Source organism: Streptomyces sp. NPDC050085, from assembly GCF_044460595.1.
Lineage (GTDB): Bacteria > Actinomycetota > Actinomycetes > Streptomycetales > Streptomycetaceae > Streptomyces.
In genome coordinates this window covers 134,173-356,332 of sequence record NZ_JBITJZ010000005.1, presented here as the reverse complement: position 1 = coordinate 356,332, position 222,160 = coordinate 134,173, and the positions used below count along the sequence as shown (strand labels likewise).

205 protein-coding genes, 1 other RNA gene, 6 pseudogenes and 1 riboswitch (2 of these 213 running past the window's edge) are annotated in these 222,160 nt (G+C 71.6%); of the genes and pseudogenes, 120 read left to right on the top strand and 92 right to left on the bottom strand.

Annotated features, from left to right (window positions below; translation table 11 throughout):
- The 3 genes from ACIBUY_RS21310 to ACIBUY_RS21300 all read left to right on the top strand — a co-directional run.
- Positions 1 to 429, top strand: partial view of a GNAT family N-acetyltransferase gene (locus ACIBUY_RS21310; RefSeq protein ID WP_365561884.1) — the 3' portion only. Its footprint begins 60 nt before the window's first position; the window shows 429 of its 489 coding nt (coding positions 61–489); its start codon lies beyond the left edge, outside the window; the stop codon is at positions 427 to 429.
- Positions 430 to 515: 86 nt separating this feature from the next.
- Entirely contained in the window at positions 516 to 1,655 is a 1,140-nt protein-coding gene (locus ACIBUY_RS21305; RefSeq protein ID WP_365561881.1) for a PP2C family protein-serine/threonine phosphatase, read from the top strand.
- An 18-nt stretch (positions 1,656 to 1,673) separates the two neighbouring features.
- Positions 1,674 to 2,984 (top strand): hypothetical protein, encoded by a 1,311-nt coding sequence (locus ACIBUY_RS21300; protein ID WP_365561879.1) that lies wholly within the window; start codon positions 1,674 to 1,676, stop codon positions 2,982 to 2,984.
- A gap of 51 nt (positions 2,985 to 3,035) precedes the next feature.
- On the opposite strand, the gene ACIBUY_RS21295 is transcribed toward ACIBUY_RS21300, so the two are convergent.
- Positions 3,036 to 3,947: a peptidoglycan recognition protein gene (locus ACIBUY_RS21295; protein ID WP_399153338.1), complete on the bottom strand. Its 912-nt coding sequence runs from the start codon at positions 3,945 to 3,947 to the stop codon at positions 3,036 to 3,038.
- On the opposite strand from ACIBUY_RS21295, the gene ACIBUY_RS21290 reads away from it, so the two are divergent.
- Positions 3,934 to 5,136: a MarP family serine protease gene (locus ACIBUY_RS21290; RefSeq protein WP_399153337.1), complete on the top strand. Its 1,203-nt coding sequence runs from the start codon at positions 3,934 to 3,936 to the stop codon at positions 5,134 to 5,136. The two genes, ACIBUY_RS21295 and ACIBUY_RS21290, sit on opposite strands and share 14 nt — an antisense overlap.
- Before the next feature lie 259 nt (positions 5,137 to 5,395).
- Here ACIBUY_RS21290 and ACIBUY_RS21285 read toward each other — a convergent pair whose 3' ends face one another.
- The gene (locus tag ACIBUY_RS21285) at positions 5,396 to 6,181 is read right to left on the bottom strand and encodes an SDR family NAD(P)-dependent oxidoreductase (protein WP_399153336.1); all 786 of its coding nucleotides are present in this window, start codon (positions 6,179 to 6,181) and stop codon (positions 5,396 to 5,398) included.
- Positions 6,182 to 6,321: 140 nt separating this feature from the next.
- Between ACIBUY_RS21285 and ACIBUY_RS21280 the strand changes: the two genes are divergently transcribed.
- The 3 genes from ACIBUY_RS21280 to ACIBUY_RS21270 all read left to right on the top strand — a co-directional run bounded on the left by ACIBUY_RS21280 (position 6,322) and on the right by ACIBUY_RS21270 (position 10,947).
- Positions 6,322 to 6,954 carry a TetR family transcriptional regulator gene (locus tag ACIBUY_RS21280; protein WP_399153335.1) on the top strand — a complete coding sequence of 211 codons (633 nt, stop codon included), beginning with the start codon at positions 6,322 to 6,324 and terminating at the stop codon, positions 6,952 to 6,954.
- 207 nt (positions 6,955 to 7,161) lie between these two features.
- Entirely contained in the window at positions 7,162 to 8,526 is a 1,365-nt protein-coding gene (locus ACIBUY_RS21275) for an FAD-dependent oxidoreductase (RefSeq protein WP_399153334.1), read from the top strand.
- Positions 8,527 to 8,727: 201 nt separating this feature from the next.
- Positions 8,728 to 10,947: a family 20 glycosylhydrolase gene (locus ACIBUY_RS21270; protein WP_365561869.1), complete on the top strand. Its 2,220-nt coding sequence runs from the start codon at positions 8,728 to 8,730 to the stop codon at positions 10,945 to 10,947.
- A 56-nt stretch (positions 10,948 to 11,003) separates the two neighbouring features.
- Here ACIBUY_RS21270 and ACIBUY_RS21265 read toward each other — a convergent pair whose 3' ends face one another.
- Positions 11,004 to 12,440 carry a regulator gene (locus ACIBUY_RS21265; protein WP_365561867.1) on the bottom strand — a complete coding sequence of 479 codons (1,437 nt, stop codon included), beginning with the start codon at positions 12,438 to 12,440 and terminating at the stop codon, positions 11,004 to 11,006.
- Between the two features lie 222 nt (positions 12,441 to 12,662).
- Here ACIBUY_RS21265 and ACIBUY_RS21260 point away from each other — a divergent pair, with 222 nt between their 5' ends.
- The 5 genes from ACIBUY_RS21260 to ACIBUY_RS21240 all read left to right on the top strand — a co-directional run bounded on the left by ACIBUY_RS21260 (position 12,663) and on the right by ACIBUY_RS21240 (position 16,249).
- Positions 12,663 to 13,004, top strand: a complete 342-nt coding sequence (locus ACIBUY_RS21260) for a 5-carboxymethyl-2-hydroxymuconate delta isomerase (RefSeq protein ID WP_365561864.1) — start codon at positions 12,663 to 12,665, stop codon at positions 13,002 to 13,004.
- A 74-nt stretch (positions 13,005 to 13,078) separates the two neighbouring features.
- On the top strand, positions 13,079 to 13,891 hold the full coding sequence (gene lipB / locus ACIBUY_RS21255; RefSeq protein WP_399153333.1) for a lipoyl(octanoyl) transferase LipB: 813 nt from the start codon (positions 13,079 to 13,081) through the stop codon (positions 13,889 to 13,891).
- Between the two features lie 146 nt (positions 13,892 to 14,037).
- Positions 14,038 to 15,003: a lipoyl synthase gene (gene lipA, locus ACIBUY_RS21250; RefSeq protein ID WP_365561861.1), complete on the top strand. Its 966-nt coding sequence runs from the start codon at positions 14,038 to 14,040 to the stop codon at positions 15,001 to 15,003.
- Between the two features lie 303 nt (positions 15,004 to 15,306).
- Positions 15,307 to 15,504, top strand: coding sequence for a hypothetical protein (locus ACIBUY_RS21245; RefSeq protein ID WP_365561858.1), 198 nt, complete (start codon positions 15,307 to 15,309; stop codon positions 15,502 to 15,504).
- A gap of 43 nt (positions 15,505 to 15,547) precedes the next feature.
- Positions 15,548 to 16,249, top strand: coding sequence for a DUF4191 domain-containing protein (locus tag ACIBUY_RS21240; protein ID WP_365561857.1), 702 nt, complete (start codon positions 15,548 to 15,550; stop codon positions 16,247 to 16,249).
- Positions 16,250 to 16,335: 86 nt separating this feature from the next.
- Here the strand turns inward: ACIBUY_RS21240 and ACIBUY_RS21235 are convergent, their stop codons facing one another.
- Positions 16,336 to 16,803: an RDD family protein gene (locus ACIBUY_RS21235; RefSeq protein ID WP_365561855.1), complete on the bottom strand. Its 468-nt coding sequence runs from the start codon at positions 16,801 to 16,803 to the stop codon at positions 16,336 to 16,338.
- A 210-nt stretch (positions 16,804 to 17,013) separates the two neighbouring features.
- Between ACIBUY_RS21235 and glnA the strand changes: the two genes are divergently transcribed.
- Both glnA and ACIBUY_RS21225 read left to right on the top strand, forming a co-directional pair.
- On the top strand, positions 17,014 to 18,423 hold the full coding sequence (gene glnA / locus ACIBUY_RS21230) for a type I glutamate--ammonia ligase (protein ID WP_365561852.1): 1,410 nt from the start codon (positions 17,014 to 17,016) through the stop codon (positions 18,421 to 18,423).
- Between the two features lie 426 nt (positions 18,424 to 18,849).
- Positions 18,850 to 19,221 carry a CPCC family cysteine-rich protein gene (locus ACIBUY_RS21225; protein WP_399153332.1) on the top strand — a complete coding sequence of 124 codons (372 nt, stop codon included), beginning with the start codon at positions 18,850 to 18,852 and terminating at the stop codon, positions 19,219 to 19,221.
- A gap of 198 nt (positions 19,222 to 19,419) precedes the next feature.
- Here the strand turns inward: ACIBUY_RS21225 and ACIBUY_RS21220 are convergent, their stop codons facing one another.
- The 4 genes from ACIBUY_RS21220 to ACIBUY_RS21205 form a co-directional block, all read right to left on the bottom strand.
- The gene (locus ACIBUY_RS21220) at positions 19,420 to 20,319 is read right to left on the bottom strand and encodes an NAD(P)-binding domain-containing protein (protein ID WP_399153331.1); all 900 of its coding nucleotides are present in this window, start codon (positions 20,317 to 20,319) and stop codon (positions 19,420 to 19,422) included.
- Between the two features lie 85 nt (positions 20,320 to 20,404).
- Positions 20,405 to 20,764, bottom strand: coding sequence for a DoxX family protein (locus tag ACIBUY_RS21215; RefSeq protein WP_365561846.1), 360 nt, complete (start codon positions 20,762 to 20,764; stop codon positions 20,405 to 20,407).
- Positions 20,765 to 20,787: 23 nt separating this feature from the next.
- On the bottom strand, positions 20,788 to 21,930 hold the full coding sequence (locus tag ACIBUY_RS21210) for an erythromycin esterase family protein (protein WP_399153330.1): 1,143 nt from the start codon (positions 21,928 to 21,930) through the stop codon (positions 20,788 to 20,790).
- Entirely contained in the window at positions 21,927 to 22,517 is a 591-nt protein-coding gene (locus tag ACIBUY_RS21205) for an NADPH-dependent FMN reductase (protein WP_399153329.1), read from the bottom strand. Before ACIBUY_RS21205 ends, ACIBUY_RS21210 begins: the two co-directional genes overlap by 4 nt.
- Positions 22,518 to 22,739: 222 nt before the next feature.
- On the opposite strand from ACIBUY_RS21205, the gene ACIBUY_RS21200 reads away from it, so the two are divergent.
- From ACIBUY_RS21200 to ACIBUY_RS21190, 3 genes are all read left to right on the top strand, one after another.
- Positions 22,740 to 23,582 (top strand): helix-turn-helix transcriptional regulator, encoded by an 843-nt coding sequence (locus tag ACIBUY_RS21200; protein ID WP_365561839.1) that lies wholly within the window; start codon positions 22,740 to 22,742, stop codon positions 23,580 to 23,582.
- A gap of 264 nt (positions 23,583 to 23,846) precedes the next feature.
- Positions 23,847 to 24,782, top strand: coding sequence for an FG-GAP repeat domain-containing protein (locus tag ACIBUY_RS21195; protein ID WP_399153328.1), 936 nt, complete (start codon positions 23,847 to 23,849; stop codon positions 24,780 to 24,782).
- Positions 24,783 to 24,918: 136 nt separating this feature from the next.
- Positions 24,919 to 25,455, top strand: a complete 537-nt coding sequence (locus tag ACIBUY_RS21190) for a DUF1269 domain-containing protein (RefSeq protein ID WP_365561834.1) — start codon at positions 24,919 to 24,921, stop codon at positions 25,453 to 25,455.
- An 80-nt stretch (positions 25,456 to 25,535) separates the two neighbouring features.
- Here the strand turns inward: ACIBUY_RS21190 and ACIBUY_RS21185 are convergent, their stop codons facing one another.
- From ACIBUY_RS21185 to ACIBUY_RS21160, 6 genes are all read right to left on the bottom strand, one after another.
- Positions 25,536 to 26,267, bottom strand: a complete 732-nt coding sequence (locus ACIBUY_RS21185) for an ANTAR domain-containing protein (protein WP_365561833.1) — start codon at positions 26,265 to 26,267, stop codon at positions 25,536 to 25,538.
- Between the two features lie 12 nt (positions 26,268 to 26,279).
- Positions 26,280 to 27,128 (bottom strand): GAF and ANTAR domain-containing protein, encoded by an 849-nt coding sequence (locus ACIBUY_RS21180; protein ID WP_365561831.1) that lies wholly within the window; start codon positions 27,126 to 27,128, stop codon positions 26,280 to 26,282.
- Positions 27,129 to 27,152: 24 nt separating this feature from the next.
- Positions 27,153 to 29,018, bottom strand: coding sequence for a CheR family methyltransferase (locus ACIBUY_RS21175; protein ID WP_365561828.1), 1,866 nt, complete (start codon positions 29,016 to 29,018; stop codon positions 27,153 to 27,155).
- 10 nt (positions 29,019 to 29,028) lie between these two features.
- The gene (locus ACIBUY_RS21170) at positions 29,029 to 29,610 is read right to left on the bottom strand and encodes a chemotaxis protein CheB (protein ID WP_399153492.1); all 582 of its coding nucleotides are present in this window, start codon (positions 29,608 to 29,610) and stop codon (positions 29,029 to 29,031) included.
- 121 nt (positions 29,611 to 29,731) lie between these two features.
- A complete protein-coding gene (locus ACIBUY_RS21165) occupies positions 29,732 to 31,078 on the bottom strand; it encodes a DUF2252 domain-containing protein (protein WP_399153327.1) in 1,347 nt (448 codons plus the stop codon).
- A gap of 17 nt (positions 31,079 to 31,095) precedes the next feature.
- Positions 31,096 to 31,548 carry a hypothetical protein gene (locus tag ACIBUY_RS21160; protein ID WP_399153326.1) on the bottom strand — a complete coding sequence of 151 codons (453 nt, stop codon included), beginning with the start codon at positions 31,546 to 31,548 and terminating at the stop codon, positions 31,096 to 31,098.
- Between the two features lie 113 nt (positions 31,549 to 31,661).
- Here ACIBUY_RS21160 and ACIBUY_RS21155 point away from each other — a divergent pair, with 113 nt between their 5' ends.
- Positions 31,662 to 32,846 carry a winged helix DNA-binding domain-containing protein gene (locus ACIBUY_RS21155; protein WP_399153325.1) on the top strand — a complete coding sequence of 395 codons (1,185 nt, stop codon included), beginning with the start codon at positions 31,662 to 31,664 and terminating at the stop codon, positions 32,844 to 32,846.
- Between the two features lie 79 nt (positions 32,847 to 32,925).
- Here the strand turns inward: ACIBUY_RS21155 and ACIBUY_RS21150 are convergent, their stop codons facing one another.
- Complete coding sequence (locus tag ACIBUY_RS21150) at positions 32,926 to 33,204, bottom strand: hypothetical protein (RefSeq protein WP_399153324.1); 279 nt, start codon at positions 33,202 to 33,204, stop codon at positions 32,926 to 32,928.
- Positions 33,205 to 33,330: 126 nt separating this feature from the next.
- Between ACIBUY_RS21150 and ACIBUY_RS21145 the strand changes: the two genes are divergently transcribed.
- From ACIBUY_RS21145 to ACIBUY_RS21120, 6 genes are all read left to right on the top strand, one after another.
- Positions 33,331 to 33,693 (top strand): arsenate reductase family protein, encoded by a 363-nt coding sequence (locus tag ACIBUY_RS21145; RefSeq protein WP_365561819.1) that lies wholly within the window; start codon positions 33,331 to 33,333, stop codon positions 33,691 to 33,693.
- 88 nt (positions 33,694 to 33,781) lie between these two features.
- The gene (gene glnII, locus ACIBUY_RS21140) at positions 33,782 to 34,813 is read left to right on the top strand and encodes a glutamine synthetase (RefSeq protein ID WP_365561816.1); all 1,032 of its coding nucleotides are present in this window, start codon (positions 33,782 to 33,784) and stop codon (positions 34,811 to 34,813) included.
- A gap of 307 nt (positions 34,814 to 35,120) precedes the next feature.
- Positions 35,121 to 35,672 carry a winged helix-turn-helix domain-containing protein gene (locus ACIBUY_RS21135; RefSeq protein ID WP_365561814.1) on the top strand — a complete coding sequence of 184 codons (552 nt, stop codon included), beginning with the start codon at positions 35,121 to 35,123 and terminating at the stop codon, positions 35,670 to 35,672.
- Positions 35,673 to 35,817: 145 nt separating this feature from the next.
- Entirely contained in the window at positions 35,818 to 37,083 is a 1,266-nt protein-coding gene (locus tag ACIBUY_RS21130; protein WP_399153323.1) for a sensor histidine kinase, read from the top strand.
- Positions 37,068 to 37,718, top strand: coding sequence for a response regulator transcription factor (locus tag ACIBUY_RS21125; RefSeq protein WP_365561808.1), 651 nt, complete (start codon positions 37,068 to 37,070; stop codon positions 37,716 to 37,718). Before ACIBUY_RS21130 ends, ACIBUY_RS21125 begins: the two co-directional genes overlap by 16 nt.
- A gap of 53 nt (positions 37,719 to 37,771) precedes the next feature.
- Positions 37,772 to 39,256 carry a DUF1996 domain-containing protein gene (locus tag ACIBUY_RS21120; protein WP_399153322.1) on the top strand — a complete coding sequence of 495 codons (1,485 nt, stop codon included), beginning with the start codon at positions 37,772 to 37,774 and terminating at the stop codon, positions 39,254 to 39,256.
- Between the two features lie 28 nt (positions 39,257 to 39,284).
- On the opposite strand, the gene ACIBUY_RS21115 is transcribed toward ACIBUY_RS21120, so the two are convergent.
- Positions 39,285 to 39,755: a hypothetical protein gene (locus ACIBUY_RS21115; RefSeq protein ID WP_399153321.1), complete on the bottom strand. Its 471-nt coding sequence runs from the start codon at positions 39,753 to 39,755 to the stop codon at positions 39,285 to 39,287.
- A gap of 295 nt (positions 39,756 to 40,050) precedes the next feature.
- On the opposite strand from ACIBUY_RS21115, the gene ACIBUY_RS21110 reads away from it, so the two are divergent.
- The 5 genes from ACIBUY_RS21110 (at position 40,051) to ACIBUY_RS21090 (ending at position 45,710) form a co-directional block, all read left to right on the top strand.
- Entirely contained in the window at positions 40,051 to 40,860 is an 810-nt protein-coding gene (locus ACIBUY_RS21110) for a tyrosine-protein phosphatase (RefSeq protein WP_399153320.1), read from the top strand.
- 83 nt (positions 40,861 to 40,943) lie between these two features.
- A complete protein-coding gene (locus tag ACIBUY_RS21105; protein WP_365561797.1) occupies positions 40,944 to 42,860 on the top strand; it encodes a hypothetical protein in 1,917 nt (638 codons plus the stop codon).
- Positions 42,861 to 42,966: 106 nt separating this feature from the next.
- Positions 42,967 to 43,863, top strand: coding sequence for a metal-dependent hydrolase (locus ACIBUY_RS21100; RefSeq protein ID WP_365561794.1), 897 nt, complete (start codon positions 42,967 to 42,969; stop codon positions 43,861 to 43,863).
- Positions 43,860 to 44,957, top strand: a complete 1,098-nt coding sequence (locus tag ACIBUY_RS21095) for a PDR/VanB family oxidoreductase (RefSeq protein WP_399153319.1) — start codon at positions 43,860 to 43,862, stop codon at positions 44,955 to 44,957. The genes ACIBUY_RS21100 and ACIBUY_RS21095 overlap by 4 nt, the downstream gene beginning before the upstream one ends.
- 36 nt (positions 44,958 to 44,993) lie before the next feature.
- Positions 44,994 to 45,710, top strand: coding sequence for a TetR/AcrR family transcriptional regulator (locus ACIBUY_RS21090; protein WP_365561789.1), 717 nt, complete (start codon positions 44,994 to 44,996; stop codon positions 45,708 to 45,710).
- Here the strand turns inward: ACIBUY_RS21090 and ACIBUY_RS21085 are convergent.
- Positions 45,707 to 46,069, bottom strand: a complete 363-nt coding sequence (locus ACIBUY_RS21085) for a 5-carboxymethyl-2-hydroxymuconate Delta-isomerase (protein WP_365561787.1) — start codon at positions 46,067 to 46,069, stop codon at positions 45,707 to 45,709. The genes ACIBUY_RS21090 and ACIBUY_RS21085 overlap by 4 nt on opposite strands.
- Positions 46,070 to 46,126: 57 nt before the next feature.
- On the opposite strand from ACIBUY_RS21085, the gene ACIBUY_RS21080 reads away from it, so the two are divergent.
- A complete protein-coding gene (locus ACIBUY_RS21080; RefSeq protein ID WP_365561784.1) occupies positions 46,127 to 46,642 on the top strand; it encodes a GNAT family N-acetyltransferase in 516 nt (171 codons plus the stop codon).
- On the opposite strand, the gene ACIBUY_RS21075 is transcribed toward ACIBUY_RS21080, so the two are convergent.
- On the bottom strand, positions 46,614 to 48,194 hold the full coding sequence (locus ACIBUY_RS21075) for a SpoIIE family protein phosphatase (RefSeq protein WP_399153318.1): 1,581 nt from the start codon (positions 48,192 to 48,194) through the stop codon (positions 46,614 to 46,616). The two genes, ACIBUY_RS21080 and ACIBUY_RS21075, sit on opposite strands and share 29 nt — an antisense overlap.
- Positions 48,195 to 48,516: 322 nt before the next feature.
- Here ACIBUY_RS21075 and ACIBUY_RS21070 point away from each other — a divergent pair, with 322 nt between their 5' ends.
- Positions 48,517 to 49,551 carry a LacI family DNA-binding transcriptional regulator gene (locus ACIBUY_RS21070; protein ID WP_365561779.1) on the top strand — a complete coding sequence of 345 codons (1,035 nt, stop codon included), beginning with the start codon at positions 48,517 to 48,519 and terminating at the stop codon, positions 49,549 to 49,551.
- Positions 49,552 to 49,625: 74 nt separating this feature from the next.
- Positions 49,626 to 50,501 (top strand): phosphatase PAP2 family protein, encoded by an 876-nt coding sequence (locus ACIBUY_RS21065; protein ID WP_365561776.1) that lies wholly within the window; start codon positions 49,626 to 49,628, stop codon positions 50,499 to 50,501.
- Here ACIBUY_RS21065 and ACIBUY_RS21060 read toward each other — a convergent pair.
- Complete coding sequence (locus tag ACIBUY_RS21060; RefSeq protein ID WP_399153491.1) at positions 50,489 to 53,482, bottom strand: bifunctional [glutamine synthetase] adenylyltransferase/[glutamine synthetase]-adenylyl-L-tyrosine phosphorylase; 2,994 nt, start codon at positions 53,480 to 53,482, stop codon at positions 50,489 to 50,491. The two genes, ACIBUY_RS21065 and ACIBUY_RS21060, sit on opposite strands and share 13 nt — an antisense overlap.
- A gap of 132 nt (positions 53,483 to 53,614) precedes the next feature.
- Between ACIBUY_RS21060 and ACIBUY_RS21055 the strand changes: the two genes are divergently transcribed.
- The 5 genes from ACIBUY_RS21055 to ACIBUY_RS21035 all read left to right on the top strand — a co-directional run bounded on the left by ACIBUY_RS21055 (position 53,615) and on the right by ACIBUY_RS21035 (position 57,849).
- Positions 53,615 to 54,046 (top strand): VOC family protein, encoded by a 432-nt coding sequence (locus ACIBUY_RS21055; protein WP_365561773.1) that lies wholly within the window; start codon positions 53,615 to 53,617, stop codon positions 54,044 to 54,046.
- A 179-nt stretch (positions 54,047 to 54,225) separates the two neighbouring features.
- Complete coding sequence (locus ACIBUY_RS21050) at positions 54,226 to 55,119, top strand: alkaline phosphatase family protein (RefSeq protein WP_365561770.1); 894 nt, start codon at positions 54,226 to 54,228, stop codon at positions 55,117 to 55,119.
- Position 55,120: 1 nt separating this feature from the next.
- Positions 55,121 to 56,398 carry an MFS transporter gene (locus ACIBUY_RS21045; protein WP_399153317.1) on the top strand — a complete coding sequence of 426 codons (1,278 nt, stop codon included), beginning with the start codon at positions 55,121 to 55,123 and terminating at the stop codon, positions 56,396 to 56,398.
- Positions 56,395 to 57,420: a TolB family protein gene (locus ACIBUY_RS21040; RefSeq protein WP_399153316.1), complete on the top strand. Its 1,026-nt coding sequence runs from the start codon at positions 56,395 to 56,397 to the stop codon at positions 57,418 to 57,420. The genes ACIBUY_RS21045 and ACIBUY_RS21040 overlap by 4 nt, the downstream gene beginning before the upstream one ends.
- A 3-nt stretch (positions 57,421 to 57,423) precedes the next feature.
- A complete protein-coding gene (locus tag ACIBUY_RS21035) occupies positions 57,424 to 57,849 on the top strand; it encodes a VOC family protein (protein WP_365561762.1) in 426 nt (141 codons plus the stop codon).
- On the opposite strand, the gene ACIBUY_RS21030 is transcribed toward ACIBUY_RS21035, so the two are convergent.
- Complete coding sequence (locus ACIBUY_RS21030; RefSeq protein ID WP_365561759.1) at positions 57,846 to 59,207, bottom strand: glutamine synthetase family protein; 1,362 nt, start codon at positions 59,205 to 59,207, stop codon at positions 57,846 to 57,848. The two genes, ACIBUY_RS21035 and ACIBUY_RS21030, sit on opposite strands and share 4 nt — an antisense overlap.
- 261 nt (positions 59,208 to 59,468) lie before the next feature.
- On the opposite strand from ACIBUY_RS21030, the gene ACIBUY_RS21025 reads away from it, so the two are divergent.
- The 3 genes from ACIBUY_RS21025 to ACIBUY_RS21015 all read left to right on the top strand — a co-directional run bounded on the left by ACIBUY_RS21025 (position 59,469) and on the right by ACIBUY_RS21015 (position 62,891).
- A complete protein-coding gene (locus ACIBUY_RS21025) occupies positions 59,469 to 60,140 on the top strand; it encodes a DUF3105 domain-containing protein (protein ID WP_399153315.1) in 672 nt (223 codons plus the stop codon).
- Positions 60,137 to 60,763, top strand: a complete 627-nt coding sequence (locus ACIBUY_RS21020) for a DUF305 domain-containing protein (RefSeq protein ID WP_365561754.1) — start codon at positions 60,137 to 60,139, stop codon at positions 60,761 to 60,763. Before ACIBUY_RS21025 ends, ACIBUY_RS21020 begins: the two co-directional genes overlap by 4 nt.
- Positions 60,764 to 60,947: 184 nt before the next feature.
- Positions 60,948 to 62,891, top strand: coding sequence for a protease pro-enzyme activation domain-containing protein (locus ACIBUY_RS21015; protein WP_399153314.1), 1,944 nt, complete (start codon positions 60,948 to 60,950; stop codon positions 62,889 to 62,891).
- A gap of 84 nt (positions 62,892 to 62,975) precedes the next feature.
- Here ACIBUY_RS21015 and ACIBUY_RS21010 read toward each other — a convergent pair whose 3' ends face one another.
- Positions 62,976 to 64,940 carry a right-handed parallel beta-helix repeat-containing protein gene (locus ACIBUY_RS21010; protein WP_399153313.1) on the bottom strand — a complete coding sequence of 655 codons (1,965 nt, stop codon included), beginning with the start codon at positions 64,938 to 64,940 and terminating at the stop codon, positions 62,976 to 62,978.
- Between the two features lie 161 nt (positions 64,941 to 65,101).
- Positions 65,102 to 66,073, bottom strand: a complete 972-nt coding sequence (locus ACIBUY_RS21005; RefSeq protein WP_399153490.1) for a hydroxyacid dehydrogenase — start codon at positions 66,071 to 66,073, stop codon at positions 65,102 to 65,104.
- Positions 66,074 to 66,406: 333 nt separating this feature from the next.
- Between ACIBUY_RS21005 and ACIBUY_RS21000 the strand changes: the two genes are divergently transcribed.
- The 4 genes from ACIBUY_RS21000 (at position 66,407) to ACIBUY_RS20985 (ending at position 71,030) form a co-directional block, all read left to right on the top strand.
- The gene (locus ACIBUY_RS21000) at positions 66,407 to 67,261 is read left to right on the top strand and encodes an ABC transporter permease subunit (RefSeq protein ID WP_365561746.1); all 855 of its coding nucleotides are present in this window, start codon (positions 66,407 to 66,409) and stop codon (positions 67,259 to 67,261) included.
- The gene (locus ACIBUY_RS20995) at positions 67,258 to 68,148 is read left to right on the top strand and encodes a carbohydrate ABC transporter permease (RefSeq protein ID WP_365561743.1); all 891 of its coding nucleotides are present in this window, start codon (positions 67,258 to 67,260) and stop codon (positions 68,146 to 68,148) included. The genes ACIBUY_RS21000 and ACIBUY_RS20995 overlap by 4 nt, the downstream gene beginning before the upstream one ends.
- A 76-nt stretch (positions 68,149 to 68,224) precedes the next feature.
- Positions 68,225 to 69,877 carry a sugar ABC transporter substrate-binding protein gene (locus ACIBUY_RS20990; RefSeq protein WP_365561740.1) on the top strand — a complete coding sequence of 551 codons (1,653 nt, stop codon included), beginning with the start codon at positions 68,225 to 68,227 and terminating at the stop codon, positions 69,875 to 69,877.
- A 64-nt stretch (positions 69,878 to 69,941) separates the two neighbouring features.
- Complete coding sequence (locus ACIBUY_RS20985; protein WP_365561737.1) at positions 69,942 to 71,030, top strand: LacI family DNA-binding transcriptional regulator; 1,089 nt, start codon at positions 69,942 to 69,944, stop codon at positions 71,028 to 71,030.
- Here ACIBUY_RS20985 and ACIBUY_RS20980 read toward each other — a convergent pair.
- Entirely contained in the window at positions 70,987 to 72,426 is a 1,440-nt protein-coding gene (locus ACIBUY_RS20980) for an APC family permease (protein ID WP_399153312.1), read from the bottom strand. The genes ACIBUY_RS20985 and ACIBUY_RS20980 overlap by 44 nt on opposite strands.
- Positions 72,427 to 72,496: 70 nt before the next feature.
- On the opposite strand from ACIBUY_RS20980, the gene ACIBUY_RS20975 reads away from it, so the two are divergent.
- The 3 genes from ACIBUY_RS20975 to ACIBUY_RS20965 all read left to right on the top strand — a co-directional run bounded on the left by ACIBUY_RS20975 (position 72,497) and on the right by ACIBUY_RS20965 (position 75,864).
- Positions 72,497 to 73,033: a hypothetical protein gene (locus ACIBUY_RS20975; protein WP_399153311.1), complete on the top strand. Its 537-nt coding sequence runs from the start codon at positions 72,497 to 72,499 to the stop codon at positions 73,031 to 73,033.
- Positions 73,034 to 73,169: 136 nt separating this feature from the next.
- A complete protein-coding gene (locus ACIBUY_RS20970; RefSeq protein WP_399153310.1) occupies positions 73,170 to 74,822 on the top strand; it encodes a multicopper oxidase family protein in 1,653 nt (550 codons plus the stop codon).
- Positions 74,823 to 75,060: 238 nt separating this feature from the next.
- A complete protein-coding gene (locus ACIBUY_RS20965) occupies positions 75,061 to 75,864 on the top strand; it encodes a hypothetical protein (protein ID WP_399153309.1) in 804 nt (267 codons plus the stop codon).
- A 63-nt stretch (positions 75,865 to 75,927) separates the two neighbouring features.
- Here ACIBUY_RS20965 and ACIBUY_RS20960 read toward each other — a convergent pair whose 3' ends face one another.
- The 4 genes from ACIBUY_RS20960 to ACIBUY_RS20945 all read right to left on the bottom strand — a co-directional run bounded on the left by ACIBUY_RS20960 (position 75,928) and on the right by ACIBUY_RS20945 (position 80,962).
- On the bottom strand, positions 75,928 to 77,160 hold the full coding sequence (locus tag ACIBUY_RS20960; RefSeq protein WP_399153308.1) for an MFS transporter: 1,233 nt from the start codon (positions 77,158 to 77,160) through the stop codon (positions 75,928 to 75,930).
- A 146-nt stretch (positions 77,161 to 77,306) separates the two neighbouring features.
- Complete coding sequence (locus tag ACIBUY_RS20955) at positions 77,307 to 78,320, bottom strand: endonuclease/exonuclease/phosphatase family protein (protein WP_365561720.1); 1,014 nt, start codon at positions 78,318 to 78,320, stop codon at positions 77,307 to 77,309.
- Between the two features lie 232 nt (positions 78,321 to 78,552).
- Positions 78,553 to 79,146, bottom strand: coding sequence for a TetR/AcrR family transcriptional regulator (locus ACIBUY_RS20950; protein ID WP_365562020.1), 594 nt, complete (start codon positions 79,144 to 79,146; stop codon positions 78,553 to 78,555).
- A gap of 220 nt (positions 79,147 to 79,366) precedes the next feature.
- Positions 79,367 to 80,962: an MFS transporter gene (locus ACIBUY_RS20945; protein ID WP_365561718.1), complete on the bottom strand. Its 1,596-nt coding sequence runs from the start codon at positions 80,960 to 80,962 to the stop codon at positions 79,367 to 79,369.
- Between the two features lie 245 nt (positions 80,963 to 81,207).
- Here ACIBUY_RS20945 and panB point away from each other — a divergent pair, with 245 nt between their 5' ends.
- From panB to ACIBUY_RS20930, 3 genes are all read left to right on the top strand, one after another.
- Positions 81,208 to 82,086, top strand: coding sequence for a 3-methyl-2-oxobutanoate hydroxymethyltransferase (panB, locus tag ACIBUY_RS20940; RefSeq protein WP_365561715.1), 879 nt, complete (start codon positions 81,208 to 81,210; stop codon positions 82,084 to 82,086).
- Positions 82,087 to 82,305: 219 nt separating this feature from the next.
- The gene (locus ACIBUY_RS20935; protein ID WP_365561712.1) at positions 82,306 to 83,337 is read left to right on the top strand and encodes an ATP-binding cassette domain-containing protein; all 1,032 of its coding nucleotides are present in this window, start codon (positions 82,306 to 82,308) and stop codon (positions 83,335 to 83,337) included.
- Positions 83,334 to 84,170: an ABC transporter permease gene (locus ACIBUY_RS20930; protein WP_365561710.1), complete on the top strand. Its 837-nt coding sequence runs from the start codon at positions 83,334 to 83,336 to the stop codon at positions 84,168 to 84,170. The genes ACIBUY_RS20935 and ACIBUY_RS20930 overlap by 4 nt, the downstream gene beginning before the upstream one ends.
- Positions 84,171 to 84,209: 39 nt before the next feature.
- Here ACIBUY_RS20930 and ACIBUY_RS20925 read toward each other — a convergent pair whose 3' ends face one another.
- Positions 84,210 to 87,515 carry a BTAD domain-containing putative transcriptional regulator gene (locus ACIBUY_RS20925; protein WP_399153307.1) on the bottom strand — a complete coding sequence of 1,102 codons (3,306 nt, stop codon included), beginning with the start codon at positions 87,513 to 87,515 and terminating at the stop codon, positions 84,210 to 84,212.
- A 133-nt stretch (positions 87,516 to 87,648) separates the two neighbouring features.
- Here ACIBUY_RS20925 and ACIBUY_RS20920 point away from each other — a divergent pair, with 133 nt between their 5' ends.
- Positions 87,649 to 88,452: a site-2 protease family protein gene (locus tag ACIBUY_RS20920; protein WP_365561704.1), complete on the top strand. Its 804-nt coding sequence runs from the start codon at positions 87,649 to 87,651 to the stop codon at positions 88,450 to 88,452.
- Between the two features lie 92 nt (positions 88,453 to 88,544).
- Positions 88,545 to 89,297, top strand: a complete 753-nt coding sequence (locus tag ACIBUY_RS20915; RefSeq protein ID WP_399153306.1) for a hypothetical protein — start codon at positions 88,545 to 88,547, stop codon at positions 89,295 to 89,297.
- 3 nt (positions 89,298 to 89,300) lie between these two features.
- Here ACIBUY_RS20915 and ACIBUY_RS20910 read toward each other — a convergent pair whose 3' ends face one another.
- From ACIBUY_RS20910 to ACIBUY_RS20900, 3 genes and pseudogenes are all read right to left on the bottom strand, one after another.
- Positions 89,301 to 89,492 carry a hypothetical protein gene (locus ACIBUY_RS20910; RefSeq protein WP_365561701.1) on the bottom strand — a complete coding sequence of 64 codons (192 nt, stop codon included), beginning with the start codon at positions 89,490 to 89,492 and terminating at the stop codon, positions 89,301 to 89,303.
- 105 nt (positions 89,493 to 89,597) lie between these two features.
- Entirely contained in the window at positions 89,598 to 90,326 is a 729-nt protein-coding gene (gene npdG / locus ACIBUY_RS20905; protein ID WP_365561698.1) for an NADPH-dependent F420 reductase, read from the bottom strand.
- Positions 90,313 to 90,768 (bottom strand): annotated as a pseudogene (locus tag ACIBUY_RS20900) (exo-alpha-sialidase); the annotation flags it as partial. The pseudogene ACIBUY_RS20900 and the gene npdG, both read right to left, overlap by 14 nt.
- Positions 90,769 to 91,225: 457 nt before the next feature.
- Here ACIBUY_RS20900 and ACIBUY_RS20895 point away from each other — a divergent pair.
- Genes ACIBUY_RS20895 through ACIBUY_RS20880 form a run of 4 tightly spaced genes read left to right on the top strand, consistent with a single transcriptional unit; the run spans position 91,226 to position 96,846 of the window.
- Complete coding sequence (locus ACIBUY_RS20895) at positions 91,226 to 93,742, top strand: tetratricopeptide repeat protein (protein WP_399153305.1); 2,517 nt, start codon at positions 91,226 to 91,228, stop codon at positions 93,740 to 93,742.
- 9 nt (positions 93,743 to 93,751) lie between these two features.
- On the top strand, positions 93,752 to 95,158 hold the full coding sequence (locus ACIBUY_RS20890) for a hypothetical protein (RefSeq protein WP_365561691.1): 1,407 nt from the start codon (positions 93,752 to 93,754) through the stop codon (positions 95,156 to 95,158).
- Entirely contained in the window at positions 95,155 to 96,213 is a 1,059-nt protein-coding gene (locus ACIBUY_RS20885; RefSeq protein ID WP_399153304.1) for a hypothetical protein, read from the top strand. Before ACIBUY_RS20890 ends, ACIBUY_RS20885 begins: the two co-directional genes overlap by 4 nt.
- A 15-nt stretch (positions 96,214 to 96,228) precedes the next feature.
- Positions 96,229 to 96,846 carry a hypothetical protein gene (locus ACIBUY_RS20880; protein WP_365561687.1) on the top strand — a complete coding sequence of 206 codons (618 nt, stop codon included), beginning with the start codon at positions 96,229 to 96,231 and terminating at the stop codon, positions 96,844 to 96,846.
- Between the two features lie 48 nt (positions 96,847 to 96,894).
- Here the strand turns inward: ACIBUY_RS20880 and ACIBUY_RS20875 are convergent, their stop codons facing one another.
- Complete coding sequence (locus tag ACIBUY_RS20875) at positions 96,895 to 97,137, bottom strand: hypothetical protein (RefSeq protein WP_365561684.1); 243 nt, start codon at positions 97,135 to 97,137, stop codon at positions 96,895 to 96,897.
- A 67-nt stretch (positions 97,138 to 97,204) separates the two neighbouring features.
- On the opposite strand from ACIBUY_RS20875, the gene map reads away from it, so the two are divergent.
- The gene (gene map / locus ACIBUY_RS20870; protein ID WP_365561682.1) at positions 97,205 to 98,074 is read left to right on the top strand and encodes a type I methionyl aminopeptidase; all 870 of its coding nucleotides are present in this window, start codon (positions 97,205 to 97,207) and stop codon (positions 98,072 to 98,074) included.
- 159 nt (positions 98,075 to 98,233) lie between these two features.
- Positions 98,234 to 98,884, top strand: a complete 651-nt coding sequence (locus tag ACIBUY_RS20865) for a biliverdin-producing heme oxygenase (RefSeq protein WP_365561679.1) — start codon at positions 98,234 to 98,236, stop codon at positions 98,882 to 98,884.
- Between the two features lie 13 nt (positions 98,885 to 98,897).
- Here ACIBUY_RS20865 and ACIBUY_RS20860 read toward each other — a convergent pair whose 3' ends face one another.
- Positions 98,898 to 99,578: a PhzF family phenazine biosynthesis protein gene (locus tag ACIBUY_RS20860; RefSeq protein ID WP_399153303.1), complete on the bottom strand. Its 681-nt coding sequence runs from the start codon at positions 99,576 to 99,578 to the stop codon at positions 98,898 to 98,900.
- A 201-nt stretch (positions 99,579 to 99,779) separates the two neighbouring features.
- On the opposite strand from ACIBUY_RS20860, the gene efeO reads away from it, so the two are divergent.
- From efeO to ACIBUY_RS20840, 4 genes are read left to right on the top strand one after another with little or no spacing between them, the layout of a single operon-like run.
- Positions 99,780 to 100,922 (top strand): iron uptake system protein EfeO, encoded by a 1,143-nt coding sequence (gene efeO, locus ACIBUY_RS20855; protein ID WP_365561674.1) that lies wholly within the window; start codon positions 99,780 to 99,782, stop codon positions 100,920 to 100,922.
- A 28-nt stretch (positions 100,923 to 100,950) separates the two neighbouring features.
- Positions 100,951 to 102,240 carry an iron uptake transporter deferrochelatase/peroxidase subunit gene (efeB, locus tag ACIBUY_RS20850; RefSeq protein WP_365561671.1) on the top strand — a complete coding sequence of 430 codons (1,290 nt, stop codon included), beginning with the start codon at positions 100,951 to 100,953 and terminating at the stop codon, positions 102,238 to 102,240.
- Between the two features lie 3 nt (positions 102,241 to 102,243).
- Positions 102,244 to 103,095 carry an iron uptake transporter permease EfeU gene (efeU, locus tag ACIBUY_RS20845; protein WP_365561669.1) on the top strand — a complete coding sequence of 284 codons (852 nt, stop codon included), beginning with the start codon at positions 102,244 to 102,246 and terminating at the stop codon, positions 103,093 to 103,095.
- 57 nt (positions 103,096 to 103,152) lie between these two features.
- On the top strand, positions 103,153 to 104,136 hold the full coding sequence (locus ACIBUY_RS20840; RefSeq protein ID WP_399153302.1) for a hypothetical protein: 984 nt from the start codon (positions 103,153 to 103,155) through the stop codon (positions 104,134 to 104,136).
- Positions 104,137 to 104,190: 54 nt separating this feature from the next.
- Here the strand turns inward: ACIBUY_RS20840 and ACIBUY_RS20835 are convergent, their stop codons facing one another.
- The gene (locus ACIBUY_RS20835; RefSeq protein WP_399153301.1) at positions 104,191 to 104,925 is read right to left on the bottom strand and encodes a bifunctional DNA primase/polymerase; all 735 of its coding nucleotides are present in this window, start codon (positions 104,923 to 104,925) and stop codon (positions 104,191 to 104,193) included.
- Between the two features lie 150 nt (positions 104,926 to 105,075).
- Between ACIBUY_RS20835 and ACIBUY_RS20830 the strand changes: the two genes are divergently transcribed.
- Positions 105,076 to 105,918, top strand: coding sequence for a glycerophosphodiester phosphodiesterase (locus ACIBUY_RS20830; protein WP_399153300.1), 843 nt, complete (start codon positions 105,076 to 105,078; stop codon positions 105,916 to 105,918).
- Here the strand turns inward: ACIBUY_RS20830 and ACIBUY_RS20825 are convergent.
- On the bottom strand, positions 105,897 to 106,538 hold the full coding sequence (locus tag ACIBUY_RS20825) for a TetR/AcrR family transcriptional regulator (protein ID WP_365561658.1): 642 nt from the start codon (positions 106,536 to 106,538) through the stop codon (positions 105,897 to 105,899). The genes ACIBUY_RS20830 and ACIBUY_RS20825 overlap by 22 nt on opposite strands.
- Before the next feature lie 155 nt (positions 106,539 to 106,693).
- On the opposite strand from ACIBUY_RS20825, the gene ACIBUY_RS20820 reads away from it, so the two are divergent.
- On the top strand, positions 106,694 to 106,876 hold the full coding sequence (locus ACIBUY_RS20820) for a DUF6243 family protein (RefSeq protein WP_399153299.1): 183 nt from the start codon (positions 106,694 to 106,696) through the stop codon (positions 106,874 to 106,876).
- 61 nt (positions 106,877 to 106,937) lie between these two features.
- On the top strand, positions 106,938 to 107,828 hold the full coding sequence (gene ddaH, locus ACIBUY_RS20815) for a dimethylargininase (protein WP_365561653.1): 891 nt from the start codon (positions 106,938 to 106,940) through the stop codon (positions 107,826 to 107,828).
- A 69-nt stretch (positions 107,829 to 107,897) separates the two neighbouring features.
- Here ddaH and ACIBUY_RS20810 read toward each other — a convergent pair whose 3' ends face one another.
- Genes ACIBUY_RS20810 through ACIBUY_RS20800 form a run of 3 tightly spaced genes read right to left on the bottom strand, consistent with a single transcriptional unit; the run spans position 107,898 to position 111,390 of the window.
- Positions 107,898 to 108,887, bottom strand: coding sequence for a small ribosomal subunit Rsm22 family protein (locus ACIBUY_RS20810; RefSeq protein ID WP_399153298.1), 990 nt, complete (start codon positions 108,885 to 108,887; stop codon positions 107,898 to 107,900).
- Positions 108,888 to 108,910: 23 nt separating this feature from the next.
- Positions 108,911 to 110,110: a serine hydrolase domain-containing protein gene (locus ACIBUY_RS20805; protein ID WP_399153297.1), complete on the bottom strand. Its 1,200-nt coding sequence runs from the start codon at positions 110,108 to 110,110 to the stop codon at positions 108,911 to 108,913.
- The gene (locus ACIBUY_RS20800; protein WP_399153296.1) at positions 110,056 to 111,390 is read right to left on the bottom strand and encodes a multidrug effflux MFS transporter; all 1,335 of its coding nucleotides are present in this window, start codon (positions 111,388 to 111,390) and stop codon (positions 110,056 to 110,058) included. Before ACIBUY_RS20800 ends, ACIBUY_RS20805 begins: the two co-directional genes overlap by 55 nt.
- Before the next feature lie 103 nt (positions 111,391 to 111,493).
- On the opposite strand from ACIBUY_RS20800, the gene ACIBUY_RS20795 reads away from it, so the two are divergent.
- Complete coding sequence (locus ACIBUY_RS20795) at positions 111,494 to 112,492, top strand: Gfo/Idh/MocA family oxidoreductase (protein ID WP_365561643.1); 999 nt, start codon at positions 111,494 to 111,496, stop codon at positions 112,490 to 112,492.
- Between the two features lie 191 nt (positions 112,493 to 112,683).
- On the opposite strand, the gene ACIBUY_RS20790 is transcribed toward ACIBUY_RS20795, so the two are convergent.
- Entirely contained in the window at positions 112,684 to 114,330 is a 1,647-nt protein-coding gene (locus ACIBUY_RS20790; protein WP_399153295.1) for an alkaline phosphatase D family protein, read from the bottom strand.
- 143 nt (positions 114,331 to 114,473) lie between these two features.
- On the opposite strand from ACIBUY_RS20790, the gene ACIBUY_RS20785 reads away from it, so the two are divergent.
- Together ACIBUY_RS20785 and ACIBUY_RS20780 are read left to right on the top strand one after the other, a co-directional pair.
- Positions 114,474 to 115,253, top strand: coding sequence for an SDR family oxidoreductase (locus tag ACIBUY_RS20785; RefSeq protein WP_365561638.1), 780 nt, complete (start codon positions 114,474 to 114,476; stop codon positions 115,251 to 115,253).
- A 175-nt stretch (positions 115,254 to 115,428) separates the two neighbouring features.
- Complete coding sequence (locus tag ACIBUY_RS20780; protein ID WP_399153294.1) at positions 115,429 to 116,286, top strand: PhzF family phenazine biosynthesis protein; 858 nt, start codon at positions 115,429 to 115,431, stop codon at positions 116,284 to 116,286.
- Positions 116,287 to 116,301: 15 nt separating this feature from the next.
- Here ACIBUY_RS20780 and ACIBUY_RS20775 read toward each other — a convergent pair whose 3' ends face one another.
- Together ACIBUY_RS20775 and ACIBUY_RS20770 are read right to left on the bottom strand one after the other, a co-directional pair.
- Complete coding sequence (locus ACIBUY_RS20775; RefSeq protein WP_399153293.1) at positions 116,302 to 117,498, bottom strand: cytochrome P450; 1,197 nt, start codon at positions 117,496 to 117,498, stop codon at positions 116,302 to 116,304.
- A gap of 117 nt (positions 117,499 to 117,615) precedes the next feature.
- On the bottom strand, positions 117,616 to 117,939 hold the full coding sequence (locus ACIBUY_RS20770; protein ID WP_365561629.1) for a nuclear transport factor 2 family protein: 324 nt from the start codon (positions 117,937 to 117,939) through the stop codon (positions 117,616 to 117,618).
- A gap of 107 nt (positions 117,940 to 118,046) precedes the next feature.
- Between ACIBUY_RS20770 and ACIBUY_RS20765 the strand changes: the two genes are divergently transcribed.
- From ACIBUY_RS20765 to ACIBUY_RS20735, 7 genes and pseudogenes are all read left to right on the top strand, one after another.
- On the top strand, positions 118,047 to 118,610 hold the full coding sequence (locus ACIBUY_RS20765; RefSeq protein WP_365561627.1) for a DoxX family membrane protein: 564 nt from the start codon (positions 118,047 to 118,049) through the stop codon (positions 118,608 to 118,610).
- Between the two features lie 46 nt (positions 118,611 to 118,656).
- On the top strand, positions 118,657 to 119,010 hold the full coding sequence (locus ACIBUY_RS20760; protein WP_399153292.1) for a MazG-like family protein: 354 nt from the start codon (positions 118,657 to 118,659) through the stop codon (positions 119,008 to 119,010).
- Positions 119,011 to 119,020: 10 nt separating this feature from the next.
- Positions 119,021 to 119,524 (top strand): annotated as a pseudogene (locus ACIBUY_RS20755) (AAA family ATPase); the annotation flags it as partial.
- Positions 119,522 to 120,103 carry an MOSC domain-containing protein gene (locus tag ACIBUY_RS20750; RefSeq protein ID WP_399153489.1) on the top strand — a complete coding sequence of 194 codons (582 nt, stop codon included), beginning with the start codon at positions 119,522 to 119,524 and terminating at the stop codon, positions 120,101 to 120,103. The pseudogene ACIBUY_RS20755 and the gene ACIBUY_RS20750, both read left to right, overlap by 3 nt.
- Positions 120,103 to 120,705 carry a GrpB family protein gene (locus ACIBUY_RS20745; protein ID WP_399153291.1) on the top strand — a complete coding sequence of 201 codons (603 nt, stop codon included), beginning with the start codon at positions 120,103 to 120,105 and terminating at the stop codon, positions 120,703 to 120,705. The genes ACIBUY_RS20750 and ACIBUY_RS20745 overlap by 1 nt, the downstream gene beginning before the upstream one ends.
- Positions 120,706 to 120,761: 56 nt before the next feature.
- Positions 120,762 to 121,646, top strand: coding sequence for a glycosyltransferase (locus ACIBUY_RS20740; RefSeq protein ID WP_365562015.1), 885 nt, complete (start codon positions 120,762 to 120,764; stop codon positions 121,644 to 121,646).
- A 404-nt stretch (positions 121,647 to 122,050) separates the two neighbouring features.
- The gene (locus ACIBUY_RS20735) at positions 122,051 to 122,911 is read left to right on the top strand and encodes an iron chelate uptake ABC transporter family permease subunit (RefSeq protein WP_399153488.1); all 861 of its coding nucleotides are present in this window, start codon (positions 122,051 to 122,053) and stop codon (positions 122,909 to 122,911) included.
- A 133-nt stretch (positions 122,912 to 123,044) separates the two neighbouring features.
- On the opposite strand, the pseudogene ACIBUY_RS20730 reads toward ACIBUY_RS20735, so the two are convergent.
- Positions 123,045 to 124,058: pseudogene (locus ACIBUY_RS20730) on the bottom strand (MFS transporter); the annotation flags it as partial.
- A gap of 226 nt (positions 124,059 to 124,284) precedes the next feature.
- On the opposite strand from ACIBUY_RS20730, the gene ACIBUY_RS20725 reads away from it, so the two are divergent.
- Positions 124,285 to 124,620 carry a hypothetical protein gene (locus tag ACIBUY_RS20725; protein WP_365561616.1) on the top strand — a complete coding sequence of 112 codons (336 nt, stop codon included), beginning with the start codon at positions 124,285 to 124,287 and terminating at the stop codon, positions 124,618 to 124,620.
- A 50-nt stretch (positions 124,621 to 124,670) separates the two neighbouring features.
- The gene (locus ACIBUY_RS20720; RefSeq protein ID WP_399153290.1) at positions 124,671 to 125,126 is read left to right on the top strand and encodes a group III truncated hemoglobin; all 456 of its coding nucleotides are present in this window, start codon (positions 124,671 to 124,673) and stop codon (positions 125,124 to 125,126) included.
- A gap of 30 nt (positions 125,127 to 125,156) precedes the next feature.
- Here ACIBUY_RS20720 and rnpB read toward each other — a convergent pair.
- The 4 genes from rnpB to ACIBUY_RS20700 all read right to left on the bottom strand — a co-directional run bounded on the left by rnpB (position 125,157) and on the right by ACIBUY_RS20700 (position 127,265).
- Positions 125,157 to 125,556: RNase P RNA component class A (gene rnpB, locus ACIBUY_RS20715), an RNA gene on the bottom strand.
- 31 nt (positions 125,557 to 125,587) lie between these two features.
- The gene (locus ACIBUY_RS20710; protein WP_365562013.1) at positions 125,588 to 126,157 is read right to left on the bottom strand and encodes a Uma2 family endonuclease; all 570 of its coding nucleotides are present in this window, start codon (positions 126,155 to 126,157) and stop codon (positions 125,588 to 125,590) included.
- 156 nt (positions 126,158 to 126,313) lie between these two features.
- Entirely contained in the window at positions 126,314 to 126,853 is a 540-nt protein-coding gene (locus tag ACIBUY_RS20705) for a TetR/AcrR family transcriptional regulator (RefSeq protein ID WP_365561610.1), read from the bottom strand.
- The gene (locus ACIBUY_RS20700) at positions 126,846 to 127,265 is read right to left on the bottom strand and encodes a DUF4260 family protein (protein ID WP_365561606.1); all 420 of its coding nucleotides are present in this window, start codon (positions 127,263 to 127,265) and stop codon (positions 126,846 to 126,848) included. The genes ACIBUY_RS20705 and ACIBUY_RS20700 overlap by 8 nt, the downstream gene beginning before the upstream one ends.
- Before the next feature lie 156 nt (positions 127,266 to 127,421).
- Between ACIBUY_RS20700 and ACIBUY_RS20695 the strand changes: the two genes are divergently transcribed.
- Together ACIBUY_RS20695 and ACIBUY_RS20690 are read left to right on the top strand one after the other, a co-directional pair.
- Positions 127,422 to 128,183: a MerR family transcriptional regulator gene (locus ACIBUY_RS20695; protein ID WP_399153289.1), complete on the top strand. Its 762-nt coding sequence runs from the start codon at positions 127,422 to 127,424 to the stop codon at positions 128,181 to 128,183.
- Positions 128,184 to 128,239: 56 nt separating this feature from the next.
- Entirely contained in the window at positions 128,240 to 128,800 is a 561-nt protein-coding gene (locus ACIBUY_RS20690; RefSeq protein ID WP_365562011.1) for a hypothetical protein, read from the top strand.
- Here ACIBUY_RS20690 and ACIBUY_RS20685 read toward each other — a convergent pair.
- Positions 128,751 to 130,196 carry an RNB domain-containing ribonuclease gene (locus tag ACIBUY_RS20685; RefSeq protein WP_399153288.1) on the bottom strand — a complete coding sequence of 482 codons (1,446 nt, stop codon included), beginning with the start codon at positions 130,194 to 130,196 and terminating at the stop codon, positions 128,751 to 128,753. The genes ACIBUY_RS20690 and ACIBUY_RS20685 overlap by 50 nt on opposite strands.
- A 118-nt stretch (positions 130,197 to 130,314) precedes the next feature.
- Here ACIBUY_RS20685 and yaaA point away from each other — a divergent pair, with 118 nt between their 5' ends.
- Both yaaA and eda read left to right on the top strand, forming a co-directional pair.
- Complete coding sequence (yaaA, locus tag ACIBUY_RS20680; RefSeq protein ID WP_365561598.1) at positions 130,315 to 131,097, top strand: peroxide stress protein YaaA; 783 nt, start codon at positions 130,315 to 130,317, stop codon at positions 131,095 to 131,097.
- A 74-nt stretch (positions 131,098 to 131,171) separates the two neighbouring features.
- Positions 131,172 to 131,798: a bifunctional 4-hydroxy-2-oxoglutarate aldolase/2-dehydro-3-deoxy-phosphogluconate aldolase gene (gene eda, locus ACIBUY_RS20675; RefSeq protein WP_365561595.1), complete on the top strand. Its 627-nt coding sequence runs from the start codon at positions 131,172 to 131,174 to the stop codon at positions 131,796 to 131,798.
- A gap of 33 nt (positions 131,799 to 131,831) precedes the next feature.
- Here eda and ACIBUY_RS20670 read toward each other — a convergent pair.
- From ACIBUY_RS20670 to ACIBUY_RS20660, 3 genes and pseudogenes are all read right to left on the bottom strand, one after another.
- Positions 131,832 to 132,473 (bottom strand): annotated as a pseudogene (locus ACIBUY_RS20670) (histidine phosphatase family protein); the annotation flags it as partial.
- A gap of 5 nt (positions 132,474 to 132,478) precedes the next feature.
- Complete coding sequence (locus ACIBUY_RS20665; protein WP_365562009.1) at positions 132,479 to 133,222, bottom strand: C4-type zinc ribbon domain-containing protein; 744 nt, start codon at positions 133,220 to 133,222, stop codon at positions 132,479 to 132,481.
- Positions 133,219 to 134,088 carry a Nif3-like dinuclear metal center hexameric protein gene (locus ACIBUY_RS20660; protein WP_365561592.1) on the bottom strand — a complete coding sequence of 290 codons (870 nt, stop codon included), beginning with the start codon at positions 134,086 to 134,088 and terminating at the stop codon, positions 133,219 to 133,221. The genes ACIBUY_RS20665 and ACIBUY_RS20660 overlap by 4 nt, the downstream gene beginning before the upstream one ends.
- Between ACIBUY_RS20660 and ACIBUY_RS20655 the strand changes: the two are divergent.
- Positions 134,066 to 134,731: pseudogene (locus ACIBUY_RS20655) on the top strand (serine/threonine-protein kinase); the annotation flags it as partial. The gene ACIBUY_RS20660 and the pseudogene ACIBUY_RS20655 overlap by 23 nt on opposite strands.
- Before the next feature lie 79 nt (positions 134,732 to 134,810).
- Positions 134,811 to 136,481, top strand: coding sequence for a hypothetical protein (locus ACIBUY_RS20650; protein ID WP_399153287.1), 1,671 nt, complete (start codon positions 134,811 to 134,813; stop codon positions 136,479 to 136,481).
- A gap of 38 nt (positions 136,482 to 136,519) precedes the next feature.
- On the opposite strand, the gene ACIBUY_RS20645 is transcribed toward ACIBUY_RS20650, so the two are convergent.
- Complete coding sequence (locus ACIBUY_RS20645) at positions 136,520 to 137,587, bottom strand: ABC transporter substrate-binding protein (RefSeq protein ID WP_399153487.1); 1,068 nt, start codon at positions 137,585 to 137,587, stop codon at positions 136,520 to 136,522.
- A gap of 280 nt (positions 137,588 to 137,867) precedes the next feature.
- On the opposite strand from ACIBUY_RS20645, the gene ACIBUY_RS20640 reads away from it, so the two are divergent.
- Positions 137,868 to 139,004, top strand: coding sequence for a hypothetical protein (locus tag ACIBUY_RS20640; protein ID WP_399153286.1), 1,137 nt, complete (start codon positions 137,868 to 137,870; stop codon positions 139,002 to 139,004).
- 35 nt (positions 139,005 to 139,039) lie between these two features.
- Complete coding sequence (locus ACIBUY_RS20635) at positions 139,040 to 139,207, top strand: hypothetical protein (RefSeq protein WP_365561585.1); 168 nt, start codon at positions 139,040 to 139,042, stop codon at positions 139,205 to 139,207.
- Between the two features lie 91 nt (positions 139,208 to 139,298).
- Here the strand turns inward: ACIBUY_RS20635 and ACIBUY_RS20630 are convergent, their stop codons facing one another.
- The 3 genes from ACIBUY_RS20630 to ACIBUY_RS20620 are packed head-to-tail and all read right to left on the bottom strand — an operon-like array spanning position 139,299 to position 142,287.
- Positions 139,299 to 140,246: a 3-oxoacyl-ACP reductase gene (locus ACIBUY_RS20630; RefSeq protein ID WP_399153285.1), complete on the bottom strand. Its 948-nt coding sequence runs from the start codon at positions 140,244 to 140,246 to the stop codon at positions 139,299 to 139,301.
- 40 nt (positions 140,247 to 140,286) lie between these two features.
- A complete protein-coding gene (locus tag ACIBUY_RS20625) occupies positions 140,287 to 141,363 on the bottom strand; it encodes a Zn-dependent alcohol dehydrogenase (RefSeq protein ID WP_365561580.1) in 1,077 nt (358 codons plus the stop codon).
- A 30-nt stretch (positions 141,364 to 141,393) separates the two neighbouring features.
- A complete protein-coding gene (locus ACIBUY_RS20620) occupies positions 141,394 to 142,287 on the bottom strand; it encodes a MaoC/PaaZ C-terminal domain-containing protein (RefSeq protein ID WP_399153284.1) in 894 nt (297 codons plus the stop codon).
- Between the two features lie 288 nt (positions 142,288 to 142,575).
- On the opposite strand from ACIBUY_RS20620, the gene ACIBUY_RS20615 reads away from it, so the two are divergent.
- The 4 genes from ACIBUY_RS20615 to ACIBUY_RS20600 are packed head-to-tail and all read left to right on the top strand — an operon-like array spanning position 142,576 to position 146,138.
- Positions 142,576 to 143,484: an ATP-binding cassette domain-containing protein gene (locus ACIBUY_RS20615; protein ID WP_399153283.1), complete on the top strand. Its 909-nt coding sequence runs from the start codon at positions 142,576 to 142,578 to the stop codon at positions 143,482 to 143,484.
- Positions 143,484 to 144,200: an ABC transporter permease gene (locus ACIBUY_RS20610; RefSeq protein ID WP_399153282.1), complete on the top strand. Its 717-nt coding sequence runs from the start codon at positions 143,484 to 143,486 to the stop codon at positions 144,198 to 144,200. Before ACIBUY_RS20615 ends, ACIBUY_RS20610 begins: the two co-directional genes overlap by 1 nt.
- Before the next feature lie 20 nt (positions 144,201 to 144,220).
- The gene (locus ACIBUY_RS20605; protein ID WP_399153281.1) at positions 144,221 to 145,486 is read left to right on the top strand and encodes a sensor histidine kinase; all 1,266 of its coding nucleotides are present in this window, start codon (positions 144,221 to 144,223) and stop codon (positions 145,484 to 145,486) included.
- A 19-nt stretch (positions 145,487 to 145,505) separates the two neighbouring features.
- Positions 145,506 to 146,138 carry a response regulator transcription factor gene (locus ACIBUY_RS20600; RefSeq protein ID WP_365562004.1) on the top strand — a complete coding sequence of 211 codons (633 nt, stop codon included), beginning with the start codon at positions 145,506 to 145,508 and terminating at the stop codon, positions 146,136 to 146,138.
- A 127-nt stretch (positions 146,139 to 146,265) separates the two neighbouring features.
- Here the strand turns inward: ACIBUY_RS20600 and ACIBUY_RS20595 are convergent, their stop codons facing one another.
- Entirely contained in the window at positions 146,266 to 147,732 is a 1,467-nt protein-coding gene (locus tag ACIBUY_RS20595; RefSeq protein WP_399153280.1) for an MFS transporter, read from the bottom strand.
- Positions 147,733 to 147,927: 195 nt separating this feature from the next.
- Between ACIBUY_RS20595 and ACIBUY_RS20590 the strand changes: the two genes are divergently transcribed.
- Positions 147,928 to 148,554 (top strand): GNAT family N-acetyltransferase, encoded by a 627-nt coding sequence (locus ACIBUY_RS20590; RefSeq protein WP_399153279.1) that lies wholly within the window; start codon positions 147,928 to 147,930, stop codon positions 148,552 to 148,554.
- 39 nt (positions 148,555 to 148,593) lie between these two features.
- On the opposite strand, the gene ACIBUY_RS20585 is transcribed toward ACIBUY_RS20590, so the two are convergent.
- The 4 genes from ACIBUY_RS20585 to ACIBUY_RS20570 form a co-directional block, all read right to left on the bottom strand.
- Positions 148,594 to 149,787 carry a lipid-transfer protein gene (locus ACIBUY_RS20585; RefSeq protein ID WP_399153278.1) on the bottom strand — a complete coding sequence of 398 codons (1,194 nt, stop codon included), beginning with the start codon at positions 149,785 to 149,787 and terminating at the stop codon, positions 148,594 to 148,596.
- A 72-nt stretch (positions 149,788 to 149,859) separates the two neighbouring features.
- On the bottom strand, positions 149,860 to 151,041 hold the full coding sequence (locus ACIBUY_RS20580; protein ID WP_365561561.1) for an acyl-CoA dehydrogenase family protein: 1,182 nt from the start codon (positions 151,039 to 151,041) through the stop codon (positions 149,860 to 149,862).
- A 5-nt stretch (positions 151,042 to 151,046) separates the two neighbouring features.
- Positions 151,047 to 152,216: a CaiB/BaiF CoA transferase family protein gene (locus ACIBUY_RS20575; RefSeq protein ID WP_399153277.1), complete on the bottom strand. Its 1,170-nt coding sequence runs from the start codon at positions 152,214 to 152,216 to the stop codon at positions 151,047 to 151,049.
- A gap of 115 nt (positions 152,217 to 152,331) precedes the next feature.
- Positions 152,332 to 153,243, bottom strand: a complete 912-nt coding sequence (locus tag ACIBUY_RS20570) for a LysR substrate-binding domain-containing protein (protein WP_399153276.1) — start codon at positions 153,241 to 153,243, stop codon at positions 152,332 to 152,334.
- An 87-nt stretch (positions 153,244 to 153,330) separates the two neighbouring features.
- Between ACIBUY_RS20570 and ACIBUY_RS20565 the strand changes: the two genes are divergently transcribed.
- On the top strand, positions 153,331 to 153,765 hold the full coding sequence (locus ACIBUY_RS20565) for a hypothetical protein (RefSeq protein WP_399153275.1): 435 nt from the start codon (positions 153,331 to 153,333) through the stop codon (positions 153,763 to 153,765).
- Here the strand turns inward: ACIBUY_RS20565 and ACIBUY_RS20560 are convergent.
- Positions 153,762 to 155,936 (bottom strand): acyl-CoA dehydrogenase, encoded by a 2,175-nt coding sequence (locus ACIBUY_RS20560; RefSeq protein WP_399153274.1) that lies wholly within the window; start codon positions 155,934 to 155,936, stop codon positions 153,762 to 153,764. The genes ACIBUY_RS20565 and ACIBUY_RS20560 overlap by 4 nt on opposite strands.
- A 277-nt stretch (positions 155,937 to 156,213) precedes the next feature.
- Between ACIBUY_RS20560 and ACIBUY_RS20555 the strand changes: the two genes are divergently transcribed.
- The 5 genes from ACIBUY_RS20555 to ACIBUY_RS20535 all read left to right on the top strand — a co-directional run bounded on the left by ACIBUY_RS20555 (position 156,214) and on the right by ACIBUY_RS20535 (position 161,980).
- Complete coding sequence (locus ACIBUY_RS20555; protein WP_365561548.1) at positions 156,214 to 157,956, top strand: MFS transporter; 1,743 nt, start codon at positions 156,214 to 156,216, stop codon at positions 157,954 to 157,956.
- A gap of 161 nt (positions 157,957 to 158,117) precedes the next feature.
- Positions 158,118 to 158,786: a class I SAM-dependent methyltransferase gene (locus ACIBUY_RS20550; protein ID WP_365561546.1), complete on the top strand. Its 669-nt coding sequence runs from the start codon at positions 158,118 to 158,120 to the stop codon at positions 158,784 to 158,786.
- Positions 158,787 to 158,808: 22 nt separating this feature from the next.
- On the top strand, positions 158,809 to 159,846 hold the full coding sequence (locus ACIBUY_RS20545; protein WP_399153273.1) for an N-acetylmuramoyl-L-alanine amidase: 1,038 nt from the start codon (positions 158,809 to 158,811) through the stop codon (positions 159,844 to 159,846).
- A gap of 127 nt (positions 159,847 to 159,973) precedes the next feature.
- Positions 159,974 to 160,855 carry a hypothetical protein gene (locus tag ACIBUY_RS20540; protein ID WP_399153272.1) on the top strand — a complete coding sequence of 294 codons (882 nt, stop codon included), beginning with the start codon at positions 159,974 to 159,976 and terminating at the stop codon, positions 160,853 to 160,855.
- Positions 160,856 to 160,969: 114 nt separating this feature from the next.
- Entirely contained in the window at positions 160,970 to 161,980 is a 1,011-nt protein-coding gene (locus ACIBUY_RS20535) for an LLM class F420-dependent oxidoreductase (protein WP_399153271.1), read from the top strand.
- Between the two features lie 20 nt (positions 161,981 to 162,000).
- Here the strand turns inward: ACIBUY_RS20535 and ACIBUY_RS20530 are convergent, their stop codons facing one another.
- Positions 162,001 to 162,546: a hypothetical protein gene (locus ACIBUY_RS20530; protein ID WP_365561999.1), complete on the bottom strand. Its 546-nt coding sequence runs from the start codon at positions 162,544 to 162,546 to the stop codon at positions 162,001 to 162,003.
- A gap of 140 nt (positions 162,547 to 162,686) precedes the next feature.
- Here ACIBUY_RS20530 and ACIBUY_RS20525 point away from each other — a divergent pair, with 140 nt between their 5' ends.
- Positions 162,687 to 162,983, top strand: coding sequence for a hypothetical protein (locus ACIBUY_RS20525; RefSeq protein ID WP_365561537.1), 297 nt, complete (start codon positions 162,687 to 162,689; stop codon positions 162,981 to 162,983).
- A 190-nt stretch (positions 162,984 to 163,173) separates the two neighbouring features.
- On the opposite strand, the gene ACIBUY_RS20520 is transcribed toward ACIBUY_RS20525, so the two are convergent.
- Genes ACIBUY_RS20520 through ACIBUY_RS20510 form a run of 3 tightly spaced genes read right to left on the bottom strand, consistent with a single transcriptional unit; the run spans position 163,174 to position 166,369 of the window.
- On the bottom strand, positions 163,174 to 164,247 hold the full coding sequence (locus tag ACIBUY_RS20520) for a prenyltransferase (protein WP_365561534.1): 1,074 nt from the start codon (positions 164,245 to 164,247) through the stop codon (positions 163,174 to 163,176).
- Positions 164,244 to 164,993, bottom strand: a complete 750-nt coding sequence (locus tag ACIBUY_RS20515; RefSeq protein ID WP_365561531.1) for a class I SAM-dependent methyltransferase — start codon at positions 164,991 to 164,993, stop codon at positions 164,244 to 164,246. Before ACIBUY_RS20515 ends, ACIBUY_RS20520 begins: the two co-directional genes overlap by 4 nt.
- Entirely contained in the window at positions 164,987 to 166,369 is a 1,383-nt protein-coding gene (locus tag ACIBUY_RS20510; RefSeq protein ID WP_365561528.1) for a glycosyltransferase family 4 protein, read from the bottom strand. Before ACIBUY_RS20510 ends, ACIBUY_RS20515 begins: the two co-directional genes overlap by 7 nt.
- Before the next feature lie 172 nt (positions 166,370 to 166,541).
- On the opposite strand from ACIBUY_RS20510, the gene ACIBUY_RS20505 reads away from it, so the two are divergent.
- Positions 166,542 to 167,186, top strand: a complete 645-nt coding sequence (locus tag ACIBUY_RS20505; RefSeq protein ID WP_365561525.1) for a TetR family transcriptional regulator — start codon at positions 166,542 to 166,544, stop codon at positions 167,184 to 167,186.
- 146 nt (positions 167,187 to 167,332) lie between these two features.
- Positions 167,333 to 167,854: pseudogene (locus ACIBUY_RS20500) on the top strand (LuxR C-terminal-related transcriptional regulator); the annotation flags it as partial.
- Here the strand turns inward: ACIBUY_RS20500 and ACIBUY_RS20495 are convergent.
- From ACIBUY_RS20495 to ACIBUY_RS20470, 6 genes are all read right to left on the bottom strand, one after another.
- Positions 167,777 to 169,744, bottom strand: coding sequence for an ATP-binding cassette domain-containing protein (locus ACIBUY_RS20495; protein ID WP_399153270.1), 1,968 nt, complete (start codon positions 169,742 to 169,744; stop codon positions 167,777 to 167,779). The pseudogene ACIBUY_RS20500 and the gene ACIBUY_RS20495 overlap by 78 nt on opposite strands.
- Positions 169,741 to 171,534, bottom strand: a complete 1,794-nt coding sequence (locus ACIBUY_RS20490; RefSeq protein ID WP_399153269.1) for an ABC transporter ATP-binding protein — start codon at positions 171,532 to 171,534, stop codon at positions 169,741 to 169,743. The genes ACIBUY_RS20495 and ACIBUY_RS20490 overlap by 4 nt, the downstream gene beginning before the upstream one ends.
- A complete protein-coding gene (locus ACIBUY_RS20485; RefSeq protein ID WP_365561520.1) occupies positions 171,531 to 171,662 on the bottom strand; it encodes a SapB/AmfS family lanthipeptide in 132 nt (43 codons plus the stop codon). The genes ACIBUY_RS20490 and ACIBUY_RS20485 overlap by 4 nt, the downstream gene beginning before the upstream one ends.
- Before the next feature lie 137 nt (positions 171,663 to 171,799).
- Positions 171,800 to 174,406: a class III lanthionine synthetase LanKC gene (gene lanKC / locus ACIBUY_RS20480; RefSeq protein WP_399153268.1), complete on the bottom strand. Its 2,607-nt coding sequence runs from the start codon at positions 174,404 to 174,406 to the stop codon at positions 171,800 to 171,802.
- 295 nt (positions 174,407 to 174,701) lie between these two features.
- The gene (locus tag ACIBUY_RS20475) at positions 174,702 to 174,935 is read right to left on the bottom strand and encodes a ferredoxin (protein ID WP_365561515.1); all 234 of its coding nucleotides are present in this window, start codon (positions 174,933 to 174,935) and stop codon (positions 174,702 to 174,704) included.
- Between the two features lie 2 nt (positions 174,936 to 174,937).
- Entirely contained in the window at positions 174,938 to 176,395 is a 1,458-nt protein-coding gene (locus ACIBUY_RS20470; RefSeq protein ID WP_365561512.1) for an aldehyde dehydrogenase, read from the bottom strand.
- Positions 176,396 to 176,569: 174 nt separating this feature from the next.
- Between ACIBUY_RS20470 and ACIBUY_RS20465 the strand changes: the two genes are divergently transcribed.
- Positions 176,570 to 177,634 carry an MBL fold metallo-hydrolase gene (locus ACIBUY_RS20465; protein WP_399153267.1) on the top strand — a complete coding sequence of 355 codons (1,065 nt, stop codon included), beginning with the start codon at positions 176,570 to 176,572 and terminating at the stop codon, positions 177,632 to 177,634.
- Between the two features lie 12 nt (positions 177,635 to 177,646).
- Here the strand turns inward: ACIBUY_RS20465 and ACIBUY_RS20460 are convergent, their stop codons facing one another.
- Entirely contained in the window at positions 177,647 to 178,432 is a 786-nt protein-coding gene (locus ACIBUY_RS20460; protein ID WP_399153486.1) for a polysaccharide deacetylase family protein, read from the bottom strand.
- Positions 178,433 to 178,601: 169 nt separating this feature from the next.
- On the opposite strand from ACIBUY_RS20460, the gene ACIBUY_RS20455 reads away from it, so the two are divergent.
- The 8 genes from ACIBUY_RS20455 (at position 178,602) to ACIBUY_RS20420 (ending at position 186,408) form a co-directional block, all read left to right on the top strand.
- Complete coding sequence (locus ACIBUY_RS20455) at positions 178,602 to 178,859, top strand: hypothetical protein (protein ID WP_365561505.1); 258 nt, start codon at positions 178,602 to 178,604, stop codon at positions 178,857 to 178,859.
- A 13-nt stretch (positions 178,860 to 178,872) separates the two neighbouring features.
- Positions 178,873 to 180,039: an SPFH domain-containing protein gene (locus tag ACIBUY_RS20450; protein ID WP_365561502.1), complete on the top strand. Its 1,167-nt coding sequence runs from the start codon at positions 178,873 to 178,875 to the stop codon at positions 180,037 to 180,039.
- Between the two features lie 49 nt (positions 180,040 to 180,088).
- Positions 180,089 to 180,257, top strand: a riboswitch (cobalamin riboswitch).
- Positions 180,258 to 180,298: 41 nt separating this feature from the next.
- Positions 180,299 to 181,528 carry a prenyltransferase/squalene oxidase repeat-containing protein gene (locus ACIBUY_RS20445; RefSeq protein WP_399153266.1) on the top strand — a complete coding sequence of 410 codons (1,230 nt, stop codon included), beginning with the start codon at positions 180,299 to 180,301 and terminating at the stop codon, positions 181,526 to 181,528.
- Positions 181,525 to 182,190, top strand: coding sequence for an SCO2322 family protein (locus tag ACIBUY_RS20440; protein ID WP_399153265.1), 666 nt, complete (start codon positions 181,525 to 181,527; stop codon positions 182,188 to 182,190). The genes ACIBUY_RS20445 and ACIBUY_RS20440 overlap by 4 nt, the downstream gene beginning before the upstream one ends.
- Positions 182,191 to 182,192: 2 nt before the next feature.
- On the top strand, positions 182,193 to 183,317 hold the full coding sequence (locus tag ACIBUY_RS20435; RefSeq protein WP_365561494.1) for an energy-coupling factor transporter transmembrane component T: 1,125 nt from the start codon (positions 182,193 to 182,195) through the stop codon (positions 183,315 to 183,317).
- Positions 183,314 to 184,921, top strand: a complete 1,608-nt coding sequence (locus ACIBUY_RS20430) for an ABC transporter ATP-binding protein (protein WP_399153264.1) — start codon at positions 183,314 to 183,316, stop codon at positions 184,919 to 184,921. Before ACIBUY_RS20435 ends, ACIBUY_RS20430 begins: the two co-directional genes overlap by 4 nt.
- A complete protein-coding gene (locus tag ACIBUY_RS20425) occupies positions 184,918 to 185,721 on the top strand; it encodes an ECF transporter S component (RefSeq protein ID WP_365561489.1) in 804 nt (267 codons plus the stop codon). Before ACIBUY_RS20430 ends, ACIBUY_RS20425 begins: the two co-directional genes overlap by 4 nt.
- 282 nt (positions 185,722 to 186,003) lie before the next feature.
- Positions 186,004 to 186,408, top strand: coding sequence for a transglycosylase SLT domain-containing protein (locus ACIBUY_RS20420; RefSeq protein ID WP_365561486.1), 405 nt, complete (start codon positions 186,004 to 186,006; stop codon positions 186,406 to 186,408).
- 91 nt (positions 186,409 to 186,499) lie between these two features.
- Here ACIBUY_RS20420 and ACIBUY_RS20415 read toward each other — a convergent pair whose 3' ends face one another.
- Both ACIBUY_RS20415 and ACIBUY_RS20410 read right to left on the bottom strand, forming a co-directional pair.
- Entirely contained in the window at positions 186,500 to 187,762 is a 1,263-nt protein-coding gene (locus tag ACIBUY_RS20415; protein WP_399153263.1) for an alpha/beta hydrolase, read from the bottom strand.
- A 94-nt stretch (positions 187,763 to 187,856) separates the two neighbouring features.
- Positions 187,857 to 189,026, bottom strand: coding sequence for a steroid 3-ketoacyl-CoA thiolase (locus ACIBUY_RS20410; RefSeq protein ID WP_399153262.1), 1,170 nt, complete (start codon positions 189,024 to 189,026; stop codon positions 187,857 to 187,859).
- A 293-nt stretch (positions 189,027 to 189,319) separates the two neighbouring features.
- Between ACIBUY_RS20410 and ACIBUY_RS20405 the strand changes: the two genes are divergently transcribed.
- Entirely contained in the window at positions 189,320 to 190,570 is a 1,251-nt protein-coding gene (locus tag ACIBUY_RS20405) for a cytochrome P450 (protein ID WP_365561479.1), read from the top strand.
- 159 nt (positions 190,571 to 190,729) lie between these two features.
- A complete protein-coding gene (locus tag ACIBUY_RS20400) occupies positions 190,730 to 192,355 on the top strand; it encodes a hypothetical protein (RefSeq protein ID WP_399153261.1) in 1,626 nt (541 codons plus the stop codon).
- Here the strand turns inward: ACIBUY_RS20400 and ACIBUY_RS20395 are convergent.
- From ACIBUY_RS20395 to ACIBUY_RS20325, 15 genes are all read right to left on the bottom strand, one after another.
- On the bottom strand, positions 192,329 to 193,549 hold the full coding sequence (locus ACIBUY_RS20395; RefSeq protein WP_399153260.1) for a lytic murein transglycosylase: 1,221 nt from the start codon (positions 193,547 to 193,549) through the stop codon (positions 192,329 to 192,331). The genes ACIBUY_RS20400 and ACIBUY_RS20395 overlap by 27 nt on opposite strands.
- A 9-nt stretch (positions 193,550 to 193,558) precedes the next feature.
- A complete protein-coding gene (locus ACIBUY_RS20390) occupies positions 193,559 to 194,257 on the bottom strand; it encodes a hypothetical protein (RefSeq protein WP_399153259.1) in 699 nt (232 codons plus the stop codon).
- A gap of 28 nt (positions 194,258 to 194,285) precedes the next feature.
- The gene (locus tag ACIBUY_RS20385; protein ID WP_365561469.1) at positions 194,286 to 194,813 is read right to left on the bottom strand and encodes a nuclear transport factor 2 family protein; all 528 of its coding nucleotides are present in this window, start codon (positions 194,811 to 194,813) and stop codon (positions 194,286 to 194,288) included.
- Positions 194,814 to 194,866: 53 nt separating this feature from the next.
- Positions 194,867 to 195,730 carry a hypothetical protein gene (locus tag ACIBUY_RS20380; RefSeq protein ID WP_399153258.1) on the bottom strand — a complete coding sequence of 288 codons (864 nt, stop codon included), beginning with the start codon at positions 195,728 to 195,730 and terminating at the stop codon, positions 194,867 to 194,869.
- 35 nt (positions 195,731 to 195,765) lie between these two features.
- Positions 195,766 to 196,266 (bottom strand): hypothetical protein, encoded by a 501-nt coding sequence (locus ACIBUY_RS20375; RefSeq protein ID WP_365561464.1) that lies wholly within the window; start codon positions 196,264 to 196,266, stop codon positions 195,766 to 195,768.
- Between the two features lie 11 nt (positions 196,267 to 196,277).
- Positions 196,278 to 197,504 carry an MCE family protein gene (locus ACIBUY_RS20370; RefSeq protein ID WP_399153257.1) on the bottom strand — a complete coding sequence of 409 codons (1,227 nt, stop codon included), beginning with the start codon at positions 197,502 to 197,504 and terminating at the stop codon, positions 196,278 to 196,280.
- Positions 197,501 to 198,604 (bottom strand): MCE family protein, encoded by a 1,104-nt coding sequence (locus ACIBUY_RS20365; RefSeq protein WP_399153485.1) that lies wholly within the window; start codon positions 198,602 to 198,604, stop codon positions 197,501 to 197,503. Before ACIBUY_RS20365 ends, ACIBUY_RS20370 begins: the two co-directional genes overlap by 4 nt.
- A 50-nt stretch (positions 198,605 to 198,654) precedes the next feature.
- Positions 198,655 to 199,656, bottom strand: coding sequence for an MCE family protein (locus tag ACIBUY_RS20360; RefSeq protein WP_365561460.1), 1,002 nt, complete (start codon positions 199,654 to 199,656; stop codon positions 198,655 to 198,657).
- Entirely contained in the window at positions 199,656 to 200,702 is a 1,047-nt protein-coding gene (locus tag ACIBUY_RS20355; protein WP_365561457.1) for an MCE family protein, read from the bottom strand. Before ACIBUY_RS20355 ends, ACIBUY_RS20360 begins: the two co-directional genes overlap by 1 nt.
- An 8-nt stretch (positions 200,703 to 200,710) precedes the next feature.
- Entirely contained in the window at positions 200,711 to 201,772 is a 1,062-nt protein-coding gene (locus tag ACIBUY_RS20350) for an MCE family protein (protein WP_399153256.1), read from the bottom strand.
- Complete coding sequence (locus tag ACIBUY_RS20345; RefSeq protein ID WP_365561452.1) at positions 201,769 to 203,016, bottom strand: MCE family protein; 1,248 nt, start codon at positions 203,014 to 203,016, stop codon at positions 201,769 to 201,771. Before ACIBUY_RS20345 ends, ACIBUY_RS20350 begins: the two co-directional genes overlap by 4 nt.
- A gap of 3 nt (positions 203,017 to 203,019) precedes the next feature.
- Positions 203,020 to 203,826, bottom strand: coding sequence for an ABC transporter permease (locus ACIBUY_RS20340; protein WP_365561449.1), 807 nt, complete (start codon positions 203,824 to 203,826; stop codon positions 203,020 to 203,022).
- 7 nt (positions 203,827 to 203,833) lie between these two features.
- On the bottom strand, positions 203,834 to 204,541 hold the full coding sequence (locus ACIBUY_RS20335; protein ID WP_399153484.1) for an MlaE family ABC transporter permease: 708 nt from the start codon (positions 204,539 to 204,541) through the stop codon (positions 203,834 to 203,836).
- Positions 204,542 to 204,675: 134 nt separating this feature from the next.
- Positions 204,676 to 205,677 carry an ABC transporter ATP-binding protein gene (locus ACIBUY_RS20330; protein WP_399153255.1) on the bottom strand — a complete coding sequence of 334 codons (1,002 nt, stop codon included), beginning with the start codon at positions 205,675 to 205,677 and terminating at the stop codon, positions 204,676 to 204,678.
- 504 nt (positions 205,678 to 206,181) lie between these two features.
- Entirely contained in the window at positions 206,182 to 207,111 is a 930-nt protein-coding gene (locus tag ACIBUY_RS20325; RefSeq protein ID WP_399153254.1) for a hypothetical protein, read from the bottom strand.
- A gap of 466 nt (positions 207,112 to 207,577) precedes the next feature.
- Between ACIBUY_RS20325 and ACIBUY_RS20320 the strand changes: the two genes are divergently transcribed.
- From ACIBUY_RS20320 to ACIBUY_RS20310, 3 genes are all read left to right on the top strand, one after another.
- Positions 207,578 to 208,180, top strand: a complete 603-nt coding sequence (locus tag ACIBUY_RS20320; RefSeq protein WP_365561442.1) for a hypothetical protein — start codon at positions 207,578 to 207,580, stop codon at positions 208,178 to 208,180.
- 153 nt (positions 208,181 to 208,333) lie between these two features.
- Entirely contained in the window at positions 208,334 to 209,887 is a 1,554-nt protein-coding gene (locus tag ACIBUY_RS20315; RefSeq protein ID WP_399153253.1) for a DUF6801 domain-containing protein, read from the top strand.
- 183 nt (positions 209,888 to 210,070) lie between these two features.
- Positions 210,071 to 211,315: a helix-turn-helix domain-containing protein gene (locus ACIBUY_RS20310; RefSeq protein ID WP_365561437.1), complete on the top strand. Its 1,245-nt coding sequence runs from the start codon at positions 210,071 to 210,073 to the stop codon at positions 211,313 to 211,315.
- A gap of 182 nt (positions 211,316 to 211,497) precedes the next feature.
- On the opposite strand, the gene ACIBUY_RS20305 is transcribed toward ACIBUY_RS20310, so the two are convergent.
- Entirely contained in the window at positions 211,498 to 213,510 is a 2,013-nt protein-coding gene (locus tag ACIBUY_RS20305; protein ID WP_399153483.1) for a bifunctional glycosyltransferase 87/phosphatase PAP2 family protein, read from the bottom strand.
- A gap of 404 nt (positions 213,511 to 213,914) precedes the next feature.
- On the opposite strand from ACIBUY_RS20305, the gene ACIBUY_RS20300 reads away from it, so the two are divergent.
- Complete coding sequence (locus ACIBUY_RS20300) at positions 213,915 to 215,309, top strand: MFS transporter (RefSeq protein ID WP_399153252.1); 1,395 nt, start codon at positions 213,915 to 213,917, stop codon at positions 215,307 to 215,309.
- 15 nt (positions 215,310 to 215,324) lie between these two features.
- Here ACIBUY_RS20300 and ACIBUY_RS20295 read toward each other — a convergent pair whose 3' ends face one another.
- The gene (locus ACIBUY_RS20295) at positions 215,325 to 215,846 is read right to left on the bottom strand and encodes a DinB family protein (protein ID WP_365561983.1); all 522 of its coding nucleotides are present in this window, start codon (positions 215,844 to 215,846) and stop codon (positions 215,325 to 215,327) included.
- A 211-nt stretch (positions 215,847 to 216,057) separates the two neighbouring features.
- Between ACIBUY_RS20295 and ACIBUY_RS20290 the strand changes: the two genes are divergently transcribed.
- Complete coding sequence (locus ACIBUY_RS20290) at positions 216,058 to 217,218, top strand: DUF2330 domain-containing protein (protein ID WP_399153251.1); 1,161 nt, start codon at positions 216,058 to 216,060, stop codon at positions 217,216 to 217,218.
- Positions 217,219 to 217,222: 4 nt separating this feature from the next.
- Here ACIBUY_RS20290 and ACIBUY_RS20285 read toward each other — a convergent pair whose 3' ends face one another.
- Positions 217,223 to 217,636, bottom strand: coding sequence for a hypothetical protein (locus tag ACIBUY_RS20285; RefSeq protein WP_365561432.1), 414 nt, complete (start codon positions 217,634 to 217,636; stop codon positions 217,223 to 217,225).
- Positions 217,637 to 217,724: 88 nt separating this feature from the next.
- Here ACIBUY_RS20285 and ACIBUY_RS20280 point away from each other — a divergent pair, with 88 nt between their 5' ends.
- The 4 genes from ACIBUY_RS20280 (at position 217,725) to ACIBUY_RS20265 (ending at position 221,104) form a co-directional block, all read left to right on the top strand.
- A complete protein-coding gene (locus tag ACIBUY_RS20280; RefSeq protein WP_365561429.1) occupies positions 217,725 to 218,147 on the top strand; it encodes a DUF1992 domain-containing protein in 423 nt (140 codons plus the stop codon).
- 320 nt (positions 218,148 to 218,467) lie between these two features.
- Positions 218,468 to 219,883 (top strand): AMP-binding protein, encoded by a 1,416-nt coding sequence (locus tag ACIBUY_RS20275; protein WP_365561426.1) that lies wholly within the window; start codon positions 218,468 to 218,470, stop codon positions 219,881 to 219,883.
- The gene (locus ACIBUY_RS20270; protein WP_365561424.1) at positions 219,880 to 220,782 is read left to right on the top strand and encodes a hypothetical protein; all 903 of its coding nucleotides are present in this window, start codon (positions 219,880 to 219,882) and stop codon (positions 220,780 to 220,782) included. The genes ACIBUY_RS20275 and ACIBUY_RS20270 overlap by 4 nt, the downstream gene beginning before the upstream one ends.
- Positions 220,783 to 220,786: 4 nt before the next feature.
- Positions 220,787 to 221,104, top strand: a complete 318-nt coding sequence (locus tag ACIBUY_RS20265) for an antibiotic biosynthesis monooxygenase (protein WP_365561423.1) — start codon at positions 220,787 to 220,789, stop codon at positions 221,102 to 221,104.
- A gap of 28 nt (positions 221,105 to 221,132) precedes the next feature.
- On the opposite strand, the gene ACIBUY_RS20260 is transcribed toward ACIBUY_RS20265, so the two are convergent.
- Entirely contained in the window at positions 221,133 to 221,795 is a 663-nt protein-coding gene (locus tag ACIBUY_RS20260; RefSeq protein ID WP_399153250.1) for a histidine phosphatase family protein, read from the bottom strand.
- A 108-nt stretch (positions 221,796 to 221,903) separates the two neighbouring features.
- Between ACIBUY_RS20260 and ACIBUY_RS20255 the strand changes: the two genes are divergently transcribed.
- Positions 221,904 to 222,160: the 5' portion of a glyoxalase gene (locus ACIBUY_RS20255; protein ID WP_365561420.1), read on the top strand. 376 nt of this gene lie beyond the right edge of the window; 257 of the gene's 633 nt are visible here — the first part of the coding sequence; its start codon is at positions 221,904 to 221,906; its stop codon lies beyond the right edge, outside the window.

Here is a 222,160-nt window from a genome sequence, read left to right as displayed (position 1 = left end):
CGCCTCGACCGGGACACCTGGTCGCACCTGCACGCGGTGAAGCCGCTGGAGGAGGACGCGCCGTTCTTCACCGAGCGGTTCGGCCCGCGCGACCATCTGGTCGCCGAGGTCGACGGCCGCGTCGTGGGGTTCGTGCGGCTCGGCCGCCCCACCCCGCTGCCGTCGAACGCGCACGTGCGGCAGATCCAGGGCCTCGCCGTCGCCGACGCGGCGCGCGGCCGTGGCGTCGGCCGGATCCTGGTGCGGGCCGCCGTCGAGGAGGCACGGCGCCAGGGTGCGCGGCGGATCGCACTGCGGGTGCTCGGGCACAACGCTCCGGCCCGCAGGCTGTACGAGGCCGAGGGCTTCGTCGTCGAGGGCGTGCTGCCCGGGGAGTTCCTGCTCGACGGGGAGTACGTGGACGACGTCTTCATGGGGCAGCCGCTGTAGGGCCATGGCCTGCGGGAGTGCGGCGGGTCGCGAGTCGTAGCAGGGTGAATGGGTGCGGACGACCGTCCCGAAGGGAGCATCCCGGCATGACCTGGCCCGTGGCGCGCCGTCGTGACGGGGCGGAGCGTGCCTGGCTGCGCGGGGCGCCGCCGCCGCGCTGGGTGCGCTGGCTGCCGGTCGCGCTGCTCGTCGGCCTGATCGTGCTGCAGGCCGTCACGGACGAGGACCTGGACCTCGGATTTCTGCTCGGCGCGATTCCGCCGCTGGCCGCCCTGTCGTACGGGCCCGCGGCGACGGCGCTGATGGGCGGCGTCATCGTCCTCCTCCTCGCGGTGCCGTCGACGGGCTTCGGGCGCCCGGGCGACGGTGACGTACTGACCGTCGCGTTCGTGTCGGTCCTGAGCGTGCTGATCGCGTGGGTGCGCAGCCGGCGCGACGAGCAGCTGGTCACGGTGCGTACGGTCGCGGAGGCCGCCCAGTTCGCGGTGCTGCCGCCGCTGCCGGAACGGGTGGGGGCGGTGCGCTGTGCGGGCCTGTACCGGGCGGCGCAGCGCGAGGCGCTCGTCGGCGGCGACTTCTTCGACGTACGGCGCGGGCCGCACGGGGTGCGGGCGGTCGTCGGCGACGTACAGGGGCACGGTCTGTCGGCGGTGGGGACGGTGGCGGGGCTGCTCGGCGCGTTCCGGGAGGCGGTGCTCGACCAGCCGGATCTGGAGGGGGTCGCGGCGCGGCTCGACCGGCGGCTCGTGGTGGACGCGGCGCAGGACGAGCACGCGGAGCTGTTCGCGACGGCGGTGCTCCTTGAATTCCCCGACGACTCCCCCGTCGTACGGGTCGTCAGCTGCGGGCATCCGCATCCGCTGCTGCTGCGCGACGGCACGGTGCGCGAGCTGGAGGTGCCGTCCGGGGCGCCGCTGGGCCTCGGCATCGCGGGGCTCGCGCCGCCCGAGCGGCTGACGGTCGCCCTGCGCGGCGGGGACCGGCTGCTCGCGCTGACGGACGGGGTGACGGAGGCGCGGGACGCGACGGGCACGTTCTATCCGCTGGTGGAGCGGCTGCCGGGCTACGACTGCGCGGATCCGGCGGCGCTGACGGACGCGGTGTGGCGGGACGTGGTGCGGTTCGCGGGGACGGTGCAGGACGATCTGACGCTGCTGCTGTTCGCCCCGGATGCCCCGAAAGCTCCGGGGATGCCGGGGGTGCCGGATGTGCTTGACGGGCCGTGAAGTGTGAACGTAGAGCCCATGAAACACCTGGGACTCCCGCGCCACGTGCTGCTGCCGCTCACGCTGTGCTCACTGGCGGTGCTGTCCGGCTGCTCCGACGACGAGTCCACGGCCACGCCGCCGGTGGCCTCCCCCGCGGCGACGGCGAGCGGTGCGCGCTGCGTGACGGATCCGCCCGCGCCCGACGTGCCCGCGGACTCGGTGCCGGACGTGAAGGGCGCGTACACGGTGGACGGCAAGGACGTGGCAGCGCCGTTCAGGACGCCGTACGAGGCGACCGCGGGCGATGAGTCGGCGGTGCTTGTGACCGGGGGCGGGAAGCTGACGACGCGGGACTCGAGCGTCACCAAGAAGGGTGACACCTCGTCCCTCGACGCGTCCGCCGGGCAGGGTCTCAACGCGGCACTGCTGGCCCGCGAGGGCGGTCAACTGGCGTTGTCCGGTGGCTGGTTCAGCACGGAGGGCAAGGGCGCCAGTGCCGTGTCCGCGGCGGGCGAGGGGGCGCGGGCCGACCTCAGCGCGAGCGGCATCAGCGCCAAGGGCACCTCCGCGCACGGCGTGATGGCGTCCTACGGGGCCGAACTCGCCCTGGCGTACGTGGAGATCGACACGGCCGGCGCCCAGGCCGCGCCGGTCGCGACCGGCCCCGGCGGCGGCCGGGTCACGGTGCACGGCGGCACGATGACGTCGGCGGGCTGCGGCTCCCCCGGGGTACAGACCACCGGGGACGTCTCGGTGACGGGGACGCTGTTCGACCTCGCGAACTCGGAGGCGTTCACCGTGGAGCCCGGCGGCTCCCTGTCCCTGAAGGACGTCCGGGCGTCGGCCGCCGCGGGCGGCGTCGTGCTGCGGGGCGACGGAGCTGCCTCGTTCGCGATGTCGGGCGGCTCGGTCCAGGCGGCGGAGGGCGATCTCTTCTCGGTCCAACAGGCCACGGCCGACGTGAAGTTGACGGGCGGCGCGGAGCTGACGACGAAGGGCGGGGTGCTGCTGCGGGTCCGTGACGAGGGGGCGGCGACGTTCTCCGCGGACGACGAGAAGCTGAAGGGCGACGTGCTCGTCCCCGACGGGTCCGCGGTGCTCGACCTGAGCGGTTCGACGACGCTGGACGGCACGGTGACGGGGGCGTCGATGAAGCTCGGTGCCGGTACGAAGTGGTCGGTGGCCGGGGACTCGACGCTGCGGGGCCTGGAGCTCGGCCCGGGGGTCGACGTCGCCGACGCGATCGACGGGAACGGGCACAAGGTCACGTACGACGAGGAGTCCAGCCCCGGTCTGGGCGGGAAGACGTACCGGCTGAGCGGCGGCGGCACGCTGAAACCGGCGTGAGCCTTCGCTCTTGACCCTTGGATTCAGGTACGTCCTTGGAGACGGGTGGATTCAGGTACGTCCTTGGAGACGGGCCGCGCGGTCGCGGATCGCGGGCAGCTCGGCCATCAGGGCCAGGCCCGGGCAGAAGGTCTCGTAGCCGTCGCGGTGCCCGGAGACCGCGCGGAAGGCGGCCGTGCTGCCCGCCTCGAAGCGGCTGTGGCTGTTGCTGGACACCAGCTGCACCACCGCGCGCGGGTCGACTCCGGTGAGCCCCAGCTTCCAGGCGGCCACGGCGGCGATCGCGTCGGTCATCGCGCGCGGCACCGGCGTGCCCTGCGTGTAGGTGCCGATCGCGGCGATCCCGGCGGTGTTCTGGTTGAACCCCTGGGTGTGGGCGCCGACGACGGGCCGCTCGACGCCGCCCGCCCGGCCCTCGTAGACGGTGCCGCAGCGGTCGACGAGGAAGTTGTAGCCGATGTCGTCCCACTCCCGGCCGCCGGCCTGGCCCGCGTACAGGGTGCGGATGATGCGCGGCACGTCGGCGCAGTCGTACCCGTTCGGTGAATCGGTGTGGTGGACGAAGACCGCGTCGACGCGGTCGGCGTAGCGGATCGGGTCGCGGTGGTAGGTGTCCGTGTCCGCCAGCCACTCGGTGCGCGGCACGATGCGCGGTGCGCTCGCGGTGTGCGCTCCGGCGGCCGCGCGGCGCACCGGGACGGCAGCGGCGGGCATCACGCCGGCGGCCCGCGGCGAGTCGGCCGGTGCGGGCCGGTCGATCGCGACGGCGCACAGCACGAGCAGCCCGAGGGCCAGGGCCCCGGGCAGACAGCACAGCGCCGCTTTGGCGGCACGTCCGACGCGTTCGACACGCACGCCTCCCACTCTCCGCCCGCCCCGCGCTGTGCGGTCGGCCACTTTGGGCCGGATGGCGGAACCACCTGGGGCTTCGCGAGCGTTTGTTCCCGATATGGACCTGCACATACACATCGTCGACGTCCTGCTCGTCGTGCTGGCCCTCGCCTACGCCGTGTCCGGCTACCGGCGCGGCCTGCTGACGGGCTGCGTCTCGCTGGCCGGGTTCGTCGGCGGCGCCGTCATCGGCGTATGGCTGCTGCCGTTCGTCATGAAGGGCTTCACGCCCGGCACGTCGTCGGCCACGGTCGTCGCCGTGCTCACGGTGCTGCTGCCCGCGGTCGCCGGGCACACCCTGGCCGGGCGGCTCGCGGCGCGGGTGCGCGGTGGCATGGACCGGGCGCCGGGGCCGCTGCAGGTGGCGGACGGGGTCGGCGGGGCCGCGGCGGGCGCGGTCGCGGTCCTGGTCGTCGGATGGGTCGCGGGCAGTGTCCTCGCGGCGTCGTCCTCGGCGGGCCTGAACCAGGCGATCCGCGAGTCGACGGTCCTCGGCGCGGTGCAGGACAGGATGCCGTCGTCGACACCGGCCTGGTTCTCGCGGGCCACCGGCGCGCTCACCTCGGCGGGCTTCCCGCAGGTCTTCGACCCGTTCGCGAACGAGCCGTCGGCCGAGGTCGCCAAGCCGTCCGGGGACAACGTGACGGCGGCGGCGGCGCGGGCCGCCGCGAGCAGCACCGTGAAGGTGGAGGGCGCCTCGGGCACCCAGGGCCGCGAGGGCAGCGGCTTCGTGTACGCGCGCCGGCACGTGATGACGAACGCGCACGTGGTGGCCGGCATCGACGACCCGACGGTCCGGGTCGGCGGCATCGGCCGGGCGTACGCGGCGAAGGTGGTCCTGTTCGACCCGGACAAGGACGTGGCGGTGCTGTACGTGCCCGGGCTCGATGCGCCTTCCCTGAAGCTGGACGACGGCGCGTCCCGCGGCGACGCGGCGGTCGTCGCGGGCTACCCCGAGAACGGCGGCCTCGACCTCCAGGCGGCCACCGTCGCCGACACGATCAGGGCCGGCGGGCAGAACATCTACGGCTCCGGGAACGTGACGCGCGAGATCTACTCGATCCGGTCGACCGTGCTGCCCGGGAACTCGGGGGGTCCGCTGCTCACCACCTCCGGTGAGGTGTACGGGGTGGTGTTCGCGCGGTCGACGACGGATTCGGGGACGGGGTATGTGCTGACCGTGGACGAGGTGTCGGGCGACGCGGAGAGGGCGGCGTCGGCGACCTCGGCGGTGGATACGGGGGCGCTGGTTTCGTCTTAGTGCCGCCTGATCGCCGTGGGGCGGATGGTCCGTCGGCGACTGCTGCGCCGTCGTGGCTGGTCGCGCAGTTCCCCGCGCCCCTGGAGATGCGCACGTCGTGCGCGATCTCCATCAGGAAGGCAGCGGCAAGCCGCATGCCTCCCAGGGGAAGCGCGGCGGAGCCGTCGCTTCAGGGGTGCGGGGAACTGCGCGAGAAGCCCCACCGGCCCGCACCCGCCCGCGACGGAGTCACCCCGCAGATGAGAAGGCGCACCCCGGCTCAGTAATGCGTCCCGCCGTCGATGCGCACCTCCGTGCCCGTGATGAACTTGCCGTCCTCGGACGCGAGCATCGCCACGACGCCGGCCACGGCCTCGGGGCCCGCGAAGCCCTCGCCCAGGGCCGGGGTCAGCTTCGTGAACAGGGACCAGTCCGTGCCGTCCGGCAGCCCGGGGCCCTGGCTCTGCTTGCTCGCGCCGGAGCCGTCCGTCATGCCGGAGGAGATCGAGCCGGGCTGCACGGCGGTGAACCGGATGCCCTGCTTGCCGTACTCGGCAGCCAGCGCGTGCGTCATCGACTGGATGCCGCCCTTGCTCGCCGCGTACGCCGCCATGTAGGGGTGGGCGAACATCGCGGACGTGGAGCTGAAGTTGACGACGGCGGGCGCGTCGCCGTCGAGCAGCGCCGGGATCGACTCGCGGATCATCAGGAACGTGCCGGTCAGGTTGACCGCGATGACCTGGGTGAAGTCGGACAGGGCGGTCTCGTGGGTGTGCGAGGAGCGCAGGATGCCGGCCGCGTTGACCAGCACGTCGAGGCCGCCGAGCGTCCGCACCGCGGCGGCGACCCCTTCGCGTACGGACGTCTCGTCGGCGATGTTCACGACGACGGTGGTCAGTCGGTCCGCGGCGGCGCCCGCCTTGGCGACGGTGTCCTCGAGACCCGCCTCGCTGACGTCGGCGGCGACGACCGTGCCGCCCTCCGCCAGCATGCGCAGCACCGTGGCCTGGCCGATGCCGGAGCCGCCGCCGGTGATCAGTGCGCGGCGTCCTTCGTAGCGGTTCATGTCGTGTCTCCCTGAGGTGATACCGGGGCGGCGTTGCCCGTGCTCCTCACGTTACGCCCAGGTGGCACGTTTTGCCACTACGGCCATTCGTGCCATTCCGTTCCCGCCCGGGCCCCGCGTGCCGGGCTACGCTTCGTGCCGTGAACCGACCTCTTTCCCTGACCGAGCGCCGCAAGGCCGCGACGCAGCTCGACATCGCGCGGGCCGCGGTCGAGCTGTTCACCGAGAAGGGGCCCGACGCCACGACGGCCGAGGAGATCGCGGCCCGGGCCGGCGTCGCCCTGCGCACCTTCTACCGGTACTTCCGGAACAAGCAGGACGCGGTGGGCCCCCTGCTCGCCTCCGGCGGCGACCGCTGGCGCGAGCTGCTCGCCGAGGCCGGCCCTGGCACGGACCTCCCCGCGGCCCTCGAGGCGGCGGCGGTGACGACGCTGACCCCGGCGGACGACGCGGCGGAGGAGGGGCTTCGCCAGACGCGGCAGTTGTTGCGGGCGGCGCAGGACGACGCGGCGCTGCGGGCGGTCTGGTACCGGGTGAACCAGGAGTCCGAGGAGAAACTGGCCCCACTGGTGGCCCAGTTGGCGGGACCGGACGCCGATCCCCTGGAGAGCCGGTTGCTGGCCGCGGCGGCGACCGACGCGATCCGCATCGCGCTGGAGGTGTGGGCGACGACGGACGCGCCGACCTCAGGGCCGGGTTCACCGGTCGAGCTGGCCCTCCGGTGCCTCAGGTCGTTCCGATCGAGCCCCTCCGGGGGCGCCTCCCGGCGTTAGCCGGGGGAGATCGAGGAGCGGGGTCCGGGGCAGAGCGCCGTGCCCCGAGGGCGCACCCCGCAGGGAGAACGTGCTCCCGTGCCGCCCCGCCGCGCGGGCCCCACCCGGCGGAACCCCACCTACCCTCGACCCGAAATCAGGTATTCCGAGGGGGAGTTGGGGGCAGAAGGCCTCCAGCCGTCAGCCGCCCAACCGCCGGAGGCACACGTGTTTGAGGCCGGACACGCAGAATCAGGCGCCGTCGTCATCGTGGGGGCAGGGGTCGCGGGGCTCGCTGCCGCGCAGCACCTGACCAGGGCGGGCGTACCGGCCCTGGTCCTGGAGGCCGCCACGGTTGTCGGGGGCCGGATGTCCACCGAGAAGGTCGACGGATTCCGGCTCGACCGGATCGGGCAGCTGCTGTCCACGTCGTACCCCGAGCTACGGCGGACACCCGGCCTGGACGGCCTCACCCTGCGTCCGTTCTCGCCCGGCGTGCTGGTGCACAGCGAGGGCCGCCGCCTCAGGACCGGGGAACCGGCCCGTCCCCGGCGCGCAAGGGGCGCACTCAGCGCGGCACGCGCCCTCGCAAGCGCCCCCCGCCCGCCGCGCGGCGTCCGGCCCCCGCTCGGCGGCCCGCTGGACCACGCGCGCCTCGGCGCCGCCCTCGCCCGGCTCGCCGCCACCGAGCCCGCCAAGCTGCTCGCACGGCCCGAACTGCCCATCGGGCGCGCCCTGTTGGCCCGCGGCATGCCCTCCAGGATGCTCCACGGCTTCGTACGTCCTCTGCTGTCGGCCCTGTTGTGCGACCCGGGCCTGACGACGTCCAGCCGGTGCGCGGACCTCGCCCTGCACGCGTACGCGGCGGGCCGCCTCGCCGTGCCGGAGGGCGGTGCCGACGCCCTGCCCGAGCTGCTCGCGGCCTCCCTGCCGCCCGGCACCGTGCACACCGGCGTCCGGGTCACCGCGGTCTCGGCGAACTCGGTGACCACCGCCGAGCACGGTGAACTGCCGTGCCGCGCCGTACTGTTGGCGACCGGCGCGCGGGCCGCCGCCGCACTCCTTCCGGGCCTGCGCGTGCCCGCGTTCCACCCGGTGACCGTCGTCCACCACGCCGTGCCCGAGGCGCCGCTCGCCGAGGCCGCGCTGCTGCTCGACGCCGACCGGCTCGGGCCCGTCGCGCACACCGCCGTCATCAGCCGGGTCGATCCGACCCGGGCCCCCGCGGGCCGCGCGCTCGTCTCCTCGACGGTGCTCGGCGCACCGCCCTCCGACCACGAGCTGCGGACCCAACTCGCCGCCCTGTACGGCACGTCGACGAGCGGCTGGGAGACCCTCGCCGTCCATCACGACCCGTGCGCCGTGCCCGCGATGCCCGCACCGCACGACCCGCGCCGCCCGGTGCGGCTCCTGCACGGCCTGTACGTGTGCGGGGACCACCGGGACACGAGCACGGTGCAGGGCGCCCTCCACTCGGGCCGCCGCGCGGCGTACGCGGCACTGGCGGACCTGGGCGTGCCCCGGGCCGCGGCACCCCAGCCGCAACCGGCTTCGGCCGCACCCTCGGAAGAGCCCATCGGCGAGGCCGCCTGAAACCGCCGGATCACCCCACACCCTCGTACGAGAACCAGCCAGGACCTCGGAGCTGTCGCCCCTATAAGCCCCTTCCGGCACCCCGCACAACCCTTGTTCGCGCCCGTCTCCGTGGCACGCTCCGGAGGCGGGCGCCCCTCTTGTCACGACCTCAACTCCCCTCTACGGTCGGCCCAACCAGCCTTCCAGGAGGTCATCGCCGTGCGCAGACATGTCCCGGGACCGCTGCTCATCGCCCTGTCCCTCGTCGCCGGATTCATCGGATCTGCCGTGGTCGCGGAACCGGTGGCCGCCGCGGCCGCCGAGGCCACCGCCCCGGTGTCCGTGATCCCCCGCCCCACCGACTGGACGTCCCTCGACGGCACCGTCACGTTCACCCCGCGCAGCCGGATCCTCGTCGACCCGCGCAGCCTCGGAAGGCAGTCGCTGCCCGCGGGCCGCGCCGAGTTCCCGGGCCCGACGCACCAGTCGACCGGCGGGCTCGCCCTCCAGTTGCAGGGCGAGATCAAGGCCGTCACCGGGGTGAGCCCGCAGATCGCCGGCGACGTCGGGCACGCGCGCACCGGCGACGTCGTCCTCACCCTGCGCGACAGGCCCCAACTGGGCGCGGAGGGCTACGCGTTCGACTCCGCGGCCGGTCCTGTCCGGATCGACGCCGCCTCCACCCACGGCCTGTTCTACGGCACCCGCACCCTGCTCCAACTGCTGCGCTCCACGGACCCGGGGGCACACCGCACCCTCCCCCGCGCCCGGGCCACCGACGTACCTGCCCAGTCGGTGCGCATGGTGCACCTCGACGCGGGCCGCAAGTACTGGTCGATCCCCTACCTCAAGAACCTGATCCGCAGAATGGGCGACCAGAAGCTGAACACCCTGCTGCTGCACCTCTCGGAGTCGGAGGGCTTCCGCCTGAACAGCCCGAAGTTCCCGGGCCTGGCCGACCCGGAGCACAGCTACAGCCGCGCCGACATCGAGGAGTTGAAGGCCTTCGCGGCGCGCCGGCACGTGCAGCTGATGCCGGGCCTGGAGATCCCCGGACACGCGACGGCCCTCAGCCAGAGGTACGGGATCGGCTTCGGCTCGGGCCCGAACCCGTGCACGCAGGCGCACACCCACTCCCATCTCACGCCCGACTGGATCATCGACATGACCAGCGACAAGGCGGTCGAGAAGACGAAGGAGATCGTCGCCGAGTTCACGACCTGGTTCGACGCGCCGCTGTTCTCGATCGGCGCCGAGGAGGTCCCGGCGCAGCTGGCCGACTGCCCGCGCGTCCAGGACTACCTGGCGAGGTCCCCGGACGTCACGACGCTCGGCGACCTCCTCAACCGGTACATCAACACCCTTGACGACGTGGTGACTTCACACGGCAGCCGGACCGCGCTCTACAACGGCTCGGAACACATGGCCGCACCCCAGCAGACGGTCCACGGCCCGGTCGTCTTCCTCACCTGGGACCACGCCAGCGCCGAGCCCGCGATCCCCGGCCACGACGAGATCGCCCTCGGCCCGTTCTACGTCACCCCGAACAACTACCACCACTGGTACCCCGACAAGGCCTGGATGTACGACACTTGGGCGCCCAGCACGGCCCCCGACATGCTCGGCTCCGGCCTGCCGAACTGGGCCGACTACAACTTCTGGGCCGACGACCACTACTTCGAGCAGCAGATGGCGGGCGCCCGCGCGATCCTCGCCGACCGCGCCTGGAACGGCACGCAGACCCCGGACATCGTCGCCGACTTCCAGGCCCGCGCCGCCCTGGTCGGCGACCCGCCCGACGTCACCCCGCCCCCGTCGCACCCACGCGTGAACGACGGCCGCCCGAGCCACAAGTGGACCTTCGACTCGGCTTCGTACCCGAAGGGTTGGACGTACGCGGGCTCCCCCGGCAACACGCTCTACGCCGAGGACGTGGCGGGCAACCTGCCCGGCACCTCGTACATCATCAACAACCCGACGCCGGTCCCGGACGGCGTGCACGGCGAGGCCTGGCGCTTCGACGCGAACCGCGACGGCGTCGGCTTCGGCGGCCTCGACGTCGCCGAGCCGTGGACGGTCTCGGTCTGGGTCCGCGCGACGGCCCGCACGGGCGACCAGATCCTGCTCAGCTCCTCGGCGGTCGCGCTCAAGCTCCAGCAGTACCGCACCGGCAAGGTCGGCTTCACCCGCTTCGGCGCGGCCGACCTGAGCTTCGACTACACGCTGCCGCTGGACGAGTGGACGCACCTGACGTGGGTGGCCACGAAGGACCGCACGACGCTGTACGTGAACGGTTCGGACGCCGGCTCGATCGCCGCGTCCGTCCCGCTCCCCCTGCGGTCCATCGGTACCGAAAAGGCGTCCCTGCGGGGCGACTTGGACGACCTGACGACCTGGGACGAGGCGCTGAGCGCGTCGGCCGTGGCCGAGCTGGACTGACCACCTGGACTGACCACCCGGAGGGGGCCCGGCACCACCGGCGCCGGGCCCCGCACTCACCCCAGCGCGGCGACCTTCTCCCGGTACCCGCGCACGGGCCCGGCGTCGCGGTACGGCTCCAACCGCCGCTCGAACTCCCGCACATACTCGTGCGCCCGCACCGACCGCATGTCCGCCGCGGCGGCAGCGGCCTCCGCGCCCAGGGCGCAGGCCGCGTCCAGCTCGCCGAGCCCGAGCCGCGCGGAGGCGAGCACCACCCGGCAGAACAGCCGGCTGCGCGCATAGCCCGGCGCCCTCAACTGCAGGGAACGTTCCGCGTGTTGGGCCGCGGCCCGGTACTGCTGCAGGTCCCGGTGGCAGTGCCCGAACTCGTCGGCCAGCTGCGCCTCGTCGAAGAACCGCGCCCAGTGCGGCACGTCTTCCCCGGTACGCGCCGCCTCGAGGGCCCGCTCGGCCCGCACCAGGGACGCCGTACAGGCCCTGATCTCGCCGAGCACCCCGTGCCCGCGCGCCTCCACGGCGTGCAGCAGCGCCTGCACCACGGCCGGCGCGGACGCGCCCACGCCCTGCTGCGCGACCCGCGCCAGCTGCACCGCCTCCCGGCCGTGCCCGAGGTAGACGGCCTGCCGGCTCATGGTGACCAGCACGTACGACCCGTACATCCGGTCACCGGCGGCCTGCGAGAGCCGCAGCGCCTGCACGAAGTACCGCTGGGCGAGCCCGTGGGCGGCGATGTCGTACGAGGTCCAGCCCGCGAGCCGGGTCAGATCGGCGACGGCACCGAAGAGCCTGCGCCCGGTCTGCTCGCCGTACGCGCCCCGCAGCATGGGCTCCGCCTCGTGCTCCAGGTAGCGCACGAGGGCCTGGCGCGCGTGCCCTCCGCCGTAGGCGTGGTCGAGCGCCCGGAACAGCTCGCTCACCGACCGCAGCGCCGCGATGTCGCCGCCCGTCACCTTCTGCCCCGGCCCGCGCTCGGTCTGGGTGCGCTGCCGGGGCACGGCCGGACGGCCCTGGACCGGGACCCGGGGCGGCATCTCGCCGCGCGCGACCCGGTCGTCGGCGCGGCCGATCAGCCAGTCGCGGCTGGGCACGACGAGCCCGGCCGGGGTGAACGCGATCTTGCGCAGCTCGGCATGGCTGCCGGAGTCCTTGCGCCACAGGCCGCTGACGATGTCGACGGCCTCCTCGGGCGAGCCCGCGAACTCCAGCCCCGCGTACACGGGCGCGCAGGCGTCGAGGCCGAGGTCCTGCGCGGACAGGCGGCGCCCGAGGCGGCGCGTGAACACCTCGGCGATCAGCGCGGGTGTCGTCCCTCTCGGCTGCTGCCCGCGCAGCCATCTGGTCACCGATGTCTTGTCGTAGCGCAGGTCGAGACCGTGTTCCAGGCCTAGCTGGTCCACGCGGCGCGCGAGCCCCGCATTGGAGAAACCCGCCTCCGCGATGAGCGCGGAGAGCTGGCGGTTCGGTGTGCGCTGCGGAGGTCGTTCCGTCATCAGCTGTGCGGTCTCCTGCCTTCCGGGCCGGGGTGCAGCCCTCATGGAACGGCGCGAATGTAGCGGCGATATCCGCCCCTGACCGGACCTTCGCAAAGCCTTCATCCGATCGTGTGACGAACCGTTGGCGGGGTGGACGGACGCGGCGGTCCGGAGGCCCCCTCCGGGTGACTCCCGCGTGGCTCTACGATGCTTGTGCGCTACACCCGGAAGGTTCCTCACGTGCCGCACATCGTCATCGACCACACCGACACCCTCGCCGGCACCGTCGACATCCCCGCCCTGGTGGCGGAGCTCCATCCGCTCGTCGTCGACCGGGTCCGCTCGGTGGGCGTCGGCAAGACCTTCGTCCGCCCTTCGACGACGTACGTGGACGGGTCCTTCGCCCCCTTCCTGCACGTCGAGGTGGGGCTGCTGCCGGGCCGCCCGCAGTCCCTGAAGACGGCGCTCTCCGAGGACGTACTGGCCCTCCTCGACAAGCACACGTCCGCGGCGCCCGGCGTCACGTGCTCGGTCGAGGTGCGGGATCTGGACGCGTCCTACCGCCTCTTCCCCACGCACTGAGCCCGATCGGGGCGCCGTACAGTGGTTCGGGGCGCGACAGATGCACGGTGAAGTTTTGTGAGGGAGGCGCTGCCGTGAGTGAGTTCCGGTTCGTCCGCATGGGATTCGGTGCGGACATGGTCGAGTACCAGGAGGCCTGGGACGAGCAGCGCCGCGTGCACGCAGCGCGCTTCGCCGACGAGATCCCGGACACCTGTCTCCTCCTCGAGCACCCGCCGGTCTACACCGCGGGCCGCCGCACCGCCCCGGAGGAGCGCCCGCTGGACGGCACCCCCGTCATCGACGTGGACCGCGGCGGCAAGATCACCTGGCACGGCCCGGGCCAGCTCGTCGGCTACCCGATCCAGAAGCTGCCCCGCCCGGTGGACGTGGTCGCGCACCTGCGCCGCCTGGAGGACGCGATGATCGCGGTCTGCGCCGAGTTCGGCATCGAGGCCGCGCGCGTCGAGGGCCGGGCGGGCGTGTGGGTCCTCGGCGACCCGGTCGAGCAGCGCACGGCCCGCAGAGAACACAGTGGGCTCTCGCTCGACTTCGACCCGCGGCTCAGCAGCGAGGACGAGGAGTTCGACCACCGCCTGGTCGGCCCCGAGTACGCGCCGTCGAACGCGGGGCAGCGCCACGAGGACCGCAAGATCTGCGCCATGGGCATCCGCGTCGCCAAGGGCGTCACGATGCACGGCTTCGCGCTGAACGTGAATCCGGACACCTCGAACTTCGACAAGATCATCCCCTGCGGCATCCGCGACGCGGGCGTCACCTCCCTCTCGTACGAGCTCGGTCGCGAGGTCACGATGGACGAGGTGCTGCCGGTGGCCGAGAAGCACCTCCAGGCTGTGCTCGGCGGGGCGGACCTCAAGCCGCGGGTCGTCGAAAAGGCCTCGGCCTGATCCCCGTACGGGAAGCACGCTGATCCCCGTACGGGAAGCGCGGGGAATGCACCCTCATGGCCAGAGGTTGGCCATCCGTGAGGGCCATGAACATCACGGGCGTACCCTGATGTACGCCGAGGAATCGAAGCTTTAGGGAGCCGGTCGTGTCCGCAGTCGCACCCGACGGACGCAAGATGCTGCGCCTGGAGGTCCGCAACAGCCAGACCCCCATCGAGCGCAAGCCCGAGTGGATCAAGACCCGGGCGAAAATGGGCCCCGAGTACACGAAGATGCAGAACCTCGTGAAGTCCGAGGGCCTGCACACGGTCTGCCAGGAGGCGGGCTGTCCCAACATCTACGAGTGCTGGGAGGACCGCGAGGCCACGTTCCTCATCGGCGGTGACCAGTGCACGCGGCGTTGTGACTTCTGCCAGATCGACACCGGCAAGCCCGAGGCCCTCGACCGCGACGAGCCGCGCCGCGTCGGCGAGTCCGTCGTCACGATGGACCTGAACTACGCCACGATCACCGGCGTCGCCCGCGACGACCTGGAGGACGGCGGCGCCTGGCTGTACGCGGAGACGGTCCGCCAGATCCACGCGCAGACCGCCGAGCGTGCCGAGGGCCGCACGAAGGTCGAGCTCCTGGCCCCCGACTTCAACGCGGAGCCGGAGCAGCTGGCCGAGGTCTTCTCGTCCCGCCCCGAGGTCTTCGCGCACAACGTGGAGACGGTGCCGCGCATCTTCAAGCGCATCCGCCCCGGCTTCCGCTACGAGCGTTCGCTGAAGGTCATCACGGAGGCCCGCGAGTACGGCCTGGTGACGAAGTCGAACCTGATCCTCGGCATGGGCGAGACCCGCGAAGAGGTCTCCGAGGCGCTGCGCCAACTGCACGACGCCGGCTGCGAGTTGATCACCATCACGCAGTACCTGCGGCCCTCCGTGCGGCACCACCCCGTGGAGCGCTGGGTGAAGCCGGCCGAGTTCGTGGAGCTGAAGGACGAGGCCGAGCAGATCGGCTTCTCCGGTGTGATGTCGGGCCCGCTGGTCCGCTCCTCGTACCGGGCCGGACGGCTGTACCAGATGGCCATCGAGAAGCGGGGCGCGTACGTCGCGTCGCAGGCGGTCTGAAGCGGCCTGAACCCAGACCGTGTGAATTCACGCACAAGTGGCTACTGATCGGTAGTGGCTGGTAAGACGCGGTCCTGACCGTCCTCGCAGCTGAGGACGACCGTCAGGGCCGCGTCAGCGTTTGGGGCCCGAGCGTCAAGGCTTCATTGGTGTTTGACCGTCCGGTCACGCCCTGGTAACACCAATCAGTGACCCTGAAATCACCGCACGTACATCCCTAGCCAAAGCCGTGATCCGCTCAGCGATCCACTCAGCGATCCACTCCGTGATCCGCTTCGTCCGCTTCCGAGGGGGGACCTCCAGATGCAGGCCGCGCCCGTACGCGCCACCGCGATCCCGACGTTCACCGACGCCCTGCGCGTCGTCGAGTCGCTGCTGATGAGCAGTGGCCAGCGCACCGCCCGCCGCAATGCCTGGACCTCCGTCCTGGAGGACCGCCGCCGTGCCAAGGACAGGGTCGAGGCCCAGCGCGTCCTGGAGTCCGTCGCTTCCCGGGGCTGATGCTGCTGTTCATGTGGCGTCCCCGGCCACGTAGACTTCAAGCATGGCGAGGAAGGAAACCGCAGCGGACGCTGCGAACCCCGGGCGACTCAAGCAGATCGCCCTGACTTTCAAGATGACCCGCAAGGCCGATCCCAAGATCGGTCTTGTACTCGCGGCTGTGGGAATCGTCACCTTCGGTGTCTTCCTCGCGATCGGCTTCCTGATCGGTCACCCCATCTATCTCGGAATTCTCGGCTTCCTGCTCGCCTTCCTCGCGATGGCGATCGTCTTCGGACGCCGTGCCGAGCGAGCCGCCTTCGGGCAGATGGAGGGCCAGCCGGGTGCGGCGGCCGCGGTGCTCGACAACGTCGGGCGCGGCTGGACGACGACCCCCGCGGTCGCGATGAACCGCAGCCAGGACGTCGTGCACCGTGCGGTCGGCAAGGCCGGCATCGTGCTCGTCGCCGAGGGCAACCCGAACCGGGTGAAGTCGCTGCTCGCGGCCGAGAAGAAGAAGATGGCCCGCATCGTCGCGGACGTCCCGGTCCACGACCTGCTCGTGGGCAACGGCGAGGACCAGGTGCCGCTGAAGAAGCTCCGCACCACCATGCTGAAGCTGCCCCGGGTCCTCACGGGCCCGCAGGTGACCGCGACCAACGACCGGCTGCGGGCCATGGGTGACCTGATGTCGAACATGCCGCTGCCGAAGGGGCCGATGCCGAAGGGCATGCGGATGCCCAAGGGCGGGGGCCGGATGCGGTGACGTCCCGTCGCCGCTGGACTCAAAAGGCGCCCGGAGCTTGTGCTCCGGGCGCCTTTTCATCTGCCACCATCTGCCACCGCTCTCCGTCAGCCACGGACCTCCACGGACTTCGCCACCCGGTCGTGCAGACCGCGGCCGTCCCGGTCCCAGATCAGCGCGGGCACGGCCACGCACAGCAGCAGCGTGCGGACGAGGACCCTGCCGAGGCCGAGGCGGCCGCCGGACTCCGAGACGACCCGCAGGCCGAACAGCCGCTTGCCGGGCGTGCAGCCGACGGTGCCGACCGTGAGGACGCCGAGGGCGAAGAAGATGAGCAGCGCCCAGTTGCCCGTCGCCTGGCTGTAGCCGTGCGTGACCAGGCCGTATGCGATCAACATGCACAGCGCCCAGTCGACGATCAGGGCTCCGAAGCGACGGCCGGGGCGGGCGATGGAGCCGGGGCCCTGCTCGGGCAGGCCGAGCTGCTCACCGCGGTATCCGAACTCCGCGCCCGAACGTTCCAGTGCCTCACGGGGCCCGGACAGCCACGAACCCATTGCTTCCCTGTTATCCACGCATCCACGGTACTGCGCCGCCCCGCGGGCCCTGCCTTGACCCCGTGCTCACACCTGGTCCGGTTAACTTCGGCGAAACAAATGGGTCATGCTTGAGAAATCACGCCTGCCTATGGTCGGGTCCCAGCGTGTGCCGCCGCACTGGCCGCGCGATCGAGCTGTACCGAGCTGCAACCCCGCCCCTCCCCGGGTGGGAGTAGGAGGAGTTGGATGTTCCAGAACGCCGATGACGCCAAGAAGTTCATCGCGGACGAGGACGTCAAGTTCGTCGACGTCCGGTTCTGCGACCTGCCGGGTGTGATGCAGCACTTCACGGTGCCGGCTGCGGCGTTCGACCCGGCCGAGGAGCTCGCCTTCGACGGTTCCTCGATCCGCGGCTTCCAGGCCATCCACGAGTCCGACATGGCGCTCCGTGCCGACCTGACCACCGCGCGCGTGGACCCCTTCCGCCGCGACAAGACGGTCAACATCAACTTCTTCATCCACGACCCGATCACGGGCGAGCAGTACTCCCGTGACCCGCGCAACGTGGCGAAGAAGGCCGAGGCGTACCTGGCCTCCACCGGCATCGCCGACACCGCGTACTTCGGCCCCGAGGCCGAGTTCTACGTCTTCGACTCGGTCCGCTTCGAGACCTCCGCCAACCGCTCGATCTACGAGATCGACTCCGAGGCGGGCGCCTGGAACACGGGCGCGGTCGAGAACAACCGCGGCTACAAGGTCCGTTACAAGGGCGGTTACTTCCCGGCCCCGCCGGTCGACCACTTCGCCGACCTGCGCGCCGAGATCTCCCTGGAGCTGGACAAGAACGGCCTGCAGGTCGAGCGCCAGCACCACGAGGTCGGCACCGCCGGCCAGGCCGAGATCAACTACAAGTTCAACACGCTGCTCGCCGCGGCCGACGACCTGATGCTCTTCAAGTACATCGTGAAGAACGTCGCCTGGCGCAACGGCAAGACCGCGACCTTCATGCCGAAGCCGATCTTCGGTGACAACGGCTCGGGCATGCACGTCCACCAGTCGCTGTGGCAGGGCGGCTCCCCGCTCTTCTACGACGAGCAGGGCTACGCGGGCCTCTCGGACATGGCGCGCTACTACATCGGCGGCATCCTCAAGCACGCCCCGTCGCTCCTCGCCTTCACGAACCCGACGGTGAACTCGTACCACCGCCTGGTCCCCGGCTTCGAGGCCCCGGTCAACATGGTCTACTCGCAGCGCAACCGCTCCGCGGCCATGCGCATCCCGATCACGGGCTCGAACCCGAAGGCCAAGCGCGTCGAGTTCCGCGCGCCGGACCCGTCCTCGAACCCGTACCTCGCCTTCTCGGCCCTCCTGATGGCCGGCCTCGACGGCGTCAAGAACAAGATCGAGCCGGCCGAGCCGATCGACAAGGACCTCTACGAGCTGGCTCCCGAGGAGCACGCGAACGTCCAGCAGGTCCCGACCTCGCTCCCCGCGGTCCTCGACGCCCTCGAGGCGGACAACGAGTACCTGCAGGCCGGCGGCGTCTTCACGTCCGACCTGATCGAGACGTGGATCGACTACAAGCGCACGAACGAAATCGCCCCGATCCAGCTGCGGCCGCACCCCCACGAGTTCGAGCTGTACTTCGACATCTAAAAATCGGGTCTGGGTGACCTGGGCGGGCACCTTGAACGCATGCGCTGACCTGCGAAAATGCTGCTCAGCAGTGCTCGCTGTTACTGCTTGCTTTCCGCCCTCTTGTGCACCGCGTGTGCACCGCTCGACCGGTTCTCTGACGTAGCGTCAGCAACAGTGAGGCCGCCACTCCCCGTCGGGGTGGCGGCCTCACTCGTTCATGGCACGGCCGCACCCGAGACCTACGCATTACGAGAATCTGCAAGATCGTGCCAGGTGGTGTGGTTCCACACTGAACCCTGCCGTGCCTGGTCAGGAGCACAGCACTGCTGCCGCTCATGACGCTTGATCCAACGTGTACGTCCCCATCCGCTCACGGATCGCGTGGGCCGGGCGAGCCCGGAACCCCAGTAGTGAGGCGGGCGAACCATCGTCCACACTGCGCGGATGAGCAGCCCCTGCCCCTGCGCGTGCTGCGGGCATCTCGTCCTTGACGACATGCCCGGCTCCTACGAGATCTGCCCCGTCTGCTTCTGGGAAGTCGACGGCGTTCAGTTCCGCTGGCCGACGATGGCCGGTGGAGCCAACAAGACCTCGCTCGTCGACGCCCAGCGCAACCATCAGGACTTCGGTGCCTGCGATCAGCAGGGCTTGGCCCATGTTCGCCCGCCGGCCGCGGACGAACCGCTCGATCCAACCTGGCGCCCCATTGATCAGTCCCGCGATTCCTTCGAGGACTGGGAGGCAGCGGAGCGGGCCCTATGGCCCGAAGGCGCCGAGACATCTCGCCTGGCACAGACTGAGCCAACGCCCGCCTGAGAGGAACCCCCACCGTCGGGCGCGCCCCTCCGGGCGGGGTGGTGTCAACAGGAGACGCGCAGGGCGCGGTGACGGTGCAGGCGGCCGTCGCGCTGTCGACGGGGCGGGGCCGGGGTGGGCGAGGGCGCTACCGGCCTCCAGCGGACGTGACCGGTCGGCCGGGCGGACAGCGGTACGGCCAGCGGCTTGCCGAGGGTTTCAGGATCCGTGCACCAGTGCGGCAGCCAGGGCGACTTCCGTGCCCGCCAGACCGACGGAGCAGAAGACCGTGATCTGATCGGGAGCAGTGCGGGCAGCCGCCGCCCCCGCCAGGACGGCACCGAGATCGACCATCCGGCCGGTGTCGAAGACGTGTGGTTCTGGGTAACGGGCCGCCTGGGAGGGGGAGTCCGTGAGGATCGTCGAGGCGCGATCGGCCAGAGCTGCGGGTACCTCGTGTCGTGAGACGGTCTTGGGGCCGAGGGTGGTCACATGGGTTCCCGGGGAGATCCAGTCGGCGTCCAGGACCGGCACCGTGCTGTTCGTGGCCACGATCACCACGTCCCGACCACGCACGGCGCTCTCCGCCCTTCCTGTCGCGCTCGCCCTGACACCCAGCTCATGGGTGGCCCTGCGGGCGAAGGCTTCGGCGCGTTCGAGACGGCGAGCCGCGACCACGACCTCCTCGACCTCTCGCACGGCGCGCAGGGCCCACAGCTGCGTCCAGGCTTGTGTGCCTGCACCCACGATGCCCACACGGACGGGGCCGGGACCGGCCGCCACGTCCACGGCGACGGCGCCGATGGCTCCGGTCCGTCGAGCACCGAGTTCCGCACCGTGCACCACGGTCAGGAGTTCACCACCCCGGGCACTCCAGACAGCCACCAGTTGCTCCGCACCGACGAGCGTGTCGTAAGCCCGGAAGCCGAACAGTTCTTGCGCGCGCAGGTGCCCGGCGGTGAAGACCAGATGCCCCCCGCCGAGATCGGCACGCGCACGCGGTGGCGCCTGCGCGGTGCCTTCGTGCCGGGCCAGGATCGCCGTCCGTACGGCCTGGACAGCTGTCCGGGCATCGAGCCGGGCACGGACGTCGTCGTCGTCGAACAGTCGAGGGGGCATGGCTGCGTTCCTTGTCACCTGAGACGGAAAGAGAGAGTTCTGTCGGCGCGGCCACGTTCGGACCGTCCGTCCGCGGCCGAAGGCCCTACACGACGTACGAGACGATCAGGACGGTGATCGCGAGAGCGAGCATGCCCAGGCAGTTCAGCCAGAACTCGTGACGGAGGAACCGGGCCCGGACGTGTGCGTGGACGGCGCACAGGAAGTAGACGACGACCCCGGTGCTCGCCGCGACACCGATCCCGTCGTACGCCAGTCCGGCCACAAGGCCCGCCACGGCGAGCAGCTTGACCACGATCAGTGTCCACCACCAGTCGCGCGGCAGGCCCACTCCTTCGAGGCAGGTCCGGATGAAGGCGGGCGGCCGGATCGACATCAGGGCGTCGCCCAGCAGGACGAGGGCGAGGAGTGCGGTGGGCCACCACAGGCCCGGAACATGGAACATGACTTCTCCGGTCGACCGCGCGGTCACGTCGGGTTGTGCAGCGGGGAGACCCGGCCGATGTGGACGAGGACGTCGAACGCGTCGGGCAGCGAAGCGACGGTCAGGTGCTCTGCGGCGTCCCGCGCGGCGGTGTAGACGCCGCTGATCACCCGTGCCGTGGCAGGGCCCCGCCAGCGCCGACGCTGCACGTCGTCGCGCAGGTCCACCCAGGTCGCAGGGCTGTCCGGGACGGCGAGCCGCGCATCGATCCAATCGGGCTCGGGTGGCGGGACGACGACGCCGCCCAGGTCACCGTGGTGGAAGCCGATCGCGACCGACACGTAGGCCCCGCCGTGTCGGTGACGCAGCACGCTGCCCACCGTGGGCCGAGCACCGCGCTCGGCGGCCAGCCCCAGGGTGACCGGCGTCGCCGCGGTGTGCGCGATGCCGTCCCAGTAGGCCACCCGGCGCCCCGTGCTGACGTGGTGCCCGGTGATGGCCTCCCCCCAGGTCCGGGCGTCTCCCGCGTAGTCGTCACGTCCGGCGACGCTGCGTTCGTGGAAGCGCACGATGCGGCGCATGGGTGCGAGGAGGGAGGTGTCGGGCAAGCGCTCGACGACCGCCAGCGCGTCGCGGGCGTGGTCGGCGAAGGGGCGACCGGGATGCAGCCCGCGGGCCTGCTGGACGTGTTCGTCGGTCTCGTGCGCGGTGCGGATCGGCTCCAGGTGCCGTGCCAGTTCCGCCAACCGGTGCGGAGCGGCGGCGCGTACACCCGCGAGGACCGCGTCGTAGTCGGCCGGTCCGGCCTGGGCGAGTTTGACGCCGAAGACACGGACCGGGTCGTCGCGGTGATCCCGGTTGAAGGCACGGATCCACCGGAGGGCCTCGGCTGTCTCGGCAGTCCGCCAGGGCCGCCAGGCACCGTGCAGGGCGGAAACCGCCGTACCCTCCCCACCGTTGACGTACGCGTCGAGCCGCTCGCCCGCGACCGCGTCGTCCTGTAGGGCGAGTGCGCGGAAACCGTGTCGGCGGACGAGCCGGCGGAAGAGCTGGTCGCGTACGACGAACGTCTCGTGGGCCGCACGGGTGGACTCGCCAAGTCCGGCGACGGCCGCGTCGGCGGCGATCGCGTCCGCGAGTGCGTCGAGCCGGGCTTCGGTGAGGGGCCCGGACACCGAGGTCGTCATGCTCGTACTCCATCGCGCAGCGGCTGGAGCACACGACTCCACTCGACGGTCTCGGCGAGGACCGTGGCGAGCGCCCGCGTCTGATGAGCGCCGGGGGTGAACCGGCCGGCCAGGACGGGGTCGTCGATGGTGAAGTCGCCGAGGAGCGACAGGGCGACCTGGGAACGCACGGTGGCGACCTTCAGTTCGGCCAGGACGAGGCGCAGGTGCTCGACGGCGCGGGTCCCGCCGTGCAGTCCGTAACCGACGAATCCGGCGGCCTTGTTGTTCCACTCGCCGTAGACGAAGTCCAGGGCGTTCTTCAGCACGCCGGGGATCGAGCGGTTGTACTCGGGGGTGACGAAGACGAAGCCGTCGAAGGAGCGGACGGTCTCGCTCCAGGCCACGGTGTGGTCCTTGCTGTACCGGCCGGAGGCCGGGGGCTGCGGCTCGTCGAGGTTCGGCAGGTCGAAGTCGGCCAGGTCGACGACGGCGAAGTCCACCTCAGGGAGGTGCCCGGCGCCGGTCTCGGCGACCCAGTCGGCCACCATGCGGCCCCTGCGGCCCGGACGGGTGCTGCCCAGAATGATGCCGATCCTCGTGGTCATCGTTGTCGTTCCTCGTCTCTGATCGTCCGGCGGTGCTCCGGGACGAGCGTGCGACGGCACCGGGCGCGCAGCCAGCCTCCGGTCCTGACTACCCAGACCTTGATCATCCAGGTGCGACCGTCATGCGCGGGGACGGGCGAACGGGGTTCTTCGCGGGACGAGAGGCCGACCACCTGCAGGTTTCCGTTGACCCGGAGGCGTGCCGGGCCGTAGTTTTCCCCGGTGGACCGGCGCACCGAGCTCAGCAGCTTCCTCAAGTCCCGAAGGGCCCGGCTACGGCCCGACGAGGTCGGCCTGCCCGTCTACGGAGGCGAGCGCCGGGTGCCGGGGTTGCGTCGCGAGGAACTCGCCCAGCTGGCCGGTGTCAGCACCACGCACTACACGCGCCTGGAGCAGGGGCAGACGGCCAACGTCTCCACCGGCGTCCTGGATGCCGTGTCCACCGCCCTGCGGCTTTCCGTCGACGAACGCGAGTACCTGCACCGCCTCGTTCACCCGCCCCGCACGCCACCGCTCACCGGCCTCGACCAGATGCCCGAACTGCGCTACATGGTCGACGCGGTCACCGGAGCCCCCGCCTACGTCACCGGGCGCTACGGCAACCTCCTGGCCTGGAACCGGATGACCGCCGTGACGCTGTTCGACTTCCACAGCGTGGCACCCGCGCACCGCACTTGGACGCACGCGGTCTTCCTCGAGACAGAGCTGCGGACCAGGTTCAGCGAAGCCGGGGAGTGGGAGCGCACCGCGCGCCACCAGATCGCCTACCTGCGGCTGTGCTGGAGCCGGTTCCAGAACGACCCCGAGATCACTGCCGCCGTCGAGGACCTGACGTACCGGAGCGAGGATTTCCGGCGTCTGTGGGCCGAGCAACTCGTGACCGGCTGGACCGGTGAACGAGTGCGTCTCCACCATCCGCTGGTCGGCCCGTTGGACATCACGCAGGCGCTCATGCACCCGCATGACGACCTCAGCCTCACGTTCGTCATCGGCGGCGCGGCACCCGGATCACCGACGGGAACCGCCCTGCGGAAGCTTGCCGCCGCGCCCGCGGACGCTCGCTGAAGTCTCGGCCGGCTCGCCGTGCAACCAGGGCGCGGTCTTCTCGGCCGGCTAGGCGGCGCCCCCGGCCCAAGGGGTGCCAGGCGTACCGATTCGGCGGCCGCGGCTCGGACAGACGACAGCTGCGACCATGCTTGGAGGCTTCTTCGCCGCCATGGTCGGCCCCCAGAGCAGCCGAGTGGTAACGACGTCACATCGCCACGATCGGCATCCCTGCACCGCGCCGCACGGCGAGGAACCGGCTCGACGTCGCGGGGGGATGTCTTCATGACTCTCGTCGTACGCAATCGCACCCTCAAGGCACTGTTCACCACCGCCGCCGCCACGGTCGCCCTGGCGGCCACGGCCGGTTCGTCCCTCGCCGCCGGGGACCCCTCCGGCGCCACCGAGGCGCACGACCGGGCCGGACACCGCGCGCAGGCACCGCTCGCCGCGCCGCGGGCCGCCGCCGTCGCGAAGGCAGCGCCCAAGTTCTCCATGACGGCCGTGCACAAGACGACCGGCGAGCTGTACCTGTACTGGCCCGACGGCAAGGGCGGCTTCGAACCGCGGGAAGACGTGGGCGTCACCTACGACTTCCAGGCCGCCGACATCCCCGTCGACAACGACGACGACGTCTACAGCGACGGCACCTACCACCTCAGGAAGAACGGGGTGATCACCTACGCGTACATCGACGACGGCTCCGTCTACCACAGCACGCAGGTCGGCTACGGCTGGAACATCTACTCCACCGTGCTCTCCGTCGGCACGATCGCCGGCGCCAAGGAGGCCGATCTGCTCGCCGTCGACAAGAGCGGCGTGCTGTGGGAGTACCTCGCGTATCCGGACGGCACCCTCACCAAGCGTTCGCGCATCGGCGGCGGTTGGGGCCAGTACACCCAGCTCGCCGGGCAGGGCGACCTGACGGGCGACGGCAGGGCCGACCTCGTCGCACGCGACAAGTCCGGCGTCCTGTGGCTCTACCGGGGAACCGGCGACTTCAAGGCGCCCTTCGCCGCCCGTACGCAGATCGGTGCGGGCTGGAACACGTACGACCGGCTGCTGTCCGTCGGCGACCTCGACTCCGACGGAAAGTCCGACCTGGTCGCGCGCAAGGCGAACGGCGACCTGTACCGCTACTCGGGCACCGGCGTCGCGCCTGCCGTGTGGGCGAAGGCGGTGAAGATCGGTTACGGCTTCCAGGTCTACAACCTGCTGTAACCGTCGCTGTCGTCACAGTCGCCGTCGCCGTCACCGACGTGTCAGCAACGCCTCAGCCTCCTCGGGCGGAATGCGCGTAACAGCCCTAAAATCGGGCGAAGTCGCACATGTAGTCACAGCTCGGAGGAATGCCGTCATGAGCAATCTGTTCGTCGTCGCCTACAACGATCTCGCCACCGCGAACCAGGTCCGCGACAAGCTGCTCGCGATGTCCAAGGAGCACCTCGTGGAGCTCGAGGACATCGTCGTGGTCGAGCGGCGCGAGAGCGACGGGAAGATCAAGCTGCACCAGGCGGTGAACCACACCACGATGGGTGCGGCGGGCGGCGCGCTGTGGGGCAGCGTCATCGGGCTGCTGTTCCTCGTGCCGCTCCTGGGGGCCGCCGTCGGCGCGGCCGCCGGGGCGGCGGGCGGGGCCATGACCGACACCGGGATCAACGACGACTTCATGAAGGAGCTCAGCCAGAATCTGCGGCCGGGCGCCGCGGCTCTGTTCGTGCTCGTGAAGCAGGCGGCCCAGGACAAGGTCGTGCCGGAAATCGCCGCGTACGGCGGGCAGTTGGTGCAGACGTCGCTGAGCAACGAGGAGGAGGAGCACCTGCGCGAGATGGTGCAGGCCGCTCAGCAGAAGGCGTCGGCCCCGCAGGAGGAGTCGCAGGCCCCGACCTCTTGAGGACTGTCTGAGTACTGCCTGACGACTGTCTGAGTACTGCCTGACGACTGTCTGAGGGCGGTCTGGCGACTGCCCGGGGACTACTGGTCCGTGGGGTCGCCGCCCTCGGTGATCTCGCGGGCCACGTCCGCGACCTTGCGCTGCCGGGACCGCGCGTGGCGTCGTAAGCGGTCGAAGGCCGCGTCGAGGGTGATGCCGTGCCGGGCGGCGAGCAGGCCCTTGGCCTGTTCCACGACGACCCGGCTGGACAGGGCGTGCTCCAACTGGCCTGCCAGGACCCGGCTTTCGGTCAGTTCGCGCTGCAGGGACAGGGTGTGTCCCGCGGCCTCCGCGAAGGTGCGGACGACGACGAGGGCGCCCTCGTCCAGGGAGCTGCCGGGGGCGCCGAGCAGGACCAGCGCGCCGACCGTCCCGCCCGCCCCTTCCTCGGCGCGCAGCGGCAGCGCCGTCACCCGGCCGAGGCCGAGGGCCCGGGCGCGCGGGACCCAGCGCGGCCAGCGGGTCCGCACGGGCCGCTTGGTCACGTCCACGTCGATGAGTGCACAGCCGGTGGTCCGGGTGTCATAGCCGGGCCCCTCGCGCCATTCCACGGCGTCGACGGCCAGCAGGGTCAGGGCTTCGTCGGTGCCGTGGGCCTGGACGGGGGCGCGGCCGACCGGCGCGTACTGCACCATCGCCCCGCTCGCTCCGAACAGCCTGCTGCCGCCCGCCGCCACGGTGGCGAGCAAGGTCCTCGTGTCGAGCGGATCACGTGCGGCTTCGCCGGTCAACCGGGCGAAGTCCGCGGCGAGTTCCTGCTCCTGCAGCGTCACGATGACGACCTCTCAGCCGAGTCTCAGTTGTCCGGCGACGATATCCCGCGCGACCTCGCCAATGTCACGGTCGTCCGCGAAGGCACGGGCTTTGACCAGTTCCAGCGCGTCCACGACCCGGCAGCCGAGCTGAACGGCCACCATGCCCGCGGCCTGATGCACCTCGGCCCGGAAGTCCAGGCCGCCGAAGAGGCCGGGTACCGCATCCTTACCCAGGAAAACACTGCGGGTCAGCGCATCGGCGACCTGGGTGACGAGCGAGCTGGACCCGTCGCGGTCGTGCCCGTCGAAGGCCGCCAGGGACCCGATGCACTCGCCCGCCGACACCATCGGCACGGCCACCACCTGGCCGATTCCCAGCGCTTCGACCGCCGGACCGTAGCCGGGCCAGCGGGAGTTGAGGGCCTGCCCCGAGGCGACGACCGGGCCGCGTGAGAACACGCTGTCGCGCGCCGGGCCTTCACCGAGCACGAACTCCAAGTCCTGTGCCGCGCGCGAGAATTGGTCGGAGGAGGCGGCCGCCAGCTGGTTGCACTGGGCGTCGACGAGGGTGACGGCGACGCTGTCGGTGCCGCAGGCTTCCGCGACGCCCGCCATGAACAGCGGGGGCGGCCCGCCCATCTGGAGCCAGCGCGCGGCCCTGCGGGCATGGCCGGCCAGCAGCTGCGAGGCCACCCGGTGCCGGTTCGCCGTCGAGCGGTGCAACTTGCCGAGACGGATGTGCATTTCGTCGCCGCTGCGTGCGGCCAGTGACTCGTAACGCCGGGCAAGACGGAACTCACGGTCGGCGCGCTCCCGCGTGAGGGCCGCACGCTGCCAAGCAGCCAGGCCCTGCTCCGGCGAACCGCCTTGGGGCTCCATGTCCCACAGCGTACGCCCCGTGGCTCAGGCGGAGTCCTCGCTCGGACCTTCTTCCATCAACAGGACCACGCCGCCGCGGTGCCCGTCGAACGGGCTGAAGTGCACGGTGCAACTGATGGCGCGGCCCAGGCGGTTGACCGCGGGGACCACCGAGGTGCCGCGCTTGCGGGTGGCCAGGCACTCCTCCACGGCATCGCGCAGCGGCCGCGTGGGCAGCCCGAAGTCGAGCGCGAAGAAGGAGGTGTCGAGGACCTCGTCCGCGCGCAGGCCCCACAGGTCGGTGGCGCCCCGGTTCCAGCTCTTGACGTCGAGGTCCTTGTCGATGACCACGACGGCGGCCGCGATGGAAGTGAGGACGCCCTCCAGGAACGCGCGGGCCTCGTCCAGTTCCTCGCTGCGGATGCGCATCTCTTCGTTCATCGTCTCCAGTTCCTCGTTGCCGGACTGGAGCTCTTCGTTCGTGGTCTCCAACTCCTCGTTCGTGGACTGGAGTTCTTCGTTCGTGGTCTCCAGCTCCTCGATGGAGGACTGGAGTTCCTCGTTGGTGGTCTCCAACTCTTCGTTGGTGGACTGGAGTTCCTCGTATGCCGTCTCGAGGTCCTCCCGTACTCGCTTGACCTCGGACTTGAGCTGTGTGGTCACGGTGACGTCCGTGAAGGTGATGTTGGTGGCCGCGGGCAGGCCGCCCGAGCCGACGAGGGGCTGTACGACGATGTCGTAGAACTGCACGTCCTCGCCGACCCTGCGCTCCGCCCCGTTCACCCGGAGGGTGCGGCGCTCGTGCGTGGCCTGGTCGATGAGGGAGCGCAGTTCTACGGGGCGGTAGGAGATCTCCAGGTCCTGGAAGGGGCGGCCGACGTCGTTCGCGGTCAGGCCGAACCGGACACGGGCGTGGTGGTTGATGAGGACGACGACGCCCTCGGTGTCGACCGTGAGGGCGGCGCCGGGTGAGGCGTCGAGGGCCAGGTCGCGCAGTTGCCTGCTGCGGGCCACGGTCTGCAGGTCGCCGCCGCCCAGGTGGGTACGGAGCTTCGGGGCCGGCTGGTACGGCGTCGGCGAGTCGCCGGGGCGGCGGCGGAAGATGCGCTGGCGCATGGAGATGACGTCGAACCGGTCGGCGTCGTTGAGCAGCATCTCGGCCTTGCCGAGGAAGAGGAATCCGCTCGGGCGCAGCGCGAAGTGGAACCGGTCGATGATCTGGGTCTGCGCCTCGACGTTGAAGTACATCAGGGCGTTGCGGCAGACCAGCAGGTCGAGGCGGGAGATGGGGGCGTCGCGGGTGATGTCGTGGCGGCCGAAGATGACGCGGCGGCGCAGGTCGGAGCGGAAGGCGAACTGCGACCCGTTGGGCTGGAAGTACTTCTCGCGCAGCTCGGGCGCGAGCGGTTCCAGGACCCTGGCCGGGTAGAGGCCGGAGCGGGCGTCGCGCAGCGCTTCGTCGTCCACGTCGGTGCCGTAGATCTTGATCCGGTTGACGGCCTCGTCGACGCCGAGGGCCTCGGCGAACATGATGGCCAGCGAGTAGGCCTCCTCGCCGCTGGAGCAGCCCGCGCTCCACACCCTGATCTCGTCCTCGGCGTCGACCTGGGCGAGCAGTTCGGGGAGCACCTCGCGCTGGAGGTAGGTCCAGGCGTCGGCGTCGCGGAAGATCGAGGTGACGTTGATCAGAATGGTGTTGAAGAGAGCGCTGAACTCGTCGGCGTTCGTCTCCAGTTGGTCGCGGTAGTCGGTGTACGAGTCGATGCCGACGTCCGCCATCCGCTTGCGGATGCGGCGGCCGAGCGACGAGCGCTTGTAGCCGGTGAAGTCGAAGCCGCGGGCATCACGAAGGAAACCGAGCAGGTCCTCCAGGTCCTCGTCGGTCTCTGCGTCGCGCGGCACTTCGCCCATCGCTGTCTACCTATTGCCCTTTGGTGTCGACGAGTCCGCGGAGTACCGCGGGGATCTCCTCCAGAGGTAGCACGAAGTCCACTGTGCCCGTACCCACTGCCGCCTCTGGCATGCCACTGAACTCCGCGGTCTGCGGGTCCTGGACGATCACGGTACCGCCACGTGACTTCACAGCATCCACACCCATCGCTCCGTCGTGGCCCGTGCCGGTCAGGACGACGGCGATGACGCGCTCGCCGTAGGCCCCCGCCGCGGACTCGAAGAGCAGGTCGGCGGAGGGGCGCAGGAAGTGGACGAGTTCGCTCCGGGAGAGGGTGAGGCTGCCGTCCTGGCCGACGAGGAGGTGGCGGTCGGGCGGTGCGATGTGGACGGTGCCCGGGCAGGCCGTCTCGTCCTGCTCGGCGAGCTTCACCGTCAGCGGGGAGCGGCGGTCGAGGATCTCGGCGAGGACGGTCCGGTGGCGTGGGTCCAGGTGCTGGACGACGAGGACGGGCACGGGCAGTTCGGCGTCGAGGCCGCCGAGCAGGGTGATCAGGGCGTGGATGCCGCCGGCCGAAGCGGCGACGGTGATGACGGCGAAGCCGTCCGGCATCTCGGGCTGTGGCACGGTGCCCTCCGGGGGTTGCGGGTGGGCGGCTACCGGGGCGGGCCATCGTGTCCCATCACCAGCTGTGCAGCCATTGTTGCGCCTCACACCGTTCTGCGCTCCCCTGCTACGCGCCCGGTGTCGCCGCGATCACGCCCGCCGAGACCGCCCGGCGCAGCGCCGCGTGGTCCGTCGACGTCTGATCGGCGTACCGCAGGGCGAAGGAGGCGATCGCCCGGTCGAAGGTGTCCGAACCGCCCAGGTACGCGGCGATGGCGATGCGGTCGCCGGAGCGGGCGTGGGCGCGGGACAGGGCGGTGCCGCACAGGCGGGCGTACGAGAGGAGTTCGTCGGGCGGCATGCCCCCGATGTCCGCGGAGCCCTTCATGTCGCGCAGTTGACGCCAGTAGAAGGCGCGGCCCTGGGGGCCCGTCATCCAGCCGAGGAAGATGTCGCTCGCGGCCTGGAGCAGGCGCTGCCCCGAGACGACGCGGTGGCCGGGGTGAAGGTAGGTGCCGTGGTACGGGATGTGCTCCTCGACGACCGAGCGGGTCGCCTCCTTGATCTGGAGGAAGAGGGGGTCGTCCTGGTCGCGTCCGGCCAGCAGGACGATGAAGCAGCGGGTGCCGACGCTGCCGACGCCGACGACCTTGCGGGCGGCGTCCACGAACCGGTAGCGGTCGAGCAGCCGGCGGCGTTCCTCGGCGAGCGTGGAGCGGTAGTCGCCGAACATCTTGCGGATGGCCGCGGCGTCGGTGACGCCCGCGGGTTCGAGCAGCGGCGGGTCGTGGACGATGCGGCGGCGCCCGTCGGGCGTGGTCTCGGTGAGTTTGGCCAGGGCGTGCAGGCTGGTGCGGCGGGTGGCCTGGCTGAGGGTGTGCTCGACGCGGCGCCGGTGGCGGGTGGAGCGGACCAGCGGGAGCAGGGCGTGGGCGTCGATGCGCTCGTACCAGACGGCGAGCTCGCCGAGCCCGGAAAGGCGGCGCATGTTCGTGCGGTACGCGGTCACGGAGGCGCACGCCGCGCGGTGGGCCTGCTTGTCGGAGTGGCCGTTGTCGCGGGCGGCGACGGCGATCGAGGCGGCGAGGCGTTTGACGTCCCACTCGAAGGGGCCCGGGTACGTCTCGTCGAAGTCGTTGAGGTCGAAGAGCAGGGAGCGCTCCGGCGAGGCGAACAGGCCGAAGTTCAACAGGTGGGCGTCACCGCAGAGTTGGACGGTGAGGCCCGTGTGGGGTATCGCCGCGAGGTCGGCCGTCATGACGGCCGCGGCGCCGCGCAGGAACGCGAAGGGGCTCGCCGCCATCCGCCCGTAGCGGATCGGCAGCAGATCGGGGAGGCGGTCGACGCCCTGGCGCTCCAGGACGACGACCGGGTCCGCGCGGTCCGCGGCCGGGATCCAGGGGGCGTGCGAGGAGCGGGAGGCGTACTTGCGGGCGCGTTTGCCCTGGGCGGCGCGTTCGTCGGGGCTGCTCATCGCGGGCGCCCCGGCGCTCAGTGCCGCAGGGCGCGGGCGACGTCGGCGGTGACGTCGCCGTCCAGGGTGCGGTGGCTGCGGGCGGTGGCGTCCTTGGACTTGCCGGCCTCGACGTCGTTCACCTTGAGCACGACGGTGTCCAGCATGTTCCCGCCGCTGTCGCGGAAGTTGACCATGACGACGTACGACTGTGTGGACGACTGCCCGTTGCTGACGGTGACCGGGACCGTGGCGCGGCCGTCGTCCTTGGCGACGTCGCCGAGCTTCACGTCGTCCTTGGCGTTGACGCTGTCCTTGACCTCGTCGAGCTGCTTCTGTGCATCGGCCGTCGCGGAGGCCACCACGTCGGCCGCTTTGGACGCGGCGTCGGAGGGACTGGTGTCGCTGTCGGAGCAGCCCGCCACGGCGACGGCCAGGACCGTCGCGAGCAGGGTCGCACCCGCCACCCGCATACCTCGTACGCTCGCCATCCCGAACTCCTCCGCTCGCCCGGCACTGCTCGTCGCACCAGTCAACGGTGCTCCGCCGGGGGGCCGCATGCCAAGTACGGCAAACAGGTGACCGCTCCGGCAGGATGAGCGGCATGACCAAGAGGCACATCGGTACCGCCGAACGCAGGACCCGCCTGGCCCTCGCGCACCGCCTGTCCCCCGGCGCGCGGGCCGCGGGCGCCGAGGAGGTCGCCGAGTCGCTCGTGGCGCTGCACGGCACGGACCCGGCCACGGTGTACCTCGCGGTCGGGGCGCGGCTCGCCGACGCCGCCGGGACGGTCGCGGACGTCGAGCGCGCCCTGTACGAGGACCGGACGCTGGTGCGGATGCACGGGATGCGGCACACGGTGTTCGTGTTCCCTGCGGAGTCCGCGGCGACGGTGCACGCCTCGACCGGGCTCGCGGTCGCCGCGAAGGCGCGGGCCGGGCTGCTCAAGGACATCACCACCGGCAGCGACGGGCGCCTCACGCCCGAGTGGCTGGCCGGCGTCGAGGAGTCCGCGCTCGCCGCGCTGGCCCGGCGCGGGCAGGCCACGGTCAACGAACTCACCGTGGACGAACCCCGGTTGCGTGAGCGGTTCACGTACGGCAGGGGCACGAACCACGAATCGCCGCAGACCGTATCGTCGCGGCTCATGCGGGTGCTCGGCGTCGAGGGCCGGGTCGTACGCGGCCGTCCGCTGGGGTCCTGGACCTCCAGCCGGTTCCGGTGGGCGGTGGCGCCGCCGCACCCCGAACTCCCGGTCGCCGAGGCCCAGTCGGAGCTGCTGCGGCGCTGGCTCGGGGTGTGCGGGCCCGCCACGGAGGGGGACCTCAAGTGGTGGACGGGCTGGAAGGTGACGGACGTGCGCCGGGCGCTGGCCGCGGTGGGAGCCGTCGAGGTCTCGCTGGACGAGGGCGGGACGGGGTACGTCCTGCCCGGTCAACTGGAGCCGCCGGACGGCGACTTGGCGCCCTGGGCCGCCCTGCTGCCCGGGCTCGATCCGACGGCGATGGGGTGGCAGGAGCGGGACTGGTACTGCCCGCCAGAGCTGCGGCCGGCCCTCTTCGACGGCAGCGGGAACATCGGGCCGACGGTGTGGTGGGACGGGCGGATCGTGGGCGGGTGGGGTCAGCGGGCCGACGGGGAGGTCGTGTGGCGGCTCCTCGACGGGTCAGGTGGGCGTGCGGTGCACGACGCGGTGACGGCTGAGGCCGCCCGGCTCATGGAGTGGCTGGGCGGCACCGTGATGACTCCGCGGTTTCGTACGCCCCTTGAGAAAGAGCTCTCCGGCTGAGAAAGAGCTCTCCGGCGGTTGAGTGAAGGCCGCGGGGCTCGGCCCCGGACCCCGCTCCCAAACGCCGGAGAGGCCGGGATCAGCGGGCGTACCTCATCAGGGCGCGCACCATGTGGCACGTCGTGTCCGACGGCGGGTGGACGCCGATCAGTTCGGCCGTGATGCGGATCCTCTGGTTGTGGGCCTGGTTGGGGAGGTAGACGCCCGAGTCGAGCAGGGCTATCGCCAGGCGCATGGCCTTGAGGCGACGGTTGTGGGTGATGTACCAGTCACGGGGCCGTCCCGCGGGGAGCGGCCTCTTGGCGAGTGGTGCGTACGGCAGATCGATCAGCATGGGTGCGGCAGCGGGCACAGGCATCCTCCTGTCGCGCGATTCCGAGAGCCCCCGTAGCCCTCGAACACTGCTTCTATTCTACTGCCGACCACTGACAAAAGCCGCTGGCCAAGGCCTAGTTGAGGACCTCCCTCGCGTACCTTTGACCCCATGGAGATCTGGATCAACCCGGCCTGCTCGAAGTGCCGCAGCGCGCTCACCCTGCTCGACGCGGAGGGCGCCGACTACACGGTGCGCCGGTACCTGGAGGACGTGCCGTCGCCCGACGAGATCCGCGCCGTGCTCGACCGGCTCGGGCTCGAACCGTGGGACATCACCCGCACCCAGGAGGCCGCCGCCAAGGAGCTCGGCCTGAAGGAGTGGGCACGGGACGCGGACAGCCGCGACCGGTGGATCGAGGCGCTCGCGTCGCATCCGAAGCTGATCCAGCGCCCGATCATCACGGCCGACGACGGCACGGCGGTGGTGGGCCGAAGTGACGACGCCGTGCGGGACGCGATGAGTCGCGGGTAACACGGGGTTCACATGTGGGCAACGGGCGGGAAATCGCCTGTTGACAGGCTGCCGGGCAGATAGAGACCCGTGAGTGAGGATGTGGCCCGTGACGTTCAAGGCTGAGTACATCTGGATCGACGGCACCGAGCCGACGGCCAAGCTTCGTTCGAAGACGAAGATAATCGCCGGTTCGCCGGAAGGCCTGGACGCGCTGCCGATCTGGGGCTTCGACGGGTCCTCCACGAACCAGGCCGAGGGCCACGCCTCCGACCGCGTGCTCAAGCCGGTCGCCGTGTACCCGGACCCGATCCGCGGCGGCGACGACATCCTCGTCATGTGCGAGGTCCTCAACATCGACATGACGCCGCACGAGTCCAACACGCGGGCCGCGCTCGTCGAGGTCGAGGAGCGCTTCGGCGCCCAGGAGCCGATCTTCGGCATCGAGCAGGAGTACACGTTCTTCGAGGGCGAGCGCCCGCTCGGCTTCCCGGTCGGCGGCTTCCCCGCCGCGCAGGGCGGCTACTACTGCGGCGTCGGCTCGGACGAGATCTTCGGCCGTGACGTCGTCGAGGCCCACCTCGACAACTGCCTGAAGGCCGGTCTCGGCATCTCCGGCATCAACGCCGAGGTCATGCCGGGCCAGTGGGAGTTCCAGGTCGGCCCGCTCGCGCCGCTCGAGGTCTCCGACCAGCTGTGGGTGGCCCGCTGGCTGCTGTACCGCACCGCCGAGGACTTCAACGTCTCCGCGACCCTCGACCCGAAGCCGGTCAAGGGCGACTGGAACGGCGCCGGTGCGCACACGAACTTCTCGACGAAGGCGATGCGCGAGGGCTACGACGCGATCATCACCGCGTGCGAGTCCCTCGGCGAGGGCTCCAAGCCGCTCGACCACGTCAAGAACTACGGCGCGGGCATCGACGACCGCCTGACGGGCCTGCACGAGACCGCCCCGTGGAACGAGTACTCGTACGGCGTCTCGAACCGCGGCGCCTCGGTGCGCATCCCGTGGCAGGTCGAGAAGGACGGCAAGGGCTACATCGAGGACCGTCGTCCGAACGCCAACGTCGACCCGTACGTCGTCACGCGTCTCCTCGTCGACACCTGCTGCACCGCCCTGGAGAAGGCCGGACAGGTCTGATTTCGGTCATGAACCACTCGAGGGCGTCCGCATCTTCTGCGGGCGCCCTCTCCTATCCGTACCGCATCTGCTTCAATAAGGGCATGGCCAGCTCACCTCAGAACACCGGCGCACGGGGTCGTCGTCACGACCTCGAGCCGTTCTGGCCTTCCCGTCAGCACCACGACTTCGACCGAGTCTGTTGCCGCGCGACGAACGCGCAGGCCCTCTAAAGCCGTTACCCGCCGAGACCGCGGTACGGCCTTCGGTCCGCGCGCATGACGTACGTCCTCTCCCAGACGGCCTCTCGCGCGAAAGTTGACCCGCCATGGCTCACGCCCGCTCCCTTTCCGTTGCTCCTTCCGTTGCCCCCTCGGCCCCTGCCCGTACACGTCTGCGTGCTGTGGGCAACGACGACATCGCGGACGTCACCGAGTTCCTGCCGCCGGGCGCGACCCTGCTGCCCGCCCCGCCGCACACCCTGCCCGTCCTGCCGGGCCACCCGCCGATGATCGGCTACCTGGTGCTCGTACCCGCCGACCAGCAGCCGCTGCTGCCCGTCGAACCGCCGGTGCGGGAGGCGTCCGACGCGCTCATCGGGATCGACAGCGCGCAGCGCACCGCCAGCGTCCTCGGGCGCCAACTCGACCTGACCTACCTCGAGTTCGAGCTTCTCGCGCATCTCGTCGCACATCCGCACCGGGTGCACACCCGCGACCAGCTCGTCACCACGGTGTGGGGCTACGGGCACGTCGGCGACGGCCGCACCGTCGACGTCCACATCGCCCGGCTGCGCCGCAAGCTGGGTGCCGAGCACCGCAAGGTGATCCAGACCGTGCGCCGCGTCGGCTACAAGTACGCGCCGCCGGCCGGCCGCTGATCAGCGCTTCCGCCCGGACCGGGGTGTACGTAGGAACACCCCGGTCCGGGTGTCGTTCCCACTGACCCGCGCCGCTCCACCGGCCACACTGTCAGGGACAGGGCCGAAACAGCCGACCGGGCTGGTGGAGCGGACGGAGTACGGGATGGGTGCGAGGGCGCGGAGCGCCGTGGTGGCGGGGCTGCGGGGGCTGTGGGTCGCCGTGGCCGGGCTCGCCGGGTCGATCACCTTGTTCATCCTCTCGGTCCTGTCGCTCGTCTTCCTGGTCCTCGGGGTCGGCGCCCTGACCACGCCCTGGGTGCTCGGCCTCGTCCGGCACTGGGCGAACTGGCGGCGGGCCGTCGCCGGCGAGTGGTGCGGGGTGCGGATCCCGGCGACGTACCGGCCGTTCCCCGACGATCTGCGCGGCGGGGTCGTCGGGCAGGTCGAGCGATGCCGGCTGCTGCTCACCGACCCGGCGACCTGGCGCGACCTGCGGTGGCTGCTCGTCGACATGACGGCCGGGTTCGTGACCGCCCTGCTGCCCGCGGCGCTCGTCTTCTACCCGGTCGAGGGGTACGCGCTCGCCGCAGGACTGTGGCGGGTCTTCACCGACGGCACGCACATCGGCTGGTGGTACGGGTTCGTGCCGGTCAGCGGGCAGGGCACCGCGCTGCTCGCCGCCGTGCTCGCGACGGCACTGCTCGCCACCGGCCTGTTCCTCGCACCCGCGCTGCTGAAGGGGCACTTCCTGCTGACGCGGGCCGTGCTGCTGCCGCCCGGCGGTGAACTCGAGGAGCGCGTACGGGTGTTGACCGAGACGCGGCGCGACGCCGTGGACACCTCGGCGGCCGAGCTGCGGCGCATCGAGCGCGATCTGCACGACGGGGCGCAGGCCAGGCTCGTCGCGATGGGCATGGACCTCGGCACGATCGAGGCGCTGATCGAGCGGAATCCGGCCAAGGCCAAGGAGCTCGTGGCGCAGGCCAGGCAGTCGTCGCACGACGCGCTGACCGAGCTGCGCGACCTCGTGCGCGGCATCCATCCTCCGGTGCTCGCCGAGCGCGGACTCGGCGACGCCGTACGGGCGTTGGCACTGCGCCTGCCCGTGGCGACCGAGGTGGAGGTGGAGATGGCGGGGCGGGCCGACGCCCCGGTCGAGGCGGCCGCGTACTTCGCGGTCAGCGAGGTCCTGACGAACGCGGTGAAGCACGCGGGCGCGGACCGCATCTGGGTCGACATCGCGCACACCGACGGACACCTGCGGATCTCCGTCACCGACGACGGCAAGGGCGGCGTCGTGATCGGATCCGGCGGCGGGCTGAGCGGGATCGAGCGCAGGCTCGGTACATTCGACGGTGTCCTCGCCGTCAGCTCCCCCGCCGGCGGTCCCACCATGGTGACCATGGAGATCCCTTGCGTGTTGTCCTAGCCGAAGACCTGTTCCTGCTGCGGGACGGTCTGGTGCGGATGCTCGAGGCGTACGACTTCGAGATCGCCGCCGCTGTCGAGAGCGGTCCCGAACTCACCAAGGCGCTCGCCGAGTTGAACCCGGACGTCGCCGTCGTCGACGTCCGGCTGCCGCCGTCCCACACCGACGAGGGGCTGCAGTGCGCGCTCGCGGCGCGCCGGGAGCGGCCCGGCCTGCCGGTGCTCGTCCTGTCGCAGCACGTGGAGCAGTTGTACGCGCGCGAGCTGCTCGCCGACGGGAACGGCGGGGTGGGGTACCTCCTGAAGGACCGGGTGTTCGACGCGGACCAGTTCATCGACGCCGTGCGCCGGGTGGCCGGCGGCGGCACGGCGATGGACCCGACGGTGATCCAGCAGCTCCTGTCGCGGCAGGCCGCGAACGCGCCGATCGGCGGGCTCACGCCGAGGGAACTGGAAGTTCTGGAACTGATGGCGCAGGGGCGGTCGAACGCGGCGATCGCGGGGCAATTGGTGGTCACCGAGCGGGCCATTGCCAAGCACACGTCCAATATCTTCACCAAGTTGGACCTGACCGTTTCCGATGACGACAATCGGCGGGTGCTCGCGGTTCTCGCCTATCTCGATCAGGGCCGCTGAGAAATTCCGGCGGCCGATTGAACACGGCCGCCTCCTGTTGCGTACGTAGTCCCATGGGACGCACCTCTCGGAAACGGCGCTCTTCGCTGGCGACACGGATGACCATCGCGTCGGCCGCACTTCTCCTGGGCGGGGGTGGGCTGATCGCGGTCAATGTGTACGCGTCGGCCCATGAGGACCCGACGCAGGACCAGGGGCAGACACAAGGGCAGGAACAGCAAGCGCCGCAGCAGCAAGTGATGACGATCGACTGTCCCGACGTGGGCAACGCCCTGCCCGACGTGCCGGGCGGCGCCCGCGGTCAGGTGGACGGTGAACTCGCCACCCTGGACAGTCAGATCACGGAGGCGTACCAGCGCCTCGCCTCGAACCGGGACGCCGCAGCGCAGGACCCGGGCTTCGTGCAGAACAGCATCCTGGGCCCGCTGAAGGACAAGCGCGGGGCGGTGCTCGGCCGCATCGGGGAGGACATCCGGCGCTCCGGCGGCAGCCCGCCGCAGCAGTTGGACGGGATGGCGGCCTGCACCGGGCGGGCACCGGACCAGCCCGCCCAGCAGCCTTCGCAGCAGCCCTCGCAGCAACCCGGCAACTCGGCTTCCCCGAGCGCGAGTTCGCCGCCCTCTCAGCCCAGCACTGGCGGCGGCACCGGCAACGGCCCCGCCGCGAGCGACTTCGTCGACATCAGGTCGGTCCGGCCCGACGTCCGGGCTCCCCGCAATCAACGCGCCGCCTCCCGCGGCACGTTCACCACGTCCTGCGGGCGCAACGCGAACGGCAAGTTCAATCCCGACAATGTCATCGTCGCGCCCGGAGTGAGCAATGGCGCTCACCATATGCACGATTACGTAGGGAATCAGGCGACGGACGCTTTCGCGAGTGACGACGATCTCGCGAACGGGCGGACCAGCTGCCGCAATCAGGGTGACAAGTCGACCTATTACTGGCCCGTCCTTCGCCTGCAGAACGGAAAGAACGAAGCGGACGCGAACGCACCCGGCGGCGGACAGGACAAGAACACCGGAGAGATCCAGACCCCGTCATCGGTGACCTTGAAATTCGACGGGAATGCGACGAGCAAGGTCGTGGCGATGCCGCGATTCCTGCGGATCATCACCGGCGACGCGAAGGCCTTCACCAATGGCGACGCGAACGCCAATGCGTCGTGGAGCTGCACCGGGTTCGAGAACCGCCAGTTGAAGGACAAGTACCCGATCTGTCCGCGCGGTTCGAAGGTGGTGCGCACCTTCCGGTTCCAGAGCTGCTGGGACGGCACCAACACCGACAGCGCCAACCACCGTACGCACGTGGCCTTCGAGGACCCGCGCACCGGCGCCTGCCCGGCGGGCTTCAAGGCGATCCCGCAGCTGGTGCAGCGCATCGTGTACGCGGTGCCGCCCGGGCCCGGCTTCGCCGTCGACTCGTTCCCCGAGCAGCTGCACAAGCCGATCACCGACCACGGCGACTTCATCAACGTCTTCGACGACAAGCTGATGCAGCGCGTGGCGAGCTGCATCAACCGGGGACAGAACTGCACCTGACCGCCCCCCTGGCCGCTGCGCGGCCGTCTCAGTGGTGACCCGTGTGCCCTTCAGTAGAGGCACCCTCCTCGTGACCCCCACCACCGCTACTCCCCGAGTGGTGCGAGGAGGACCGCTCCACGGTCCCGCCGAGCCGGCCGCGCAGCTCTGTCACGACCCGGTCCGTGCCGACCGCGATCCATTTGCGGCCGACGAGATACGTGCCGCCGTAGTCGTCGGCCGCGTCCAGCCACTCGGCCTGGCCGCGGTCGGTGGCGAAGGTGGCGAGGACGTAACGGCCGCTCCTGTCACCGCAGTTGGCCTGGCGCAGTTCGGCCGCGTCGGTCTGGATGTCGGGGGTGCAGCCCGCCTTTTGGGCCAGCTGTTCCAAGGTGCCGGTCGCCGTCTCGGGGGCCTGCGCAGACCTCGCGGCCTTCGGACCGTCGTCGTGCGCGGTGCATCCGGCGCACCCCGCCAGGGCCGCGCCCACCATGAACCCCGCCACCAGCAGCTTCCTCATCGTGCACTCCTGTTCCGTACGTTCTCGGCACGGCGGGCGCCGTCGGGCTCGGCACGGCCCTGGGGCAGGCGTGCCCGCGGCTCGAGCGGCGCCACAAGCACTTGATACGGCTGCGGCGCTCACCGCGCTCAACGGACAACTTCCGTACCACGCAGACCAGTTCGTGTCGGGGACGCGGGGCACGGTCGAGTTCAGCGGTTGGGCCCATGCGCAGCCGAAGACGCCGTAGGGGAGACTGGGCGGGACGAACAGTACAAACCGGAACACGCACCCAGGAACAACGGGAGTCCCGCCCATGGCCGCACCCATCCCCGCCACCACCGTCGCCAACCTGCGCGACCTGGGCGGCACGCCCCTGCCCGGCGGGCGCACCGTCACGCCGGGGCGCGTCTTCCGCTCCGGCCAGCTGGACCGGCTCGACCCGGCGGCCGATCCGGCATACGCGGCGCTCGGCATCCGCACGATCCTCGACCTCCGTACGGATGCCGAGCGCGCCGCGCACCCCGACCGCACGCCCGACGGGGTGCGCCACCTGACCGCCGACGCGCTCGCCGACACGCTGGCGCGGGCCGGGGTCGCCCCCGCGGCGGCCCAGCTCAAGGAGGTCCTGGCCGATCCGGTGCGCGCGGAGCGGGAGTTGGGCGGCGGCCGCGCCGAGGCCCTGTTCGCGGACACGTACCGCTCGCTGGTGTCCTCGGCGTCGGCGCGGGCCGCGTACCGCACGCTGCTCCTGGAACTCGCCGCGCCGGACGCGGGCCCGCTGCTGTTCCACTGCACGGCGGGCAAGGACCGTACGGGCTGGGGCGCGACGGTGATCCTGGGTCTGCTGGGCGCGGACGACGCCACGATCGAGACCGAGTACCTCTCCGTGAACGCGGCCGTGCGCACCGCCTTCGCCCCGCTCATCGAGGGCTTCACCGCCCAGGGCGGCGACCCGGACGTGGCACTGGCCGTCATCGGCGTCGTGCCCGGGTATCTGCGGGCGGCGCAGGACGAGGTGGCGGACCGGTACGGGAGCGTCGAGAAGTACGTACGCGAGGGGCTCGGGGTGGGCGACGAGGAGGTGGAGGTGATCCGGGAGCGGCTGACCGCGCCGCCCCAGTGACCCCACCCCCTGGCCCCACCTCCTGACCCCACCCCGGGGCAGCATCCCTGTGACCATCCCACGATTCGCTCGTTCTGCTGAACGTGCAGTCAAAGGTGCAGCAACCCAAGCCCCCCTCCCCCGGCGCGGCCGACGTCATCGGCGTCGAGCAGGCCGAAGCGGCCCTGGTCGAGCACTATCCCCGGCTGGTCCGCCTGGCCTACCTGGTGCTGCCGCCGGGGCTCGGCCGCAATCGCCGGGTGCTGACCGCCCACTCCGTCACGCAGCGGGCGCTGCCGCGCGGCCGCACGGCGAGCGCCCCGGCGGCGGTCCCGGCCCAGCGCGGCAGCGGGCGCCCGGCCGGGGACCCCGGTTACGCGTATGTACGGCTCAAGGTGCTGCGCAGCGCGCTCGAAGCGGGGCTGCCGCTGCGCCGGGCGGCCTGGCCCAAGCGGGCCCAACTGCCGCCGCTGCTGCCGCAGGTGTGGGGCCTGCGCCTGTTCCCGAAGTCCGGCGGCGCCGATGAACTCGCCCTGGACCAGCGGCTGTCCGCGCTCAGCGGCCCGGCCCGCGCCGCGTACGTGCTGCGCGGCCTCGAGCGCCTCGACGACACCGCCGTGCGCGGCGTCCTCACGGAGGCGGGCTGCACCGCCGAGGACGCGGCCGCCGCCCTGGCCGAGGCCGACGGCGTGGAGGCCCTGTACGCGCTGCTCGAGTCCCCGGAGTTCGACCCCTGCTCGCTGCACGCCCGGCCCACCGACCTGATGCGCCGCCGCCAGCACGTCAAGGCGGGCATCGCGGCGCTCGCGGCGACCGTCGTGTGCGGGGCGCTGCTCGGCCTGCCCGGCGACGGCTGGGGCCCCGACGGCGCGGCGGCGCCCCCGTACGCACAGAACCCGGCGGGTCAAGCCGCCCTGGATCCGGGCAGGTTGACGAAGGTCGCACCCACCGCGTGGCAGACCTCGGCCCGCACCGACTTCTCCGTGTGGCCCGCGCGCGGCTCCCTCACCGGCGACACGGCCCTGCTGCGCCGCGCGCTCGCCGTCTGGGCGCGGCCCGGCGAGTCCGTCCAGGTCTCGGCGACCCCCGGCACCCCGGCGGGCGCCCCGCCAGGACCCGCGCAACTGCTGTACGCGGGCGAGGTCGACCAGGCGCGCATCGTCGTCCTCTACGACGGTCTGCGCATCGTCCGCTACGCCGAACCGAAGAACGGCACGAGCGGCGCCGCCCTCGACTTCGCCCGCGTCGACGGGGCGAGCGGTGCACAGGCGGGCGCCGTCGTCATGGACCGCTCCGACGGCAACGTCCGCTATCTGACGGCCCCTTGGGCGACCGGCGCGGCCGTCCGCGACCTGCTGAAACCGAGCGCCCCGGCGCAGCGCCTGTCCCGTACGCGGGACGGCGTGACGTCCCCGTTCATGAGCCCGGCCGTCTCCGCCTCGTGCACGTCCTGGAACGCGCTGGCGCTCACCGACTCCGCGGGCACGCGCTACTCCACCGACCTCGGCGAACTCGTCCCCGCGCATCTCACCTCGGGCCGCCCGGACGCGCCCCGCGAGTCCCGGGCCGGCGACTGGGCGACCACCGCCTGCTCGCTCGCGGCCGCGCGCTCGCACGGGGTGCGCTCCGTCAACTCCTGGGCGTACGCCCGCCAGGACCTGCCCGAGGCGAACGGCGCGGCGGAGTGGACCTGTACCCGCGCCGAGACCTGGCAGGGCGGCGGGCCGCGCACCCTCGCGCTGTTCCGGGCGCCCGGGGCGGGCACGGCGGTCGTCGCGGCGAAGTCGGAGGGCTCGCCCGCGTGCGGCTCCCGTGACCCGTTGGTGCTCGCCGGGGTGCGGTGGAAGTCGCGGGCCGGGACGTGGTACCTGGTCGCGGGCGGGAGCAGGCAGGTCGACTCGGTGTCGGCGGCGGGCACCACGGCCCCGGGGAACCTGCTGGCCGTCCGCACGGCTCGTAGCGCCAAGGTCACGCTGACCGGCCGTACGGCCACCGGCACGAAGGTGACCACGCTCCGCTGAAGCCGCACGGATGAGCCCGCACCGATGAACCCGTGCTGACGATCACGTAAAGAAAGTCGGGCCCGAGGGGTGTACCCCTCGGCCTACCCGTCAGTACATTGACACCATGTCTAATACGCGCGTCCCGCTGAAGGCACGCCAGGTGTCCTTCACCTGGGACAGGACCCCGCTGCACTGGCTTCCGGACGACCCCTTCACCACGCACACCATCAACGTGCTGCACCTGCTGCTCCCCGCGGGCGAGCGCTGGTTCGTGCACGTCTACAAGCAGGTCCTGCCCTACATACGGGACGACCGGCTGCGCGAGGACGTCATCGGGTTCATCGGCCAGGAGGCCATGCACTCGCAGGCCCACGACGAGGTGCTGCCCCACCTGAAGGAGCAGGGGCTCGACCCGACGCCGTACACGGCCCAAGTGGACTGGTTCTTCGAGAAGTTGCTCGGCGACCGGACGCTGCCGCCGGGCCGGGCGCGGCAGTGGTGGCTGATGGAGCGGGTCGCGCTGATCGCCGCGATCGAGCACTACACGGCGTTCCTCGGCAACTGGGTGCTGAACGCCGACGAGCTGGACAAGCGCGGCGCCGACCCGACCATGCTCGACCTGCTGCGCTGGCACGGGGCCGAGGAGGTCGAGCACCGGTCGGTCGCCTTCGAGCTGTTCGAGCACGTCGACGGCAGCTACCGGCGGCGCGTGCGGACCTGGGCCACGGCGTTCTCCGCACTGGTCTTCCTGTGGCAGCGCGGGACGCGGTTCTTCATGGAGAACGACCCGACGCTCCTCGACGGCAAGGCCTCCTTCAAGGACTTCTACAGGAGCGGCAGGGCGGGCGTACTGCCGTCGGCCGGGGACATGGCGCGGTCCATCCCCCGCTATCTGAGCCGGAGTTACCACCCCGAGCAGGAGGGCGACACCGAGCAGGCCGTCGCCTATCTCGCCACCTCGCCCGCGGCGACCGCCGCGGAGGCCCGTACCGCCCGTACGTCGATGGGAGCCGCCCGATGAGCCCCGCACTGAACCGGCGCACCCTGCGCAGGGCCGCCCTCGTCGCCGGTGCCGCGCTCGTCGTGCGCCGGGCGCTGCGCGGCCGCGTGAAGCAGTCGCCGCTGTGGCCGATGCCCGCCCTGGAGGAGCCGGTCTCCGGGCGGCCGCGGGCCCGCGCGCTCTCCCTGCTCATCACCCGGCACGAGGAGATAGCCGAGGGGGTCGTCCAACTCCGCCTGGAGGGCCACGAGTTGCCCGCCTGGCAGCCGGGCGCCCACCTCGATCTCGTCCTGCCCTCGGGGCTCGTCCGGCAGTACTCGCTGTGCGGGGACCCGGAGGACACCTCGTCGTACACGGTCGCGACGCGGCTGATCCCGGCCGAGGAGGGCGGGCGCGGCGGCTCGCGCGAGGTGCACGAGCAGTTGCAGGAGGGGGCGGAGGTCGAGGTGCGCGGGCCGCGCAACCGCTTCGCGCTCACCCCGGACGCGCCCACCTATCTCTTCGTGGCGGGCGGCATCGGGATCACGCCGGTGCTGCCGATGCTGCGCGAGGCCGAGGCGCGGGGCGCCGATTGGACGCTGCTGTACGGAGGCCGTACGCGGGCCTCGATGCCGTTCCTCGAAGAGGTCGAGAAGCTCGACGCGGGGGCGGGCCGGGTCACGGTCGTCGCCGAGGACGATGGCGCGGCGGGCGGGCGGCCCGATCTGACCGGGGCGCTCGCGGCCACGGCGCCGGGCACGGCCGTGTACTGCTGCGGGCCCGAGGGCCTGATGGCGGCGGTGGAGTCGGCGCTGCCCGAGGGACGCACCCTGCACCTCGAACGGTTCACGCCGCGCAACTCGGCGGACGGCAACGGCCCGTTCGAGGTCGAGCTGCGGCGCAGCGGCACCGTCGTGGACGTCCCCGCCGACTCCACGGTGCTCGCCGCGGTCCGCGCGCAGCTGCCCAACGTCTCGTACTCCTGCGAGCAGGGTTTCTGCGGGACCTGCCAACAGCGGGTCCTGGAGGGCGAGATCGACCACCGCGACGAGCTGCTCACGGATGCGGAGCGCGACGACTCGATGCTGATCTGTGTATCGCGGGCGCGCAGTGAGCGTCTGGTCCTGGATCTCTAGACGAACGGTCCGGATCCGCTCGGTAGAGTGTTCGGTATGACTACCGGGGTACGGCGCAGAATGGGAGTCGAGGAGCGGCGGCGGCAGTTGATCGGGGTCGCCCTCGAACTGTTCAGCCACCGCTCTCCCGACGAGGTCTCCATCGACGAGATAGCGGCGGCCGCGGGCATCTCGCGGCCGCTGGTCTACCACTACTTCCCGGGCAAACTCAGCCTGTACGAGGCCGCGTTGAAGCGGGCGGCGGAGGATCTGGCGACCCGGTTCGAGGAGCCGCAGGACGGGCCGCTCGGTGCGCGCCTGCTGCGCGTGATGGGCCGGTTCTTCGACTTCGTGGACGAGCACGGCCCGGGCTTCTCGGCGCTGATGCGCGGCGGCCCGGCCGTCGGCTCCTCGGCGACGAACGCGCTGATCGACTCGGTCAGGCAGGCCGCGTACGTCCAGATCCTCGCGCACCTGCGGGTCGTCGCGCCGTCCCCCCGGCTCGAACTCGTGGTCCGCTCCTGGATCTCGCTCGCCGAGTCGACGGCCCTGATCTGGCTGGACGGCCGCCGCATCCCGCGCGAGGAGCTCCAGCTCCAACTGGTCCACGACTTCGCGGCGCTGGCCGCGGTGAGCGCCGCGTACGACGAGGAGATGGCGGGGCTGTTGCGCCACATCCTCGCCGCCGAGCCGGCCGACGGCCCCTTCACGGACCTCATCGAACGCCTCGCCGCACTGGCACCCGTCCAGGACCGGATCCAGGACCGGATCTAGGAACCGCCCTGTCCGACGGCGGACTTGTAGGCGGGCTCCAGGTCCCGTACCTCCACCGACAGGTGCACGCCGTCGGGCTGCTTGAGGTGGGCCGGCAGCAGGGCCAGGACCGATTCCGTGAGGGCCGTCTTGGCCTCCGCGGTGCGTCCGGCGAGCAGGGCGATCTCGATGTGGACGACGTGCGCGCCCTCGGCGCCGTCGCCGACGACGGTCTCCGCGGCGGGCCGGAAGCGCGTCTTGCAGGCGGCCGTGCGCGCGGCGACGGTGTCGACGCAGGCCTGGTGCACGGCGCCCGCGAGCCCGGCCCGGTCGAGCCGGTCGTCGAGGTCGGCGGAGTAGTCGACGGTGATGTTGGGCATGGGGCGCTCCCGGGGGTGCGTGCGGACGTTTCGGTGATCAGCTTTACGGTGATCGGCATGACGGCACAACTCACGTTCCGCGAAGCGGACACCGGCGACCTCGGCACGCTCGTCGCACTGTACGACGGTGCGGCCCGCTGGATGATCGAGCAGGGCATCGACCAGTGGCAGCCGGGCCAGAAGGACGAGGAGCACTTCCGGCTGCGGATGAAGGAGGGCGAGGTGTGGCTCGCCGAGTCCGACGGCGTGGCCGCGGGCGCCTGCGAGCTGTGGTGGGACGACGAGCCGGCCTGGGGCGCCCAGCCGCCCGTCGCCGGTTATGTGCACCGCCTGATGGTGCGCCGCGGCGCCCCGGCGGGGACCGGCGCCCGGCTCCTCGCGCACGCCGAGCGGCGGATCGCTCAGGCGGGCCGGGCCCTGTGCCGCCTGGACTGCGTCTCGACGAACCCGCGCCTGCGCACGTACTACGAGGGCCGCGGCTACACGGTCGTCGGCGAGCAGCCCTTCAAGTCCGGTGCGGGCGGGGGCAGTTACGCGGTGACGCTCATGGAGCGGCGGCTGCCTCGGGAGTGAGCCTGAGGGCCAGCAGGGCGATGTCGTCGGCGCGGCCCTTGCCGAAGCAGGACAGCAGGGTGTCGCAGAGGGCCTCGGGCGCCGCGGGGGCGGCGGCCGCGGCCTCGCTCAGCTGCTCCATGGAGACGGCCAGGTCGACGCCGCGGGTCTCGATGAGGCCGTCGGTGACCAGGACGAGCCGCTCCCCGGGGTCGAGCCTCAGCTCGGTCGGCTCGGGCCGGGGCAGGCCGAGGCCGAGCAGCGGCCCGGGCGCGTCGGCGTACCGGGCCGGGCCCTGGTGGGGTACGCGCAGCGGCGGGATGTGTCCCGCGTTCGCGACGAACGTACGGCCGGTCGCCGGGTCGACGAGGGCCAGGCACAGGGTGGCCGTGACCTCGGGGTGGTAGTGCTGGAGCAGCCGGTCGAGGCGGGTCACGAGCCGGGCGGGGCACGGGTCCTCGAGGCTGTAGGCGCGCAGCGCGTGCCGCATCTCCACCATGACGGTGGCCGCGTCGAGCGAGTGCCCGACCACGTCACCGATGCCGACGAGGAGCCCGGCGGGGGTGGGCATCGCGGCGTAGAAGTCGCCGCCGAGCTCGGCCTGTTGGGACGCCGGTACGTAGCGGAACGCGACCTCGGCGCCCGGCACCCGGGGCAGTTGCGCGGGCAGGAAGCTGCGCTGCAGCGTCAGGGCGACGTGGCGCTCCTGCTCGTACATCAGGAGCGGTTCGGCGGCGCGGGCGGTGGCGCGGGCCAGCTGTTCGACGAGCAGGACGGTCGCGCCGTCCGGGTCCGCGTCCGACGGGAGGGCCAGGCACGCCCGGAGGTTCGCGTCGCGGGTGCGGGCGAGCACCAGGCGCACGTCGCCGGGTCCGAAGTAGGCGGCGGGCCACTGCGATCCGGGCACGACCGCGCTGCGCGCCCCGCCGCGGGCGCACACCACGCGCCGTACGACCGCGAGCGCCTGTTCGCGGTCGACGTCGTCGGGGACGCCGGTCCGCGCGGTGCGCCGGGACAGCCCCGCGTGCGTCTCGCCGTCCTCGCCGAGCACGAACACGGCGGCGCTCCGCCCGGTGAGCCGGGCCGTGGCGTCGGCCGCGGTGGTGGCAAGCACGGCGAGGCAGCGCGCACTCTGCAGCTCGACGACCGTCTCGGACAGCAGCGTCAGCCGGTCGAACTGGGCCTGGGCGTCGACGAGTTCACGTGCACCGCGCAGCGCGGCCCGCACGACGGCGCGGATCTCCTCCGGCTCGGCGGGCACCGACAGATAGGCCTCGCCGCCCGCGTCGAGCGCACGGCAGCGGTCGTCGGGCCCGGACGGCCGGGCGGAGAAGTGGACGACGGGCATGCCGGACAGCGACGGCAGCGCCTTGACCCGGCGGCACAGCTCGTACCCGCTGAGGTCGGGCAGGCCGACGTCGACGAGCGCCAGGTCGGGCAGGGCTCCGGCGCGCATCCGCAGGTCGAGCTCGATCAGGGCCTCCCCCGCGGAGGCGACGGGGACGACGACGTGTCCCGCCCGGCTGAGGACGGCGCCCAGGGCATAGCGGCTGGCGGGGGTGTCGTCGACCACCAGGACCGTGCCGCTGTCGTCGGTACTGGATGTGCTGGATGTGTGACGTGATGGGTGACTGGATGAGTGAGCGGTGGCATCGTCCACGGGGCAGCCCCTCGGGGCGTGAGCGGTGCGGGCCCCCTCGGCTCGCCGGTCCACGCTACCGCCGGGCACGGCCGGCATGACTCCCCTTCGCACAGCTTCACCGATCCGGGTGGCGCCGGGTCAACGCCCGCGTCCCGCCCGGCACTTCCTCATCGACGGACCACCGGCGGACCGTCGGCGACCACCAACGGGCAATCGGTGGGCAATACGGCACGTGACCGGTAAGGTCCCGTCCGTGACCGCACGCCTTGCCGACATAGCAGTTCAAGCGGGGGTCAGCGAAGCGACCGTCAGCCGCGTGCTCAACGGCAAGCCGGGGGTCGCCGCGGCCACCCGTCAGTCCGTCCTCGCCGCGCTCGACGTGCTCGGCTACGAGCGGCCCGTACGGCTGCACCGGCGCAGCGCGGGCCTGGTCGGCCTGATCACGCCCGAGCTGGAGAACCCGATCTTCCCCGCGCTCGCCCAGGTCGTCGTGCAGGCGCTGACCCGCCAGGGCTACACGCCGATCCTGGCCACCCAGACACCCGGCGGCTCCACCGAGGACGAGCTCACGGAGATGCTGGTGGACCGGGGGGTCAGCGGCATCATCTACGTGTCCGGGCTGCACGCCGACACCACGGCCGACACCGGGCGCTACGAGCGGCTGCGCGCGCAGGACGTGCCCTTCGTGCTCGTCGACGGCTTCTCACCGGCCATCGCGGCACCGTTCATCTCGCCCGACGACCGGGCCGCGGCGCGCCTGGCCGTGACGCATCTGGTCTCGCTCGGGCACACCCGGATCGGCCTGGCGCTCGGCCCGCACCGGTTCGTGCCGGTGCAGCGCAAGATCGAGGGCTTCGTCCGCACGACGGCGGAGCTCCTGGGCCTGCCGGCCGACAAGATCGAGCAGGACCTCGTCCAGCACTCGCTCTACACCCTGGAGGGCGGCCAGGCCGCGACGTCCGCGCTCCTGGACCGCGCGTGCACGGCGGTGATCTGCGCGAGCGACATGATGGCACTGGGTGCTATCAGGGCCGTGCGGGAGCGGGGCATGGACGTGCCGAAGGACGTCTCGGTGGTCGGCTTCGACGACTCGCCCCTCATCGCCTTCACGGATCCGCCCCTGACCACGATCCGCAAGCCCGTGCACGCGATGGGCTCCGCGGCCGTCAACACGTTGCTGGAGGAGATCGGTGGCACGCCCGCGCCCCACAGTGAGTTCGTGTTCATGCCGGAGCTGGTGGTCCGGGGTTCAACGGCTTCGTCCCCTGGGGTCCGGCCTCGTCCGTAGGGCGTAGAGGATGCGACGCGAACCCGACCGAGGGATGATCGGACCTGGACCGCTATCTGGCAGACTCTGTGCCTATGGGTGAAACGACCGTGACGACACTGGAAGGCCAACAGGGGCCCACCACCTCACCCATCGCGGAGGACCGCGCCGGGCGAAGTGGTCGTGGACTCCTGCGCCGCATCCGCACGCCGCGGCGCCCCCGGCTCTGGTTCGAGATCCTGCTGATCGCGGTGAGTTACTGGACGTACTCGCTGATCCGCAACGCGGTACCGGAGCAGAAGTCCCAGGCCCTGCGGAACGCGGACTGGATCTGGAGCGTCGAGCAGCACCTCGGGATCGCCGTCGAGCAGAGCGTCAACCATGCGGTGAACTCGGTGACTTGGCTCATCGTCGGCATGAACTACTACTACGCGACGCTGCACTTCGTGATCACGCTGGGTGTCCTGGTGTGGCTGTTCCGCTGCCATCCCGGTCGGTACGCGGCGACGCGCCTGGTCCTGTTCGCGACGACGGCGGTGGCGCTGGTCGGCTACTACTTCTACCCCCTGGCACCGCCCCGGCTGATGGCCTCGGACTCGGGGGTTCACTTCATCGACACGGTCGCGGTGCACGAGACGTGGGGTTCGATGGCCTCCGGCAACCTGAAGAACATGTCGAACCAGTACGCGGCGATGCCCTCGATGCACATCGGGTGGTCGCTGTGGTGCGGCCTGACGATCTTCGCGCTCGCCTCGGCACCGTGGGCCAGGATCCTGGGCCTGCTGTACCCGACCATGACGCTCCTGGTCATCGTCTCGACGGCGAACCACTTCTGGCTGGACGCGCTGGGCGGCATGCTCTGCCTGGCGTTCGGCTTCCTGGTGGCACGCCTGTGGTACGGGGCGCTGCCCTACTCCTTGCCGCGGCTGGTGCCCTCGCCCACGCACGGCGAGCTGCGTCACGCCCCGTAGAACCGCTCCTCCACCACCGCACGGGCCCGTCGCGTGATGCGGCGGTAGTCGTCCAGCATGTCGCCGACGTGCCCCGGGTCGTAGCCCAGGTAGCGGCCCACCGCGCCGAGCTCGCGTCCGTCCGAGGGGAACGTGTCGCCCGCGCGGCCGCGCACCAGCATCACCGCGTTGCGCACGCGGGTCGCCAGGACCCAGGCCTCGTCCAGTATCGCCGCGTCCTCCGTCGGGATCAGGCCCGCGGCACACGCCGCCGCCAGCGCCTCGCGGGTCCGGGTGGTGCGCAGGCCCGGTTCCGTCCAGCCGTGCTGGAGCTGGAGGAGCTGCACCGTCCACTCGACGTCGGACAGGCCGCCGCGGCCGAGCTTGGTGTGCAGGGTGGGGTCGGCGCCGCGGGGCATCCGCTCGGACTCCATCCGTGCCTTCAGCCGCCTGATCTCCCGGACGGCGTCGTCGCCGAGCCCTTCCGCCGGGTACCGCAGCGGATCGATCAGCTCGATGAAGGACGCCCCCAGCTCCCCGTCCCCTGCGACGGGTTGGGCCCGCAGCAGCGCCTGTGACTCCCAGACGAGGGACCAGCGCCGGTAGTACGCCTCGTACGACTTCAGGGTCCGCACGACCGGGCCCGACTTGCCCTCGGGGCGCAGGTCCGCGTCGATGAGGAGCGGCGGATCGGCGCTGGGCAGGGCGAGCAGGCGGCGCATCTCGGCGACCACCTTGTTCGCTGCCTGCGCGGCCTCGTGGTCGCTGACGCCCTCCCGGGGCTCGTGCACGAACAGCACGTCGGCGTCCGACCCGTAACCCAGCTCGTGCCCGCCGAAGCGGCCCATGGCGATCACCGCGAACCGGGCCGGCAGGGTCTCGCCCCAGCCGTCCCGCACCACCGCGCGCAGCGTTCCCGCCAGGGTCGCCGCCGTCAGATCGGACACCGCCGAGCCGACCCGGTCGACCAGGGCGCCCTGGTCCGCGACCGCCGGGCTCTCCTCGGTGCCGTACGAGGCGATGATGTCGGCCGCGGTCGTGCGGAACAGCTCGCGCCGTCGCACCCCGCGGGCCGCGACGACGGCCTGCTCGCCACCCTCGGCGCGGCCGACCGCGGCCATCACCTCCTGCTCCAGCTGGGCGTGCTCGCGCGGCTCGAGACCCCGGGGGTCGCCGAGCAGCGCCACGGCCTCGGGCGCGCGCATCAGCAGGTCGGGGGCGAGCCGTCCGGCGGACAGGACCCGCGCCAGGTTCTCCGCTGCGGCGCCCTCGTCGCGCAGCAGCCGCAGGTACCAGGGCGTCTTGCCCAACGCATCGGACACCTTGCGGAAGTTGAGCAGTCCCGCGTCCGGGTCCGCCGAGTCCGCGAACCAGCCGAGCAGCACCGGGAGCAGCGTCCGCTGGATGGCGGCCTTGCGGGTGACCCCGGAGGCGAGGGCCTCCAGGTGGCGCAGGGCCGCGCTCGGATCGGCGTACCCGAGGGCGACGAGCCGCTCGCGGGCGGCCTCGGTGCTCAACCGGATCTCGCCCGGGGCCAGCTGGGCGACGGCGTCGAGCAGCGGCCGGTAGAAGAGCTTCTCGTGCAGCCGGCGTACGACCGAAGTGTGCCGTTTCCAGGCGCGGTTGAGATCGGTGAGCGGCTCGGTGCGCATGCCCATGGAGCGGCCGATGCGGCGCAGGTCGGCGTCGTCCTCGGGGACCAGGTGCGTGCGCCGCAGCCGGTACAGCTGGATGCGGTGCTCGAGGGTGCGCAGGAAGCGGTACGCGTCGTCGAGCTGGACGGAGTCGACGCGGCCCACGTAGCCGCCGTCGGCGAGCGCCGCGAGCGCGTCCAGGGTCGTGCCGCTGCGCAGCGAGGCGTCGGAGCGCCCGTGCACCAACTGCAGGAGCTGGACGGCGAATTCGACGTCGCGCAGGCCGCCGGGTCCGAGCTTCAGCTCGCGGTCGACCTCGCCCGCGGGGATGTTGGCGACGACGCGCTTGCGCATCTTCTGGACGTCGGCGACGAAGTTCTCGCGCTCGGCGACCTGCCAGACGAGCGGGGAGACGGCCGCCAGGTACTCGGCGCCGAGCTCGGGGTCACCGGCGACGGGCCGGGCCTTGAGCAGGGCCTGGAACTCCCAGGTCTTGGCCCAGCGTTGGTAGTACGCGAGGTGCGAGGACAGGGTGCGCACCAGCGGGCCGTTCCTGCCCTCGGGCCGCAGGTTCGCGTCGACCGGCCAGATCGTGCCCTCGACGGTGGTGTCGGAGCAGATCCGCATCATGTGGGAGGCGAGCCGGGTGGCGGCCTGGAGGGCCTTGCCCTCGTCCGCGCCCTCCACGGCTTCGGCCACGAAGATGACGTCGACGTCCGAGACGTAGTTCAGCTCGTGGCCGCCGCACTTGCCCATCGCGATGACGGCGAGGCGGCACTGCGCGGCGTCGCCGGGCGCGGCCGTCCGCGCTATGGCGAGGGCCGCGCGCAGGGTCGCCGTCGCGAGGTCGGCGAGTTCGGCGGCGGTCTGCACGATGTCGGTGGTGCCGCACACGTCGCGCGCGGCGATGGACAGCAGGCAGCGCCGGTAGGAGACGCGCAGCGCCACGGGGTCGACGGCGTCGGCGAGGCCCCGCTCGAACTCGGCGACGCCGGGGTGCAGATCGCTCGGCTCGTACGTGACGAGGGCCTGCCAGTCGGCGGGGTGCCGGGCCAGGTGGTCGGCGAGGGCCTCGGAGGCGCCGAGCACGCCGAGCAGCCGGTCGCGCAGCGGTTTCGCCGTGATGAGCGTGTCGAGGAGCTCGCGGCGGGCGCTCTCCCCGGGCTGCGCCTCGACGAGCCTGACCAGGCCGAGCAGCGCCAGATCGGGGTCGGCGGTGGCGCCGAGCGCGTCCAGGAGCAGCGGGTCGGAGCGGACGGTGGCCAGCGCCGCGGAGTCGAGCAGCCGCTCGGCGCCGGACGGATCGGTGAATCCGTGCCGCAGCAGCCGCGTGAACGTACTGCTGCGCCTGCCTTGCGGCACCGACATCCCGGCCTCCAGTTCGATCATCCGCCGGATCCGAGCCTACTGCGGTCGGCCTGGGGGCGATGAGTTGCGTACGCGGGCAGAGTCATCTCTGGCGAGGACAAACAGTGCACGCATCCCGGAAAGGAAACCCTCATGGAATGGACCCTCGAAGTCGTCGTCGTGCCCGTCTCGGACGTGGATCGGGCCAAGGAGTTCTACGCGGACAAGGCCGGCTTCAAGGTCGACCTGGACAGCGAGGTGGCGCCCGGCGTCCGGATCGTCCAGCTCACGCCGCCCGGCTCGCGCTGTTCGATCTCCCTGACGTCGGGCATGCCGGGGGCGCCGGGCCAGCCCGCGATGAGCCCCGGCTCGCTCACCGGCCTCCAGCTCTGCGTCACGGACATCGCGGCGGCGCACCAGGAGTTGACGGGGCGCGGCGTCGAGGTCAGCGCCGTGCAGCACGCGGGGCCGCAGGGCTGGACGGAGGGCCCGGGCGGGACGTGGAACTCGTTCATGTTCTTCACGGACCCGGACGGCAACGGATGGACCGTGCAGGAGGCGCCGGCGCCGCTGGCCGAGCGCTGAGAGCCTGCCCTTGAGGACCAAGCGCCGAAAACGGCCTGAATGCGGCCTGCGCATCCCGAGGATTCACCGGCCCTTCACCCATCAGGGTTGGAACACGTGACACAGGGGCATCTTGGCGTGTGCATGCTCTGTCCGCACCGCCAAGATCCCCTGTCCCTCCCCCACATCGGAGGTCTCACGTGTCCGGCAGATCATTCCTCGGGCGCGCCCGCGGCAAGGCGCTCGCCTCGGCATTCGCCCTCACGGTCGCCGCCACCGGCACCTGGTTCGCCTTCGGCGGCAACGCGCCCGCACACGCCGCCGCGGCCGTCCCCACCCCCGACCACACGGTCGTCGTGGTCTTCGAGAACCACGCGTACAGCCAGGTCATCGGCTCCTCCAGCGCGCCCTACATCAACAGCCTGAAGTCGGGCGGCGCCAACCTGACCGCCTCGTACGCCGAGACGCACCCCAGCCAGCCCAACTACTTCGCGCTGTTCTCCGGCGCGACGCAGGGCATCACGGACGACAGCTGTTACACGGCCGGCTTCTCCTCCGCCCCGAACCTGGCCTCGGAGCTGATCGCCGCGGGCAAGACCTGGGGCAGCTACAACGAGGGCCTGCCGAGCCAGGGTTCGACCACCTGCTCCTCCGGCGACTACGCCCGCAAGCACAACCCGTGGTTCGGCTTCAAGAACGTACCCACGTCGTCGGCGAAGACCTTCGCGCAGTTCCCGTCGGACTACGCGACGCTGCCCCAAGTCTCCTTCGTGGTCCCGGACTTGTGCAGCGACATGCACGACTGCTCGGTCAAGACCGGCGACACCTGGCTCAAGGACAACCTGAGCGCGTACGCGACCTGGGCCAAGGCCCACAACAGCCTCCTGGTCGTCACCTTCGACGAGGACAACCGCCTCAGCGGCAACAAGATCCCGACCGTCCTGTACGGGCAGCAGGTCACCGCCGGTGCCACGTCATCGACGACGTACAACCACTACGACCTGCTGCGCACCCTGGAGGACATGCACGGCCTGTCGACGCACGCGGGCAACGCCGCGTCGGCCAAGGACATCACCGGTATCTGGACGTCCTGACATGTACGTAGCGGACAGTCGCGCCACGTCACCCGCTTCACCGGCGCCCCCGTCCGCGGAGCCTGCCGCCCGGCCCCTCGCCGGGCGGCGGCGCGCCGTGGGCTCCACCGTGTTCGCGCTCGGCACGGTCAGTCTGATCACCGACGTCTCCTCGGAGATGGTGACCGCCGTCCTGCCCCTGTACCTGGTCGCGGGCCTCGGCCTCAGCCCGCTCGGTTTCGGCCTCCTCGACGGCGTCTACAACGGCTTCTCGGCACTGGTCCGGCTGGTCGGCGGGCGGTTCGCGGACAGCGGCGGCGGCCGGCACAAGACCGTCGCGGTCCTCGGCTACGGCCTGTCCGCGCTGTGCAAACCCCTGCTGCTCGTCGCGGGCACGCTCCCCGTCATCGGCGCGGTCCTCGCCGCCGACCGCACGGGCAAGGGCCTGCGGACCGCTCCGCGGGACGCGATGATCTCCCTGAACAGTGAACCGGCCGTGCGGGGGCGGGCGTTCGGGGTGCATCGGGCCATGGATACGGCGGGGGCTCTGCTGGGTCCCTTGGTCGCCTTTCTGATCCTGCGGTACACGGTGGACGGGTACGACGCGGTGTTCACGGTGAGTTTCTGTGTCGCTGTGCTGGGTGTTCTGGTGCTGGTGCTGTTTGTGCCCGGGTCGCGGGGCGCCGCCCCGGACCCCGCCGCCTCTCGTCCCAGAGTGAGGCAGTCATGGGCCCCTCTCATCCGGCCCACCGTGTGCGCTGCCCTCCTCGGGCTCGCCACCGTCAGCGATGCCTTCGTCTATCTGATCCTGCAGCGTCAACTCGGGGTGTCCGAGCGGTGGTTCGCGCTGTTGCCGCTCGGGACCGCCGCCGCGTTCCTGCTCCTTGCCGCGCCGCTCGGGCGGCTGTCCGACCGCGTCGGAGCCTGGCCGGTGTTCCTCGGCGGGCACGTCGCCCTGCTCGCGGTGTACGCGCTCCTGCTCACCCACGCGCACAGCCCGGCACTCCCCTACGCCGTCCTGCTCCTGCACGGCACGTTCTACGCGGCGACCGACGGCGTGCTGATGGCGGCGGCGTCCGCGGGCATTCCGGAGGGGCTCCGCTCGTCCGGTCTGGCCGTCGTGGGGACCGGGCAGGCCGCGGCGCGTTTCGCCTGTTCCCTCGGGTTCGGCGCGGCCTGGACGGCCTGGGGCGACCGGACGGCGCTCGCGGTCGCCGCCGTGCTGCTGACCGTCGCCGCCGCCATGGCATACGCCCTCCGCCCTCACCCCCGTACAACAGCAACGGAAGCGACCGCATGACGACCCGCAGCAAGCTCACCGTCCTGATCGCGGCGGTCCTGACCCTCGCCGCGGTGGCGACCGCCGCGATCCTGCACGCCTCGGCCCGCGCGGACCGCCGGAACCAGGCCAGGACCGGCGGCCCGGCCGTGACGAGCGGACAGGTCGAACTCCGGCCGCGCACCCACCAGTTGGTCTTCCGCAACATGGCGTGGGGCCCGCACAGGGACGAGCTGGCCGCAGCCCCGACGACGGACCCCACGGGCGCGCGCACCGCGACCGCGACCGGCGTCAAGTGCCTGCGCTTCTATGCCGGTTCGGGCACCGGCATCTGCCTCCAGGCCGTCCACGGCCCCCTCTCCGACACCTACCGGGCCACCGTTCTGGACGCCGCTCTCCACGAGAAGGCGCACTACCCGGTGCCCGGCATCCCCTCCCGGGCCCGGGTGTCACCGAGCGGGCGGTACGCGGCGTGGACGGCGTTCGTCGGCGGCGACAGCTACGCGGGCACGAACTTCTCGACGCGGGCGGCGATCCTGGACACCGCCACCGGGACACTGACCCCGTCCCTCGAGGCGTACCGGATCGTCAAGGACGGGCGCACCTACCGGGCGGCGGACACCAACTTCTGGGGCGTGACGTTCGCGGCCGACGACGTCCACTTCTACGCGACGCTCGCCACGCACGGCAGCACCTATCTGGTCCGCGGTGATCTGCGCACCCGCACGGTCACCACGCTCCACCGGAACGTCGAGTGCCCCTCCCTCTCGCCGGACGGGACGCGGATCGCGTACAAGAAGCGCGTGCACGGCCTGCCCGCGGACGCGCCCTGGCGGCTGTACGTACTGGACCTGGCCACGATGCGCGAGACCCCGCTGGCCGAGACCCGCAGCGTCGACGACCAGGCGGTGTGGAGCGACGACCACCACGTGACGTACGCGCTGCCGGGCGACTACGGCGCCGACCTGTACGCGGTCCCGGCCGACGGCACGGGAACCCCGCACCGCCTCCTGACGGCCGCGGTGTCCCCCGCCTACCTTTGACCGATGGACATGACCCTGGAAGTCATCCCCCTGCCCGTCTCGGACGTCGACCGCGCCAAGGACTTCTACGTCAACAAGGTCGGCTTCCGCTGCGACGTCGACCGCGAGGTGATGCCGGGCGCCCGCATCGTGCAGCTCACCCCGCCGGGATCGGGCTGCTCGATCACGCTCTTCACGGGCAACCCGATCCCGACCGGCACACCGGCCCCCGGCACGTACCACGGCATGCAGCTCGTCGTGACCGACATCAAGGCGGCCCACGACGAGCTCACGGAGCGCGGCGTGGACGTCTCGGAGCCGGTCCGGTTCGGCGACTCCGACGGCGGCACGTTCCTGCACTTCACGGACCCGGACGGGAACGGCTGGGCGGTGCAGGAGTACCGCAGGCGCCTCACCGTTCCCCTGCGGGACGAGCTCCGGCGCGACTAGAGCACCGGCAGGTTCTTGCGCAGCTCGAAGGCCGTGACCTCGGAGCGGTACTCCTCCCACTCCTGCTTCTTGTTGCGCAGGAAGAAGTCGTAGACGTGCTCACCCAGCGTCTCCGCGACCAGTTCCGAGCGCTCCATCAGGGCGATCGCCTCGCCGAGGTTCTGCGGGAGCGGCTCGATGCCCATCGCGCGGCGCTCCGCGTCGGAGAGCGCCCAGACGTCGTCATCGGCGCCCGGCGGGAGCTCGTAGCCCTCCTCGATGCCCTTGAGGCCTGCGGCGAGCAGGACGGCGTAGGTGAGGTACGGGTTCGCGCCCGAGTCGATCGACCGGACCTCGACGCGGGCCGAGCCCGTCTTGCCGGGCTTGTACATGGGCACGCGGATGAGGGCCGAGCGGTTGTTGTGGCCCCAGCAGATGTACGAGGGGGCCTCGCCGCCGGCGCCTGCGGTGCGGCCGCCGCCGCCCCAGATGCGCTTGTACGAGTTGACCCACTGGTTGGTGACCGCGGAGATCTCCGCGGCGTGCTTCAGCAGGCCCGCGATGAAGGAGCGGCCGACCTTGGAGAGCTGGTACTCGGAGCCCGACTCGTAGAACGCGTTCCGGTCGCCCTCGAAGAGCGAGAGGTGCGTGTGCATGCCGGAGCCCGGGTGGTCGGAGAAGGGCTTCGGCATGAACGTCGCCTGGACGCCCTGCTCCAGCGCGACCTGCTTCATGACCAGGCGGAACGTCATGATGTTGTCCGCCGTGGAGAGCGCGTCCGCGTACCGCAGGTCGATCTCCTGCTGGCCCGGCGCGCCCTCGTGGTGGCTGAACTCGACCGAGATGCCCATCGATTCGAGCATCGTGATCGCCTGGCGGCGGAAGTCCATGCCCACGTTCTGCGGGGTGTGGTCGAAGTAGCCCGAGTTGTCGGCCGGGGTCGGGCGCGTGCCGTCGAGCGGCTTGTCCTTGAGGAGGAAGAACTCGATCTCGGGGTGGGTGTAGAAGGTGAAGCCCAGGTCGGAGGTCTTGGCGAGGGCGCGCTTGAGGACGTAGCGCGGGTCCGCGAAGGACGGCGAGCCGTCGGGCATCAGGATGTCGCAGAACATGCGGGCCGTGCCGGGGGCCTCGGCGCGCCACGGCAGGACCTGGAAGGTCGCCGGGTCCGGCTTGGCGATCATGTCGGACTCGTAGACCCGGGCGAAGCCCTCGATCGCGGAGCCGTCGAAGCCGATGCCCTCGTCGAAGGCCTGCTCGAGCTCGGCGGGGGCCACGGCCACCGACTTGAGGAAGCCCAGCACATCCGTGAACCACAGGCGTACGAACCGGATGTCGCGCTCCTCCAGCGTACGGAGCACGAATTCCTGCTGCTTGTCCATCTTCCGCTTCCACCCATCCTTGCTGGTCAGGCCGCCTGCTCCGGGGATGTCGAAGGGCCTGCTCACATCCCACCACACGCCCGTTTCGTGCGCGTTGCCGACCTTGATCGTCCTTGATCGGCCGGTGTCGGGTTCATAGTGCCTGCTGAACCCCCACGGCCCATAGTGCCTGCCGCCGGGGACCTCTGGGAAAGGGGGCGTCTTCCCCACTACGATCAGCGGGCCCGCCCCGTCTCATCCTTTTCTCAGAAGGACATTTCCATGGGTTCCGCGAAGAACACGTCCACCGCGTCGCGCAAGGACCGCATAGAGGAGATGCGCCGCGCCGAGCGCGCCCGCGAGCGCCGCGGCCGGATCCTCATCGTCTCGGTGAGCACGGTCGTCGTGGCTGCCCTGATAGGGGTGGGCGCCTGGGCCGTCACCAAGAGCGGCGACGACAAGGGCTCCGACCAGGCGGACGGCAAGGCCGCCGGCTCGGGACACTTCACGTACGACAAAGACGGCGTCGGCACCTGGAGCGGCGACCTCAGCCGCAACCACGTCACCAAGAAGGTCACCTACCCGATGAACCCGCCGGTCGGCGGCGACCACAACCCGGTGTGGATGAACTGCAACGGCAACGTCTACGAAAAGGCCCTCACCAGCGAGAACGCGGTGCACTCGCTTGAGCACGGCGCGGTCTGGGTGACGTACAACGACAAGGCCCCCAAGGCCGACGTGCAGGCGCTCGCCGCGAAGGTGAAGCAGACGCCGTACACGCTGATGAGCCCGGTCGCCGACCAGAAGGACCCGATCATGCTGAGCGCCTGGGGGCACCAGCGGACCGTGAAGAGCGCCGCCGACCCGGCGGTCGCCTCCTTCTTCGCCGCGTTCGTGCAGGGCAAGCAGACCCCTGAGCCCGGCGCCGCCTGCACCAACGGCCTGTCCAAGTGAGGCGTCGTACGGGCTGGCTGGTGTCGGCCGTGGCGGCGTTCGCCGTCGCGGGCGGCGCCGTCACGTACGCGGTGGCCGACGGCGACGGCGGGCCCGCGGACCTGAAGGTGCCGGCGGCCGAGTCCGCGGACGCCGGGTTCGCCCGCGACATGGCCGTGCACCACCAGCAGGCCGTCGAGATGTCGTACATCGTGCGCGACCGCACCCAGGACGTGGAGGTCCGCCGGCTCGCGTACGACATCGCGCAGACGCAGGCCAACCAGCGCGGGATGCTGCTCGGCTGGCTCGATCTGTGGGAGCTGCCGAAGGTGTCGGCCAAGCCGCCGATGGACTGGATGGGCATGGGGGACGCGCCCGCCGGTGAGGACGGTGCGCTGATGCCGGGCATGGCGACCAACGCACAGCTCGCCGAGCTCGCCAAGCTCAGCGGGCGCAAGGCCGAGATCAGATATCTGCAGCTGATGATCGCGCACCACAAGGGCGGCGTACACATGGCGCAGGGGTGTGTGAGCCGGTGCGAGGTGGGGGCCGAACGGCGCCTGGCGCGGGGGATGGTGGCCGCGCAGCAGTCCGAGATCGACCTGATGACCGGGATGTTGAAGGACCGCGGCGCGACCCCATGAGCCGCATCAGTGCTCAAATCGGTCCCAAATCGGCTTATCCCGACCGGAGTTGCGGCGACTTGACGTCTTCTTGATCGATCCATTCCCCCGGCGTGAACGGTTCATGGCGAGAGTGGCCCCCTGTGTGCGCGTTACACATGCACGCGCACCGTGCCTCACGCATGCACCTCATCCAGGGGGTTCTATGAGATCCATCCGCGGCTCACGCCGCACCCGGACCGGCCTGAGCCTGGCAGCGACACTGCCGCTGCTCGCCGGTGCCGTCGCCCTCGCCGCACCGGCCGCCCAGGCCGACAGCTCGAGCCGCGCCACCCTCTCCGGCACCAAGCCGCTGTGGGCCACCGGCACCGCCGACAAGGGCGCCACGGCGAACGGCAACAAGGTCACCGCCCGGGTCTACCTCGCCGGCCGCGACGCCAAGGGCCTGGCCGCGTACGCGAAGGCCGTGTCCGACCCGTCGTCGCCGTCGTACGGCAAGTACCTGAGCGCCGCCCAGGCGCAGGCCCGCTTCGGTGCCACGAAGCAGCAGATAGCCGAGGTCACGCAGTGGCTCGAGTCCTCGGGCCTGACCGTGACCGGCACCAGCGCGCACTACATATCCGTGTCGGGTGACGTGGCCGCCGCCGAGAAAGCGTTCGGCACGCAGCTGCACAACTACGCCAAGGGCGCGCACACCTACCGCGCCCCGTCCGCCGCGGCCTCCGTGCCGGCCTCGCTCGACGGCGCCGTGCTGACCGTCACCGGCCTGGACAGCGCGCCCCACAAGGCGGACCACCAGGACGAACTGCCGCCGCCGGACGCGGTGTTCCGCAACGCGGGGCCGTTCTCCTCGTACTACGGCTCCAACACCGCCACGACCCTGCCCTCGGTCGACGGGAAGAAGATCCCGTACGCCGTGAAGGGCTACACCGGCAAGCAGCTGCGCGCCGCGTACGGTGCGGGCAAGGCCACCGGCAAGGGCGTGCGGGTCGCCATCACCGACGCGTACGCCTCGCCGACCATCGCGCAGGACGCGAAGACGTACGCGGCCAAGCACGGTGACGCGGGGTACGCGAAGGGCCAGCTCAACCAGGTCCTGCCGAAGTCGTACACCAAGACCGAGGAGTGCGGCGCGGCCGGCTGGTACGGCGAGGAGACCCTCGACGTCGAGGCCGTGCACGCGGTGGCCCCGCAGGCCGACATCACGTACGTCGGCGCGGCCTCCTGCTACGACGACGACCTGCTCGACTCGCTGAGCAAGGTCGTCGACAAGCACCTGGCCGACATCGTCTCCAACTCGTGGGGCGACATCGAGGCCAACCAGACGCCGCAGCTCGCCGCCGCGTACGACCAGGTCTTCCAGCTGGGCGCGATCGAGGGCATCGGCTTCTACTTCTCCTCCGGCGACAACGGTGACGAGGTCGCCAACACCGGTACGAAGCAGGTCGACACCCCGGCCAACTCGGCGTGGGTGACGGCGGTCGGCGGCACCTCGCTGAACGTCGGCAAGGGCGACACGTACCAGTGGGAGACCGGCTGGGGCACGAAGAAGGCCAGCCTGTCGGCGGACGGCAAGAGCTGGACCGACTTCCCCGGCGCGTACACCTCCGGCGCGGGCGGCGGCACCAGCAAGACCGTCGCGCAACCCTTCTACCAGAAGGGCGTCGTGCCGAACGCGCTGGCGCAGGCCAACGGCGGCCTGAACCGCGTCGTGCCCGACATCTCGGCGATCGCCGACCCCAACACCGGTTTCCTGGTGGGCCAGACGCAGACCCTGCCCGACGGGACGCTCGGCTACGACGAGTACCGCATCGGCGGCACGTCGCTCGCGGCTCCGGTGATCGCCGGTGTGCAGGCGCTCGCGCAGCAGGCGCGGGGCGGTCACGCGCTCGGCTTCGCCAACCCGGCGATCTACGACCGGTACAGCTCGCACGTCTACCACGACGTGACGGACCACCCGGTCAAGGGCGATCTCGCCGTGGCGCGCGTGGACTTCGCGAACGGGTACGACTCGACGGGCGGCCTGCTCACCTCGGTGCGCAGCCTCGGCGTGGACTCGTCCCTGAAGGCGGTCAAGGGCTACGACGACGTCACCGGCGTCGGCTCCCCGGCTCCGGGTTACGTCAACTCCTACCGGCGTCAGCACTGATCACCCCCACGGGATGAAGGCGCCCGGCCCGCTCGACGGGCCGGGCGCCTTTCCGTTCCAGGACCCCTTCCGGTCCCTCCAGTTCTAGGCCCCCTGTTTCACGAGCCGTACGTCGTCGCACCAGCCGTGGCCGGTGCCGGTGCGGGCGTAGCAGTACACGGTGGCCCTGGTGGTGGCCGCTCCGGTGGTGACGCTGATGCTGCCCGCCGCCCAGGCCGTGTCGGTGAAGAGCGGGACCCGGGTCTCGGTGCCGCCGAAGTTCTTGATGCCGAGGGCGAGTTGGGAGTCGTACGCGTCGACGCGGCCCCAGCCGGACAGCGTGTACGTGGTGTTCGGCTCGACGGTGACGACCTGCTCGGCGGAGCTCGGCGCGGGACCGAGGCGGGCCGACCAACTCCCGCTGTGCCGCACCGAGTTGTCGGCGACGAAGCTGCTCGAACCGGTCCAGGGGGTGCGGGCGCCGCTCTCGAAACCGCCGTTGGCGACGAGGTCCGTGCCCTGGCAGGCCGCGTCGTCGAACGCGGAGACCTGGAACGCGCCGACGTCCGGGCGGCACGCGCGCGGGGCCGCGGCGCCCGCGTAGTCGCGCCCGCCGGAGCCCGTGGTGACCATCCCGGCCCGCAGGAGCGGAGAGCCGGGCCGCGGGCGGTAGTCGGCGGGGTTCGTGGAGCCCGCAGCGGTCAGCTGCGGATCCGCGGTGATCTTCCCCGGATCGGCGGGCTCGGACGCGGGGTGGTTGCCGTACATGGCGTTGTCGCGCCACGTGTGGTCGCCCGCCACGTAACCGGAGCCGCCCCAGCCGCCGCTGCCCTGGTTGTGGATGACGTTGTTGCTCCACAGGGTGGTGCTGGTGCCACCGCCGTCCTCGAGGACCGCGGTGGTGCCGCCCTTGGGCAGGTAGAAGGTGTTGTTGTAGAGGTGCGCGCCCGCGTCGCCGACGGCGAAGAGGATGCGGGAGCCGTCGTTGACGGAGACGTTGTAACGGGCCACCGTGCCCGCCGTGTTCGCCCCCGAACCGCAGGCCCCGCACAGCAGCAGGAAGCCGCCTTCGTTGTCGTGCGTGTAGTTGTACTGGAAGACGGCGCCCCGGGTGCCGAAGTCGGCGTCGAAGGCCATGCCGTCGTTGAGTCCGGGACGGCGGACGTGGTGGACCTCGTTGAACTGGAACACGGTCCGGTCGCTGTTGATGGTCCACAGGCCCGCGTTGTTGCCCGCCGAGCGCATCCAGATGTCGTAGGCCTCGTTGTGCTCGACCAGGGCGTCGTCGGTGACGCGCACGACCATGCCGTCGCCGCCGATGTCGTGGAGGGTGTTGCCGCGGAAGACGACGCGGGTGCTCGCGGTCCAGGCGGGCCCGCTTCCGCTCGCACACCCGTAGATCGCCCGGCAGTTCCACGAGGACGCGGTGGTCAGCCCTTCGCGGTCGACCTTGTAGATCTCGCTGTTCTCGACGAGCACGTCGTCGAAGCGGGTCGGCGTCGCGGTGCCCGAGACCCGGAACTGGATGCCGTTGCTGTTCTTCGTGTCGCCGCCGTTGACGTCGTGGACGTAGACGTCGTCGAGGACGTAGTGGGTGCCGGTGCCGTGGTCCGCCAACTCGACCAGGATGCCGTTGCGTTCGGCGTCGGCCGCGCCCTTGTTGGTGACTTCCAGGTCGCGGATCTCCCACTGTTCGACGTTGAGCAGGTGGACGGCCGCGTACACCGTGCCGCCGCCCGCGATGACGGGCCGTGCGCCGCCGGTGCCGTACGCCGACACCTGCACGGGTGCGCCCGCGGCCCCGGAACCGGACGGCTCGAGCTGCCCGGAACAGGTGGCGCCGCGCTTGAAGTAGAGGTGGTCGCCGGGCCCGAAGGCGACGGCGTTGACGGAGTCGAGGCGGTTGAACGGGGCGGCCTGGGTGCCGGTGCCGTTCGCGGCGGCGGCACAGTCGACGTACACGGCACGGGCGGCCGCGTCCGCCGCCTGCGCCGCGGGCACGACCGCCGGGGCCCCGAGGGCCAGGGCGGCCCCCACGGCGAACGAGGTCAATGCGGTGAGCGATCTCATGGCACTCCCGGGAAACGGAGGGATGGATTCGCGTTCAGGTTCGCCGCATACCGTGACGAATCCGCATGTTCCCGGTCAATACCTTTGCGGGACAAGGTTGTTGATGGTTGTTGACCGACCCCCCCGAAGTGACCCGCGGCCCCGCGGCCCGCGGCGCCCTTTCAGGCCACCCGCGCCATGTCCCCCCGCCCGGTCACACCCCGCATGGGAACCCCCCGCACCAACCGCTCGACCTCCTCCACGGCGAACACCCCGAGCCGCCGCACCTCGCTCCCCTGCGCCCCGGCGATGTGCGGCGTCACCAGCACGTTGGGCAGGGTCAGCAACGGGTGCCCCGCGGGCAGCGGCTCCGGGTCCGTCACGTCCAGGAACGCCGAGAGCCGACCGCCCCCGCACTCGGCGGCCAGCGCCTCCGTGTCGACCAAGGACCCCCGCGCCGTATTGATCACCGCCCCGCCGTCCGGGATCAGCGCGAGCATCTGCGCGCTCAACATCCCCCGCGTCTCCGGGAGTTGGGGCGCGTGCACACTCACGATCCCGCTGCGGCGGCACAGCTCGGCGAGCCCCACCAGCTCCACGCCCATCCGCGCCGCGTCCCCCGCATCGACGCACGGATCGCACAACAGCACCTGGTACCCGGCCTCGTCGTCGCCCAGCGCCTCGATGACCCGGCGCCCGATCCGAGACGCCCCGATCACCCCGACGACCCGGGCGTCGGCCCCGGCCCGCTCCAGGAACCCGGGCCACGCGGACGCGTATCCCGCGGCCGTGGACAGCGCCCCCTTCGCCGCGAAGGTGATCGCGGCGAGGGTGAAGGCCACGACGGGGCCCGCGTTGGCGTCGGCGGCCGAGGAGACGAGCAGGCCGCGCTCCCACACGGCGTCCGTGAGGATGGGCCGGATCGAGCCCGCGGCGTGCACCACGGCCCTCAACTCCGGTGCGGCCGCGAGGACTTCGGCGGTGAGCGGCGGGCAGTCCCAGCCGGTGACCAGGATCTCCGTCCGGGCGAGGACGGCGGCCGCCTCCGGCCCGTCGAGCGCCCCGGTCAGCGGCTCGGCCGCGAGGCGCGTGCTGCGGCCGAGCCGTTCCCGCAGGCCGGGCGGGAAGACCCGCTCCACCACCTCGGGGCCCATGGCCAGCGCAGCGGCCGGTCGGTGTGCCGTCACTCGGTCCCACCTCACTCTGTAACCGGTTACTTCAATGCCTCAGGAGGCTAGGCATGGTGGCCGTGCTGGGTCAAGAGATTGCGGAGCCAGGGGGGTTGACCGCCCGTAGTAACCGTTTTAGATTCCGCTTCACCTTGTTCCAACGACGGAGGGGTCCCCGTGCCCACAGTGGCGAAGGAAAGGCCCGATACCGGGGTGATGGACCCCCCTGGCGGGCCTCAAACCGGGTCAACTGCCCAGATAAGTGCGCGTGATTCACGCTGGAAACGGTTTCGGAGTAGCCGGACGCTGCTGCTGCTCATGGTTCCGGGGGTGGCCTACTTCCTCGTCTTCCACTACGGCGCCTTCTTCGGCAACGTCGTGGCGTTCAAGGAGTACGACCCGTTCGCCGGGCTGTGGGGCAGTCCCTGGGTCGGCTTCGGCAACTTCAGCCGGATGTTCGGCGACCCGGACTTCTGGCACGCCACGTGGAACACCCTCTACATCGCCGTCCTGCAGCTGGTCTTCTACTTCCCGGTCCCGCTGGCCATCGCCCTGCTGCTGCACAGCCTGACCTCGGACCTGCTGCGCCGTTTCGTGCAGTCCGTGGTCTATCTGCCGCACTTCCTGTCGTGGGTGATCGTGGTCGCCCTGTTCCAACAGGTCCTGTCCGACACGGGCCTGTTGAACAGCTTCCTGGGTGACAGCGGCCTGCACACCGTCGACATCATCGGCAATCCGGACGCGTACCGGCCCCTCGTCGTCGCCGAGGTGATCTGGAAGGACGCCGGCTGGGGCACCATCATCTTCCTGGCCGCCCTGATGCAGGTCGACGAGCAGCAGTACGAGGCCGCCGCGATCGACGGGGCCGGGCCCTGGCGCCGCTTCTGGCACGTGACGCTGCCCTCGATCCGGCCCATCGTCGTCCTCCTGCTGATCATGCGGCTCGGCGACATCCTCTCCGTCGGCTTCGAACAGATGCTGCTGCAGCGGTCGTCGGTGGGCCCGGAGGTCGGCGAGGTCCTCGACACCTTCGTGTACTGGCAGGGCATCGTCGGCGGCGACATCGGCTACGCCACCGCGGCCGGGCTCTTCAAGGGGCTGGTCGGCGCGCTGCTCGTCTTCGTCGCCAACCGCATCGCGCACAAGCTCGGCGAGCAGGGGGTCTACAAGTGAGTACAGCCGTGCGTCCCGCGTGGATGGAGAAGCCGAAGCCCGTCACCAAGGCCGCCAAGGGCCTCGGCGTGATCGCGCTGCTCGTCCTCGTCCTCGTACCGTTCCTGGTGATCGTGTCCACCTCGCTGGCCTCCAACAAGGAAGTGGTGGACAACGGCGGCTGGGTGCTGTGGCCCACCGAGCCGACGCTGCGCGCGTACCGGAACATCCTCAGCGGCGGCATCGTGACCAAGGCGCTCGGCGTGAGCATCGGCATCACCGTCATCGGCACGTTCCTCTCCCTCGCGTGCACCGCCTTCCTCGCCTACGCGCTCAGCCGCCCCGGCGTCTTCGGCGGCAAGCCGGTCCTGCTGGTCGTCCTGTTCACCTTCCTCTTCCCGCCCGGCATGATCCCCGCGTTCCTGCTGGTCAAGGGGCTCGGGATGCAGAACATGTACGCGGCGGTCATCGCCCCGTGCCTGATCAACGTCTTCAACCTGGTGGTCCTGCGCGGCTTCTTCCAGGGCATCCCCGAGGAGCTGTACGAGGCGGCGCGGCTCGACGGCGCCGGTGACTGGGCGACGTTCTGGCGGATCGCCCTGCCCCTGTCGAAGGCCGCACTCGCCGTCGTCGGCCTGTTCTACGCGGTCAGCTACTGGAACTCGTGGTTCACCGCCTCGATCTACCTGGAGTCCGACCACTGGCCGCTCTCCCAGGTGCTGCGCACGTACGTCATCGGCGGCGCGCAGATCGCGGACAGCGGCGTGAGCGAGGCGGGCATGGTCTCGGCCCCGCAGACGACGCAGATGGCCGTCCTGGTGATCGCCGTCGTACCGATCCTGCTCGTCTACCCCTTCCTGCAGAAGTACTTCACCAAGGGCGTGCTCACCGGCGCCATCAAGAGCTGAACCGCCCGGCCTTCCCCTGCTTCCCCTGCTTCCCCTGCCTGATCTTCAACTTCCCTGAGCCGAAGGGCACTTCACCATGTCCGCTTCTCCCCTGTCCCGCCGCACCCTGCTGCGCTCCATCGCCGTCGGCGGCGCCGCGATCGCCGCGCCGTCGGTGCTCACCGCCTGTTCGTCCGGGTCCTCCGGGACCGGGTCCGTCTCCAACGCGGGCAAGAAGGCGGCGGCCTGGCCCACGTACACCCCGGCGAAGGGCGCCACGCCCGATCTGGCCGGCACCACCGAGGGCGTCCAGGCCGGCTTCACGAAGTACCCGGGCTCGCTCCTGAAGGCGGTCGCGGAGAAGCCGGGCACCGGCAAGGAGAAGCTCAAGGTCCTCACCATCACGTACGGCACCCCGCCCAAGGGCCCCTCCGAGAACAAGTACTGGGCCGCGGTGAACAAGGCGCTCGGCGTCGACATCGAGTTCACCGTGGTGCCGGACGCCGACTTCCGCGCCAAGATGGCGACGGTGTTCGCCGGGGACGACATCCCCGACATCATCAACATCGGCGGCGGCTACGTCCTGCCCCGCGAGTCCCAGTTCGTGAAGACGCGCTGCGCCGACCTCACCGAGTACCTGTCCGGCGACGCGATCAAGGACTACCCCAACCTCGCGGGCATCCCCACCTACGCCTGGGAGGGCATGGGCCGCATCTCGGGCCGCATCTACGGCGTGCCGGTGGAGCGGCCCAAGCCGCAGGACACGCTGTTCTTCAACGGCGGGGCCTTCGCGAAGGCGGGCTACCGGCCGGGGATGTCCGCCGACGACTTCGCGGCCGCGGTGAAGTCCGCGACGGGCGGCAAGAAGTGGGCACTCGGCGCGTCCCAGACCGCGTACTTCGGCTACAAGACGCACGCCACCTGGTTCGGCGCGCCCAACGAGTTCGCCATGCAGGGCGACAAGCTCGTCCACTACGGCGCCACCGACGAGTTCAAGTCCATGCTGGAGTACCTGACCAAGCTCAACAAGCAGGGCTCGTACTACCCGGAGGCCACCTCGGTCTCGCAGGTCGACCTCAAGACGCAGTTCTGGAACGGCTCGGTGCTGTCCATGACGGACGGCTTCCTGTCCTACCCCGGTGCGGTCCAGGGCATCAAGGACACCTTCGAGCTGGACGCCGTCGTGCCGTACACGGTGCCGGGTGCGACGGCCTCGTACCAGCAGAGCCGGGGCGCGTTCGGCTACACGGTGATCAAGAAGGCGTCCAAGGAGCGGATCCGGCTGATCCTGCGGGTGCTCGACTACCTGGCGGCCCCGTTCGGCACCGAGGAGTACGAGCTGACGCACTTCGGTCTGGAGGGCACGCACTTCGAGCGCGACAAGGACAACAACCCGATCGCCACCGAGCTCGGCCTGGTCGAGTCGAAGGTCAACGTGCCGTTCTCGTACCTCTCCGACGCCCCGCAGGTGCTGTACACGCCCGGCTTCCCGGACGTCGCGAAGCGGCTGCACGCCTGGCAGCAGAAGGTCGTCCCGATGATGCGGCCGAACGTCCGGTGGGGCCTGCAGTCGGACACGTACAACCGCCAGGGCGCCACGTTGCAGCAGCTGATGGACGACGGGGTGACCGCCGTCGTCACGGGCCGCAAGAAGCTCTCCGACTGGGACTCGATCTACGCCAAGTGGCAGGCTCAGGGCGGCAAGAAGGTCATGGCGGAGTTCACCACGGAGTACGCGGCCGCCCACTGACCCGGACACGCGACAATGGTGCGGGGCCCGGACGGCGGCCCCGCACCGTGAACTGAGGAGAGTCATGGGGGACCGGGCCACCATCCGGGACGTGGCGGCGCGCGCGGGAGTCTCGGTGGCGACCGTGTCACGGGTCCTCGCGGGCAACTACCCGACCTCGGCGGCCTCGCGCGCCAAGGTGCTGCGCGCGGCCAAGGACCTGGACTACGTCGCCAACGCGCACGCGCGCGCACTGGCGGGCGTGGGCCGCAAGACGATCGCCGTGCTCATGCTCGACGTGGTCAGCTCCTTCTACGCGGCCATCGCCCAGGGCGTCGAGAAGGAGGCCGCCCAGCACGACCGGCTCACGCTCGTCGCGTCGACCGGCGCGGACCCGGCCCGCGAGCTCGCCCTCGTCCAGATGATGCGCGAGCAGGCCGCGGAGGCGGTGGTGCTGGTCGGCGGGGTCGTGGAGGACGCCGCGTACCGGGAGCGGATGGCGCAGTACGCGCAGTCGCTCGCGGCGGCGGGATCGCGTCTGGTGCTGTGCGGCCGTCCCGCGCCGGCGCCCGACGTGCCCGCGGTCGTCGTCGAGTACGACAACGAGGCGGGCGCCCACGCGATCACCAGCCACCTCCTGGGCGCGGGCCACCGCAGGATCGCGCTCATCGGCTACCAGCCGGGCAACACCACCGGCGAGGCCCGCGTCCGCGGCTATCTGCGCGCCCTCGAGGAGCACGGGGTGCCCGCGTCGGACGCTCTGCTGCACGGCATCGGTTTCGGGCAGCTCAACGGGGACGAGGCGATCCGCGACCTGCTCGACAAGTGCGACGGCAGGCCGGAGTTCACGGCCGTGTTCGCGGGCGACGACCGGGTGGCCGCCGCCGTGGTCAAGGCCCTCAAGGAGTACGGGCTGAGCGTCCCGGAGGACGTCTCGGTGGTCGGCTACAACGACGACCCGGTGGCCGGTGACATGACGCCGGGCCTGACCACGGTCCACATCCCCGGCGAGGAACTGGGCCGCACCGCGGTGCGCCTGGCCCTCGCGGGCACGGGCCGCACCGCGCAGCAGCGTCAGGTCCTCGGCACGCACATCGTGATCCGCGACAGCGTGCGGCGGCCCGGTCCCGCTACCGGTGGTCGGGGTGGATCCAGCTCGGCTTGCGGTACTTGAGGAAGGCGACGGGCGCCGCGACCCCGAGCAGCAGCAGACCGCCGCCGACGATCAGCAGATAGCGCCACAGCGGCCCGGTGTCGTACTGGTCCGGCGGCACGAACCCGATGACGAGCGCGAGCACCGAGGCGACGAAGCCGACGCCCGCGACGAGCGTGACCGCGGGCACGACGAAGCCGCGCGGCACGTCGGGCTGCGAGCGCCGCAGCTTCACGACGGCCACGAACATCAGCAGGTAGGCGACCAGGTAGATCTGGATCGTGATGACGGAGAACATCCAGTACTGGCTGGAGACGTCGTGGCTGAAGGCGTACAGGCAGCCGATGAGGGTGGTCAGGACGCCCTGGGCGATCATCACGTTCTGCGGGACGCCGTGCTTGTTCAGCTTCTGCAGGAACGGCGGCAGATAGCCCTCCTGGCGGGACAGCATGACCAGTCCCTTGGCCGGGCCCGCGAGCCAGGTGAGCATGCCGCCGAGCGCCGCGCACACCAGCATGATGCCGACGACCTTCGTCAGCCAGCCCACGTGGAAGTGGTCGAAGAACGCCTGGAAGGCCTGCATCAGACCGGCGGTCAGGCTGAGCTGCTCGGACGGCATGACCCAGCTGATGGCGAGCGCCGGAAGGATGAAGATCAGCAGGACGAGGCCGGTGGCGAGGAAGACGGAGCGCGGGTACTCGCCGCGCGGGTTGCGCAGCGACGACACGTGGACGCCGTTCATCTCCATGCCCGCGTAGGAGAGGAAGTTGTTGACGATCAGGACGAGGCTGGCCAGGCCCGTCCACGGCGGCAGCCAGTGGCTCGCGCCCATCGGGGCGGCCGACGGGTTGCCCTGGCCGAGGAAGACGATGCCGAGGACGACGAGCACGACGCCCGGGACGAGCGTGCCGATGACGAGCCCGAGCGAGGACAGGCCGGCGACGGTCTTGGTGCCGCGCGAGCTGACCCACACGCCCGTCCAGTAGATGACGACGATGCAGATGGCCACGTACAGGCCGTTCTCCGCGAGGCTCGGGTGGATGACGTACGCGAAGGTGGACGCCACGTAGGCGAGCAGGCTCGGGTAGTAGGCGATGGTCATCGCGAACTGGCACCACACGGCGACGAACCCGAGCGGCTTGCCGAGCGCTTCGCTGACCCAGCGGTAGATGCCGCCCGTCCAGCCGGAGGCCAGCTCGGCGCCGACGAGGGCGGTGGGCAGCAGGAAGACGATCGCCGGGAGCAGATAGAGGAAGATCGCGGCGAGGCCGTAGATGGCCATGGTGGGCGAGGGCCGCAGGCTCGCCACGGACGCCGTGGTCATCAGGCCGAGCGTCACCCAGGAAATGAACTGGCGCTTGGTTCCGTCGTCCGCGGCCACCGTGCCGTTCTGCTCCGGATTGTCCGTAGTCGTCATGGGCTCATGATCATGGGGGGACGTGGGGCCCGCACGTCGTCCGATACCGGGCGGGGGTAGGGTGCGGCGCATGATGCCTCCGCCTCCCGCGACGACGAAGGGCCGCACGGGCCGCGGGCAGCTGCTGCTGTTCGTGGCGCTGCTCTTCGGCATCGTCGGGATGCACACGCTGGGGCATCCGACGGGGCACGCCATGGAGCACGCGACCGGCCAGGCGCCTGCCGCCGCCGTGCACGCCGCGCAGATGCCGGTGTCGGAGTCGGCGTCGGTGTCCGCGCCGATGACCACGTCGATGCCTGCGTCGATGCCTGCGCCCATGCCGATGCAGATGTCGACGCTGATGCCGGCGCTGATGTCGGCGGAGCGCACGCAGGCCGTGGCGGACGAGCACCCTTCGCCCGGCGACAGCGGCATGGATCCGCTGGGCGTGTGCCTGGCGGTCCTCGGTTCGTTCACGCTGCTGTTGCTGACGGCCGCGGTGCTGCGGCCGCTGCTGGGCACGGACCTGCCGGGGCGCGCCGCGCTGCGCGGGACGGCCTTGGCGCAGCGGCCGAACCCTCCCCCGCCGAGAGCGACGTTGTCCCGGTTGTCGGTGCTGCGCATCTAGGCCTGCCCACCGGCTGCTTCGCGCTGCCCGGAACCTGATCGGTGGGAACCCGATCGGGTCGAGCGGTGTATCAGAGGCAGCGGATGAGTTCGCCACTGCACGCAGCACGACACCGACATCGAGGTGCAACTCAGTCATGCACGACAACACTCCTTCCACCCCCACGCGCCGCACCCTGCTCGGCGCATCGATCGCCGCACTCGGCACGGGAGTTCTGGCCGCCTGCTCCGGCTCGTCCGGCTCCGGGCACGGCGGTCACGGCGGCTCGGGCGGCGGCGCGCCCGAGGGCTATGTCGACCCGGCCGGCCAGGAGGTCGCCGCAGCGGAGAAGAAGCGCGGCCCGGGCGGACCGGTCCGCAAGGTGTCCCTCACCGCGGCCGCGACCCGGCTCGACCTCGGCGACCGTACGGTCAACTCCTGGTCGTACGGGGGCGATCTGCCCGGCAAGGAGGTCCGGGTGACGGCGGGCGACACCCTCGCCCTGACCCTGGCCAATCACCTGCCGCAGCCCACGTCCCTGCACTGGCACGGCCTGTCCCTGCGCAACGACATGGACGGCGTCCCCGGTCTCACCCAGAAGTCGATCGCCCCGGGCGCCGACTTCACGTACCGCTTCACGGTCGCGCACCCGGGCACGTACTGGTTCCACCCGCACTCCGGCACCCAGCAGGACCGCGGTCTGTACGCGCCACTGATCGTGGAGGACCCCAAGGAACCGCTCTCGTACGACAAGGAGTGGGTGATCGTCCTCGACGACTGGGTCGACGGGGTGGACGGCTCGACACCGGACGCGGTCCTGGCCGAACTGCGGGCGGGCATGGGCGAGTCGGGCGACTCCGGCGGCGGCTCGGGCGGGCACTCCGGGCACGACATGTCAGGGATGGAAGGCATGTCGATGAGCACGAAGGAGAGCGCGTCGCCCTCGGGATCGGCGTCCGGGCCGGGCACCGGCCCGTCGCGAATGATGATGGGCGCGACGAGCGACCTGCTCGGCGGGGACGCGGGCGACGTGGCCTACCCGCACTACGTGATCAACGGGCGTACGGCGGCGGCCCCTTCGTCCTTCACGGCCCGCCCCGGCGACCGCATCCGGCTGCGCCTCATCAACGCGGGCGGGGACACCGCCTTCCGCGTGGCGCTCGGCGGCCACGCGATGACGGTGACGCACACGGACGGCTTCCCGGTGCGGCACGCGACGACGGACGCGCTGCTGCTCGGCATGGGCGAGCGGTACGACGTCCTGGTCACGGCGGGTGACGGGGTCTTCCCGCTGACGGCGCTCGCGGAGGGCAAGAAGGCATCGGCGCTCGCGGTGCTGCGCACGGGCGCGGGGTCGCCGCCCGCCGCCAAGGTCCGCCCCAAGGAGCTGGACGGCCGCCTCCTGACGGCGGACAGGCTCAGGGCCCATCCCTCGGTGGCCCTCGCCGCCCGCGAGCCGGACCGCACGATCAAGCTCCAACTGACGGGCGGAATGGCCAAGTACGACTGGGCCTTCGACAAGAAGCCCTACACATCGGACCAGCGCCACCCGGTCCGCGCGGGAGAGCGCGTCCGCCTGGTCTTCGCCAACTCCACGTCGATGTGGCACCCGCTCCATCTGCACGGCCACACGTTCTCCCTGGCGAGCGTGGCGGGCGGCCCCCGCAAGGACACGGCGATCGTCCTGCCGAACGGGACGCTGACGGTGGACTTCGACGCGGACAATCCGGGCCTGTGGATGGTGCACTGTCACAACGTGTACCACTCGGAGGCCGGGATGATGACGGTGCTGGGGTACCGGCAGGGCTGAGCCGGGGCGGCCTTGGGGAGCGGCACCCCTGGAGCAGCACCCCGAGCAGCACCCCGAGAGCGGCACCCGAGAGCGGCGGACGGACAGCTTCCGCTTATCTTGTTCCTACACGGCCGGAAGGGGACACCGGCCGCCCCCCTGTTTACCCACTGCTTTACCCACTGCGTCTTTACCCACTGCGTCCGGCACCTTCGGCCGAAGGTGCCGGACGCAGTCGCGTCTGAACGAAGGACACCGCATGACCGCCCCTGCCCAGTGGCCGCAGCCGCCCGCGCCCGAGGCTGCCCCGTACCCGCACGGCCCCGGCCCCTTCCCTCCCCCGCCGATGCAGAACGGTCCGGGCACCGCCGCGTTCGCCCTCGGCAACATCGGCGTCCTGGCCGGCATGGTCCCCGGTCTGTTCATGGTGGCCGTCCCGCTCGGCGTCCTCGCGCTCGTCCTCGGCCTGATCGGGTACTCCCGCGGCCGCAAGGGCCGCGCGGACAACGGCCGCAGCGCGCTGGCCGGTGCCGTGCTCGGCGGGGTCGCGATCGTGCTGACCGTCGTCATCACGATCCTCGCCCTGCCCAAGCTGAGCGAGCTGATGGACCGGGCCGAGGACGGGCGGGACGGGCAGGGGGCGTCGTCCGCCGCCGCGTCACCCGCGCCCGTGGCCGACGAACCGCTCGCGTTCGGCGACAGCGGCGTGTACGAGGACGGCCTCGAGGTCACGGTCTCCGCGCCCGTCGCCTACAAGCCGGATCCCTACATGCCCCGTTCCGCGGGGACCAAGGCCTACCGGGTCACGGTCACCGTCGTGAACGGCACCGACGCGAAGTTCGACGGCGATACGCTCTTCCCGCAGGGCCGGGACGCCAAGGGTCACGAGGCCGAGAACCTCTACGACACCCACCGCCTCACCGGCACCATCGCCCCCGGCAAGCGGGCCACGGGCACGTACGGCTTCGACCTGCCCACGTCCGCGTCGGGCCACCTGGACGTGGAGATCGCGCCCACTCTGACCGAGTACGCGGCGACCGTCTGGTCGGGCCCGACGCGATAGGGCGACGCGATACGGCGACGCGCTGGGGCGACGGGGCGGGGCTGCGGGCCCCGCCCCGGATCGTCACCGCCGGGCCGACGCCACCTCGTCGACGTCACCGGGGACGTGCCCCGCGACCAGACGGCCGGACCCGGTGGCGTCCAGCGGGACCCGGCGGTGGTCCACCGCGTAGGACACCGCCGCGACCCCGAGGCCGAGCACCACGAGGCCCGCACCCGCGAGCGCCGGTGACGTGACGCCGAAGCCCGCGGCGAGCGCGAGGCCGCCGATCCAGGCGCCGCCCGCGTTGGCCAGGTTGAAGGCCGCCTGGTTCGCGGACGAGGCGAGGGAGGGTGCCGCGGCGGCCTTCTCCATCACCATCAGCTGCAGCGGCGACCCGGTCGTGAACGCGGCCGTACCGAGCAGCAGCACCGCGAGCGCCGCACTCCACTCGGCCTTCATCATCAGCGGGAAGAGCGCGAGGACGACACCCAGCGAGGCGAGGCCGCCGAAGAGCGTGCCGCGCAGCGAGTGGTCGGCGAGCCGCCCGCCCATCAGATTGCCGATCGTGGCGCCGACGCCGAACAGCGCGAGCAGCAGCGTCACGCTGGCCTCCGCGAATCCGGCGGCGTCCGTGAGCATCGGCGTGATGTAGCTGTAGGCGGCGAACAGCGCGCCGAACCCGGCGACGGTCGTGCCGAGCGCCAGCCACACCGGAAGCGAGCCGAGCGCCTTCAGTTCGCTGCGTACGCCGACGGCCGTGCCGTGCCCGTGGTCGGCGGGCACGAGCGCGACCAGGGACGCGATCGCGGCGAGCCCGATGACGCTGACCGCGAGGAAGGTCGCGCGCCAGCCCAGTTGCTGCCCCATGGCGGTGGCGACGGGGACGCCGACGATGTTCGCGACGGTCAGGCCGAGGAACATCAGCGAGACCGAGCGGGCCTTGCGCTCGGGCGCGACCAGCGACGTGGCGACGACCGCGCCGACGCCGAAGAACGCGCCGTGCGGCAGTCCGCTGACGAAGCGGGCGATCATCAGCCAGTGGTAGTCGGGGGCGGCGGCCGACACCGCGTTGCCGAAGACGAAGAGCACCATCAGGCCGATCAGCACCCGGCGGCGCGGCATGCGCGCGGTGAGCGCGGCGAGCAGCGGGGCCCCGATGACGACGCCGAGCGCGTACGCGGAGACGAGGTGTCCTGCGGTGGGGATCGAGATGTGCAGATCGCCCGCGACGTCGGGCAGCAGGCCCATCATCACGAACTCGGTGGTGCCGATGCCGAAGGCGCCCACGGCGAGGGCGAGCAGGGCGAGGGGCATGAGGGATCGTCCAAAGAAAGTGGGTGCAGGAACAGCGGGCGGAACCGGCGGGGCCGAGCGGGCAGGGCCGGGCCGAATCCGTAAGTTTACGTACGGAACAAAGACTGCCGCATCCACTATTCCGCGAGGTTAAAGCCCCGTGAACGTCACACGGTGACCCGGGCCGCGATCGGCAGGTGGTCACTGCCGGTCTCGGGCAGCGTCCAGGAGGAGACCGGCTCGACGCCCTTGACCATGATCTGGTCGATGCGCGCCATCGGGAACGAGGCCGGCCAGCTGAACCCGAAGCCGCTGCCCGCGGCGCCCTGCGTGGAGCGCATCTGGGACGTGACGGCGTTCAGCGCGCGGTCGTTCATCGTGCCGTTCAGGTCGCCGAGCAGGATGACCTTGCCGAGCGGCTCGTCGGCGATGGCCTCGCCGAGCGCGTTGGCGCTCTTGTCGCGCTGACTGGCGGTGAACCCGGAGTCGAGCTTCACCCGCACCGACGGCATGTGCGCCACGTACACGGCGACCCTGCCCTCGGGCGTCGCGACGGTGGAGCGCATGGCGCGGACCCAGCCCAGCTTGATGTCGACGGGCTGCGTGTCGGAGAGCGGGTACTTGCTCCACAGGCCGACGGTGCCCTGCACCGAGTGGTACGGATAGGTCGCCGCGAGCGTCTTCTCGTACGTCGGCAGCGCCTCGCTCGTCAGCTCCTCCAGGGCCACGACCTGCGCGCCGGACGCGGCGACGCCCTTGGCCGTGCCGACCGGGTCGGGGTTGTCGGCGTTCACGTTGTGCGTGGCGACGGTCAGGTCGCCGCCGCTGTCCTGCTTGTCGGTGAGCAGCCCGCCGAAGAGGTTGAGCCAGACGATCGCCGGGACCAGGACCGCGACGACGGCGGTCGCCGACTTCCGTACGAAGCCGAGGACGAGCAGCACCGGGATGAACAGGCCGAGCCACGGCAGGAAGGTTTCGGTCAGCGAGCCGAGGTTGCCGATGGTGTTGGGGATCTGCGCGTGCAGCAGCATGACGAGCGCGAGCACGATCGCGAGGACGGCGAGGACGATGCCGCGCCGCCACAGGCCCTGGTCGTGGCGGAGCCGGTGCCCCAGGCGTCGCAGCCGGGCGCCCGGTCCGGTGTGCCCCGAGTCCCCGCTGCCGTCGTACGCCTGCGCCATACCGTCGTCGCCTCAACTCTGCCGTGCCCGCCGTCCCCGCCCAGAACACTAGGCGATGATCAGCGGCTTGCTGTTCCGTCACGCCCCGCCGGGCGGGTTCATGACGTCCGTACGGCCACGAGGACGAGCGGGACGGCGTGCCGAGTTCCGTATGAGGGCCCCGGATGCGGCTGCTGTGACGAAACGCGCACATTAAGCCGGTCTACCAGCCGGTTCCTCGGCCGGTCCGCCCTCAGCCGGTCTCCCGAAGGCGCAGTCCGGCGAGCGCGGTGTCGACGATCTGCGCGGGCAGCTCCTCGGCGAGCGGGGCGTCGGTCCGCATGACGGTGCGCAGCAGCATGGGGCCGACGATCAGGTCGTTGGCGAACTCCACGTCGATGCCCGCCGGCAGCTCGCCGTCCTCGATGCCACGCCGCAGCACGTCGTACATGGTGCGGCGGCGGGGGGCGACCACGATCTCGTGGTACGCGTCCCAGAGCCGGGGCAGGGACTTCATCTGGGCGATGACGTTGTGCAGCAGGGCCGACGAGCGCATGCTCAGGCCGCGTCGGCGCTGGTTCTCGAGGAGACAGATCAGGTCGTCGCGCATGCTGGTGCCCGGCAGTTCGGGCTCCGGCTCCTCGATGGAGCGCAGGACGTCGACGAAGAGCTCCTCCTTGCCGCTCCAGCGCCGGTAGATCGTGGCCTTGCCGACGCCGGCGGTGCGGGCGATCCGCTCGATGGACAGGCCGGTGAGCGGCACGCCGTCCTCGAGGAGTTTGACGACGCCTTCGATGATGGCCTGCTCGACGGCCTCGCTGCGGGGGCGGCCGCGCACGGGGGCCACGCAGTCGGCCGATGGCGCCGGGCTGCCCGTCGGTGGTGTCGGGGCGTCCGCCGATGGCGTCGGGGCGTCCGGCACCTTGTCCCGCCGCGCCTGTCGCCCGACCCGCTCCGTGTCCACGCCTCCGCCTTCCGCCACGGCCCCGGAACCCGGCCCTCCGCCGGGTTCCGGGGCATTGTCTCAGCGCTTGTGCCGTATCCGGCCGTCCGCCGGGGGTCCGGGCTCAGCGGCCCGCGCCCGCCTTCTCCGGCTCGCCCTGCTGGTCCGCGGGCACGGCCGGTGCCCTGCCCGGCAGGAACAGGCCGGTGACGACCGCGCTGAGCAGGGCGACGCCCGCACCGCACAGCGCCGTGACGTGCATGGCGTGCAGGAACGAGTCGTTGGCCGCGCCGACCAGGCCCTGGGCCCGCGGCCCCATCTTCTCGGCGACGCCGAGGGTCGCCTCGATGGACGCGCCCGCGGTGTCGCGCACGCCGGCCGGCAGCAGCCCGAGCTTGTCCTCGATGCCGCCGCGGTACGCCGTGGAGAGCACGGAGCCGAGGACGGCGATGCCGAGCGCGCCGCCGACCTGCCGGAAGGTGTTGCTCAGCGCGGACGCGGAGCCCGCCTTCTCGCGCGGCAGCGTCTGCATGATGACGACGCTGGTCGGCGTCATCACATGGGCCATGCCCATGCCCATGAAGAAGAAGATGACTTCCAGGATCCAGATCGGGGTGTCGGCCTCGAGGACGGTGAACGCGGCGAGCATGCCGCAGAGCAGCACGAGCCCGCCCGTGGTGGTGGCCCGCACGCCGAACCGCTCGACGACGATCCGGGCCCGCGGCGCGAAGATCAGCTGGGCCACGGCGAGCGGCAGCAGCAGGGCGCCGGTCTGCAGCGGCGAGTAGCCGCGCACGCTCTGGGTGTAGAAGACCGAGAAGAAGGTGACGCCCATCAGCGCGAAGAAGACGAGCGCGATGGCGGCGATCGCGGCCGAGAACACCTTGTTCTTGAAGTAGTTGACGTCGATCGACGGGTGGTCGCTGCGCTTCTCGTAGACGACGAACCCGACGAGGACGACGAGTCCGGCCGCGATGGTCGCGAGCACCTGGGGGCTGGTGAAGTCGCCCTCGTCGCCGCCCTTGATGATCCCGTAGACGAGCAGGACGAGGCCGACGACGGACAGCAGCACGCCGACGAGGTCCATGCGGCCGGGGTGCGGGTCCTTGGAGTCGGGCACGAGCGCGAGCGTCATGACCACGGCGGTGATCACGATCGGCACGTTCACCAGGAAGACCGAGCCCCACCAGAAGTGGTCGAGCAGCACGCCGCCGGTGATCGGCCCGATGGCGATGGCGAGTCCCACGCCACCGGCCCAGATGCCGATGGCCTTCGGCTGCTCCTCGCGCTCGAAGACGTTCATGAGCACGGCGAGCGTGGCCGGCATGACGAAGGCAGCGCCGAGGCCCATCAGCGCACGGAACGCGATGAGCTGGACCGGGGAGCCGGACTCGGCGGCGAGCGCCGAGCCGATGCCGAAGACGACCAGGCCCCCGATGATGATCTTCTTGCGCCCGAGGCGGTCACCGAGCAGACCGGCGGTGAACAGCAGCCCGGCGAAGACGAGGGTGTACGCGTTGATGGCCCACTCGAGCTCGCTCTGCGTGGCGCCGAGGCCGGTGGGCGCGGGGGTCGAGATCGTCTTGATCGCGACGTTCAGGATGGAGTTGTCGAGGACGACGATCAGCAGGCTCAGCATGAGCACGCCGAGGATGGCCCATCGACGACGGTGCACGGCCTCCGGTATCCGGGGGGCGGCGGGAGCGGCAGGAGTGGTCATGCGGAAAACCCTAGCGCCATTTCGATACGGCCCCGTCTCGTATTGAAAATCCAGAACGAACCCAGAAGGAACCCGGAGCGAACCCGGAGGAAACCCTTACCTGGGCTTTACGTAGGGCGTCACTGGAGTCGTCGGAAGTCACCGGATGGGGCCTGGCGCGGGACCGGCACGCGGTGCCACCATGGAGGTGATCCGGGGACACCGTCAGGGTGCCTCGAGACGACTGAATTGAAGGAGCCGTTGCGATGACGCAACCCACGCAACTTCCGGCTGCCCAGCAAGCCCCCGACAGCAGCAACCCCAAGGCGCTGTACGGAGGCAAGGGCACCCGTCGCATCACCGTCCGCGACATCACCCTCGCCAAGGAGCGCGGCGAGAAGTGGCCGATGCTGACCGCGTACGACGCGATGACGGCATCGGTGTTCGACGAGGCGGGCATCCCCGTGATGCTGGTCGGCGACTCGGCGGGCAACTGTCACCTGGGATACGACACCACGGTCCCGGTCACGCTCGACCAGCTGACGATGCTCTCCGCCGCCGTCGTCCGGGGCACGTCCCGGGCCATGATCGTCGGCGACCTGCCCTTCGGCTCCTACCAGGAGGGCCCGGTCCAGGCCCTGCGCTCGGCGATGCGCCTGGTCAAGGAGGCGGGCGTCGGGGCCGTCAAGCTCGAGGGCGGCGAGCGCTCCCACGAGCAGATCAAGCTCCTCGTCGACTCCGGCATCCCGGTCATGGCCCACATCGGCCTGACCCCGCAGTCGGTCAACACCCAGGGGTACCGGGTCCAGGGCCGCGGCGAGGAGGCCGCACAGCAGATGCTGCGCGACGCGAAGGCGGTCCAGGACGCGGGCGCGTTCGCGGTCGTCCTCGAGCTGGTACCGGCGGAGCTCGCCGCCGAGGTCACGCGGGTCCTGCACATCCCGACGGTCGGCATCGGGGCCGGGCCCGAGACGGACGCGCAGGTCCTGGTCTGGACGGACGCGCTCGGTCTGACGGACGGCAAGATGCCGCGCTTCGTCAAGAGTTACGCAAATCTGCGTTCTGTCATGTCCGATGCGGCGAAGGCGTTTGCGGAGGACGTGATCGGCGGAACGTTCCCTCTGGAGGAACACTCCGTCCACTGACCCGGCATCCGGCGCACCACCCCAGAGCCATAGCGGCACCAACGCGGCCCGTCGATCTTCCCCCGTCGACGGGCCGCGGCCATGCGCCGCGCTCCGCGGGTCGAGCGGCGCCGAGGTGCCGCGAAGCCGGTTGCCGACAGCTCACCGACAGCCGACCGACAGACGGGCTGTCGGTCGGCTGTCGGTGAGTTGTCGGTGGGGTCTGGCACCTTGATGGGCATGACGCGAATCGACAAGAACCCCGAAGGCGGCCGACCCGTGGCCGTGTCCGTGCGGGGGCTGGTCAAGCACTACGGCGGCCCCCAGGGAACACGAGCCCTGGACGGCGTCGACCTCGATGTGCACGAGGGCACCGTGATGGGTGTCCTCGGGCCGAACGGGGCCGGCAAGACCACCCTCGTACGCTGCCTGTCCACCCTGATCAGGCCCGACGCCGGCACGGCGATCGTGGCCGGCTACGACGCGGTGAAGCAGCCGCGCCAGCTGCGCCGCGTGATAGGCCTCACCGGCCAGTACGCCTCGGTCGACGAGAAGATCTCCGGCCGCGAGAACCTGTACATGATCGGGCGCCTGCTCGACCTGTCCAGGAAGGACGCGAAGGCCCGCGCCGACGCCCTCCTGGAGCGGTTCTCCCTGACCGACGCCGCGACCCGCCCCGCGAAGACGTACTCCGGGGGCATGCGCCGCCGCCTCGACCTCGCCGCCTCGATGATCGGCCAGCCGCACGTCCTTTACCTGGACGAGCCGACGACCGGCCTCGACCCCCGTACCCGTAACGAGGTGTGGGACGAGGTCAAGCGCATGGTCCGCGACGGCGTCACCGTGCTGCTCACCACCCAGTACATGGAGGAGGCCGAGCAGCTGGCCTCCGAGCTGACCGTCGTCGACCACGGCAAGGTCATCGCCCGCGGCGGCATCGACGAGCTGAAGGCGAAGGTCGGCGGCCGCACCCTGCGCATCCGCCCGGCCGACCCGCTGGAGCTGCGCCCGCTGGCCGCGGCCCTCGACGACCTGGGCCTGACGGGCCTCGCCACCACCACCGTCGACACCGATTCCGGCACGGTCCTCGTGCCGATCCTCAGCGACGAGCAGCTGACCGCCGTCGTCGGCGCGGTCACCGCGCGCGGCATCACGATCGGCTCGATCGCCACCGAACTGCCCAGCCTGGACGAGGTGTTCCTGTCCATCACCGGCCAGAAGGCCAGTGCCCCGCAGGACGCCCGCATCGAACTCGAGGAGGTCGCCGCATGAGTACCACCACCATCGCCGCACCCGCGGCGCCGACCATAAAGGTCGAAGCCGATCCGCGCATCGGCCTCCGTGGCCATCTGCGTCACACCGGCGCGCTCGTCCGCCGCAACCTGCTGTGGATCAAGCAGGACCCGGAGTCGATGTTCGACGCGGTCCTGATGCCGATCATCTTCACCTTGCTGTTCGTGTACGTCTTCGGCGGCTCGATCGGCCAGGCCATCGGCGGCGGTCAGGACGCGTACGTGCAGTACGTGATCCCCGGCATGATCGCGATGATGAGCATGAACATCGCGCAGGGCGTCGGCACCGGCTTCAACGAGGACTTCCAGAAGGGCATCATGGACCGCTTCCGGTCGCTGCCCATCGGGCGGGCCTCGGTCCTGATCGCCAAGGTGTCGGTGGAGCTGCTGCGCATGCTCGTCGCCACCACGGTCCTGATGATCGTCGGCGTGCTCGTCGGCTTCGACATCACCAACTGGGGCGGCCTGTTCGCCACGGTCGGCCTGTCCACGCTCTTCGCCTCCTCCATCATGTGGATCTTCCTGGTCCTCGGTGTGACCATGAAGAACGCCCAGTCCGTGCAGGCGATGGGCTTCCTGGTGATGATGCCGCTGCAGTTCGGCTCGTCGATCTACGCGCCGCCGCAGTCGATGCCCGGCTGGCTGCAGTCCTTCACCGACTACAACCCGATGTCGAACCTCGCGGACGCGGCCCGCGGCCTGATGGTCGGCGGCCCCGTCGCCCACGACCTGTGGATGACGCTCGGCTGGACCGCCGCGCTGACGGTGGTCATGGCGCCGATCGCGATCCGCAAGTACACGAAGAAGAGCTGACGCCGGGCGCAGAGTCGGCGGCGTAGGGCGTCGTTCGCGTCAGAGCAGGGCGGTGGCCTCCTCCACGGAGAGGCCGCCGCCCTCGGCGTATGCCCGTGCGTAGGCGGCGCCGTCGAGCAACGCCCGCACCACCGCCTCCGTCTCCGTGCGCCACTCGCGCTCCATCGCCGTCGGGAAGTGCTCCTCGGGCAGGGACGCGTCGGACGCGCCGATCAGCCGGGCCGCGAGCTCCGCGTCGCCGGGGCGGGCGAAGAGGACGAGGGCGCGGGCCGCGGTGAGCAGCTGCATCGCCCCCATGAACGGCATGATCATCGAGGCCAGCGGGTCGCGCGCGAGGTTCAGTGCCTGCTTGGTGTGGGTGTACGCGATCTCGCCCCGGCCCTCGAGGACCTCGATCATCGCCTCCATGCCGGTCGTCATGCCGTGGAAGAAGACGATCTCGGAGACCTTGAACTCGTCGCGCAGCAGGTCGAGTTGCTCCCGCGCCTCGGGGATCCTGCCGGTGGTCGCGAGCCGGGCGACGAGGAACATACGGGCCGCGGGCCTGGCCTCGTTGGTGTTGCGGCGGGCCCGGCCGACGGCCTCCCACAGCAGGCGTTCACCGGTCTCGCCGTCGCCCTGTTCGAGGAGCGCCTGGCCGAGCCTGACCTGCAGGAGCAGCGCCTGGGCGTGGGCGCCCATGCTCTCGGCGAGCTCCCTGGCGCGGCGGTAGTCGTCGGCGGCGTCCGCGAACCGGCCGAGCTGCTCGTGGGCCTCGCCGCGCGCGGCCAGCGCCTCGGCGACGCCCCATTCGTCGCCGAGCCGGGTGAACAGGTCGAGCGCCTCGTCGGCGTCCGCGATCGCGGGGTGGGCGGTCGTCGCCCGGTTGGCCAGGATGTTGGCCCGCAGTTGCAGGACGAGCGCGAGCTCCCACTCGTAGCCGAGGTCCCGGCAGGTCTGCACCGTCAGGTCGGAGAGCTCGTGCATCAGCTCCATCTCGCCGGTCATCAGGACGGCGAAGTACCAGATGTTGCCGGGCGGTCGGCAGGCCTGCGGCAGATCGGCACGGTAGGTCGCGCGGATGGAGCGCAGCCGGGCCTGGCCCTCCTCGGACTGCCAGTGGGCCATGTCCATGTCCATCGTGGACAGGCGGGTGAGGTGGATCTGGCGCCTGGCCTCCTCGAGGAGGTCGCCGGTGAGCGGCGGCGGCACGTCCGTGCAGCGCTGGTGCAGCGGCGGTGCGGGCCGCCCGGGCCCGGCGAACGGGTCGGGGCCGAGCGCCGCGGTCTCCGCCATCCAGGCGCGCGCCTCGGTGCGCAGGTCCCGCATCTGCCAGTACCAGGACAGTGACAGGACGAGGCTGAGGGCCTCCTGTTCGTCGCGGGCGGCGACGGCGTGCCGCAGGGCGGTGCGCAGGTTCTCGTAGTCGCGCTCCAGGCGGGCGACGGCGGCGCGCTGTCCGTGGCCGCGCAGCAACGGGTCGGTGGTGCGGGCGAGTTCACGGAAGTACGTGAGGTGCGCGCGCTCGGTGCCGGCCCGCCCGCCGGCCTCGTCGAGCCGGTCGCCCGCGTACTCGGAGACGGTCTCCAGGAGCCGGTAGCGCATGCCCCCGGGGCCGTCCGCGGTGTCGCCGTCCGGGGCGGCGACCACCAGCGACTTGTCGACGAGCGAGGCCAGTACGTCCAGGACGTCCGCCGCGTCGAGGCCGTCGGCCCCGCAGACCGCCTCGGCGGCAGCCAGGTCGCAGCCGCCGCTGAACACGGACAGGCGGGCGAGGACGGTGCGTTCGGCGGCGTCGAGCAGGTCCCAGGACCAGTCGACGACGGCCCGCAGCGTCTGCTGGCGGGGCAGCGCGGTGCGGGCCCCCGAGGTCAGCAGCCGGAACCGGTCGTCGAGCCGGTCGGCGATCTGGCGCGGGGTCAGCATCCGCAGCCGGGCCGCGGCCAGCTCGATGGCGAGCGGCAGCCCGTCGAGGCGCCGGCAGATCTCCTCGACCGCCGCGGCCGTCTCCGCGTCCCGGTCGACGGTGAACCCGGGTCGCACCGCGGCGCCGCGCTCGCCGAGCAGCCGCAGCGCGTACGGCTCGGGCAGCGGCTCGACGGGGTACAGCAACTCCCCCGGTACGCCGAGGGGTTCGCGGCTGGTGGCGAGCACGGTGAGGCCGGGGCAGCGGGCAAGCAGGTGTTCGGCGAGGGCCGCGGCGGCGTCGATGACGTGCTCGCAGTTGTCGAGCAGGAGCAGCATCCGGCGGTCCGCGCAGTGCTCGACGAGCCGGACGAGCGGGTCGTCGGCATGCCGGTCGCCGACGGCACGCAGTTCCTCGGCGCCGGCGCCGCGCAGCACGGTCTCGCGGACCCCGAGCGCGCTGACGACGGCCCCGGGGACGGCGTCCGGGTCGCCCACGGGCGCGAGCTCGGCGAGCCAGACCCCGTCGGGCGCGAAGCCGGCGAGCCCCTCGGCGGCCTCCTGCGAGAGCCGCGTCTTGCCCGCACCGCCGGGACCGAGCAGGGTCACCAGGCGCTCGCGGCGCAGGTCCGCGCGGATGGCGTCGATGTCGGCGCCGCGGCCCACGAACGAGGTGAGGCGGGCGCGCAGGTTGCCCGGCGCCGGCCGCTGCGGGCTCGCGTCCGGCGCCGGTCCCGGGGCGGCGGGGTCCAGCAACTCCTCGTACAGGCAACGGAGTTCGGCTCCCGGGTCGGTCCCGAGCCGCTCCGCGAGGGCGCGCCGCACCTCCTCGTACGCGGCCAGCGCCTCGGCCGCGCGTCCCGTGTCCCGCAGTGCGCGCAGCCGCAGCGCCTGGAGCGGTTCGTCGAGCGGGTGGGCGTCGCACAGGGCCGTCAGTTCGGGCAGCGCCGCGTCGGCCCGGCCGAGCGCGACCTTGGCGGCGAGGCGGGTGCGGCGCGCGTCCAGGTGGCGGGTGTCCCAGCGGGCGGCTTCGGCGGTGCGGTCGGGCAGGTCGGCGAGGGCGGGCCCGTGCCACAGGGCGAGGGCGTCGTCGAGGACGTCGGCGGCCTTCGCCGCGTTGCCGTCGGCGAAGGCGCGGGCGCCGTCGGCGGTGAGCCGCTCGAAGCGGAACAGGTCGACGTCGTCGGACCCGGCGGCCAGCCGGTACCCGCCGTCGCCGGAGCCGATCGCGTCGGCGCCCAGGGCCCGGCGCAGGCGTCCGACGAGGGCCTGCAGCGCGGCCGGTGCGTCCGCGGGCGGCTCGGCGCCCCACACCTCGTCGACGAGCACGGCGACGGGCACGGCCTTGCCGGGCCGCAGCGCGAGCACGGTGAGCAGGGCACGCAGCCGCGCCCCGCCGACGGGGACGGCCGTGCCGTCGTCGCGGAGTGCCTGGGTGGTGCCGAGGATGCGGTAGCGCACGGGCCCATTGTCCCCGCTCGGGCCGGGAGCGGTCGCCGGGCCCCGGAACTCCCGGCGCCTCGCGACACGTTCCCGGCACAGGGCGGGTACGTTCAGTGACGCCACAGATCAGCGACCCCGGGAGCCCCAGCCCATGACCACCGCCACATCCCGTCGCGGCGACAGCCGGATCAGCCCCGTCTTCCTCGGCATCTGCGCGATCACGGCCGTCTCCGGCTGGGCGGTGTGGACGGACTTCGCCACGATGCCCGGCGTCGCCGTCTTCCTCTTCGTGACGGCGGCCTGGATCGTCTCCCTGTGCCTGCACGAGTACGCGCACGCGCGCACGGCCCTGCACAGCGGCGACATCTCCGTCGGCGCCAAGGGCTACTTGACGCTGAACCCGCTGAAGTACACCCACGCCCTGCTCAGCATCGTGCTCCCCGTCATCTTCGTGATCATGGGCGGCATCGGTCTGCCCGGCGGCGCGGTCTTCATCGAGCGGGGCCGGATCCAGGGCCGCTGGAAGCACAGCCTGATCTCGGCGGCGGGGCCCCTGACGAACGTGCTGTTCGCGATCGTGTGCACCGCCCCGTTCTGGCTGCACGCACTGGACGGCGTACCGGACACGTTCCGCTACGCGCTCGGGTTCCTGGCGCTGCTGCAGGTGACGGCGGCGATCCTGAACTTCCTGCCGGTGCCGGGCCTGGACGGGTACGGGGTGATCGAGCCCTGGCTGTCGTACAAGGTGAAGCGCCAGGTGGAGCCGTTCGCGCCGTTCGGCCTGCTCGCGGTGTTCGCCGTCCTGTGGATCCCCGAGGTCAACACGTGGTTCTTCGACCTGATCGACGCGGTGCTGCGCGCGCTTGGCGTGACCGAGTGGGACACGTACTGGGGCCAGCGGTTCTACCGCTTCTGGCAGGGCACTCCCGAGATCCCCGTCTACACCCAGCCCTGACGCCCCGAGAAGTGGACAACGCCCTTCCGGTGACATGACGGGACAAAGGGGCACTCGCGACTCTCCACACGGTCCCTACAGAAGGAGAAGTCGTGCAGCGCAGCAGCAGAACGGTGGCGGCGCTCGTGGGAGTCCCGGCCGTCCTGGGTCTCGCGGCCTGCGGGAGCGGCGGGTCGGACGAGCCGTTCGCGGGCAAGAGCGCCGACCGGATCGCCGCCGACGCGGTCAAGGCCACCAAGGAAGCCGACTCGATGCACATGAAGGGCACCGTGCGGCAGTCCTCGGGCGAGTCCGTCACCGTCGACCTCTCGGTGGACCAGAGCAAGAACTGCGAGGGCTCCATCGGGTCGAACGGCGCCCGGGCCGACATCCGGCACAGCGACGCCACGCTGTACCTGCGCGGCGACGAGCAGTACTGGCGGTCGGCCCTGAAGGGGCAGCCGGGCGGTGACCGGGTCGTTCCGAAGGTGAAGGACAAGTGGGTGAAGGCGCCCGCGGACGACGCGATGACGCAGGGCCTGTGCGACAAGCAGGGGCTGTTGGCCTCGATGGACGAGGACACGTCGGAGCGCACCGGCATGAAGAAGGACGAGTCGACGACCGACATCGACGGCACCAAGGCGGTCCGGCTCACGAAGAAGACGTCGGACGGCCGGACGCTGGCGCTCTACGTGGCCGCGGAGGGCAAGCCGTACATCCTGCGGACCACGGAACAGGGCGGCAAGCAGCCGAACACCGCCACGTTCGGCGACTACGGCAAGAAGGTCAGCCCCCAGAAACCGCCGGCCGACGAGACCGTCGACCTGAAGGAGATCGCCCAGGGCGCCGGGGGCGGCCAGGTCTGACCGTCAGGCGGTGGGTGCCTGGGCCTGCGCCTTCTCGAGCTTGGCCCTGCGCACGTAGAACCACGTCATGTTCGACGTGATGCCCGCGATGAGCACCCACACGATGCCGAGGAAGCTGCCCTGGACGAACGACACCACCGCGGCCGCCACGGCGAGCAGGCAGACGACGAGGGCGAAGAGTGCGATGCGGGGCATGGGGTCGGCTCCAATACAGCACGTACGGCACGGCGGTGATTCGCCGACCAGTGTCCCCCATGCCCCGCGGGCGCCCGAACGCGCCCTTGACCTACCCGCTTGTCCTTATACGTCCGTGACGCGCAGGCCCGCGTGCGCCTTGTAGCGGCGGTTCGTCGAGATGAGGTTGGCGACCAGGGACTCGACCTGGTGGGCATTGCGCAGGCGGCCGGCGAAGACCCCCCGCATGCCGGGGATGCGGCCGGCCAGGGCCTGCACCAGGTCGGTGTCCGCACGGGCCTCGCCGAGCACCATCACGTCCGTGTCGATCTCCTCGACCTCCGGGTCGGCGAGCAGCACGGCCGACAGGTGGTGGAAGGCGGCCGTGACCCGGGAGTCGGGGAGGAGGGCGGCGGCCTGTTCCGCCGCGCTTCCCTCCTCAGGCTTCAGGGCGTACGCGCCCTTCTTGTCGAAGCCGAGCGGGTTGACGCAGTCGACGACGAGCTTGCCCGCCAGGTCCTCGCGGAGGGCTTCGAGGGTGGCGCCGTGGCCGTCCCAGGGCACGGCGACGATGACGACGTCGCTGCGCCGCGCGCACTCCGCGTTGTCGGCGCCCTCGATGCCGAGGCCGTGTTCATTGAGTTCCTCGGCGGCCGCCTGCGCGCGCTCCGCGGCGCGGGAGCCGAGGATCACCTTCTGACCGGCGCGGGCGAAGCGGTAGGCGAGGCCCTTGCCCTGCGGTCCCGTGCCGCCGAGCACGCCGACGACGAGTCCCGAGACGTCGGGCAGGTCCCAGGGGTCCTTGGCCGGGGCCTTGGGGGCGGCGGCCTGTGCGCTGTCATCACTGGTAGTCATGCAGTGACCTTACTGAGGCGTACGGGCCGATGAGCGCGGCCACCGGGATCCGGCGGAACGTGATCGTCTCGTACGCGGAGGAGTCCCCGGTCTCGTAGAGCGGTCCGACGGTATCGTCGTCGGCGCGGACGAGGTCGCAGCAGGCGGCGGGCAGCCCGTCCACGGTGTGGGCGACGTGCCAGGTGGTGCCGCCGTCGAGGCCGCGGCGGACCGTCATCAGGGCGCGGGCCGCCGGGTCCGCGGGTCCCGCGTACAGCAGCGCGTCCGGGCCGTCGAGGTGCGGCAGGCCACCCTGGACCACGGGCCCGGTCGGTCCTGCCTGCGGGCGGAAGGCTTTCTGAAGTCGTTCGACGCCGTCGAGTCAGTGGGCGTCGGCACGGATGCCCGGGGCGGTGCCGGCGGTGCGGGTGTTGAAGTAGAGCCTGCCATCGGGGAGTTGGGCGCGAGGTGGTGGCGTACCGTCCCCGCGAGGACGCCGGCGCGGGCAATCCGTCGCCGGTCACTCTTACCTCAGTCCACTCGGCCCTCGCAGAACGCGAGGAGCGTCCCGCCGTACGCACGGACGACGGCCGGGATACGGAAACTGGCGTAGCCGTCTCCTCCGGCACGGAACGGCGCGGAACGGCGCGGAGGCCTCCGGCGGCTCGGGCGGCTCTGGCTTCACTCGGGTGACAGGCACGGGCGCCATGCTCCCCGCCGAAGGTAACTCCGGGTGAACTTCGGTTCGCCTCAGGGCCGTTCGGCCCACCCGTAGCGGACAGGAGTGCCTGGCACCGCCATGGACGTAGCCGAATCCGTACCGATGATTGCGCATATGTCCTCGGCCGATTCGGGTACCAGACCTACTCTGAGTCACCACGGCCTGCGTGGCCGACCGGGGGGAAATCGGGGGAATCGCCATGAGCGATGCCGAGCTGTACCAGCACGCCGAGCGGCTCTTCGAACAGGGCCCGGGGGTGCTGGTCCTCCAAGGGGCCCCGGGCATCGGGAAGTTCCGGCTCGCGTCCACGCTCGCGGACCGGCTGCTGAAGACGTGCGGCCGGTCGGGGCTGCGGCTCGAACTGCGGATGACGTCGTGGGGCGACGACGCGCCCCGGTACGACCTGCTGGAGCTGCTGCGCGAGCTGGACGCGGAGCTGGACCGCCCCTGGGAGATGACGAATCATCAACTCCGGGAGGTCTACCGCGAGTTGACTCGGTACCAGCCGACCGTGCTGCTGCTCGACGAGGTCACGCGGTGGAGCGGCGTACGGGACTTCCTGCTGCCCGGCGGACCGCGCTCGCTGGTGATCGCCAGCAGCGAGGAGCCGCTGTCGGACGCGGATCTGCGCGGCAGCGGTCTCGACCCGGACCGGGTGCACCAGGTCCTGGTGCACGGGCCCGACCGGGCCGGGAGCCGGCAGATCTTCCTGGAGTCCGGGGGGCGCGTCCCGACGACGCCGCAGGAGCAGGAGGGGGTCGAGGAGCTGATCGCGCTGTGCGAGGACCGGCCCCTCGCGCTGAAGCTGGCCGCGGGGATCTACGGCCAGCGGCGCGACTGGACGGCGCGCGACGTCGTCGCCCGGATGCGGCGGCGCCCCGACGAGGACATCGCGCGCAAGCTGCTGCGCTGGGTGTACGAGCACCTGCAGCCGGACGAGCGGCGCCTGATCAATCTCCTTTCGCTGTCCACCCGGTCCTCCGTGGAGCCGCTGTCCGGGGCGACGGTGGCGAGCCTGCGCGGCCGCGAGCGGCACCGGCACATCGAGACGGCCGCCCTCGGCGAGGAGGGTCTGCAGGCGCTGACCGCGCGGGGGCTCCTGGAGTCGGTGGGCGATCAGCGCTACCGGCTCAGCCCGTCCGTGCAGCGCTTCACCCATGAGCAGCTCGCGGCCCGCGAGCGCTTCGACCCCTCGGACCGCAATCTCGCGGAGGCGTTCCGGCTGTTCGTCGCGGCGATGCCCGCGCTGCCGACGATCCCGATGGAGAAGGGCTCGATCGCCGAGATCCTGGACCGGCCGCCGGACAAGAAGAACCTGGAGCTGTTCACCCGGCTGACGGCCGCCGATCTCTGCGACCACCTGGTGCAGCAGCGCGAGTCGCTGGTCCTGACGATGCTGCTGTACGTCGTCGGGCAGTTCGCCGACGACGTGCGCCGGGTGCTGGAGCTGGCGGTGCACGGCGCCCTCGGCGTCCTCGACCGCAAGTCGGGCCATCTCGACGAGGCCAGGGACCGGCTGATCTGGGTGCGCGACCAGTACGCGGCGCGCAACTGCGAACAGCTGGAGGTCAGGACGCTGCGGCAGATCGGGGTGGCCTGCTACCACGCGGGCGAGCTGCGCACGGCGGTGCACTATCTGCGCCGGGCGGCCGATCTGGTCTCCGCGGACACCGAGGACAACCGGCACGAACGACCGTGGATCCTGCGGGTGTTGGGCACCGCGTACATCGACATGGGCCGCCTCGAGGAGTCCCGGGAGATCCTCCTCGACACGATCCGGCTGCACGAGGCGCACGACAATCCGCTGGGCGCCGCGTGGGCCCGTACGTTCCTCGCCAACTGCCTGCTGCAGCTGGGCGAAGTGCGCGAGGCGGAGCGGCAGTTGGACGTGGCGCAGCAGGTCTTCGAGGCGCGCACCCCCGAGCTGTCGTTCGCCCGGGCCTGGGCCGGGCTGACCCGCGGCCGCCAGCTGTGGCGGGATCCGGAGACGCGGAAGCTCGCCCTGGAGCGGATGCGGCACAGCCGCGATCTGTCGATGCAGCTGCGCGAACCGCTCGGCACGGCCTACGCGGAGCTCGAACTGGGCCGCTGCAAGCGCCAGTTGGGCCAGCTGGTCGCGGCCCGCACCTCGCTCGGCACCGCACGGCGCGAGTTCTTCCGGATGGGCAACCGGCTCGGCATCGCCTGGGCCAGTTACGAACTGGCGCTGCTGCCCGGCGGGCAGGAGTCCCCGAAGCCGCTGCTCACCTCGGCGGCGACGGAGTTCGAGCTGTGCGGGGAGCAGCTCGCGCTCGCGCTGACGAAGCGTCAGCTGGAGCGGCTCGCGCGGGGCGAGCGGCCGGACGCGGCGGACACCCGAGAGGGCGGCGAACTGCTCCCGGAGACCGCGTGCCTGGTCACCGTGGACCGGCTGCCCGACCCCGATCCGGTCGGGCCGTGCGCCCAGCTGCGGGTGTCGGTCTATCCCGAACTCGCGGTGCAGAAGGCCCTGGAGAGCAGCATGTACCCGCTGTGCCGGGTGCTGGCCGTGGCGCCGGACGCGACCGTGGTGCCCGGCGCGAGGTCGCTCGATCCGCGGCAGGACGCGTGGCCGCTGCAGGCGACGTTCGATGTGCGGCGCGAGGGTCCTGGCCTGCAGGAAGTCAGGTTCGTCGTGCTGAACGAGGCGGCCGGGACGCTGCTTCAAGACGTGGAAGTCAAGCTGGACATGAAATGAGTCGCGCCCATGGACCCCTACGAGTACCCCCGCCCAGCGGACTCCTACCGGTACCGGCCGTCCGGTAGGCGGGCCCTGCTCGCCGAGAACGAGCGGCGGACGCCGGCCGCGGAAGTGATCGCGGGGCTGCGCATCAAGGATCCCCGCGAGGTCACCCTGGCCTTCGTCCACCACCGGGAGCAGAAGAGCTATACGTGCCAGCTCGTCTTCACCGACCGGCCCGACGACTCGTGGACGGCGTACTGCGTGCGCGAGAGCCAGATCACGGCCCCGCTGCGGGATCTGCGCACGGCCTGGGACGAGGCGATCCGCGCGCAGGGCTGGGAGACGCGGCTCGATCTCAAGGGGCCCGACGAGGCCCGGTGGGCGCCGGTCTTCGAGCAGTTGGAGAAGGCGGGCCAGGCCGCGTTCGAGGCGATCTTCCTCAACCACGAGGACGTCGTGCCGATGAACGAGCTGACCGCCGAGCTGTGCGCGCGGCTGCGCGCGAAGCCGTGCGTGATCGGGATCTGGTCGGACGACCTGTTCGCCCCGTGGGGGCTGCTGTGCCTGCCGCCGCCGACGGAGGACGAGGCCGGCCTCACCGGGGGCCCCGAGGGCTCCGCGGACGCCGCCGCCCTGACGGACTGCGAGGTGTGCGACGCGGCGGAGTACGCCGACGGCCGCACGCTCGCCGAGATCTGGGGCCCGCGCTTCCTCGGCTACCGCCATCTCATCGAGCACCGCGGCCGGCAGCGGCACGCGGACTGCGCGGGACCGCTCATCGAACTGCGCGGGCGCGCCAGGCCCGGCACGCTCTCCCTCGTCCTCACGGACCCGCCGCGCGGACACGGCACCGTCGCCGACCTCCTCACGCGGCACACGGACCAGCTCGACTGCGCGTCCCGCACGAACCGGTTCCTCGCCGCCCTGCACGCCGACCGCTTCGACCGGCAGATCATCTACGTGTGCTGCCACGGCCAGGGTTACAGCCAGGACCCGGCCCGCCTGTACGCGTCCACCGTCGTCACCGAGTCGATCACGGTCGGGGACGTGCTGAGCGCGGTCGCGGGCGGCAATCGCTCCCGGGCCCGGCGGCACGGCTGCGGCGTCACGCACCTGCACGGCGGCCCGCTGCTGTACATGAGCGTGTGCCGGGCCGGGGACTACACGCCGGCCAGCGGTGAACCGGTGTCCAGGACGCTCGCCGAACTCGGCACGTCCTGCCTGGTCGCACCCGAGGTGATCACGCCCAAGGTGCTCGCGGTGGAGCACGCGAAGCGGTTCTTCGGCCCGTTCCTCGACGGCGTCGAGGCGGGCCGGCAACTGCGCGCCATCACCCAGGACCTGGCCCGCGAGTACGGCACCCTGCTCGGCCTGATCTACGCGGTCAAGGGCCGGCAGGACGCCCGGCTCCAGCAGGCGGTGGCGTCATGACCGCGCCCGCCGCCCTGGACCTCGTGACCCTGGACCTGGACGAGGACGGCATGCTGCGCCACCCGGACAGCGACCGGCAGATCACCGACGCCGAACTGCCGGAAACCATCAGGCAGTTGCTCAGCCTGCCCGTCGCCGCCACCGACCTGCTGGTGTTCGTGCACGGCTGGCTCACCCCGCCCGAGGAGGCGCGGGCGCGGATGGCGCGGCTCGTGCAGCTGACCGAGCAGGCGTGGGCCGTGCGCCGCGCGCTGTATCCGCGGCTTCCCGACGGGCTGCGGGTGCAGCCCATCGCACTGCGCTGGCGGTCGGACACCGGCTACCGCGAGGCGATGGCCCGCACCCGGAACGCCGCCCTGGAGGGCCATGCCGCGCACGTGCTCGCGGCGCTGCTCGGCTATCTCGACGCGTGGCGCGAACTCCCGGTACCGGACGGCGCGTTGCCGGGCCGCGGTGGGCAGTACCTGCACTGCGTGGGGCACTCGTTCGGCTGCCGGTTCCTGTGCCAGGCGCTGCCCGAGGCGGGCCCGGCCGAGCACGCCCGGCGCCCCGAGCACGTCATGGCAGGACCCGTGCACCGCGACGAGCGCTACCCGTACACGGTCGACTCGGTGCTCCTGATGCAGATGGCCGCGCCCCGCTCCACCCTCGCCCGCGGCGGCCTCTACGCGGACCTGTTCGAGCGGGCCCCGGTCAGCGGACCCGTCGCCGTGACCCACTCGCGCCACGACCGGGCCACGGGCCTGTGGCACTTCCTGGCGGAGGGCCACCGCGGCATCGGCACGGCGGGCCTGCGCAAGGCCGTCGTGCCGGTCCACCGCATCCGCATGCACCCGCCGCACGTCCCGTACGCGGACGCGGACCTGCACCACCGGCTGATCGACGTGAACGCCACGCGCGTGTTCCGCGCCGGTCGCTTCACACGCAGCGGCGCCCACTCCGACCTGTGGCACCCGCACTCCGCGCACCTGCTGCTGAGCCTGATGGACCGCGCCCGCGAGACGACCCGTACGGGCGGTCTTCCCGCGAACGACCCGAACCCGGACGGCACTTGAGGCACCATGCGCCCCATGGACGCCGTACGAGTAGCCCTGCTGCGCGAGGTCCTCGCCGGCACCGAATGGCCCGCCGCCACCCGCCGCTTCGCCGGGGCGCTGCGCTCCTCGGTGGCCGCACACGGCGGCGGGCTGCTCCTGGTCGGGTCCGCCGACTACGAGCCCTGGCACCTGGCGGCGCACCTGGTGGACGAGGCGGCCTGGTCGGGCACCCCCGAGCTGGCCCCGACCCTCGTACGGCACGCGGCACGCCCCGACGACCCGGCGCATCTCGCCGTCGGGCTCGGTCGCCTCGCGGCGGCGCGGCGGGGCGAGACGCTGCTGGTGGTGACGCCGGACGCGCCGGGCGCCCCGCTCCTGGAGCGCGTGCACGACGCCCGGCGGGCCGGGGCCACGGTGCTCGCGCTCGACGCGGGGCCCGCGGGCGGCGGCAGCGGTGATCTGCACGCCATGGCGCACGACGCGCTGACCGTGCCCGGTGACACCGATCTCGATCTCGACACGGTGCAGCATCTGGTGAGTGCGGCGGCCGGCGAGAACGCGGTGCCGGCTCCGCGGGGGCGCCGGAGGTTTCGTGACCGTCTGTCTCGACTGGCGGATCAGCTGACTGCGCCGCCGCCTGCACGGTGGTGACTGCCTATTGACGCTGAGGTCGCGGGGCTCTGCCCCGGACCCCGGTCCTCAATGGCCGGACGGGCTTGATGTGTCGGGGTCCGACTTACCCTCGTGCCACCTCGGGTCGTTCTCCCACTCCAGGTTCCGCTCCTTGGCGGTGGCCATCGCGTGTTCCGCCTCCTCGCGGGACGCGTACGGACCGAACCGGTCCTTCGCGGGGCACTCGGGCCCCTCCTCGACCTTCCGGTGCTCCAGGCAGTAGTACCACTCGCCCGGTTTCCCGACGGTCCGCTTCTTGAACAGGGCCACGACCGACTCCTCTCCTCAGGACACTCAGAGCCATGGTCCCCCACAGCCGCTCGATACACTCGCTGGCATGTCTGGCCAGTCGACGCAGTCGTCACTCCTCGTCCCGGGGGACATCTCCCCCACTCGTTCCGTGCCCGGGAACATCCGGCGCCCCGAGTACGTCGGCAAGCCCGCACCGACCCCGTACAAGGGCCCGGAGGTCCAGACCCCGGAGACGATCGAGGCGATGCGGATCGCCGGGCGGATCGCGGCGCAGGCGATGGAGGAGGCCGCGAAGGCCATCGCGCCGGGCGTCACCACGGACGAGCTGGACCGCATCGCCCACGCGTACATGTGCGACCACGGCGCCTACCCCTCCACGCTCGGCTACCGCGGCTTCCCCAAGTCGCTGTGCACGAGCGTCAACGAGGTCATCTGCCACGGCATCCCGGACTCCACGGTGCTGCGCGACGGCGACATCATCAACCTGGACGTGACGGCGTACATCGGCGGCGTGCACGGCGACAACAACGCGACGTACCTGGTGGGCGACGTCGACGAGGAGTCGCGGCTGCTGGTCGAGCGCACCCGCGAGTCGCTCGCCCGCGCCATCAAGGCCGTCAAGCCGGGCCGCCAGATCAACATCATCGGCCGGGTCATCGAGTCGTACGCCAAGCGCTTCGGGTACGGCGTCGTGCGCGACTTCACCGGGCACGGCATCAACTCGTCGTTCCACAGCGGCCTGATCATCCCGCACTACGACTCCCCGCACGCGACGACCGTGATCCAGCCCGGCATGACGTTCACGATCGAGCCGATGCTGACGCTCGGTACGCACGACTACGACATGTGGGCCGACGGCTGGACGGTCGTCACCAAGGACCGCAAGCGCACCGCCCAGTTCGAGCACACGCTGGTCGTCACGGAGACCGGCACGGAGATCCTGACCCTGCCGTAGCCCCGCCCGCTCCTCGCAAGAGCCCGTCCCTGTTGGGGCGGGCTCTTCCGTTTACGTTGCCTTGATCGGGAAACCGGGTACGTTTTTACCGACAGGTTGTCGGGAAAGCTGTTATCTTAGGCGAGCCTAACCTAACTTGAACACCTTGGCGGAGGTCTCATGGACACCTCGTTCTCCACTCTGATCCGCACTGCCTCGCACGAGCAGCACACCGAGGCGGAGACGTCCACGTTCATGAGCGACCTGCTCGGCGGCACCCTCGGCGTGGACGCGTACGCGCGGTACACGGAGCAACTGTGGTTCGTCTACAAGGCACTTGAGAGCGGCATAGAGCGACTGGCGGACGACCCGGTCGCGGGCCCCTTCATCCAGCCGGAGCTGCTGCGCCTGCCCGAGCTGGAGCGCGACCTCGCGCATCTGCGCGGTGCGGACTGGCGTGCGCACGTCTCCGCCCTTCCCGCGACGCGGGCGTACGCGGACCGGGTCGCCGAGTGCGCACGGGAGTGGCCCGCCGGTTACGTGGCCCACCACTACACCCGCTACCTGGGCGACCTGTCGGGCGGGCAGATCATCCGCGACAAGGCGGAGAGGACGTGGGGCTTCGCGCGCAAGGGCGACGGTGTGCGGTTCTACGTGTTCGAGCAGGTCGGGAACCCGGCGGCGTTCAAGCGGCGGTACCGCGAGCTGCTCGACGCGATCTCCGTGGACGAGTTGGAGCAGCAGCGGGTCATCGCCGAGTGCAAGGCCGCGTTCGCTCTGAACACGGGGGTCTTCCGGGCTCTGGGTGAGGAATTCCCCGCGGCGGCGTGAACCCTCAGAGCCATCAAGGCGATTCGGTGAGCCGCACCCGCCCACCGATCTCTACGAATCCCCCGGGTTGCGGTGCCGTGAGGATCTGGGAGCCGCGGCCCTGGCGGATGTTCAGGGCCCGGTCCAGTTGGCCGGTCAGCAGGAGCGCGGCCGCTCCCGTCGCCTCGTCCTCGACGATCCCGTCGTTCCTGCCGGGGAATCCGCGGGCCCTGACCCGGCCCGCGGCCTCGTCCTCCCAGGCCCAGGCGTAGATCCACTCCCCCGCCGGAGGCACCGGCAGCGCGTCCACCTCCGCCGCCGAGCCGAACTGGCGCAGCGTGCGCGGCGGGGCCCACTCGGGGCGGGCCTCGATCCAGCTGAACTCGCCGTCGAGGCGGGCCCCGACGACACCCGCGGGCACGACCAGTTCGGGCAGGTCGAGGAGCCAGGCCGTGCCGACGCAGGGGTGGCCCGCGAAGGGCAGGCGCAGGGTCGGGGTGTAGATGTCGATGACGCCGCGCTCCGGGTCGTCGACGAAGACCGTCTCGCTGAAGCCCAACTTGCCCGCGAAGGCCTGCCGTTCGCCGCGGTCCGGCATGCGGGCGCCGTCGCGTACGACGCCGAGCTCGTTGCCGTGCAGGCCGTCGGGGCCGCAGAACACGTTCAGGACGTCGTAGTCCTTGTCGTGGTGATCCTCGTAGCGCGCGTAGTTCACCGGGGCAGTGAACCACGCAACCGGCACCGCTTGACCTCCCCTTGACCATTTCGTGGGTCGGTCGAGGGTCGGTCGTATCCGTGCCGCGACCAGGCGGTTCTCGTGAGAGGTGAATCACGGACCAGACGGGTAGCACTAAGGCAAGCCTCATATAAGTTAGGGCCGCCTTAGCAGGAGTCTGTGAATCTTCTTGGAGCCCGCATGCGAGCCGTCCGTCTCTCCGTCGCCACCGCCGTCGCCACGGTGGCGGCCCTGACCGCCGTCACGGGCTGCACCGAGAAGAGCGACGCCAAGAGCGGTGGCTCCGACGCCATCCAGGTGACCGCGACCGACGACGGCTGCAAGGTCTCGAAGACCTCCTTCCCCGCCGGCCACGTCGAGCTGGCCGTCGAGAACAAGGGCTCGCGCGTCACCGAGGTCGAGATCCTCTTCCCGGACGACCGCATCGTCTCCGAGCGCGAGAACATCGGCCCCGGCACCAAGCACACCCTGACCGCCGAGGTGAAGAGCGGCGACTACCGCATCGCCTGCGTCCCCGGCATGAAGGGCAAGGGCCACCGCCAGGACGTGCAGGCGACCGGCGGCACCGCCGCCAAGCGCAACCCGAAGCTGGACCAGGCCGTCGCCGACTACCGCGCCTACGCGCAGGAGCAGGCCGACCAGACGCTGCCGAAGGTCAAGGTCTTCACCGACGCGATCCGCAAAGGCGACCTCGAGGGCGCGAAGAAGGCGTACGCGCCCTCGCGCATCGGCTGGGAGCGCACCGAGCCGGTCGCCGAGTCCTTCGGTGACATCGACCCGAAGACCGACACCCGCGCCGACGGCCTCGAAGAGGGCCAGAAGTGGACCGGCTGGCACCGCCTGGAGAAGGCGCTGTGGCAGGACAAGAAGATCGGCGCCGAGGAGAAGACCCTCGCCACGCAGCTCGACAAGGACCTCGCGGACTGGCAGCAGCGCGTCGGCAAGGCCGTGATCACCCCGACCTCCATGGCCAACGGTGCCAAGGAGCTCCTCGACGAGGTCGCCACCGGCAAGGTCACCGGCGAGGAGGACCGCTACTCGCACACCGACCTCGTCGACTTCAAGGGCAACGTCGAGGGCGCCGAGAAGGCGTACGACCTGCTCAAGCCGGTCGCCGAGAAGAACGACGCGGCGCTGGCCAAGGAGCTCGACAAGCAGTTCGCCGCGCTCGACACGGTGCTCGACAAGTACCGCACGGACAAGAGCGGTTACGACTTCACGTCCTACGACAAGGTCACCAAGGCGCAGCGCAAGGAACTGTCCGACGCGGTCAACGCGCTCGCGGAGCCGCTGTCGAAGCTGGCCGCCGCGGTCGTCAAGTAACCACAGGACAACGGAACAGGAAGCCGCCATGACGGACAACTCCCCTACCCCGTCCCGGCGTTCGCTGCTCACGGTCGGCGGTGCCGGGCTCGCGCTCGGTGCCGCGGCCGCGGGCGGCGCCGTCGCACTGACCCGCTCCGACAGCGGCGACGACATGCAGCCGGCCGCCGAGTCCGGCGGTGCGGTGCCCTTCCACGGCGCGCACCAGGCCGGTATCGCGACGGCGGTGCAGGACCGGCTGCACTTCGCCGCGTTCGACGTGACGACACAGGACCGCGAGGAGTTCGTCCAGCTCCTGAAGGACTGGACGAAGGCGGCCGCCCTGATGACCGAGGGCCGCGCGGTCGGCGACGGCGCGTACGGCGGGCTCGCCGAGGCGCCGCCGGACGACACCGGCGAGGCGCTCGGCCTCAAGCCGTCCCGCCTCACGCTGACGATCGGCTTCGGGCCCTCGCTCTTCGAGACGTACGGGAAGAAGTTCGGGATCGACGGCAAGCGGCCCGCGGGCCTCGTCGAGCTGCCGAAGTTCCCCGGCGACAACCTGGACAAGGCGCGCTCCGGCGGCGATCTGTGCGTGCAGGCCTGCGCGGACGACCCGCAGGTCGCCGTGCACGCCATCCGCAACCTGGCCCGCATCGGCTTCGGCAAGGTCGCCGTGCGCTGGTCGCAGCTGGGCTTCGGCAAGACGTCGTCGACGACGCCGGACGCGCAGACGCCGCGCAACCTGATGGGCTTCAAGGACGGCACGCGCAACATCGCGGGCACCGACACCAAGCGGCTCGACGAGCACGTGTGGGTGGACGGCGAGAACGGCGAGAACACTGCGGGCGCGGCCTGGCTGACCGGCGGCTCGTACCTCGTCGCCCGGCGGATCCGGATGAACATCGAGACGTGGGACCGCACCTCGCTGCAGGAGCAGGAGGACGTGTTCGGCCGCGACAAGGGCGAGGGCGCCCCGGTCGGCAAGGCCAAGGAGCGCGACGAGCCGTTCCTGAAGGCGATGAAGCCGGACGCGCACGTGCGCCTCGCACACCCGGACAGCAACGACGGGATCACCATCCTGCGGCGCGGCTACTCCTTCACCGACGGCACGGACGGGCTCGGGCGGCTCGACGCCGGTCTCTTCTTCCTCGCGTACCAGAAGGACGTGCGCAAGGGGTTCATCCCGCTGCAGCGCAGGCTGGCGGCGCACGACGCGCTCAACGAGTACATCCAGCACGTCGGTTCGGCGGTCTTCGCGGTGCCGCCCGGCGTCAAGGACGAGAGCGACTGGTGGGGCCGCGGCCTCTTCGACGGGAACGACGGGAAGGCGAGCTGAGCGATGTTCGCGAACTATCTGATCGGTCTGCGCGAAGGCCTGGAAGCCAGCCTCATCGTCTGCATCCTCATCGCGTACCTGGTCAAGACGGACCGGCGTGACGCCCTCAAGCCCGTGTGGCTGGGGATCGCCGTGGCCGTCGTCGTGGCGCTCGGCTTCGGTGCGGGCCTGGAGTTCGGCTCGCAGGAGATGACGTTCAAGGCGCAGGAGGCGCTCGGCGGTTCGCTGTCGATCGTCGCCGTGGGCCTGGTGACGTGGATGGTGTTCTGGATGCGGCGCACCGCCCGGCACCTGAAGACGGAGCTGCACGGCAAGCTGGACGCGGCACTGCAGATGGGCACGGCCGCACTGGTCGCCACCGCGTTCCTCGCGGTGGGCCGGGAGGGCCTGGAGACGTCGCTCTTCGTCTGGACCGCCGTGCACGCCACCAGCAACGGCACGACGGAACCGGTCGTCGGCGCCCTGCTCGGGCTCGCCACCGCCGTCGTCCTCGGCTGGCTGTTCTACCGGGGAGCGCTGCGCATCAACCTGGCGAAGTTCTTCACGTGGACCGGCGGCATGCTGGTCGTCGTGGCCGCGGGCGTCCTCGCGTACGGCGTGCACGACCTGCAGGAGGCCGACTTCGTCGGCGGTCTGAACGACCTCGCCTTCGACATCAGCGGCACGATCGCCCCCGACGGCTGGCTGGGCACGCTCCTGAAGGGCGTCTTCAACTTCCAGCCCGACCCGACCGTCCTGCAAGTCGTCGTCTGGCTCGTGTACTTGGTGCCGACGCTCGCCCTCTTCTTCGCTCCGGCGGGGCTGCTGTCCCGCTCCCGCAGGGGCGCGGCGCTCGACGCCTCCTCTTCCCGGTAGGGTTCGGCCCCGTGAAGGGGCTGAAGGGGCTGGGGAGTGGAAGGTGAAGTCAACGTCATGAGCGAGGTCAGGAAGAAGCTCGGCAGGCCGGTCGCGACGGCGGCAGCGGCGGTCGTGCTGTCCCTCACGGCGAGCGGCTGCGTGACCGTGCACGGCGAGCTCGAGGTCGTCCCCACGACCGACAAGGCCGAGGCCGCACGCGCCCTGGACGCCTTCGTGTCCGCGTACAACAAGGCGGAGAAGACGTACGACCGCTCCGCCGACGCCGGTTACGTCACCGGGGCGCTCGGCGCGATCGACGCGGCCAAGCTGAAGGCGGGCCACACGCTCAGCCCGGACGGCAACAAGAACCACAAGCCGCTCGAGCTCACCGACCCGAACTTCACGATCCCGAAGAAGGCCGGCTGGCCGCGCTGGTTCGTCGCCGACTCCGACAACAACCGGGTCGCGAACTCCCGCTGGGTCATGGTCTTCACCCGCAACGACGACAGCGAGCCGTGGGCGGTGTCGTACCTGACGCTGTTCGCCAAGGGCAAGATGCCCGCGATCAAGAAGGACGCGGACGGGTTCGCCGAGGCCGTCGCCGCCGACGCCAAGGGGCTCGCGATGAAGCCCGGCGATCTCAGCGACAAGTACACCGGGTATCTGCAGAGCGGCGGCGACGGCTTCGCCGACGGTCCCTACACCTCGCAGTGGCGCGCGAACCGCAAGAAGGCGACCCGGCCCGGGCTCGCCATGCAGTTCATCGACGAGCCGCTGACCTCCGGCGACTACGCGCCCGTCGCGCTGCGCACCGAGGACGGCGGGGCGCTGGTGTTCTTCACGATCCGGCGCTACGAGAAGCAGACCGCCTCCGCCGGGAGTGACCTGCCTGCGATCAGTCCGAGCGTGAAGGCGCTGATGAGCGGCGATGCGAAGCAGTCTGCGACGTACGGGTACGTGGGCGGACAGGCCGCGCTTGATCCTGCGGCAGGGTCTGCCGACGGCGGGGTTCGGATCATGAGTCGGGTCGAAGGGATCACTACGGCCGAGGGTTCGTGACCGTTGCGGGGCCCTGCCACCCGGACCCCGCTGCCTCTCGTCCCGGAGCGAGGCTCAGTGTGGCCAGGCCGTCGTGAAGTCCGGCTCTGCTCCTGCGTAGCGGGCGCAGGCGTCCGTCAGGGATTCCAGGAGCGTCAGCGGGTCCGGCAGCGGGTGCTCGGGGCCGCGGAGCCAGGTGACCTCGCGGTCCGCGGGGAGGCGGGCCGGAGGGATCAGGACGTAGGAGCCGCGGCAGTGCCAGCGCAGGCCCGGGTGTTCGTCCATCGTCTCGGGGTGGCAGTCCAGCTCGCAGGGCCACCACTCGTCCTCGTCGTCGGGCGTGCCGCGCGTCGCCGTGAAGAAGAGCATGCGGTCGCCGCCGGAGACGGCGACGGGGCCGACGTCCACGCCCGTCGAGAGCAGGCGCTCCAGTGCTTCCTCGCCCGCGGCCAGGGGGACGTCCAGGACGTCGTGGACCATGCCGGTCGCGGTGATGAAGTTGGCCTGGGGCTGGTGCCTGGCCCAGCGCTCGATCTGGGAGCGGTCCGTCGTGGACTGGGTCTGCCAGGCGAACGAGACGGGGTGCCGGCCGGGCGTCGGGCAGCCGATGCGGTTGCACGAACATCGGTAGTCGGCCGGGTGGGCGGCGGGCGCGAGGGGCAGTCCGGCGGCGGCAGCGGCGAGCAGCAGGGACTCGCGGTCCGGGTCGGCGCCGGCCGCCTCGGTCCCCTTCGGGCCGCGGGCCGACTTCAGCCACCGGGAGAACCTGCCCAGGCCCGAGCGTTTGCCGCCGATGTGGTCCGCGCCCATCTATCCCCTCACCAACGCCGTCGTGTCGAGTGGCTGAACACCGGGTACCGGAGGAACCCGGACCCCCATGGTCCCACCATCCCGCTGCCCGAGGGGCCACAGGGTGTCATTGACTGATTTGCGGGTATTTGTGCGCCTACCGTGTTCGCCATGGTCATCGCCCGAGCCCTCCCGCTCGCCGCTGTCACCGGCGCCCTCTGTCTGACCGGCCTGGCCTTCGCGCCCCCGCTGGAGCGGGGCCCCGCGCCGCTCACCGTCGACGCGCTCCCCCGGACCACGTACACGGCCCATCGCGGCGGCGCCCTCGAGGTGCCGGAGAACAGCATGGCCGGGCTCGCGGCGGCGTACGCGCGCGGCACCGCGCAGGTGCTCGACTTCGATACGCGGATGCTGCGCGACGGCACGCTCGTCGTGATGCACGACGCGACCCTGGACCGTACGACCTACTCGACGGGCCGGGTGCGCGACCAGGACCGGCAGGGGTGGGAGGGCGTACGGCTGCGGCCCGAGTCGTCACTGCCGGGCAGCTGGCGGGCGGAGCGGCCGCCGACCGTGGCCGAGGTGCTCAACCGGTTCGGCGGCCGGATCGTGCTGATGCTGGAGGCCAAGGACCCGGACAGTCTGCGCGGCCTCGCGCGGCTGATCCGGGCGCGCGGCCTGACCCGCTCGGTCCTGGTCAACTCCAACCGCCCGGCGGTCGCCCGGCGCGCGCACCACTTCGGCCTGATCTCCCAACTCTGGCGCTCCGCACGGCAGATGAGGACCGACCGGCCCGAGCGCTGGGCCTCGTACGTCGATGTGCTCGACATGGACCACAAGGCGCGCGACGCCGATCTGGTGCGGGCCGTCAGGTCGGGGGTGCCGCGCGTGTGGGCGCACACCGTGAACACGCCCGCGGACCGGGACCGGGTGCTGCGGCTCGGCTGCGACGGCGTGATCACGAACGCGCCGGGGCTCCTCGCCCGGACGCCTCAGCGGGGCGCGATGCCGTAGAGGGCGTAGTCGACCAGCGTGTCCGTGTACTCGTACGAGATCGGGCCGGTGAACTGGAGCCAGCGCTGGGCGAGGGGGGAGACCCACAGTTCGAGGGCGATGCGCGGGTCGATCTCCTGGCGCACCTGTCCGGCCTCCTGGGCGATGCGCACGCGGTCGGCGTAGAGCTGGAGCGACGGCTGGAGGAGCTTCTCGGTGAAGATCCTGCCGACCTCCTCGTTGACCACGCCCTCGGCGGCCAGCGCACGGGACGGGGCTTCGTAGCGGGGGTCCTTGAGCTGGTCGACGGTGAGCCGCAGTACGTGCTTGAGGTCGGCGGCGAGGTCGCCGGTGTCGGGGATGACGTACGCGTCCTCCCCGCCCGCGTCGCGCGCCGCCTGCTCCCCCAGGTCGAGGAAGGCCTCGAGCAGCACCTCGGCCTTCGACCCCCACCAGCGGTAGATGGTCTGCTTGCCGACACCGGCACGGGCGGCGATGCCCTCGATGGTGGTCCTGGGGTAGCCGATCTCGCCGACGAGGGCGAGGGCTGCGTCGTAGATCGCGCGGCGGGAGCGCTCGCTGCGCCGGGCGGAGTCGGGGGCCGTCTTCTTCGGGGGACGGCTGTCCGTGGCTGCTGACATGGTTCGAATGTAGCAGCGGGCGAGGCGAGACGTCCCGTCTCATTGGGTGTTGACAAGACGTTCCGTCTCGCTCATAGTGGAGCGCGTCGACAAGGCGAGACGATACGTCTCGTCAAGTAGATCGACCGGATGTTCATCAGGCGAAGGAGTACGAGATGACCCGAGGTGGAGCAGGCGGAATGCTGGGCGTCGGCGGAACCCGTAGCAACCTGTCCCGCAAGGACCTGCGCGGCGGTGGCCGCGGCGGCCAGGTGGGCGGCGGCGTCGACCCCGTGACGCAGAAGCGGGAGCTGCTGCGCAAGTTGCAGGAGAAGCGCGGCACCGACAGTGCCTCGTGATCCCGCGTCGGCGTGAACCACCCGTTCGGTTCACAGCCCGGAGGGCTCCTCCGACCGCACCATGGGCGACAACAGCCCCTGCGGTCGTGAGGAGCCCTCATTGCGTAATCCGCGTCCTACGCGTTCTGCGCCTCCTGCGGAACGTCGCGCCACACCCCGGCGCTATCTGATGTGCCCACCGGCGCACTTCAAGGTCACGTACTCGATCAATCCGTGGATGGACCCGGCGAAACCCGTCGACGTCCCTCTCGCCGTCGCGCAGTGGGAGGACCTGCGCGACCGCTACCGCGCCCTCGGCCACGTCGTCGAGGTGCTCGACCCGCGGCCCGGACTGCCCGACATGGTGTTCGCCGCGAACGGGGCGACCGTGGTCGACGGGCGGGTGCTCGGTGCCCGATTCGCTTACCCGGAGCGGGAGTTGGAGGCCGTCGCCCATCTGGAGTGGTTCCGCGGGCAGGGGTACGCGGAGGTCCATGAGCCCGTGCACGTCAACGAGGGCGAGGGGGACTTCGCCGTCACCGCGTCGTACGTGCTCGCGGGACGCGGGTTCCGGGCGTCGCCGCTGTCGCACGGGGAGGCGCAGGAGTTCTTCGGGCGGCCGGTGATCGGGCTCGACCTCGTCGACCCGCGCTTCTACCACCTGGACACGGCGCTCGCCGTGCTCGACGACGCCTGCGACGAGGTCATGTACTACCCGGGGGCGTTCTCGGCGGGGAGCCGGGAGGTGCTGCGGCGGATGTTCCCCGACGCGCTGGTGGTGGACGAGTCCGATGCGCTCGCCTTCGGCCTGAACGCGGTGTCGGACGGGCGGAACGTGTTGCTGCCGCAGGCGGCGCTCGGGTTGTTCGAGCCGCTGCGGGAGCGGGGGTTCGTGCCGGTCGGGATGGATCTCGGGGAGTTGTTGAAGGGGGGCGGGAGCGTGAAGTGCTGCACGCTTGAGCTGCGCGCATGACAGCTCGGGAGTGCGTGTAGTTCGCCGGGTGCGGGTGGACTGTGGCTGGTCGCGCAGTTCCCCGCGCCCCTAGGGCGTCCACCCCTCTCCCCAACTCACGTTACGGGCGGCCTTGTACGCCTCCCCGTGCTTCTTCGTCACCGTCACCCGGGTCAGGGCCCCCTCCGCCTCGCACAGGTCGAGCAGCACCTGGCCCTTGCGGATCTGGGGGCGGCGGACGATGCGGGCCGACGGGGGCTCGGGCGGGAAACGGGTCGCTGCCACGTACGCGAACTTCTCGTCCTCGTACGCCAATGAGCCGCCCTTGACCTGGCGGTGCAGGGAGGAGCGGGCGACCCGGGCCGAGAAGTGGCACCAGTCCGCGCCGGGGGCGATGGGGCACGGGGCGCTGTGCGGGCAGGGGGCGGCGATGTGGAAGCCCGCGGCGACGAGGCGGTCGCGGGCCTCGATGATGCGGGTGTAGCCGTCGGGGGTGCCGGGTTCGATGACGACGACGGCGGCGCGTTCCGAGCGGGCCGCCTGGGCCGCCGCGTCGACGACCGTCGCGCGATCGGTGTCCGTCAGCTCCTTCAGGACGTACGAGATGGTGACCAGGTCGGTGGCGGGCAGCTGGTCGTGCGTGCCGATGCGGGCGCGTCGCCAGTCGACCGAGGTGGTCAACTCGGCGTCTGCCGCGGCCAGTTCGCGCCCCAGGGCCAGTGCGGGTTCCGACCAGTCGAGGACCGTGGTGGGGCGGGTGCCGGGGAACACCTCGTGCGCCGCCCAGACCGCCGCGCCCGTGCCGCCGCCGATGTCGAGGTGCCCGCCGGGGGCCCACTCGGGCGCCGCGTCCGCGAGCGCGCCGAGCGCCGAGGTGACCGCCTCGAACGTGGCCGGCATCCGGTACGCCGCGTACGCCGCGACGTCCGCCCGGTCGCGCAGGATCGGGGCATCGGTCGGGGTGGTGCCCCGGTAGTTCGCGATGAGCCGGTCCACGGCACGGGCCGCCTGGCTGGGCGGCAGACCGTCGAGGAGCCCGGCGAGGGCGGAGCGGAGGACTTCGGAGGGCTGGGCGTTCACCCGGAGATATTAGGTCCTGTGCGTCACAGGGGGCGTCCGGGGCTCAGGGGGACGACCGCTCGGGCCAGGCGGGTGGCGGCCGCCGCGCGGGGGGCGCTGTCTGCGGGGCGGCGGCGCGGGTGGACCGTGGTGGCCAGGAGGACGAGGAACGTGTCGGTGAGTGGGTCCAGGACCAGGGACGTGCCCGTGAAGCCGCAGTGGCCCGCCGCGCCGTGGCCCGCTAGGTCGCCCATGAACCAGGGCTGGTCGATGCGGAAGCCGAGTCCCGGTGCCGTCAGCATCAGGTCGACGAAGTCGGGGCCGAGGATGCGGGCGGTGCCGTACGAGCCGCCGTTGAGCAGGGTGCGGCAGAGCACCGCCAGGTCGTACGCCGTGGAGAACAGGCCGGCGTGGCCCGCGACGCCGCCGAGCGCCCAGGCGTTCTCGTCGTGCACCTCGCCGCGGAGCATGCCGCGGTCGGCCTTGGCCCAGGGGCGGCGCTGGTCCTCGGTGGCGGCGGCGTCCGGGCGCGGCCCGTACGACGTGGCGGTCATGCCGAGGGGGCGGGTGATGCCCTCGCGGACCAGGACGTCGAGCGGGCGTCCGGTGAGGCGCTCCAGGAGGTGCTGGAGCAGCAGCATGTTCAGGTCGGAGTAGAGGTAGTCGCCGGGCGGGGACGAGGGGGCCTCGGCGCGCAGCAGCGCGAGCCGCGCGGCCGCGTCCCTGGCGTCGTACAGCGGGAGTTCGGGGCGCAGGCCCGAGGTGTGGGTGAGCAGTTGGCGGACGGTGATGCCGTGCGCGGCCGCGGCCGTGAACTCGGGGATGTACGCGCCGACCTTCGCGTCGATGCCGAGGGTGCCGCGCTCGATCTGCTGCACGGCGGCGATCGAGGTGAAGAGCTTGGTGACGGAGGCGAGGTCGAAGGGGGTGTCCGTCGTCATGCGGACGCGGGCCTCCTTCGGGAGGTCGACGCCCCGGTCGGTCTTCTCGTCGTACGCGGCACAGCGCACCGCCCAGCCGGTCGCCGTCTCGGCAGCGATCACCGGGCCGCGCCCGGCGAGCAGCACGGCGCCCGCGCACCAGGGGCGGGAGCCCTGGGCGAGGGTCCGTACGTCGCGGACGAGCCCCGCGATCTGCTCGGCGTCGAGGCCCGCCCGCTCGGGCGTGCCGTGCCGCAGTCGTGGCGAACTCAGCGCTCCGTCACCTCCCCCGCGACCGCGGCCGTGTGCTGCCACGGGCGGCACAGTGCCACGAACGCGACGGCCGCCGCCAGACCGCAGCCCAGCTGGACCAGGGCCATCGGCACGGCCGTGCGCTCGCCCGCGATGCCGACGAGCGGCGAGGCGACCGCGCCGATCAGGAACGACGAGGTGCCGAGCAGCGCGGACGCGGAACCCGCGGCGTGCCGGGTGCGCAGCAGGGCGAGGGCGTTGGTGTTCGGGGTGGCGAGGCCCATCGACGCCATGAGGACGAAGAGTCCCGCGGCGACGGGCACCAGGCCGAGCTCGTCCGGGTCGCCGAACACGCCCGTCGCGACGAACAGCAGGAAGGTGGCGGCGAGCACGATCAGGCCCAGGCCGACGCCGAGGACCTTGTCGAGGCTGACGCGGCCGACGAGGACCTTGCCGTTGAGCTGGCCGACGGCGATCAGGCCGATGGAGTTCAGGCCGAAGAGCAGGCTGAAGGTCTGGGGCGAGGCCCCGTAGATCTCCTGGATGACGAACGGGCTGGCGCTGATGTACGCGAACAGCGCGGCGAAGGCGAAGCCGCCCGCGATCATGTACCCGGTGAAGACGCGGTCGGCGAGCAGGCCGCGCATGGTGCACAGCGCCGCGAGGGTGCCGCCGCCGTGCCGGTCGTCGGGGGCGAGGGTCTCCGGCAGGAACCTCCACACCAGGGTGGTCAGTGCCACGCCGATGACCGTGAGCACGACGAAGACGCCGCGCCAGTCGGTGATGCGCAGGACCTGGCCGCCGATGAGGGGCGCGACGATCGGGGCGACGCCGGAGATCAGCATCAGGGTGGAGAAGAAGCGGGCCATGGCGACGCCGTCGTAGAGGTCGCGGACCACGGCGCGGGCGATGACGATGCCGGCCGCGCCCGCGAGGCCCTGCAGCAGGCGGAAGGCGATGAGCAGGGCCGCGTTCGGCGCGAAGGCGCAGATCGCGGTGGCGGCGATGTACACGAGCAGGCCGATGAGCAGCGGCCTGCGGCGCCCCCACTTGTCGCTCATCGGGCCGACCACGAGCTGGCCGAGCGCCATGCCGGTCAGACACGCGGTGAGCGTGAGCTGGGCGGTGGCGGCGGAGGTGCCGAGGGCGCCGGTGACCTCGGGCAGGGCCGGGAGGTACATGTCCATCGACAGCGGCGGTACGGCGGTCAGGCCACCGAGGACCAGGGTGACGAGGAAGCCGGTGCGAACCGCTGCGCGGGGTGCGGGCGTTGGGGCGCTCCCGTCGAGGTCCGGCGCGGCCGTGCTCGCCGTCGCCGTCGCCTTCGGGGCTCTGCTTCCGCTCTCCGCCATCCCGTTGCTCCCCGTTCCCTTTCGTCTCTCCCGGTCGTACGTGCGATTACCTATGCTCTCAGCTCAGTGGACGGGTAGAGACCAACGTGTGGAGCGGGTGGGCATGGTCGGGGAACGTGTGCGGTGGGGAATTCTCGCGACGGGTGGGATCGCCGCGTCGTTCACGGCGGATCTGCTGGATCTGCCGGACGCCGAGGTGGTGGCGGTGGCGTCGCGGACCGAGGCGTCGGCGAAGACGTTCGCGGAGCGGTTCGGGATCGGGCGGGCGTACGGCGACTGGGCGTCGCTGGCCGCGGACGAGGACGTCGACGTGGTGTACGTGGCCACGCCGCACTCCGCGCACCGGGAGGCGGCCGGGCTCTGTCTGGAGGCGGGGCGTGCGGTGCTGTGCGAGAAGGCGTTCGCCCTGAACGCGCGGGAGGCGGTGGAGCTGGTCTCGCTGGCGCGGGCGCAGGGTCTCTTCCTGATGGAAGCGATGTGGATGTACTGCAACCCGCTGATCCGGCGCCTGAAGGGGCTCGTCGACGACGGGGCGATCGGTGAAGTGCGCACGGTGCAGGCCGACTTCGGTCTCGCCGGTCCTTTCCCGCCCTCGCACCGGCTGCGGGATCCGGCGCAGGGCGGGGGTGCGCTGCTCGACCTCGGGGTGTACCCGGTGTCGTTCGCGCATCTGCTGCTCGGGGAGCCGTCGGGGGTGTCGGCGAGAGCGGCGCTCTCGGAAGAGGGCGTTGATCTCCAGACGGGAATGCTGCTCTCTTGGGAGAGCGGTGCTCACGCGGTGCTTCACTGTGCGATCAACGCCGGTACGGGCGTCACGGCTTCGGTCACCGGTTCCGCCGGGCGGATCGATGTGCCGGACGGGTTCTTCTACCCCGACCGGTTCGTGCTGCACCGGGACGGGCGGGACCCCGAGGAGTTCGTGGCGGGTCCGGATCACGGGCCGCGGGACTCGCTGCGGCACGAGGCGCTCGAGGTGATGACGCGGCTTCGGGCCGGGGACACGGAGTCGCCGCTTGTGCCGCTCGAAGGGTCCCTGGGTGTGATGCGGACCCTGGATTCGGTGCGGGCGGCCGTGGGGGTGCGGTACCCGGGGGAGCGGTGACGCGGTCTCGTCTGCCGGGTGCCTGTTCGGTTGGCGGGTGCAGGTCTCGTCGTGGCTGGTCGCGCAGTTCCCCGCGCCCCTGAAGCAGCGGCGAAGCCGCTGCTTCAGGGGCGCGGGGAACTGCGCGCAGCAGGACCACCGGCCCGCGGCCGCCGACGAACGCACACCCGGCAGACGGTCAGGCGGTCCCGTCACGCCGGACGCAGGCCTGGGTCACCCACCTCGGTGACGAACGACGCGGCCGTGCTGATCGGCGCCCCGGGGACCGTCACCGCCGGGACCGTCTTGTAGTCGGCGCGGGCCGACTCCTCGCCCAGGTTCACGGTCACATAGCCCCGGCGCCCGTTGTAGAACTTCAGGTGCGGATTGGCCTGGGTGAACGTGGCCCAGTTCGCGGGGCGCTCGGCACCGTCCTTGCCGGAGGCGATGGACGTCGCGACGATCTCCGTGCCGAGCGTGCGCGACGCCGGGTCGTCGAAATTGTCCTTGATGTCGAAGGCGTACCCGACGTGCACGTCACCGGTGAGGACCATCAGGTTCTCGACGCGCGCGGCCTTGGCCCCGGCGAGGACGCGGTCGCGGGAGGCGCGGTAGCCGTCCCAGGAGTCCATGGAGACCTTCGCCTGCGGGTTGAGGTCCAACTTCCGCTGGGAGAAGGTGACTTGCTGGGGGACGACGTTCCACAGGGCGTGCGAGCGCCGCCAGCCGTCGATGAGCCAGCGCTCCTGCGTCGCGCCGGTGATGGTGCGCGCCGGGTCGTCCGACTCGGGCCCGGGGATGTGCGAGCCGTCGCCGTACGCCTGGTTGGAGCGGTACTGGCGGGTGTCGAGGATGTCGAACTGGGCGAGGCGGCCCCAGCCCAGGCGCCGGTAGAGCTGGGCGTCGGGGCCGGTCGGCAGCTGGGGGCGGCGCAGCGGCTGGTTCTCCCAGTACGCGCGGTACGCGGAGGCGCGGCGCAGCAGGAACTCGGCGGGCGGGACCTCGTCCTCGGAGACGTCGCCCGCGTAGTTGTTCTCGGTCTCGTGGTCGTCCCAGGTGACGACGAAGGGGTGCGCGGCATGCGCGGCCCGCAGGTCGGGGTCGGACTTGTAGAGCGCGTACCGCAGCCGGTACTGCTCCAGCGTCACGGTCTCGCTGTTGTAGTGCGCCGGCAGGACGCGGTCGGTGTACTTGCGGGCGCCGCCGGCGGCGTCGACCGGGTACTCGTAGAGGTAGTCGCCGAGGTGGAAGACGACGTCGACGTCGTCCTCGGCGAGGTGCTTGTACGCGGTGAAGTAGCCGTCGTGGTACGCCTGGCAGGACACCGCGGCGAGGGTGAGGGCGGGGACGTGGCGGGACGACGCCGGGGGCGCGGTGCGCGTACGGCCCGTCTCGCTGACCCAACTGCCCACGCGGAAGCGGTAGTAGTAGACGCGGCCGGGGGCGAGGTGTTCGACCTCGACGTGCACGGAGTGGTTGAACTCGGGGTGCGCGGTGGCGGTGCCGCGTCTGGCGATGTGGCGGAAGCGCTCGTCGAGGGCGAGCTCCCAGCGCACGTCGACGCGCTGGGCGGGCAGGCCGCCGCCCGTCTCGTACGGCTTCGGGGCGAGCCGCGTCCACAGCAGCACGGAGTCGGGCAGCGGGTCACCGGAGGCGACGCCGAGGGTGAACGGATCGCTGGTGATCTTGCGGGCGTCGAACTCGGCGGCGGCCGCGCTGCCCGCCGCGGGCAGGTTCACCGCGAAGGCGAGCGCGGCGGCGGCGCCGGTGACGGTGAGGAACCGGCGGCGGCCCAAGTGCTGGGCGGCGGCGCGGAGTTCGGGTGCGTGCTGGTGCGGCGTGCGCGGTACGGGTGACATGGAGCCCCTCCCCTGACGGCTGATGTCGCTCGGTGTCAGGGGAATTCGAGTGGTCCGGGACGACGACCGACTGTCGCGTACACAACAGCCACATGGCGGATCGATGATCTCCGGGTGCCCCGGCCCCCGTACGCTGCGGCCCCATGGACGCATCGCACGACGCATCGCACACCGAAGAGACGAGAACCGCCGTGGTCACCGGCGCGGGCTCCGGCATCGGCCGGGCCGTCGCCCTGGAGCTGCTGCGCGCCGGCTGGCGGGTGGCGCTCGCGGGCCGCCGCACCGAGACGCTCGAGGAGACGGCCGCGCTCGCGCCGGGGGCCGACTCCCTGGCGGTCCGCGCGGACGTGTCGGACCCGGAGGCCGTGGCGGCGCTCTTCGCTGCCGCGCGCGAGCGGTTCGGGCGGCTCGATCTGCTCTTCAACAACGCGGGGACGTTCGGTCCCGGCGGCGTGGCGGTGGAGGACCTCGCCTACGACGCGTGGCGGCACGTCGTCGACACGAACCTCAACGGGGCGTTCCTGTGTGCGCAGGCGGCGTTCCGGCAGATGAAGGAGCAGGACCCGCAGGGCGGCCGGATCATCAACAACGGCTCCGTCTCGGCGCACACGCCGCGCCCGCACTCGATCGCGTACACGGCGACGAAGCACGCCCTGACGGGCCTGACCAAGTCCCTGTCCCTGGACGGCCGCCCGTACCGGATCGCCTGCGGCCAGATCGACATCGGCAACGCGGCGACCGACATGACCGAGCGCATGCAGTCCGGCATCCTCCAGGCCAACGGGTCGCTCGCCGCGGAACCCGTGATGGACGTGGCGGACGTGGCCCGCACGGTGCGGCACATGGCGGAACTCCCGCTGGAGGCGAACGTGCAGTTCGCGACGGTGCTTGCCACGAACATGCCGTATGTGGGGCGGGGTTGATCGCTGGGCCTCGTCGCCGGGTGCGGGCCGGTGGGGCTTCTCGCGCCCCGCGGCACCTCATCGGGGAAGGCTGCGCGCAGCGCATGCCTTCAGGGGCGCGGGGAACTGCGCGAGCAACCACGACGGCGCCGCACCCGACAACAAGCCGCTCGGAGCTACGGCGAGAATGCCCAGCATGACAACCGACGTGCTCCGCTACACCGCCTTCACGACCCGCCCCGACGGTGGCAACCCCGCCGGGATCGTGCTCGACGCCTCCGCGCTGAGCGACGGCGACATGCTGAAGATCGCCGCTGATCTGGGATACAGCGAGTCCGCGTTCCTGACCCCGCCCCCCGCCGGAGGCGACCAAGGCGAACGGGTCTACACCCTGCGCTTCTTCAGCCCCAAGGCCGAAGTCAGCTTCTGCGGGCACGCCACCGTGGCGACGGCCGTGGCCCTCGCGGAGCGCCACGGCACCGGCGACTACCTCTTCCACACCCCGGCCGGCGAGGTCCCCGTCACCGTGGACCACGCCGACGGGGCGCTCCGGGCGACCCTGACGAGCGTCGCCCCGCACGTGAAGGACGTCCGGGAGAGCGACCTCGCCGAGGCGCTCGCCGCGCTGGACTGGCCTGCCGCCGACCTGGACCCGGCCCTGCCGCCGCGGATCGCCTTCGCCGGGAACGACCACCTCGTCCTGGCCGCGGCAACCCGCGAACGGCTCGCCGACCTCGCGTACGACTTCGACCGGCTCGCCGCACTGATGCACCGGCTCGACCTGACGACCATCCAACTCGTGTACCGCACCGGTGAGTTCACGTTCGACGTGCGTGACCCCTTCCCGGTGGGCGGCGTCGTCGAGGACCCGGCGACGGGTGCCGCGGCCGCCGCGTTCGGGGCGTACGCGCGCGAACTCGGCCTGGTGGGCGAGGAGTCGGTGCTCACCCTGCACCAGGGCGACGACCTGGGCCGCCCCGGCGTGCTGACGGTGACGCTGCGCGCCGGGGACCCGCGGGTCCGGGTCTCCGGATCCGCGGTGTCCCTCGACTGACCCCTACGGAACGGGTCAACTGAAGCGCACCGGAAGGTACTTGATCCCGTTGATGAAGTCCGAGCGCATCCTGCGGTGCTCACCCACCGCCTCGACGTGGGCGAAGCGGCGCAGCAGCGCTCGGGTGAGGGACTTGATCTGGGCGCGGGCCAGGCCCGCGCCCAGGCAGAAGTGCGGCCCGCCGCCGCCGAACGTGAGGTGGTCGTTCGGCGTGCGGCGCGGGTCGAAGGTGAACGGGTCGGCGAAGACGTCCTCGTCGCGGTTGGCGGAGGTGTAGAAGAGGACGGCCTTCTGCCCGGCCTTGACGGGCACGCCCCGGATCTCGGTGTCGCGGGTGGCGGTGCGCCGGAAGTTGTGGATGGACCCGTTCCAGCGCAGGAACTCCTCGGTGGCCGACGTCCACAGCGCGTCGTCGTCGATGTGGGCCACCAAGTCGGCGTGCAGCTCGGGGAGTTGGGTGAGGGTGAGCATGGTGCCCGCGAGGAGGTTGCGGGTGGTCTCGTTGCCCGCGACGCACAGGGTCACGAAGAACATGTTGATCTCGTGGGCGGTGAGCCGGTCGCCGTCGACCTCGCCGTGCACCAGGGCGCTGGTGATGTCGTCGCGCGGCTCGGCGAGGCGGTCCGCGGCCAACCGGTCGCAGTACGCGTAGATCTCCGCGGCGGCGACCTGCCCGTCCTCCTCCGTGTTGCGGAAGTCGGGATCCTGCAGGCCGACCATGCGGTTGGACCACTCGAAGATCCGGTCCTCGTCCTCGGCGGGGATGCCCATCATCTCGCAGATGATCTGCAGCGGGAGCCGGGCCGCGACCTGCTCCACGAACTCGGTCTCGGCGCCGGGCTCGACGCGGTCGGCGAGCACGGCCGCGCGCCGCTCGATGTCCTCGGCCAGCTTGCGGATCATGCGGGGCGCGAAGCCCGCGTTGACCAGGGCGCGGAAGCGGCTGTGCCGGGGCGGGTCCATGCCGAGGAGCGTGAGCGCGAGGGAGTCGAGGGCCTCCGGCGTCTGGTCGCGGATGAAGAAGGAGCCCTTCTCCACCGACCACAGTTCGGGGTCCCGGCTCGCGGCGACGATGTCCGCGTGCCGGGTGACCGCGAAGAAGCCCTCACCCACGGGCAGTTCGTGCCAGTGGACGGGGTCCTCGCGGCGCAGCAGTGCGAACTGGTCGTGCGGGACCTCACGGGCCCAGGTGTCCTCCAGCAGATCGATCATGCCGTGCCCCCTTCGGATGTGCCGGTCGTGCCGGTCCGAGGGGACGAGGAACCCATATTTCTGACGAACCGTCAATCCCCAGTGCGGAGCGGTCCGTTGATCGCGCGGCTACGAGGATCAGGCCTGGCCGGTCTCGAACCGGGTGACCTTGTCGCCGCTCACGTCGAACGTCCACCTGGTGCGCATCTCGCCCCAGGTGTCGTTGCTGTAGCGGGCGATGAGGCCACGCCCCTGCGCGGTCTCCTTCTCGACCTCCATGTGGCCGTGCGAGTCGAAGATCTCGCGGGCCGTCCAGTCGTCGAGGTCGCGTTCGCTGCCGTCGTCGGCCATGGTCGCGCCGGGCGCGAGGACGGCACGGAAGGCTTCCCTGTCATGGGCGTTCAGCGCCGAGACGAAGGCGCGGACCGCCGGGTCGCTCAGTTTTGCGGTCTGGATGGACATGGGCCCAGGCTTGCACCGCGTCCGGGCGGCCGCCACCCGGGCGGGACCGCCACCCGAATGGGCCCGCGCGCGAGGTGCCGGGGCCCCGCCTGCCGGACGGTGGGGACATGACCTGCATACGTTCCCGTGCCTCCCGCACGCCGCCGCCGTCCTGCCTCAACCGCCGTGACCTGGGTCTTCTCCTGTTGCGCGTGGGTACGGGCTCGGTCCTCGCCGCGCACGGCGCGCAGAAGCTGCTCGGCTGGTTCGGCGGGGGCGGCCTGTCCGGTACGGCGGCCGCCATGGAGTCCATGGGCTACGCCCCCGGCCGGGCGAACGCCCTCGCGGCCGGGCTCGGTGAGGCGGGCGGCGGGGCGCTGCTCGCGCTCGGTCTCGCCACTCCGCTGGGCGGCGCCGCGGCGGCGGGCACCATGGCGGGCGCGGCGGCCGTGCACGCCCCGAACGGGTTCTTCGCGATGAAGGGCGGCTACGAGTACCCGGCGTTCCTCGGCTTCGTCGCCGCGGGCCTCGCGGTGACCGGCGCGGGCCGCTACTCCCTCGACCACGCGCTCGGCCACACCTTCGACCGGCACTGGATGGTGCCGGCGGCGCTCGTGGGCGTCGGGGCGGCGACGCTCGCGGTGGTCGGCTCGCGCAACAAGCGGGTCCGGGAGTCCGACTCCGGGGAGTAGGGGCACGGCCGCACCCCGCGGCCGCGCCCCCGTATGGTCGGGGACCGTGACGACGTACGAGAACGACGAGACGGCGTACGGGAACGACGACCCGTGGGAAACCGTCGACCGCCTGCGCGCCTGGCTCGACGACGCCAATCAAAAGGCTCCCCAAGAGGCCCTGCTCCTACGGGTGTTGAAGCTCTCCGAGGAGGTCGGCGAGGTGGCGCAGGCAGTCATCGGCGCGGTCGGGCAGAATCCGCGCAAGGGGGTCAGCCACACCTGGCAGGACGTCGAGTCGGAGCTGTGCGACGTCGTCGTCACCGCCCTGGTCGCCCTCGGCACGCTCACGCCCGACCCGCGCGCGGCACTGTCCGCGCATGTGGCGAAGGTCGCGGAGCGCTCGCTCGGGCCCGCATAGGGTCGGCCGCATGATCGTATGGCTGAACGGCACTTTCGGCGCGGGCAAGACGACCACCTCCAAGGAACTGGTGGGGCTGCTGCCCGAGGCGCGGATCTTCGACTCGGAGTACGTCGGGTTCATGCTGCGGCACGTCCTGCACGACGTGCCGCACGACAACTTCCAGGAGTGGACGCCCTGGCGGAGCCTGACGGTGGCGACGGCGCGGGACGTCCTCGCGTTCACCGGCGGCACCCTGGTGATACCGCAGACGGTGCTCGACGAGTCGTACTGGACGGAGATCCACGACGGCCTGACCGCGGCGGGCATCCCGGTCCGCCACTACGTCCTGCACAGCGACGCACAGACGCTGACGGACCGCATCAACGGGGACACGGAGGAGATCCGCGACTGGCGCCTGCGCCACGTGGAGCCGTACGCGCGGGCGCTGCCCTGGCTCTCGCGCGCGGGCACGGTGGTCGACACGACGGGCCGCACTCCGGCGGAGGTCGCCGCGTGGATCGCCCGGGACATCCGGGACGTCCGGGACGTCCGGGACGGGTTCGAGGGCGGCGTCGTCACCGCGGTCAGCAGCAACGGCACGTACTCCTTCACCAAGCCGAACCGGGACGGCATCACGCTGCTGGCGGGGCTCGGCGTCGAGGGGGACGTGCATGCCGGGGTCACCGTCAAGCACCGTTCCCGGGTCGCCCAGGATCCGACGGCGCCCAATCTGCGCCAGGTCCATCTGATGCACGAGGAGCTGTTCGACGAGGTCGCCGAGGCCGGGCACGAGGTGCGGCCCGGGCAGCTCGGCGAGAACGTCACCACGCGCGGCATCGATCTGCTCGCCCTGCCCACCGGGACGCTGCTGCACTTCGGAGCAGGCGGCGCGGTCATCGAGATCACCGGGCTGCGCAATCCGTGCCTGCAGATCGACCGCTTCCAGGACGGGCTGCTCAAGCGCGTCGTGGGCCGGGACCCCGAGAGCGGGGAGGTGGTCCGCAAGGCCGGGATCATGAGCGTCGTACGCAAGGGCGGCACGGTACGCCCCGGCGACGCCATCCGCGTCCAGCTGCCCGCCGAGCCGCACCGCCCGCTGGAGAAGGTCTGATGCCCGAGCACGAGAAGCCCGTCGTCGTCCCGTACGACCCCGCGTGGGCGGCCGACGGCGTGGCGCTCTGCGCTCAACTGCGGTCCGCACTGGGCCCGTTGGCGCTGCACGTCGACCACACCGGCTCGACGTCCGTGCCCGGGATGGCCGCCAAGGACATCTTCGACGTGCAGGTGAGCGTGGCCGAACTGGACACTGCCGCGGCCGCGTTCGAGGCGCCGCTGGCCGCGCTGGGGTTCGTGCGCTCCCCGTACCTGGGCGACCACGTGCCCGCCGGGCGCGAGGACAGCGGGGACAGCGGGGACAGCGGGGACCCTGCCGACTGGGCCAAGCGCTTCTGGTCGCGGCGGACCGCGGACGCGCCACCGGTCAACCTCCATGTGCGCAGGGCGGGTTCACCGAACGAGCGGCTCGCGCTCCTGTTCCGGGACTGGCTGCGCGCGACCCCGGCGGCCGTGCCCGCGTACGCCCGCTTCAAGTACGTACTGGCGGATGCCGTCCCGGACACGGGCACGTACGCCGACGTGAAGGACCCGGTCGTCGATCTCGTCGCGGTCGTCGCCGAGCAGTGGGCGGCGAGCACGGGGTGGCGCCCTCACTGACAGCGGCCGTCAGGTGAACGACTACCATCGCCGCCATGACTGACAGGCGCCGAACCATCGAACTCCCCCGCTTGGGCGTGGCCATCGTGACCATGGGCAACCGGCCCAAGGACGTGGACGCGCTGCTGGAGTCGGTGGCCAAGCAGGACGTGGTGCCGGCCCGCGTCGTCATGATCGGCAACGGGACGCCGCTGCCCGCGTTCACCGGCTACCCCTTCGAGGTCACGAACGTGGAGCTCGACGACAACCTGGGCTGCCCGGGCGGCCGCAACGTCGCCCTCGCCCGGCTGCGCGAGTTCGGCGACGTCGACGTGGCGGTCGAGCTCGACGACGACGGACTCCTCGTCGACGCCGACGTGTTCTCCACGATCCAGGGCCTGTTCGCGTCCGATCCCGACCTGGGCATCGTCGGTTTCCGCATCGCGGACGAGCACGGCGAGACGCAGCGCCGCCACGTGCCGCGGCTGCGCGCGAAGGACCCGATGCGGCGCGGCCTGGTCACGGCCTTCCTCGGCGGTGCGCACGCCTTCTCGATGGACATGCTCGCCGAGACCGGCGACTGGCCCGCCGACTTCTTCTTCACGCACGAGGAGACGGACCTGGCGTGGCGGGCGCTCGACGCCGGGTGGAAGGTGCTCTACGAACCCGCGCTGCTGCTCCAGCACCCGAAGACGTCCCCGGCCCGGCATGCGGTCTACTACCGGATGACGGCCCGCAACCGCGTGTGGCTCGCGCGCCGCCGCCTTCCGCTGCCGCTGGTTCCGCTGTACCTGACGACGTGGACGCTGCTGACTCTGTTGCGTACGCGGTCGGTCGGCGGCCTGCGGGCCTGGGCGGGCGGGTTCGTGGAGGGGCTGCGCGCCCCGGCCGGTGAGCGGCGGCCGATGCGCTGGCGCACGGTGTGGCGCATGACGCGCCTGGGCCGCCCGCCACTGATCTGACGGACGGCCCGGGCCCGGTCGGGGCTCAGCCCTGCTGCGCGCGGCGCCTGCGCGTGGCGCCTGCACGTGGCGAACACCGTGCCCGCGCCCGCGGCGACGACCAGTGCGGCGGCCGCGGCGAGCGGGCCCGCCGGGACGTCTGCGCCGGTGGCCGCGAGGGATCCGGTGCCGCCGGTCGTCGAGCCTGTGCCGGTGGTGCCCGAAGTGCCGCCGGACGTACCGCCGTTGGAGCCGTCGGTGCCGTGGGTGCCGTGGGTGCCGTGGGTACCCGCCGGGAGCGTGGCGTTCTCGTCGAGGGAGACCGCGGCCGTGACCGGGTCGAGCGCGTCGCCCGTCTTGTAGAACCGCCGAACGCCTTGGCGCCGTCGGCGGTCAGGGTGGCCGCCGCGCCGTCGAGCTCGACGATGTCGCCGGAGGCGGTCGTCATCGCGCTGCTGACGGCCGCGGCCGTGGCGGTCTCCGGTGTCATCGGATTCGTCGGCCTGGTCGTCCCGCACCTGCTGCGGATGCAGGCGGGCCCCGGCCACCGTTTCCTGGTGCCCGGCAGCGCGCTCGGCGGCGCCGTCGTCCTGGTCGCGGCCGACCTCGCCGCCCGCACGCTTCCGTCCCGATACGCCGCCGGGGACACGGTCGCCGAGACCCGCGCCCTGCGTCTGGCCCTGGGCGGCCGCGAGGTCCTGTCCGGCGTCGACCTGGCGGTCCGCGCGGGCGAGGTCCTGGCCCTGGTCGGCCCCAACGGGGCAGGGAAGTCAACCCTGTTGGCGGCGCTGGCGGCGGACCTGGCGCCGGCCTCCGGCGAGTTGCCGATCGCGGGCCGCCCGGCCGTTTCCTGGACCGCACCCGAACTCGCCCTGCGTCGCGGCCTGTTGCCCCAGTCCGCGGAGCTCTCGTTCCCGTTCACGGTGGCGGAAGTGGTCCGCATGGGCCGGGCCCCCTGGGCGGGCACCCCGCACGAGGACGCGGACGACGAGGCGATCGCGGCGGCGCTGCGGTCGACGCAGACGACCTCCTTCGCCCCGCGCCCGTTCTCCGCGCTCTCCGGCGGCGAGCGCGCCCGGGTCGCGCTCGCCCGGGTCCTCGACCTGGGCCTGGCCACCGCCCACGCGGACCGCACGGCGGCCCTGCACGCGGGCCGCATCACGGCGGACGGGCCCCCGGCCGAGGTGTTCGACGGGGCGCTGCCCAGCGAGGTGTACCAGCACCCGGTCGAGGTGTTGCCGCATCCGTCGTCGGGCGCCCCGCTGGTGATCCCGATCCGCTCCTGACCGCACGCCCCTGGACCCGGACGCCCGCGGGGACCACCCAGCAGGCCGCGGCGGCGAGCAGCCCGGCCGCGGCGAACCCCCAGGCGTACCCGGCCGCGCCGATCAGGGCACCGAGGGAGGGCGGGGTCAGGGAGGCCGCGATGTTCTGCCCGGTGTTCTGCACACCCATGGCCCGGCCCGCCCAGGCGCGGCCCGCGAGTTCGGCGGTCGCGGTGAAGGCGAGCCCGTTCGTACTGGCGGTGATGCCGCACGCGACGACGAGGCACAGATCGGTCAGCGGCGAGGGCCACACCGCCCCGAGCGCGGTGGCTCCCAGCACGGCAGCGATGGCGACCGCCAACTGCCGCATGGGCCGCATCCGGCTGCCCACCCGGTCCGACCAGACCCCGGCGGCGATCCGCGAGGCGGCCCCCAACACCTGTGCGGTGGCGAGCAGTTGACCGGCCCCGACCGCGCTCCATCCGCGTACGTCCACCAGGAACACGAGCGCGAACGCACCCGCCGTGAACTGCGGTACGCACAGCAGCGCACTGGAGGCGTGCACCCGCCACAGGGCCGAACTCCGGTAGGGATTGCGGGAGTCCACGACGTCGGAGGCGCCCTCGGCCCGCGACGGATCCACGGCGAAGACCCCCACGAGCACGGCGACGACCGCGCACAGCACCCCGCAGAAGACGACGATCGCCGCGAGCCCGCCCCGCTCGGCGAGTGCGGGCACGACAAGGGCGGCGATCCCCATGCCCAGCGGCGTCGACGTCTGCCGGATCCCCATCGCGAGCCCGCGCTCCCGCGCCGAGAACCACCCCACGACCAGGCGCCCACTGGCCGCGGAGACGGAGGCCCCGGCGGCGCCGGCGAGCACGAACAGACCGCCCAGACCGACGAGTTGATGCACCGTGGCGGCCACGAACAACAACGCGGCGGACAGGCCGAGCCCGACGGTGAGCACGATCCGCTCCCCGTACCGGTCGGCCGCGGCGCCCCACGCCACGAGGGCCAGCACGAGCCCGACGGTGGGACAGGCGACGAGCACCCCGACCTCCGTGAGCGACAGCCCGTACTCCCGCCGCACCGCGTCCGACACGTAGGGCAGCCCGTACAGGAAGACACAGGCGACCGTCTGCGCGGCGGTCCCGAGCACGAGCATCATCCAGCGCCGCACGGCGAGCTCCTCCCCTGGGGCCCCGGGAGGGGCCGGTGACGGAACTATGCCACCGCGTCCGCAATCCAAGACAGATCATCTCGCATGAAGAGACAGCACTCCGACAGCACTCCCCTTCAGCACTCCCCTACACTCCCGGGACGAGTTGCCGTGTGCCCCGCCCCGGTGTGCTCTGGACTCCAGGGCGAGCGAGAGAGAGGACCGGCATCCCATGACGGACGCGGAATCCCGAACGGTCACCGAGACCTTTGCCTTCACGTGCGGCGACTGCGGCAAGACCTGGAAGCACACCTTCCGGATCACCCCGCTCCCCGCTCCCCTGGACGCCACGGGCCAGACCACGCTGGAGTACGTCGACGAGGCCACGGGCCAGGCCGTCCGCACCCCCCTGTCCGAAGCGGTCTGCCCCAAATGCACCAGCCGCAAGGTCCACGTCGTGTCCCCGGACCTCGCGGACCGCGCCCACGCCGCCGAACACCAGGAACGGCCCCACCGCGAGCACCGTCTCCACCTCCCCCACCTGCGGCGCGACGCCCGGGACGAGTGAGGGACCTTCGCCCGTGGCGCCCGCCGATGCCCGGCGCGCACGGTAGGAGGATGAAGAGCCCCCGTGCCGACATCGCCTCCCGCGCAGACCTGGACGTCCTGCTGCGCCGCTTCTACACGGCGGCCTTCGCGGACCCCCTGATCGGCCCGTACTTCACGCAGATCGCGGGGACCGACCTCGAGGTCCACCTGCCGCGCATCACGGACTTCTGGGAACGCGCCCTGTTCCGCACGGCCGAGTACCGCCGCAACGCCTTCGCCCCGCACGCCGCGCTGCACACGGCCCGCCCGCTGACCGCCGCACACTTCGGCCGCTGGGTCCAGCTCTGGCACGCCACGGTCGACGGCCTCCACCGGGGCCCGAACGCGGACCGCGCGAAGGCCCAGGGCGAACGCATCGCCCTGGCCATGCTGCGCCGCCTCGAGGGCCGCGACGCGACGACGGAGGGCGAGGGGGCGACGGGGTTCATCCCGCTGGCGGCGGTGGAGCTGCGGGGAGCGGCTTAGCGGCCCGGCGGCTCCGGAACCGTAAAGGGGCAGACGAGTCGGGCTGTACGCCGGGTTCTGTTCCGAGGGTTCCTCGCGGAGCCCTCGGCGACGGCCATCCATCTAGGGCCGGCGTTGCCACCGGCCTCGTGCGGTCTACCCGCGGACTCGGGCGGGCAGCCCTCGAACGTCCGCGCAGAGCCACCGAGGTGGCTCCTCTTGACCTTGCTCCAGGTGGGGTTTACCTAGCCGCCTGAGTCACCTCAGGCGCTGGTGGTCTCTTACACCACCGTTTCACCCTTACCCGGCACCGAAGCGCCGGGCGGTCTGTTTTCTGTGGCACTGTCCCGCGGGTCACCCCGGGTGGCCGTTAGCCACCACCTTGCCCTGTGGAGCCCGGACGTTCCTCGGGAGGTTCCGAAGAACCCCACGCGGCCGCCCGCCCGGCTCGTCTGCCGTCCGGCCATCCTACCCGGCCACGATCACAGGAACGCCGCCGTCTCCAGCTCGAAGGCGAACGGCTCCGGCAGCTCCATGGGCTTGCCGAAGGGGCGGGTGCAGTGCTCCTGGTAGTCGTCGCCCTCCGGATCCCGGAAGAGGGTCACCGAGGAGGCCTCCCGGTCGATGAGGAGGTAGAGCGGGATGCCGCCCATCGCGTAGCAGCGGCGCTTCGCCTCCCGGTCGGCCCCCGGCTTGCTGGAGGTCACCTCGACCACCAGGGCGACGCCCTCGCAGGGCATCCAGGGGTCGGCACCGCGGAAGAGGCGGCGGTCCCGGGGGGCGAACGTGCCGTCCGGGATCGCATGGTTCTTGGGGCAGGCGCCTCCACGCTTCAGCTTCAGGCCCTTGTTCCCGGAGAACTGCATATCGGTCCGGGAACGCCGATACACCTGGCTGACAACCAGTTCGATGTAGTCCTCGTGGTCCCCGTCCGGCGGCGGCGTCACGACGATCTCCCCCTCGATCAACTCCGCCCGGAAGCCTTCCGGGGTGTCCAGCGCGAGGAAGCCCTCCAGCAGGACCTCGGCCTGCGTGAGCGGCTCGTGTGCCATGGCGGTCATGTCACGCTCCTCCTTCGGTCGCTGGTCACGCTGGGCCATCGGTGGATCTCCTGTCGTCGAGATCGAGGACCGTTCCCCCGATCGTGGCACAGCGGGCGCCGAGTCCGCCGCAGCACGGAGAGGGCGGGGCTAAGGGAATCGGAGGCGCTAGGAGCGCAGGGCTGACAGTCCCGTGCGCCAGGCCCCCGTCAGGTCCGCGTCGACCGGAAACCGGCCGTGGATCTCCAGGATCACCATGCCGTGCGCGAACGCCCAGACCGCGCGGGCCAGGTCGGCGTCGCCGTCGCAGGCCCGTACGAGGGGTGCCGCGGCGCGGTCCTCCAGGCCTTCGGGGAGCGCGTGCCGGGGCAGGGGGCGTTCCGTGCCGAGGCAGTAGAGGTGGGGGTGGGCCAGGGCGTACGCGCGGTAGGCCTCGCCCAGGGCGAGGAGGGAGCCGGGAGACCGTGCCTCCGCCTCCTCGCAGGCCAGCGCCGACTCCGTGAGCATCTGCGTCACCAGCTCGACCTCGACCGCGTACTTGTCGGGGAAGTGCTTGTACAGCGAGGGCGCCTTGATGCCGAGGCGGTCGGCGAGGGCCCGCATGGTCAGGGCGTCGGGCCCGGACTCCTCGAGGAGCACCCGGGCCTCGGCCGCGATCTCGGTGGCGCGGGGCGTGAGCCGCCGCCGTTGCTCAGTGGCCTCAGGCACGCTGGAAGCCTTCCTTCGTCCGCAGTCCGTAGCCGAAGGCGCGATCGTACGAGATGTGGGCGAACCAGCCGCACAGGGCCGCGAAGGCCGGCGCCCAGGTGAAGGGGGCGAAGGTGTACGCGACGATCAGCGCGAGCGGGACCAGGGCGCGGTGGGCGGTGTTGTAGAACGGCACGGCGCGAGGCGGGAGTTGGCCCTTCTCCATGCGCGGCGCATCGCTCATGCCGACCAGGAACGTGAAGTCCGGTGCGATGAAGAAGACGAAGGCCAGCATTCCGGCGAGCCAGCCGTGGTTGACGCCCTCCAGGACCGCGAAGGCCGACCAGAACAGCGCGTTCAGCAGCCACGCCGTGCGGCGGATCACGGCGAGCGGCTTCACGGACGGCCGTGCGGCGGGTGCGGTGGCGCTCATGGGGGCCTCCCTGGCGAGTGAGCGAGTAGGCGAGTGGCTAACGGTGTTAGCCGGGCATGTGAAGACCGTACGGCTAACAGCGTTAGCCGTCAAGGCCTCGTGTCTCGAATGCGCTCCGCTTGACCCTTCCGTAGCGTCAACGTTTCTACTGAGGCCATGAGGATCGGAGAGCTGGCCGGCATCGTCGGCGTCACCACGCGCGCCATCAGGCACTACCACCACCTCGGGCTGCTCCCCGAGCCCGAGCGCCTGGCCAACGGGTACCGCGAGTACGGGCTGCGGCACGCCGTCGAACTGGCGCGCATCCGGCGGCTGACCGAGCTGGGGCTGGGGCTCGGCGAGGTGCGGGACGTGCTCGCCGACGACGCCGGGCGCGAGCTCGTCGAGGTGCTCGCCGAACTGGACGCCGATCTCGCGCGGCAGGAGGCGGAGGTCCGTGAGCGGCGGGCGCGGTTGCGCGGCCTGCTGTCGGACGCGGAGCGGGGGCGACTGCCCGCGGAGGGGCCCCTCTCCCCCGAACTGACCGCGTTCTTCCATGAGTTGGGAGAGGCGGACACCCTGTCGCCGATGGCCGCGAAGGACCGCGAGATGCTCGCCCTGCTCGACACGACCGCGCCGCCCGAGGCCCGTGAGCAGCTGATGGCGTCGGTGCTGCCCGCGTTCTCCGGGCCGGGCGCCCGGGAGGCGGCGCTCGATCTGTACGCCCGGCTCGACGCCCTGGCCGACGCGGCGCCGGACGACCCGCGCGTGGCCGAGGCCGCTCAGGCGCTGGCCGCACTGCTGCCGCCCGACCTGCCCATCACGGAGAGCCCGGGACAGAACGTGTTCTTCGACTCCGTCCTCGCCGAGTTCTCGCCCGCGCAGGCCGAGGTGCTGCGGCAGGCGATGCGCCTGTTCACCGAGGGCGGTGCGCGGTGATCCGGCTCGCGCCGCGGCTGCTCAGGCACGAGCTGCGGGTGCTGGCCAGTCTCGGGATGTGGGTGGCGCGGCGGCGGCACGGCGTCCCGGCGGGGTCGAGCGCGTTCCCGTACGCCCGTGGGCAGGCGTTCATGATGTACGCCTTCGCGTTCGTCTGCGTCGTGGAGACCTTCGGGATGTGGGCGCTGCTGAAGGACTGGCCCACGCTGCACCACGTCGTGCTGGTCGTCGACGTGTACACCGTGGTGATGATCCTCGGGCTGCACGCGGCGTCCGTGACCCGGCCGCACGTGGTGAGCGGCGAGGAGTTGCGGGTGCGCCGCGGGGTCCAGCTGGATCTGCGGATACCGCTGGAGCGGATCGCGGCCGTGCGCCGCGAGAACCGGTTCACGCACACCCCGGCCGACGGCGAGCTGAACCTCGACGTCGCCTCGCAGACCAGCGTCACGGTCGAACTGGCCGAGCCCGTACGGCACTTCACGTTCCTCGGCAGGGCGCGGGACGTGCGTCTCGTACGGCTGCACGCCGAGGATCCCGAGCAGCTCGCCCGCACCCTTCGGGCGCGGCTCACGCAGGCGCGAACTGCACCTTCGCCCGTCCCGGATCGGCCTGCGTGAGCCGGACGCGCAGCCGCTCGCCCAGGGGCAGTGCGGAGGCGCCGCCCTCGATGCGGGCGACGACCGCGGGGTCGGTCAACTGGACGGTGCCGACGGCCGGTTCACGGTCCTTCACGTCCACCACGCAGGCGTCGAACAGTTCGCCGATCCGGTCCTGGAGCAGCGCCGCCTCGACGATGTCGACGCACTCGCGCTCCACGGAGTTGCCGCGCCGGGTGCCCTCCGCCATCTCCTTGGGCAGTTCGGCGAGCGCCTCCACCGCCCACGGCGGCGGGTCCTGCCCGGCGCACGCGGCCAGGCACAGCTCGGAGGCGTAGCGGTCGACGAGGCGGCGCAGCGGGGCCGTGCAGTGGGCGTAGGGCGCGGCGACGGCGGCGTGCGTGGTGAGTTCGGGGACGTCGCCGCCCGAGAAGGACGTGTAGCCCGCGCCGCGCAGCAGCGTCGTGCACTCCTGGAGGAAGGCGGCGTGGTGCGGCTGGTGGGGGTCGAGGGAGCGGACCAGGTCCGAGTACGGGACGTGGTGCGGCCAGTCGATGCGCAGCGCCTTCGCGGTGCGGCGCAGCCGGCCGACGGCGCCGTCGGGGGCGGCGGGCAGGGTGCGCAGGATGCCGGTGCCCGCGCCGAGCATCAGATCGGCGGCGGCCATGCCGGCGAGCAGGGAGATCTGGGCGTTCCAGCCGTCGGCGGGCAGCGGGGCGCGGTAGGCGAGTTCGTACGCGTCGCCGCTCGCGACGATCTCCTGCTCGGGGACGTTGAGGGAGATGCCGCCGCGCTCGACCTCCAGCCGTTCGCGCAGGGCGCCGATGTCCTTGAGGAGCGCGACGGCCTCCTCCGCGCTGCCGTCGTCGATGGACTTCTGCACGCCTTCGTAGTCGAGCTTGGCGCGGCTGCGGACGAGGGCGCGTACGACGTCGGTGGTCTCGGCACGCCCGTCGGCGTCCAGGTCGACGGTCCACAGGACGGCCGGGCACGTCTGGTCCGGGAGCAGGCTCGCGGCGCCCTCGCTCAGCACGGCCGGGTGCAGCGGCACCTTCTCGTCGGGGAAGTAGAGGGTGGTGACGCGCCGGTGGGCCTCGGCGTCGAGGGCGCCGCCGGGTGTCACGTACGCGGCGACGTCCGCGATCGCGTACCGCACCCGGTAGCCGCCGCCGGGGCGCCGGGACAGGTGCATGGCCTGGTCGAGGTCGGTCGACGTGGGCGGGTCGATGGTGAAGAAGGGGATCGCCGTCTCGTCGCGCTCGGGCAGCCGGGGCGGGTCCGCGGCGACCCGCTCCGCCTCGGCGAGCACCTCGGCCGGGAACTCCTCGGGGACTTCCAGCTTCGTACGCAGGTCGCGCAGCACGGCACCGAGCGGGGCCTGCGCTGCGCCGGTCACACGGAGGTGGCGGCGGGGCATGGGTCGAGCGTAGGCCGGACGGGACGCGGCGGCACGGCGGCGGCACACGTCGCCGGCCGCCGCCCGACTACCCTGGCGCGGGGCCGCACCCCTCCCCGCCGTCCAGAAGGAGAAGCACGTGCTCGTCTTGCTGCCGCCGTCCGAAGGAAAGGCTGCCTCCGGGCGAGGCGCCCCGCTGAAGCCCGAGTCGCTGTCTCTGCCGGGGCTCGCGGGCGCGCGGGCCGCGGTCCTCGACGAGCTGGTCGAGCTGTGCGCCGCCGACGAGGAGAAGGCGCGCGAGGTGCTCGGGCTGAGCGAGGGGCTGCGCGGCGAGGTCGCGAAGAACGTGGAGCTGCGCACGTCCGGGGCGCGGCCCGCCGGGGAGATCTACACGGGCGTGCTCTACGACGCCCTGGACCTGGCCTCGCTGGACGCCGCCGCCAAGAAGCGGGCGGCGAAGTCGCTGCTCGTGTTCTCCGGGTTGTGGGGCGCGGTGCGCGTGACGGACCGGATCCCGTCCTACCGCTGCTCGATGGGCGTGAAGCTGCCGGGGCTCGGGGCGCTCGGCGCGTACTGGCGGACGCCGATGGCCGAGGTCATGCCGGAGGCGGCCGGGACCGGGCTCGTGCTCGACCTGCGCTCGGCGGCGTACGCGAACGCGTGGAAGCCGAAGGGCGAGCTCGCGGGGCGGACGGCGACGGTGCGGGTGCTGCACGCGCCGACGCGCAAGGTGGTCAGCCACTTCAACAAGGCGACCAAGGGCCGGATCGTACGGTCCCTGCTCACGGCCGGGGACGCGCCCGCCACCCCCGCCGAACTGGTCGACGTACTGCGGGAGTTGACGTACGAGGTCGAGGTGGAGGCGCCCGCGAAGGGCGGGCAGGCGTGGAGCCTGGACGTGCTGGTGGACGAGATCCACTGACCCACCCGCCGCTTGCGTTGCAGCATGCGCAACGGGCTTTGCGCATGCTGCATAGCGCGGGGCAGGATGTCCCCATGACCTCCTCCGTGCTCGCTCTCGCCCCCGTCGTCCCCGTCGTCGTCGTGGAGGACGCCGCCGACGCGGTGCCGCTCGCCCGGGCGCTCGTCGCGGGCGGGCTGCCCGCGATCGAGGTGACCCTGCGGACGCCGGCCGCGCTCGACGCGATCCGGGCGATCGCCGACGCGGTCCCGGACGCGGTCGTCGGCGCGGGCACCGTGATATCCCCCGCGAACGTCGCCGATGCGGTGGCGGCCGGGGCTAAGTTCCTGGTCTCCCCCGGCTGGACGGAGGCGCTGCTCGACGCCATGAAGGGGTCGGGGGTGCCGTTCCTGCCGGGTGTCTCCACGACGTCGGAGGTCGTGGCGCTGATCGAGCGCGGCGTGCACGAGATGAAGTTCTTCCCGGCCGAGGCCGCGGGCGGCACCGCCTATCTGAAGTCCCTGGCAGGACCGCTGCCGCAGGCCCGCTTCTGCCCGACCGGCGGGATCTCGCTCGCGTCGGCGCCCGCGTACCTGGCGCTGAAGAACGTCGGCTGCGTGGGCGGCAGTTGGATGCTGCCCGCCGAGGCCGTCGCGGCGAAGGACTGGGCGCGGGTGGAGTCGCTGGCCCGCGAGGCGAGCGGCCTGGGCGACGCCCGCTGACACCGCTGACCGTGCTGACACCGCTGATGTCCGCTAGCGCAGGTGCGCCGTCTCGTTGAGGAACCGGACGCTCGTGTTGCCGTCGGCGTAGTACGCGATCCCGGTCAGGGACGCGGCCGCCAGTTCCATCCGGAACAGGGCCTCGGGCGGGGCGCCGAGCGCGAGGCGGACCAGCGTCTTGATGGGCGTGACGTGGCTGACCACGAGGACCGTGCGGCCCCGGTGTTCGGCGGTCAGCCGGTCGCGGGCCGCGGCGACGCGCTCCGCGACGTCGGCGAAGCTCTCGCCTCCGCCGGTGGGGGCCGCGTCGGGTGAGGCGAGCCAGGCGTTCATGTCGTCCGGGTGCCGCGCCCCGACCTCCTTGAACGTCAGCCCTTCCCAGGCCCCGAAGTCCGTCTCCCGCAGCCCCTCGTCGACGGTGACGGCCAGGCCGAGGCGGTCGGCCGCGGCCTGCGCGGTCTCACGGCACCGCTTCAGCGGCGACGAGACGACGGCCTCGACCGCACCGTGCACGGCAAGCCCCGCGGCAGCCCGCGCCGCCTGCCCCCGGCCCACCTCCGACAACTCCGGATCGTGCCCGGCCCCGCTCCCGGAGAACCGCTTCTCGGGGGTGAGAGCGGTTTCGCCGTGGCGCAGCAGGACGAAGGTGGTGGGCCGACCGAGGTCGGGTGCGGCCACGACTAGAGACCGGACTCCGACGTACGCACCAGGATCCGGCGGCAGTTCTCGCACCGCACGACGGCGTCGGGCGCAGCCGCCCGCACCTCGTTGAGCTCCGTGATGTTGAGCTCCAGGCGGCAGCCCTCGCAGCGGCGCTGGAACAGCTTGGCCGCGCCGACGCCGCCCTCCTTCTCGCGGAGCTTGTCGTAGAGCTTCAGCAGGTCGGCGGGGAGGGACCCGGCGACGACCTCGCGCTCCTTGGTGACCGTGCCCGCCTCGGCGTCCAGCTCGCCGGAGGCCCGGTCGCGGCGGGCCGTCGCGTCGTCGATCTTGGCCTGGACGGAGGCGAGGCGCTCGCCCAGCTCGGCCGCGCGCTCCTGCGCGGACTCGCGGCGCTCCATGACCTCGAGGACGACGTCCTCCAGGTCGCCCTGGCGCTTGGCCAGCGAGGCGATCTCCTTCTGGAGGTTCTCCAGGTCCTTGGGCGAGGTGACGGCGCCGGAGTCCAGGCGCTGCTGGTCGCGGTTGGCGCGGGAGCGGACCTGGTCGACGTCCTGCTCGGCCTTGGTCTGCTCGCGGGCGCAGTCGCTCTCCTCGGTCGTCGCGGCGACGTGCAGGTCGCGCAGCTGCGTGAGGTCCTTGGTGAGCGACTCGATCTCGGCGTGCTCGGGCAGCGACTTCTTCTTGTGCGCGAGCTGCTGGAGGCGTACGTCCAGGTCCTGGACGTCGAGGAGACGGATCTGGTCGGCGGGCGCGGCGTTCAGTTGGGGGCTCCCAAAGTAGAGATGTGCTGGCTGGTAGACGCCGCGTGGGCGGTCCAGGGGTCGGTGACCGTCTTCGAGACGTGGACGCGCAGGTCCCATCCGTTGCGGTCGGAGAGGGCGTCGAGCTGGCTCGCGGCCAGCTCGCACCAGGGCCACTCGGTGGCCCAGTGCGCCGCGTCGAGCAGCGCGAGCGGCTGCGGGGAACCGGTCTCGCGGGCCTCGCTCGCCGGGTGGTGGCGCAGGTCCGCGGTGAGGAACGCGTCGACGCCCGCGGCTCGTACGTCGGCGAAGAGGCTGTCGCCGCTGCCTCCGGAGACGGCGATCGTACGGACCGTCGCGTCGAGGTCGCCCGCGACGCGGATGCCCTGCGCGGTGGCGGGGAGCCGGTCGGCGGCGCGGGCCGCGAGGTCGCGCAGGGTCAGCGGGTGGTCGAGCTCGCAGACCCGGCCGAGGCCGCGGCGGCCCGAGGGGTCGGCGGAGTCGGGCACGAGGGGGCGTACGACCCGGACGTCGAGGGCGGCGGCGAGGGCGTCGCTGACGCCGGGGTCGGCCCGGTCGGCGTTGGTGTGGGCGACGTGCAGCGCGATGTCGTTCTTGATCAGGGTGTGCACGACGCGGCCCTTGAAGTGCGAGGCCGCGACCGTCGTCGTACCGCGCAGGTACAGCGGGTGGTGCGTGATCAGGAGGTCGGCGCCCAGCTGCACGGCCTCGTCGGCGATCTCCTGGACCGGGTCGACGGCGAACAGGACCCGGGTCACCTCGGCGTCGGGATCACCGCAGACCGTGCCCACGGCATCCCACTGCTCGGCCAGGGCGGGGGGCCACAGGGCGTCGAGCGCGGCGATGACTTCGAAGAGGCGGGGCACGCAGAGATGCTACCTGGGCCGGGCCCCTCGCGGCCTCCCGCCCATGGGAGGCCCTTTCACCGTGCGGGCGCCGCCGCTACTGTTCGGCCGGGCGTCCGGAGCGGGGGATTCGATGCACGCGGGGGAAGTACTCGACGGCCGGTACGAGTTGGTGCGCCGGCTCGACGCCGGGGGCATGGGCGAGGTGTGGGAGGGCGTCGACCGGCGCATCCGGCGGCCGGTGGCGATCAAGCTGCTGCACGAGGAGGCCGATCCGCGGCTGATCCCGGAGCTGGTGGCCCGGCTCGGCCGGGAGGCGACGGCGGCGGGGCGGCTCGCGCATCCGCACATCGTCGCGGTCTACGACTACAACAGCATCAAGGAGGACGGTGTACCGCTCGTCTACCTGGTGATGGAGCTGGTCCGCGGACGTTCGCTCGCCGAGGAGCTGGCACGCGGGCTGCCCGACGTGTCCCGCACGCTGGCGTGGGCGGAGCAGATCGCGCTCGCGCTGGAGGCGGCGCACGGGCCGGAGGCGGGGGTCGTGCACCGTGACCTCAAGCCGGGCAACGTGATGATCACGCACGGCGGTCTGGTGAAGCTGCTCGACTTCGGGATCGCGCGCTTCATGGAGGACAACGACACCCACCACACCAAGCTGACCGGCGGCCGCATGGTGGGCACTCCCCCGTACATGGCGCCGGAGCAGTGCGTGGCGGGTCCGGTGGACGGGCGGACCGATCTTGTACGCGCTCGGCTGTCTGCTGTTCGCGATGCTGACCGGGCGGCCGCCGTTTACGCAGGAGCGCGGGCTGCTGCAGGTCATGTACCAGCAGGTGCACGAGATGCCGGTGGCGCCGAGCACGCTGCGCCCCGAGGTCTTTCCCGAGCTCGACCGGCTCGTCCTCGACCTGCTGGCGAAGTCCCCCGACGCCCGCCCGCCGACCGCCGCGTCGGTCGTCGACCGGCTGCGCCGCCTGTCACTGCCGACGGTCGAGGAGCCGCCGCCCGCGTCCACGACGTACGCCCCCGGCCCGGACGGGACAGACGACGAGGACGAGAGCGAGAGCGAGGACGCGGGCTTCTTCGACGACGTACGTGCCGATCTGTACGAGCGTCATCGCGCCGCCCGCGGTCTCGACGACCCGGACGAGGCCCGCGCCGCGCTCGCCCCGCTGGCCGCACACGTGGTCCAACTGCTGGGCGCGGACGACCCGTTGGCGCTCGAGATCCGTTTCGACCTGGCCTGTACGACGGCCAGGACCGGGCAGGTCGCGGACGCGGCGCGGCTGCTCGCGGCGCTGCTGCCTGCGCTCGTCGCGGCGCACGGTCCGGTCGACCGGCGGGTGCTGTACGCGCGCTGCCTGCTGGCCTGGTTCACCGCGGAGGCGGGTGCGCTCGACGAGGCGAACGCGCTGTACGCCGCCGTCGTCCCCGATCTGCGGGTGGCGCTCGGCGAGACGCACACGATGACGCTGCACACCCGGTTCCAGCAGTTGGTGCAGCTGCGTGCGTCGGGGGACGCGATCTCGGCGGTACGCGGCTGGATCCGGCTGCTTCCGCTGCTCGGCGCCGACCCGGCCGCGGCCTCGACCGCGCGGGACGCCCGGGCCGAGCTCGCGGCCTGCATCCTCGACGCGGCGGGCACGGGGAACGCGGCCGCGCGCGAGCGGGCCGCCCAGGTGCTGCGGGTCCTGGTGCCCGAGGTGGTGCCGCTGCTCGACACGGCGAGCGAGTCGGCGTACGCGGCGCGGGCCGTGCTGGTGCGCTGGATCGCCGAGGCGGGCACGGCGCGTGAGTCGCTGCCGGCCTGGCGGGTGCTGATCGCCGACGCGGGCCAGGCGCTCGGCGAGCTGCATCCGCTGACGTTGCGGGCGCGGCTCGCGCTGGCCGAGCACACGGTGGACGCCGGGGACACGGAGGAGGCGCACGCCCTGCTGTGCGCGTTGGTGCCGGCGCTCGCGGCGGGGCTCGGCGCGGACGCGGAACCGGTGCTGCGCTGCCGGTTCCTGATCGCGGGGACGGCGCCCGAGCCGGACTGGCAGCAGGTCGTACCGGATCTGGAGCGGGTGCTCGGCAGCGGTCATCCGCTGACGGTGGACGGCCGGTTCCGGCAGGCGCTGAGCGCGGTGGAGCGCGGCGGGACGGATCTCGACGTGGCGCCGCTGCGGCTCGCGATCGAGCAGCGGACCCGGCTGTTCCCGGCGGACGATCCGCTCACGCTGCGCGGCCGGTTCGTCCTCGCGGACGGCACGGAGCGTGCGGGGCGGCGAGCCGAGGCGCGGCGCCTGTGGCAGGAGCTGGTGCCGGATCTGACGCAGGCGATGGGGCCGCGGCACGAGTTGACCCAGGCGGTGCGGGGGCGGCTCGGGATCGTGGATCCCGAGCCGCAGAGTCCGCTGGGTGCCGGGTAGGGACGCGGGCCCGGTCGGCCTGCCTCGACCAGGTCGGCCTACTTGACCAGGTCGGCGCGCAGGTCCTTCAGCACCGAGTCGGCCGCGGTGACGCCGAGGCCCAGGTACCAGGTCTCGTCCGGGACGTTCTTGGCGTGGCCGTCCTTGACCGCCCCGAGGTTCTTCCAGAGCGGGTTGTCCTCAGCGCTCGCACGCTGGGTCTTGTTCGCGTCGCCGTAGACGCCGGTGAAGATCCAGTCGGCGTCGGCGGAGTCGATCTTCTCCGGGCTGATCTCCGTGGCCAGCTCGTTGATCTGCTGGTTCTTGGGGCGCGGGATGCCGGCGTCGTCGAGGATCGTGCCGATGAAGGAGGCCTTGGCGTACAGGCGGGTGCGGTCCGGCATGTAGCGGAGCATGGTGACGGTCGGGGCCTTGCCGCCGTTCGCCTTCTTCACGTCCTCGCCGAGCTGCTTCACGTTCTTCTCGTACGTGGCGAGGTTCGCCTTCGCCGCCGCGGTCCTGTCCAGGGCGGAGGCGTTGAGGAGGTAGTTCTCCTTCCACGGGAAGCCCGGGCGGATGGAGAACACGGTGGGGGCGATCTTGGAGAGCTGCGGGTAGAGCTTGGCGGCGCGCAGCTCGCTGCCGAGGATCAGGTCGGGCTTGAGGTTCGCGATCGCCTCGAGGTTGAGGGAGTTGGTCGTACCGACGCTCTTCGGGTTGCCCGCCTCCTTCTTCAGGTAGGACGGGATGCCCTCGTCGCCCTCGGTGGGGGCGTAGCCGACGGGCTTGACACCGAGGGAGGCCACGTTGTCGAGCTCGCCGACGTCCAGGACGACGACCCGGGTCGGCTTCTTCGGGAGCTCCGCCTTGCCCATGGCGTGCGTGATGGTGCGCGGGAACTGGCCGGCCTGTGCGGTCGTGCCCATCTTCGCGGTCTCGGCGGCGGCCTTGGAGAAGTCCTTGCCACCGGTGGCCACGGACTTGGAGCCGGCGCCGTTGTCGCTCTTGGCCGAGTCGTCGCCGGAGCCGGAGCCGCACGCGGTCAGGGCGAGGGCGGCGGCGGTCGTGACGGCGGCAGCCGCGATCCGGGTGCGCGAACGAGACGAACGCGGGGATATCGAGTACATCGGGGGCATCGCCTAGCTCCTGCTCAGGGTGCACGGACTCACGGTGCACAGACGGTGCACAGGTGTTGGTTAGGTAAACCTAACATCCGCCTCGCCCGGCCCCACCGCGGGTCCGTGAGCACACCAGGCACTTCCCTCTCAGGCGATTTGGGACATGGCCACCCTTTGGTGTGAAGCGGAGGGCGGCGCGTGCCACGGAGGTACGTGCGAAAACTAGCTTCAGCCGTGAGGGGGCAGGGAGCGGTAAGCCGCGTCGAACAACCGGAGGTGTCAGTTCCCCATGACGGCCTTGGCCATCGAGCCCGCCACGGAGATGCGGGCGGAGCCGCCGCAGTCGGTGTGCGTGATCACGGCGGACACCTCGTACGCGGCGCGGCTCGCCCAGCACGGCGCGTCCTGGTTCCCGGAGCGCTGGACCCTGGACGGTCCCGAACCGTACGCGGTGCCGCTGCCCGCCCATCAGCCCGAGGAGCCCGGCACGGCGCTGCAGCCGCTGTCCGACGGCCGGGTGCTGATCCGGCGCGAGGCGGACGGCCGCCATCTGTTCTCGCTGCTCTATCCGACCGGGCCCGGCACCGGCGAGGTGCCGCTGGGGGCCGTGGAGTGCGGGGAGTTGACCCTGCTGCCGCCGGCCCCCGACGGGCGCAGTGCGTACGCGCTGGCCGTCGGCGAGGAGACGACGGACGTGTGGCTGGTGGCGGGCGGCTCGTTCGGGCCCGAGCACGTGGCCGAGGTGAAGGGGCGCTGCTCGGGCGGGGTCTGGCTGGACCGGGCGGGGCGGCTGCTCGCCCTCGACCGTGAACCGCCGGGCGGCGGGCCCGTGAAGACGGTCGCGGTCGATCTGGACCGGGGCGGGGAGGTCTCGCCGCTGCTGCAGATCACCGAGGACAGCGCGGACCGCCTGCTCCTCGCCGATCTGGACAGCGGCCTGATCCTGGTCCGCTCGGACGCGGCGGAGCCGGGTCAACCCCGCCTGGGCTGGGGCGTGTTGGGCAGTACGCTGCCGGTCCGCTTCCCGCAGGCGCTGCGGCTCGCGGGGTCCACGCTGACGCCGTTCGCCATACAGCCCGGGCAGACGCTGATGCCGGAGAGCTGTGCGGTGGCGCTGCGCATCGACGGCCCGCAGGAGGGCGTGCCGTGGCTCGGCCTGTGGCGTCCCGCCGAGGGCCGGATGCATCAACTCGCGGCCCCGCGCGGCTGGTTGGCGGGCTGCGGCTTCTGGTCGAAGGACGGCGAGCTGGCACTCCCCTGCGTCACCGAGGAGGCGCCGTGCGGGCTCGCCCGCGTCCCCGCACCACCGCCCGACGAACCCCGGCCGGCCGCCCCCGCGGCACCCGTCGCACCGCGGCCCGTGCCCCTGGGCAAGGCGCCTCTCGGGGGCCGGACGGCAGGCCCTAGACTCGCGCCCGGTAAGTGAAGGATCTTGTACGTGTTTACGGGGTGAGTGGTCCGATGACGGGAAGCAACGGTACGAGCGCGGGGACGGACACCGCGGAGCGGGTCGAGGCCAGGGCCGACGGCCCCGGCCGGCACCGCGGGGCGGTGGCCATGTCGTCCGCACAGGGCGAGCAGCCGGAGCCGCGCGGGCGGCACCGCGGGGCGCGCGCCGAGGAGGCGTAGCTCCGGCCACGCATGACGAAGGGCCCGGTCGACCAACCGGGCCCTTCGTCATGTCGCGTACGCCTGGAAGTCTCGTGCGCCTGGAAGTCGCTTACGGCTGGCCGTGCTTGAGGCCGAGCACCTCCGCCGCCGCGAACGTCTCGTTCGGGGGGCGGTCCTTGTAGTGCGGGGTGAGCAGGGCGTCGAGTTCCTCGTACGTGAAGACGTCCTTGGCGGTGTCGAACTTCGCCTGGACCCGGGGGCGGTCGACGACCGCGACCATTCCGCCGTGCACGACGAGGAGTTGGCCGTTCACGTTCGCGGCCGCCGGTGAGGCGAGGTAGCCGACGAGGGGTGCGACGTGCTCGGGGGCGAGCGGGTCGAGGCGCTCGCCCTCCGGGACGGCGAACCCGGCGAACACGTCCTCCGTCATCCGGGTGCGGGCCCGGGGGCAGATCACGTTGGCGGTGACGCCGTACTTGGCGAGGGCGAGGGCGCTCGATGTGGTCAGGCCCACGATGCCGCCCTTGGCCGCCGCGTAGTTGGGCTGGCCCGCGGAGCCCGCGAGGAAGGCCTCGGACGAGGTGTTCACGATCCGGCCGTAGACCGGGGCGCCCGCCGCCTTGGACGCGTCCCGCCAGTGGCGGGCCGCGAAGTGGGTGGTGTTGTAGTGGCCCTTGAGGTGGACGCGGATGACCGAGTCCCACTCGTCCTCGGTCATCGAGAAGATCATGCGGTCGCGGAGGATGCCCGCGTTGTTGACGAGGATGTCGAGGCGGCCGTACGTGTCGATCGCCAACTGGACGAGTTCCTGGGCCTGTTGGTGGTCCGCGACGTCGCCGAGGTGGGCGACGGCCGCGCCGCCCGCGCCGCGGATCTCCTGGGCCACCTGTTCGGCCGGGGTCGCGTCGGCCTCGCCCGAGCCGTCCCGTCCCGGCTGGCCGAAGTCATTGACGACCACGTTGGCACCGAGCCGGGCCAGTTCCAGGGCCTCGGCCCGACCGAGCCCCCGACCGGCACCCGTGACGATGGCCGTGTGGCCCTTGAGCGGCGTTGACATGTGCGAAGTTCCTCTCCTCGTCGGCAAATTCAGGCCCTGCCTAGATCTCGATGCACGTCCTGAGGGCGGAGCCCGTCCTCATCTGGTCCAGGGCCTCGTTGATCTCCGCCAGCGGCACCCGGTGCGTGATCAGGGACTCCAGGTCGATGCGGCCCGCCCGCCACAGGGCGATGGCCCGCTCGTAGGAGCGCAGGACGTCGCCGCCGCCGTACATCGAGGGCAGGATGCGCTTCTCGTCGAAGAACAGCTCGAACATGTTGAGCTGGAGGAAGTCGTCCGTGGCGCCCGCGCCGACGACGACGAGCGTGCCGCCGCGCCGCGTCGTCTCGTACGCCGTGCGGGCCGTGGCCGACCTGCCGACGACCTCGAAGACGTAGTCGAAGCCCTCGTTCGCGGTGACGCGCTGCTTGGCGTCGGCCAGCTCCTCGGGCGAGACCGCCTCCGTCGCGCCGAACTTCAGCGCCGCCTCGCGCCGCGACGCCACCGGGTCGACCGCGACGATCTGCGCCGCGCCCTTGAGCCGCGCGCCCTGGATCGCGGAGATGCCGACGCCGCCGCAGCCGATGACCGCGACCGACGAACCGGCCGCCACGTCGGCGGTGTTGATGGCGGCGCCGAGTCCCGTCGTCACGCCGCAGCCGATGAGCGCGGCGATGTCGAACGGTACGTCGTCGGGGATCGGCACGGCGCAGCCCGCGTCGACCACGACCTCCTCGGTGAACGTGCCGGTGCCGGCGAAGCCGAACACGTCACCGCCGGGGCGCTTGAAGTTGGGGGTGCCCGCGTTCATGAACCCGGCGAGGCACAGCTGCGTCTGGCCGCGCTTGCAGGCGGGGCAGGTGCCGCACGCCGGGAGCCAGCTGACCAGGACGCGCTGACCCGGCGTCAAGTGCGTGACGCCGTCCCCGACTTCGAGGATCTCGCCCGCGCCCTCGTGGCCGGGGATGAACGGCGCGGGCTGCGGCAGTACGCCGTTCATCGCGGAGACGTCGGAGTGGCACAGGCCGGTCGCGCGGACCCGGATCCGCACCCGGCCCGGGCCGAAGCCGACCGCCTCGACGTCGTCCAGTACCTCGAGTTTGTCCTGGCCTATCTCGTGCAGTACGGCTGCTCGCATGGGGTGCGGCTCCTTTGCCGGGGAGAAGGATCAGGTGTGGTCGACGACCGTGTCCGCGAGGACCGCGGCCTCGTCGCGGTCGACCGCCGTCACCGTGACCTGCACGCTCCCCCTAGTTCTCGAATTCGCTCGAACAGGGGGGACCCCCATCGGCGTCTCCCACATGCGGATGCGCAGCGTCTCGCCGGGGAAGACGACTCCGGCGAAGCGGGTCGAGTAGCGGGTGACGCGGGAGACGTCGCCGCCGAGCACCGTGTCGACGACGGCCTTGAGCGTCATGCCGTACGTGCACAGGCCGTGCAGGATCGGCCGGTCGAAGCCGCCGAGCTTGGCGAACTCGGGGTCGGCGTGCAGCGGGTTCCAGTCGCCGGACAGGCGGTAGAGAAGGGCCTGGTCCTCGCGGATCGCCCGCTCGACGGTGCGGTCGGGTGCCCGGTCCGGCACCTCGAGGCGCTCGGACGGGCCGCGCTCGCCGCCGAATCCGCCCTCGCCGCGTACGAAGATGGAGGCGTCGCTGGTCCACAACGGCCCGTCGGCGTCGGAGACTTCGGTGCGCAGCACGACGACCGCGGCCTTCGTCTTGTCGTAGACGGCGGCGACCTTGGCCGAGGTGTGCGCCTGGCCCTTGACGGGGATGGGGCGGTGCAGCTCGATGGTCTGACCGCCGTGCAGCACGTGCGCCAGGTTGACCTCGATGCCGGGCGCGGCGAGGCCGCCCATCATGGCCATGCCCGCGCCCGCGACCGTCGCGAAGCTCGGCAGGACGTGCAGCTTGGACTCGAGGGTGTAGCGCAACTCCTCGGCGTCGGTCGCGGGGATGCCCGCGCCGAGGCCCAGGTGGTAGAGCTGGATGTCCTTGTGGCCCCAGGTGATCTCGGCGGTCCTGGGCTCGGCGGCAACGGCCTTCGCGGCGTCGATGGGCATAGAGGCAAACGCTCCTAAGGCTGGTCAAGACCTCGGTGCGGCCGTCCGCACCGTCGGCCGCACCGAGGTCGTCGCGGGCCGGGTAGAACCTGTTCCAATTCACCCGGCGACCCCATGTATAGCCAAGAGCGGATGGGTTGGGAAGGGCCGGGCCGGGCTTTTCTGACGTCACGTCAGATACCAGCCGCGGCCCCGGCCGCGCGGTGGCGGGCCGTGACATTTGTACTGCCGAGGTCCGGACATTGCGCATCTGCCGCCGCCCCGCCCCGGATCCGTACCGTCAGGGCCATGACGACACAGGCAGCGGCGGTGTCCTTCACGGGGGCCGTCAAGACGTTCGGGGACGTACGGGCGGTCGACGGGCTCGACCTGGAGATCGCGGCGGGCGAGACCGTGGCCCTGCTCGGACGCAACGGCGCGGGCAAGTCCACCACCATCTCCCTACTGCTCGGCCTGGACGAGCCGGACGAGGGGCACGTCGAGCTGTTCGGCGCGGCGCCGGAGACGGCCGTACGGACCGGGCGGGTCGGCGCCATGCTCCAGGAGGGCAAGGCCGTGCCCCGGGTCACCGTCGCGGAGCTGGTGGGCTTCGTGGCCCGGCGCTACCCGGACCCCATGCGGGTCGCGGACGCCCTGCGCCTGGCCGGGATCGAGGAGCTGGCCGGGCGGCGGGTCGACAAGCTGTCGGGCGGGCAGACGCAGCGGGTGCGGTTCGCCGTGGCGCTGGCCGGAAACCCGTCCCTGATCGTGCTCGACGAGCCGACCGCCGCGCTCGACGTGGAGGCCCGGCACGCGTTCTGGGCGTCGATGCGGGCCCACACCCGGCGCGGCCACACCGTGCTGTTCTCCACGCACTACCTGGAGGAGGCCGACGCCAACGCCGACCGGATCGTGGTCATCGACCACGGCCGCGTCGTCGCCGACGGCAGCGGCGACGAACTGCGCAAGGCCGGCGGCGGCAGCCTCGTCTCCTTCGACCTGGCCGGGCGCGCCTCGGCGGGCCTGTCGACGCTGCCGGGCGTGCTCTCCGTGGAGATCCGCGGCGACCGGGCGCGGCTGCGGACCGGCGACTCGGACGCGACCGTGATCGCACTGGCCGCCCTGGACCTCGTACGGAATCTGGAGGTCGCCCCCGCCTCCCTCGACGACGCCTTCATGGCGCTGACCGCGGACCCCCGCGACCTGGAGCGTGTGTGATGTGGGACTACCTGCGGCTCGAAGTGCGGCGCACCCTGCGGGACGGCCGGTTCGTGATCGGCACGGTCGCGATGCCCGTCCTGATGTACCTCCTGTTCACCAACCTCGGTGAGAACAGCGGGGATTGGAAGACCGCGTCGATGGTCGGCATGGCCGCGTACGGGGCTCTGGGCGCCGCCCTGAACACCGCGGGCGGCGTCGCCGAGGACCGGGCGATCGGCTGGCTGCGGCAGCTGCGGATCACGCCGATGTCACCGCGCGAGGTGGTGATCGCGCGGGCCCTGACCGGGGCGGTGACCGTGCTGCCCGCGATCGGGGCGGTGATGCTCGCGGGCGGCCTCGTCAACGGCGTACGGATGGACGTCTGGAAGTGGCCGGTCATCGCGCTGCTGCTGTGGTTGGGCTCGCTGCCGTTCACCATGCTGGGCCTCGGCAACGGCTACCGGATGACCTCGCAGGCCATGGGCGGCGTGAACATGCTCTGCTACCTGGGGCTCGCGGTCCTCGGCGGCCTGTGGTTCCCGGTGGACCTGTTCCCGGGCTGGCTGCAGCACGTCTCGGCCGCCACGCCGACCAACCGGTTCGCGCAGATCGGCCGGTCGGTCGCCGACGGCCACTCCCCCTCCCTGGTGGCGCTCGCGGTGCTCACCTGCTGGCTGGTGGCCTTCGGTTCGTACGCTGTGGTGTCCTACCGCAGGGCAGCACAGACCATCTGAACGGGAACGGGGAGTCGGGCATGACGACGTGGAGGAAGCGGGCCGTGCACGCCTGGCGGTCGTGGCAGAAGGCACGGGACGAGTGGAAGGCCGAGAAGGAGCGCGTGAAGGCGGCGCGCAAGGAGTGCGGGGACGACGGCCCCCGCGCCGAGGAACTCGGCCCGCCGCCCAACGGGTTCGCGATGCTGCCCTGGCTCCTCATGGGCCTGGGCGCCTTCTCGAACCTCATCAACGGCGAGACCCCCAACCCCTGGATCGGCGGCATCGCCCTGCTGACCTTCAACTCCCTCTACATCTATGTGGTGTTCAGGGCGTTCGACAAGGAGAAGCGCGAGTCGCGGTCGACGCTCGTCGCGCTGATCCTGATGACGCTGCTGACCTGCGGTCTCGCCGGGGGTTACGGCGGCAACTGGCTGGCGTTCTTCCCGCTCCTCGGCCTCGCCGTCGGGGCGATCACCCGGGGCCGCAACATCGGCAAGGTGGGGATCGGGCTCAGCGTCCTCGGCGGGGCCGTCGGCGCGCTGCGCGAGGGCTGGGACGCGGTCAGCGTGTTCTACGGCACGTTCCTGTCCACGATGGTGACCGCGGCCATCCTCTCCCTGTCCGAGACCGTACGTGAACTGCGCGACGCCCGTGAGGAGTTGGCCCGCCAGGCCGTGGAGAAGGAGCGGCTGCGCTTCTCCCGCGACCTGCACGACCTGCTCGGCCACACGCTGTCGGTGATCGTGGTGAAGTCGGAGGCGGCGCGCAGGCTCGCGCCGCGCAGCATGGACGCGGCCCTGGAACAGGTCACCGACATCGAGGCCGTGGGACGCCAGGCGCTCACCGAGATCCGGGAGGCCGTCACCGGCTACCGCGAGGGCTCGCTCGCCACCGAGCTGGACCGGGCGCGCTCGGCGCTCACCGCCGCCGGCATCGAACCGGTCGTACGCCAGTCGGGACCGCCGCTGTCCGCGCAGAACGAGGCGCTGCTCGGCTGGGTCGTGCGCGAGGCCGTCACCAACGCCGTGCGCTACAGCTCCGCGACCACGTGCACCATCACCGTGGACGGTACGGGTGAGCGGGTGCGGCTGCGGGTCACGGACGACGGCGTCGGCGTCGCGGACGCGGTGCGCGGCACTCCCGGGATAGGCGGCACCGGACTCAAGGGCCTCAAGGAGCGCCTCGCGACGGCGGGCGGTTCCCTGGACGCGGGGCCCGGCGCGCTGCGCGGCTTCACCGTGCGGGCCGAACTGCCCGTCGGAGAGCTGGAGTCGGCGCCGGACACCCAGCTGGCCGCCACGTAACCTCTCCCCCGTGACAGAGATGCCTCAAGACCACCGCCCGGCGAAGAGCGTGCGCGTCCTGCTCGCCGAGGACCAGGGAATGATGCGGGGTGCGCTCGCGCTGCTGCTCGGCCTCGAGGAGGACATGGAGGTGGTCGCGCAGGTCGCCGCGGGCGACGTCATCGTCGACAAGGCACTCGAATGCCGCCCCGACGTCGCCCTCCTGGACATCGAACTGCCCGGCATGAGCGGCCTCGACGCCGCCGCGCTGCTCCGTGACGAGGTGCCCGACTGCCGGGTGCTGATCCTCACCACGTTCGGGCGGCCCGGCTATCTGCGGCGGGCCATGGAGGCGGGCGCGGCCGGCTTCCTCGTCAAGGACGGGCCCGTCGAGGACCTGGCCGAGTCGATCCGCAAGGTGCTGCGCGGCGAGACGGTCGTCGACCCGGCGCTCGCCGCGGCCGCGCTGTCGGCGGGCCCGAGCCCTCTCACGTCCCGCGAGGCGGATGTCCTGCGTGCCTCGGCGGACGGGGCGACCGTCTCCGACGTGGCCGGGAAACTCCACCTCTCCGAGTCGACCGTCCGGAACTACCTGTCCTCGGCGATCGGCAAGACGGGGACGCGGAACCGCATGGAGGCGATGCGCTCCGCTCGTCAACAGGGGTGGCTGTAGACCCCGCCCTCGGGGGCGCGGGGAACTGCGCGCAGCAGGTCCACCGGGGCGCGCCCGGGAGCGAATCAGGCAGCCCTGACGGCGCTGAGCTCCCGGGGCTCTGCCCCGGACCCCGCTGCCTCTCGTCCTAGAGCGGGCTGGATTTGCCGGAGCCGCTGGATTTGGCTCGCGGCATCCAGGCAAGCAGCACCACAACCGCCACCGCCAAGATCCCCGCCCCGTACAAGAACGCCGCCGCGTAGCCGCGGGTCAGCGATGAAGGGTCCGCCGAACCCGCGGAGCGAGACGCCGCGACGGTGGAGAGGATCGCCAGGCCCAGTGAACCGCCCAGTGTGCGGGACGTGTTGACCAGGCCGGAGACCAGGCCCGCGTCACCGGGCGCCGCGCCCGACGTCGCCAGCGAGGCGAGCGGCGTCATCGCGAATCCGGCACCGGCCATCATCACGATCCCGGGCAGCATGATGGTCGTGACGTAGGAGCCGTCCGCCGTCATCGTCGACTGCCACGCGAACCCGGCCGCGGTGACGAGGACTCCGGTCACCGCCACGTTCCGCGCCCCGAACCTCGGCATCAGGCGCGGCGCGATCTTCGAGCCGGCCACGACCGCGAGCGAGCTGGGGACGAGGGCCAGACCGGCCTCGATCGGGGTGTAGCCGAGGACGTTCTGCGCGTACAGCGTCATGAAGAACCACATGGCGAAGCTGCCCATGCCGCACACGAACATCGCCGCGTTGGCCGCGGCCACCGACCGCACCTTGAACAGTCCGAGCGGCATCAGCGGCAGCCGCGTACGGGCCTCCACGGCGAGGAACGCCGCGATCAGGGCCAGCGCGATGCCGAGCGGCACCAGGGTGGAGGCGGCGCCCCAGCCCTCCGCCTCGGTCTGCACGATGGCGTACGCGAGGGTCGCCGTGCCCGCGGTGACGAGCAGCGCGCCCGGCAGGTCGAGGCGTCGCTCGCCACCGGCCTTGGACTCGCGGATCCAGCGCGCGGCGGCCGCGAGGACGAGCGCGCCGAGGGGGACGTTGATGAGGAGGACCCAGCGCCAGTTGAGGCCCTCGGTCAGCACGCCGCCGACCAGGCCGCCCGCCGCGCCGCCGCCCGCGCCCACGGCCGTCCAGGTCGCGATGGCCCGGGCCCGCGCGGCGCCCTCGGGCACGGCCGAGGTGAGGATGGTGAGCGTGGAGGGGGCGAGGACCGCTGCGCCGAGGCCCTGTACGGCGCGCGCCGCGAGGAGCTGCCAGTCGTCCTGTGCGAGCCCGCCCACCAGCGAGGCGAGGGTGAACAGGCCGAGCCCGACCAGGAACATGCGCTTGCGCCCGAAGAGGTCGCCCGCCCGGCCGCCGAGGAGCATGAATCCGGCGAACGCGATCGAGTACGCGTTCACCACCCACTGCAGGCCCGTCGCGCTGAGCCCGAGGTCGGCGCGCATGGACGGCAGCGCGACGTTCACGACGGAGACGTCGAGGACGACGAGGAACTGTCCGGCGCAGGCCACGGCCACCACCAGCCAGGCGGGCGGGGCGGTTCGGCGTGGGCGTATCGCGGCGCCGGAGTCGGAGTCGGTGAGAGAGGTCTGCGGCATGAGTGTCATGGTCTCAGGCCACTCGTACCCCGTACATCAGAATTTCGGTGCATGCGACGTGGGCCGAAGGTCATACGTCCACAGACCTAGGTCCTGCGGGGCGGTTCCGTGCCGGAGTTCGTGCGGAAGTATGCGCGGAAGTTGATGCGGGAGAGATCGCGAACTGCCGTACGGGAGCGCTCCCATCCTGGAATCCTGCGGAGCATGAGCAGCGAACCCTTCATCCGCCCCTACCAGCCGTCCGACCGCGCCGAGATCGCCTCCGTCTGCGTACAGACAGCGCACGAAGGCCGGGACTCGTCCGCCATACACCCCGATCCGGAACTGATGCCGTCGATATTCGCCTACCCCTATGTGGCGCTCGAACCCGAGCTGGCGTTCGTCCTGGACGACGGCAGCGGCGCCGCCGTGGGATACGTCCTGGGGGCCGCGGACACCGCGAAGTTCACCGAACGGTTCCGCAGCGAGTGGCTTCCGCGGGTCGCCGGGCGGTACCCGGCCCTCACCCGGGCAGCCCGCACCCCGTCCGAGGAGATGGTCACCCTGCTGCACGACCCCGAGCGCATGGTCCACGAGGAGCTGGCCGCGTTCCCCGCACATCTGCACATCGATCTGCTGCCGGACTGGCAGGGCCGGGGGTACGGCCGCGCCCTCATGAGCACCCTCCTCGACGCGCTGCGCAGCCGCGGGGTCCCGGCCGTGCACCTGTGCATGGTGCGGGCGAACACTTCGGCCAGGGCGTTCTACGACCGTCTCGGTTTCCGCCCGCTGGCCGTGCCGGACCCCGGGCCCGTCTGGTATCTGGGCAGGCCGACGACGTCGCTGTCCTGAGAGCCTGCCTTCGCACCCCCGACGTCTCGAAGGTCCGCGTCAGGCGCGTCGCAGCATGGTGACCACCGCCGCCCCGCCGAGCCCGATGTTGTGCGCGAGCCCGACCCGCGCCCCGGCCACCTGACGCGCCTCGGCCTGACCCCTCAACTGCCAGGTCAGTTCGGCGACTTGGGCGATCCCGGTGGCGCCGAGCGGGTGCCCCTTGGAGATCAGGCCGCCCGACGGGTTCACCACCCAGCGGCCGCCGTACGTCGTCGCCCCCGACTCGACGAGCTTGCCGGACTCGCCCTGCTCGCACATGCCGAGCGCCTCGTACGTGAGCAACTCGTTGACGGAGAAGCAGTCGTGGAGCTCGATGACGTCCACGTCGTCGATGCCGAGCCCGGAGCGCTCGTACACCTGGCGGGCCGCCTCCCTCGACATCGGCTGCCCGACGACGTCGATGCACGAGCCGGACGCGAAGGACTCCTCGGTGTCGGTGGTCATCGCCTGCGCGACGATCTCCACCGCCTTGTCCCCCAAGTCCCGTTCCTCGACGAAGCGTTCGGAGACGACGACGGCCGCGGCGGCGCCGTCGGACGTGGGTGAGCACTGGAGTTTGGTGAGCGGTGTGTGGATGGTCTTCGCCGCCAGGATCTCGTCGACGGTGTACGCGTCCTGGAACTGGGCGTAGGGATTGTTCACCGAGTGCCGGTGGTTCTTGGCGCCGACCGCGGCGAGCTGCGCCTCGGTCGTGCCGTACTTCTCCATGTGCTCGCGGGCCGCGTCGCCGAAGATCTGGGCGGTGGGCGGGGACATCTCGAAGCCGTGGCGGGCGGCCATGATGCCGTAGTGCCGGGCGACGGGCGACGTCTTGAAATCCGACCCGCCGTCGGCGCCGCCGCCGAGCGCGCCCCGCTGCATCTTCTCGAAGCCGAGCGCGAGCACGCAGTCGCTGATCCCGCCCTCGACGAACTGGCGGGCCATCATCAGGGCGGTGGAGCCCGTCGCGCAGTTGTTGTTGACGTTGTAGACGGGGATTCCCGTCAACCCCAGTTCGTACGCGGCCCGTTGACCGGCCGTCGAGGCCTGGAAGCAGTAGCCGACGGGGACCTGCTGGACGTCCCGGTAGGCGACGCCGGCGTCCGCGAGCGCCGCGCTCCCCGCCTCCTTCACCATGTCCCAGTACTGCCAGTCCCGCGTCTCGGGCTTCTCGAACTTGGTCATGCCGACGCCGACTATGTACGACTTCATGGCTGACTTCATGGGTGCACGGCCCTCCTGCCACTACCTGACGGACCGTCAGATAGTGGCAGGGCGAGGCGATTAACGGAAGGCCGCGTGCCCGGTGAGCGCCTGGCCGAGCGCAAGGGTGTGCATCTCGGTCGTGCCTTCGTACGTGAGCACGGACTCCAGGTTGTTGGCGTGGCGGATCACCGGGTACTCCAGCGAGATGCCGTTCGCGCCGAGGATCGTGCGGGCGGTCCGGCAGATCTCGATGGCCTCGCGCACGTTGTTGAGCTTGCCGAAGCTGATCTGGGCCGGGTGGACGCCGGCCGGACTGTCCTTGAGGGCCGACAGGTGCAGGGCCGTCAGGGTCGCCTTGTGCAGCTCCAGCGCCATGTCGACGAGCTTCTGCTGGGTGAGCTGGAACCCGGCGATCGGCTTGCCGAACTGCTCGCGCTGCAGGGCGTATTCGCGCGCGCACTGCCAGGCCGAGCGGGCGGCGCCCGTGACGCCCCAGACGATGCCGTAACGGGCCTCGTTCAGGCAGGTGAGGGGTGCGCCGACGCCGCGGGCCCCGGGCAGTTGGGCGGACGCGGGCAGACGTACGCCGTCCAGGACCAGCTCGCTCGTCACCGACGCGCGCAGCGACATCTTGTGCTTGATGAGCGGCGCCGAGAAGCCCGGGGTGCCGGTGGGGACGACGAATCCGCGTACGCCGTCCTCGGTCTGCGCCCAGACGACGGCGACGGCCGCGACCGAACCGTTCGTGATCCACATCTTGCGGCCGTCGAGGACCCAGTCCTCGCCGTCGCGCCGGGCCCGCGTCGTCATCGACGCCGGGTCGGAGCCGTGGTCCGGCTCGGTGAGGCCGAAGCAGCCGATGGCCTCGCCCGCGGCCATCCTCGGCAGCCACTCCTGCTTCTGCTCCTCCGAGCCGAAGCGGTGGAGGGCGAACATGGCGAGGGATCCCTGGACGGAGACGAAGGAGCGCAGACCGGAGTCGGTGGCCTCCAGTTCGCGGCAGGCGATGCCGTACGCGCGGGCCGACATCCCGGCGCAGCCGTAGCCCTCCAGGTGCATGCCGAGCAGCCCCATCTTGCCGAAGTCCCGGGCGAGTTCGGGGAGGTTCGGCAGCTCACCGCTCTCGAACCAGTCGGCGATGTGCGGCTCGACCTTGTCGTCGAGGTACTGGCGCACCGTGTCGCGCACGGCCCGCTCCTCGTCGGTGAGGAGGGCTTCGAGGTTCAGCGGGTCGAGGGCGTCGAGAGCGGGGAACGGCATGGGGTTCAAGCTCCTTGCTGCGTCAGGGTGTTGTGCTGACCGAGGGTGGGCGGTGCGGTGCGCACGGAGGGCCGTACGCCGTTGAAGCTGACGGGGAAGGCGACCTGGCGCAGCGGGCCCGCGACCGGGTGCTCGACCTCCTGGACGATGCCGAGGGCCTCGGTCTGCGGGCAGGCGTAGACCTCGTCGAGGTGCCGGATGGGCGCGACGGGCACCCCTGCGGCCTTCAGCGCGTCGCACCACTCCCCGACCGTGCGCCTGGCGAGGACATCCGTCAACTGGGCATTCAAAGCAGCCCTGTTGGCGACGCGGGCGGCGTTCGTGGCGAAGTCCGGGTGGTCGGCGAGGGCGTCCAGGCCGAGGGCCGTGCACAGCTTGCGGAACAGGGCGTCGCTGCCGACCGCGATCACGAAGTGGCCGTCGGCGGCCTCGTACGCCTGGTACGGGACGAGGCTCGGATGCCCGGAGCCGAGGCGCGTCGGGCGCTCGCCGGTGGCGAAGTGGGCGGTGGCCCAGTTGGCGTGCAGGGCGAGCTGGGTCTCGTACAGGGACGTCGTCACGTACTGGCCGCGCCCGGTGCGGGCCCGCTCGACGAGGGCGGAGGTGACCCCGATCAGCCCGAAGAGGGCCGCGCCGAGGTCGCCCATGGCGAACCCGGCCTTGACGGGCGGCCCGTCGGGCTCGCCGGTCAGGGACATCAGCCCGGCGGCGGCCTGGGCGACCATGTCGTACCCGGGCTCGTCGCGCAGGGGCCCGGTGTCGCCGAAGGCGGAGATGTGCAGGACGACGAGACGGGGGTAACGGGCGCTCATCTCGCGGTAGTCGAAGCGGCCGGCCAGCGAGCTGCCGGGCCGGAAGTTCTCGACGAGGACATCGGCGTCGGCGAGCATCCGGTGCACGGCGTCCTGCCCCGCGGGGGTCTTGAGGTCGATCGTCACGGACCGCTTGTTGCGATTGGCGGCCAGGTAGTAGGTGGCGTCCTCGCCCTGGAACGGCGGGCCCCAGCGGCGCGTCGGGTCGCCGCCCTCGGGGTGCTCGACCTTGGTCACGTCGGCGCCGAGATCGGCGAGGGACATCGTGGCGTACGGGCCCGCGAGGATCTTGGACAGGTCGACGACCCTGATCCCGGCGAGCGGGGCGGCGGTACCGGGACGGTCGGGCAGCGGCTCAGGCATGACGATCACTCTGCCCGCGGGATTAAGTGCTGTCCAAGACCGATTCCGGCACCCAGTGAGCGGCTGTGCCACATAATCAGTGGGCGTCCATGTAAGTCCATGTAAGTCCATGTAATCAGTGGGCGTCCACGTAATCAGGGGGCGTCGGCAGCACCCGCTCGGCCACGTCCAGTACGGCGGCGAGGGCGGCACTGTCGTTCCCGGTCCGCCAGGCGAGAGCGATGGGCAGCACCGGCACGCCCTCGCCGACGAGCGGCCGGAAGACGACGTGCTCCAGGTGGATCGAGCGCGCGGACCCGACCACGACGGCCACGCCGACGCCCGCCCCGACGAGGGCGAGCAGGTTGTACGAGTCCGGGGCCTCCTGCGCGATGCGGGGCGCGAACCCGGCGTCGTGGCACCCCTGCACCATGGCCTCGCGCACGGCCGAACCCCGCGCCACGGGAAAGGTGACGAACCGCTCGTGCTGGAGCTCGGCGAACGTGACCCCGTCCTGCGCGGCCAGCCGGTGCCCCTCGGGCAGGGCGCACACGAGGCTCTCCGCGCGGACGACCCGGGCGGTGATCCCGCGTCGCACGGGCAGCGCGGCGACCCCGAGGTCGATGGTCCCGTCGGTGAGCCGGGCCAGGGCCTCACCGGTGAAGATCTGCCCCTCCAACACCAGCTCCACGCCGGGGAGTTCGGAGTTCACGGCCCGGGTCAGGGCGGGCAGCGCGGAGTAGGCGCTGGCCCCGCCGAAGCCGACGGTGACCCGGCCGGTCTCACCGAGGTGGGCGGCGCGCACGGTCCTGCGCAGCGTCTCGGCATCCCCGAGCAGCCGCCGCGCCGGCTCCACGAGCGCCTGCCCCGCGGGGGTCAGCCGGACGCTGCGGGTGGTCCGGTCGAACAGCCTGACCCCGAGGTCGCGTTCGAGCAGCCTGATCTGCTGGCTGAGCGGCGACTGAGCCATGTGCAACCGCTCGGCGGCCCGCCCGAAGTGCAGTTCTTCGGCGACGGCGACGAATCCGGCGAGGTGTTTGAGCTCCACGGGCGGGACGATACGTCGCCGGGGGCGGGACGGGGCCGGACGGCGACCCGGGACCGAGCCCTTGCGGCGGCCGAGGCCCTGGTCTCGATGGAGAACGGGTCGGGGGACGACTACGCGGTCGTCTTCGGCCCGGCGGGCGTCTACATACGGGTCTTCAGCCACGAGTCGCCGATGAGCCCGTACGGCGACGACGGGGAGCAGCCCTGGCCCGGCGTCCTCGACACCGTTCCCACCGTCTTCCGGCCGTACGTGGACGAGCCCGCGTTCACCGACGACGGGATGCCGCGCGTGACGGCCTGCCTCTGGCGGGAGACCGGTGACACCCGCTGGCACACCGGGGACATCGCCTTCCCCGACGGCGGGGAGGACGCCGACGGGGCCGACTGGCTGCTCGAACTGCTCGGCGAGCCGACCCCGGAGGCGTTCCGGGCCTGGGCGGAGGACTATTACGAGACGCCGGTCGACCTCGACGCCGTGCGCCGCGTCTACGCGGAGGCAGGGGTGCCGACCCGGGCCGGCTAATCCCGCGGCAGGCCCAGAATCCGCTCCGCCACGACGTTCAGCTGCACCTGCGTCGTGCCGCCCGCGATCGTCAGGCAGCGGGACAGGAGGAAGCCGTGCAGGGCGCGCTCGCCCGGGCCCTCCCTCAACGCGCCTGCGGGGCCGAGGAGTTCGAGGGCGAGTTCCGCGACCTTCTGCTGGTGCGGGGTCTGCACCAGCTTGCGTACGGACGCCCCCGCACCCGGCTCCTCGCCCGCCACCTGCTGCATCGTCGTCCGCAGCCCGATGCAGCCCAGGGCGTGCGCCTCCGTGGCGAGCGCGCCGATCCGGGCCCGGTAGGCGCCGTCCAGGTCTCCGGCCCGGGCGATGAGCGCTTCGAGGCCCGTGTCGAAGGTCAGCTGGTCGGCCATGTGGACCCGCTCGTTGCCGAGGGTGTGGCGGGCGACCCGCCAGCCGTCGTCGACCTCGCCGACCACCGCGTCCGCGGGCAGGAGGACGTCGTCGAAGTAGACCTCGTTGAAGAGGGAGTCGCCGGTGATCTCGCGCAGCGGGCGGATGTCGATGCCCTCGGTGTTCTTCATGTCGACGAGGAAGTAGGTCAGGCCCTTGTGCTTGGGGGCGTCGGGGTTCGTGCGGGCCAGCAGGATGCCGTGGTCGGCCCACTGGGCGGCGCTCGTCCACACCTTCTGCCCGTTGATCCGCCAGCGGCCGTCCTCGGTGCGTTCGGCGCGGGTGCGCAGGGACGCCAGGTCGGAGCCCGCGCCGGGTTCGGAGAACAGCTGGCACCAGAGCAGTTCGCCGCGCAGGGTCGCCGGGAGGTAGCGGTCGCGCTGGCCCTGGGTGCCGTAGGAGATGAGCGAGGGGACGACCCAGGTGGCGATGCCGAGGTCACTCACCTTGACTCCGGCCGCCTTCAACTCCTCCTGGACCGCGAGCTGTTGGACCGGTCCGGCGCCGAGTCCGTACGGGGCGGGCAGGTGCGGCGCCGCGTATCCGGTGGGCGCGAGGGCGCGGCGCGCGGCGGCCGGGTCGAGGCCGCGGGCCCCGTCGATCGTGGTCCTGGCCCGCTCCCGGTGGGCGTCCGCGGCGGCGGGCAGCGCGAACCGGAGCTCGCGCCTGGCTCCGGCCTCGGCGAGGCGGACGGCCCGCAGGCGGTGCGCGTCCCCGGCGCCGAGCAGCTGCCGGGCGACGACGGCCCTGCGGAGGTAGAGGTGGGCGTCGTGCTCCCAGGTGAAGCCGGTCCCGCCGAGGATCTGGATGCAGTCCTTGGCGCAGCCGTACGCGGCGTCGAGCGCGGCCCCGGCGGCGAGCGCGGCGACCAGGCCGCGCACCTCGGTGCCCTCGTCGCTCAGGGCGCGGGCCGCGTCCCACACGAGCGCGCCTGCCTGCTCGACGCGGACGAGCATGTCGGCGCAGAGGTGTTTGACGCCCTGGAACTGTCCGATGGGCCGCCCGAACTGCTCGCGCACCTTGGCGTGCTCGGCCGCGGTGTGCAGCGCCCAGGCGGCGCCCCCGCAGGCGTCGGCGGCGAACAGCACGGCCGCGAGGTCCCGGACGAGCGTGCCGTCCACGGCGAGCACCCGGCCGGCCGGGACGGCGGCGCCCGACGCGGTGACCTCGGCGGTGGGCCTGGTCGGGTCGGCGCTCTCGTGGGCGCGTACGGAAAGGCCGGGGGTCTCGGCGTCGACGGCCATCCAGACGACGCCGTCGGCGCTCTCGGCGGCGAGGACGAGGAGGTCCGCGTCGGCGCCGGTCAGCACCGGGGGCGCGGCCCCGTCCAGGATCAGCCCCTCGGGCCCGGCGACCGCGCTGAGCCCGCCGGGCCCGAACGCCACCGCCGCGATCCGCCGCCCGTCCGCCACCGCCCCGGCGAGCTGCCCGAGCCCGGCCCGCCGCAGCACCTCCGCGGCCAGCGCGCTGCCGAGGTACGGACCGGGCAGCGCGGCCCGGCCCGCCTCCTCGACGACCACCGCGAGGTCGAGCAGGGTCCCGCCCCCACCGCCGTACGCCTCGGGAAGGTGCACGCCGAGCAGGCCCTGTCCGGCGAGCGCGTCCCAGAAGGGCGGGCGGTGGCCGGGCGCGGCCGGGGCGTCGAGCAGTTTGCGCACCTCGTCGGGCGGCACGGCGCGCGCGATCCAGCCGCGCACGGCGTCCGCGAGTTCCCGCTGTTCCTGCGTGATGGCGATCCCCATGCGGCGCACGGTAGAACACGTTCCAGTAGAGCGGAAGAGCGAATCTGACGGCAAGTCAGAATCGACCACGCCACGACCACGCCACGACCGCGCCGTGATCTCGCCGCGACCTCAGCACGAGCCACGTAATGAAAAGGTCAAGGTTTCCGTTCGTACGACGAACGTCGGAATAGTCGCCTCGGGAAACAAGTTCGGATTACGCGCAACCTGCCCGCACACCGCCCGCACACCGCCGTGCACGCGACCCCCGAACCCCGCCTTCCGGAGGCCCTCCGTCATGTCCCAGCCGACGACCACCCCCCGCCGAACAGGCGGCGTCGTCCCCGTCCTCGCCTTCGCCGGCATCGTCGTCGCGGTGATGCAGACCCTGCTCGTGCCGGTCATCAAGGACCTGCCCGAACTGCTGAGCACCGCCCCGTCGAACGCCACCTGGGTCATGACCGCGACCCTCCTCGCCGGCGCCGTCGCCACCCCGATCATGGGCCGCCTCGGCGACCTCGCGGGCAAGCGCCGGATGCTGCTCACCAGCCTCGCGATCATGGTCGTGGGCTCGCTGATCTGCGGCTTCACGGACAACCTGCTCGTGATGATCGCGGGCCGTGCCCTGCAGGGCTTCGCCATGGGCGCCATCCCGCTCGGCATCGGCCTGATGCGCGACATGCTGCCGCCCGAGAAGCTCGGCTCGGCCATGGCCCTGATGTCCTCCTCCATCGGCGTCGGCGGCGGTCTCGCCCTGCCGCTCGCCGCGCTCGTCGCCCAGCACGCCGACTGGCACGCGCTGTTCTTCGGCGCCGCCGGCCTCGGCGTCGTGTCGATCGCCCTCACGCTCGCCTTCGTCCCGGAGAGCCCGCTGCGCGCACAGGGCACCTTCGACGTCGCCGGAGCCCTCGGCCTCTCCCTCGGCCTGGTCCTCTTCCTCCTGCCGATCACCAAGGGCAGCGACTGGGGCTGGAGCAGCGGCACCACGCTCGGCCTGTTCGCCGCGGCGCTCGTCGTGCTCGTCGCCTGGGGTCTGATGGAGCTGCGCCTGAAGGCCCCGCTCGTCGACCTGCGCACCACGGCCCGCCGCGAGGTGCTGCTCACGAACCTGGCCTCGATCATGGTCGGCGTCGCGTTCTACGCGATCTCGCTCGTCCTGCCCCAGCTGCTCCAGCTCCCGTCCGCCACCGGCTACGGCCTCGGCCAGTCGATGGTCGTCGCGGGCCTGTGCGTGGCACCGCTCGGCCTGACGATGATGTTCACCGCCCCCGTCTACGCCCGCCTGTCCGCCCGCTTCGGCCCGAAGGTCACCCTGATCCTCGGCATGCTGATCATCGCGATCGGCTACGGCGCCGGACTCGGCCTGATGAGCGCGGCCTGGCAGACCATCATCATCTCGGTGGTCGTGGGCGCGGGCATCGGCCTCGCGTACTCCTCGCTCCCGGCGCTCATCATCGGCGCGGTGGACCCGTCCGAGACGGGCGCGGCCAACGGCCTCAACACCCTGATGCGCTCCATCGGTACGTCGGTGTCGTCGGCGGTCATCGGCATGGTCCTGGCCAACACCGCGAACCACGTGGGCGGCGTCGCGATCCCGACGATGCACGGCTTCCGCGTCTCGTTCCTGATCGCCACCGCCGCCGTCGCGGTCGGCGTCCTGCTCGCCCTGTTCCTCCCCAAGCGCCGGGTCGCCGCCGTGCAGCAGCAGACGCAGCTGCGCGCCTCCAGCGAGGAGGACGCGAACCTGGCCCGCGCCGAGGAGGCGCTCGCGCACTTCCGCGGCCAGGTCCTGGACCCGGCGGGCGAGCCGGTGGCCCACGCCAAGGTCACCCTCATCGACCGCCGCGGCCGCCAGGCGGGCGCGGCCCTGACCGACGCCGAGGGGCACTACGCGCTCGCGGTGCCGGCCGGCGGCTCCTACGTCCTCGCGGCGACGGCGGCGGGGCACGCCCCGCGCGCCTCGGCCGCCACGCACCACGGCGAGGACCGTCCCGTGCACGTGGACCTGGCGCTCGAGGCGGTGGCCGAGCAAGTCCGGTAGCCGGAAGGCCGGAAGGCCGGTCGAGAGGGCTGCGGGCAGCCCTGACACGAAGACGCACCGCGCATCTCGCGCGGTGCGTCTTCGTCGTTCCTCATGCCTTGCTCTTCCGAACACCTTGCTCTGGGGGGTGAGCGGCGGGGCGCCCGGCCGCGTACGGCAGCATGAGCGTCATGACCACCACAAGCCGCACTCCGCACGCCGACGTCCTCGCCGCCTTCGAGAAGGCCAAGGGCTTCATGCCGCTCGGCGAGGGCCTCGCGCTGTACGCCGCCGCTGCCGGGGCCGCGGAGCTCGGGCTGCCGCTCCTGGAGGTCGGCACGTACTGCGGGCGCTCCACGATCCTGCTCGCCGACGCCGCCCGCACCGCCGGCGTCACCGCCCTCACGGTCGACCACCACCGCGGCAGCGAGGAGCAGCAGCCCGGCTGGGACTTCCACGACCCGGAGACGGTCGACCCCGAGCTCGGGATCATGGACACGCTCCCCACGTTCCGGCGCACGCTGCACGCGGCGGGCCTCGAGGACCACGTGGTCGCGCTCGTCGGAAGGTCCCCGCAGGTGGCGAAGGTCTGGGGCGGGCGGCTCGGCCTCGTCTTCATCGACGGCGGCCACACCGACGAGCACGCGAACGCCGACTACGAGGGCTGGGCCCCGCACGTCGCGGACGGCGGCCTGCTCGCCATCCACGACGTCTTCCCCGTCAAGCACGACGAGTGGACCGGGCAGGCCCCGTACCGCGTGTACCAGCGGGCCCTCGCGTCCGGCGCGTTCACCGAGGTCTCCGCACACGACTCGTTGCGCGTCCTGCGCCGAACAGGAGCGGGGATCTGAGGGCGCGGTTAAGGTCGAGCACGTGTCGTACGTAGGCCCGGACCCCGATGACTTCGATGACTTCAACGACTTCTACCGCGACGACGACCCGCAGCGCGGACGCGGCGGCCGTCGGTTCGGCGGTCGCCCCGTGCTGGTCGCCTTCGCCGCGCTCGTCCCGACGGCGCTCGCGGCCTGGCTGGTGTGGCAGGTCGTGAGCGGCCCCGGGGACAGCGCGCCGCCGAAGGTGCTGCCGGCCCCCGCCCAGTCCTCGACGTCGTCCTCGGGAACGCCGTCGGACGCCAAGGAGCCGACGAGCGCGGCCCCTTCCACGTCGTCCTCGTCGCCCTCGAAGTCGCCCTCCACGACGTCGAAGAAGCCCACCACACCCGCGGGCGGCGGCTCGGGACCCCTCAAGGGCAAGGTCGTGGTGATCGACCCGGGTCACAATCCGGGTAACTTTCGGCACACGGCCGATATCAATCGTCTCGTGAACGTCGGCAACGGCAGCAAGGAGTGCGACACCACCGGCACGTCCACCAACGGTGGTTACACGGAAGCTCAGTTCACGCTCGACGTGGCCCGTCGTCTGCGCACGATCCTCGAACAGCAGGGCGCCACCGTGCAGTTGACGCAGAACGGGGAGCGGGCCTGGGGCCCCTGCGTCACCGAGCGCGCCGCGATCGGCAACGCGGCGAAGGCCGATGCCGCGATCTCCCTCCACGCGGACGGTTCCGCCGCCGGAAACCGCGGCTTCCATGTGATCCTTCCCGCATCCGTGCACGCGGGCGCCGCGGACACCCGTCCGATCGTCGCTTCCTCGCGCGCACTCGGCGAGCGCGTCGCGGGCAAGTTCCTGCAGGTCACGGGCGAACCCCCGTCGAACTACGTCGGCGGCGGCACCGGCCTCGACACCCGCTCCGACCTGGGCGGACTCAATCTGTCGAAGGTGCCGAAGGTGTTCATCGAATGCGGCAACATGAGGGACGCGCAGGACGCGGGCCGGCTGACCTCCGGCTCCTGGCGGCAGAAGGCGGCGCAAGGCATCTCTGAGGGAATCGTGAGTTTCCTGCGCGGGTAACTGTCAGCCTGTGGATCTCGGCAGACACCTGCAACTCGCGGACGATAGTGTCCCTCGTACGATGAGGGGCCACCCCCGCGCATGGCGCCGCCTCCTCCGATGACGAGACGACTGAGAAGGACCTGAAGTGAATATCCGCTCCCTCACTCGAGGCGACGGCGTGGTGATCGGAGCAGCGGTGTTGCTGTTCATCGCCTCGTTCCTCGACACCTTTGACGGCAACGGCGACGACAACCCGAGCGCCTGGTCCAACGGCAACCTGCTGATGAGCGTGTACCTGCTCGGGATCATCGGCGCGGCGCTCGTCGTCCTCGGCCGCGCTGCCGGGAGCCGCAAGGTCGTCGGCCTCGACCTGGGTACGGTCGGCGTCGCCTTCACCGTCGCCGCCGCGTGGAGCTCGCTCGGGGCGATCTTCGACACGGACCAGTCCTACGGGATTGTCTTCAAGAACCTCGGCGGCGGTTCCTCGTCGCCGGACGCCGGCGTCGGCCTGATCCTCGGCCTGATCGCCGCCCTGGTCCTGGCCGGTGGCGCCGTCGCCACCGCCCTGGTCCCCGCGCTCAAGGCCCCGCTCATGGGCGCCCCGCGCCCCGCGCAGCCGCAGCCCTACGGCGGTCAGCCGCAGGGTGGTTACGGGTACCCGGGCGCCCAGCAGCAGCCGGGCCAGCCGTACGGCGGCCAGCCCGGTCCGGGTCAGCCGGGCCAGCCCGGTCCCGGTCAGCCGTACGGGGCGCAGCCGCAGCAGGCCGCCGCTCCGGCGCCGGGTCCCGTCGCGCCGCCGCAGGGCGGCTCGGCGCCGCAGGGTCCCTCGGACTTCTCCCCGTTCTGGTTCGCCGTGCCGGTGCCGCGTCCGCTGTACGCGGAGGACGGTTCGCCGACGCCGATCGCCGAACTGGCGCCGGGCACCTGGTACTTGGCCGTCGAGCAGCGCGGCCCGGGCCTCATCGCCCAGACGCAGGACGGCCGTCGTGGCGTCCTGCAGGACACGACCGGGATCCAGCGCGGCTGATCACCCGCGTTCCCCAAGGCCCCTCACCCGTCTTCCGGGTGGGGGGCCTTTCGCGTACAGTCGCCCGACGAACCTGAACTGACGCACTGTCAGATCTGTTGCGAGGGGGCGTACGTGCGGCTCGGCATCACACTCGGCTACTGGGGTCGCGGACCCAACCCCGACCATCTCCAACTCGTGCGCGACGCCGAGGAGTTGGGCTACGACTCGGTCTGGACCGCCGAGTCCTGGGGCAGCGACGCCTTCACTCCGCTGACCTGGTTCGCCGCGCACACCTCGCGCATCCGCCTGGGCACCGCCATCGCGCAGATGGCCGCCCGCTCCCCCACCACGACCGCCATGCACGCCCTCACCCTCGACCACCTGTCGGGCGGCCGGATGATGCTGGGCCTCGGGCTTTCGGGGCCGCAGGTCGTCGAGGGCTGGTACGGGCGGCCGTTCCCCAGGTCACCGCTCACCGCCACCCGCGAGTACGTCGACGTCGTACGGCAAGTGCTCAGGCGGGAAGGGCCCGTCGAGGTCGACGGACGGTTCCACGCGCATCCGTACCGGGGCGAGGACGGGACCGGGCTCGGCAAGGCCCTCAAGCCCATCACGCACCCGCTCCGCGCCGATCTGCCCATCCTGCTCGGCGCCGAGGGGCCGAAGAACATCGCGCAGACGACGCGGATCGCGGACGGATGGCTGCCGCTGTACTGGTCGCCGACCCGTACCGACGTCTACGAGGCGTCGCTGACCGAGCTGCCGGAGGGCTTCACGATCGCGCCGATGACCCGGGTGCAGGTCTGCGACGACATCGGCGAGGGCCTGCTGCCGGTCAAGGCCATGCTCGGCTTCTACATCGGCGGCATGGGGCACGCGACGCGCAATTTCCACGCGGACCTCATGGCGCGGATGGGATACGAGGACGAGGCGCGGCGCGTCCAGGAGCTGTTCGCCGAGGGGCGGCGCGAGGAGGCCGTGCTCGCGGTGCCGGACGCGTTCGCCGACGAGATCTCGCTCGTCGGCCCGCGGGAACGCATCGCCGAGCGCCTGGAGTTGTGGCGGAAGGGGCCGGTCACCGATCTGCTGGTGATGGCCCCTGATCCGCACACGCTCCGGGTCCTGGCGGAGCTGAACTCCTGAAGTCCTGAACTCCTGAACTCCTAAGAGCCCTTGGCCAGTTCGGCCGCCGACGGGACCTTGTTCGTGACCTCGGCGCCCGCGTTCTTGCCCGCGTCCTTCACGTTGTTGATGATGTCGTCGAAGGACGAGGCGACCGAGTCGACGCCGTCGCCCTTGCGCAGCTTGCCCGGCAGGTCCTTGAGCGAGTCGATGCCGGCCGCGAGCGGGGCGACCGCCTTGGCGAGCAGCGGATCGCCCTCGGCGTTCTTCACGGCGGCCTTCAGCCGGTTGTACGTGAGTGCGCCCGCGAGGCCCGCCTTGACCAGGGCCACCTTGCGGCCGCCGGCGTCGGACTTGAACTTGCCGGCGCGCCAGGGCTTCACGATCCACTGGTACGTGGCCCCGGCCGCGATGCTCGCGTTGGCCACGAACCGGGTCTTGGCGAACTTCTGCCGCTCGGCCGAGCTCGTCGGGGTGGCGGACGCGTCCTTGTCGTCGCTGCCGCACGCGGTCGTACCGGCGAGCAGGGCGGCGCACACGAGCACGGCCACGACGAGGCGTCGCAGGGGAAGGGGGAAGCTGAGCACCACGGGTACCTCCGGGGCGGGGTCTGCACTTCTGGCAGCCTCACCCCGCCCGGGCCGCTGCGCCACCCGGGCGAGCCCGTCCGTGTCCCGGCGTGCTTCCCGGCGCGTTTCCCGGCCGGAATCCGGGACACCCGCTCGGTATGTCTCCGAATAGGCACTACCGAGGCACCAGCGAAGCGGGCCGGGTCGTCATGATCGTCGCGGACGTCCTGGCCCTCATCCTGGGGCTGTGGATCCTGATGTATCTGCTGGACGCGAACCGGGCCAACGACCTGGTGCAGTTCGTCCACGACGCGGCGGCCTGGCTGGCGGGCTGGTCGCACGACCTGTTCACGTTCGACGAGGAGTGGGCACGCGTGGTCGCGGGCTACGGCCTGGCGGCGGTGGTCTACCTGTTCGTCGGCCACGCGATCGCGAACCGGCTGCGCAGGTACTGAGCGGGCAGGGGCCCTAGGGCGTGTCCGCAAAGTCCCTTCTGCCGTCCGACGCCTGGCACGCACTCTCGCCGCACCGGGCGTAAGGCCAAGTACATCCAGTACGAGGCCTTGCACCCGGCACACCGAGAGCACGCACCAGACGCCGCCCGGCCCGCCCTCCGGGCGGACGAAGGGACTTTGCGGACACGCCCTAGCCGCAGCAGTCGGGCTCGACCCCGGACGGCAGGGACTCGCCGCCGAACACCTGGCACGTGGCCTCGTCTCCCCCGAGCGCGGCCACGGCCAGCAACACGGACCCGGCGGTCCACGTCGTCAGCTCCTCGGGCCAGATCGCCCGGTCCTCGAAGACGTAACCGGTCCAGTACAGGCCGCTGCGGGGGTCCCGCAGGTGCTGGATGTCCTGGAGGATCGTGAGGGCCCGGTCGGACTCGCCCGTCGCCCACAGGGCGAGGGCGAGTTCGGCGCTCTCGCCGCCGGTGACCCACGGGTTGGGCACGACGCAGCGCACGCCGAGGCCGGGGACGACGAACTTCTCCCAGTCCGCCTCGATCCGGGCCTTCGCCTCGGCGCCGCGCAGGGCGCCGCCGAGCACCGGGTAGTACCAGTCCATCGAGTAGTGGCTCTTGTCGAGGAACCGCTCCGGGTGGCGCCGGATGGCGTGCCGCAGGGCGCCGAGCGCCAACTCCCAGTCGGGCTGCGGCTCTTCGCGCTGTTCGGCGATGGCAAGCGCACACCGCAGGGCGTGGTGGATGGACGAACTCCCGGTCAGGAGCGCGTCGTTGACGATTGTCCCGTCCGGGTCGCGCTTCCAGCCGACCTGCCCGCCGGGCTGCTGCAGCCGCAGCACGCACTCGACGGCGGCGTACACGACGGGCCACATGCGGTCCAGGAACGCGTCGTCGCCGGTGGAGAGGTAGTGGTGCCAGACGCCGACGGCGACGTACGCGACGAAGTTGGTCTCGCGGCCGCGGTCGGTCACGTCGTCCGGATCGCCGTCGTGGTAGGCGGCGTACCAGGAACCGTCCTCGTTCTGGTGCCGGGCGAGCCAGTCGTAGGCGCGCTCGGCGGCCTCGTGCTCGCCGGCCACGTCGAGCGCCATGGCGGCCTCGGTGTGGTCCCACGGGTCGAGGTGGTGGCGGCGGAACCACGGGATGGCGCCGTCCGGCCGCTGCACGGCCAGCAGGCCGCGCACCGTCCGCGCGGCCTGATCCGCCGTCAGAACGCCGTCGAGTACGAGGAGTTCGGTCCGCTCGGGGCTGCTCACGCAGTGGCCTCTGCAGCCATGTCGGACGTGGGCAGGTGCGGCTTGGTGGCATAGGCGACGAAGCTCTTGCCGACGACCGGGTTCAGGAGCTGCTCGGCGACCCTGGTCAGCGCGGGCTTCTTCATGATGTCCCAGACCAGCAGCTTGTGGTACGCCTTCACGGGCAGCGCCTTGTCGTTGTCGACGCCGAACGCGCACTTGAGCCACCAATAGGGCGAGTGCAGGGCGTGCGCGTGGTGCGTGCCGTACGGCTTGAGGCCCGCTTCGCGCATCTTGCCGAGGAGTTCGTCGGCCTTGTAGATACGGATGTGGCCGCCCTCGACCTCGTGGTACGCATCCGACAGCGCCCAGCAGACCTTCTCGGGCCCGTAGCGCGGCACGGTGACGGCGATGCGCCCGCCAGGCTTGAGCACCCGCACCATCTCGGCGAGGACGCCCTTGTCGTCGGGGATGTGCTCCATCACTTCGCTGATGATGACGACGTCGAACGACTCGTCGGGGAAGGGGAGTTGGAGCGCGTCGCCCTCCATCGCGGTGGCGGTGGCGCCGGCCGGGGCCTCGCCGGCCTCCTTCATGGCGGCGAACCACTTGGCGACCTCGGCGATCTCCTCCGCGTTCTGATCGAGCGCGACCACCTGTGCCCCGCGCCGGTAGCACTCGAAGGCGTGCCGTCCTGCCCCGCACCCGAGGTCCAGGACGCGGTCGCCCGCGGCGAGCGGGAAACGGGTGAAGTCGACGGTCAGCACGTGGCCCTGCTTTCCTGAGGGGTTTCCTGAGGGTTCTTCTGGTGAGGTCGTGAGGCGGAGGTGCCGGCGGGTGCCTCGTCCATGGCGGCGCGGTACAGGTCCGCCGTGCCCTGGGCGGCGCGGGCCCAGGTGAAGCGGGCGAGGACGCGGGCGCGGCCCGCGGCGCCGAGCCGGGTGCGCAGGGCGCGGTCGCCGAGCAGCCGGTTCAGGGCGGTGGCGAGGGCGCCGGGGTCGCCGGGCGGCACCGCGAGGCAGGTCTCGCCGTCGGGGCCCGCGACCTCGGGGATGGCGCCGCCGGTGGTGGCGACGAGCGGGGTGCCGGTGGCCATGGCCTCGGCCGCGGGCAGCGAGAACCCTTCGTAGAGCGAGGGGACGCAGGCGATCTGCGCCGAGCGCACGAGGTCGACGAGCTCCTGGTCGCTGATGCCCTTGACGAAGTCGACGGCGCCCTCGAGTCCGTACCGCTCGATGGCCGCGGCGACGGGTCCGTCCTCGGCCCGCTTGCCGACGACGACGAGGTGCGCGTCGGGCTGCTCGGCGCGCACCTTGGCGAGCGCCTCGACGAGGAACACGAGGCCCTTGAGCGGCACGTCGGCGCTGGAGGTCGTCACGATCCGGCCCGGCACCTCGGCCACGGCCGGATTCGGCGAGAACAGGTCGGTGTCGGCGCCGATGTGGACGACGCTGATGCGGTCCTCGCGCACCCCGAGGTCCTTGACGATCTCGGCGCGGGAGGTGCCGGAGACGGTGAGCACGGACGGCAGGCGGCGCGCGACGCGCTTCTGCATGCGCGTGAACGCGTACCAGCGGCGCTTGGACATCCGCTGCTGCCAGGTCTGCGCGGCGTCGAGCTCCAGCTGCCGGTCGACGGTGATGGGGTGGTGGATCGTGGTGACGAGGGGGGCGCCGATCGCGGCGGGGCCGCCCAACAGCCCGTATCCGAGCGTCTGGTTGTCGTGGACGACGTCGAACTCGCCGCGGCGGGCGCGCAGATGGCGGCGGGCGCGCAGCGAGAACGTCAGGGGCTCGGGGAAGCCGCCGGTCCACATGGTGCCGACCTCGAGGGCGTCGATCCAGTCGCGGTACTCGTCGCGCTTCGGGGTACGGAAGGGGTCGGGGCTGCGGTACAGGTCGAGGCTGGGCAGCTCGGTCAGCGAAAGCCCTTCGAGGCCGTCGAGGCCCTCGTCCAGGACCGGGTAGGGCTGGGAGCCGATGACCTCGACGCGGTGGCCGAGTCGGGCCAGCTCACGGGAGAGGTGACGGACGTACACACCCTGGCCCCCGCAGAACGGGTTGCCCTTGTATGTGAGGAGAGCGATGCGCAACGACTCCGCGGTCACTCCAGGCCACCCTTCTCTCCTGCTTACCGTGGACATCCCAGGCTGTCCGTGGACCCTACGTGGGGACGCTAATCTAGAACAAGTTTCAGACTTGATCGTTCAATGAGCACCGAATCTACCGGCAGGTAGCCAAGCTGTGGCCGGTGGAACGGGTGATTCACGCCACGGCCTGGACCACGGGACACGGGACGGACACGGAAGCGAAGCGATGACAGCTCCGGACGCCAGAAGCAGCACCGGCAGCACCACTCAGAGCGGCCCCGCGCTCACCGAGCGGCAGGAGGCGCGGCGCCGCCGCATCCTGCACGCGAGCGCCCAGCTGGCGGCGCGCGGCGGGTTCGACGCGGTGCAGATGCGCGAGGTCGCCGAGTCGTCCCAGGTCGCGCTCGGCACCCTGTACCGCTACTTCCCGAGCAAGGTGCACCTGCTGGTCGCCACCATGCAGGACCAGCTCCAGCACATGCACACGACGGTCCGCAAGCGGCCGCCGTCCTCGGACGCGCCCGCCGAGCGGGTCGCCGAGACGCTGATGCGCGCCTTCCGGGCCCTGCAGCGCGAGCCGCACCTGGCGGACGCGATGGTGCGCGCGCTCACCTTCGCCGACCGCAGCGTCAGCCCCGAGGTCGACCAGGTCTCGCGGCAGACGACGGCGATCATCCTGGACGCGATGGAGCTCGACGATCCGACGCCCGCGCAGCTCTCCGCGGTCCGCGTCATCGAGCACACCTGGCACTCGGCTCTCATCACGTGGCTGTCCGGCCGGGCGTCGATCGCCCAGGTCAAGATCGACATCGAGACGGTGTGCAAGCTCATCGATCTGACGGCGACGCCGGAGAAGCGCCCCTCCTCGTAAAACGGGAAACCGCCCTTCCCCGTCACAAGGGGCGCACCAGCGCGCTCCTGTGCGCCCCCCTGACCCTTGATGGCCAGTTCTGCGAGTCCGCATCGGGGAACCCGCCGGTTGAATTGTTCGCGTACGGAACGAAGCAACCGGGGCAGATGGCTGGGGAGGGGACAGATGTGATCCGGGTACTTCTCGTGCACGACTTCTGTCTCATGCGATCGGCACTGGCGGAACGTCTCGCCAGGGAGCCGGACTTGGAGGTGCATCACACGTCGTGGGGCACGGCCCCCGGGAAGGCGGGCGCACTCACTCCGCACCTGTGCGTGGCCGACCTGGACTGCGAGACGAGTTACGGGATACCGCCACTGGGCGAGTTACGGTGCCCGCTGCTGGTTCTGGCCACGGCCGGCAGACCAGGGCTGCTGCGGCGGGCCGTCGAGGCGCAGGCGCTCGGCTACGTGGACCGGGACAGTCCCGTGGAGCGGCTGCTCACCGGCATCAGGCAGGTGGCCCGCGGGCAGCGCTTCGTCGACGACTCCCTGGGGTTCGGATTTCTGAAGGCCGCTCAGAATCCCTTGACCAGGCGGGAGTTGAGCGTGTTATCGCTCGCCGCCGAGGGGGCGTCGGTCTCCGAGATCGCGCACAGCCTTCACTTGTCCAAAGGGACGGTGCGCAACTACATGGCCGCCATCACCCGCAAGATCGGCGCCCGCAACCGCATCGACGCGATCCGCATCTCCCAGGGCGAGGGCTGGCTGTGACGCAGCATCAGGTGCGTCAGATGCATCAGTTGCGTCAGATGCGTCAGATGCGTCAGGCAGGTCCCACGCGCCGACCAGGTCGCGGTAGAGCGGCGAGCGGGTGAGCAGGTCGCGGTGGCGGCCGCAGACGGTGCGCGGGCCGTCCACGACGAGGATGCGGTCGGCCCGGCGGGCCGAGCTGATCCGGTGGGCGACGACCACCAGCGTTCCGCCGGGCCGCGCCGCGAACGCCCGCTCCGCACGCGCCTCCGCCGCCGGGTCGAGGTGGCACGTGGCCTCGTCGAGCACCGCAAGCGGCGCGGCCGAGAGGTACGCGCGGGCCAGCGCGACCAGTTGCCGTTCGCCCGCCGAGAGGGCCGCCGGGTCGAGCGGGGCGTCGGGCCCGCCGACCCGGTCCAGGAGGGGGCCGAGGCCGAACAGGTCGACGGCGGCGCCGAGTTGGGGCTCCGGTACCGGGTCGGGGCGCAGGTAGCCGAGGTTGGCGCGGAGCGTGCCGCCGAAGACGTACGCCTCCTGCGGGATCAGCACGCGCTGTCCGACCGCGTCGGGCGCGCGGGCCGGGCGTCCGTGCACCCGGATCTCCCCCGCCCCTGGCACGAGCAGCCCGGCGGCGAGGCCCGCCAGGGTCGACTTGCCGATGCCGCTGGGGCCGACGACGGCCAGATGGCCGCCCTGGGGGACGACGAGGTCGAGGCCGTGCAGCACCGGGTCGGCGTCGGGGCCGTACGCGAAGGTGAGGGAGGTGATCTCCAGGGCCGGGGCCTGAGCCTGGGCTTGGGCCGGGGCCTGGGGGCGCGACTCGGGATGCGGCTCGGGATGCAGCTCGGGTCGTGCCGGGCTGGGCAGCAACTCCCCCGCAGAGGGCGCGTGTTCGTCCTCGTACGCCATCAGCCTGCGCAGCACGACCACCAGGCGGGAGCCGCCGGTGCCCAGGCCGTGGATCAGGCTGCGCAGCGCGGGCAGCAGGGACTGCGTGACGTAGGCGATGGCGCCGACCAGGGCGCCGGGTGTCACGCCGCGGGCCAGGGTCCAGGGTGCCGTCACCAGGAGGAGCAGCAGCGGGAGTTGGCCGCCGACGGCGAGGGCGAGCACGCGGGGCACCGACCACCGGGCGAGGGTGCGGGAGGCCCGCCACTCGCGGTCGACGAGGGCGCCCGCGCCCGCGGCCGTGGGCTCCTGTGCCCCGGCCGCCGTGACGTCCCGCAGGCCCGCGCACACGGTGGCCAGGCGGGTCGAGACGGCCTCGTCGGCGATCAGGAACGCCTCCTGGCCGCGGGCCAGCGGGCGCAGCGTGGCGAGGAACAGGGCGAGGCCCGCGACGAGCGGCGCCGCGACCACGAGCAGCAGTGCGGGGGCGAGCGAGACCAGGCCGACCAGGGCGCCGATCGCGATGAACACGAAGGACCGGGACACCATGACGAGACCGGCGAACGTGTCGCGGGCGATCTCCACCTGCTGGGTGAGCCGCGACACCGCTCCCCCGTCGGCGTCCCGCACTCCGCGGGCGACGACGTGGCGCACGAGGACGTCCCGCAGCGGTTCGACGAGCTGGGCGACGGCCGCGTAGACGCGTGCCGTGCCGAGGGCCCCGGCGGCGACGCCGAGCACGGCGACGCCGAGCCAGAGCAGTCCGGTGTCCCGGCGTCCGGCGAGGAAGCCGTCGTCGAGCGCGCGGGCGAGGGCCTGGCCGAGCAGGAACGTCTGGCCCGTCTCCAGGAGCGACCAGCCGAGCAGCCGCGCGACGACCGTGCGCCGCCGCCGCAGGAAGCGAAGGCCGCGCCGGTACGTGCCCGGTGCGGGACTCATCCGGCCTCACCCGCGTCCCCCGCGAACACCGCCCGGTAGGCGGGGTCCTCCCACAGCCGCGCGTGCGGGCCGACGGCCCGGATGCGGCCCGCGTCGAGCCAGGCCACCGCGTCGGCGCGGGCCGCCGTCGTGGCGCGGTGGGCGATGACGAGGCGTGTGGTGCCCGGGGCGTGCCGGAGCAGGGACGCGGCGATCTCGCGTTCGGTGATCATGTCGAGGCTGGAGAGGGCGTCGTCGAGCACGAGGAGCCGCCCGCCGTGCGCGAACGCCCTTGCCAGGCCCAGGCGTTGGAGCTCACCGCCGGACAGCGGCACGTCCGCGCAGGGGGTTGCGTACCCCTGCGGGAGGCGGCGCACGAAGGTGTCGGCGCGGGCGGCGCGGGCCGCGGCGACGAGCCGGTCCGTGGAGGGGGCGGGCGCGCCCAGCGTGATCGTGTCGGCGAGGGTGTCGCCGAGCAGCGTGGGGCGTTCGAAGGCGTAGCCGATCGCGGCGCGCAGGGCGGTGCGGCTCAGCTCGGGCAGGGGGATGCCGTCGAGGAGGACGGCGCCGTGGTCGGGGTCGGCCAACCGGCCCGCGAGGACGGCGAGTTGGGACTTGCCCGCGCCGGAGGAGCCGACGACGGCGAGGGTGCTGCCCGCCGGGACGGTCAGGTCGACGCGGTCGAGGACGGTGCGCCCGGCATGGCGGACCGTCACGGCTCGCAGCTCCAACCGGCCGCCCTGGGCGGGGAGTCGGGAGGTCCCGTAGTGCGGCGCGGGTGTGTCGAGGACCTCGCCGAGGCGCCTTCCGGCCGTGCGGGTGCGAACCAGGGCGGAGAGGTCGCCGACGAGCGCGCCGACGCCGGTGGCGAGGACGGCGTAGCGGGAGGCGGCGAGCAACTCGCCCACGGACAGCTGGTGTTGGAGGACCAGCACACCGGCCGTCGCGATCACCGCGATCTGCAGCAGCGGCGCGAGGGTCACGGCTCCCGCGCTCGCCCGCCCCTGCACCCGCCACATCCGCAGCCCCTGCCGGGTCAGTTCGGGCAGCGGCTGGAGGATGCGGTCCTTCTCCTTGTCCTCGGTGTGCGCGGCGGCGACGGTGCGGGCGCCGCCGATCGCCTCGGTCAGGCGGGTCGCGATCTCGCCCTGGGCGCGCAGGTACGCGGCGACGCAGTCGGACGAGGCCCGCGCGAAGGCCCGGAGCAGCAGGACGAGGGCGGGTGCGCCGACGAGGAACGCGACGGCGAGCCGGACGTCGGTCAGGCCGAGGGCGACGATCGCGCCGAGCGGTGTGACGAGGGTGGCGAGCAGCGCGGCCACGGTCGCGGGGGCGGGTCCGGCCTGCCCGGTGGCGCCGACGAGCCGTGCCACGAGGTCGCCCGCGGGGAAGCGGGCGGTGACGGCGGGGCCCGCGTCGAGGACGTGGCGCACGCCGCGGTGGCGCAGCCAGGCCGTGGTGCGGGCGTTGGTGGTGCCGGCGAGGACGCCGTCCAGGCAGTCGAGGAGGGTGACGCCCGCGACGAGCGCGGCGCTGATCAGCAGCCAGTGGCCCGCGCCCGCGCCGAACGAGTCGACGACGCCCGCGGCGTGGGCGGTCAGCAGGGCGTCGAGGGTGCGGCCGAGCACGTACGGGAGGAGCAGGCCCGCGCCCGCGGTGGCGGTGGTGAGCAGGCACAGGAGTGCGCACCGGGCGGCGCTGTGCCGGATCGCGGCGCGCAGCAGCGCGTCGCCCCCGGCGCCCTCGCGCGGGGCGCATGGGGCGGGCCCGCCCTCCAAAGAGGGAGGGCCCGCGGTGCTGCTGTCCGTCACAGACACAGGAGCGTGCTGTGGGAGCTGTGCTTGTCGCAGAGGAGCAGGCTGACGTTGCTGCCGGCGTCGCCGCCGCCACCGCCGTCGGTCTCGTCGGCTTCCAGGTTCTGCAGGTCGAGAAGTGCCATGGTGTGCTTCCCTTCGTCTGGGCTTTCCGTGTTCTTCGTGTTGCCCGTGTTTCCCGTGGTTTCCGTGTTTCCAGTGGTTCCCGTGGGGACGGGGGTGTGCGGTTGTGACACGACTCCGGTCGGTGCCGGAGCCGGCTTCAGGGCCGCCGCAGGGGCGGCAGGAACGGCAGGTGGGCCGGGGTCCCGTGGGCCGCGCCGAGGGCGAGCAGGCACCCTGCCGTGCCGGTGCCGAGGTCCATCGACAGGCGCATCATCTGGTGCCCGGGGAAGGCGAGTTGGTCCTGGTAGCGCATCGACAGCCAGCCCAGGGCGTCGATCTGTGCGGCCAGTCGCGCCCGGGTCGCGCCGGGTGCCGTGGTGCGGGCGAGGTGCATGATCATTCCGGCGCGGCCCTCGAACAGGCCGGGCTGGACGTAGAACCGGGAGGTCGCGGCGGTGACGACGGCCTCGCGCGCCTTCTCCAGGTCCTGGTCGGGGGCGATCTCGAGGTAGTCGTCGAGCACCATGCCGATGCCGACGCTGCCGTCGCCGAGGTAGGGCATCGTGCGCCACCCCTCGTCGACCTGGAGTCCGCCGTCCGACGCCGTCCTGCACCGGTCGAGGTCCAACTGCATTGCGTCTCGGGCGAGTTGGAGCAGGGCGGGATCGCCGGTCCGCTCGTGGCGGCGCAGCAGGAACAGGGCGGGTCCGCTCAGCCCGCGCATCAGGCCGGCCCGGCGCGGTGCACCGTCGCTGCCCCGGGCGTCGGCGTCGCGTACGGCGGTGATCCGGTCGGCGATGACGTCGGTCGCCTCGGCGGCCCGTTCGGCGAGGGTGCTCTCGCCGGTGGCGTGCGCGAGGTGGTCGAGGACGAGGCCGACTCCGGCGAGCCCGCCGCGCAACTCCCCCGCGAGCCGCTGCCACTTCTCGCTCAGCAGGGCGTCGACGAGGTCGAGGGCGCGCTGTGGGTGGCCGAGGCGCTGCAGGACGTACGCGATGCCGGCGAGGCCGTCGTAGAGGCCGAGGGCGGTGCCCTGCGGGGCCGGGTCCGTGTGGTCGAGGAGCCAGCGCTCGCCCTGCTCGTAGCGGGTGCCGCCGCTCTCGGCGAGGGCGTACAGGACGCCCGCGGCGCCGTGCGCGAGGCCGAGGCCGCCGCCGGTGGCGAACTGGACGACGTCGCCGGGGAACAGCCGGTCGTCCCGCTCCGGGGTGGCCGAGGCGAGGACGGCCCGGACCATGGAGTCGCGGCTGCGCGGCCAGTCGCCGGGCTCGGGCACGGCGGCCCCGGCGGACACGGCCCGGGCGGTGCCGGTCGCTCCGCCCGCGGCGACCGGCACGCTGTGGGGATCCCGCGTGATCTCGGCGACGGCCTCGGCCAGGAACTCCCGCGGGACCGTGGGGAATTCGGCGCCGATCACCTCGGCGAGATGGGCGGCCTTGCCCCGGTCGACCACGAACAGCGTGGTCACGGGGAGGAACATCGCGAGGCGCAGACACGCGAGGGCGTAGCGGTCGATGTCGATGCCCGTGCGGTCCATCGGCGCCCAGAAGCCCGGGTGGGCGAGCATCTGGCCGCCCTGTTCCTCGACGCGGGTGGCGGCCTCGAAGTCGATCAGGGTCACGGACCGCTCGTCGGGCGCGACCATGATGTTGAACATGTGCAGGTCGTTGAAGACGATGCCGCGCTCGTGGACGGCGGCCACCGCCTCCTCCACGGCGCCGACGATCCGCAGCGCCCAGTCCGCGTAGTCGGCGACGTCGCGCGGGTCGGGGTCCGGCGCGAGCAGTGGGTGACGCTCGGCGAAGTACGCGTTCAGGGACCGTCCTGGTACGTGGTCCATGGCGAGGAAGCGATGGTCGCCGACCAGGAACCAGTCACGCACCTCGGGGGCGACGCCGAGCCCCGACAGGCGTTCCAGGGCGGCCTTCTCGCGCTCCAGGCGGGCGATGGCGTCGGCCCCGTCGGCGGCCAGACCGGCGTGCGGGCGGCCTTCCTTGAGCACGACCTGCCGGCCGTCGCGGGTGTCGACGCCGCGGTAGACGCCGCCTCCGTTGGAGAAGTGCAGCGCCTTCTCGAAGCGGTACGGGAGATCGGTGACGGTCGTGGCGTTGCGGGCGGCGAGCTGGGGTTCCAGGAAGGCGGGCAGCGTCACCCAGTCCGGCACCCGGAACGCCGGGTCCCTGTTGTCGGGCACGAGGCGGCCCTCGGCGTCCTCGACGGCACCGACGAGCGCCCCGCGTTCGTCGACGACCATGCGGCGGGCGAATGCGCCGTACCGCACGTAGAGCGGCCCTTCGTCCCAGCGGAGGTCGGTGAGGATGTACGGCCCGTCGAAGCCGCGCAGCAACTCGCCCAACTCCTCGAGAATACGGCGACATTCAGCCTCGTCGGCCGGATAGAGGGTGGCGAATTTCCCACTGATGTCGCGTGCCGCGTATTTGACGTTCCGTAAGTGAAGGAGATGCGGAGCGGGCACGAATTTGAAAGGGATGCCACGTGGCACGCAGTAGTCCCAGACGATCGCGGCGATCTCGTCGGCGTGGGCCCGGGTCGCCGACGCGTGGATCTTCCAGCCCTGCAGGGGTCCGGACGGCGCGTCGGGCGTGAGATTCAGCCACTCGCCGTTGCTGTCGGACCGCCATCCGTAGGGCACCGGCCTGCGGGCGGTGTCGTACTGGGGCAGGGCGCCGTCGGCGGACAGCCGGTCCGGGGTCTCGTAGAAGTACGGGTCGGCGAGGGCGTAGATCTCGTACCGCTTGTCCATGGCGTACGTCGCCCTCCTCGGCATCTCCTGCGCGGCTTGACGGCCGGCAATGAGATTCGCATGACACCAAGAGGGCGGACAGTCGCAACTGTCACGAGAGAACCGTGTGGAACGCACAAGGAAAGTAATGTTCGCCTTGTTCGAGTCCGGAATTCACCGGTCCTGCCGAAAGGCCGTCGAATGGCCGTCGAATGGCTGTCGAATGGCTGTCGAACAGCTCCCGGAGAAAGGCCGAAGCCGCCGCACGGGGCGACGGCTTCGGATCGGGTGTGCTCGGTGTCCCGGGGCGGAGGTGTCACTCCTCGGGCGGGAACACCGGTTCGCCGCTGCCGAGCAGCGTGATCATGATCGCCTCGACGGGGCAGCCCTCGGCCGCGGCGAGGACCTCTTCGTTCGCGTCCGTCTCCGGGTCCGCCGGATGGGACTGACGGGCCGCATCGAGGCTGAAGGCGCCCGGCGCGTTGTTCACGCACATCCCGGAGCCGATGCACACGCCCCGGTCGACCTCCACGTGCCAGCGGTCTCCCATGCTCAGCCCTCCCAACCGGCGGGCAGGTGGATCATCTTGTGCTCGAAGTACTCGCCGTACCCCTCGGGCCCGAACTCCCGGCCCAGACCGGAGTTCTTGTAGCCGCCGAACGGTCCGAGCATGTCGAGGCTGAAGGTGTTCACGCTGTACGTGCCCGTGCGCACCCGGCGGGCGATGTCGATGCCGCGCGCGGTGTCGGCGGTCCACACGCTGCCGCTGAGTCCGTAGTCGGAGTCGTTGGCGATCTTCACGGCCTCCTCCTCGTCCCCGTACGGGAGCAGGCAGATGACGGGGCCGAAGATCTCCTCGCGGGCGATGCGCATGGAGTTGTCAACGTCGCCGAAGAGGGTCGGCTCGACGTACCAGCCCCGCTCGAAGCCCTTCGGAATGCCGCCGCCCGTAAGGATCTTGGCGCCTTCCTGCTGGCCGATGCGGATGTAGTCGAGGGAGCGCTGCTGCTGCCGCTTGGCGACGAGGGGGCCGAGTTCGGTGGCCGGGTCGAGCGGATCGCCCACCTTCAGGTTGCCCGCCGCGGTGGCGAAGGCCTCGGCGAACTCGTCGTAGCGGGAGCGCGGTACGAGGATGCGGGTCTGCGCCACGCACGCCTGCCCGTTGATCATCCAGGCGAAGGGCACGATGCCGGCGACGGCGCCCACCGCGTCCGCGTCCTCCAGGATGATCGCGGCGGACTTGCCGCCGAGCTCCAGGGTGACGCGGGTGAGGTTGCGCGAGGCGACCTCCATGACGCGCTTGCCCGCGCCGACGGACCCGGTGAAGGAGATCTTGTCGACGCCGGGGTGCGCGACCAGGTACTCGCTGACCTCGCGGTCCGCCGGGAGGATGGAGAGCACGCCCTCGGGCAGCCCGGCCTCGGCGACGATCTCGGCGAGGATGTACGCGTCGAGCGGCGTCTCCGGCGAGGTCTTCAGGATCACCGGGTTGCCGGCGAGCAGCGCGGGGGCGAGCTTGGCGGCGGCGGTGAACTGCGGGACGTTCCACGGGACCACGGCCGCCACCACGCCCACCGGCTCGCGCCGCACGAGCAGCTTGCCGAGGGCGCCGTCGCGCGTCTCCTCGTACGTGAAGTTCCGGGCGATGGTGAGCGCGGAGTCCCAGACCATCATCGCGGCGAGCGCCTGCACCATGACGCCCGAGGTGTAGGGGGTGCCGTTCTCCTGGCTGATGACGCGGGCGATCTCCTCGTACCGGACCGCGAACGCGTCCTTGATCTTCGTGACGACCGCGATCCGCTCGTCGAGGCTCATCCGCGGCCAGGGCCCGTCCTCGAAGGCGCGGCGCGCGGCGGCGACAGCGCGGTCCACGTCGGCGGGCGAGGCGTGCGGCACCCGGCCGAAGACCTCGCCGGTGTGCGGCGAGACGACCTCGATGACGTCCTTGCCGAGGGGATCGGTCAACTCCCCGCCGATGAACAGCTGTCCGTGTTCCACAAGCTCGGTCATGGCGACTTCCGCTTCCGTGAGACTGCCTTGAGGCTTCCGACGTACGGTTTCTGACGGTGTTTCAGAACTGATACCAGTTCTACTTGTCATGCGGAAGGGCGGTGCACGATCGCGAACTCGGTTGGCCCGGGCGACCATTGAAACAAGTTCTACATTTTCCACTACAGTGGCCGGATGACGAAGGCGACGCAGGCGACGGGCCAAGTGGCCGACCACGGCGGGGGCGTTCAGAGCATCCGCGTCCCGATCCCCGACAACCCGCTGGGCCACACGCTCATCTATGTCCTGGACACCGACGCGGGCCCGGTCCTCGTCGACACCGGCTGGGACGACCCGACCTCCTGGGACGCGCTGACGGCGGGCCTGGAAGCCTGCGGCACCCGGGTCTGCGACCTCTCCGGCGTCCTGATCACCCATCACCACCCGGACCACCACGGGCTTTCGAGGAAGGTGCGCGAGGCCTCCGGGGCCTGGATCGCGATGCACGAGGCGGACGCGGCCGTCGTCCGCCGCACCCGCGAGAACCCGCCGTCGCGCTGGTACGCGTACATGGCCGCCAAGTTGCTCTCGGCCGGGGCGCCCGAGGAGCACGTCGCCCCGCTGCTCGCCGCAGCCGAGGCGGGCCGCCCGCGCGCGCTGCCCGGGCTCGACGCGGCCCTGCCCGACCGCACCATCACCCCCGGCGACCTCCTCGACCTGCCCGGCCGCAGGCTCCGCGCGATCTGGACCCCGGGCCACACGCCGGGCCACATCTGCCTGCACCTGGACGAGGCGCACCCGGCCCAACTCGCGGGCAACGGGCGCCTGTTCAGCGGCGACCACGTGCTGCCCGGCATCACCCCGCACATCGGCCTGTACGAGGACCCGGAGACAGAGGGAGGGGTCACGGACCCGCTCGGCGACTACCTCGACTCGCTCGAGCGGATCGGCCGCCTGGCACCCGCCGAGGTCCTCCCGGCCCACCAGCACGCGTTCACCGACGCACCCGCCCGCGTACGGGAGTTGCTGGAGCACCACGAGTCCCGCCTCACGGACCTGCTCGCCCTCCTGGCGACCCCGCTCACCCCATGGCAGCTCGCGGAGCGGATGGAGTGGAACCGGCCGTGGGCCGACATCCCGTACGGCTCGCGGAACATCGCGGTGTCGGAGGCGGAGGCGCACCTGCGCAGGCTGGTGAAGCTGGGGCGGGCGGAGGCGGTGACGGGCAGCGATCCGCTGACGTTCGTGGCATCGCCCTGACGCGGCCCCGCGTCACTCGTCGAAGACGCTCCGGTACACCCCGCCCGCCCCGGGCACGTCGGGTGCGAAGAGCTGGGAGACCGTGACCGGGGTCAGGCCGCGGGCGCGCAGGCCGTCGATGATCGCCGGGACCGCGGGGACCGTGCCCGGGTAGATGTCGTGGAGCAGGATGATGCCGCCCGGGGCCGCGCCGTCCAGGACGCGCCTCGTGATGACGCGGGGGTCGTGGTCCCGGTAGTCCTTCGCGGTGACCGACCACAGGATCTGTGCGAGCCCCAGCGAACGGCTGACCTCGGCGACGCGCTCGTCGGTACGTCCCTGGGGCGGTCGCATCAGGGTGGGTGCGCGCCCGGTCAGCTTCTTGATCTGCCGCTGCACGAGGGTGAGTTGGCGACGCAGCTCCGCGTCCGTGACCTCCGTCAGACGCGGGTGGCTCCAGCTGTGGTTGGCCGGCTCGTGCCCCTCGGCGGCCTCCCGCAGCACCAGGTCCGGATACCGCCCGACGCCGCTCTTGCCGAGCAGGAAGAACGTGGCGTTGACGCCCTTGGCCTTCAGCACGTCGAGGAGGCGGGCGGTGTAGGGCCCGGGGCCCGCGTCGAAGGTCAGGGCCACGCAGTCGGTCGCACGGCAGTCCACGGGGTGGGGCGTGCCCCACACGGGCCGCGGCGTGGGCGAGGACGTGACGGACGGCCGCGGTTTGGACTCCACGGGCGGGCGGTCCTGGGCGGCGCAGGACGGGAGGGCGAGGGCGGCTGCGGCGAGGGCGGCAGCGGCGTACCAACGGCGGGTGCGGGGCAGGTTCACGGGAGAGCCGTACCAACCGGCAGCGGTTCCCGGTCCGCGTGACACACCGTCACCCGAGGCTGTCAAGCCGTCCGGAGGATCTTTGCTTCACGTGGATAGTGCCCACGTCATCACGGGCGTATGGTCTGGGCTCTCAGAGAGAACGACAAGGGGGCGGCCGCCGATGGCGCCGGACGAGGCTGTGGTCGGCTGTACGGGGAAGCTGGTTCTCGGCACCCGGGGTTCCGGTGGGCCGGGCGAGGTGCTGGTGCAGGTCAGGGGTGGGACCGAGACGTTCATGGCGTGGTCCGACGAGCCCCTCCCACGGGGAGCGACCGTGCTCGTGATCGAGTCCCGCGGCACCCGGCAGGTCGATGTGATCGCCTGGAGCGACCCGTTGCTGGACACACCCTCCGACGGCGACACCGGCGGCGCCCGCTAAGGAGACGTCAAGGATGTTCGGATATCGCGTTCCCGCACCCGACGAGGCGATGCTGATCTCGGGTGGGAGGCGGGGACTTGGGGGAGCGCCGTTCCGCGTCGTCACCGGGCACGGGAAGTTCGTTCTGCCCGTGTTCCGCAAGACCCGCTTCCTCTCGCTCGCGATGAGCGAGGCGGAGGTCGTCGAGAAGTGCGTGACCAAGCAGGGCATCGCGCTGACCGTGCGGGCCGTGATCGCGTTCAAGGTGGGCAACGACCCGGAGTCGATCATCAACGCCGGGCAGCGGTTCCTCTCCGACCAGGAGCAGATGTCGATCCTGACCGGGCGGATCTTCGCCGGTCACCTGCGGTCCATCATCGGCTCGATGACCGTCGAGGAGATCGTCACCGAGCGGCAGAAGCTGGCGACGGAGGTCCTGGACACGTCGAAGGCGGAGATGGCGAAGATCGGGCTGCACGTCGACTCGTTGCAGATCCAGTCCATCGACGACGGCCAGACCGGATACATCGAGGCGATGTCCCGGCCGCACAAGGCCGCCATCCAGCGGCAGGCGCAGATCGCCCAGGCGCAGGCCACGCAGGCCTCGGCGGAGGCGGAGCAGGCGGCGGCGCGCAAGCAGGCCGAGTTCGCGCGGCAGACGGCGGTCGTGCAGGCCGAGTACAGCGCCGAGGTCGACCGCGCCAAGGCGCAGGCCGCGCAGGCCGGGCCGCTCGCGCAGGCGCACGCCCAGCAGGAGGTGCTCGCCGCCCAGACGGAACTCGCCCTCAAGCAGGCCGAGTTGCGCGAGAAGCAGCTGATCGCCGAGATCGTGAAGCCGGCCCAGGCCGACGCGGAGCGCATCCGCGTCCTCGCCCTGGCCGAGGCCGAGCGGATGAAGATCCAGGCCGAGGCCGCGGCGTCGTACGACCGGGTCGCGCTCGACCGGATGCTCATCGACCAGCTGCCGCAGATCGTGAAGGAGGCCTCCGCGGGGCTCGCCGGGGCGAACGTGAACGTGCTGAACGGGGCGGACGGTCTGGGCGAGATCGCAGCCGGTCTGGTCGGGCAGGGTCTGACGATCCTGGACTCGGTCCGCAAGAACCTGAACGGGGAGGACGGCTCGGCGGGGGCGGGCGCGGCGATCGAGCGGTACCTGGGCTCGACGCGGGGGGACGACGACGGGCCCGTCGACATCAGGTGACGCCGGCACGCTCCTGGCGGAGCGCTTCCACTCGCCCGGCCGCCCTTTCGGACCGGCCGGTAGAGTGGGTGCGTCGTCAGTACGCGCGTACGAGGGGAAGCCGGTGGAATTCCGGCGCTGACCCGCAGCCGTAAAGCCGGATTTCCTGGTGCGCGCCTGATCGGCTCAGGACCGTCGAGGCATACGGAACCGGAGCCGCCCGGTGCCGAAAGCGTGCCGTGCCGCCCGGCTCCCCGCAGGGAGAGGCACCCGCCCCACCATGAACATTCGCCGCAGCGGCGCGCTCGTCGCCGCCACCGTCGTGATCGGCGCCGTGAGCGCGCAGGCCGCGGTCGCGGACGGTGCCTCCCCCTCCGCATCGCCGAAGGTCGTCGTACCGTCGGGCCTGTACGGCAAGGGCGACCCCACGTACGACGGCGTGTGGCGGCAGTCGCTCGCCTTCGTCGCGCAGGACACCGTCGGTGTGCACCCCGCGGCCAAGGCCGTCGACTGGCTCGCCGGGCAGCAGTGCGCGAACGGCGGCTTCGCCGCCTTCCGTGCCGACCCCGCCAAGGCCTGCGACGCCAAGACGGCCGTCGACAGCAACAGCACGGCGGCCGCCGTGCAGGCGCTCGCCGCGGTCGGCGGCCGGGACGCCGCGGTCACCAAGGGCGTCGACTGGCTGAAGAAGAACCAGAACGCCGACGGCGGCTGGGGCTATCTGCCGGGCGGCGCGAGCGACGCCAACTCCACGTCCGTCGTCGTCGGCGCGCTCGCCGCCGCCGACCAGAAGCCCGCCGGCGTGAAGTCCGCCGACGGCAAGTCCGCCACGGACGCCCTCGCCTCCCTCGCCCTGCCGTGCTCCGACGGCAAGGGCGCGGGCGCGCTCGCCTACCAGCCCGACAAGAAGGGCAGGCTGACCGCGAACGCCGACGCCACCGCGGCCGGTGTCCTCGGCGCGCTCGGCACCGGCTTCGCGCCGGGCAAGGGCAAGGCCCCGGACGCGTACACCTGCGAGGACGGCAAGACGGCCGAGGCGCTCGCGCACAACGGCGGCGTCTACCTGCAGAACCAGCTCTCCACGCACCTGTACCTGAAGTCCCAGCTGGCCGGTGCCACCGACAAGCCCGACTACGGCAACACGGCCGACGCGGTCACCTCCATCGCCGCCGCCGAGGGCATCAAGTACACGAAGGACCCGTACGCCTGGCTGGAGAAGAACGCCACGGACTGGGCCGCGCAGTCGGGCCCCGCCGCGTACGCGCAGCTGATCTTCGCCGCGCACGCCACCGGCAACGACCCGCGTGACTTCGGCGGCACCGACCTGGTGAGCGCCCTGAACAGGACGGGCCCTGCCCCGGCCTCCGCGGACTCCTCCGACGCGGGCGACAAGAAGAAGGACGACGACAACGGCGGCGGCTTCGGCACCTGGTGGATCGTCGGCGTGATGTTCGTCGCGGCCATGGGCGCCGGGTTCCTGATCAGTGGCCGCAAGAAGCAGCAGCTGTGAGCCGCGGGGGCCGGGCGACCGGGCTCGTCCTGACGCTGTGCGCGCTGCTGCTCGGCCTCGCCGTCGCTCCGGCGCAGGCGGCGGGCTACCGCTACTGGTCGTTCTGGGAGCGGGACGGCGCGTCATGGACGTACGCGTCGATGGGTCCGTCCCAGACGACGCCGTCCGACGGTGACGTGCAGGGCTTCCGGTTCGCGGTGAGCGCGGACTCCAAGGACGCCACGCAGCCGCGCGGCACGGCGGATTTCGCCGCGATCTGCGCCACAACGCCCGCCGAGAAGGACACCAAGCGGGTCGCGCTCGTCATCGACTTCGGTACGGCGCAGGACGCGCCCGGCGGCGAGACCCCGCCGCGGCCGCGGACCGCGTGCGCGCGGGTCGGCGAGGACGCGACGACGGCCGACGCGCTCGCCTCCGTCGCGAAGCCGCTGCGCTACGACAGCAACGCGCTGCTGTGCGCCATCTCCGGCTACCCGAAGTCGGGCTGCGGCGAACAGGTCTCCGGCAAGACCACCGACGCACCCGCCACCGGGACCACCCGTGACGCGGACAAGTCGTCCGGCTCCGGCAGCGGCCCCTCCGTCGGTGTCCTCGCCGGTGTCGCCGTCGTCGCGCTGCTCGGCGTGGGCGCGATCTGGCAGGCCAAGCGACGCCGCGGCTGACGATGTCTGCTGTCCGTACGCTGCGGGCCCCGCGGGCCCACCGTTCCAACGCCGTGCATCCGGGCGCCTGGTGGATCTGGGCGCTCGGCCTCGGCACGGCCGCGTCGCGCACGACGAACCCGCTGCTGCTCGCGCTGCTCATCGGCGTCGCCGGTTACGTGGTGGCGGCGCGGCGGACTCAGGCGCCGTGGGCGCGCTCGTACGGGGCGTTCGTGAAGCTGGGTCTCGCCGTGATCGGCATCCGCCTGGTCTTCGCGACGGTCCTCGGCTCGCCGATCCCCGGCACGCACGTCCTCGCGACGCTCCCCGAGGTGCCGCTGCCCGACTGGGCACAGGGCGTACGGATCGGCGGCAGGGTCACGCTCGAGGGCCTCACGTTCGCGCTCTACGACGGCCTGAAGCTGGCCACGCTGCTGATCTGTGTGGGCGCGGCGAACGCCCTCGCGTCCCCCTCCCGCCTCCTCAAGTCCCTGCCCGGAGCGCTGTACGAGGCGGGGGTCGCGGTGGTCGTGGCGATGACGTTCGCCCCGAACCTGATCGCGGACGTACGCCGCCTGCGCGCGGCCCGACGCCTGCGCGGCCGCCCGGACAGCGGCCTGCGGGGTCTCCTCCAGGTCGGACTCCCGGTCCTGGAGGGCGCGTTGGAGCGCTCGGTGTCCCTGGCCGCGGCGATGGACGCGCGCGGCTACGGCCGCACCGCCGAGGTCCCCACGGCCGTCCGCCGGGCCACCGCCGCCCTCACCCTGGGCGGCCTGATCGGGGTCTGCGCGGGAACGTACGGCCTGCTCGCCTCGTCCGGCGCGGGCTACGGCCTCCCCGTCCTCCTCATCGGGGTGGCGTCGGCACTCGCGGGCCTGTGGCTCGGCGGCCGCCGCTCGGTGCGCACCCGGTACCGCCCCGACGTGTGGGGCGTACGGGCCTGGCTGATCGCGGCGTCCGGAGCGGCGGTGGCCGCAGTGCTGATCTGGACCGGCACACGGGACCCGTCCGCACTGCAGCCGCAGGTCGTGCCGCTGGTCGCGCCGACCCTGCCGCTGTGGCCGGCGGCGGGCATCCTGCTGGGCCTGCTCCCCGCGTTCGTAGCCCCGCACCCCTCGCCGAAGCAGCCGACGGAGCCCGCCCAGTGATCCACTTCGAGAACGTCTCGGTCCGCTACGACGACGCCCCGCACCCCACCCTCACCGGCATCGAACTCACGGTCCCCGAGGGGGAGTTGATGCTGCTCGCGGGCCCGTCAGGGGTGGGCAAGTCGACCCTGCTCGGCGCGGTCAGCGGCCTGGTCCCGCACTTCACGGGCGGCACCCTCGCGGGCCGGGTCACGGTGGCGGGCCGCGACACCCGCACCCACAAACCGCGTGAACTCGCGGACGTCGTCGGCACGGTGGGCCAGGACCCGCTCGCCCACTTCGTCACGGACACGGTCGAGGACGAACTCGCGTACGGCATGGAGTCGTTGGGCCTGACACCCCCGGTGATGCGCCGCCGCGTGGAGGAGACCCTCGACCTCCTCGGCCTGGCCGGCCTCCGCGACCGCCCGATCTCGACGCTCTCCGGCGGCCAGCAGCAGCGCGTGGCGATCGGCTCGGTCCTCACCACGCACCCCAAGGTCCTGGTCCTCGACGAACCGACGTCCGCACTCGACCCGGCCGCGGCGGAGGAGGTCCTCTCGGTCCTCCAGCGCCTGGTCCACGACCTCGGCACGACGGTCCTCATGGCGGAACACCGCCTCGAACGAGTCGTCCAGTACGCGGACCAGGTCGCCCTGCTGCCCGCCCCCGGGGCGCCCCTGCTGGTCGGCGACCCGGCCACGGTGATGGCGACGTCGCCCGTGTACCCGCCGGTGGTGGGGCTCGGCCGCCTGGCGGGATGGGACCCGCTTCCGCTCACGGTGCGGGACGCTCGGCGCTCGGCGGACGGCCTTCGATCCCGCCTCGCCGGTCTCGGTCCGTCACCGGAGGACGACCGCGCCCCTGACGGAACCGATCTTGCCGTCGTCCGCAGGCTGGGGGTCCGCCGCGGGCGCGTGGAGGCCCTCCGCCATGTCGATCTCACGGTCGCTCCGGGCGAGATCATCGCGCTCATGGGCCGCAACGGGGCGGGCAAGTCCACGCTCCTGTCCAGCCTCGTCGGCATGATCAAACCCACCGCGGGAACGGTCACCGTCGGCGACGCGACGCCGCACCGCCTGGCGCCCCGCGACCTGATCCGCAAGGTGGGCCTGGTCCCCCAGGAACCCAGGGACCTGCTCTGCGCGGACACGGTGGCGGCGGAGTGCGCGGCCGCCGACAAGGACGCGGCAGCGACCCCCGGCACCTGCCGCGAGCTGCTCGCCACGCTCCTGCCCGGCATCCCGGACGAGACCCACCCGCGCGACCTCTCCGAGGGCCAGCGCCTCACCCTCGCCCTGGCCATCGTCCTGACCTCGGCCCCGCCCCTCCTGCTCCTGGACGAACCGACCCGGGGTCTGGACTACGCGGCGAAGGCCCGGCTGGTGACGATCCTGCGCACGCTCTCCTCCCGGGGCCACGCGATCGTCATGGCGACGCACGACGTGGAACTGGCGGCCGAGCTCACCCACCGGGTGGCGATCCTGGCGGACGGCGAGATCGTGGCGGACGGCCCGACCCCGGAGATCGTCACGTCGTCCCCCTCCTTCGCCCCGCAGGTGGCCAAGATCCTGGCCCCGCAGCAGTGGCTCACCGTGAGCCAGGTGGAGCGGGCCCTGTCATGACGAACCCCGTCCGGCTCGGCCCCCGCTCCGTCGTCGCCCTCCTCCTCGTCAGCGCCGTCGGCGTCGTCGCCATCGGCTGGCCCCTGATCACCGGCCCCGGCTCCCAGGTGAACGCCCACGCCCAGGACGCGCCCTGGCTCTTCGCCGGGCTCCTCGTCCTCCTCGTGGCCGTCGTCGCCGCCACCATCTCCGAATCCGGCCTGGGCCCCAAGGCCGTGGCCATGCTCGGTGTCCTCGCCGCGGCCGGCGCCGCCCTGCGTCCCATCGGCGCGGGCACGGCCGGCATCGAGCCGATGTTCTTCCTCATGGTCCTCAGCGGCCGCGTCCTCGGCCCGGGCTTCGGCTTCGTCCTCGGCTCGCTCAGCATGTTCGCCTCGGCCCTGCTGACCGGCGGGGTCGGGCCCTGGATGCCGTTCCAGATGCTGTCCATGGGCTGGTTCACGATGGGCGCGGGGCTGCTCCCGGGCCCGCACTCCCTGCGCGGTCTGCCCGAGCGCGCGATGCTCGCCGCCTACGGCTTCCTCGCCGCCTTCGCGTACGGCACGATCATGAACCTGGCCGGCTGGCCGTTCATGAACGCCCTCGCCTCCTCCGTCGCGTACCAGCCGGACGCCTCGCTCCCCGACAACCTGGCCCGCTTCGTCGCGTACTGTCTCGCCACCTCGCTCGGCTGGGACCTGGGCCGCGCCGCGCTGACCGTCGTCCTGACGCTCACGGCCGGCGGCGCCGTCCTGAACGCCCTGCGCAGGGCCACGCGCCGCGCCGCCTTCGAGGCGCAGGTCACATTCGACGACCGCTGAGGGTCCCGTCGCCGTGAAGCGCCCCACATGACGGAGGTCACCTCCTAACGGGAATCGTAGGCGCCCTTTATGTTCCCTTGACCCGTCGCACCCCTCTGACCTGCGACATGAGATCCAGACCACAAAAGGGACATAAGGCCTACGTACGACTTCCACTAGCAAAGGGGGTCTTTGCGGAACGCCCTGGGGGCCTGTTTCTCTGGAGCGGTCGCCGAGCACGACGGGCTCCACCGGGAGCACCACCGCGCTTCGACACCCCCGTCCCCCACGGAAGGCCCCGCTTTGTCCGCCACGCTCCTGAGCCGCATCGCCACCCCGAAGAAGGCCGTCGCCGGTGCCGCCATCGCCGCGGCCACGACGGGCATGCTGTTCGCCTCGACCCCGGCCCAGGCCGCTCCGGCCTCCGCCAAGGCGATCGCGCAGCAGAAGATCTCGGACTCGGCGCAGTTCCGGTGCTTCGACAACATCGTGTCCCGCGAGAGCGGCTGGAACCCGAACGCGACGAACGCGTCCACCGGGGCGTACGGCCTGGTCCAGGCGCTGCCCGCCAACAAGATGGCGTCCGCGGGTTCCGACTGGAAGACGAACCCCGAGACGCAGATCAGCTGGGGCCTCAGCTACATGAACGAGCGCTACGGAAGTGCCTGCGGCGCTTGGTCGGCATGGCAGGCGCAGGGTTGGTACTGAGCCCGGCCGGGTTCTTTGAGGGGCGGCATCCTTTGGATGCCGCCCCTCTTGGTTTGTCGTCACAGTGCGGACCGTGGGGCTTCTCGCGCCCCTAAGGGGTCTGCTCGAACCAGCGGGTTATCTGCGGGGCCGATTTCGCGAACGAACCGAAGTGGTCCACCGCCCCCTGGTCCAGCACCCGGATCCGACCCGCCCCCGCCCCCGCCAACTGAGCCGCGCAGCTCCCCGCATTGCCGATCGGGACGTCCGTGTCCGCGGCCCCCGCATACAGCCGCACCGGCACGTCCGGCTTCCAGGCGCAGGCGGTGTCGTTCGCGTCCAGGGCCTCCTTCAGTGCGCCCGTGGGGTGCTGCATGCGCGCGTAGAACTCGGGGGTGAGCAGCTCCTTGACCGACCCGGGGAGTGCAGCGACCACGTCCTCCTCCGTGTGCTCCCCGTCGAAGAGCGCCTCGACCCGGTCCGCGTACGGCGCGCGGAACACCTCGCCCGGGTCCTTGTAAATCGAGTGAAGGCGGTTCTGGGCGACCAAGAAGTACGAGGTGTAGAAGAGCCCGCTGGTGTTGTTGACGCGGCCGTCGAACAGGGCCGGGATCTCCTCGCCCGACAGGTCGTAGGGGCCGCTGACCGGGGCCAGGGCCCGCAGCCGGAAGTGGCGGTCGGCGCCGGATTGCAGCGCGTCGCCGAGGGCCATCGCGACCTGCCCGCCCTGGGAGAACCCGGTGGCGTAGACGTCGCCGGTGAGCGGGCGTCCGAGCCGGTCCGCGGCGTGGCGTGCGGCCCGCAGCATGTCGAGGGAGGCGGTCACGGACGAGGCCGTGTCCATGTACGGGTGGACACCGGGGCCCTGCCCGAGGCCGAGGTAGTCGGGGGCGGCGACGGCCTTGCCCGCGGCGGCGTTCAGGTACGACGGGACGCGTCCGAAGTCGTCGCCGACGGAGGGCGCGTAGTCCCGGTGGACCATGGTGCCGTGGGTGTCGGAGACGAGGCCGAGGCGGTGGTCACCGCCGCGCGGGAGGGTGAACAGGCCGGTGGCGGTGGTGGGCCGGCCGTGGGCATCGACGGTCCGGTACGTCAGGCGGTACGCGGTGACGCCGTACCGGACGCTGCTCGCGTCCATGTCGCGGGCGGTGAGCCAGCGCGTGACACCGGGCCGGTCGAACCCGGCGACGCGGGTGACGGAGACGAGCGAGCCGCGCTCGCCATGAGGGCGCTCGGCCGCGGTGTGGCCGCCCGCCGCGACGGCGGGAGCGGCGGCGCCCCCGGCGAGCAGCAGGGCGACAGCCACCGCGACCGCCTGCCGTCGACGCCTCGAAGTCCCCTGGCCTGTACGCGAGTTGTACGTGTCGTTGGTCATGGCACGACAGTAGGAATCGCACCAGGTCCGGCGACATCCGAGCCACCCCCGGCCCGGGGGTGGACCTGGGCCCACCCCGGTCCAGGGGAAGGCCCTACAGCCGCTGGATGATGGTGCCGGTGGCGACCGCTCCGCCCGCGCACATCGTGATGAGCGCGAACTCCTTGTCCCTGCGCTCCAGTTCGTGCAGCGCGGTGGTGATGAGGCGGGCGCCGGTGGCGCCCACGGGGTGGCCGAGGGCGATCGCCCCGCCGTTCACGTTCACCTTCTCCAGGTCCTGCTCGAAGACCTGCGCCCAGCTCAACACCACTGAGGCGAAGGCCTCGTTGATCTCGACGATGTCGATGTCCTTGAGGGTCATCCCGGCCTTGCCGAGGACGGCCCGCGTCGCGTCGACGGGCCCGTCCAGGTGGTAGTGCGGGTCGGCCCCGACCAGGGCCTGGGCGACGATGCGGGCGCGCGGCTTCAGCTTCAGGGCGCGGGCCATCCGCTTGGACGCCCACATGATGGCGCAGGCGCCGTCGGATATCTGCGACGAGTTCCCGGCGGTGTGCACCGCGGTCGGCATGACCGGCTTCAGCCCGGACAGGCCCTCCATCGTGGTGTCGCGCAGCCCCTCGTCCCGGTCGACGAGCCGCCACATGCCCTGCCCGGCGGCCTGCTCCGCCTCCGTGGTGGGCACCTGCACGGCGAACGTCTCGCGCTTGAACCGCTCCTCGGCCCACGCGACGGCGGCCCGCTCCTGCGAGATGAGGCCGAGCGAGTCGACGTTCTCACGTGTCAACTCGCGCCGTCGGGCGATGCGTTCGGCGGCCTCGAACTGGTTGGGCAGGTCCACGTTCCACTCGTCGGGGAAGGGCTTGCCGGGGCCGTGCTTGGAGCCGGAGCCGAGCGGCACCCGCGACATGGCCTCGACGCCGCAGCTGATCCCCACGTCGATGACGCCGGCCGCGATCATGTTGGCCGTCATGTGCGAGGCCTGCTGGGAGGAGCCGCACTGACAGTCCACGGTCGTGGCGGCGGTCTCGTACGGCAGGCCCATGGTGAGCCACGCCGTGCGCGCCGGGTTCATGGACTGCTCGCCCGCGTGCGTGACCGTGCCGCCCACGATCTGCTCGACGCAGTCCGCGTGGATGCCGGTGCGGCCGAGGAGTTCTCGGTACGTCTCCCCCAGCAGGTACGCCGGGTGGAGGTTGGCCAGCGCACCCCCGCGCTTGCCGATGGGCGTGCGTACGGCTTCGACGATGACGGGCTCGGCTGCCATGACGGTCGTCCTCTCCATGCTTCCCGGACCAGCAGGACAGAACGGGCACGCGTTCCACAGACACTCCGCGGCACTCTGCGGACACTCTGCACACGGCTCGCACGAAACTAGAACGCGTACCAGTTCTCCAGGCAGTCTCGATGTGATTACCCCCGGTACGCAAGGGTCGTGCAAGCACCGCGCACGGAACCGACACACCCGTGGCCCTTGCCACTTCTAGAACGCGTTATTACCTTTCCAGCCAGAACTGACGGTCAGTCAGAACATCAGGGATGAACCAACGGGAGTGACCCATGCCGTGCCCCGCGCTGCCCGACGGGTTCGACTTCACGGACCCCGACCTGCTCCAAGACCGCGTCCCCCACCCGGAGTTCGCCCAGCTGCGGCAGACCGAGCCGGTCCGCTGGATTCCGCAGGAGCGCGGCATCACCGGCTACGACGACGAGGGCTACTGGGCCGTGACCCGGCACGCGGACGTCAAGTTCGTGTCCACGCACCCCGAGCTGTTCTCGTCGAACCTCAACACCGCGGTGATCCGCTTCAACTCCTCGATCCAGCGCGACCAGATCGAGATCCAGAAGCTGATCATGCTGAACATGGACCCGCCGGAGCACACCCGCGTGCGCCAGATAGTGCAGCGCGGCTTCACGCCGCGCGCCATCCGCTCGCTGGAGGACATCCTGCGCAAGCGGGCCCGCGACATCGTGGCCAACGCGCTGCAACAGGCGGGCCCGGACGGCTCGTTCGACTTCGTCAACAACGTCGCCGTCGAACTGCCGCTGCAGGCCATCGCCGAACTCATCGGCGTAGAACAGAAGGACCGCTCCAAGGTCTTCGACTGGTCCAACAAGATGGTGGCGTACGACGACCCGGAGTACGCGATCACCGAGGAGATCGGCGCCGAGGCCGCCATGGAGATCATCGGGTACGCGATGAACCTCGCCGCCGACCGCAAGCAGTGCCCGGCCAAGGACATCGTCAGCCAGCTGGTCGCGGCGGAGGACGAGGGGAACCTGTCCTCCGACGAGTTCGGCTTCTTCGTGATCCTGCTCGCCGTCGCCGGCAACGAGACGACGCGCAACGCCATCACCCACGGCATGCACGCCTTCCTGACCCACCCCGACCAGTGGGAGCTCTACAAGCGCGAGCGCCCGTCCACCACGGCCGAGGAGATCGTGCGCTGGGCGACCCCGGTCGTCTCCTTCCAGCGCACCGCCACCCAGGACACCGAGCTCGGCGGGGCGAAGATCAAGGCGGGCGACCGCGTCGGCATCTTCTACTCCTCCGCCAACCACGACCCGGAGGTCTTCGACAACCCCGACACGTTCGACATCACCCGCGACCCGAACCCGCACCTCGGCTTCGGCGGCGGCGGACCGCACTACTGCCTCGGCAAGTCCCTCGCCGTCCTGGAGATCGACCTGATCTTCAACGCGATCGCCGACGCGATGCCGACCCTCCGGCTGACCGGCGACCCGCGCCGACTGCGCGCGGCCTGGCTCAACGGGGTGAAGGAGCTGCAGGTGTCGACGGCGGCCGGGTGAACTTCGGCCGGAACTGCCCGCTCCTCTTGCCGATCTTCACTCGCGAGTGAACATTTCCGTTGCGAAAAGCGTCTTCGTGCGTGAAGCATGCCCATGCGCCCTGTGCCTGCGCCATGCCCCACGCCCTGCCAACGCCCGCGACGGATCGGACGAGTACCCGTGGCCACGGTCGACCTGCCCCTAGCACGCCGACGCCTGGTGCTGACCGGGCACCACCGCGTGGCCCTGCTCGCCACGGCGCCCACCCTGCCGCTCTACGTCATATGGGCACTGTTCCTCGCGACGGGCGGCGGCGATCTCGCGGCCCAGCAGGCCTGGGCCCGGTTCGCCGCCGACCACGGGGCGTCCGCGTACAACCTGTTCTGGTACGGCGGCATGCACACCGCCAACTACTCGATCATCTCCCCGTACTTGATGGCCGGGCTCGGGGTGCGCCCGGTGACGGTGGCCTCCGGGCTCGCCGCGGCCTGGCTCGGCGCGGTGCTCATCTCGCGCACCGGCATCCGCCGCCCGCTGGCCCCGGCCGTCCTGCTGTCGCTTGCGCTGTGGTGCAACGTGGCGTCGGGGCGTACGACCTTCGCGCTCGGCGTGGCCTTCGGCCTGGGCGCCTGCGTGGCGCTGACGGCGCAGCGCAGGACCGTCGTCGCGGTGGTGTGCGGCGCGCTCGCCACGATGGGCTCCCCGGTCGCCGGACTCTTCCTCGCCGTCGTCGGGGGCGGGTATCTGGGCGTACGCGACTGGAGACGGGCCGCGGCGCTGATGGTGCCGCCCGCGGTCGTGGTGGGCACGACGACGCTGCTCTTCCCGTTCAAGGGCGAGCAGTTGATGTCCCTGGACCGGATCTGGCCGCCCGTGCTGTTCTCGCTGGCGCTGATCGTGGCGGGTCCGCGCCGCTGGCGGGTCGCGCGCTGGGCCGCGGGGGTCTACGCGGTCGGCACCGTCCTGACGTACCTCATCGACTCCCCCATCGGCACGAACGTGGAACGCCTCGCCGAACTCGTGGCACCCGCCGTCCTGTTCGCGGCCTGGCGCGAACCGGCCCGCAAGAAGGTCCACGCGACGATCCTCGTGATCGCCCTCGTGCTGTCCTCGGCATGGGTGGTGAAGAAGACGGCCGACGACCTGGTCGTCTCGACGAAGGTGCCCGGGTGGGCGGCCGAGACGCACGGCGTCGTCCAGGAGTTGAAGCGGCTCGGCGCCGACCGCGCCCGCGTCGAGGTGGTCCCGGCGCGCAACCACCGCGAGGCGACGCGCCTCGCCCCGTACGTGAACATGGCGCGCGGCTGGAACCGGCAGCTCGACATGGAGCGCGGGCGGCTCTTCTACGACGGCACGTTCTCGGCGGCGACCTACCGGGCGTGGCTGGACCGCTGGGCGGTCGGCTTCGTCGTGCTGCCCGAGGGCAAGCCGGACGGGTACGCCAAGGAGGAAGCGGCGTTCGTGCGCAGCAACCCCGGCTATCTGGAGCCGGTGTGGCGCGACCCGCACTGGCACGTGTACCGGGTGCGGGACGCGGTGCCGCTGGTGTCCGCGCCCGCGTCCGTGGTCAGTTCGGACGGGGCGCGGGTCACGGTCCGCTTCAAGGAGGCGGGGACGGCGACGCTGCGGGTCGCCTACTCGCCCTGGCTCAAGTCCGAGGGCGGCTGCCTGCAGATAAGGGAGCAGGGCGAGTTCACCGAGCTGACCGCTCCCGCGCCCGGTGTCTACCGGGTCGGCTCGCACTGGGAGCAGTCGTCGTCACCGACGCCGGGCGGCCCGTCAGCCGCCGGGTGTGGCACAGGGTGAGGGACTGTCCGTCGGGGTCTGGGTCGGGCTCGGCGAGTCCGTCGGCGTAACGCTGTCGCTCGGGCAGGGCGAGGTGCTGCCCGGGTCGGTCGGCTCCCCGGTCGGGGGCTCGTCCGTGGTGGGCGGGTCCGTCGGGGGTGTGGTCGGCGGGTCGGTGGGCGGGGTGCTGCCCGGGTCGCCCGAGTCGGTCGGGTCCGGGCTCGGGCCTGTGCTGTCCGTGGGGTCCGGGTCCGGGGACGTGGTCGGCTTCGGGGACGTGGTGGGCTTCGGGCCCTGCGTCGGGTCGGGCCCGATGACGATGCCGCCGCCCTTGCCGTCGGCGCCCTTGCCGACGGGTTCGGTGGCGGGGGTGTCGGACCCGGCGCCCGGACTGACCGGGACGACGCCCTTGCCGTCCGGCACGGTGTGCACGCCTTCGCGGTAGAACTCCAGCCAGTGCAGGACGAGTTGGAGATAGTCGCGGGAGTAGTTGTAGCTGAGGATCGCCCGCTCCAGGCCGCCCGCGGTGCCCAGGTCGCGGCCGCCCGCGCACAGGTAGTGGGCGGCACCGAGGGCCGCGTCGAAGATGTTGTTGGGGTCGGCGCGTCCGTCGCCGTTGCCGTCGGCGCCCCAGCGGCGCCAGGTTCCGGGCAGGAACTGCATGGGGCCGACGGCCCGGTCGTACACGGCGTCGCCGTCCCAGGCGCCGCCCTCGGTGTCCCGGATCAGGGCGAAGCCCTTCCCGTTCAGTGCGGGGCCCGTGATGCGGTGCCGGGTGGTGCCGTGCGCGTCGACGTCACCGCCGCGGGCCTGGCCCGACTCCACCTTGCCGATCGCCGCGAGCAGTTGCCAGGGCAGCCGGCAGCCCGGGTCGGTGCGGGCCACGGACGACTCGGCGCGGCGGTAGGCGGCGAGGACGGTCGCCGGGATGCCGGACTGGGCGCGGATCTGCTGCGCGGGAAACGAGGTGTTCGGGGCCTTCGGGGTCTCCAGGGGCGGCAGTTCGGTGTGGTACGAGTCGTCGCCCTGGGAGGCGACGCGCGGCAGCGGGCCCTCGGCGAGCGCGACCGGATCGCTCCCGCTCTGTCTCTGCCCGGTCAACTCCCGTACGACGTCAGGGGCTTGGGACGCGGTGAGCAGCGCGGTCGCGGCGACGGCCACGGCGGTGCCGCGCAGCCCGCGGTGCAGACCGGAAGGTAGGCGCGGGGTTCGCATGGGGTCCTCTCAGCCGGTGAAGGTGTCGATGGCGGAGACCAGCCAGCGGCCGTCCTGGTGGACGAGGTCGACGGCGAGCATCGCTCCGGCGTAGTTCGCGGCGGCCTTCTGCTTCGCGGCGGTGCTGGTGCTGCTCTGGTCGGCGTAGACGAGGACGCGGGCGCGGTCGCCGTCGATCCGCTCCACGGCGCTGTCCGTGACCGTCGTGGTGACCACGGTCTTCTGCGTCTTCGCCCGGGCGAGGACGGGGGCGAGGAGGGTGCGGTGCTGGGCGACGGCCTTGCCGGTGAGATAGGTGGCGGCGGCCTTCTCCTCGGTGCTCGGGTTGGCGTAGTCGTACGAGAACAGGGCGTTCACGGCCTTGCCCGCGGCGCCCTTGACCTCGCTGGTGCGGGCCGGGTCGGTGAGGGCGGTGTTGCGGGTGGCGGTGTCGTTGGTGAGGCCGCGCTTCTCGGCGTGGGCCCAGCCGGCGAAGGAGCCGAGGAGGAGGGTGAGGAGGCAGAGGGCGGCCAGGGTCTTGGGGTGGGCTGGGTGCTTGCCGGGGCGGGGCCTCGTGGTGCGGGCCGCCTGCTTCGCTTGCCCCGCGTCGGGCGCCTTGGTCGCGGACGCCTTGGGCTCGGGGGTCTTGGGCTCGGGGGCCTTGGGCTTGGGCAGCGTCTGGGTCAGGCGGCGTTGGCGGTTGAGGGTGTGGCGGGTGGTGGACGGCATGGCGCGGGCTCCTCTTCGGTCGGGCCGGTCAGTCGGTGGTGGCGGTGTCGCCGACCGGTGCCTGGGCGAGGGCGCTGAGTTTCCAGTGGCCGTCGGTCCTGGTGAGTTCGCCGAGCATGCGGCTGTCCTTGTCGGTGGCCTTCTGGCCGGTGGCGGTCACGGTGACGCGCAGGGCGACCATGACGCGGGCGCGGCCCGCGCGTTCGTCGAGTTCGGTGACGGCGCCGGACAGCACCTTGGCCGTACTGACGGTCCTGGCGCTCTCCACCTGCTTGGTGAACTCGGCGCGGCCCTTGACCAGTTGGGAGTGCAGATCGCCGGTGGTGGAGGACTCCCAGAGGTCGAGCCCGGGGCCGAGCTTGCGGTGGTCCAGGGTGTTGAGGTTCTGCACGGCCTGCTCGCCGGCCTCGAGGGCGTCGTCGCGGGCGGTGGCGTAGCTTGCGGTGTCGTCGTGGGCCGCCCCGTACCAGGACCGGCCGGCCCAGGCGGCTACGCCCCCGGCGAGGAGCGTGAGGGCGAGGGCGGCGACGATCAGTGGCTGCGTGAACTTGGCCATGCGCGCCTCTTTCGAACTCATCGGTCCCGCCGATCTGGTCTCTTTCATGGGGTTCACCGGGCTTTGATGTCGACGATCTGCCATACGTCGTCGCGGAGTCGGGCGGTGACGGACAGCTGGGCGGCGGACGTGGCGGGCTTCTTGTCGCCGCGCCGTGCGGTCTGGTCGAGGAAGACGAGCAGGTGGGCGGTGGTGCCGCGGAGGCTGACGGTGCCGACGCGCACGGACTGGGTGGTCAGGGTCAGATGCTGCTTGCGCACGTTGTCCTTGACCTGTGCGAAGAGCTGCTTGTACTGCTCGGCGGCCCGCCCGGACAACACGGCCTCCGCGGACCGCGCGGTGGCGTCGGTGCCGCCCGGGGTGTACGAGAACACCTTGGCGAGGGCGCTGCTCACGTCACCGTTGACCCGGGTGGTCGCCTCGACGTCGGTGAGGGCGTGGTTCGCGGCGGCGGGAGTGTCCCGCAACTCATGGGCCTGGTAGAGGAGTACGCCTCCGGAGAGGGCGAGCACGAGGCCCACGACACCCCCACCGACAACCACCCTCCGGGAGAGCGACTTACTGCCGCCCCCAGCTCCCGCCCCGGCTTCGGATCCCGCGCCCGAATCGGTCTCGGCGTCCGCGCCCGACCCGGCTCCCAACTCCGCCGCGGCGCCCTCGATCCCGGCCCCGGACTCGGCCCGCCCCTTCGGCTCGGCGCCGCCACCGGACTCCAGGCCCGGCCCAGCCCCATCGCCCGGCCGCGATCCCGCCTCGGCTTTCGTCGCCGGATCTCTTCTCGGTCGGTGCCACCAGCGGCGGCCCGCCGGGGCCTCCGTCTCCGTGGGGAGCGACTCCGTGTCCGTGCCCGTCTCCGCGGGGACCGACTCCGTATCCGTGTCCGTCTCCGCGGGGACCGCCTCCGTACCCCTGTCCATATCCACTCGCACCACCGGACCGACCCCCTCCCGAGTCATCCCGCGACCTCGGCCACCGGGACCGCGTTCAGTGCCTTGACCTTCCATGTGCCGTCCGGGGTGCGCGTCAGGACTGCCTCGAGGCGTTTGCGGTCCGTGGACGGGGTTTTCGAGCCCTTCGGGGTCGTCTCCACCCGGAGTGTCGCGATGAGTTTCGCCGTGCCTGCCCGGTCGTCGAGGGCGGTGACCGCCGCGTCCGTGACGGTGCCGCGCGAGGAGGACCCGGCGGCCGGGGAGAGCCGGGCCAGTTGGGTGTGGAGCGGGCCCGACGTGACCGACTTCCACGTCGTCACGCCCGCCTTCGCCCGGGCCGTCGTCGACGCGTCCAGCGTCGACAGCGCGGCCACGGCCGCCCGCCCGTCGGACAGGGCCGCGTCGCGCGCCCGGCTGTAGGACAGGTCGTCGTCACCGCGGGCCTGCGCGTACGACCAGGCCCCCGTTCCGCACAGCCCGAGCGACACCGTCAGGGCCGCGCCCAGCCATACCCGCTGCCTCATGACCCGCTGCCTCACGACCCCGCTCCAAGACCCAGCAGGTCCGCCATGTCGGACGACGTGGCCGCCGCCCCCGACTCCGCGACCGACGGCAACGACAGCGCCCCGGGTCGCGCCGGCTTCGGCACTCCGCCCCCGCTCGGCGCGTGCGCCGAACCCCGTACGCCGACCCCGCTCGACGACGGCGCCGTACAGCGCGCCCCCGTGTTGAGCGCGGGCGCCTCGCTGAGGTCCGTGCCGAGGCGATACGTCGTACCGCCGTAACCGGCCGTGCAGGGAAGCGGCTTGAAGAAGGTGACCGCCATGCCGAAGTTGACCTTTCCGCCGTCGATGGCCGTGGCCCCGGCGGCGACCGCCTGCGGCAGCTTGACCAGGAGTTCCTCGGTGCCGCGCTGCCGGGTCACCGCGACCTGTGACGTGGTGAGGAGATTGGCCAGGACGACACCCAGTTCCGGGTTCATGTCCCGCAGGACTCCGCTGAGTTGGGTCGCCGCCTCGGGCGCCGCCATGATCAGCTTGCGCAGGTCCGCGTCGGAGTTCTTCAGCGTGGCCGCCAGGTCCTTCGCGCCGGACGCGAAGTCCTTGATGGCCTGTCCTTCCTCGGCCTGCGTGCGCAGCACGATCTCGCCGTCGGCCATGAGCTTCGTGGTCCGCGGCAGCGCCCGGTCCGCGGCCTGGACGAAGTCGGAGCCGTTGTCCATCAGGACCTGGAGGTCCTCGCCCCGGCCCTCGAAGGCCTTGCCGAACTCGTCGACCACCGTGCGCAGCGAGTCCAGCGGCACGGACGTCGTCAGGTCGTCGACGCTCGCCAGGACGTCCGTGACGGGCCTCGGCACGGTGGTCGCCGACTGAGCGATGCTGGCGCCGTCCGCGAGGTAGGGGCCCTCGTCGCGGTCGGGCCGCAGGTCGATGTACTGCTCGCCGACCGCGGACAGGCTCGCCACGACGGCCTTGGCGTCGTCGGGGATGCGCGGCGCGGACTTCTTGATGCGCAGGTCGGCCACGACCCCGTCGGAGGTGAGCCCGATCGCCCCGACCCGGCCCACGGACACGCCCCGGTAGGTGACGTCGGAGTGGGTGAACAGGCCGCCGGTGCGCGGGAGTTCGACCTTGACCGTGTAGTAGTCCTCGGCCCCGACGTACCGGCCGAGGTCGGCGTACCGGATGCCGAGGAAGCCGAGCACGAGGACGGCGATGACGAGGAACGCGAGGTTCTTCAGCCGGACGGCGAGCGTGATCACCGGGAACCACCTCCGCTGGACGGCAGCGGCAGTGGTGACGACTGCGCCGGCTTCTTGCCCTGCGCGGTCGCCGACGGGGACGGGGAGGGAGATGCCGTGGCCTCGGTCAGCGGCGGGATCAGCGTCGTCCCGGGTACGGCGGTGATGTCGAGGTAGGCGTTGAGGTAGTCGCCCTTGACGCCCCTCATCACTTCGTCCGTGAACGGGTACGTGAGCAGCACCTGCAGCGAGTCCGGCAGGTCCTTGCCGGAGTCGGCGAGCGCCTTGAGCGTGGGGGCGATGGCCTTGAGGTCGGCGACCATGTCCTCCTTGCCGCGGTCGATGGTCTCGACGGCGACGCCCTTGAGCCGGTCGAGGGAGCGCAGCATCGTCATCAGCGAACCTCGTTGTTTCTCCAGGGTCTTGAGGCCGGGCGAGAGATCGGTGAGCACGGTCCCGACGTCCTCCTTGCGGTGCGCGAGCGTGGCGGAGAGACGGTTGACGCCGTCGAGGGCGGCGGTGATGTCGCCGCGGTGGTCGTCGAGGTCGGTGACGAGGGTGTTGACGCGGTGCAGCGTGGAGCGGACCTCGGTCTCGCGGCCGCCGATGGCCGAGTTGAGTTCTTTGGTGATGGTCTTGAGCTGGTTGACGCCGCCGCCGTTGAGCAGCAGCGACAGCGCGCCGAAGACTTCCTCGACCTCGGTGTTGCGGCCGGTGCGGGCCAGCGGGATGGTGGCGCCTGCGCGGAGCGAGCCCTTGCCGTCCTTGGGGGCGACGAGCTGGACGTACTTCTCGCCGAGGAGGCTGGACTGTTCGAGGCGGGCCCCGGTGTCGGCGGGCAGCTGCACGTCCCCGTTGATCTTCATGGTGACGCGTGCGGCCCAACTCCCTTTCCCGTCCGAGAGTTTGATGTCGGTGACGCGCCCGACGGCCACGTCGTTCACCTTGACCGCGGACTGCGGTACGAGGCTGAGCACGTCCTGCATGTCGGCGGTCACCGTGTACGGGTGGGCGCCGAGGTCGGCGCCGCCGGGCAGCGGCAGGTCCTCGATGCCGCCGAAGGACGGCGTGGGGAGGTGGAACACCCCGAGGGTCAGGCAGAAGGCGATGACGACCGGCAGGCCGCATCCGATTCCGGCTCCGGCGGCCGCCCGGCGGCGGCGCGCCCCGCTCACTGGTCGCCCCCGACCGCGGGCAGCGGCAGCAGCGGCCCGCCCATGCTCAGCTCGTTGAGGTCGGCGCGCCCGTCGAGGGTCCGCGTCTTCGGGTCGTACGCGCCCAGGACGTTGTCGGCGGCGAGCGGCGCGACGTCCAACATCTCGGCCAGGGACGCCCGTTGGTCGACGAGGGTCTGGGTGAGGGGCACGAGCCGGTCGACGTTCTTCTTCAGCTCGCCCCGGTTGTCCTGGATGAACGTCTTGACCTGTCCGAGTGCGGTGCCGAGCTCCTTCAGCGCACCGGCCAGGTCGTCCTTGTTGTCGGCGAAGTAGCTGGTCACCGAGTCGAGGTTCTCCTGTGCGGTGCGCACGCCGCCGTCCTTCTCCTTCAGCATCGTGGTGAAGGTCTGGAGTTGGGACAGCGTGGTGAACAGGTCGTCGCTGCTGCCGTTGAGGGTCTTCGCGGCCTTGCCGAACTGTTCGATGCTGTCGCCCATCGCGGACCCGTTGCCCTTGAGGTTCTTGGCGCCGGTGTCGAGCAGCCCGGACAGCGCGCCCTCGGCGTTGGCGCCGCCGGGGCCGAGCGCCTTGCTGAGCTCGGTGATGCTGTCGTAGAGCTGGTCGACCTCGACGGGCGTCCTGTTCCGCGACGCGGGCAGCTTCGCCCCGTCGTGCAGGTAGGAGCCGGAGGTGTAGGCGGGCGTGAGCTGGACGTAGCGGTCGGCGACGACGCTGGGGGCGACGGCCACGGCCCGCGCTCCGGCCGGCACCTTCACGCCGTCGTCGACGTCGAGCACGACCTCGACCTGGGTGCCTTTGGGCGTCACGGACCCCACCTTGCCGACGCGCACCCCGAGGATCCGCAGGTCGGACCCGGCGTAGATGCCGACGGCCCGGTCGAAATAGGCGGTGATGCGGGTGCCGCCCGAGCCCGTGGCGCGTACGCCCACGATGCCCGCGGCGATCAGCACGGCGAGCACGAGCCCGCCCACGAGCAGCTTCCGACGCGTACGCATCACTGGCCACTCCCCTTCGCGTCCACGTCGTACTTCCCGTTCTTCGGCGGCATGCAGGAGGTCTTCGGCAGGGACGTCTCGGGCAGGTAGGTGCGGGGCACGACGCCGCACAGATAGCTGTCGAACCAGCGGCCGTTGCCGAGGGTGTTGCCGATGAGCCGGTAGTAGGGGCCGACGAGCGCGAGGGTCTTGTCGAGCTTGCCCTGGTTCTTCTCCAGGACCTCCGTCACGCGGCCGAGCGCCTTGAGGGTCGGGCCGAGCTCCTTGTTGTTGTCGTCGACGAGCCCGTCGAGCTGGCGCCCGAGCTCCTGACTGCCGCTCAGCAGCGCCTTGATGGCGGTACGCCGCTTCTTGAGCTCGCCGAGCAGCGAGCCACCGTCGTCGATCAGCGTCTCGAAGCTCGACTTCTTCGTCTCGAGCGTCTTCGTCAACTTCTTGCTGCCCGCGAGGAGTTGGGCGAGTTCGGTGTCACGGGACGAGACGGTCCTCGACAGCGCGGACAGGCCCTTCACGGCCGCCCGCACATCGGGCGGCGAGTCCTTGAAGGTCTCCGACATGGTCTCGAAGCTGGCGGCGAGCTGCTTGGTGTCGATCTCGTCGATGGTGCCGCTGAGGTCCTCGAAGGCCTGCGTGACGTCGTACGGGGATGTGGTGCGCGACAGCGGGATCCGGGACCCCGGGTCCTGCTTGCCGCCGCCGACCGGGTCGAGGGCGACGTACTTCTCGCCGAGCAGGGTCTTGATGGCGATGGCGGCGGTCGTCCTGTCGCCGATCCAGGTCCCCTTGTCCTTGATCTCGAAGGTCACCTTGACCTTGTTGCCGTCGAGGGAGACCCCGGTGACCTCGCCGACCTTCACGCCGGCGATGCGCACCTCGTCCCCCGAGCCGAGTCCGGCGGCCTCGCTGAAGTCGGCGCTGTACTTGGTGCCGCCGCCGACCAGCGGCAGGCTGCTCGCGTGGAACGCGGCGAGCGCGAGGAGGGCGAGGACGACGAGGCCGACCACGGCGACGGCGACGGGGTTGCGCTCCTGGACGGGTTTGAGCACGGGCCGCTTCACTGGCACCTCGCTTCGGTGACGGCGATGCCGGTCGGCGGCTTCGACCCGTCGGACATGGAGACCCCGCCGACCTTCGCCTCGCAGAGGTAGAGGTTGAACCAGGACCCGTACGACGAAAGGCGCGACAGGGCGGTCAGCTTGGCGGGCGTCTTGTCGAGGAAGCTCTCGATCTGCGGGATGCCGTTGCCAAGTGACGTGGAGAGACGGCCCAGTTGGTGGATGTCGTCCTTGAGCGGCTTGCGTGCGTCCTGGAGGAATCCGGCGGTGACGGTGGTCAGGTCGCCCATCGCCTGGACGGCGTCGCCGAGCGGCTTGCGGTCGTCGTTGAACCCGGAGACGAGTTCCTTCAGGGTGGTCACGAGATCGTCGAACTGTGCCTCGCGGTCATTGATGGTGGTCAGGACGTCCGTCAGGTTCCCGACGACCTCGCCGATCACCTTGTCCTTGGCGGCGACGGTCGACGACAGCGATCCGACGTGCCGGATGAGCGAGTCGACGGTCCCGCCCTCGCCCTGGAGCACTTTCACGATCGATCCCGCGAGATCGTTGACGTCGTTGGGCGACAGGCCTTCGAAGAGCGGTTTGAAGCCGTTGAACAGGAGGGTCAGGTCGAGGGCGGGCGTGGTCCTGGTGAGCGGGATGGTGGCACCGGGGACGAGATCCCCCGCCCCGTCCCCGGTGCCACGCTCGAGGGAGACGTACCGCTGGCCGACCATGTTGAGGTACTTCACGGCGGCCGTGGTGGTACGCGGCAGGTGCCGGTCGCGCTCGACGGTGAAGGTGACCTGGGCGGTGCGCCGGTCGACGACGCGCACGTCCGTCACCTCGCCGACCTTCACGCCGGAGATCCGTACGCCGTCGCCGTCGATGAGCCCGGTGACGTCGGTGAACAGAGCCTTGTAGGTGGTCGTGTCGGTCCCCACCCCGGTGTTGGCGATGGAAAGGCCGAGCACGGTGGTGGCGAGGGCGGTGACGAGGACGAAGATCAGGGACTTGACGAGCGGTCCGGCGAGGGACCGCCGCCGTATGTGCTTGAACTCGGGCTCTGCGCTGGTCACTTGAGCTTCACCTCGCTCCCCCGGTACACGGGCCCGACGAGCAGGCTCGACCAGTCGGGCAGCTCGTCGGGCGAGGCCTTCGCGGCGGGCGCGATGAGCTCGTTCACCAGGTCGTTCTCCTGCGGCGAGTTGGCGGGCCCGAGTTCCTGCTCGGCGGAGGCGGTGGCGGTGACGGCGGCGGGAGCGGTCCCGCTCGCCGAGCCGAGGTAGGGCACGGGGTAGCAGTGCGGCCCGCCGCTCGCGCCGTACGAGGGGGTGTCGCGCCCGGCGACGTAACTCCCCCTGGACGGCAAGGTGTTGACGTCGACGTGCAGCCCCGGCTGATCGGTGCCCTTGCCCAGCACCTTGTCCATGCGCGGCACGAAGTCGGCGAGGGTGCGCAGGGTGCACGGGAAGGACGACGCGTACGTGGCGAGCAGTTCGAGCGTCGGCCGGGAGGTCGCGGAGAGCCGGATGATGTTGTCCTGGTTGGCGCGCAGGAACGCGTCGAGGTCCTCGGCGGCCTGCGTGGTGCCGCCGTAGGCGCCGGCGAGGTCGCTCTCCTTCTCGGCGATCGTGCCGCTGGTGGTGGTGAAGTCCTTGAGCGCGTCGATGATGCCGGGCGCGGCATCGGCGTACACGGTGGAGACCTTGACGAGCTGCTTCAGGTCTTCGTTCAGGGTCGGCAGGTTCGGGTTGAACTTCCGCAGGTGGGCGTCGAGTTGGGTGAGCGTGTCACCGAGTTGCCCGCCTCTGCCCTCCAGTGCCTGCGACACGGCGGACAGGGTCGACGACAGCTTCTGCGGCTGTACGGCGGTCAGCATGGGCAGTACGTCGTCGAGGACCTGCTGCAGCTCGATGGCGTTGGCGGACCGGTCCTGCGGGATGGTCGCCCCGGCGCTGAGCATCCGCGTACTGGGATCGCTGGGCGGTACGAGGGCGACGTACCGCTCGCCGAACAGTGTCGTCGGCAGCATCTGTGCCCGCACGTCGTCCGGGATGTCGTCGAGGGCGCCGGGCTTGAGGGCGAGGGTGAGGCGGGCGCCGGTGGGGGTGGCGTCGATCGACCGGACCTCGCCCAACACCACGCCCCTCAGCTTCACTTCGGCGCCGAGGTGCATTTCATTGCCGACGCTGCCGGTCTCGACCACGACGTCGTCGGACGAGACGAAGTCCTTGTTGTAGACGGCGACGGCGAGCCAGATGAGCAGGGCGGGCACGACGAGGAAGACGACTCCGGCGAGTCGGCGGCGGATGGTCTCCATGGGTCACCCCGCCACCTTCACGGTCGTGGTGGCGCCCCACAGGGCCAGCGACAGGAAGAAGTCGGTGACGGAGATGAGCACGATGGCGTTGCGCACGGAACGCCCCACGGCGACGCCGACCCCGGCAGGTCCGCCACTGGCCCGGAACCCGTAATAGCAGTGGGCGACGATGACCATGACGCTGAAGATCAACACTTTGAGCACCGACAGCAGGACGTCCGTCGGGGACAGGAAGAGGTTGAAGTAGTGGTCGTACGTGCCTTGCGACTGCCCGTTGAAGACGACGGTGACCAGGCGCGAGGCGAGGTACGAGGAGAGCAACCCGATCGCGTAGAGCGGGATGATGGCGACGACGCCGGCGATGATGCGGGTGGTGACGAGGTAGGGCATGGACCGCACGCCCATCCCCTCCAGGGCGTCGACTTCTTCATTGATCCGCATGGCACCGAGCTGGGCGGTGAATCCCGCGCCGACGGTGGCGGAGAGCGCCAACCCGGCGACGAGCGGGGCGATTTCACGGGTGTTGAAGTACGCGGAGACGAACCCGGTGAAGGCGGCGGTGCCGATCTGGTCGAGGGCCGCGTATCCCTGCAGTCCGACGACGGTGCCGGTGGCGGCCGTCATGGCGATCATCACGCCGATGGTGCCGCCGATGACGCCGAGCCCGCCGGACCCGAAGGCGACCTCGGCGAGCAGCCGCTGCACTTCCTTCGTGTACCGGACGAGGGTCCGCGGGATCCACACCAACGCCCGTATGTAGAAGAGCAGTTGGTCACCGCTGCGGTCGAGCCAGACGAGGGGGGAGGTCATGACGGGCTCAGCCTCCCTTCGGCGGAACGATCTGGAGGTAGATGCCGGTCATCACCATGTTCACGAAGAAGAGCAGGATGAAGGTGATGACGACGGACTGGTTCACGGCGTCGCCGACGCCCTTCGGGCCGCCGCGAGGATTCAGTCCGCGGTACGCGGCGACGATCCCGGCGATGAACCCGAAGATCAGGGCCTTCAGCTCGCTGATGTAGAGGTCGGGGAGTTGGGCTAGGGCGGAGAAGCTCTGCAAGTACGCGCCCGGGGTGCCGTGTTGGAGGACGACGTTGAAGAAGTAGCCGCCGAGGGTGCCGACGACGGAGACCATGCCGTTCAGGAGCAGGGCGACGGACATGGTGGCGAGCACGCGGGGCACGACGAGCCGCTGCACGGGCGAGACGCCCATGACCGTCATCGCGTCGAGCTCTTCCCTGATCTTCCGCGACCCGAGGTCGGCACAGATGGCGGAGCCGCCGGCGCCCGCGATGAGCAGGGCGACGATGAGGGGGCTCGCCTGCTGGATGACGGCCAGGACGCTGGCACCGCCGGTGAAGGACTGGGCCCCCAACTGCTGGGTGAGCGAGCCGACTTGGAGGGCGATGACGGCGCCGAACGGGATCGAGACGAGGGCCGCCGGCAGGATGGTGACGCTCGCGATGAACCAGAACTGCTCGACGAACTCCCGGAACTGGAAGGGACGCCGGAAGACGGCCCGCATCACTTCCAGGGCGAGAGCGAACAGCTTGCCGGTCTGCCGGAGCGGCGCCAGCAGTATCCCCGCCCCTCCGGCCGATCCGGCCTCGCCGCCGGGCACCTTCGACTTGGCCCGAGCATGCCGAGCTCCAAGCAGGCTCACCCCGCACCCCCGGCCCGCGGCAACACCGCGGTCGGCTCCAGCGCATACGTGGCCCGGATCGCATCCCGCGCCGAACCGGGCAACGTATCCAGCATGCTCAGCACCCGCGCCCGCCGCCGGGCAACGGCCTTGCGCTCACCGAGCCCCGGCGAGGGCTCGAGCTGCGGCACGATCTCGCGGGGGGCGACCTTCACCCCGCCGTTCTGCTGGGCCTCAGCGGCCAGCGTCGCCGCGTCCTTCTCTTCGGACATGCCGATCGGCCCGGCCTTGCTGGCGGTGAGGAACTGCGCGACCACGGGCTCCTGGCTGGTCAGCAGAACCTCCCGCGGCCCGAAGGTCACGAGGTTCCGCCGGAACAGCATCCCCATGTTGTCGGGGACGGTCGCCGCGATGTCGAGGTTGTGGGTGACGATGAGCATCGTCGCGTCGATCTGGGTGTTCAGGTCGATGAGCAGCTGCGAGATGAAGGCGGTCCGTACCGGGTCGAGCCCGGAGTCGGGTTCGTCGCAGAGGATGATCTGCGGATCGAGGACGAGGGCACGGGCGAGCCCGGCCCGCTTGCGCATGCCGCCGCTGATCTCGCCGGGCAACTTGCCCTCGGCGCCGAGGAGTCCGACGACCTCGATCCGCTCCATGACGATGCGGCGGATCGCCGACTCCTTCTTCTTCGTGTGCTCGCGCAGCGGGAAGGCGATGTTGTCGAAGAGGTTCATCGAGCCGAACAGGGCGCCGTCCTGGAACATCAGGCCGAACAGCTTCCTGGCCTCCATGATGTCCCGCTCGGGGCTGCGCGCCATGTCGACGCCGTTGACGAGGACGCGGCCCCGCTCGGGCTTGAGCAGCCCGATCAACGACTTGAGGAAGACGGTCTTGCCGGTACCGGACGGTCCGAGCATGACGCTCACCTCGCCGGCGGGCAGGGTGAGACTGACGTCCTGCCAGATCTGCTGCTTGCCAAAGGACTTGGTGAGGCCCTCGACCTTTACTTCGATTCCCATGTCACCTCCAGCAAGCGCTCGTGTCTTCATGTGCGCCGGACGCGCACGTTAAGTGGTTTGTAACCGCTGAGACAAGCGGTGCGGCAGCTAATTCCGCCTGCTCGTCCGGCCTTTGTCACCGGATGACAAACCGGCGGGAATTCTTTGTCGCCGAGTGAGCAATCGCGTGGGGGAAACCGGGCGGGGCACCGCGTCTCCGGGGGGACGGATTCGCGGGGCCCCGCCCTCGGGGAACCGACCCGGAAGGAGGGATCGGGCCATGCTTTCCCCGTTGGAACTCCAGGTCGACAGGGGGTGTCGACGTGGAGACGAGCGGCCGTGGTTTTGACGTTACGACCGAGTAACCTGGCCCGGCAATACCAGTTCACCAAATTTCGGGCGACCCTCGACCGGCCTGTCGACTTTTGGCAGTGGAGTACCAATTCGACCGGGTGTTTTGTTCTTGGGTGATGAAGGGGGCTACGGGGAGGGGGGTGCTCACCCGGTCCCGGGTCCGCCTCCCGGTCACTTCACTCCCGCATGCCAGTTCTGCGACAGCAGGGCCCCCTCATTGGGCACGACCGACGACGGGTTGGCGAAGGCGGCGACATACGTGGACGTGTTGTTGAGCACGACGTTGTTCGTCCCTGACCCGGCCGGCAGCCCGGTCTTGAGGTTGACGGCCCAGTCCAGAGCACCGAGCAGCCCGCAGCCGTTCGCCCCCGGCGCGGTGTACGTCGCGTCGCCCTGCGTGGCCCCGATGGCGCTCAACTGGCTCATGACACCGGCCGTGTTGGCCGTCCCGTTCGCGTCGAACCGCGTCGTCTTCACCGCCGGTGCCGACGTGTTCTGCGGCCGCAGCACGATCGGGTCCTTGGCCGAGCCGATGTAGCACTTGCTGCCCAGGAGCGGGTTCTCCAGCTTGATGCGGACCGGGAGCGCGATGATCGGCTTGCCCTGCATGATGCCCGCGAGGAGCTGGAAGTCGGTCGGGGTGTTGACCGACTCGACGGTGGCGTCGACCCGGTTGAGGTCGGCGTTCGTGATCTTCGCGCAGAGGTCGCTGATGACGGGGATGTCGTCGTCCGGGCACATCAACCCGAGGAGTCCGCCTGGCAGTTGGGCCGGGTCGGCGATGAGCGCACCGCCCGCGGGCGAGACGACCGTCGAGGTGCCGTCGTTGTGCGTGACGACACCGGCCTGGAGATCGGTGCGCCCGGTCGGCACCGTGGTGTTGCCCAGCTTGATCGAGCCGCTCGCCGAGCTGGAGGAGATGCAGATCGCGGTGTTGACCTTCCCGTCGGCGGCGAGCATCGCCGCGTTGTCGACGGGGCAGCGGGCGAACGGCGCCCAGGCACCGTTGAGTTCGGTGGCGGCCGAGGACGGGGCGACGGACGCCAGCGTGGCGAGGGCCGTCACGGCGACGAGGACCGAGGCGTTTCTGAGCTTGGGCATGGCGGAATTCCCTTCGCGGAGGTCGCAGAGGTCGGGGGTGCACGAGGAGGTATGAGGCTTCCGGGACGTTACTGGCGGGAAACCTCCGGCGGCAATGGGCTCGTTGACAGGAATTCCACTACTCGCGCGTTTATCGCGGAGTGAGTGGAACACGGGGCGACTTGCTCAGCGAATGAGCAATTCACGGTGCAGGCCTCAAAGTCCTCACCCGCCGACAAGAACCGGCCACCGCTTTGTGCACCCGCCGACAAGAAAACCGGCGAGTTCTCCCACCAGGAAGGAATCTGCCGCGACTCCATTGCACGCCCCGGTTACTTGCTCGTAACGTCCCTTATCGAAGGCGACGGACAGCCGCTGTTCCCCCAAGATGCGCGATGTCCGCATGGAGTTGAGCCGTAGGCCCCGCCCTGCCCCTGCCGGGCGGCGCATTCCATCTCGTACGCCACCATCCCTGGAGGGATTTCTCGTGCGCAGAATTGCTCGCAACACCGCACTCGCCGCCGCAGCCCTGGGCGCGGCACTCGGCCTGTCCGTCACGCAGGCGTCGGCCACCGCCCTTGCCACCTTCACCGTCAGCCCGGGCGGCTCCTTCAACGCCGCGGCCGGGACCACGACGCTGACGGTGCCCGCCGCGGAACTCCAGTGCGCGTCGTCGTCCGCCTCCGGCTCGCTGAAGTCCGGCTCGGGCCTCGCCGGAGACGGGATCGGCAACATCAACGCGCTGTCCTTCGCGGGCTGCAACCTGGCCGGCATCGACTTCGACGTCACCACCGACCCGGCCTCCTTCCCGTGGAAGGTCAACGTGTCGGGGATGAGCAGCACGGACCGCGCCGACGGCACGATCACCGGCATCCGCGCCACGATCTCCGGCTTCTCCTGCGTCGCCACGTTCTCCGGCAGCGTGACGGGCTGGTACCAGAACAGCAACCACACCCTGCACGTGACGGGCGGCGGTTCGCTGGCCGCGGAGAACGACGCCAACTGCCTCGGCCTGATCAGCCCCGGTGACCACGCCGACTTCAACGGCGACTACGTGCTGGACGGTGCGCACACGATCACGTCTCCGTGAGCACGTGACTCGTGAGCACGTGACCCGTGACGTCATGAGCACGTGACCGGACGCGTCTGCGCCCGCCGCCGAGAGCACCTCTCGGTGGCGGGCCCGGTCGCGTTTCCGGGCCGCATGACCTCTCGTACACCGTCGGCAGTGAGAAGGGACCAGATGAGAACGGAAGACAAGCGCACCGGGCTCCGACGTCCGGCCCGGCTGGTCTCGGTCGCGTCGGCCGCGCTCGTCGCGGGCCTGCTGTCCGGCGCGGGCTCCCGGGCGGACGAGGCACCACCCTCCGCCGCGGTGCTCGACTACGACTGTGCGCTGCCCGCGTCGGGCCAGGCCGACGAGCCTGCCACGGGCGCCCCCGCCACGACGGCCCGCTCGACGGTGCACGCGTCCGTGAAGGTGGCCACGCAGCTGCCCACAACGGCCGTCGTGGGCAAGCCGATCCGGCCGGGCCCGGTGCAGGTGGCGGCGGACCTGCCGCGCGCGGACCTCGCGGCCGTACTGCCCACGGGCACGACGGACGTCTCCAGCGAAGCGACGCTCGGCGTCCACGTCCGCCAGAACAAGGCGTCGGCGGATGCCACCTGGTCCGGTCTCGACGGTACGGGCACCGTCCCCGCCGAGGGTGCGCAGATGCGGCTCGCGCACATGGGCGACGTGGCCACGATCACCGTGGGCTCTCCCGGCGACGTCGAGCTCGTCGCCGGCGAACTGACCCTCAGGATCACGCCTGCGGCGAGCGGCGATCCGGTCACGGTCTCGTGCACGCCCTCCCAGGGTGACGAGGCGCTGCTGGCCCGGGTACTCGTCCCCGGCGATGACCATCCGTCCGGCGCGCCGTCCACCGGCACATCCCGGGGTACGACCGGCGACCGACGCGGGGCCGACGGAATCGACGTCGCCCCGCAGCCGACGACACCCACCGGCGCCGAGACCTGCCCGCCCGACAGGCCCGAGGGTGACCTGGACCTGAGTCAGGTGCCACCCCCGCTGCCAGGCACGGTTCTGCGGCCTCCCGTCAAACTTCCCGGCCAGCCCGTGTGCGCGTACGCGGTGGGATACGGGACCGTCCGCAAACTCGACGGGTCCATGGTCATCAACGACCCGGCCAGGACGCCCGCCCTGATGAACGTCAACGCCAACGTGCAGACGACCTTCAAGCAGTCCGGACCGTTCTACACTCGCCTGGACTCACTCGCCGAGGTCGACCTGCCCGACGCCGAATCCACCTTCCTCGGCTTCGGGTTCGCCCCCGTCACCGCGAAGGTCACCTTCGAGACGGGGAAGCTCACCATCTCCACCGGAACCATCGGCGACATCCCGAACGGCAAGCCGTTCGCGGTGGCGACCTTCTTCCAGTCCCTGCGCATCCACGACGTGAAGGTGAACGGCACCCCGCTGGACGTCGGGCCCGACTGCCGCACCTCACAGCCCTACCGCGCGACCCTGCGCGGAGACTTCAGCAAGGGCGGAGGCTACAAGGACGTCCTGCACGGCGGCATCCTGTCCGGCCTCGTGGACATTCCCGCGTTCTCCGGCTGCGTCGGCGCGAGCGGCGAGAACGTCAACGCGCTCTTCACCGCCTCCATCAGCGGACCCGGCAACCTCGTCACGATGAACCAGGCCACGGTGTGCGCCCCCAAGAGTGCCGGTGCGCAGGGCTGCCCGCCCGTCATCCCGCCGCTCCCCCCGATCTCGAGGACCACCACCCCCTGAGGCACCGCGTCCACTTCAAGCCAACCGCCCCGAAGTGGTGTACACCACATTCAACTTGCTCTACTTTCACAGGAGTTCCCAAAGGTACGCACCTGACGGTTCCGCAAGGGCCACATGGGCCACACCCACGGCCCTCGCGGACCCCGTTCCCCCCACCGGGCGCCCGGACAGCGAGGACCGTACATGCCCCCGCGCGTGCAACCCCCAGACGTGAACGAACCGCTGGGCCCGCTCCCCCCGGAGTTCGCCGCCATCATGCGGCCCGAACTCCCCGGGCTCATCAAGGAGATACGGGTCGAGGTGACGCGCGCGTACCCCGAGTACGCGCACCTCCTCAACGGCCCGAACGCCGCGGCGATCCGGCACGGCGTCGAACACGCCCTGTCCGCGTTCGTCGACCGCGTCGCCGACCCGGACGCCTCGTCCGCCGTACGCGACGAACTCCTCCGCAAATTCGGCAGAGTTGAGGCCTACGAGGGACGCGACCTCGAAACGCTCCAGGGCGCCTATCGTCTCGGCGCCCGCGTGGCCCTGCGCCGCGCGAAGACGATCGGCCGCCGCTACGACCTCTCCCCCACCCTCCTCCTCACCTTCGCCGACGCGCTCTTCGCGTACATCGACGAACTGGGAGCGCTCTCACGCGAGGGGTACCAGGAGGTCCAGGCGAGATCGGGTTCCGCTCTCGAAACGCTCCGAAGACGCTTGCTCCACCTCATCCTGGCGGGCACCCCGCTCAATCACACCACCATCAACGAGCTGTGCGAGCAGGCCAGTTGGCCGTTGCCCGACGAGGTCACCCTCATCGCTCTGCGCACCCCGGCGCCCGACCACATCCAGGCGGACCTGGACATGGACGTCCTCACCGACCTGGGCGTCCCGCAGCCGCACCTCCTCATTCCCGGCCCGTTCACCCCCGAGCGGCGCGCGATGCTGGAGTCCGCGACGCTCGGCACGCCGCTCGCGATCGGCCTCACGGTGCCGACCGCACAGGCCGCGGATTCGCTCCGCTGGGCCCGGAGGCTGCTTCAACTGGTCGACGATGACATCGTTGCCGACGCTCAAGTCATCGACACGGCAGACCACTTGGTGACCTTGTGGCTGCTCTCCGATCCGGCCCTGGTCAATGAGATCGCGACCCGCGAACTCGCCCCGCTCGACAAGTCCTCGGGCACCCGTCGCGCCCGCCTCGTGGAGACCCTGCACGCCTGGCTGACCACGCGCGGCACCGCGGACCAGGTCGGCGACGTCCTCGGCGTCCACGCCCAGACCGTCCGCTACCGGCTGCGCAATCTCGACGCGCACTTCGGCGACCGCCTGGAGGACCCGGGACACCGGTTCGCCATGGAGGCCGCGCTGCGGGCGCTGCACCTCCACGGCGGGGTCGCGGCCGGCCAGGTCACGATGGCGTCGAGCACCAGAGAAGCATGATCACCGGACACGGTCCCTGAGAACGCGGCGGCGCACCCGAACCCGCCGATTCTGAACGACAGTTGAACCGAGATCGGTATCCATCCTGCGGGGTCCGGCGCCCCCAGGAAGGCGACCGCCCGCGTCCGTGAACGTCCCCTGCACGGCGACCGCGTCGCAGCTCGATCCCGGCGGCGTCAGCGTCACGCCTCCCGCGGCGACGGCGGTCCCGCCCCCGGACGTGACGACCCACGACGACGGGCCGGAACTCCGCCGATCTCGGACGCGGCAGCCGTGACCGTCTTCACCCGCGGGCCCTGAAGCGCGTACGTGAGGAAGAACCCGAGCCCGACGACGGTCGCGCCGCCCACCGCGTCGAGCACCCAGTGGTTCCCGGTCGCGACGATCGCGGAGACCGTGCACAGGGGGTGGACGAGGCCGAGGGCCTTGACCCACCGGCGGCGGGCGAGGACCACGATGACGATGCCGCACCACAGGGACCAGCCGAAGTGCAGCGAGGGCATCGCCGCGTACTGGTTCGTGAGCTCGGTCAGCGTGCCGTAGTTGGGCTTGGAGAAGTCCTGGGCACCGTGGACCGTGTCGATGAAGCCGAGGTCCGGCATCAGGCGCGGCGGAGCAAGGGGGTACGCCCAGAAGCCGATGAGGGCGAGGAGTGTCGCGAAGCCGAGGGCCGAGCGCGCCCAGCGGTACTCCGCGGGGCGCCGGACGTACAGAAGGGCGAGCAGGCTCAGCGGGACCACGAAGTGGAAGGACGTGTAATAGAAGTTGAAGAAGTCCTTCAGCCAGGGCGCGTGGTCGACGACGCCGTGGTTGACCCAGTGCTCGATGTCGATGTGCAGGAACTTCTCGATCGAGTGCACCTGGTGGCCGTGGGACTCCGCGGTGACCCGGCCGCCGGAGATCGTGCCGCCGGTCGCCGCGAGCCGCACCTGCTGGTACGCGGAGTAGCCGACGCGGATCAGGAGGAACTCGAGGATCAGGTTCGGGCGGGACAGGACGCGACGCCAGAGCGGCAGGAGCGGGACCCAGGTCCAGCGGGCGGGGACGGGTGCGGCGTAGTCCGTGGGGATCGGCGTCCGGTACAGCGGCGACGTGCGGGAGAGGAAGGGGACGACGCAGGCGGCGGCGAGCGCCGCGAGCAGCACCACGTTGTCCCGGATCGGCTCGACGACCGGCATGTTCGGCAGCAGCATCTTCGACGGCAGCGTCAGCGCGAGGATGACGAGGACCGGCCACATGTAGCGGTCGGAGACGCGCTTGCCGACGCTGCCGACGACGGCGAGGAGCACCCAGAGCAGCTGGTGCTGCCAGGTCGTCGGCGAGACCGCGACGGCCACGCAGCCCGTGACGGCGACGGCGAGGAGGAGCTGGCCGTCGCGCGCGTACGTGACCGCGCGGCGCAGGCCGAGCACGGCGACCGTGACGCCCAGGGCCGCGAAGAGGCCGATCTCCAGCGGTCCTTCGAGGCCGAGGCGGAGCAGCATGCCGTGCAGCGACTGGTTGGCGCCCGCGGCGGGCTCGGTGCTCAGGCCCGTGCCGGCCAGGTGGTGCACCCAGTACGTCCACGAGTCGTGCGGCAGCGCGGCCCAGGCGAGCGCGGTGGCGCCGACGAAGGTGAGTCCTGAGGTGACGGCCGCGCGCCTGCGGCCGGTGAACCACAGCAGCGGCGCGAAGAGGAGGACCGTCGGCTGGAGGGCGGCGGCGACGCCGATGAGGACGCCGGACGCCCGCTCCCCCCGTACGGCGAAACAGCCGAGGAGGACGAGCAGGACCGGCAGGATGCTGGTCTGGCCGAGCGTGAACGCGTTGCGCACGGGCAGGGACAGCATGAGCAGGCTGATCGCGACGGGCGCGGCGAACAGGGACGTACGGCGGGAGACGGGCTGCGGCAGGGCGCGCGCGGCGACCAGGCCGAGCGCCACGACGAGCGCGAGCGAGCCGAACGTCCAGCCCCAGCCGAGGGCCTGTTCGGCGGCGCGGGAGAGCGGTTTGAGGACGAGGCCGGAGAACGGGGTGCCGGTGAACGGGTCGGTTCCGTCGTAGAGCGAGCCCTTCACGTGGAGGACGCCGTTCGGGCCGATCCACGTCTCGAGGTCGGTGAGGCGCTCACCGCGTGGCGTGCTCAGGACAGCCACTAGCTGGCGCGCGGCGAGCACGGTGGCGATCAGCCACAGACCTGCGCGTACGAGGCTCATCCGCCCGGTCATCGTTCCCTGGTGATCCACGTTCGCCACGCGCTGTCGACCCTCCCGACCTCGTCGTCGTCGCCCTCGTACTCGTACTCGTACGAGTCGCACCGCCCCCAGACAGGAGACGCGCGCAACCCCTACTTCACCTGTTCGTCCACTCGGATTTGTCCGGAAGGCGACGCCTCATTGCTGGCTACACGGATCCGGTTCCGCGACAAAGATCACAGATTAGTCCGTTTCCGCCGCCGATGCGGCATCGCGTTCTTCCTGGCCGGAGGCAGTTTCCGTGCGCCACGTAGCGAGAAGGTCGCTCTCCGTGAGGATCGCCGTCGGGCCTAAGGTCCCTTTCGGGCCGTTCCACGTGAGCGGCCTTTGCCCTTGTCCCCGACGAAAGGCAGGCGAGCGAGACCTTGTCGAGCGCCACCTCCATCGTTCCCAGTACCAGCAGGCCCTCCATCTCCGCGAGGGGCCGCACTTCCGCCGAGCGCACGAACGTCACCGTCACCGACCCGTCGCTGGTCAAGCGCGCGGTGAAGGCGGCGGCACTCGGCAACGCGATGGAATGGTTCGACTTCGGTGTCTACGGCTACCTGACCGCGACGCTCGGCCACGTCTTCTTCCCGACGGCGTCCAGCAGCGCCCAGGTCCTGTCCACGCTCGGCACGTTCGCCGCCGCCTTCCTCGTGCGCCCCATCGGCGGCGCCTTCTTCGGCCCGCTCGGCGACCGGATCGGCCGGCAGAAGGTCCTCGCCATCACCATGATCATGATGGCGGCGGGCACCTTCGCGATCGGCCTGATCCCCTCCTACGACACCATCGGCGTGTGGGCGCCCGTGCTGCTGATCGCGGCGCGCATGGTGCAGGGCTTCTCGACCGGTGGTGAGTACGGCGGCGCGTGCACGTTCATCGCCGAGTACGCGCCCGACAAGCGCCGCGGCTTCTTCGGCAGCTTCCTCGAGTTCGGCACGCTCGTCGGTTACGTGGCGGGCGCGGGCCTCGCGACCCTGCTCACCACCACGCTGTCGGACGGCGACCTGTACGGCTGGGGCTGGCGCCTGCCGTTCCTCATCGCGGGTCCGATCGGCCTGGTCGGCCTCTATGTACGGATGAAGCTGGAGGAGACCCCGGCGTTCCAGCAGCTCGCGGACGAGGCCGAGAAGAAGCAGAAGGCCCTGCCGAAGCCGAAGCTGCGCGAGATGTTCGTCGGCAACGGCGGCGCGATGGCCCTGTGCATCGCCCTCGTCCTCGTCTTCAACGTCACCGACTACATGCTCCTCTCCTACATGCCCACGTTCCTGAGCGAGGAGCTCGGCTACGACGCCACCCACGGCACGCTCATCCTCATCGGCGTGATGCTGCTGATGATGTGCGTCCAGATCCCGATGGGCGCGGCCAACGACCGCTTCGGCCACCGCAAGGTCATCGGCGCGGCCTGCGCGGGCTTCGTGCTGCTGTCCGTCCCCGCGGTCCTGCTGATCCGCGCGGGTTCGACCTGGGCGATCGCCCTCGGCCTCGCCGCCCTCGGCCTGCTCCTGGTCGGCTTCACGTCGTCGATGCCGTCGGCGCTCCCGGCCCTGTTCCCGACGAAGGTCCGCTACGGCTCGCTGTCCGTCGGCTTCAACGTCTCGGTGTCCCTGTTCGGCGGCACGACCCCGCTGATCGCCGCCGCGCTCATCGCGGGCACGGGGAACCTGATGATCCCGGCGTACTACATGATGGCGGCGGCGATCATCGGCGGGATCGCGGCGTGGCGGATGAGGGAATCGGCGGGCAAGCCGCTGCCGGGTTCGCCTCCGGCGGTCTGACCCCGGGTCCGGTCCTTACTGACCGACCCGCCCGTCCACCCGTTCGCGGAGCAGATCCGCGTGGCCCGCGTGGCGTGCGTACTCCTCGATCATGTGGAGAAGCACCTCGCGCAGGGAGATCGACAGGTCCCCGGCCGCGTTCATGGCGCCCAGGTCCTCGATCCCCTCCACGTACTTCTCCGCGAACGCGATCTCCTCGCGCCACATCCGGAACGCCTCCTCCACCACGGCGTCCTCGGCGACGGCCCCGTCCCAGTCGAGATCCCGGTGCTCCGGCGTACGGAACAGCTCCGGCTCGTCGAGACCCGCGTGGATGCGGCGGAACCACACGTGCTCGACCCGCGCCATGTGCCGCACGAGCCCGAGCAGCGACATCGTCGACGGCTCGACGGACCGCCGCGCGAGCTGCTCCGCGTCGAGGCCCGCGCACTTCAGCTCCAGGGTCAGGCGGTAGTCGCGCAGATAGCCGACGAGCATGGCGCGTTCGCCCTGATAGCCGCCGTCCGTACGCGGATCGTCGTCCGGCGTCACGAACATGTTGGACCAGGCGAAGTTCCGTACGGGTTGGCCGGGTTGGCCGGGTTGGCCGGGTTGGCCGGGTTGGCCGGGTTGAGCGGATGGTGCGGGCTGATCGGGGCGAACGGGCTGGTCATCTGTCATGCCCGCAGCATCGGGCAGGGTGGCGGGCCCGCGCAACAGCCGCGTAACGCCGGGAACCACGCCCCCACCCGCCCCCGTCGCTACGCGCATGACCACACCAGCCGCCGCACCGGCCGCACCGGCCGCGCCCCTGACCACCCGCGCCAGGGTCCTGCTCGTCACCTTCGCGCTGCTCGCGATCCAGCTCGCCTGGATCGCCGTGCCCGCGTACGCGTGCGGCTGCGGCGCGATGGTGCCGCACACCGGGCAGCAGGTCGTCGTCAACGACGAGACGTCGGCGGTGCGTTGGGACGGGCACCGCGAGGACATCGTGATGCGGCTGAGGGTGAGCGGCGACGTGCGCGACGTCGCCTGGGTCATGCCCGTGCCCCACCGCGCCCAAGTACGCCTGGGCGAAAGCGAGTTGTTCACGCAGCTGGAGACGGCGACCGCGCCCGAGCGGCGCACCCGGCACTACTTCTGGCCACGCGACGACGACTGGCCGTTCGGCGGCGACGACTCCGGCGACGCGGCGGCGCCGAAGCCGGGCGCACCCCGCAGCGACGTGAACGTCGTGGGCCGCGAACACCTCGGCCCGTTCGACGTGGCCCGCCTCACCGCCACCGACCCCGACGCCCTCGCCGACTGGCTGCAGCGGAACGGCTTCACGCTGCCGCCCCGGCTCGCCAAGGCCCTCCAGCCGTACGTCGACCAGGGCTGGGAGTACGTCGCGATCCGCCTCGCCCCCGAGGACCGCGGCTCCGTGCTCGGCGGTGCGCTCGACCCGCTGCACCTCACCTTCGCCGGCGACCGCCTCGTCTACCCGATGCGGCTCTCCCAACTGGCGCACACCCCGCAGAACTTGACCCTGTACGTCCTCGCCGCCCACCGCATGGAGACCCGCTCGGCGATCGGCGGGGAGCGGCCGGAGGTGACGTACGCGGGGAAGGTCACGGCCCCGGCGGCGGGCCCGCTCGCCCAACTGGCCGCCGGTACCCAGTACTTGACGACCCTGAGGCAGGCCTTCCCGACGCCGTCCCGCATCGACGCCGACCACGAGCTGCGGCGGGCGGCGGCCGACACCCCGTACCGGACGGTCCACTACACGGACCGGCTGCTCACCGTCGGCCCCGGCATCCCCGTCTGGTTCCTGACGCTCGTCGCCGCGGTGGCCGTCACCGGAACCGCGGCGCTCCTGACCGTCCGCACCCGGCGCCGCCGCCCCGTCCTTCCGCCGCCGCCCGTGCACGTGCCGCCGCCCCTCGGCTGACGGCCTACGTGCCGTCCGCGACCTCGTGGTAGAACCCGACGGTCACGCTGCGCGGCCCGCCCCGGTCGAGGACGACGACCTCGCCGGAGCCGCCGCGCGGCAGCTTCAACGCCCCGCCGTACGGCACGGGTTGACCGGGCCCGCCGTCGGCCCCGAGGCGCACCCGCACCTCCGAGGCGGGATCGTCCTGCGACCCCCGCACCCACACCACGCTCCACTCCCGCGCGGGCCCGCACCAGAACTCCAGATGCACCCGGGACACGAACAGCCAGTCCTCCGGCGTCACGAGCCGGCACACGCTCCGGTCCCGCCCCACCCGCACCACGGCCCCCGGCACACTGTCCGCCTCGGCCATCACCATCCCGGCCGTCGACCCGGGGTCGCCCCCGGCCACCGTGGCCATGGTCAGTTCGAGCACCGCACTCCCCCAGAGTCAGCGTCCGTCGTAGCGGCCGCATCCTATGGGCCCCCGGCCCGACCCGGACCACCTGCGCGACAATGGCTCCATGACCGAACGCAAACCACCCGGCGTCAGCTTCGAGTCATTCGTCGACAAACAGATCCGCGACGCGGAGCGGCGCGGCGACTTCGACTCCCTGCCCGGCACCGGCAAGCCCCTCGACTCCGCGGCCGACACCACGTACGACGAGAACTGGTGGATCAAGCGCAAGTTGGCCCGCGAGGGCTTCTCCGTCCTGCCCCCGACCCTGGCCCTGCGCAAGGAGGCCGAGGACGCGCTGGAGGCGGCGGCGAAGGCCCCCACGGAAGCGGTCGTGCGCCGCATCGTCACCGAGATCAACGCCAAGATCAGCGACATGATGTTCAAGCCGCCGCCGGGTCCGCCCCTTGGCCTGAAGCCGTACGACATCGACGAGATCGTGGCGGAATGGCGCGAAACACGATCGAAATCGGACCCCGATATTCCGTAATCACTCTCCGATTTCCGAACGGAAACTGATCACCGGAGCCTTGACACCCCTCAAACCCCAGGAACAGCATTGCTCCCGTTCGCCACTCCGGTGAACGACTCGAGGTAGGAGGTTCGAATGGCAGCGATCGTCTCCACGCTCAAGCACACGAAGTACATCATGGGTTCGATGGCGGGCGTCCTGTTCTCCAGCTGCATCAGCTGACCTGCGCCCGAAGGGGTGGGCGGCCTCGCCGCCCACCCCGGTGCACCCCGTTCATCGGGGCCTCCAGCCGTTCTTGACGTTCTCGATGATCTTGGTGTTCTCGGGCAGGGGGAGTCGTGTTCGATTCCGGCATCCGGCAGTTCCGGCTGGCCTGGGCGATGGTCCTCGGCCGCCCCATCAATGTCCGCTCAGCGGAGAAGCTCGTCGCCGACGCATTGGCCACCCTGGCCGAATTCGGCGCTCCCGGTGAGGACGTCGAGCAATTGCTGCGCGGCACGGCCGCCGACCCGCAGATGCGCACCGAGATGACGAACAAGGCGCTGCGCCGCACCGCGCAGCGGCTCGCGAAGAAGTCCGTCTTCTACGCCGAGCACTTCCGTGCCGCCGGAGTCGACCCGGCGAAACTCACCGTCGACACCGTGCACGCCGTCCCGGTCACCACCAAGACCGACCTGGTCAAGCGCGGCCGCGACTTCCTGTGCAGCGAGCCCTTCCTCGCCTCACGCACCACGGGCACCACCGGCCGCCCCGCGGAGATCTGGTACTCGGCGTACGAGGAACGGCTGTGGCCCGCGCTCGTGGCGCTGTCCCAGGTGCTGCGCGGCAACGTCCTGAAGTCGGACCTGATCCAGTTCAACGTGAGTTCGAGGGCGACCGGCAGCGCGTACGCGGAGATGCAGGTGGCCCGGCTGGCCGGCACCGCGATACGCCTGGTGGGCCTGGTGCCGCCCGCCGAGGCCCTGGACCTGATGACCGGCACCGGCCCGGGGGCGCCGACCGTGATGGTCACGTACCCCAGCTACCTCGGCCAGTTGATCACCCTGGCCCGCGAACGGGGCCTGGGGCCGGGCGACTTCAGGCTGCGCGCCCTGAACGTCGGCAGCGAGATCCTGTCCCCGGCCCTCGCACAGGCCGCGACCGACACCTTCGGCGCCCGCGTCAACGACCTCTACGGCATGACCGAGATCACGCCGGTGGCCGGCGCCATCTGCACGCAGCAGCACCTGCACATCGACGCGAACGTCGGCCTGGTCGAGGTCTGCGACCTGGAGACCGGCGAACCGGCCGCGCCCGGCGCCCTCGGCTCGATCGTGGCCACGCCGTTCCACCCGTACCGCGAGTGCATGCCGCTGTTCCGCTACGACACCGGTGACCTCGTACGGCGGCTGCCCGACGGGGAGTTGGACTGCGAGATGGCGAACGTACCGGCCACCTCGCAGATCCTCGGCAAGGCCGACCACGTCCTGCGCACCGCCGACTCCGTGGTGACCTCCCGCGACGTCATCGAGGTGCTCGACGCCCTGCCGGACGCGCGGTGGCCGGTGCGGCACCGGGTCTCGGTCGCCGACGGCAGGCTGCGCGTCGAACTGCCCGCCGAGCAGGCCGCGCAGTGGGACGCCGCCGACGTGGCCGCCCGGTTCGCCGCGGCGGGCCTGGACGCGGCGGTCCGCTTCGTGGACGTGGACGGGCTCGAACTGCGGCGCTACCGCAGTGACTTGAGGGAGACCAGCTTCGCCGGGAGGACCGCGTGAGCGCCGCACAGCACACCTTCTTCATCCTGGTCACGCTGGCCCTGTCGGTGGGCGTCGCGCTCGCCGCCGTCGCGTTCTTCCGCCGCTTCACGCTCCCGAGGCCCGCGGTGGGCGCCTTCAACGGCAACGACATGGTCGTCATGCTGGCCTTCGTCATCGCGCTGCCGTTCCTCTATCTCTCCTTCCCCGACTGGCTGTTGCCGCCGGTGCTCGGCCTCACCCTGGTCGGCGGGCTCGCCGTCAGCTGGGGTTCGGTGATCCGGCCGGGGTGGCTGCGCTGGCTGCTCATCCTGGGCCTGGTCGCGGCCGACTGGTTCACCGCCCGCGGCGCCGAGGACGACCCGACGCACGCCACGCCGTACTGGGTGGTCAACAGCGTGATGATCCTGCTGATGGCCATCGGCGCCGCCAACCTCAACGCCCAGGGCGGCCTCAGCCTGCGCCACGTCTCCCGCTTCGCGCTCGCCCTCGCCGTGTACGACCTCTTCTTCGCCACGGTCGTACCGATGACCCAGCGCCTCCTGAACGCCGTGCAGGGCTACGCCTTCGCCCCGTCCGTCGGCATCCGCATCGGCGACCTCGGCGCCGTCGTCGGCATGGGCGACCTGCTGGTGTACGCGCTGTACACGACGATCGCGTACAAGGCGTACGGGCGGCGCGGCCTGGCGACCGCCCTCGTGCTGGTCGCGGTCTTCGGCGGCCTGCTGCCGCCGCTCACCCCGCTCCTGGTCGAGTCCGTCACCGGCGACCTGCCCACGCTGATCCCGGCCCAGATCTTCTTCGGCCCCGCCGCGTTCGTCGGCTACCTCGTCCTGCGCCGCACCGGACCGGAGCGCCGCATGGCCGAGGTCAGGCCGCCGGTGCCCGTGCCGGTGCCGGTGGGCGGTACGGCAGGATGACCCCATGAGCATCGTCAAGATCAACGTCCTGACCGTCCCGGCCGAGCAGCGCGAGGTCCTGGAGAAGCGCTTCGCGTCCCGCGCGGGCGCCGTGGAGAACTCCGACGGCTTCGAGTGGTTCGAGCTCCTGCGCCCCATCGAGGGCACGGACGACTACCTGGTGTACACGCGCTGGCGCGACGAGGCGTCGTTCCAGGCGTGGATGGAGGGCCCGATGAAGGCGGCCCACCAGGGCGGCGGCGACCGCCCGAAGCCCGCCTCGACCGGGTCGTCGGTGTGGTCCTTCGAGGTCGTACAGCAGGCGTCACCGAAGAGCGCGTAGCGCCCGTACGTACGTCACAGCACGTACGTCACACGTGGAGCTCCGCCGGGAATCCCGTCCAGCGGAGCTCCTGCGGCAGATGGCTCATGTCGTTGAGGACGAGGAGCGACGCCGGGCGGCCGGGGGCGTAGCGGATGACCGTCAGGGCCGCGTTGCCCAGATCGAGGCCGATCCAGCGGGCGCGGGGGGCCTGTAGGGCGTCGCGGACCAGCCAGGCCGCCAGGAAGTTGTGCGTGACCACCAGCTCGTGACGGGGAGCCGCGTCGGCCTCTCCCTCGGCCGGGCCGGTGAAGCGGGCCAGCGCCTGGTCCGCGAGGCCCGGGCCCAACTCCCTCTCTGCGACCGGGAATTGGGCCAGGCGGGCCAGCGTCGCGTCGGCCGTCTCCGGCGGGAGTTCGGCGCGGGGCGGGATGTACGGGAGGTAGTCGCCCGCCGGTTCGCAGGCGTGGAGGGGGACCCCGCCCAGCCGGTCGTGGATCAGCCGGGCCGTCTGCGCCGCGCGCGGCAGCGGGCCGTGGTGGACCGCCGTGAAGGGCACCGGGCGGAGGCGCTCGGCGAGGAGCTCGGCCTGGCGGACACCCCGGGCCGACAGGGCGCTCTCGTCGTCGGAGGCCTCTGCGTGCCGGACCACGTACAGGTGGCGCGTGGTCATTGCGGTGGCAGCAGCGTCAGCGTCAGTGGCAGCGGTCATGACGTGCAGGACGATCTTGGGCACGGGGCGGTTCCGGTGTCGTGGCCGCCGGAGACCGGTCAGGAATGGAGAAGCCATGGTGGGCGCCCCGCGCCTAGCGTGAAGCACATGACCTCCATCGCATCCATCACCCTCGAAGTGGCCGACACCGTCGCCGCGGAATCCTTCTACGCCACCGCCTTCGACCTCAAAGGCTCCCGGCTGCGGCTGCGCACCTCCGAGGCCCCTACGACCGGCTTCCGCGGATTCACGCTGTCGCTCACCGTCTCCCAGCCCTCCACCGTCGACAGCCTCATCGGCTCCGCCCTCGAGGCCGGTGCCACGTCGCTGAAGCCGGTCACGAAGTCCCTGTGGGGCTACGGCGG

Excerpts from the sequence above, each read along its gene's own strand:
- ACIBUY_RS21305 (WP_365561881.1), top strand. The coding sequence starts at position 516 with ATGACCTGGCCCGTGGCGCGCCGTCGTGACGGGGCGGAGCGTGCCTGG.
- ACIBUY_RS21300 (WP_365561879.1), top strand. The coding sequence starts at position 1,674 with ATGAAACACCTGGGACTCCCGCGCCACGTGCTGCTGCCGCTCACGCTG.
- ACIBUY_RS21290 (WP_399153337.1), top strand. The coding sequence starts at position 3,934 with ATGGACCTGCACATACACATCGTCGACGTCCTGCTCGTCGTGCTGGCC.
- ACIBUY_RS21295 (WP_399153338.1), bottom strand. The coding sequence starts at position 3,947 with ATGTGCAGGTCCATATCGGGAACAAACGCTCGCGAAGCCCCAGGTGGT.
- ACIBUY_RS21285 (WP_399153336.1), bottom strand. The coding sequence starts at position 6,181 with ATGAACCGCTACGAAGGACGCCGCGCACTGATCACCGGCGGCGGCTCC.
- ACIBUY_RS21265 (WP_365561867.1), bottom strand. The coding sequence starts at position 12,440 with ATGACGGAACGACCTCCGCAGCGCACACCGAACCGCCAGCTCTCCGCG.
- ACIBUY_RS21245 (WP_365561858.1), top strand. The coding sequence starts at position 15,307 with ATGCAGGCCGCGCCCGTACGCGCCACCGCGATCCCGACGTTCACCGAC.
- ACIBUY_RS21240 (WP_365561857.1), top strand. The coding sequence starts at position 15,548 with ATGGCGAGGAAGGAAACCGCAGCGGACGCTGCGAACCCCGGGCGACTC.
- glnA (WP_365561852.1), top strand. The coding sequence starts at position 17,014 with ATGTTCCAGAACGCCGATGACGCCAAGAAGTTCATCGCGGACGAGGAC.
- ACIBUY_RS21225 (WP_399153332.1), top strand. The coding sequence starts at position 18,850 with ATGAGCAGCCCCTGCCCCTGCGCGTGCTGCGGGCATCTCGTCCTTGAC.
- ACIBUY_RS21220 (WP_399153331.1), bottom strand. The coding sequence starts at position 20,319 with ATGCCCCCTCGACTGTTCGACGACGACGACGTCCGTGCCCGGCTCGAT.
- ACIBUY_RS21215 (WP_365561846.1), bottom strand. The coding sequence starts at position 20,764 with ATGTTCCATGTTCCGGGCCTGTGGTGGCCCACCGCACTCCTCGCCCTC.
- ACIBUY_RS21210 (WP_399153330.1), bottom strand. The coding sequence starts at position 21,930 with ATGACGACCTCGGTGTCCGGGCCCCTCACCGAAGCCCGGCTCGACGCA.
- ACIBUY_RS21205 (WP_399153329.1), bottom strand. The coding sequence starts at position 22,517 with ATGACCACGAGGATCGGCATCATTCTGGGCAGCACCCGTCCGGGCCGC.
- ACIBUY_RS21195 (WP_399153328.1), top strand. The coding sequence starts at position 23,847 with ATGACTCTCGTCGTACGCAATCGCACCCTCAAGGCACTGTTCACCACC.
- ACIBUY_RS21190 (WP_365561834.1), top strand. The coding sequence starts at position 24,919 with ATGAGCAATCTGTTCGTCGTCGCCTACAACGATCTCGCCACCGCGAAC.
- ACIBUY_RS21180 (WP_365561831.1), bottom strand. The coding sequence starts at position 27,128 with ATGGAGCCCCAAGGCGGTTCGCCGGAGCAGGGCCTGGCTGCTTGGCAG.
- ACIBUY_RS21175 (WP_365561828.1), bottom strand. The coding sequence starts at position 29,018 with ATGGGCGAAGTGCCGCGCGACGCAGAGACCGACGAGGACCTGGAGGAC.
- ACIBUY_RS21170 (WP_399153492.1), bottom strand. The coding sequence starts at position 29,610 with ATGCCGGACGGCTTCGCCGTCATCACCGTCGCCGCTTCGGCCGGCGGC.
- ACIBUY_RS21165 (WP_399153327.1), bottom strand. The coding sequence starts at position 31,078 with ATGAGCAGCCCCGACGAACGCGCCGCCCAGGGCAAACGCGCCCGCAAG.
- ACIBUY_RS21160 (WP_399153326.1), bottom strand. The coding sequence starts at position 31,548 with ATGGCGAGCGTACGAGGTATGCGGGTGGCGGGTGCGACCCTGCTCGCG.
- ACIBUY_RS21155 (WP_399153325.1), top strand. The coding sequence starts at position 31,662 with ATGACCAAGAGGCACATCGGTACCGCCGAACGCAGGACCCGCCTGGCC.
- ACIBUY_RS21150 (WP_399153324.1), bottom strand. The coding sequence starts at position 33,204 with ATGCCTGTGCCCGCTGCCGCACCCATGCTGATCGATCTGCCGTACGCA.
- ACIBUY_RS21145 (WP_365561819.1), top strand. The coding sequence starts at position 33,331 with ATGGAGATCTGGATCAACCCGGCCTGCTCGAAGTGCCGCAGCGCGCTC.
- ACIBUY_RS21135 (WP_365561814.1), top strand. The coding sequence starts at position 35,121 with ATGGCTCACGCCCGCTCCCTTTCCGTTGCTCCTTCCGTTGCCCCCTCG.
- ACIBUY_RS21130 (WP_399153323.1), top strand. The coding sequence starts at position 35,818 with ATGGGTGCGAGGGCGCGGAGCGCCGTGGTGGCGGGGCTGCGGGGGCTG.
- ACIBUY_RS21120 (WP_399153322.1), top strand. The coding sequence starts at position 37,772 with ATGGGACGCACCTCTCGGAAACGGCGCTCTTCGCTGGCGACACGGATG.
- ACIBUY_RS21115 (WP_399153321.1), bottom strand. The coding sequence starts at position 39,755 with ATGAGGAAGCTGCTGGTGGCGGGGTTCATGGTGGGCGCGGCCCTGGCG.
- ACIBUY_RS21110 (WP_399153320.1), top strand. The coding sequence starts at position 40,051 with ATGGCCGCACCCATCCCCGCCACCACCGTCGCCAACCTGCGCGACCTG.
- ACIBUY_RS21100 (WP_365561794.1), top strand. The coding sequence starts at position 42,967 with ATGTCTAATACGCGCGTCCCGCTGAAGGCACGCCAGGTGTCCTTCACC.
- ACIBUY_RS21095 (WP_399153319.1), top strand. The coding sequence starts at position 43,860 with ATGAGCCCCGCACTGAACCGGCGCACCCTGCGCAGGGCCGCCCTCGTC.
- ACIBUY_RS21090 (WP_365561789.1), top strand. The coding sequence starts at position 44,994 with ATGACTACCGGGGTACGGCGCAGAATGGGAGTCGAGGAGCGGCGGCGG.
- ACIBUY_RS21085 (WP_365561787.1), bottom strand. The coding sequence starts at position 46,069 with ATGCCCAACATCACCGTCGACTACTCCGCCGACCTCGACGACCGGCTC.
- ACIBUY_RS21080 (WP_365561784.1), top strand. The coding sequence starts at position 46,127 with ATGACGGCACAACTCACGTTCCGCGAAGCGGACACCGGCGACCTCGGC.
- ACIBUY_RS21065 (WP_365561776.1), top strand. The coding sequence starts at position 49,626 with ATGGGTGAAACGACCGTGACGACACTGGAAGGCCAACAGGGGCCCACC.
- ACIBUY_RS21060 (WP_399153491.1), bottom strand. The coding sequence starts at position 53,482 with ATGTCGGTGCCGCAAGGCAGGCGCAGCAGTACGTTCACGCGGCTGCTG.
- ACIBUY_RS21055 (WP_365561773.1), top strand. The coding sequence starts at position 53,615 with ATGGAATGGACCCTCGAAGTCGTCGTCGTGCCCGTCTCGGACGTGGAT.
- ACIBUY_RS21045 (WP_399153317.1), top strand. The coding sequence starts at position 55,121 with ATGTACGTAGCGGACAGTCGCGCCACGTCACCCGCTTCACCGGCGCCC.
- ACIBUY_RS21040 (WP_399153316.1), top strand. The coding sequence starts at position 56,395 with ATGACGACCCGCAGCAAGCTCACCGTCCTGATCGCGGCGGTCCTGACC.
- ACIBUY_RS21035 (WP_365561762.1), top strand. The coding sequence starts at position 57,424 with ATGGACATGACCCTGGAAGTCATCCCCCTGCCCGTCTCGGACGTCGAC.
- ACIBUY_RS21030 (WP_365561759.1), bottom strand. The coding sequence starts at position 59,207 with ATGGACAAGCAGCAGGAATTCGTGCTCCGTACGCTGGAGGAGCGCGAC.
- ACIBUY_RS21025 (WP_399153315.1), top strand. The coding sequence starts at position 59,469 with ATGGGTTCCGCGAAGAACACGTCCACCGCGTCGCGCAAGGACCGCATA.
- ACIBUY_RS21015 (WP_399153314.1), top strand. The coding sequence starts at position 60,948 with ATGAGATCCATCCGCGGCTCACGCCGCACCCGGACCGGCCTGAGCCTG.
- ACIBUY_RS21010 (WP_399153313.1), bottom strand. The coding sequence starts at position 64,940 with ATGAGATCGCTCACCGCATTGACCTCGTTCGCCGTGGGGGCCGCCCTG.
- ACIBUY_RS21005 (WP_399153490.1), bottom strand. The coding sequence starts at position 66,073 with ATGGGCCCCGAGGTGGTGGAGCGGGTCTTCCCGCCCGGCCTGCGGGAA.
- ACIBUY_RS21000 (WP_365561746.1), top strand. The coding sequence starts at position 66,407 with ATGGTTCCGGGGGTGGCCTACTTCCTCGTCTTCCACTACGGCGCCTTC.
- ACIBUY_RS20990 (WP_365561740.1), top strand. The coding sequence starts at position 68,225 with ATGTCCGCTTCTCCCCTGTCCCGCCGCACCCTGCTGCGCTCCATCGCC.
- ACIBUY_RS20985 (WP_365561737.1), top strand. The coding sequence starts at position 69,942 with ATGGGGGACCGGGCCACCATCCGGGACGTGGCGGCGCGCGCGGGAGTC.
- ACIBUY_RS20980 (WP_399153312.1), bottom strand. The coding sequence starts at position 72,426 with ATGACGACTACGGACAATCCGGAGCAGAACGGCACGGTGGCCGCGGAC.
- ACIBUY_RS20975 (WP_399153311.1), top strand. The coding sequence starts at position 72,497 with ATGATGCCTCCGCCTCCCGCGACGACGAAGGGCCGCACGGGCCGCGGG.
- ACIBUY_RS20970 (WP_399153310.1), top strand. The coding sequence starts at position 73,170 with ATGCACGACAACACTCCTTCCACCCCCACGCGCCGCACCCTGCTCGGC.
- ACIBUY_RS20965 (WP_399153309.1), top strand. The coding sequence starts at position 75,061 with ATGACCGCCCCTGCCCAGTGGCCGCAGCCGCCCGCGCCCGAGGCTGCC.
- ACIBUY_RS20960 (WP_399153308.1), bottom strand. The coding sequence starts at position 77,160 with ATGCCCCTCGCCCTGCTCGCCCTCGCCGTGGGCGCCTTCGGCATCGGC.
- ACIBUY_RS20955 (WP_365561720.1), bottom strand. The coding sequence starts at position 78,320 with ATGGCGCAGGCGTACGACGGCAGCGGGGACTCGGGGCACACCGGACCG.
- ACIBUY_RS20945 (WP_365561718.1), bottom strand. The coding sequence starts at position 80,962 with ATGACCACTCCTGCCGCTCCCGCCGCCCCCCGGATACCGGAGGCCGTG.
- panB (WP_365561715.1), top strand. The coding sequence starts at position 81,208 with ATGACGCAACCCACGCAACTTCCGGCTGCCCAGCAAGCCCCCGACAGC.
- ACIBUY_RS20935 (WP_365561712.1), top strand. The coding sequence starts at position 82,306 with ATGACGCGAATCGACAAGAACCCCGAAGGCGGCCGACCCGTGGCCGTG.
- ACIBUY_RS20930 (WP_365561710.1), top strand. The coding sequence starts at position 83,334 with ATGAGTACCACCACCATCGCCGCACCCGCGGCGCCGACCATAAAGGTC.
- ACIBUY_RS20920 (WP_365561704.1), top strand. The coding sequence starts at position 87,649 with ATGACCACCGCCACATCCCGTCGCGGCGACAGCCGGATCAGCCCCGTC.
- ACIBUY_RS20910 (WP_365561701.1), bottom strand. The coding sequence starts at position 89,492 with ATGCCCCGCATCGCACTCTTCGCCCTCGTCGTCTGCCTGCTCGCCGTG.
- npdG (WP_365561698.1), bottom strand. The coding sequence starts at position 90,326 with ATGACTACCAGTGATGACAGCGCACAGGCCGCCGCCCCCAAGGCCCCG.
- ACIBUY_RS20895 (WP_399153305.1), top strand. The coding sequence starts at position 91,226 with ATGAGCGATGCCGAGCTGTACCAGCACGCCGAGCGGCTCTTCGAACAG.
- ACIBUY_RS20890 (WP_365561691.1), top strand. The coding sequence starts at position 93,752 with ATGGACCCCTACGAGTACCCCCGCCCAGCGGACTCCTACCGGTACCGG.
- ACIBUY_RS20885 (WP_399153304.1), top strand. The coding sequence starts at position 95,155 with ATGACCGCGCCCGCCGCCCTGGACCTCGTGACCCTGGACCTGGACGAG.
- ACIBUY_RS20880 (WP_365561687.1), top strand. The coding sequence starts at position 96,229 with ATGGACGCCGTACGAGTAGCCCTGCTGCGCGAGGTCCTCGCCGGCACC.
- map (WP_365561682.1), top strand. The coding sequence starts at position 97,205 with ATGTCTGGCCAGTCGACGCAGTCGTCACTCCTCGTCCCGGGGGACATC.
- ACIBUY_RS20865 (WP_365561679.1), top strand. The coding sequence starts at position 98,234 with ATGGACACCTCGTTCTCCACTCTGATCCGCACTGCCTCGCACGAGCAG.
- efeO (WP_365561674.1), top strand. The coding sequence starts at position 99,780 with ATGCGAGCCGTCCGTCTCTCCGTCGCCACCGCCGTCGCCACGGTGGCG.
- efeB (WP_365561671.1), top strand. The coding sequence starts at position 100,951 with ATGACGGACAACTCCCCTACCCCGTCCCGGCGTTCGCTGCTCACGGTC.
- efeU (WP_365561669.1), top strand. The coding sequence starts at position 102,244 with ATGTTCGCGAACTATCTGATCGGTCTGCGCGAAGGCCTGGAAGCCAGC.
- ACIBUY_RS20840 (WP_399153302.1), top strand. The coding sequence starts at position 103,153 with ATGAGCGAGGTCAGGAAGAAGCTCGGCAGGCCGGTCGCGACGGCGGCA.
- ACIBUY_RS20835 (WP_399153301.1), bottom strand. The coding sequence starts at position 104,925 with ATGGGCGCGGACCACATCGGCGGCAAACGCTCGGGCCTGGGCAGGTTC.
- ACIBUY_RS20830 (WP_399153300.1), top strand. The coding sequence starts at position 105,076 with ATGGTCATCGCCCGAGCCCTCCCGCTCGCCGCTGTCACCGGCGCCCTC.
- ACIBUY_RS20825 (WP_365561658.1), bottom strand. The coding sequence starts at position 106,538 with ATGTCAGCAGCCACGGACAGCCGTCCCCCGAAGAAGACGGCCCCCGAC.
- ACIBUY_RS20820 (WP_399153299.1), top strand. The coding sequence starts at position 106,694 with ATGACCCGAGGTGGAGCAGGCGGAATGCTGGGCGTCGGCGGAACCCGT.
- ddaH (WP_365561653.1), top strand. The coding sequence starts at position 106,938 with ATGGGCGACAACAGCCCCTGCGGTCGTGAGGAGCCCTCATTGCGTAAT.
- ACIBUY_RS20800 (WP_399153296.1), bottom strand. The coding sequence starts at position 111,390 with ATGGCGGAGAGCGGAAGCAGAGCCCCGAAGGCGACGGCGACGGCGAGC.
- ACIBUY_RS20795 (WP_365561643.1), top strand. The coding sequence starts at position 111,494 with ATGGTCGGGGAACGTGTGCGGTGGGGAATTCTCGCGACGGGTGGGATC.
- ACIBUY_RS20790 (WP_399153295.1), bottom strand. The coding sequence starts at position 114,330 with ATGTCACCCGTACCGCGCACGCCGCACCAGCACGCACCCGAACTCCGC.
- ACIBUY_RS20785 (WP_365561638.1), top strand. The coding sequence starts at position 114,474 with ATGGACGCATCGCACGACGCATCGCACACCGAAGAGACGAGAACCGCC.
- ACIBUY_RS20780 (WP_399153294.1), top strand. The coding sequence starts at position 115,429 with ATGACAACCGACGTGCTCCGCTACACCGCCTTCACGACCCGCCCCGAC.
- ACIBUY_RS20775 (WP_399153293.1), bottom strand. The coding sequence starts at position 117,498 with ATGATCGATCTGCTGGAGGACACCTGGGCCCGTGAGGTCCCGCACGAC.
- ACIBUY_RS20770 (WP_365561629.1), bottom strand. The coding sequence starts at position 117,939 with ATGTCCATCCAGACCGCAAAACTGAGCGACCCGGCGGTCCGCGCCTTC.
- ACIBUY_RS20765 (WP_365561627.1), top strand. The coding sequence starts at position 118,047 with ATGACCTGCATACGTTCCCGTGCCTCCCGCACGCCGCCGCCGTCCTGC.
- ACIBUY_RS20745 (WP_399153291.1), top strand. The coding sequence starts at position 120,103 with ATGCCCGAGCACGAGAAGCCCGTCGTCGTCCCGTACGACCCCGCGTGG.
- ACIBUY_RS20735 (WP_399153488.1), top strand. The coding sequence starts at position 122,051 with ATGTCGCCGGAGGCGGTCGTCATCGCGCTGCTGACGGCCGCGGCCGTG.
- ACIBUY_RS20725 (WP_365561616.1), top strand. The coding sequence starts at position 124,285 with ATGACGGACGCGGAATCCCGAACGGTCACCGAGACCTTTGCCTTCACG.
- ACIBUY_RS20720 (WP_399153290.1), top strand. The coding sequence starts at position 124,671 with ATGAAGAGCCCCCGTGCCGACATCGCCTCCCGCGCAGACCTGGACGTC.
- ACIBUY_RS20710 (WP_365562013.1), bottom strand. The coding sequence starts at position 126,157 with ATGGCACACGAGCCGCTCACGCAGGCCGAGGTCCTGCTGGAGGGCTTC.
- ACIBUY_RS20700 (WP_365561606.1), bottom strand. The coding sequence starts at position 127,265 with ATGAGCGCCACCGCACCCGCCGCACGGCCGTCCGTGAAGCCGCTCGCC.
- ACIBUY_RS20695 (WP_399153289.1), top strand. The coding sequence starts at position 127,422 with ATGAGGATCGGAGAGCTGGCCGGCATCGTCGGCGTCACCACGCGCGCC.
- ACIBUY_RS20690 (WP_365562011.1), top strand. The coding sequence starts at position 128,240 with ATGTGGGTGGCGCGGCGGCGGCACGGCGTCCCGGCGGGGTCGAGCGCG.
- ACIBUY_RS20685 (WP_399153288.1), bottom strand. The coding sequence starts at position 130,196 with ATGCCCCGCCGCCACCTCCGTGTGACCGGCGCAGCGCAGGCCCCGCTC.
- eda (WP_365561595.1), top strand. The coding sequence starts at position 131,172 with ATGACCTCCTCCGTGCTCGCTCTCGCCCCCGTCGTCCCCGTCGTCGTC.
- ACIBUY_RS20645 (WP_399153487.1), bottom strand. The coding sequence starts at position 137,587 with ATGTACTCGATATCCCCGCGTTCGTCTCGTTCGCGCACCCGGATCGCG.
- ACIBUY_RS20640 (WP_399153286.1), top strand. The coding sequence starts at position 137,868 with ATGACGGCCTTGGCCATCGAGCCCGCCACGGAGATGCGGGCGGAGCCG.
- ACIBUY_RS20635 (WP_365561585.1), top strand. The coding sequence starts at position 139,040 with ATGACGGGAAGCAACGGTACGAGCGCGGGGACGGACACCGCGGAGCGG.
- ACIBUY_RS20630 (WP_399153285.1), bottom strand. The coding sequence starts at position 140,246 with ATGTCAACGCCGCTCAAGGGCCACACGGCCATCGTCACGGGTGCCGGT.
- ACIBUY_RS20625 (WP_365561580.1), bottom strand. The coding sequence starts at position 141,363 with ATGCGAGCAGCCGTACTGCACGAGATAGGCCAGGACAAACTCGAGGTA.
- ACIBUY_RS20620 (WP_399153284.1), bottom strand. The coding sequence starts at position 142,287 with ATGCCCATCGACGCCGCGAAGGCCGTTGCCGCCGAGCCCAGGACCGCC.
- ACIBUY_RS20615 (WP_399153283.1), top strand. The coding sequence starts at position 142,576 with ATGACGACACAGGCAGCGGCGGTGTCCTTCACGGGGGCCGTCAAGACG.
- ACIBUY_RS20610 (WP_399153282.1), top strand. The coding sequence starts at position 143,484 with ATGTGGGACTACCTGCGGCTCGAAGTGCGGCGCACCCTGCGGGACGGC.
- ACIBUY_RS20605 (WP_399153281.1), top strand. The coding sequence starts at position 144,221 with ATGACGACGTGGAGGAAGCGGGCCGTGCACGCCTGGCGGTCGTGGCAG.
- ACIBUY_RS20600 (WP_365562004.1), top strand. The coding sequence starts at position 145,506 with ATGCCTCAAGACCACCGCCCGGCGAAGAGCGTGCGCGTCCTGCTCGCC.
- ACIBUY_RS20595 (WP_399153280.1), bottom strand. The coding sequence starts at position 147,732 with ATGACACTCATGCCGCAGACCTCTCTCACCGACTCCGACTCCGGCGCC.
- ACIBUY_RS20590 (WP_399153279.1), top strand. The coding sequence starts at position 147,928 with ATGAGCAGCGAACCCTTCATCCGCCCCTACCAGCCGTCCGACCGCGCC.
- ACIBUY_RS20585 (WP_399153278.1), bottom strand. The coding sequence starts at position 149,787 with ATGAAGTCGTACATAGTCGGCGTCGGCATGACCAAGTTCGAGAAGCCC.
- ACIBUY_RS20580 (WP_365561561.1), bottom strand. The coding sequence starts at position 151,041 with ATGCCGTTCCCCGCTCTCGACGCCCTCGACCCGCTGAACCTCGAAGCC.
- ACIBUY_RS20575 (WP_399153277.1), bottom strand. The coding sequence starts at position 152,216 with ATGCCTGAGCCGCTGCCCGACCGTCCCGGTACCGCCGCCCCGCTCGCC.
- ACIBUY_RS20565 (WP_399153275.1), top strand. The coding sequence starts at position 153,331 with ATGGAGAACGGGTCGGGGGACGACTACGCGGTCGTCTTCGGCCCGGCG.
- ACIBUY_RS20560 (WP_399153274.1), bottom strand. The coding sequence starts at position 155,936 with ATGGGGATCGCCATCACGCAGGAACAGCGGGAACTCGCGGACGCCGTG.
- ACIBUY_RS20555 (WP_365561548.1), top strand. The coding sequence starts at position 156,214 with ATGTCCCAGCCGACGACCACCCCCCGCCGAACAGGCGGCGTCGTCCCC.
- ACIBUY_RS20550 (WP_365561546.1), top strand. The coding sequence starts at position 158,118 with ATGAGCGTCATGACCACCACAAGCCGCACTCCGCACGCCGACGTCCTC.
- ACIBUY_RS20525 (WP_365561537.1), top strand. The coding sequence starts at position 162,687 with ATGTCTCCGAATAGGCACTACCGAGGCACCAGCGAAGCGGGCCGGGTC.
- ACIBUY_RS20510 (WP_365561528.1), bottom strand. The coding sequence starts at position 166,369 with ATGTCCACGGTAAGCAGGAGAGAAGGGTGGCCTGGAGTGACCGCGGAG.
- ACIBUY_RS20505 (WP_365561525.1), top strand. The coding sequence starts at position 166,542 with ATGACAGCTCCGGACGCCAGAAGCAGCACCGGCAGCACCACTCAGAGC.
- ACIBUY_RS20495 (WP_399153270.1), bottom strand. The coding sequence starts at position 169,744 with ATGAGTCCCGCACCGGGCACGTACCGGCGCGGCCTTCGCTTCCTGCGG.
- ACIBUY_RS20485 (WP_365561520.1), bottom strand. The coding sequence starts at position 171,662 with ATGGCACTTCTCGACCTGCAGAACCTGGAAGCCGACGAGACCGACGGC.
- lanKC (WP_399153268.1), bottom strand. The coding sequence starts at position 174,406 with ATGGACAAGCGGTACGAGATCTACGCCCTCGCCGACCCGTACTTCTAC.
- ACIBUY_RS20475 (WP_365561515.1), bottom strand. The coding sequence starts at position 174,935 with ATGGGAGACCGCTGGCACGTGGAGGTCGACCGGGGCGTGTGCATCGGC.
- ACIBUY_RS20470 (WP_365561512.1), bottom strand. The coding sequence starts at position 176,395 with ATGACCGAGCTTGTGGAACACGGACAGCTGTTCATCGGCGGGGAGTTG.
- ACIBUY_RS20465 (WP_399153267.1), top strand. The coding sequence starts at position 176,570 with ATGACGAAGGCGACGCAGGCGACGGGCCAAGTGGCCGACCACGGCGGG.
- ACIBUY_RS20455 (WP_365561505.1), top strand. The coding sequence starts at position 178,602 with ATGGCGCCGGACGAGGCTGTGGTCGGCTGTACGGGGAAGCTGGTTCTC.
- ACIBUY_RS20450 (WP_365561502.1), top strand. The coding sequence starts at position 178,873 with ATGTTCGGATATCGCGTTCCCGCACCCGACGAGGCGATGCTGATCTCG.
- ACIBUY_RS20445 (WP_399153266.1), top strand. The coding sequence starts at position 180,299 with ATGAACATTCGCCGCAGCGGCGCGCTCGTCGCCGCCACCGTCGTGATC.
- ACIBUY_RS20435 (WP_365561494.1), top strand. The coding sequence starts at position 182,193 with ATGTCTGCTGTCCGTACGCTGCGGGCCCCGCGGGCCCACCGTTCCAAC.
- ACIBUY_RS20425 (WP_365561489.1), top strand. The coding sequence starts at position 184,918 with ATGACGAACCCCGTCCGGCTCGGCCCCCGCTCCGTCGTCGCCCTCCTC.
- ACIBUY_RS20415 (WP_399153263.1), bottom strand. The coding sequence starts at position 187,762 with ATGACCAACGACACGTACAACTCGCGTACAGGCCAGGGGACTTCGAGG.
- ACIBUY_RS20410 (WP_399153262.1), bottom strand. The coding sequence starts at position 189,026 with ATGGCAGCCGAGCCCGTCATCGTCGAAGCCGTACGCACGCCCATCGGC.
- ACIBUY_RS20405 (WP_365561479.1), top strand. The coding sequence starts at position 189,320 with ATGCCGTGCCCCGCGCTGCCCGACGGGTTCGACTTCACGGACCCCGAC.
- ACIBUY_RS20395 (WP_399153260.1), bottom strand. The coding sequence starts at position 193,549 with ATGCGAACCCCGCGCCTACCTTCCGGTCTGCACCGCGGGCTGCGCGGC.
- ACIBUY_RS20390 (WP_399153259.1), bottom strand. The coding sequence starts at position 194,257 with ATGCCGTCCACCACCCGCCACACCCTCAACCGCCAACGCCGCCTGACC.
- ACIBUY_RS20385 (WP_365561469.1), bottom strand. The coding sequence starts at position 194,813 with ATGGCCAAGTTCACGCAGCCACTGATCGTCGCCGCCCTCGCCCTCACG.
- ACIBUY_RS20380 (WP_399153258.1), bottom strand. The coding sequence starts at position 195,730 with ATGGACAGGGGTACGGAGGCGGTCCCCGCGGAGACGGACACGGATACG.
- ACIBUY_RS20375 (WP_365561464.1), bottom strand. The coding sequence starts at position 196,266 with ATGAGGCAGCGGGTATGGCTGGGCGCGGCCCTGACGGTGTCGCTCGGG.
- ACIBUY_RS20360 (WP_365561460.1), bottom strand. The coding sequence starts at position 199,656 with ATGCGTACGCGTCGGAAGCTGCTCGTGGGCGGGCTCGTGCTCGCCGTG.
- ACIBUY_RS20345 (WP_365561452.1), bottom strand. The coding sequence starts at position 203,016 with ATGGAGACCATCCGCCGCCGACTCGCCGGAGTCGTCTTCCTCGTCGTG.
- ACIBUY_RS20340 (WP_365561449.1), bottom strand. The coding sequence starts at position 203,826 with ATGACCTCCCCCCTCGTCTGGCTCGACCGCAGCGGTGACCAACTGCTC.
- ACIBUY_RS20335 (WP_399153484.1), bottom strand. The coding sequence starts at position 204,541 with ATGCGGGCCGTCTTCCGGCGTCCCTTCCAGTTCCGGGAGTTCGTCGAG.
- ACIBUY_RS20330 (WP_399153255.1), bottom strand. The coding sequence starts at position 205,677 with ATGGGAATCGAAGTAAAGGTCGAGGGCCTCACCAAGTCCTTTGGCAAG.
- ACIBUY_RS20325 (WP_399153254.1), bottom strand. The coding sequence starts at position 207,111 with ATGCCCAAGCTCAGAAACGCCTCGGTCCTCGTCGCCGTGACGGCCCTC.
- ACIBUY_RS20315 (WP_399153253.1), top strand. The coding sequence starts at position 208,334 with ATGAGAACGGAAGACAAGCGCACCGGGCTCCGACGTCCGGCCCGGCTG.
- ACIBUY_RS20310 (WP_365561437.1), top strand. The coding sequence starts at position 210,071 with ATGCCCCCGCGCGTGCAACCCCCAGACGTGAACGAACCGCTGGGCCCG.
- ACIBUY_RS20305 (WP_399153483.1), bottom strand. The coding sequence starts at position 213,510 with ATGAGCCTCGTACGCGCAGGTCTGTGGCTGATCGCCACCGTGCTCGCC.
- ACIBUY_RS20295 (WP_365561983.1), bottom strand. The coding sequence starts at position 215,846 with ATGTTCGTGACGCCGGACGACGATCCGCGTACGGACGGCGGCTATCAG.
- ACIBUY_RS20290 (WP_399153251.1), top strand. The coding sequence starts at position 216,058 with ATGACCACACCAGCCGCCGCACCGGCCGCACCGGCCGCGCCCCTGACC.
- ACIBUY_RS20280 (WP_365561429.1), top strand. The coding sequence starts at position 217,725 with ATGACCGAACGCAAACCACCCGGCGTCAGCTTCGAGTCATTCGTCGAC.
- ACIBUY_RS20265 (WP_365561423.1), top strand. The coding sequence starts at position 220,787 with ATGAGCATCGTCAAGATCAACGTCCTGACCGTCCCGGCCGAGCAGCGC.
- ACIBUY_RS20260 (WP_399153250.1), bottom strand. The coding sequence starts at position 221,795 with ATGACCGCTGCCACTGACGCTGACGCTGCTGCCACCGCAATGACCACG.